Origin of the sequence: Arthrobacter sp. Helios, from assembly GCF_023167125.1 — a bacterium.
Classification (GTDB): Bacteria; Actinomycetota; Actinomycetes; order Actinomycetales; family Micrococcaceae; genus Arthrobacter_B; species Arthrobacter_B luteolus.
Window position 1 is genome coordinate 629,216 of the sequence record NZ_CP095402.1, and the last position, 230,686, is coordinate 859,901.

Genomic DNA, 230,686 nt, shown 5'->3' on the forward strand with positions numbered 1-230,686 from the left:
GCTGCGCGACTGCGACCACTGCGACCACGCTGCTGTTTCCTTCCACGTGGCAGAAGCCCCCAAGAGCGTGGCAGTCTGATGCACTCCTCCAGCCGGACCAAGGTGCCACTGGGCATCAGGGCCGGCCTGGCAGCTCTGGGATGCGGGCTGCTGGCCGCGGCCTCCCTCGCTTCCGCTCCCGCCGCCTCCGCCGCAGACGACTACCTCCAGGTCAGCCTGGATGGCGGAAGCTTCGGCAGTCCGGCCGCCGGCTCCGTTTTCGCCGACGGTGTTCGCCTGGTCCCCGGTGCCACCAGCACCGGATCTGTCTGGGTCCGCAACGCGGGACCCGAACCTGCCTTCCTCACCGCAGCAGCGTTGAGCACGGCAATGGATCCGGAGCTTGCCGGATATCTGACCGTTGGGTCCTCCGCCGTGGGGTCGCCGGCTGCCGGTGCGGCCGTCATCGGGCTGGCAGGTTCCTGCACGGACCTGTCCCTGGCTCTGGCCATCCCGGCCGGCGCGGCCCGGCAGGTGGACCTCTCAGCCGGGCTGCTGCTGAATACCCCCAATGCAGCCCGGGCCAAGCAGGGCACCTTCGATCTGCTGCTCCTGCTCGATTCGGCCGGAACCGGACGCTCCGCCTGCGACGCCGCAGCGGAGCCGGTCCGCCCCGGCCAGGTCCCGTCTCCGGGAGCCGGCCAGCCGCAGCTCACCGCACGGGCTGCAGATCTCCCCGGAACCTCCGCCGCACGGATCGCCGCTGTCCCCGCAGCCGTGCCAGCCGCGCCCGCCGGGCTTCAGCCGGCTGAGGCAGTGGCCATCCCCGCGGCCGCGCCCTCCGGAACCCCTGACGCACCGCCTGAAATCACGGCCGCCTCATTCATTGAGAGTACGGTGGAACCGATCATCCGCACCTGGCAGGGCACTTTGATGGTGCTGCTTACCGCTGCATTCTTTGCTGCGGCTGCCGTCAGGACACGAATTACCCGAAGGACGCCATGAACCACAATGAGCAGCCGAAGCCTCCAGAGGAGAAACCCGGGATGCTGCAGCGGTTCCGGCGGCTTCCCGGCTCCCGTGCTGCCGCGGCTGCTTTTGTCCTGGCCCTCGTCCTGGGGTTCGGCGGACCCGCTGCTTACGCCTGGTGGAGTCAGCAGGGAGCCGCCAGCTTCTCGGTGACCGCCGGTGCACCCACGGCTACGCCGACACCGACTCCGACTCCGACTCAGCCGGGCCCACCGGCTGTTGGCCCTAACCCGGTGCTTGCCGGGTGGCCGGGCAAGCCCTCCGGAGGGGTTGTCTGCGCGCCCCTGAAGGACTTTGACGGTCTGAGGCAGGACCGGGAAATGGGCATCAGCTTCTCCTGGGGAGCGCCGGTCAGGGGCACCGCGCCCACGGGCTACGTGGTGCGGATGACTTCCAACACTCCCGGATTCGCCTATGACAAGGTGCAGAACGTCACCGCCGCCAATGCCGTGTTCACACTGCCCCGGTCCCTGTCCGATCCAAAAAGCGGGAATGCCGTGGACGGATCCACGCCGTACTACACCACGTACACCATCCGGGTCATGCCCATGAACGGGGCAGTCGCCGGGGATCCGCTCTACTGGACCTACAAATACGAGCACTGGAAACTGGACAACTGCTATGACGAGCGGGGCCAGGGCGGCGGGCTCGGAACGGTGGGGAACACCGTCCTCACCTGTGCAAAGGCCCTGCCAAATCCCCGGTGGGTGGACGGCTACTACACGCTTACCCTGGGCTGGCAGCCCGCGCCTGCCGCGGCCTCGTACCGGGTAACGATCGTGTCGAACGGACGGCCCGGGGTGTACGGCCTGGATATGACCACGCCGGACGTGCAGGCAGCCCTGCGGTTCGCAAAGGAAGCCGGGTCCTACGGGCAGTACACGGTCAGGGTGCAGCCGATGAACGCCAGCGGATCGGGCGATCCGGCGTACATGACCTACCAGCTGGGCGAATACAGCCAGGAGTGCTGGAAGACCGGCGCAGAGTCGCTCTAGCGCCCCTCGTTTTCGCTGGAGTCCGCTTCGAAGACGTCCGGGATCCCGTTCTCATCGGCGTCCACCCGTTCGGCGGCGTCGATCACCGCGTAGCGGCGGTTGCGGATAGTCAGCAGGACCGAGGCCAGCAGGGCCGCGAGCACGGAAGCGGCCAGGATGGCGACCTTCGCGTCGTCGTTGTGTGCCGATCCCACTTCGAAGCTGAGGTCGTTGACGAGCAGCGAGACGGTGAAGCCAATGCCCGCGAGGATGCCGATCCCGGTCAGGTCGATCCACTTCACCGAGTCGTCCAGCCGTGCCCTGGTCACAGTGGTCAGGGTCCAGGTGGTCAGGAGGACGCCGATCGGCTTGCCCGCTACGAGGGCCAGGATGATGCCCACGGCGACAGGGTCGGTCAGGGCGCGGCCCAGTCCGTCGAGTCCGCCGATTGCGACCCCGGCCGAGAAGAACGCGAAGACCGGAACTGCGAAGCCGGTGGAAATCGGCCGGAACCGGTGTTCGAAGATTTCGGCCAGGCCCGGCTTGTCCTCGCTCGGGGGGAGCTTAGCGCCGGCTGCGCTGCGGCGCAGCACCGGGACAGCGAAGCCCAGCAGGACACCGGCCACGGTGGCATGGACGCCGGACGCGTGCATCAGGATCCAGACGGCGACAGCGAGCGGGGCGAGGAACACCCAGAACGCCCAGGGCCGGGTCCCGAAGAACCGGGGAGCACGCTGGACCAGGAGCGTAAAGGCTGCGAGCGGAATCAGCATCAGCAGCAGCATCTCCGGCTTCACATCTTCGGAGTAGAAGAACGCGATGATCATGATCGCGATCAGGTCGTCAACAACCGCGAGGGTCAGCAGGAAGATGCGCAGCGCGCTGGGCAGATGGGAGCTGATGACGGCGAGGACGGCCAATGCGAAGGCGATGTCCGTGGCGGTTGGGATGGCCCAGCCGCGGAGCCCATCGGAGCCGGAAACCAGGTTCACCGCAACGTAGATCAGCGCCGGAACGATAACGCCGCCAAAAGCTGCCGCCACCGGAACGATTGCTTTGCTGATCTGCCGCAGGTCTCCGGCCACAAACTCCTTCTTGAGTTCAAGGCCTACCAGGAAGAAGAAGATCGCCAGGAGGCCGTCAGCTGCCCAGGCGCCGACCGTGAGGTCCAGATGCCAGGGCTCGTAACCGAAGCTGAAATCCCGGATGGTGAAGTAGCTGTCCGAGGCGGGGGAGTTGGCCCAGATGAGGGCGGCTACGGTGGCGATCAGCAGGAGAATGCCACCAACGGTTTCCTTGCGCAGGATCTCTCCGATGCGCAGGTACTCGCGGTAGCTGGACCGGCTGAGAATGGTGCGGGACGCCCCGGAGGGCTTGTGTGAGGCCATGAAGGCAGGCTCCTAAACGTAATCGGGTACGGCAGAACTACTGCCGACCAGACTTCCCGGCTCACCTTCGCACTAGCTTACCTTCCCCCGCACCTGGAATGTGCGGGGGAAGGTGGAGCGCTACGCGGCCAGGGCGCGGACGCCGATGATCGCAGTAGCCAGACCGAAAATGATCGCGGTGCTGATCAGCATCAGGTTCACGGTCATAAAACGGGTGGGGGCGCCGTTAGCGTCCCGGGCCTCCGGAGCCTTCAGGACACGCTTGAGGAACGGGGGCCAGACGATGATCGACCAGAGGCCGGCCGCAATGAGGACAAACGCCAGGGGTGCAGACAGTGACAAGGAGAGCTCGCTTTCAGGCCGCGGACGGACCTAGTTGTTTTCGATCCATTTGCCGGCCTGCGTGGCCTGGATGGTCAGGGCCTTGCCGATCATTGGTTCTGCGGCCTTGGCAATCTTGTCGCCCAGGAACGGAATCGAGGAGCTGACGCTGCCTTCGACGTCGGTCCGGGTGCCCTCCGGCACTGCCACCATGTGCTGGACGGCATTGACCTTAAGGGGAACGCCGCCGACAGACAGGTCGATGGTTGCGGTGCGGGAGCCGTCTGCGGCGGGCGCTTCCCAGGACTCCTTCTGGGTCACGGTCAGCGACGCACCGACCAGCTTTTTGGCCATGTCCGGCAGGCGGTCCGTGGGGAGAGTGCGGACGGCCGTGACGGTGAACGGGCCGGCGATGTCGCCGTCAACCACCAGTGAGACCAGCGAGCCGCCTACGTGCTCACTGATGCTGCGGACAAAGTCCTCATCCGTGAAGGTCTTGGTCAGCGTGGCAGCGTCATACGGCAGGGTGGTGGAAGCAGTCAGGGCCATTGGGTCCTCCGATAGGTGGTGTGCGGCGGGCCCGGCGCCGGAGCGCTGGACCCGCCAAACATCCTAGTCGGTGAAAGGCTGCGCCCTCCAACGCAGTCCGCCCTGCAGTGCTCAGGGAATTCTCACGCAGCCCGCCGCCTGGTTGTCCGTGGAAAGGATGACGATGGACTTGCCCGACCCGTTGTCCGGCAGCACCCAGGGGACCGTCACGGATGCATCCGCAGACCCGTCCGCGTCCGTGGTGAAGTCCAGTGCCAGTCCGGACGGAACGTTCTCGCTGACATCCTCCTGGACGTATTCCGGTCCGGCGTCGGAGACATCGGCTCCGCACGCCTGGTTGTGCAGCACTCCGGAATAGCCTGCATCCGCGGCAAAACCCTGGACCTGCATCTCCAGCGTTGTCTCCAGATCCGTTTCCTGGAGGGTGAGTTCGGTTTCGGCTCCGGCCGGAATCAGGTCCGTGTCATAAGCCGTGGCGATGGCGTTCTCGCACCACGGTCCAAAGGCCCCTTCGATCACACCGCCTGAAAGGGCAGAGGGCGAGGCGGACGAACACCGGCTGGCCTCAACCGTGGTGCCCGGGCCCGCAGCCTGGCAGGAGGCCGAGGTGGCTTCGGGCCCCGTCTCGCAGGCCGGATCAACCGATTCCTGCGTCGAGGCCGCGGGGGAACCGGAGCTGTACATACCGCCGTCATCCCCGTCATTGGAACAGGCCGTGAAGAAGAGAATGGCTGCTGCGAAGGCAATGAACAGAAGCGGCGTTCTACGTACCAGTCTGCGTTCCATGGGGGCAGGCCTCCGATGCGCTGGGGAAAGGCGGTTGCGGTGTTGCCCGTGCCATTCCAGCGTGGCAGCCGCGATCCGGAAAATCCACACCCGGGCCCGCGCAGGGGCGCGATCAGGCGGGAGGAAACCTAGACCATGGAAGCAGCCGGGGGAAGATCCCCGCGCAGTGTCCGGAGTGGAAACAGGCTAATCATGCAGGTTTCACAGCTGACCCTGTTAGGCCCCCAAATCGTCGAGTAGCATCACCGCACGGCTGCTGCCCCGGGACGGTGACGGGCACACCGTGCCCACTCACTCGCACTCATTTAGGGGAACGATGAAATTCAGCAGATCGGCGCGCGGGGCAGCCCTCGCGGCCACTATTGTCCTTACAGTTTCGGCGGGAGCTCCGGCCGCCTTCGCCGCTGACGTTAACTCAGGCGCTAAGAACGGTCAGGGCGCCCACCAGGGGCCGGGGCAGAACAACGGCAAGCCAGGCCAGGGGCACCCCGGCAACGGAAAACCCGACAAGCCCGGCAAACCTCACAAGCCCGACAAGCCCGGCAAGACGGACTCCGACAAACTGCGGGACAAGGTCACGCTCAAGGGGCTGCTGGGCCACCTGAACGCTTTCCAGGCCGCCGCGGACGCCAACAGCGGTAACCGTGCTGCCGGTACGCCGGGCTACGAAGCCAGCGCCCGGTACGTGGAATCGCAGCTGCGCAAGGCCGGCTACACGCCGTTCCGCCAGGCTTTCACGTACGAACAGTTCGTCCTTAACGGAGACGCGCTGGAGCAGGTGTCACCGAACCCGGCTACCTACACCGCCGGTACCGATTACCTCACCATGAGTTACTCCGGCTCCGGGGACGTGACCGCGGCAGTGACGGCCGTCGACATCAACCTCACCGGCAACCGGGCCAACAGCTCGGGCTGTGAAGCGGAGGACTTCGCGGGGTTCACCGCGGGCAACATCGCGCTGCTGCAGCGGGGAACCTGTGCCTTCGGCGACAAGGTTGCCAACGCGGCGGCCGCCGGAGCTGCCGGTGCCATTGTCTTCAACCAGGGCAACGATGTCCCGGGCGATGACCGCACCGGGCTGATCAACGGGACACTCGGCTCCGAGCTCTCCGCCATCCCGGCGGTGGGCACCACTTTCGCCCTCGGGGAGACCCTCGCCGGGACGGCGGGAGTGACGCTGCGGCTGGCAGTTGATTCCGCCATCAAGGCCACCGAAACGTTCAACGTCATCGCTGATACGCCCAAGGGAGATCCGACGCGGCAGGTTGTGGTCGGCGCGCATCTGGACTCGGTGGCCGAGGGCGCGGGCATCAATGACAACGGCAGCGGTTCCGCCGCCATCCTGGAAACCGCGATCCAGCTCGGCAAGACCGGGAAGTTCAAACTGGAGAACCAGGTCCGGTTCGCGTTCTGGGGTGCAGAAGAGGACGGCCTGGTCGGTTCCACGCACTACGTATCCCAGCTTGACGAGACCGGCCTGCAGAACACGCTGGCCAACCTGAACTTCGACATGGTCGGTTCCACGAACTTCGTCCGCTTCGTCTACGACGGAGACGGCGACGCCTTCGGCACGGCAGGGCCCACCGGCTCGGACGTGATCGAGGGAGTCTTCGAGAGCTACTTTGCATCGGCTGGCCTGGCCTCGGCACCAACTGAGTTCAGCGGACGCTCTGACTATCAGGCGTTCATCAACAACGGGATCCCGGCCGGCGGACTGTTCACCGGTGCGGAAGGGATCAAGACTCCGGAGGAAGCAGCGCTCTTCGGCGGGACCGCCGGCACCGCCTACGACCCCTGCTACCACTCGGTGTGTGACAACCGGAGCAATATCAGCAACAAGGCAATGGACGAGATGTCCGACGCCGTCGCGCATTCCGTGCTGACCTTCGCGCAGACGAAGGCCGATCTCAAGGGCGGTGCCGGGGCCGCCCGCACCGTTCCCGCGCAGCCTGACTACCTGGGCCATGAGGCCCTGCGGTAGCAGCCCAGCCGCTGTTTAGGAGCAAAGGAGGCCGTCCATCCAGGGCGGCCTCCTTTGCCGTTCCGCCGACAGCGGGATCCGGAGCAGGCGGCCGCGCGCAGCGGGTACGCTGGAAAGAACACCCGGGGTTGACTGCCAACTTCGGGTTCTTGTGTTGCCCTGCCCTGAAGGAGAAACACCGAAGATGAGCCTGAACGGACTGCGCGCCGCCCTGGCCGAGGACCCGTCCTACGCACGCCTGCGTGCCCACGCTGCACGGCCGCCGGCCCAGCGCAGCCAGGACCTGGAAATCGGAGCTCCGCAGGGTATGCGGGCCGCGCTGCTGGCCGAGATGGTGGACGGCCTGGCGTCAGGGAGCCCCGACGGCGGGACACCCGTGGTTCTGGCGGTCACCGCCACCGGACGGGAGGCTGAGGACCTCGCCGCCGCGCTGCGCAGTTACCTCCCGCTCGCCGGGATCGAGGAGTTCCCGAGCTGGGAGACGCTGCCGCACGAGCGGCTTTCCCCGCGTTCGGACACCGTGGGGCGCAGGCTCTCCGTCCTGCGCCGGCTGGCGCACCCGGGCAATGATCCGGTGCAGGTGGTCGTGGCGCCGGTCCGTGCGGTGGTTCAGCCGCTGGTGAAGGGGCTTGGGGACCTGGAACCGGTTTCCCTGGCGGTGGGGGATGAACGCCCGTTTGAGTCCGTGGTCAAGGCGCTCGCAGATGCTGCCTATGCGCGGGTGGACATGGTGTCCCACCGCGGAGAGTTCGCTGTGCGCGGCGGCATCCTGGACGTTTTCCCGCCTACCGAAGACCATCCGATCCGCATCGATTTCTTTGGCGATGAAGTGGAATCGATGCGCTGGTTCGCCGTTGCCGACCAGCGCACGCTGACGGGGGAGGACGTGATCCACCCCAAGGAGCTTTACGCACCGCCCTGCCGTGAGCTGCTGATTACGCCGTCCGTCATGAGCCGGGCGGCGAAGCTCAAGGATGAGATGCCCGCAGCCGCGGACATGCTGGAGAAGCTGGCCGGCGGAATTGCCGTTGAGGGGATGGAATCACTGGCCCCCGTGCTGGTCGACGAGATGGTCCCCCTGATGAGCGAGCTGCCGGCGGGTTCCATCTGCGTGGTGATCGAACCGGAGAAGGTGCGCGCCCGCGCCCACGACCTGGAGTCCACGAACGAGGAATTCCTGGCCGCAGCGTGGGCCACGGCGTCCGACGGCGGCGCGGCACCGGTGGATCTGTCAGCCGGGCTGAGCGCGGACCTGGAAGCCGCCAGCTTCCGGTCGCTGGCCGATACCCGTTCCGCAGCGCTGCAGAACGACGTGTCCTGGTGGGCGATCACCTCCTTCAACCCGGACGAAGAGACCGTCCTGGACATCGACACCCTGACCATCAACGCCCGGGAGCCGCGCGGCTACAAGGGCGACGTTGCCGAGATGATGGAGTTCATCGGCTCACGGGTGCGCGACCAGTGGCGGATTGTGGTGGTGACCGAAGGTCCCGGCCCGGCGTCCCGGCTTGCGGAGCTGTTCGCTGACAATGACATCCCCGCCTCCCGGGTGGAATCACTGGATTCCGAACCGCAGCCCGGGATCATCGAGATCACCACCGCCAGCGCCGGCCGCGGATTCGTATTCGACAATCTCAAGACCGGCCTGCTGACCGAAGCGGATCTGCTCGGCCGGGCCAGCGCATACTCCACCCGTGACATGCGCAAGATGCCCTCCCGCCGCCGCAACGCCGTCGACCCCCTGCAGCTGCAGGAAGGCGACTACGTGGTGCACGAACAGCATGGTGTGGGGCGCTTCGTGGAGCTGCTGCAGCGCGCCACCGGTGCCGGCGGAAACAAAACGGTCCGGGAATACCTGGTGCTGGAGTACGCTCCGGCCAAGCGCGGGGCCCCCGGGGACCGGCTGTTCGTGCCCACCGACCAGCTGGACCAGATCACCCGGTATGTGGGCGGCGAGACGCCGGTGCTGTCCAAGATGGGCGGTTCGGACTGGGCGAAAACCAAGAGCCGGGCACGGAAGGCCGTCAAGGAGATCGCCGGGGAACTGATCCGGCTCTACTCCGCCCGGATGGCGTCGCGCGGTCATGCCTTCGGCCAGGACACCCCGTGGCAGCGCGAACTGGAAGAGGCTTTCCCCTACATTGAGACCCCGGACCAGCTGACCACCATCAACGAGGTCAAGGCGGACATGGAGCGGGAGATTCCCATGGACCGCCTGGTCTCCGGCGACGTGGGCTACGGCAAGACCGAAATCGCCGTGCGCGCGGCCTTCAAGGCGGTGCAGGACGGCAAGCAGGTGGCCGTACTGGTGCCAACCACCCTGCTGGCACAGCAGCACATGGAGACCTTCACCGAACGGTTCTCCGGATTCCCGGTCCGGGTCGCTGCCCTGTCCAGGTTCCAGACCGCCAAGCAGGCCAAGGAAGTGATCGAGGGGGTCCGCACCGGCACCGTGGACGTGATCATCGGGACCCACCGCCTGCTCTCGCCTGAGGTGCAGTTCAAGGACCTGGGGCTGGTCATCGTGGACGAGGAGCAGCGGTTCGGCGTCGAGCACAAGGAAGCGCTGAAGAAAATGCGCACCAACGTGGACGTGCTGGCCATGAGTGCGACGCCGATCCCGCGGACGCTGGAAATGTCGCTGACCGGCATCCGGGAAACCTCCACGCTGGCCACTCCGCCGGAAGAGCGCCACCCGGTCCTCACCTACGTCGGTCCCTACACGGACAAGCAGGCTTCCGCGGCCATCCGCCGCGAGCTGATGCGTGAAGGGCAGGTGTTCTTCGTGCATAACCGGGTGTCCTCGATCGACCGGACCGCCGCGCACCTGCGGGAGCTGGTGCCCGAAGCCCGGATCGCCGTCGCACACGGCCAGATGAGCGAAGCGAAGCTTGAGCAGATCATCGTGGACTTCTGGGAAAAGCGGTTCGACGTGCTGGTCTGCACCACCATCATCGAAACCGGCCTGGACATCTCCAACGCCAACACCCTGATCGTGGACCGGGCGGACCACTTCGGCCTGTCCCAGCTGCACCAGCTGCGCGGCCGGGTGGGCCGCGGACGGGAGCGTGCCTACGCGTACTTCCTGTACCCGTCGGAGAAGCCGCTCGGCGAGGTTGCGCTGGAACGGCTGAAGGCTGTGGCTGCCCACAACGAGCTCGGCGCGGGCATGCAGCTGGCCATGAAGGACCTGGAAATCCGCGGCGCAGGCAACCTGCTGGGCGGAGAGCAGTCCGGTCATATCGCCGGCGTCGGATTCGATCTCTATATCCGGCTGGTTGGCGAGGCAGTGGCGGACTACCGCGGCGAAGCCGAGGAAAAGGCAGCGGAAATGAAGATCGAGCTGCCGGTCAACGCGCACCTGCCGCACGACTACGTGCCGGGGGAGCGGCTGCGGCTGGAAGCCTACCGCAAGCTGGCGTCGGCCATCACGAACGAGGCCATCGACGAGGTCCTCGCCGAGTTGGTGGACCGCTATGGTGAGCCGCCGCAGGCGGTGAAGAACCTGATTGACGTGGCGCGGTTCCGGGTTGATGCCCGCGAGGCCGGGCTGACCGACGTCGCGCTCCAGGGGAACTTCATCCGGTTCTCCCCGGGAGACCTGCCCGAGTCCAAGACCATGCGCCTGCAGCGGTTGTACCCGGGCGCGCAGGTCAAACCCGCGTTGAACGCCGTCCTCATCCCCAAACCGAAGACGGCGCGGATCGGCGGCCGGGACCTGCAGGATGCGGAGATCCTCGAGTGGGCGCACCAGGTACTGGACACGATCTTCAAGGACTAGCCCGGAACGCAGGCGCGGCCTCCTTCGGGAGGGGGGACCGAAGGAGGCCGCGGTCTAGGGGGCGGAGACGGGCGGCAGCTAGGAATCGAACCCCATCCCGATGGCGTCCATCAGCTTCAGCCACGGACCCCGGCGGCCCTGCCTGCGGTCGGCACGCACCATGGCCGCGGTGGTGATTTTGACACCGATCCAGGCCACCGGCTCCGGCGGGAACGGCAGCGGCAGTTTGCGGACCAGCTCCAGGCTGGTGCGCCGGGTGGTTTCTCCCGAGAGCAGGTCCAGGAGCACATTCGCCGCGAACCGGCTGGCGCCGACGCCGAGTCCGGTGAAGCCGGCCGCGTAGGCGACCCGTCCGCCGTAGGCCTTCATAAAGAAGGAGAAGAAGCGGCTGCAGGTATCAATCGCACCGCCCCATTTGTGCGTAAAGCGGATGCCTTCCAGCTGTGGAAACGTCAGCAGGAAATGAGCGGCCAGTTTGCGGAAGGTCTCTTCGCTCTGGTCGTGCTCGTTTTTCAGGCTCCGCCCGTAGTGGTACACGGCGTCGTACCCGCCGAAGAGGATCCGGTTGTCATCGGTGAGCCGGTAGTAGTGAAACCGGTTCGCGACGTCGTCGAGCCCCTGCCGGCGTGACCAGCCGATGGACTTCAGCTGGGCCTCGGTCAGCGGTTCAGTCATCAGCGCGTAGTCGTAGACAGGCACGGTGTGCAGCCGGGCGCGGCGCAGCAGCGACGGAAAGGCATTCGTGGCCAGGGCAACCCTGGCGGCCGCCACCGTTCCCCCGCGGGTGGTCACCTCCACCCCGTTCCCGGTCCGGGACAATGCCGTGACGGGGGAGTTCTCGTAGACTTGCACTCCCTGCTGCCGGCAGGCCCGTTTCAGCCCCCATGCCAGCCGGGCCGGGTCAACGAGGGCGCTGCCCCTGCGGTTCCAGAGGCCGGCGAGGTAGAGCGGTGAGTGGACTTCTTCCTGGACTTTCTCCTGGTCGAAAAACTCCTCACCGGTCTCCTCCGCTTCCTTCCGGAGCCAGTCGACCTGGTGCGCTTCGGTGGCCAGGGCCAGGGTTCCGTTCCATTCGAAACCGCAGTCGATCCCGTGCCTCTCGAGCGCTGCGGCGAACTCGGCCAGATTCTCCTGGCCGAGTTCCTGGAGCAGGTCAACTTCCCCGGGCAGGTGCTTTACGCCGTTGCTGTGGCCGTGGGTCAGGCTGGCCGAGACGAAGCCTCCGTTCCGCCCCGAGGCGGCCCACGCCACCTCGCGGGCCTCCAGCAGTACCACGGAAGCGGACGGGGTCCGTTCCTTGGCCATCAGGGCCGTCCACAGTCCGGTATACCCGCCGCCAACCACCACCAGGTCCGCGGTGGTGCGGCCGGCTAACGGAGGCAGCGGGGCCGGGCGCTCAGGCCGGTCCAGCCAGTAGGGGGCAGCCGCTGCCCCGGACAGGGCGTCGGTGATGCTGCCGGCCGGGACACGTTCCTCGGCCAGGTCATAGGCGGTGGTGCTGGGCACAGGGTCTGCTTTCGCTCGTGGGTGGTTCTTAGCGGGCAATCCGCCGGGCTTAGGCGGGACGGTAACCGGTGGTCTCCGGCGGAACCGCGTGCCTGATCATCAGGTGCCGCGTGACCGAGTAGTCCAACAGCGGTTCCATGCTCATGTCCTTGCCGAAGCCGGATCCCTTGACCCCGCCATGGGGTGCTTCCGAGGCCAGCGGAAGATGGTCGTTGACCCAGGTCACGCCGACGTCGAGCCGGTGGCTGACACGGATGGCACGGCCGACGTCGGCGGTCCAGACCGAGGACGCGAGCCCGTAGGCGTTGTCGTTGGCGAGGGCAACGGCGTCGTCCTCCCCATCGAACGGCAGGGCGACCAGCACCGGGCCGAACACTTCGCCCTGCACCAGTTCCGAGGACTGCGCCGCGCCCACCACGAGCGTGGGCGGGAAATAGAAGCCCGCTCCCTCCAGCGCCGAACCGCCCTCCAGCACCTCCGCGCCGGCCTGCACGGCCCGGGTCACGAAGCCGGAGACCTTGTCCCGGTGTGCCGCGGAAATCAGCGGGCCAATGTGGGTCAGCGGATCGTGGGGGTCGCCGAGGACAATTCCCTTCAGCTCAATCCGCAGGGCGGCGACGGCGTCGTCGAAAATGCTCCGCTCAATGTAGACCCGGGTGGCGGCCGTGCAGTCCTGGCCGGTGTTGTAGGTCCCGCCCAGGGCCACCGCGCGGGCCATCTGGGCGATGTCCGCGTCCGCGAACACCAGTGCCGGGGCTTTGCCGCCCAGCTCCAGGTGGACGCGTTTAATGTCCTTGACGGCGCCCTGCATCACTGCCCGGCCGGTGGCCGTGGACCCGGTCACGCTGACCATGTCCACGCCGCGGTGGGCGGCCAGCGCCGAGCCGATTTCCCCGCCGCCGGTTACGACGTTAAGCACACCCTCGGGCAGGCCGCAGCCGGCGGCCAGCTCGGCCAGCCGCAGCGTGGATCCCGGCGTCAGCGGGGCGGGTTTGAGCACCACCGTGTTCCCGGCCGCCAGCGCCGGGCCGGCTTTCCAGAGCGCCATGATGAGCGGAAAGTTCCACGGAGTGATGCCTGCGACCACACCGACCGGCCGGCGCAGCATCACCGATGTGTATCCGTCGGAGAACACTCCGGCCCCGGTGCCGTCCACGGACCGGGCAGCACCCGCGAAAAAACGCAGGTTGTCGGCGCCGAAGGGGATCTCGCCGTCGAGCACCGTTGTCCAGGGCTTGCCGCCCTCGGTGACCTCCAGCTCGGTGAGCGCCTCAGCATCCGCTTCGAGCGCATCGGCGAGCTTGAGCAGCACCCTGGCCCGCTGTCCGGGCGTCTGCCCGGCCCATCCGGGGGCAGCAGCGCGGGCGGCGGCGACGGCGGTGTCAACGTCCGCGGGCGTGGAAGCGGAGAGCGTGCCGGAGACCGTGCCGGTCGCTGGATTGACCAGCTCCTGGACTTCGCCGGAGGCAGAGCGGTAGCTGTTGGAAATGAAGGTTCCAGATGACATGGTGGTTCGTCCTAGCTTTACAGTGCGGTTTCGGTTTGGGGCTGTGCATGTACGGCGGCAACGCCTTCCAGCGCGGAGGCGGCGGCGGCCAGGCCGTCGGCGGCCCGGATACGCTCTCCGGCTGCCTCGCAGCGCCTGCGCAGGTCCTGGTCCCGGAGCAGCTCGTCCACGGCGCCCAGGAGCTCCGCGGGGGTGCAGGCATAGGTATCCAGCCGCCGTCCGTAGCCCGATTCGTGCACCCGCTGGGCATTGTCATATTGGTCCCAGAACAGGGGCAGCAGGATCATGGGCTTGCCGAAGTGCAGCGACTCGGTGGTGGTGTTGTTGCCGCCGTGGGTGATCACCAGGTCCACCAGCGGGATGATGCGCGTCTGGGGCAGGAACTCCGCGCCCCACATGTTGGCGGCGAGGGTAATCTCCTCATGCAGGGGACCTTTGGAGACGATGAAGTTGTAGTCCCCGGCGGTGCCCAGGATGTCCACCGTGCGCTGCATCAGAGCGACGTCGGCCCCGCCCAGTGAGCCGAGGCTGAAGTAGATGAGCGGTTTGGTGCCGTCCAGAAAGTGCCCTGGCAGATCAGCGGCAGCTTCCGTTTCCCGCACGGCGGAATCCACCCGGGTCCAGTCCGCTCCCAGCGGGCGGCCGGCGGTGTAGTCGAGTTCCTCCGGATACACGTAGATGTTGTGGACCCCGCTGTGAATGAACTCCAGGTAGGGGAGCGGCTGGGCGCCCTGGGCCTGGACCCAGGCGTTGAAGTCCTCCCAGAGGTCCTTGTGCGTGCGTTCGTATTCGGAGCGGTACTCGCCCCACCCGGTGACATCCGTTTCTCCCAGGCCCGAGTACGCCGGGGCGATGCCGCTGCCAGGGATTTCCAGCGGATTGCAGGAGACAATCCGGACAAACGGCCTGCCCGCCGTCACGAGTGCCGGAAACGCTACGACATTGTCCTCAATGATCACGTCAGGATTTACTTCCGCAATTATTTTCTGCAATTCCGGCTCACAGTATTTTGCACCTTCGATGGCTCCCTCCCAGATTGGGCGGATTACCGTTTCAGCCTGCAGGAGCGTGGATTTGCGGAATTCCGGAGAGATTGCCTTGATGTATTCTTTCCAGAAATCTCCCGCTTCCTGGTCTCCTTCAGCCGGCGGGGCGAAGTCCACGAGCGCTTCCTCGAACCCAAGCGGCGCAAGCTTTCCGCGCCAGGATGACTCTGATGCGAAGACGACGCGGTGGCCCCGCCGCAGCAGTTCACTGCCAATACCAATGCAGTTATTGGTGGGCCCGTAGGCACTTTCGGGCATGAAAAGAAAAGTACGTGAATTTGTCAATGTTCTCTCCTTGGTGCTTAAGTGACGAGAATTACTTCCTTGGAAATGCCGCTGATTGGACGGGGGTGTCATATTGTGGTGTATCTGATCCATTTGGAGGAAGGCTTCGAAGATGGCACGCCCGAAGAACCAGGCCGCACGGCGCAATGAAATTGTTGCCGCGGCGCAGCGTGCGGTTGCCAAGCACGGTCCGGACGGTGCACGGCTGAACCGTGTTGCCGAGGAAGCGGGCCTGACCAGCGGGGCGGTGCTGTACTACTACCCGAACCTCGAGGACCTCATGCTCGAAGCCAACCGGGAAGCCATGGAACGGTTCTACGAACAGCGCGTGAGCATGCTTGGCTCGCTGCCCGATGACCCGGCGGCCCGGCTCCTGGCACTGATCCGCTCCGGGCTTCCCTCCGGGCCCGACGATGCGCAGGTCGCGATGCTCTGTGCGCTGGGCGGCTCGGCCGGCAACAACCCGGTGACCGCCGCCCTGCTGACCTCCCTGTACGAACGCCAGGTGGGGATGTACCTGGTGGTTTTGGAACAGGGCGCGGCGCGCGGGGTCTTCACCCTGGCCCAGGACCCGCTGACGGTCGCGAGGAACCTGGTGGCGCTGGAGGACGCGTACGGCTACCGGATTATTGCCCGTCACCCCAGCATCGATGCCGAAACTGCGGCGGGCCTCATCGCGGACTATGCGCGGATAGCAGCCGGTCACACGCTCACCGGCGCCTGAGCTGCCGGGACCGCGCCCCTGTTATCGGCAACGGCCACGGTGTGCGCCGGGTCCAGGATGAGCCCAACTCCGGCTCCGCGTTCCGGGACCTGGACAGCCCGCATGGTGCAGGTGAAGGGCTCCGGCAGCCCGGCAACCCGGATAGCCACGGTGGAGGTTCCGCCGAGGAAAAAAGTGTCCACGACAGTTCCGTCCAGGGTCCCGGCGCCCGGTGCGGCAAGGACAACGTCTTCGGGGCGGATCACGGCGGTTGCCGGGCTGCCCGCGGAAAGTGCATGGTCCACGGCCAGGACCAGGCCTGACGCGAGTCGGATGCCGCCGGCCACGGCCGTGCCGTCCAGCATGTTCGCCGATCCAATGAAGTCCGCGACAAAGCGGGACTGCGGCGCCGAGTAGAGGCCAACCGGGGTATCGACCTGCTCCAGCCGGCCGGCGTTGAGCACCGCCACCCGGTCAGCCATGGACATGGCCTCTTCCTGGTCATGGGTCACGACCACGAAGGTCATGCCGACTTCGTGCTGCAGCCGCTTGAGCTCCAGCTGCATCTCGGACCGGACCTTGCGGTCCAGGGCAGACAGCGGCTCATCCAGGAGCAGCAGACGGGGCCGCTTCACGATTGCCCGGGCCAAGGCAACCCGCTGCCGCTGACCGCCGGAGAGCTGGCCGGGGCGGCGCTTGGCATAACCGGACAGGCCGATGGTCTCCAGGGCCTCACCGACCCGGCGCCGCACCTCTGGCTTCGGGGTTCCTTCGGCCTCCAGCCCGTAGGCGACGTTCTTCTCCACGCTCAGGTGGGGAAACAGGGCGTAGGACTGAAACATCATGTTGACCGGACGGCGGTGCGCCGGCAGCCGGGTCAGGGGAGCGCCGTCGAGCAGGATCTCGCCTTCGGCTGGGGTCTCAAAACCGGCGATGGAGCGCAGCAGGGTGCTCTTGCCGCAGCCTGAAGGCCCAAGCAGGGCAAAAAACTCGTTCTCCGCGATGTCCAGATCGATTCCGTGCAGGGCCTGCACGGAGCCGTAGCTGTGGCTCAGGCCGCTGAGCCGGAGCAGGGGAGCGGCGGCAGGGGTGCTGGTCATAGTGAATCCGCAATCTTGGTTAGGCGCTGTGTGCCCAGGACCGCAAGGACGGTCAGGCCCAGCAGCATGGTGGCAAGGGCATTGATTTCCGGTGAGACACCGAAACGCACCATCGAATAGATATTGATGGGCAGGGTGGAGATGGTGGGGCTGGTGGTGAAGAACGCGATCACGAACTCATCCAGCGAGAGGGTGAAGGAGAGCAGCGCTCCGGAAATGATTGCCGGGCCAAGCTGGGGCAGGGTGACCTTCAGCAGGGTCCGGCCCGGTGACGCGCCGAGGTCCCTGGACGCCTCCTCGAGGCTGGGATCCACCTGGGCCAGCCGCGCCAGGACAATGGCCGTCACGAATGCCATGGCAAAGACCGTGTGGGCCAGGATGACCGAAAGCAGTCCCAGCGTGAAGTTGAGCAGCGTGAACAGGCTCAGCAAGCCGATGGCCAGCAGCAGGTCCGGGAGCATGGCCGGGGCGATCGCGATCGCCCGGATCAGTCCGCCGCTGGTGTGCCGGTGGATGCCGACGGCGGTCAGTGTGCCCAGCGCCGTGGCGAGCACTGCGGCTGCGGCGGCGACTATCAGGGTGTTCCCCAGGGCCGCCAGGATGTCCGGGCTGCGGAACACCTCGGCGTACCACTGAAGCGAAAACCCGGACCAGGAGAAGAGGTTCGAGGAGGCGTTGAAGGACATCGCCACCACCACGAGGATGGGAATGTAGAGGAAGGCAATCGCACCCCAGAACGGCAGGCGAAGGTGCAGCCCGGGGCGGGTGGCAGCGTCCGTGCGGGGTCCGCCCCTGGCTTTCCGGGACCGGGCAGGCAGTGCGGCGGGAGCGCTCACGGCTTCACTTCCTTGGGGGTCTTGCCTTCGCTGACCGCGCGTGAGGCGCGCTGCTGAAGGACCAGCAGCAGCACCAGGAATGCCGTCATGACCAGGGCAAGCGCTGCGCCGAAGGGCCAGTCGCGTGCCTTGAGGAATTGGTCGCGGATGAGGTTGCCGATCAGGACGGTCTTCCCGCCTCCGATGAGCTCGGGAATGATGAAGTTGCCCATGGCGGGCACGAACACAAAGATGCAGCCGGTCAGCGCCCCCGGGGCGGAGAGCGGAAGCGTGATTGTCCGGAAGACCCGGAAGGGGGATGAACCCAGGTTTACGGCCGCTTCCGTCAGCTGGGGGTCGTGGGAGACGAGTGAGGCGTACAGCGGCAGGATCATCAGCGGCAGGTACATGTAGACCAGTCCCACCACGACGGCCGGTTCGGTGTAGAGCATATGGATCGGCTCGCTCGTAATTCCCAGCCAGGACAGCCCCTGGTTGATCCACCCGGCGTTGTTCAGCAGCAGGATCCAGGCATAGGTCCGGATCAGGAAGTTGGTCCAGAAGGGCAGCAGCACGGCGATCAGCGCCAGGGTGCGCCAGCGGCGCGGCAGGCGGGCAATAAACAGGGCGGCGGGATATCCGATGAGCAGGGCGATCCCGGTTGCGGTTCCCGCAATGAGGATCGATTTCAGGACAACACCGAGGTAAAGCGGATCGGCCAGGCGCGCGAAGTTGTCCAGCGTGAAGTTGAATTCAACTCCGCCGAAGCGGCCGCGCTCGAAGAAGGCATAGACGGTGACCAGGGCCACCGGCAGCACTGCGAGCACGAAGAGGAACACCATGCCGGGTCCCAGGAGCGGGAGTCCGGCTAGCCTCCGGCGCCAGAAGGCGCCGGAGGCCGCGGAGCGGGGAACGGACATCGGTGCTACTTCGCGGAGATTTCCGTGGCGAGCCGGGTGTACTCGGTGCTGTAGTCGCCCAGGTCGACGATGACTTCCTGTTCGGCGAGTTCCGCCGGTGTCATGGCCAGGTTGGGGTAGGTTTCCAGCAGCTGCGGATCCAGGGCGTCCATGGCGGCCTTGTTCGGAACCTTGTAGAGGATGTTCTCTGCCGCCCAGGAATGGACCTCCGGCTCCAGCACGTAGTTGAGGAAGGCCATGGCCGCCTCCTTGTTCTGTGAACTCTTGAGCACCGTCATGGTGTCCACCCAGAGGTCACTGCCTTCTTCGGGGACAGTGAACTTGATGTTGGGATCCTCTGCGATGCCGTAGTTGCACCAGCCGTCCCAAGCCTCGGTAAGGACTGCTTCCCCCGTGACGAGCTTGCTGTAGAAGGTCGTGTCATCGAAGGCCAGCAGGGTGGGCTTGGTCTCCATCAGCTGATCCTTCACCGCCGACAGCTCATCGGGGTTCTCCGAATTCACTGAGTAGCCCAGCGCCTTGAGTGCGGGAAGCGCCATCCAGCGTTCTGTGGACAGCATGGTGGTTTTGCCTGCCGCCTCGGCGGACGGCTCCAGCAGGTCCAGCCACGACGCCGGTTCGGCCGGCAGCAGATCGGAGCGGTAGCAAAGGCCGGTGGTGCCCCAGGCATACGGCAGGGAGAACTTGTTGCCGTCGTCGTAGGCCAATTCCGTGGCTTCCGGGTACAGGTTCGTGATGTTCGGAATCAGGTCATGGTCCAGTTCCTGCAGCATGCCGCCCTCGTTCAGGGCCTGCGCGTACTGGCCGGAGACGAAGGCAACGTCGATGCCTGAGTCGCCGCTGGCAGTCAGCTTGGCCATGATCTCTTCATTCGTGGCGTGGTGAACAATCTGGACCGGAACCCCGGTCTTTGCCTCGAAGGTCTCCGCGAGGTCCTCCGGGTAGTAGTCGGCCCAGATGCCGACGACGAGCTTTTGTGCGGTGATGTCGGCTTCGGGATCGAGGTCCGCGGACCCGCTTCCTCCGCCGCAAGCTGCCAGGGCAAGAACCGCTGATGCTGCGAAAGCGGTCCGCGTAATGCGCTGCAAACTCACGATGGCTCCTTTGTGAAGACTCGGAAAACTCGGAAAAGCCCAGCCGGCCCGTAACATCCGGCCAGTCCAGGAGTGTGGCCCAGGTCACGTTTAGACTCGGTGGTGAATTGATCTTTGCATCAGAGTTCAAGGAATACAACGGTTATTTTCAGCCGTAACAAGCTGGTTACATGGGGTTCTTGAAATTGGCATACAACGAATGTGATGGTTGTGGGATGGAGGAAGTCAAAGCCGTGCACGGCTACATTCGGCTCAACGGCGACGGCAGCCTCACAGCCTTGGATTCCGCGGGGCAGGCAGCGGAAGCGGGAAGCGGCCTGGCCGCGGAACTGGTGGCAGCCGTCCTGGCAGCGGCCGCCGGTGGCCTGAGCTGTACGGCCGGGACCCTGGAAACCGTGCGGACGCCGCTGCCGGCTGCGGGATCCGGCTCCGCCGAGACCGCAGTGCCGGTGGACATGACCAACCTGTCCGTGGTGGTTGGCGGAGACAAGATCGTGAAACTGGTCCGGCACTGGGGCGGAGCGGACCGTTCAGCCCGGCTGCTGGCCCGGCTGGCCGAAGCCCGCGTGGCAGTGGTGCCCGGCTATTTCGGCTCCCTGGACTGGATCCACCCCACCCGCGGCCGGGGCACCATCGCCCTGGTCAGTGCCATGGTTCCGGATGGGAGCGACGGCTGGACCTGGGCGGTGGACGACGTCGTTGCCTGGTTCCGCGGGGGTACGGCGCCCCGGTGGCCCGCTACGCTGGGCACACTCGTGGCCGGGGTGCACTGCGCCCTCCTCGGGGCGGGACAGCACCGTCCGCCGGACGCCTCCGAAGTCAGGGCCCGCACCGCGCGGGTCCTCGAGGACGCGCTGGCCGTGACGGACGGCCCGGCCGGAACCCGGCTTGCGAACCGTGCCGGGCATCTGGCGGAACTCCTAAAGTCAGTCCCGGAGACCGCCGGGCCGGCATTCGACCTGCACGGGGATCTGCACCTGGGCCAGATCCTGCGTGCCGGCGGAAAATACTGGCTCCTGGATTTCGACGGGGATCCTCAGCTGCCGGCAGCGGAACGGGACCGGCCGGACACTGCAGCGCGCGACGTCGCGCATCTGGCAGCAAGCCTGGAGCTGGTCGCCTCCGTAGCCGCCAAACGCCTCCAGGTCAGTGATCCGGCGTCGCTGGCCAGGCTCTACGGCTGGGCGGAGGAAGCCTCCATCCTGCTGACGGACGCCTACCGGGACGCTTCCTCGGCGGCTGGGAAGCCGGGTCTGCTCGACGAGTCGCTGCTGCCGCCGCTGATTGCCGAGCAGCTGCTGCGGGAACTGATTTATGCCCACCGTTTCCTGCCCCGCTGGCAGTACGCAGCGGACGGCGCCCTGACCTTCCGAATTTCCCGCGACCATACCCGTACGAAGGAGCCTTCGTGGACACCGCCCGCTTTATAGAAGACCTGCAGCTCGTGCCCGAGTACCTGGACTCACTGGCCCCGCTGCTGGAGGAAGGCTACCCGGGACTGGCACGGCTGCCGAAGGCACCGCGGATCCTGGTCCTGGCAATGGGATCGAGCGCCTACGCGGCGGCAACTGTGGCGCGAAAGGCCCGTGCCGATGGCATCAACGTCCAGGTGGAGCTGGCCAGCACGGTGCTGCTGCCGCCTCCAGCCCCGGACCTGCTCGTCGTCGCGCTTTCCGCGACCGGTTCGAGCGTGGAGGTGCTGGCGGCAGCCGAACGGTACCGCGGCACCGGATCCCTGGTGGCGGTGACCAACAACCCGGGTTCGCCCCTGGCCTCGCTCGCCGACTTTACCGTTCCGCTGAAGGTGGGCCGGGAAGTCTCCGGAATCTCTTGCCGGAACTTTCGGCACTCACTCCTGGTGATGGCGGCCCTGCTGGAACACTGCGGAGCGGTCTACGGTTCGCTGCCGGCCGCTGCCAGCCGGGCGGCAGCGGGAACCAGGGAGCTCCTGGGCACCTCGGGGAACTGGCTTTCCCAGGTATCGGATGCCCTGCAGGGCCCCGACGGGACCTTTCTGCTGGCCCCCTCGGAACGTCTCTCCAGCAGTAGCCAGGGGGCACTGATGCTGCGCGAAGTGCCGCGGCGCCCCGCTTTCGGAAGCGAGACCGGCGACTGGTCCCACGTGGACGTTTACCTGTCGAAGACCTTGGACTACCGGGCACTGGTTTTTGCGGGTTCTGCCTGGGACCAGCAGGCATTGGACTGGATGGTGCCGCGCTCGGCAACCATCGTGTCTGTAGGTGCAGTCTTCCCCGAAGCGGCGCACAGCATCACCTATCCGGGGCAGGGGGAGTGGCTCGTCTCCGCGTTGGTGGAAACGATGGTGCCGGAGCTCCTCGCCTGGGACTGGTACACAAAGGACCCCGGGTATTCCTGGAGTGCCTGGGCTGCGTCCAGCCTGCCGGGGTGACTACTGCATGATCGCGATAGCGAAAACAATGATCGACGCCAGTACCAGCGCGCCGATCGCTGAATAGGAGATACGGGTAAAACGCTGCTGGCGGCTGCGCTCCAGGCGCCATTCCCTGCGGGTCAGTGTTGTGCTCATGCAGAACTGTAAGAAGGGGCCCGGCGGAATACGAAGAGTACTTTCTACTTGATCCTCGCCGATTGTTACCTGGACGTTCGCTTATATTACGCGTCTTGGCGGGTCGGGCCTGCCGGATACAGCGAAGGCACGCTGCCCGGCCGTGGAAGCGGTCCGGGCAGCGTGCCTTCGGGGATGCAGCTGCGGATTACTCGTTGTGGCTCTTGCCCTCTGCCAGCTCGGCGCTGGTGTCCGAGCGGCCCATCATGAACGGAATCATGTACGCAAGGGTGCCGAGCACGAGGCAGGCAGCCATCGGCCACACGACGTCCAGCGTCAGCCAGTTCAGCGAGTAGAGGGACAGCGCGAAGAGCCCGAAGAAGACGACAAACGTCACGAGGTTCTTGACCAGGTGTCCTTCGCCCGAGTGAGTCGGCTGCTTAGCACTGGTACCTGCCATGGGAGTTCTCCGTTTCAAAAAAGTTTTCAGCGGCGGACGGATCAGTAACCGGACCCGCCGTTACCACCCTTAACAATAGCGATACCTGAGCTGGCTCCAATTCGCGTGGCGCCGGCGTCGATCATTGCGAGGGCATCTTCGCGGCTGCGGACCCCGCCGGAAGCCTTGACGCCAAGCTCCGGGCCAACCGTCCGGCGCATCAGGGCGACGTCCCCGGCGGTGGCTCCGCCGCCGTTGAATCCGGTGGAGGTCTTGACGAAGTCGGCTCCCGCCTCGACCGACGCTTCGCAGGCCAGGACCTTCTGCTCGTCGGTCAGCAGGGCGGTTTCGATGATGACCTTCAGGATGCCTCCCGCCTCATGAACGGCTTCCGCGACCGCGCCAATGTCGCGGACCAGTGCCTCCCTGTCCCCACGGCGGGCGGCGGCAATGTCAATAACCATGTCGATCTCATCGGCACCGTCCTGGAGGGCGCCCTGCGCTTCGAAGACCTTCACCTCGGTGGTGGTCGCTCCCAGGGGGAAGCCAATGACGGAGCAGGTGTCCACCCCGGTGTCCTTGAGTGCGGTGTGCACCGTGCTGACCCAGATCGGGTTTACGCACACTGACTTGAAGCGGTATTGGGCTGCCTCTTCACAGACCCGCAGGATGTCCTCCCGGGAGGCATCCGGCTTCAGCAGCGTGTGGTCGATATAGGAGGCGAGGTCAGCGGTATCCGGAGTCTCTCCAGGCGCGGTGTTCGTGGGCATGGCGGTCCTTTCCAAACTGGGCTTCCATCCTCCCATATGGAACGCCACCGGGGTGTGTAGCTATGAATAGCTGGAGGCAGGCGTGACCCAGGAGAACTTTTAACAAGCTAACTACCCGATGAAACGTAAAAACCGGACGGCTTCCTGTGGGGGAATGCCGTCCGGTTTTCTACTGATTGCTACAGCGGCCAGTTGCCGATCAGCGGCTGAGCGATGTTACCGCCACCGTTGTTGGTAGAGGACGCGGCATTCGCCGGTGCTGCAACGCCTACGGCAGCGATAGCTGCGGCGAGAAGAAGGGATACGCCAAATTTCTTCATTAGAGCTCCTATTGTGTTAAATATGCCCGGTGTGCTGACGGAACTGATTCTACCCAGAAATCACAAAATATGTTCACGCAGAAGCACGTATGGAGAAGCCGACAATTGGCCGTGGGAGCAGTCTGGATAATTCAGTGGTGACTTGCCCTGCGTAATGCTTGGGTGCGCTGTCCCTGCCAGAGCACAATAGACGTAGTGTGTGCTGCAAGCAGCCGATTGGCGAGAGTGAGAAAGTGTCGTGGCTTTGACTACCGATGACTTCATATTGAACGAGTACAAGGCACGGCAGCTCTGGGAACGTCGGGAGTACACCGCCGCTCTAAAACACACGCGCCAAGCTGCAGAGACAGCAGCCTCGCGAAGGGACGAGCCTGGTTGGTGGCGGATGACCTTCCTCCTCGCCGAATGTCAGCGGGAGCTCGGCCTCATCGACGAATGCGCAGACACAGCAAAACTGCTGGCTGATCATCCGTTGACCCTGGACGATCCTGAGTTGGCGGCAAAGGCCAAAGCGCTGAGATCGGCCGGTTTGCGGAGCCTCGGGCAGCTTCCTGAGGCTCTGGAGGTTGCACGCGAAGCGGCTCTGGATTTTCCTGAGACAGGATACGGGAGCAAAGGGAAGCTTGAAGCTCAGCAAGTCCTGGTTGCCGCACTGGCGGAAAGTGGAAACCTGAACGGTGCATGGCGGGAAGCTGAGATCCTTGTCGGGCTGATCGATGATGGAACAGCCGCTAACAAGGCTGGGAAGGGTTACTGGGTTGTAGGCAACGTAGCGTTCTTGCTGGGAAGGAATACAGAAGCCACGCACTACCATGGCCTGGCAGCTGAGTGTCTTTCACCCAGCAACGATGTCAGCCTATGGGCCCTGTTTAACAAGGCTTCAGCCTTTATGAGGCTGACCGCAAATCTTGTCGAGCCGGAAACCCTGCAGTGCATTGAACGCGCGGAGATGGCCATCTCCATCAGTGGCGGAAACCCTCAGGACGAACTGGATATCATTTTTATTCGTGCTCACTGGCGCTACCTCACCGGCGAAGTGGCTGCGGCGAGAGAGCAAATGGCCGGGGTTGTGGAACAGGTTGATTCAATGTCGCCGCTGAGTGAGGGGGACGCGCGTCTCCTGTATGCGCGAATTTTGAACGATGACGGTGAAGTGGACCAAGCGGTTGAACAAGCCCGCGCGAGTGCCGATCTATTCGACAAAGTTGGTGCTGCAACTAGGGCTGAACATGCAAGAACGTTCTTGATGGAGATAGGTCGGCTGGATTCATAGTTCAGTTGACGCGGGATGGCCTTCGGGCGCGCTAGGATGGCCGCACGATGCGGGGCGGAAACCTCCGGCGGGAACAAGCGGGGGTTTTTACTAAGGAAGCTTTGTTTTTGGGGGAAAATGAAAAAGTCTCATATTCACTGCTGTGAAATACGGGTGCAGAGTCAACACGGCAGCAGTGCGTCTAACGCATGGGGGCGTAATGACGGTTAGCGAAAGCACCAACTACAGCGTTCGTGGGGACTCCGAGATTCGGGAGTCATCAGCGGAGGCCGCATCTGCCACGGAAGGCTACGCAGAAGTCTGCCAGGATGACGGTTTCATCAGCATGGTGCTGCCGCCCGGCGCCGTTATCACCGGCGGCATTGCTGCCCGTGCCGCTGCGGAGTTCCAGGAACTGGCCGGATCCGTGGACAAACCCCTGCTGCTGGAACTGACCGGTATTGAGTCGATCACGCGCAGCGCCCGCACCGTTTTCGGTTCCGCTCGCTCCGCGTCCGCCGTCGCCGTCGTCGGCTCCACCCAGGTCGATCGGGTCATAGCCAACTTCCTGCTCGGCGGGGACCTGCCACCGTGTCCCACGAAGTACTTTTCGTCGAAATTCGATGCCCTGGCATGGCTGGGAAGCCGGGCAGGATGACCGAGCCGGACACAGAGGACACCCGTCTCCAGCAGGTTGTGGACGGAATTGTCCGCATCGCCGCCGGTGACCTGAGTACGCGGATCCGCACCTCGCCGAGACGGGACGCCGTAGACGCGGTTATCACCGGCATCAATCTGCTGGCCGAAGAGCTGAACTCCGTGTACCAGGAGTTTGAGGAGCGGGTGGAGTCGCGGACCCGTGAGCTGCAGGCGGCGCACCGCCAGATGCAGCGGATGGCCATGAGCGATGCCCTGACCGGCACCGCCAACCGGACAGCGCTGATGCATGAGATTGAAGCAGAACTCGCCGCCTCGGGGGACGGCCTCAAACGGCCCGCCATCCTCATGATCGACCTCGACGCGTTCAAAGACATCAATGACAGCTTTGGGCACCAGACCGGAGACCAGGTGCTCGTCGAAGTGGCCCGGCGGATCCGCTGGGCCGTCCGGCGCGGAGACACGGTGGCCCGGCTGGGCGGGGACGAGTTTGCCGTCCTGCTCCCGGAAACCGGCCTGACGACGGCCATGGGTGTTGCCGCCCGGGTCCAGGAATCGCTGGCCGAGTCCATCCGGGTAGAGGAAATCGATGTCTGGCCGCGGGCAAGCATCGGTGTGCACGCCGCGCTGCAGGGTGAGTCCCCGGAGGACATTATGGTCCGGGCAGATACCGCCATGTACGCAGCCAAGGAGGCCGGGCGGAGCCAGAGCAAGGCCTTTGAGCCGGTGATGCTCTATGCGCGGCAGTTCCGCCGGGAGATGGCCGCGGAGCTGCGCGAGGGCGTAGCCCGGAACGAACTGTTCCTGGCGTACCAGCCGGTGGTGGAGCTCGCCACGGGCAGGATGACCGGGGTGGAAGCCCTGATCCGGTGGCGGCATCCGCAGCGCGGACTCATCATGCCGGACGAGTTCATTTCGATCGCCGAGGAGACCGGAATCATCCTGGACGTCGGGCGGTGGGTCCTGCGCGCCGCCCTGGAACAGGTGGCCCGCTGGGAAGAACAGCTTTCCCTCGAATCTGACTTCAAGGTGCGCGTAAACCTCTCCGCCATGGAACTGCAGCGCCTTGACCTGGTGGACCACGTCCGCCGGGCACTCGCGGAGACCGGAATCGACGCCGCCCGCCTGGTCATCGAAATCACCGAAAGTGCGTTCGTCAGCGGCGGGGACGTGGAGATGTACTCGCTGAAATCCCTTGATGCCCTGGGCATCGGCATTGAGATCGACGATTTCGGCACCGGATATTCCTCCATCAGCTATCTGCGCCGGCTTCCGGTGCACACGGTGAAGGTGGACCGCAGCCTGATCCGCGACATCAGCGCCGATCCCGGTCAGCTGCAGTTCGTTGACGCCGTCCACGGACTCATCCAGGCGGCCGGAATGGAAGCCGTTTTTGAGGGGATCGAGACCCTGGACCAGGCAGCGGACCTCCTGGTCCTGGGCTGCCGCAGCGGCCAGGGCTATTACTTCAGCAGGCCGCTCGAGGCCGGGCAGGTGGCCGCGATCCTGGAATCGGGCACCACGCTGCCGCTCGTGCAGGCCTCTGCCGCGGCTCCCACAGCGGGCTGACCGGGACTTCCCGGGCCGGCTCCCGCCGGGGGCAGCGCCGGCCGGCCGGGCTAAATACCTAGGCTTCGAGCCCCAGGGCCGCCGCAATATCTGCGGTAGCAGCGGCCAGCCGGTCGGCCGCCGCCGCGCGTGCCCGCACCAGGTCCTCCCGGCCCTCCACCGGCTCAATGACCTCCAGGTAGCACTTGAGCTTGGGTTCAGTGCCGGAGGGGCGGACGATGATCCGGGTGCCGTCCTCGGTGAGGTAGAGCAGTCCGTCAGTCGGCGGCAGCGCCTCCGAGCCAGTAGACAGGTCCACCGCGGAGAGGACGGGGGAGCCGGCCAGCGAAACCGGTGCCTGATCCCGCAGCCGTGTCATCATCCGCGGAATCAGCGCCAGATCCTCCACCCGGACCGAAAGCTGATCCGAGGCGTGCAGCCCGTGCTCGAGCGCGAGGTCATCCAGCATGTCGAACATGGTCCGGCCCCGTGCTTTCAAAGCGGCAGCCAGCTCGGCGATGAGCAGTGCGGCGGAGATGCCGTCCTTGTCCCGGACCAGGGCCGGAGCCACACAGTATCCGAGGGCCTCTTCATAGCCGTAGACCAGTCCGGGAACCCGGGAAATCCATTTGAACCCGGTGAGGGTTTCCTGGTGCTGGAAGCCTGCAGCCGCAGCGATCCGGGCCAGCAGCCGCGAGGAGACGATCGAGTTGGCGAACACCGGAACCCGGCTGGAATCGCTGCGCGGCTTCAGATGGCCGGAACGGATCCGCTCGGCAAGGTGGGCGCCCAGCAGCGCACCGGTTTCGTCGCCCCGGAGCATCCGCCATTCGCCCGTGGCAGGGTCCTTCGCCGCCACTGCGGCCCGGTCGGCGTCCGGGTCGTTGGCTAGGACGACGTCGGCTCCGGACTCGGCGGCCATGGCCAGCGCAAGGTCCAGGGCGCCGGGCTCTTCCGGATTGGGGAAGGCCACCGTGGGGAAATCGGGGTCCGGTTCGGCCTGTGCTGCCACCAGGCGGACGGAGGTGAAACCGGCGTCGCGCAGGACGGCGGTCATGGTTTCACCGCCGACGCCGTGCATCGGCGTGAGCACGATCGACAGGTCCCGTGCGGGGTAGCCGTCACGGCTGGCCAGGGCGTCCACCGCGTTGATGTAGTCCGCCACGATGGAATCGGAGACGTCCGTCCAGCCTTCCGGCGCGGTGTCGATGGAGGACAGCGGAACGGTGTAGTCGATGCGCGCGGCGATCTCGGCGTCGTACGGCGGCACAATCTGGGCGCCGCGGCCCGGCCCCTTGACCGTCCGCCCGCCCAGATACACCTTGTACCCGTTGTCCAGCGCCGGGTTGTGGCTGGCGGTGACCATCACGCCGGCGTCGGTATCCAGGGCACGGACCGCGTAGGCCAGGACCGGAGTGGGCAGGGCGGAGGGGAGCAGGAACGCTTCGATCCCGGCAGCGCTGAAGACCGCGGCGGTTTCCAGGGCGAAGGCCCGGGACTTATACCGGGCGTCATAGCCGATCACGGCACTGGGAATCCGGCCGTCCGCCTTGCTCTGCAGGAACGCAGCGATCCCGGCCGCTGTCCGCCGGACCACGGCCCGGTTCATGCGGCGCGGTCCGGCGCCGAGCGCCGCGCGGAGTCCGGCGGTGCCGAACTCCAGGGTGCCGGTGAACCGGTCGGCCAGGTCGGCGACGGCGGCCTCGCCGTCGGCCCCCTGGGCGCCGGCGCGGGTGAGCAGGGCGCGCAGTTCAGCGGCTGTGGCCGGATCCGGATCCTCGTCCGCCCAGAGGCGTGCTTCGGTCAGCAGTTCCTGCAGTTCCATGGCGGTCAAGGTCATTGGGAGGCCTCTGATCAGGTAAGAGCGGCGCTAGAGGGCGCCGATGATTCCGGCAAGCAGCTTGGAGATGCGGGGACCGGCCTCGGCGCCGGCTTCAAGGACCTCCTGGTGGCTGAGCGGTTCCGGGCTGATGCCGGCGGCCAGGTTGGTCACCAGGCTGATGCCGAAAACTTCCATTCCCGCGTGCCGGGCCGCGATGGCTTCGAGCGCCGTGGACATGCCCACGAGATCGGCGCCGATGGTCTTGGCGTAGCGGACTTCGGCCGGCGTCTCATAGTGCGGGCCGGGGAACTGGGCGTACACCCCCTCGTCGAGGCTGGGATCGACGGTGCGGGCCAGATCGCGCAGGCGGGGAGAGTAGAGGTCCGTGAGGTCGACGAACGTCGCACCCTCCAGCGGTGAGGTGGCGGTGAGGTTGAGGTGGTCGCTGATCAGCACGGGTGTGCCGGGCTTCCACTCCGGGTTCAGCCCGCCGCAGCCGTTGGTCAGTACCATCACCTTGGCGCCTGCCGCTGCGGCTGTGCGCACCCCGTGCACAACGGCGCGCACGCCCTTGCCCTCGTAATAGTGTGTGCGGGCACCGAGGATCAGCGCCCGCTTGCCGCCCGGGGTCAGGACGGAGCGGATGGTTCCCACGTGTCCTTCCACCGCAGGGGCGGAGAAGCCGGGGATTTCCGACGCCGGAAGGGTGGCGGTGGTCTCACCGATCAGGTCCGCTGCGTCCCCCCAGCCGCTGCCCAGGACCAGGGCAAAGTCGTGGGAGGGCACACCGGTTTTCTCGGCAATGTAGGCCGCGGCCTGCCGGGCAAGTTCAAAAGGTTCGTCGTTGCTCACCCGTACAACTTACCGCCTGCGGCGGCAATCCGCGGGCGGGAAGGGAATCGGTTCGTTTGAGAGGGGCTCCCGGATGGGACAGAATGGACACTTGTGACGAGCCAACTAGATTTCACTGCCAGAAAAATTGCGATCCTCGGCGGCGGCCCGGGCGGATATGAGGCCGCGATGGTGGCCGCATCCCTGGGTGCGGACGTCACCATCGTCGAACGCAACGGGCTCGGAGGCTCCGCCGTCCTCACCGACGTCGTACCGTCCAAAACCCTCATTGCCACTGCTGACGTGATGACCCGCATGAGTTCGGCCTCCAACCTGGGAGTCGACTTCGGCGAAGCCGGCAAGCCCGTGGTGGCAGATCTGAAGGTCGTTAACCACCGTCTGCTCGCCCTGGCCAAGGAACAGTCCAATGACATCCGGCGCACGCTGGAGCGCATGGGTGTGAAGGTGCTCGTGGGTGAGGGCCGGCTGCTGGACAACCGCACCATCGAGGTGACCTCCGACGAAGGCACCACCACCGTGGAAGCTGAGGCGCTGCTGATCTCCACCGGCGCGAACCCTCGCGAACTGGAATCCTCCATGCCGGACGGCGAGCGGATCTTCACCTGGAAGCAGATCTACAACCTGACCGAGGTTCCCGAGCACCTGATCGTCATCGGCTCGGGCGTCACCGGCGCCGAGTTCGCCTCGGCCTACAACGGCCTGGGCGCACGCGTTACGCTGATTTCCAGCCGTGACCGGGTGCTCCCCGGGGAAGACGCCGACGCCGCCCGCGTCCTGGAGGATGTTTTCCAGGCCCGCGGCATGACCGTGCTGTCCCGCTCCCGCGCAGAATCCGTGAAAAACACCGGTGACGGTGTCCTGGTCACCCTCTCCGACGGCCGCACCGTTGAAGGCTCGCACTGCCTGGTCGCCGTCGGCGCCATCCCGAACACCCGGGACATCGGCCTGGAAGAGGCCGGGGTGACCCTGGATGAATACGGACAGATCAAGGTCGACGGCGTTTCCCGCACCACGGCCTCCAACGTCTACGCGGCCGGCGACTGCACCGGCGTGTTCAACCTTGCCTCGGTCGCCGCCATGCAGGGCCGCATCGCCATCGCCCACCTGATGGGGGACAGCGTGAAGCCGCTGAAACTGAAGAACGTTGCCTCAAACATCTTCACCTCCCCGGAAATCGCATCCGTAGGCGTCTCCGAAGCCGACATCGCGGCCGGCCGCTATCAGGGCGATGTCATCAAGCTGTCCCTGCACACGAACGCGCGCGCCAAGATGATGGACGTGAAGGAAGGCTTCGTGAAGATCATTGCGCGGAAGGGATCCGGGACAGTCATCGGCGGCGTCGTCGTCGGCCCGCGTGCCTCGGAGCTGATCTTCCCGATCGCCCTGGCCGTCACCCAGAAGCTCCACGTGGATGACGTGGCGAACACCTTCACCGTGTACCCCTCGCTCACCGGCTCGATCTCGGAGGCCGCGCGGCGCCTCCACGTGCACCTGTAACCCAGCCCTCCAGCCAAGGCCCGGCCCCGGACGTTCACGCGCTCCGGGACCGGGCCCTGGCTGTTTGAGCAGCCTGCCACGGCATGACAGTCAAGGTATGACAGTCAAGGCATGACACCAGGGGTGTCCAAATAGTGGACGGATGTCCGAATGGCGGACGCCGGGTTTTAGGATGAACTGTTTCCATCCCGCACCCGAAAGACTCACCCCATGTCAACAGAAACCTCCAGTGCCGAGGCTGCAAAGGCCCCGGCCAACTCCCGCGGACGCGTCATCGTCGCGTCCCTGGTCGGCACCTCGATCGAGTTCTACGACTTCTACGTCTATGCGACCGCGGCCGTCCTCGTCTTCCCCGTCCTGTTCTTCCCGAACGCCGAGGGCGTCACAGCCCTGCTGAGCTCCTTCGCCGTCTTCGGTGTGGCATTCATTGCCCGTCCGCTGGGCTCGATTATTTTCGGGCACTTCGGTGACAAGGTGGGCCGCAAGGGCACGCTGGTGGCTTCGCTGCTGACCATGGGTATCGCCACGTTCCTGATCGGTTGCCTGCCGACGGCCAACGTTGCCGGCTGGACCTTCTGGGCCCCGGCACTGCTGGTGGTTATGCGCTTTGCCCAGGGCCTTGCCCTCGGCGGTGAATGGTCCGGTGCGGCGCTGCTGGCGACGGAGAACGCTCCGGCGAACAAGCGCGCCATCTACGGCACGTTCCCGCAGCTGGGCGCTCCCATCGGCTTCATCCTGGCCAACGGGCTGTTCCTGTTCCTGAGCTTCAACCTCAGCGAAGACCAGTTCATGTCCTGGGGCTGGCGGATTCCGTTCCTGGCCAGCGCCGTGATGGTCATCATTGGCCTCTACGTCCGGCTGAAGCTCGTGGAGACCCCGGCCTTCCAGAAGGTTGTTGATTCCGGTGAGGTGAGCAAGCTGCCGCTGGCCGCTGCGTTCAAGTTCTCCTGGCGCCCGATGATCGCCGGTACGTTCATCATGCTGGCCACCTACGTGCTCTTCTACCTGATGACCACGTTCACCCTGTCCTACGGCACCGCTGCCAAGACCGCCGAAGAAGCACAGGCAAAGGCCGAGGCTGCAGGCAAGGCATTCGACCCCGACACGTTCGCCGCCGGACTGGGCTACGCCCGGAACGACTTCCTGATCATGCTGATCGTCGGCGTCGTCTTCTTCGGTATCTTCACCATGGTCGCCGGACCGCTGGCCGAGAAGTTCGGCCGCCGCAAGACCCTGCTGTGGGTCACCGCCGGCATCTTCGTCTTCGGCTTCACCTTCGCCCCGCTGTTCGGCGGCGGATTCGCCGGCACCATGGCGCTGCTGATCCTCGGCTTCACCCTGATGGGCCTGACCTTCGGGCCGATGGGCGCGGTGCTGCCGGAGCTCTTCCCGACCAACGTGCGGTACACCGGCTCGGCGATCGCCTACAACGTGTCCTCGATCCTGGGTGCCGCCGTCGCGCCGTTCATCGCCGTCGCTCTCTGGCAGGCCGCTGACGGCAGCCCGTGGCTGGTGGGCGTCTACCTCTCCTCCATGGCGGTGCTGACCTTCATTGCACTGTTCGTGACCCGCGAGACCAAGGACGTCGATTACGTGAACCACTCCAGCTAGGAGCTCCGGCTCCAAGCGGCGAAAGGCCCGGATCCTCACGGATCCGGGCCTTTCGTTTGGGTCAGTCCTTTATCAGGTCCGCCTAGTCGAGGATGGTGGCGATAACCGCCCCGGCAGAGACCGTGGCACCCGGCAGGGCGCTCAGGCCACTGACCGTGCCGGACTTGTGGGCGGTCAGCGGCTGCTCCATCTTCATCGCTTCCAGCACCACTACCAGGTCTCCCTCGGCCACAACGGTGCCGTCCTCCACCGCCACCTTCACGATGGTTCCCTGCATGGGGGAGGTGAGGTCGTTGCCGGTCGCGGCAGCGGAGGCGGAGCGGGAGCGGCCCTTGCGGGGTTTGCCGTTGGATGCGGTGCCGCGGGAGGGCGCGGAGGCCAGTCCGGCGGGAAGAACCACTTCCAGGCGCTTTCCGCCGACTTCGACCGTCAGGCGCTGCCGGGACGCGTCCTCGCCGGAGCCTTGTGCGGGCTCGCCGGAGAAGGCCGGAATGGTGTTGTTGAATTCCGTCTCGATCCAGCGGGTGTGGACGCTGAAGGGACCTTCCTCGGGCGCGAACGCCGGGTCCGACACCACTGCGGCGTGGAACGGCAGGACCGTGGGAAGCCCGGTGATCTCCATTTCCTGCAGAGCACGGCGGGCGCGCTGCAGCGCCTGGGTACGGGAGGAGCCGGTGATGATCAGCTTGGCGAGCATGGAGTCGAAGTTGCCGCCAACGGTTTCCCCGGCCTCGATGCCGGAGTCCACGCGGACGCCCGGCCCGGAGGGCAGACGCAGCGTGTCGACCGTGCCGGGGGAGGGCATAAAGCCGCGGCCGGCGTCCTCGCCGTTGATCCGGAATTCGAAGGAGTGACCGCGGATTTCCGGGTCCGTGTAGCCCAGTTCCTCACCGCGGGCGATGCGGAACTGCTCGCGGACCAGGTCGATTCCGGTGACCTCCTCCGACACCGGGTGCTCCACCTGCAGGCGGGTGTTGACCTCGAGGAAGGAAATGGTTCCGTCGGTGCCCACCAGGAACTCGCAGGTTCCGGCGCCCTGGTATCCGGCCTCCCGGAGCAGGGCCTTGGAGGATTCATACAGCCGCTGGTTCTGTTCGGCTGTGAGGAACGGGGCGGGTGCCTCTTCCACGAGCTTCTGGTTGCGGCGCTGCAGCGAGCAGTCGCGGGTGGAGATGACGACGACGTTGCCGTGGGCGTCTGCCAGGCACTGCGTTTCCACGTGCCGCGGTGAGTCCAGGAACCGTTCGATGAAGCACTCGCCGCGGCCGAAAGCTGCCGTGGCCTCGCGGACCGCAGAGTCGTAGAGCTCGGGAATCTCCTCAAGCGTCCTGGCCACCTTGATGCCGCGCCCGCCACCGCCGAAGGCTGCCTTGATGGCCACGGGCAGGCCGTGTTCCTGGGCGAAGGCCAGTACTTCGTCGGCGCTGGTGACCGGATCTGCCGTTCCCGGAACCAGGGGGGCACCAACCTTGGCTGCCAGGTGCCGGGCCTGGACCTTGTCGCCCAGCTGGTCGATAGCTTCGGGGGAGGGGCCGATCCACGTCAGTCCCGCGGCGATGACGCGCCGGGCAAATTCCGCGTTTTCGGACAGGAAGCCGTAACCGGGATGGACAGCGTCTGCTCCGGCGCGCGCGGCGGCGGCCAGCAGCTTGTCCATATCGAGGTAGGTCTCAGCCGCGGTGCTGCCGCCGAGGGCGTAGGCCTCGTCCGCGAGCCGGACGTGCAGTGCGTCCCGGTCAGGTTCTGCATAAACGGCGACCGTGCCGATTCCTTCGTCGCGTGCTGCCCGGATGATCCGGACGGCAATCTCGCCGCGGTTGGCAATCAGGACCTTGCCCAGGGGGACTGTGGTGAACTGGCTCATGAAATGCAGTGGCTCCTTTGATCTGTTGGGAGCCTAGCGCGCTTTTGTGCTCTCCCGCCATAAACCGTGCTGTTTCTGCGTGGGTCAGGTACTTTCGTTGTGGAAACCCTACAAACGTGTTGCGCCGGTGTGACGTGGAGGGGACGCGGGCCCGGAAACGGCCTTCCACGGTGAAAGCGGCTTATGCACAGGGTTGCTGGCGATGCGGGTGGCTGCCTGGTGGCGCACTGGGTGGTGGCGCGCCCCGCGGGGGAGCACCAGGCACCCCGCAGGAGCAACAACCCAGCGGATTTCCCGCAGGCAGAACTTACTTCCAGAGAGACGTAACGCCCACGCCGGCGCTGGCCAGAAGATGCCGGAGAGTGGACACGGAGAGGCCGACGACGGCGTGCGGATCGCCCACGACCCGTTCGATGAAAGCGCCTCCGAGGGAGTCGATGGTGAACGAGCCGGCAACCTCCAGCGGTTCGCCGGTCGCAATGTAGGCCTCGATTTCCTCGTCCAGGAGTTCGGCGAAATGCACTTCGGCGGAGCTGACGGCCCCCAGCGTGGCACCGGAGCCGTCGTCGTCGGTGTCCCGGCAGTCCACGAGCCAGTGGCCGGTGTGGAGCACGCCGTGGCGGCCGCTCATGCGCCGGATCCGTTCGCGGGCGATGTCGGCCTCCCACGGTTTGCCGTGCGCCTCGCCGTCGAACTCGAAGACCGAATCGCAGCCGAGGACCAGCGCGCCCTCCGCCTCCGGGAGCGATGCAACGGCCTCCGCCTTGGCGCGGGCCAGCAGCAGGGCGGTGTCGTGCGGGTCGGTCTGCCCGTAACGGGCAGTGACGGCGTCCTCGTCCACATCGGAGACGAGCACACGGTGGGTAATGCCGGCGTTGGACAGAAGCTTGGTGCGGGCGGGGGAAGCGGAGGCGAGGATCAGCGTCAGGTCAGTCACGGTCTCCAGCCTAGTGCGCGTGCGCGGCCCGGGGCGAAAGCGGGAGACGCCGGAGGCAGCGGGGCAGCGGGATGCGGCGGGAGACGCCCCACCGCCCTCAACCTGCCCCCCCCGGACAGCAGAATGGCCGCCCCAGCATTGGGACGGCCATTCCAGAAGGGTGCGAGTACCTGCACCCTACACCGCTTTAGGAGCGCGCGGGGGCTTCTGCAGGGAGGGAAGTTTCCTCCTGTGCAGCGGGTGAATCCTCGTTGCTGATGTTGTCATCGGAATCGTCATCGAACGGGTCACCGGTGCGCTTGGCGTTGTACAGCTCGTGCTGCAGCAGGCCGTTGCGCTTGGCCACGATCGTGGGCACCACGGTCTGGCCGGCCACGTTGACGGCGGTCCGGCCCATGTCGATGATCGGGTCGATCGCCAGGAGCAGTGCGACGCCGTCCAGCGGCAGTCCCAGGGTGGACAGGGTCAGGGTGAGCATCACGACGGCGCCGGTGGTTCCGGCGGTCGCTGCCGACCCGAGGACGGCGACGACGGCGATCAGCAGGTACTGGCCGAGGCTCAGATCAATGCCGAAGAACTGGGCCACGAAGATGGCGGCGATGGCCGGGTAGATCGCGGCGCAGCCGTCCATTTTGGTGGTCGCGCCCAGGGGTACGGCGAAGGACGCGTAGGCCCGGGGTACACCGAGGTTCCGTTCCGTGACCCGCTGGGTCAGGGGCAGCGTGCCCACGGAGGAGCGGGAAACGAAGCCGAGCTGGATGGCGGGCCAGGCGCCGGAGAACCACTGGCGGATGGAGAGCCCCTGGCTCTTGATCAGGACGGGGTAGACCACGAAGATCACCAGGGCCAGGCCAAGGTAGACGGCCACCGTGAAGGTGCCGAGGGAACCGATGGTGTCCCAGCCGTAGGTGGCGACGGCGCGGCCGATCAGGCCGACGGTACCCAGCGGTGCGAGGCGGATGATCCACCAGAGCACCTTCTGGATAACAGCCAGTGCGGAGGCATTCAGGGCCAGGAACGGTGCGGCGGGCTTGCCGACCTTCAGGGCGGCAATGCCGACGGCGATCGCGATGACCAGGACCTGCAGCACGTTGAAGTTCAGCGACGTGGTCAGGGACTCCGTGGTGGAAGCGGTCAGGCCGAGGAAGTTGCCGGGAACGAGGCCGGTCAGGAAGCCGATCCAGCTGCCGGTGCTGCCTTCGTACCCGGGCGGGGTGGCGGCGTCGGCGTTGGCTCCGGGCTGCATCACGACGCCCAGGGCAATGCCGATGCCGACGGCGATCAGCGCCGTGATGCCGAACCACAGCAGTGTCTGCCAGGCGAGCCGCGCAGCATTGGAAACCTGTCGGAGGTTGGCGATCGAACTGACAACGGCCGTGAAGATCAGCGGAACCACGGCTGCCTTGAGCAGGGAGACGTAGCTGGAGCCGATGGTGGCCAGGGTGGTGGCGAGCCAGTTCGGCTCACCGCCGGTTTCGCCCATCGACCTGGCCAGCAGGCCCAGGCAGAGGCCAACCACCAGGGCAGCGATGATCTGCGGGCCGAAAGCTGTGGCCCAGCGGGGGAGCCTGCGGCGGGTGGCGGCGTCGGCCGGGGACTGGGGAGGTGTCTGTGGTGAAGTCACGTTGAAAATGCTAGACGAGGCTCCATACCAGAGTCTTTTTAGGGTTGCGAAATGTTACGCCGGGGAATTCGGCTGCAGGTTGAAATCTCACGCCGGAATCCCCGGACTGTGGCGCGCAGCGGCGGACCGCCGGCAATATTCCTGACTGGCCTGTGAGGATTCTCGCAGGAAAGAGCCCGGCTGGTCCGGTCAAAACCGGACCGGCCGGAAAGGCAGAACGTGCCCGGCAAGCTGCCGGGCACGTTCCCATCCTCATGATCAGCTGAAGGCTAGCTTCCCAGCAGCGCCCGGCGCAGGGTGTCCAGGCCGACCGAACCGAGCTGGAGTGCCTTGGTGTGGAAGGCCTTCTCATCGAAGGACTCACCTTCACGGGTGCGGACCTCATCCCGGATCTGCTCCCAGAGGCGCTGGCCGAGCTTGTAGGCGGGAGCCTGTCCCGGCCAGCCCAGGTAGCGGGTGAACTCGAAGTTGAGCTGGCCCTCTGAGATAGCGATGTTCTGCTTGAGGAAGTCGTAGCCCTTCTCCGGGGTCCAGGTGCCCGTGCCCCAGCGCTCCGGAACTTCGAGTTCCAGGTGGACGCCGATGTCGAAGACGACGCGGGCGGCACGCATCCGCTGCGCGTCGAGCATACCCATCCGGTCGCCGGGATCGCTGAGGTAGCCGAGCTCGGCCATCAGCCGTTCGGCGTAGAGTGCCCAGCCTTCGCCGTGCCCGGAAACCCAGCACACGTTGCGGCGCCAGCCGTTCAGCAGGTCCCGGGAGGCAACCGCCGTGGCGATCTGCAGGTGATGGCCGGGAACGCCCTCGTGGTAGACGGTGGTGGTTTCCTTCCACGTGGTGAAGGTGTCTTCGCCCTCGGGGACGGACCACCACATGCGGCCGGGCCGGGAGAAGTCATCGCTGGGACCGGTGTAGTAGATCCCGCCCTCGTTCGTGGGCGCGATCATGCATTCCAGCTTGCGCATCGGTCCGGTGATGTCGAAGTGGGTGCCGGAGAGTTCTGCCACGGCGCGGTCGGAGAGCTCCTGCATCCAGGTGCGCAGCTCTTCGGTGCCGTTCAGCTGGCGGTCCGGATCGGCGTCGAGCAGGTCCATGGCCTCGCGGACTGAGGCGCCCGGCCGGATCTGGTTGGCCACTTCCTCCTGCTCGGCGATGATGCGGTCCAGCTCCGCTACGCCCCACTGGTAGGTTTCCTCCAGGTCGACGGCGGAGCCGAGGAACTGGCGGGACATCAGCGCGTAGCGCTCGGCGCCCACGGCGTCCTTTTCCGGTGCGGCGGGCAGCAGCTCTCCGCTGAGGAAGTCCACGAGCGCGCGGTAGGCGGCGCGGGCGCCGTCGGCGTTCTCCCGGAGCGAAGTTTTCAGCGCCTCGGGCAGTTCAGTGCCGTCGGACAGTGCGGCGTTGCCGGCGAAGGAATCAAAGAAGCCGCCGTCCTCGGCGTACTTGCCTGCCTGCTCCATCACGATCTTTACCTGCCGGCGGGCAGCTACGCGGCCCTGCTCGGCACCGCTGCGCAGCGAGGTGATGTAGCCGGCGACGGCGTCGGGCAGATTGTGCAGGCGGCCGGAGATGTGTTCCCAGGCTTCGACGGTGTCGGTGGGCATCAGGTCGAAGATCGCACGGATGTCCTGGGCCGGGGACGCGATGTTGTTCAGGTCGGCAAGGTCCCAGCCGGATTCGTGGATTTCCAGGGCGAGGCCCAGGCGTTCCCGCATCGCATCCAGGGTCACGCGGTCGACGTCGTCCGCGGGCTGCAGGTCCTCAAGCCTTCCGAGGGTTTCCCGCATCGCTTCTGCGGTGGATTCCAGGCCGGCGGGGGAGTAGTCGGCGTACTCCGTTTCGTGGCCCGGGATGCCCAGTGTGGTTGCGAAGGACGGATCCAGGTGCAGCAGATTTTCGGTGAATGCTTCCGCGACGGCATCGATGGCTGTTGGAGTGCGCGTCCCGGCGGTGGACAGGGATTCTGGCGAGGTTGTCTGTTCAGTCACACCCCCGAGCGTAACGCGTCAGCGGTAGCTGCGCCGCCACGAGCCCGGCCCGGGAGCGGGCCGCAGGCTCAGCTGGCGCCGCCTGGTCCAGGCGCGGCGGGTGCTCGCCGGGTCCGCAGCGGCGTGCGCGCCGGCCGGTCCGTCCTGACCGGAACCGGCGGCAAGACTGACGACGACGGCGGTCAGGACAGCGAGTTCCTCGTCCGTGGGATTGCCGGCCAGGACCTGGAACAGCGGCTCTTCCGGTGCGCCGTCGGTTTCGTTTGCCGGACTCACAGCGGGATGTTCCCGTGCTTCTTATGCGGCAGCGTTGCGCGTTTGTCGCGCAGGGCGCGCAGGCCGCGGATCAGCTGCAGCCGGGTTTCCGAGGGCGCGATCACAGCGTCCACGTAACCCAGCTCCGCCGACTGGTACGGGTTGAGCAGTTCTTCCTCGTACGCGTTGATGTAGCCCTGCCGCACCTCGTCGACGTCGCGGCCTTCCGCCGCGGCCGCTGCCAGCTGCCCGCGGTACAGGATGTTCACCGCGCCCTGGGCGCCCATCACGCCGATCTGCGCGGTTGGCCAGGCGACGTTGAGGTCAGCGCCCAGCTTCTTGGAACCCATCACGATGTACGCGCCGCCGTAGGCCTTGCGGGTGATCACGGTCAGCTTCGGCACGGTGGCCTCTGCGTAGGCGTAGAGCAGCTTGGCACCGCGGCGGATGATGCCCTGGAATTCCTGGTCCTTGCCGGGCAGGAAGCCGGGAACGTCCACGAAGGTCAGGATGGGGATGTTGAAAGCGTCGCAGTTCCGGACAAACCGGGCAGCCTTCTCGGAGGCGTTGATGTCCAGTGTGCCGGCGAACTGCAGGGGCTGGTTGGCGACGATGCCCACCGTGTGCCCTTCGAGCCGGCCGTAGCCGATGATCACGTTGGGGGCGTAGAGGGACTGCATTTCCAGGAAATGCCCGTCGTCGACCACCTGCTCAATGACTGTGCGCATGTCATACGGCTGGTTCGCGGAGTCCGGAATGAGGGTGTCCAGGGCGAGGTCGCCGTCGTTGATTTCCAGGTCCTGGTCGAACGCCGCCAGGGGGGCCTCGGCGAGGTTGTTGGAGGGCAGGAAGTCCAGCAGCTCCCGCACGAAATCGATGGCGTCTTCTTCGTCCGAGGCCAGGTAGGTGGACGTGCCGGTATTGGCGTTATGCTGCCGTGCGCCGCCCAAAGTCTCCATGTCCACGTCTTCGCCGGTGACCGTCTTGATCACGTCCGGTCCGGTGATGAACATATGGGAGGTCTTGTCCACCATCACCACGTAGTCGGTCAGGGCGGGGGAGTACGCGGCGCCGCCGGCGGACGGGCCCATGATCAGGGAGATCTGGGGAACGACGCCGGACGCGTGGACATTGTTGCGGAAGATATCGGCGAACATCGCCAGGGAGGCCACACCCTCCTGGATCCGGGCGCCGCCGCCGTCGAGGATGCCGATGACCGGGCAGCCGTTGCGCAGGGCGTGTTCCTGGACCTTGACGATCTTTTCGCCGTTGACCTGGCTCAGGGATCCGCCGTAGACGGTGAAGTCCTGGCTGTAGACCGCAACCGGGCGGCCGTCGACGGTGCCGTAGCCGGACACCAGTCCGTCACCCAGCGGCTTCTTCTTTTCCATCCCGAAGGCGGTGGAGCGGTGGACGGCCAGGGCGTCGAATTCCACAAAGGAGCCCTCGTCCAGGAGCAGGTCGATGCGTTCACGGGCGGTGTGCTTGCCCCGGGCGTGCTGCTTCTCGATGGCGGCGGTTCCGGAGGGCGCAGCGGCCAGGGCCTGGCGGCGCCGGAAGTCCGCAATCTTGCCTGCTGTGGTCTGCAGATCGATGTCCTGGTCGATGCTCATGTGTTCTCCGGGTGCTTCTGGGGGTGGCTGCCGGTCGGTGCCCCACCCCAACGGTGCGTCATGACGGGTCAGGACGGGTTAAGTAGGTTTTACACAACTGGGCGGGCGTTCCACCCAGTCTAGTGAGCGGCAACACCTATCCCGGGTGTAGGAATCCTACAATTTCGATCCCGGCGCGTTGGCCCGCTGAAAGATACCGGCAGCGGAGCGGGGGTGCGGTGCCCCGCGGGCAAGGCGCTGGCAGGCCGGCTGGCGGCCGGCCTGATGTTACTGGTGAGTAACATATTTGCCCCGGGTGCATTACCCTGTCCGTATGACCTCGAACACAGCCTCAATGAACCCGCGTTCCCTGGCCGGACGCACCATCCTGATGTCCGGAGGCAGCCGCGGCATTGGGCTGGCCATCGCCCTGCGGGCAGCGGCCGACGGCGCCAACATAGCGATGCTGGCGAAGACTGCCGAACCGCACCCCAAGCTGGAGGGCACGGTGTACACCGCGGCGGAACAGCTGGAGGCCGCCGGCGGAAAAGCCCTGCCGATCATTGGCGATGTCCGCAGCGACGAGGACGTTGCCAATGCCGTCGCCGCCACGGTGGAACGGTTCGGCGGCATCGACATCGTGCTGAACAATGCCTCCGCCATCGATCTGCGCAGCACCGACGACGTCAGTATGAAGAGCTACGACCTGATGCAGGACATCAACGCGCGTGGCACGTTCCTGCTGTCCAAGTCTTCGCTGGCGGCCCTGCGGAACTCGGACAACGGGCACATCCTCACGCTTTCGCCGCCGCTGAACCTCGACCCGAAGTGGGCCGGAAGCTACCTCGCCTACACGATGGCCAAATACGGCATGTCCCTGACCACACTGGGCCTGGCCGAAGAACTTCGGAAGGACGGCATCGGGGTCAACTCGCTCTGGCCGTGCACCTCCATCGACACCGCTGCCATCCGCAACATGCCCGGCGGCACCGAACTGGCCCGGGTGTCCCGCAGCGCCGACATCATGGCCGACGCCGCGCACGCCATCCTGACCCGCCCGGGAAAGGAAGCCACGGGCAACTTCTACACCGATGAACAGGTCCTGGCCGAGGAGGGAGTCACTGACTTCACCAAATACAGCCTCGGTGCTTCGGAAGACCAGCTCATGGCCGACTTTTTCCTCTGAGGCAGGCACCCGCCGGGGTGGGGGACCCGGCGCGTAAGATCGGAGGCATGCATTTGCACTACTCCAGCATGGAGCGTCCACCCCTGGAACCGCAGCGGCTCCAGGCGCGTCTTGTTGCCCCGGCTGGCCCCCTGTCCCGGCTGGACGTGGTTTCCGAAACCGGATCCACAAACGTTGACCTCGCGGACTCTGCCCGGCTGGTGCCTTCGCAGTACCCAGATCTCTCGGTCCTGACCGCGGAACTCCAGACGGCCGGCCGGGGCAGGCTGGGCCGCACCTGGGAAGCTCCGGTACGTTCCTCGCTGTTCGTCAGCGTCCTGCTGCGTCCGGTCAACCCGTCCGGGCGGCCGCTGCCGACCCAGTCCTACGGCTGGCTGTCCCTGCTCTCAGCGTTGTCCCTGACCGAAAGCATCGCCGCCCGCACGGGGGTGGAGCCCAAACTGAAATGGCCCAACGATGTCATGGTGGACGGCCGGAAGCTGGCGGGCGTCCTGGCCCAGGTGGTTCCGGAAACGTCGGGCAATCCGCCCGCCGTCGTCGTTGGCACCGGCCTGAACGTATCCCTCACCGATGAGGACCAGCCGGTGAGCACCGCCACCAGCCTGCTCATGGAGTACGCCTCCACCACCGACCGGAACGTCCTGCTGGAGGATTATCTGCTCCGTTTTACGGCGGACTACCGCGGGTTCTGCGCCGTTGACGGGGACGCCGAGGCGTCCCAGCCAGACGGGCGGACACTGAAGGAGAGCATCTCCTCCAGGATGGTCACGCTGGGCCAGGAAGTCCGGGCTTTCCTGCCGGACGGATCAGACCTGGTCGGCCGCGCGGTTGGCCTCGATCCGCATGGCGGACTGCTGATTCTCGACGGCGAGGGTGTCCGGCACGCGGTGACCGCGGCGGATGTGGTGCATCTCCGGGCCGCCCAGGCATGAGCGCGCGCCCATACGGACTCCGGTGCGGATGAGGCTGGAGCCGGGGGAACAGGTCATCGTGGCTGCACGGCCGCATGCCGGGCCACTGCTCGGGCCTATTCTGCTGGCCGCTGCCGCCTGTGCCGCCGCCGGCTTCGCCCTGGGATACCTGAGCCGGGAAACCCTCCCGGCTGCCCTGGCGGAGTGGACCTTTGTGCTGGTGCCCGCCGTCGTGCTCCTGACCCTCCTGCTGCTGGCACGGTTCTGCATACCGCCGGTGCTGCGCTGGAACGCCACCCGGTACGTCCTGACCAGCCGCCGGCTGATCCAGCGCCGGGGAGTGCTCCGGCGCCGCGAACACGACCTGCCGCTGGCCTCGATCTACCAGCTGGAAGCGCGGCAGGGGATCCTGCAGCGGATGCAGCGTGCCGGAACCCTGCGGATCGACCTTGGCCGCGGCCGGGTGATCGACTATGCCTCCATGCCTGAGGTGCACCGGTTCAAGTCAATTGTGTTGGCCACCATAGAGCAGCTGCCCATGACTGTGATGTTCGATGGTGTAGATATTGAAGGAAGCACGGGTTACGACGACGATTGGAGCGGCCATGAGTGATCAGGGCCACGAAGCGCCTGACGACGCTGCCGAGCCCGAGCCCGAGCCGCTGACGCTGTCCATGAACACCGTGCCGGTGCCGGACAAGGCGGAACCTGCGGAGTCCCCGGGGTCGATCGACCGCGAGGACGTGCGGAAGCTCGAAGCTCAGCTGATTGGCGGTCCGCGTACGCTCAAGCGGCGCGAGGCCGCTGCGGGTGCAGGTGTCTCCCTGCTTTCCGCGCGCAAGCTGTGGCGGGCCATGGGTTTTCCTAACCTCGACGACGACGCCGTGTTCTTCACCGAAGCGGACCGCGATGCGCTGAGCACGGTGATCCAGCTGGTCCGCGATGAACAGCTCACCGAGGAAGCCGCCATCTCGATTATGCGTTCCATCGGCCAGATGACCGACCGCATGGTGGTGTGGCAGATTGAGGCCCTGGTGGAGGAGATGGTGGTCCAGCGTGGAATCACCGACGCCGAGGCGCGGAAGAAGCTCGTCGCGGCGCTGCCGGACCTCATCGAGCCGCTGGAGAAGACCCTCGTCTACGCCTGGAAGCGGCAGCTGAACGCCGCGATCCAGCGGCTGGCCCTGCGCGCGGAGGCCGGACTGGCCAGCCACGACTCGGACACTGACGATAATCCGCTGCCGCTGGCGCGCGCCGTCGGATTCGCGGACCTGGTCTCCTACACCAGCCTGTCGCGGCAGATGAACGAGAAGACGCTGGCGCAGATGGTGCAGCGTTTTGAGCACAAGTGCTCCGAAATCATTTCCGTGGGCGGCGGCCGGCTGGTGAAGACCATCGGCGACGAAGTGCTCTTCAACGCCGAAACCCCGGAAGCCGGCGCCGAGATCTCCCTGGCGCTGGCGAAGGCCTTCACCGAGGATGAGCTGCTTCCCTCCGCCCGGGTGGCGATGGTGTGGGGCCGTGTCCTCTCCCGGCTGGGCGATATCTACGGACCCACCGTCAACCTCGCCTCCCGGCTGACCTCGCTGGCGGAACCCGGGACAGTGCTGACCGATGCCTCGACGGCCGCGGCGCTGCGCAACAACGACAGCTTCGTCCTGATCCCGCACTCACCGCGCAACGTGCGCGGTTTCGGCGAAATCCACCCCGTGACCCTGGCTCGGGGGACCGGGCAGGGCCTGGTGCTGGACTAGGGTCCGGGCGCCGGGGCCGGGGTCCGTCGGGTTACGCGCTTTAAGGCCTTCGCCCGGCACCCTCAACCCGCCGCACCGGTAACTTTGCGCAGGGAGCTTAGCAATATGCGACACTAGGTGCGTCTGCCTGCCGATCTGCTGCCGCCGCGCCTGGACAGCGCATCTCACGGCCCGCCGCAGCACGGCCAGGCTTGGGGGTTCTTAACAGGGGGAAGCAAGTGTCACTCTTCAGGGGGGCTGCGCGCGCGAAGAGCCGTGCCCGCCGCAAGGCAGCATCGGTCGGCGCCGCAGCCGCCGCGGCCGGGGCGCTTGTCGCCACCGCCATCCTGTATCCCGGATTTGCCAGCGCTGACGTGGACCTGAACGACGGCGGCGTGTGGGTCACCAACGGAACCCAGGGCATGGTGGGACACCTCAACTATTCGGCCCGCATGCTCGACGGCGCCTACGCCGCCAACAGCGACGGGTTCGACGTCACGCAGAACGCGGGCAGCGTCTTCCACACCAATACCGACCAGTCCAAGGTGTCACCCGTTGACGTAGCCAACGTTGCCCGTGGCAGCGAGGTCCAGCTTCCGGCGTCGGCCACCATCTCGCAGGGCGGCTCCATCATCGCGGTGACCGATCCGGCCGCCGGTGCGGTCTGGCTGACCACCGCCGATGCCCTGCCTTTCTTCAGCGATGCGGAGAACGAACCCGCGCTCGAGGATTCCCCTGGGATCGCCGCCGGAGTCTCCCCGGAGGGCCATGTTGCCGTCGCAGCGCCCCGGGACGGCCTCCTCTACGGCTACGACGTTCAGCCCAACGGCACCTTTGGCGAACCGGAAATCACCGAGGCCGAGGAACTGCGCGGTTTCGGTGACGCCCAGGTGGCCGCCGTCGGTCGCAAGGCCGTTGCCTTCGATCCGGAATCGGGCACCATGGTCCTGCCCGGCGGAAAAACCGTCATCCTGCCCGATACCCGCGGCGCGCGGCTCCAGGAATCGGGGCCGGAATCCGGGTTCGTGGTCCTTGCCACCGCCACGGCCCTGATCAAGCAGCCGCTGGACGGCTCGGACGCCACCGTGACCGAAGTGGCCAGCGGTGGGCTTCCGGCCGCTCCCGTGGTGGTGGACTCCTGCGTCCACGCCGCCTGGTCCGGTGCCGGCACCTACCTCCGCGACTGTGCTTCCGACGCCGACGATTCGCGGGAGGAGATTCCCGGAATCGGCGCGTCTTCCGAACTGGTCTTCCGAGCCAACCGGTCGGTGGTGGTGCTCAACGACATCAACGGCGGAAACATCTGGCTGGTGCTGGAGAACATGCAGCTGGTGGACAATTGGGGCGACGTCATCCCGCCAAAACAGGATTCCAGCGACGACGAAGAGGAATCCGCCAGCGAAAACCCGGTCAACACCCTTCCGGACCGCACCGGGGAAAACCGGCCGCCGGTAGCCGGCGATGACCGGTTCGGTGTCCGCCCCGGCCGCACCACCATCCTGAATGTCCTGGACAATGACACCGATCCCGACGGCGATCTGCTGACAGTCCAGCTTTCGGGCCCCCAGCCCACCGCGGGAACGGTGCAGGAAATCTACAACGGCGCCGGCCTGCAGATAGTGGTCCCGCCCGAAGCAGCGGGAACCAGCACCTTCAACTACGAGGTCCGCGACGGCCGCGGCGGCAGCGCCTCCGCCAGCGCCACTGTGCAGGTGCGGGGCAACACCGAAAACAGTCCGCCCGAGCCGCGGCGGTCCACGAAAATCCTGGTGGAACAGGGCCAATCGGTCAGCCAGAACATCCTCAACGACTGGATGGATCCCGACGGCGATGACCTGGTCCTCGTTTCGGCTGAGCCGACAGCCGACGGCGACCAGGTCCGCAGCCGCTCCGACGGACTGCTGACCTTCCGGGACATCGGCAAAAGCCAGGGCATCAAGGACGTGGCCATCACCGTCTCCGACGGCACCGAAACCACAACCGGCACCGTGACGTTCGATGTCCGCCCGGGCGGAGTTCTGCCGCCGGTGACCAACTTCGACCACTTCACCGCCACCGTCGGCGAGGCCGTCACCCTGTATCCGCTGCAGAACGACCTTGATCCCGCCGGCGGCCGGCTCAGCCTCGCCAAAGCAGAGGCAGAAGACGGTTCAGAAGTTGTCCCGGATTATGAAACGGGAGCCATCGCGTTCACCCCGGACGCCGCGAAAACCTACTACATCGAATATCTGGTGACCAACGGCCCGCAGAGCGCCAGCGGCCTCATCCGGGTGGACGCCGCCGAATCCGGCAGGCAGGGAGCCCCCGTAGCCGTGCGTGACGTGGCCCTGCTGCCGCGCGGCGGCAGCGTGCTGGTGGATGTCCTCGGCAATGACACTGATCCCACCGGCGGCGTGCTGGTGGTGCAGTCGGTCAGTACCGGCAGCAGTTCCCCGCTGGACGTGGCGGTGCTGGACCACAACATCCTGCAGATCCACGACGTCCGCGGCCTCCAGGACCAGTCCACCATCAGCTACACGGTCTCCAACGGAACGGCCAGCGCCAGCGGGGAGGTCAGCGTCCTGCCGGTGGAGGGGCCCGGGACGCTGCTGCCGCCGTCGGCCGCCGCCGACACCGCAACCGTGCGGGTCGGCGATGTGGTGAACATACCGGTCCTGGAAAACGATGTCTCGCCCACCGGCGATACGCTGACACTCAACCCGGTGCTGGCCCAGGGCGTTGATCCGCTGGACGGGCAGATGTTCACCGCAGAGAATACGCTCCGGTTCGTCGCGGGCGAGACGGCCAAGACGGTGTACGCCATCTACGAGGTCCGCGATTCCACCGGGCAGAGCGACTCGGCGCAGGTGCGCATCAACATCCGGCCGCGCGACGACGAGCGGAACACTCCGCCGGTCCCGAAGAACCTGGAAGGCCGTGCCATCGCCGGCACCACCGTCCGGATCCCCGTGCCGCTGGACGGGCTGGACTCCGACGGGGACTCAGTGTTCCTCAACGGGATTGAGGAGGCTCCCAGGTTCGGCGCCGCCGTTCCGGGACCGAACTACATCGACTACACCGCTTCCGCCACCGCGGCGGGCACCGACTCCTTCACCTATTCCGTCCGGGACCGGCTGGGTCTGGTGAACACCGGCACGGTCCGGGTGGGAATCGCGCCCATTGCAGAGGCGAACCAGAAACCCGTGGCGGTCGACGACGCCGTGACGGTGCGTCCGGGCCGCGAGGTCGCCGTGCCTGCGCTGCAGAATGACTCCGACCCTGACGGTGATCCGATCTCCCTGGACCCCGAAGGAGTGACCGCGCAGAACCCGGAGATGAATGCCCGGGCCGACGCCGGCCGGGTCCGCTTCACTGTTCCCGCCGAGGCAGGCAGCTACAACGTGCGCTACGCCGTCCGGGATAACCGCGGCGGCTCAGCGAACGGGAACGTCGCCGTCGTCTCCGATCCGAACGCGGAACTGCTGGCTCCGGTGGCGCGCGATGACCGGGTGGAGGTCGCGGAAATCCGCGGCCGGACCGCCGTCGACGTCGCGGTCCTGGAAAACGACGAAGACCCTGACGGCGTTGCCGAGGATCTCAAGGTGTCCGTGGATCCGTCCCGGCTTACCGCCTCAGCGGCAGGGGACCGGGTCCGGGTGGAACTGCTGGAGGAAGCGCAGATCATCCCGTACACCGTCCAGGACATGGACGGCGGAACTGCCACGGCCGTGATCTGGGTTCCGGGCCTGAGCGCCCAGTACCCGACGCTGCGGAGCAACGCCGTGCTGGAAGTCGAAGCTGCCCAGACCCTGGACCTGGAACTGGCGGAACTCGTTGAGGTCCGGGAAGGCCGGACGCCCCGGATCACCGAGGCAGCCAAGGTCAGCGGCATCGGCTCCTCCAACCGGGATACCTGGGTGGCGGACGAAGACACCCTGGCCTACACCGCCGACGGGAACTACGCCGGACTCGGCTCGATGACCTTCGAAGTCACCGACGGCTCCGGTCCGGATGACCCGGACGGGCTGAAAGCCACCCTGACAGTGCTGATCAACGTGCTTCCGCAGCCCGAGCAGAACCTTCCGCCGGTGATGAGCCCCGGGTCGCTGGAGGCCGCCATCGGCGAGGACGCGGTGACCCTGGACCTGGCCCCGCTGGCCTCCGACCCCAATCCCGGTGACGCCGGGAAGCTGTCCTTCGCACTGGCCGGCCAGGTTCCGGCCGGATTCGAGGCGCGGCTCTCCGGCACGGTCCTGTCCGTCTCAGCCGCGGACGGAGCCACCGTCGGCACGCTGGGGCAGCTGGGTGTCACCGTCACCGACGGGCGCAGCGACCCGGTGGCCGGCCGCGTGGACCTGGCCGTCCTGGGCTCCAGCCGTCCGCTTCCGGTCGCCGCGGACGACTCCGTGGACGACGCCGTGCAGGGCCGGGCGGTCACGGTGCCCGTCCTGGACAATGACGACAACCCGTTCCCGGAAACCCCGCTGGAAATCATGGAGGCCAGCGCCGACGGCAACGGTACCGCCAGCATCCAGGGCAGTTCCGTGGTGGTCACCCCGGCCGCTGATTTCGTGGGCAGCATGACCGTGCAGTACCGGGTGCAGGACAAGACCGGCCAGGCCGACCGGCAGGCCTCGGCCCGGATCCTGCTCACCGTGCAGGGCCGTCCGGACGCACCGGCCACCCCCGTGGTGGAGTCGACCCGCAGCCGCACGGTGGTGCTGGCCTGGGACCCGCCCGCTGCCAACGGGGCTCCGATCACCGGGTACACCGTCACCGGGACCGGTGGCTTCAGCCAGGCCTGCCCGGCCACCACCTGCACGCTCACCGGCCTGACGAACAACGTTGAGTACGCCTTCTCCGTCACGGCCACCAACGTCAACGGCACCTCCGAACCGTCCCCGCAGTCCGCCGTCGTCCGCCCGGACACCCAGCCTGCCCAGCCCGCGCCTCCGGTCCTCACCTTCGGCGACAAGCAGCTGGGCGTCGCCTGGACCCCGCCGGCGAACGACGGGTCGCCGATCGAGTCCTACGACCTGCAGATCTCCCCGGCCCCGGTCAGCGGCGTGTCGCAGAAGACCGTCCCGGCGTCCATGACGCAGACCACCTGGACCGGACTGGCCAACGGCACCAGCTACCGGGTGCGGGTCCAGGCCCGGAATGCCGCTCCGGAACCGTCCGGTTTCAGCGACTACTCGGCGGCCGAGGTCCCCGCCGGAGCACCGGCAGCACCCGGGTCGCCCACCACGGCGCGGGCAGACTCGGTGGGAACGCAGAGCCAACTCACGGTCGACTGGAACGACACCGCAGCCAACGGAGCTCCCGTGACGCAGTACCAATTGCGCGAATCCCAGGGCTCCACCGTGGTGCGCACCCTCGAGGCCGGTGCCGTGTCCAACATGACCGTGCGCGTGGATAACTCCGAGCAGAACTACACCTACGCCGTCCGCGCTCTGAACAAGGCCGGCTGGAGCGACTGGGGACCGGCGTCCGCGCCGCGCCGCGCCGTCGGGACGCCCGACGCTCCGGCGGCGCCAAGCCTGGCTGCCTCCCGCACGGGTGCCGAGGGCCGGGCGGTCACGATCACTTTCAGCCCGCTCAGTGCCAGCGCCCGCAACGGCGCCCGCGCCGAGGAAGTCAGCTACCGCGCCAGCTTCAGCGACGGCCGCTCCCTGGCGGTTAGCAGCGGACAGGAAATCACCGGATTCAGCAACGGGGCAAACATCACCGCCCGGCTGACCGCCGTCGTGAATTCCGACGGGTCCAGCTATGACAGTCCCGCCTCCGCCGCCTCCTCCGCTGTTCAGGTGTACGGCAGCCCGGGAACACCGACGGCCTCCGGTTCGAACGGCGGGCAGGGCAGCACCACCGCCACGCTGTCCTGGGGGCCGCCCAACCAGAACGCGCACGACGTCGCCCAGGTCCAGATCTCGATCGACGGCGGCGGCTGGGAAACAGTCGGTGCCAACGGCAGCCGCAGCGTCGGCAACGGGTACAACCAGGACCACAGCATCCGGGTCCGGGTCCTGAACTCGCAGGGAACACCCGGGGCCGAGGCAGCAGCCTCCGCCCGGACCGGTGCCGAACCACCGCCCAGCATCTGGTCCCTGACAGTCGGCAACGAGCTGACTGCCGCCGAGCGGCGCACCTGCATGGACCCGCAGGGCAGCACCAACTTCCTTAATCCCGGCTGTAAGGGCGAGCACTGGGCTTACCGCGGTGACGTCATCCAGTCACGCTGCTACATCGTGCGCGGTGACGGAACCACCTGGTACCGGCAGGAATCGGGACCCAACCCGTCCAATAACGGCCTGCACATCAAGGGCGTCCACACGAACTACGGCTACAACCCGCCGTCCGGCATGGGCCGCTGCTGAGCGATGAACGCCCCGAACAGGTCCGCCACACCCATCACACCCGCCACTCCGTCCATCTGGGGGAAATGCCAACCATGTCAATGACCGAAGAACAGGCCGCCTGGTTCGCCGAGACGTTCGCCAAACTGGTGACGAACGTCGGCCAGGCCGTGCTCGGCAAGCCGGATGCCGTCCGGCTGATCCTGACCTCGATGCTGGCGGAAGGGCACGTGCTGCTGGAGGATGCCCCCGGCACCGGTAAAACGATGCTGGCCCGGGCGCTGGCCGCCACGGTGCAGGGCACCACCTCCCGCATCCAGTTCACCCCGGACCTGCTGCCCTCCGACGTCACCGGCATCACGATTTACGACCAGAAAACCCAGGCCTTCGAATTCCACCGCGGACCGATCTTCGCGAATGTGGTGCTGGCCGACGAAATCAACCGGGCCTCGCCCAAGACCCAGTCCGCGCTGCTGGAAGTCATGGAAGAATCCCGGGTCACGGTGGACGGCACCACCTACACGCAGGAACGGCCGTTTATGGTCATCGCCACCCAGAACCCGATCGAGCAGGCCGGGACCTACCGGCTGCCGGAAGCGCAGCTGGACCGGTTCCTGATCAAGACCTCCATGGGCTATCCGGACCACGCCGCCACCGTGGAGCTCCTGGCGGGCTCAGCCACGCGTGACCGGTCAGCCTCCCTGTCCGCTGTCATCACCGCTTCCGCGGTGCGGGACATGGCCGACCTCGCCGCGACCACCCATGCCGACACATCGGTCCTGGAATACATCGCCCACCTCACGGCCGCCACCCGAGAAGCTCCGGAGACCCGGCTGGGCGTCAGCGTCCGCGGCGCACTGGCCATGGTCCGCGCAGCGAAGGTCTGGGCGGCGTCCGAGGGACGGAACTATGTGCTGCCGGACGACATCAAAATCCTGGCCCCCAGCGTCTTCACCCACCGGCTGGTTATGGACCCGGAAGCCGAGTTCGCCGGCGCCACCGCTGCAGCCGTCCTGGGCCAGTTGCTCGCCTCCACGGCCGCACCCCAGCAGCGCGTAGCCGTCTAAGGACACCGCCGGTGCACCCCCTTCTCCGTTCTGCCGACGCGCGACTCCGCGCTGCCGCCGGCACCGTCCGGTCTGCCCTGCCTGCCGCCCGTCTGCGCGCCGCTGCCGGCTGGCCCCGCGCCCGGGCCGCCCACCGCCGCCTCGGCACGGCTGCCGGCCAGGTACGCAGGGGAGCGTCCGCCGCGGCGCGAAGCGTTACGTCCCTGGGCTGGACGGTGGCCGGGCTGACGCTGGCCTGCTGGCTGGCCGGGGGAGTGCTGGGCTGGCGGGAACTGCTGATCGCCGCCGCGCTGCTGACACTGGTGCTGGCCGCCGCCACGGGGTTCATCATCGGGCGCCAGGCCTATGCCGTACGCCTGGACCTGGCCCGCACCCGGGTGGCCGTGGGGGACGACGCCGTCGGGTCCCTGACCGTCAGCAATCCCGGCGGCCGCCTGCTCATGCCGGCCACGCTGGAACTGCCCGTCGGCGCGGCCACCGCCGTCTTTGAACTGCCGCGCATGGCCCCCGGCGCCGAACACGAGGAGCTCTTCCGGATTCCCACGCAGAAGCGCGCCATGATCGTGGTGGGACCGGTGGAATCCGTCCGGCAGGACCCGTTTGCGCTGATGGGACGGCGGCTGGTCTGGACCGACCCGGTGGACCTGTTTGTCCATCCGCGGACCGTGACCCTGCAGGGGTCCGCAACCGGCTTCATCAAGGACCTCGAAGGCCTGCCCACCCGGGAACTGTCCACTGCCGACGTCGCCTTCCATGCCCTGCGCGAATATGTTCCCGGTGATGACCGCCGGCATATCCACTGGAAAACCACTGCCCGCACGGGCACCCTGATGGTCCGCCAGTTCGAGGAGACCCGCCGCTCCCATCTGGCCGTTGCCCTGTCCACCAATCTGGCCGATTATTCCTCCGCGCAGGACTTTGAGCTGGCGGTTTCGGTGGCCGGGTCGCTGGGATTGCAGGCCATCCGTGAACAGCGGGACCTCACCGTCCTCACCCAGGACGGGGCACTGCGCAGCGGCAGCGCGCGGATCCTGCTGGATGAACTGACCCGGGTGGACGGCACCGAACGGCGGCAGGGAACCCGCGAACTCGCTGCCCTGACCGCTGACGCCGTGCCCAACGCCTCGGTAGTCATCCTGGTGACCGGCACGGACGTGAGCGCATCGGTCCTGCGGTCCGCGGCTGCAGCCATCGCCCCGGGTATCCGCTGCCTCGCCGTGCGCTGCGCCGAAGGCCAGCAGCCCGGGCGCCGGGACATCGCCGACCTGACCGTCCTGTCCTGCGGGGATCTGGACGGTCTGCCCGCGCTGGTGCGGAAGGGGACCGCATGAGCGTCGACGCCCCGCGCCGGGACCGGATCCGCCAGCCGGCTCCCCGGGTCTCCGCCGCGGCCCTGCTGCGGTCCGGACTGCTGCGGCCGGGCCTGGAAGCCGCCGCGCTGGTACTGCTTTTGCTCGCCGGGCTGCTGGGCTTCGGCCCCACCTTCGGCTCAGATCCGCGCTACCTCGTAGCCGGAATCGGGGGCATTGTGCTGGGCCTGCTGCTGGCCGGCGCGGCAACAGTGCGCGGCTGGGGAGCCTGGACCACGGCCGGAGCGGCCACCGCAACCTATCTGGTGCTCGGCTCGGCCCTGGCTGCGCCGGTGGAAGCCGCCGCCGGAGTGCTGCCCACCTTCGCATCGCTGCGGGTGCTGGTCTTCGGCGTCGTCTTCGCCTGGAAGGACCTGCTGACCGTCGCTGCCCCGGTGGGTACCGCCGGCGGGATGCTGGTGGTGCCCTTCCTGCTCAGCCTGGCCTGCGCGCTGGCTGCCGGGCTGCTGTGCTGGCGGGTGCGCCACCCGTACTGGCCCGCCGCGCCGGTACTGGCGCTGTTTGCCTCCGGCATCGCTTTCGGCACCAAACACGCCCCTCTGCCCGGGTTCCGGGCGGTCCTGCTGGCGGCCGGGCTCCTGGCCTTCCTGGCCTACCGCCGCCGGTCCGCCCAGCGCCGCGCGGCCGCCGGAGGTTCTGTCACGGGTGCCGCCGCCGGCGCCCCGGATTCCATCGTTGTGGACAGCGCTCCGGCGCGGGCGGCACGGATCCGGCGGACCGCGTACGGCGCTGCAGTGCTGGCCGGCGCGGCTGTCCTGTCCCTGGCTGCCGCACCCCTGCTTGGGGTGGATGCGGAACGCAGGGTGCTGCGCGACGCCGTCGAACCGCCCGTGGACCTGTTCAACTATCCCAGTCCGCTCACCGACTTCCGCCGCTACGTCAAGGACAACGCGGACACGCCGCTGTTCAGTGTGGAAGGGCTGCCCGAGGGCCAGCGGGTGCGGCTCGCGGCCATGGACGCGTACGACGGTGTGGTCTATGACGTGAGTACGCAGTCGGAGGGCGGGTATGCCCGGGTGGGCGACGCCGGGACCCTGGGCGGCGCGCAGGAGTCCGCGCGGGGCACCGAGGCGACCCTGCGGTTCACCATCAGCGGCTATAACGGTGTGTGGCTGCCGGCCGGAGGCGAGGTTCAGGCACTGCGAACCTCCGGGGAACGCGGGCAGGATATTTCGGGCGGCCTGTATTACGACGCCGGTTCCGCCACGCTGCTGACCGCTGCCGGTGTGGGGGACGGCGACACTTATGAAGCCCGGGTCCTGTTCCCCGAGGAGTACGACGACGCGCAGCTGGCCCAGTACGGGTTCGCCGACTCGGTGCAGCCGCGGCTGCAGGGCGAACCCCCGGTCATCGGTGTCAAAGCCACCGAATACGCAGGCGAGGAGACCACGCCCATCCAGCGGGTGCGGCGGCTGCAGCAGATCCTGGCTACGGAAGGCTATTTCAGCAACGGCAAGGACGGAGAGACCCCGTCCCTTCCGGGTCACGGCGCCGCCCGGATGGTACGCCTGCTCGACGCCGAGCAGATGGTGGGTGACGACGAGCAGTACGCCACCGCGATGGCACTGATGGCCCGGAAGCTGGGTATCCCCGCCCGGGTGGTGATGGGTTTCTACCCGGACTGGGAAGATCTGGGATCGGCGCCGGAGAAGATTGAGATCACCGGCGACGATGTGCACGCCTGGGTGGAGATCGAGTTTGACCGGGTCGGCTGGGTGCCGTTCTTCCCCACCCCGGACGAGGATAATGAGCCGGTCCCGCCGCAGCAGCAGCCCAAATCCACGCCGAAACCGCAGGTTCTGCAGCCGCCTCCGCCGCCGCAGGAACCGGCTGAACTCCCGCCGGACACTGCGGCCGATCCGCAGGATGCGGAGCAGAAGGAAGACGATCTCTGGCAGACCGTCTCCGGCCTCCTGCGCGTGCTGGCCGTGGCGTCGCTGCCCCTGGTTGTGCTCTTTGGCCCGCTCCTGGTGATCCTGCTGCTCAAGCGGCGGCGGAGGAAACAGCGGCGGACCGCCGGAGGGCCCGCACAGCGGGTTGCCGGCGGCTGGCGCGAAGTGCTCAGTGCTGCCGCGGACCACGGTGTCCTGCTGACCGGACGGCAGACCCGCCGGGAGGACGCCGCAGTGCTGGGCAGAGCATTCCCCTCCGGGGCGGCAACCACGTCCGCTCTGGCGCGGCGGGCCGATGCCGGGATCTTCGGCCCCGGAGACCCGGCCGAAGCCGAGGTGCAGGCCTACTGGCAGGAGGTGGAGGAGCTGCGCGGGCAGCTCGACGGGTCCGTCGGGTTCTGGTCCCGGCAGCGGGCCCGCTACTCCCTGCGCTCGCTGCGCCTTGACCGTCGAACCGGCCGGCGGACGAACCGGCTGCGGGTTGACCGCCGCAGCAGCCTGTGGCCCGGTCAGCAGCCTGACGGGACGCGGTCCGGACTGCGCGCAGCGTTTTCCGCCATGACCCGCCGCCGCAGCACTGCTGATGAGGGGGAGGTCCGTTAGGGTAATGGGAAGAGCAGTTAGGCACATCACTACAGCCGCATCATCACAGTGCAGCTTCCGGATAGGGCGTGAATGAACTCCGACGAAACGACATCTGAGGCGTTGGAACTCCAAGCAGTCTTCGGCTATGCCTCAGACCGCGGCCTGAGACGGGAACTGAACGAGGACTCACTGATCGCCGCTGATCCCATCTTTGCCGTCGCAGACGGTATGGGCGGACACGAAGCCGGTGAGGTCGCCAGCAGCATCTGCGTGCGCACCCTGGGCGATTCCCGGATTGTCGGGGAGCACCTGCCTGAGGTACCGGCAGCCGAGGTGGAGGAACTGCTGGCCAAAGCCGACCGGCAGATCCGGGAGGCCACCGGAGGCCGCGCCGGCACCACACTCACCGGAGCGGTGCTGGTCCAGGAGGAGTCCCAGCCGTACTGGCTGGTATTCAACGTTGGAGACTCCCGAACCTACCGGCTCTCCCGCGGCGTGCTGGAGCAGATCACCGTGGACCACAGCGAGGTCCAGGAACTCGTGGACCTTGGCCAAATCACCCCGGATGAGGCACTGGTCCATCCACGCCGCCATGTGGTGACCCGCGCCCTTGGCACCGGCAACGACACCAATGCGGATTTCTGGCTGATCCCGGTGGAGCCGGGCAACAGACTGCTGGTCTGCTCCGACGGCCTGACCGGAGAGGTCAGCGACGGGCATATCTTCCAGATCCTCTCCGCCGTAGCCAACCCGCAGGACGCCTGCTCGGCGCTGGTCCAGGCCGCACTGCGCGCCGGCGGACGGGACAACGTGACCGTCCTGGTGATTGACGCCGAATCGGGCGCCGGCAACCCGGACTCCGGAGCGATCACGCTGCCCGGACCCGCAGTACGGGAACCAGAGCAGCCCGATGCCTCCGGTCCCGGGACGCCCAGGGCTGACCCGGCCCCGGAAACGGCTGAAAACGGCCAGTGATGGAAGGCCTGCGGTACCGCCCGGGGGCCTGGATCGCCCTGGCCCGGAATTCCCGGCTTGTCCTGCTGCCTCCGGGCAGCGGTCAGGCCCGGGTAAATGAAGTCTGGGATGTCCTCTCCGGCGATGCGTCACTGGATGCCGTTTTTGAAGCCATCACCGGGGGACTGGCAGGTTCGCTGAGCCACCTGCCGCCCTTTGGTTTGGTGTCCGTGGATGACCGGATGCACGTGCTGCTGCGCGGACCGCTGGAACTGGCTATCAGCGAAGACAACTCCTCCATCTCCGGTGCGCACCTGCGTACCTGGAGTGAGCAGGTGCTGCCCGCTGACGGGCACGCCGTGCTGACGGTCACCGATGCCCGGGACGACGCCGTTGAATCCCCGCTCCTCCTGACTCTTTGTGAGGGGATGGCCACCGTGTCGCAGCTTGAGCTCGACCTTGGTGCCGCCCGCAGTTCCCGGCCGTCGGCTTCCGCAGCTGTTCCCGCGTCAACGCCCGGCGCTTCACGGACCACCGTCCCGCCGACTACCGTCCCGCCAAGCGCCGCCGCCGCTCCCACCGCCGATGTCCCGCCCGTGCCGTCCCCTGCCACGTCATCGGTTCCACCGCTGCCTCCGGCGGCACCGGCAACCGCTGTACCGCCGGTGCCACCAGCTGTGCCGGCTGCGGCCGCCGCCGCTCCACGCGTTGCTGAAGTCCCGGTACGGACCCGGCAACCGGATCAGTCCGGAGCCGAGTCCGTCACCCCTGACCTGAGCGACGCCGTGCCGTGGCTGAAACTCACCCCGCCGCCGGTGTCCTCGGCGGACGTGCCGCGCCCGGTCTCCGAGGCAGCTGCCGACGAAGGGGAGCCGACGGAAACCCTGCCGCCGGTCACCGAGGACCATGACGGAGACACCATCATGGGCTTCAACCCCCAGCCCGGAACCCCGCTGCCCGGCACCCCGCAGCCAGGCGCTCCGGTGGAAGGAACCCAAGGCCAGCGAGATGCTGAAGCCAACGGCGGGGAAGACACATCCACGATCCGCTCTGACCGCGCCGGCTCACCCGGCCCCGGCGCGGGAGCCCCCGGCACGGGAGCCCCCGGCGCCGCGGATCCCGGCGCCGCCCCGGCCGGAACCGGGCCAACTGTCCTGGCCCGGGAATGCCCGCACGGGCATGTTAGTCCGCCGACCGCCGGAAGCTGCCGGACCTGCGGTGCTGAGCTGTCCGGTGAACCGCGGCCGGTCCCGCGGCCGAGCCTGGGCACCATGCGGCTCTCCACCGGTCCGGTCTATGAACTTGACCGTAACGCCATCATCGGCAGGCAGCCCTCCGCAGCGCGGGTCCAGGGTGCGGCGCTCCCACGGATGGTCCAGGTGCCGAGCGAAAGCGGCGATATCTCCCGGTCACACGCCGAAATCCGGCTTGAGGGCTGGCACGTTATGCTGCGGGATCTGTTCTCGACCAACGGCACGGTGTTGATCCGGGAGGGGCAGCTGCCCCGCCGTCTTGCGCAGGGCGAAGCAGCCATCCTGCTGGACGGGGACATCGCTGAGCTGGGGGACAACGTTTCGATCCGGTTTGAGGGACTGGCATGACGAAACGGCCACCCGCGCCGCCGCCCCGGATTCCCGGGTTCCGTTTCCTGGAGCACCTGGGATCGGGCGGTTTTGCCGACGTCTACCTCTACGAACAGGACCGGCCCCGCCGGCGGGTAGCGGTCAAAGTCCTGCTGTCGGGCCTGCGCACCGAAGCGTCCCGGGCCAGCTTCGAAGCCGAAGCCAACCTGATGGCACAGCTGTCCAGCCACCCCTACATCGTCACCATCTACGAGGCGGACATCACGGCGGAGGGGCGCTCCTACCTGGCCATGGAGTACTGCTCCCGGCCCAGCCTGGATGCCCGCTACCGGCAGGGAGGGCTGCCACTGTCCGAGGTACTGGCCGTGGGAATCCAGGTGGCTTCCGCCGTCGAAACCGCGCACCGGGCCGGGATTGCACACCGCGACATCAAACCCGCCAATATCCTGACCACCGACTACAACCGGCCGGCCCTGACCGACTTCGGTATTTCCGGCACCATGGACACCGAGGACGATGAGCATCTGGGGATGTCCATTCCCTGGTCCCCGCCGGAGGCGCTCTCCGGTGCCCGCGTCGACGGGATCCGGGCGGATATCTATGCCCTTGGCGCCACGCTCTACACCCTGCTTGCCGGACGTTCACCGTTTATGCGGCCGGGCCGGGGCAACACGCAGCGCGATCTGATGGACCGGATCATTTCCGAGCCGCTTCGGCCAACCGGGCGCAGTGATGTCCCAGAATCGCTGGAACTCGCGCTTGCCACGGCCATGGCCAAGTCTGCGGATTCCCGGTACTCCTCCGCCTACGCCTTCGCCCTGGCGCTGCAGCGCACCCAGACCGAGCTGAACCTCGCTGTCACGGAGTTCGCCGTCCTGGAGGAATCCGGCCGGCAAACCCCTGAGGCGGAGGATGAGGACGAGGAAAAGACCCGGGTGCGCCGCGTCGTGTCGATTGATCCATCCGCTACAACGTTCCCGCCCACTCTCAGGGGCGCCCAGCATTTGCTCGCCGGGCCCGGAGCCTGGGCGGATACAGCCGGATCCGGAAGCGGGTCCGAAGCCGAACCCCTGCCGGAGGAATGGCCCCAGGGCACAGTGCTTCGGCCGGCGGCCTCGAACGCCGGCCTGTCAGCACCCCCCGGGCCGGCGGGCAGCGGGCTGGTGCGGGCGCCGTCGGGTCCAAACGGCCGCCCGGAACAGGGTGTTTCACCGGAGCAGGACCCGTCGCCTGCCCGGGAGTCTTCGATTCCAGACTCTTCCATACCTGGGTCAACGGCACGCCGCCGCCGCAGCCGCACGCTGGCCGGTGCCGCCGCCGTCGTGATCCTGGCGATAGTGCTGCTGGCAATCTTCCTTCCGCGCGGAGACGCACCGAGGCAGGCCGCACCGGCGCCCACCCAACCGCCGTCGAACGCCCTGGGCGGACTCGACGGAGCCGTGGCGCCTCCCGCCGGTCTCAACGGAACCCAGGAAGCCGGCGAAGCCGTATTCACCTGGACCAACCCGGAGCCGCAGGAAGGCGACATCTACCTGTGGCGCAGCGTTACGGCCACCAGCCAGGGGGAGCTGGTCCGGACCGCCGAACCGCAGGCCGTCCTTCCGGCAACCGGAAATGAGACCTGTATTGAGGTCCAGGTTGCCCGCTCCAACGGACGTGCCTCTGAACCGGTCGCAGCCTGCTCCGGCTAAGCGATCCCCCTCCCGGCCGCGGGCTGCGCCCGGGATGGGACATAATAAGCCTGATGAGCAGCTGTGCTCTTGACCCGGGACCCGGCCGCAGCGGGTGCCGGACCGGTCTGCTGCAGGGCATAACACATGAGGAGAAGGATCTTGGGGGATCTTGCGATCGACTTTAGCGGGGAGTGGCACGAACCCGATGACGGAACGGTGTTCCGGATCGGGCGCGAGGGGGATCTGGCGATCGATGACAACCCCTACCTGCACCGGCAGTTCCTGACAGTCTCGCAGGAGCATTCCATGTGGTGGCTGACCAACATCGGCAGCCGGATCTCCGCAACCATTTCCGATTCCACCGGGGGAATGCAGGCCTGGGTGGCTCCCGGCGCCAGGATTCCGCTGGTTTTTGAGCAGACCAGGGTCATCTTCACGGCCGGCCCCACAACGTATGAATTCGACGTCCACCTCAAGACCCCCGCCTTCCGCCAGGATCCGCTGGACGGGTCCGGATCCGGTGAAACGACCATCGGCCCGGTAGTCTTCACCGAGTCACAGCGGGCAGTGATCGTGGCGCTGGCCGAACCGCTGCTGCGCCGTGACGGCACGGGCTACAGTGCGCTGCCAACATCGGCCGACGCCGCCGCCCGGCTGGGCTGGTCCCAGACCCGCTTCAACCGGAAACTGGACAACGTCTGCGAGAAGCTGGACCGGGTAGGCGTGGCCGGACTGCGGGGCGGACCCGGGAAGCTGGCCGTGAACCGCCGGGCCCGTCTGGTGGAGCACGCGGTGACGTCCCAGCTGGTGACGGCGGCAGACCTTGAACTCCTGGACCAGATGAGCAGCGCCCCAGACAGCTAAGGCTCTGGGAGCTCCGGTGCACCGATGATGGGCGGGAATTGAAACAGCTAGGAACGAAGAAGGTCATGGCAACAAACCCGAATCTTGTGAACGCCACCGCCGGGCAGCGGCTGGCTGCCCGGGCGGTGGACAGCGTTCCCCTTCTGGTCCTGGCCTTGGTCGTCCTGAGCATCCCGGGCCGGCTGGCCCTGATCCTTTGTGCGGTGGGCGCAGCCGCATATCTCCTGTGGCTTTGGCTTTGGGAGGCCGGCAGCGGCCAGACCCCGGGCAACCGGCTGCTGGGCCTCCGGACAGTAGCGGTGGACGGCAACCCACCCGGTTTTCCCGCCGCCCTGGTGCGTAACCTGCTGCTGCTCGCTTCCGCCGTAACGGTGGTGGGCCCCTGGATCCTGACGGTTTCCAACCTCTGGGACTACCCTCACCGCAGGCAGGGCTGGCACGACAAGGCTGCCCGGACCCTGATGGTGGATATCCGCGCGGGCCGGAATCCGCTGCTGACCGGCGGGCGCTGGATCCAAGGCGCACCGGGGCCGGAACTGGCGGCGGAATCGGGAGCGGCGGCGTCGGGTGGAGCCGGGCCCGTGGCAGTAGCAGCAGGCGTGCGCGCAGCCGGGCCAGCTGCACCGGCTGCGTTCGCATCGGCTTCCTCATCCGCCGCGGCTCGGGCGGGTTCTCCCACAACACCGGCGGGGGATCCTGCTGGGCGCATCGGTGCAGGCTTTCCGGCGCCCGGGAACCCAGGGCAGGCGCCTGCAGCCGAAGAATCAACCGGATCCGGGCCGATCAGCAGTGTCCCGGGAGTAGCCCGCCCGGCTGCAGCACCCGCTCAAGCTCAAGCCTCCGCTCAGGTTTCGCCGTCTGCTCAGGCTTCGGCGTTGGCCGCTTTCCCGATGCCGGCCCCTGCTGCGGACCGAAGCGACGATGAGGACGACGTCGAAATGACCCGGGTCGTCTCTCGCCCGCGGGGCGCGGGCCGCCTGTTGACGTTCGATGACGGTGCGACCGTCCGGGTCGCGGGAACCGCCTTGCTGGGACGCAACCCGGCGGCGGGGATCGGGGAGAGCACCGACCAGCTGATCGACTTCGCGGACATGGGCCGGTCGGTGTCCAAAACCCATCTGCATCTGCAGGCGGACGGTGCTTCGGGACTCTGGGTCACCGACCGGAATTCGACCAACGGCAGTTCGATCGTGGCTCCGGACGGCCGCCACGTCGCTTTGGAAGCCCACAGTCCGATCCTCGCTCCCACCGGCAGCACTGTTTATTTCGGGGATCGGCACTTCACCGTCGCCTGACCGCTGCGCACAGATAGTCGGCGGGGTCTGCGGCGCCGTGGCACCCCCGCCGGCGCGGGTTTCCGAATCAGGCCGGCGTGCCCTCAGAAGTTCCACCGAGCTCCAGCGCCAGCCGGGCGTAGGCCTCCAGCGGATGTGCTTCTCCCGCAACGGGCTCCGGCGCATACCGCACACCCAGGGACTGCGCCGGCGCGGTGCCGAGCAGCCCGGCGCGCGGACCAGCCAGCGTCAGTGCGGCTTGCGCCGGCGTGCCCGCAAGCGCCTCGGGACCAAACAGTGCACAGCCGGGGACAGCAGTGCCGGTGAACCGGGCCGGGCGGGCCAGCGAGGTGTAGCCCAGACCGTAGGCCAGCACCGCACTGCGCGCCCGGGCCGCGTGCATGGCTGCCAGGAAGGCATCGAGACCGGCGTCGTCCAGCGGAGCGGCAGCCTCAGCCAGGAGTTCCAGGCTTTCCAGCACGCCGGACCGGGTGCGCTCCACGGTGACGACGGCGACGCTCCCGGCCGCCTGCCCCGGACTGCCTGGAGCCCCAGGAGAAGCGCCCAGCACCACCAGCTGCGTGCTGCGCGGGGACCGGCGGTGGCAGAAATCGGAGAAGGCTGCTTCGTCCCAGGGTTCGCTGACCGGCTCGTACAGTCCCCAGCCGACGGGCGCCGATCCCGTGACCGCTTCGAAGACCCGCGCGGTGAAGGAACCGGCGCGGGTGGAGTGGGAAGCCGGATGGAACACACTGGCCCGGACATGCAGGTACGCGCTCTGGAGGCGTTCCGCGGAGAGGAAGTCATCGGCCACGGCGCCGCCGGGACGTAGACCATCGCCGTCCCACGACTGCACCCGGCCTGTCGCCGCATCAAAGAAGCCGCCGTCAGCGCCCGTCGCCATCCAAGCCGCAGACTGACCATCGAGCAGGGCGGACAACGGCAGGGTGATCGAAGACGTGGACGGGGTCAGCACCACGAAGCGCCGGCTGGCTTCCACCGCGCCGGCGCAGGCCCGGGTGAGCCACGGGCTCAGCCCCACCACCGGCTGGTCGCAGAAGACCATGGCGGTTGAGGGGGTCAGGAAGTCGTAGGCGGAATCGTGCATTAGGAACGTACTCCGTCCGGAAGGAGCACCACGCCGCTGGTGCGGCGGGCGATGGCGTGGGTGAGCGCATCAGCCAGCGTGCCGCCGTCGGGTGCCCCACCTACGGCGTACACGTCCAGCCACCACAGTGGCTCAGTGGACCCGGTTCCTTCGGCCGTGAAGAACGCCGGGATGCCGGTTCCGGCGGGGGCGCTGACCTCGGCTCCGCGGCACAGGCGCAGGATCTCGCCGGGCACCTGGATCCGCCGGGGAAGTTCGAGCACCAGGGGAACCCGTTCGCCGTCGACGATCTCGATGACCTGGCCGTCTGCGGCTTCCCGCATGCTCTTTTCCGGCATCGTTTCCAGCAGGGCTTCAACCAGCAGCTTCTGCTGCGGCTCCTGAACGCTGAGGACTGTCCAACGTGTACTCAATGTCCGCTCCCTGCTATTGATCCAGCCGTTCCAACTGCGGCTGCCGTGTCCGCCGGATCGTTGAGGAACAGCTGCAGCATCTGCACCGGGCGGCCGGGCTGGATGAGCTGGGCGCGGCCCGGCGGCAGGGTGCGGGCCCGGACCCCGTTGATCAGTGCGCCTTCGGTGCGGTCCCCGGAGAGGATCAGGGTAGCGCTGCCGGAGTCGCGCAGAGCGGTGAAGAAGGATTCGTACATGCCGCGGCTGGCTCCGCGCACGCGCCGGGTCAGGATGGTATGGAGCCCGATTTCCGGTGCCAGCGGCAGGTACGGAGTCAGCCGGGACAGCGGCGAGGAACCGCCGGCGGTCAGGACATCGTAGTCGTCAATGATGAGCACCACGCGCGGGGCGGCGGCCACTTCCTCCGGCGTCGCGGCCACGCGCTTTTCCAGTTCGGCGGCGACGGCGCCGGCCAGTTTCTCAGCCAGCGCGGCGCTGGTGGCGTAGCCGCCCAGATAATCGTCGGCCACTTCGCCGGTGAGCGAGCGCCTCGGGTCAAAGACCGCGAACACAATTCCCTCGGCGCTGTGCTGGGATGCCAGCGTCCGTATCAGGGTCTTGAGGACGTTGGACTTGCCGGAACTGTCATCGCCCATCACCACCAGGTGGTTTTCGCGGCCCTGCAGGTCCAGGTTCTCGGTGCCAAGGTCCGTTTCCCGCAGGCCAAGCGGCACCAAGCCAGGGAAGGAGGGCACGGCGCCGGGATCGGCGGGGGCAATGGCAGGCAGCACCCGCACGGCCATGGCCCGCCCGTCGGTGGACGCGGCGACGGCGGTCACCAGGTCGCGGGTGCCCTGGACCGCGGAACCGTCGTCGGGGCTGCCATCGATCCGGGGGAGGGCCAGGTGTCCCTGCAGCTTCCGGTCGGTCAGGGCCCGTCCGGGCGTACCGGGACTCAGTGCCTCGGCCAGCTTGCGTCCATGCGCGGATTCGCCGGGATCGGCCAGCCGCAGCTCGATGCGGTTCCCGAAGAAACTCTGCTGCGCAATCCGGATTTCGTTCATACGGGAGCAGGTGACCACCACATGGATGCCGTACCCGCCGCCGCGGCTGATCAGGGCGTGAACGGACTTTTCGATGTCCTCGAACTCATCCGACAGCTGTCCGTAGCCATCCATCACCAGGACAATGTCGGCACTGGGCAGTTCAGGAATGCGTCCCTGCGCGCAGAGGCTGCGGAGCGTGGCGAGGGAATCGATCTGGTACTTCTCGAAGATCCGTTCCCGGTGGGTAAGCATCCCCAGGATTTCATCGACGGTCCGGCGGATAACTTCCCGGTTGGTGCGCACTGCCACCCCACCGACGTGCGGCAGGCCTTCCAACGGGAGGAGGGAGCTGCCCAGCAGGTCAACGGCGTAAATGCCGACTTCGGACGGCGAATGCGTCAGGGCCAGCGAAGCGACGATGGTCCGCAGGGCGGTGCTTTTGCCCGTGGACGGGCCGCCGACGATCGCGGCGTTGCCGCCGTTCGCAGCCAGGTCCAGGTTCCAGATGCCCTGCCACTGCTTGGCCGGGTCATCGAGCAGGCCAATCGGGATGGAAAGGTTGCCGCCGGAGTTCAGCCGCAGGCCCTGGCTGGTGGTCAGCACTCCGCCGGCGGCAGTGTCCAGCGCCAGGCCGCGGGGCAGCGGCGGCAGCCAGATCGGGTCCACGGCGCGCGGGAAGCGGGAGAGGGTCTGCATCAGCGTGGAGAGGACGGTGGGACCGGTGGTCCGTTTGGAGGACGACGTCGAGGCTGCGCCGGGTGCCGCACCCTCGGCCTGGCTCCTGGTTTCCAGAGACGCCGCGTAGCGGGGCACGGGCAGCACCGGTGCCGCGTCGTCGTCGTGGTCCTCCGGAGCGGGCGGGGCGGCGTCCTCCAGCGGACCGGACACGTAGCCGGCCTTGAACCGGGTGTAGGTGGTGGTGTCCACCTTGAGGTACCCGAAGCCGGGAACCGGGGGCAGGTGGAAGGCATCCGGGGTGTCCAGCACGGTGCGGGACTCGGACTCGGAGAGGGTGCGCAGGCCGATCCGGTAGGACAGGTACGTGTCCAGGCCGCGGAGCTTGCCGCCTTCGATGCGCTGGCTGGAGAGGAGCAGGTGCACGCCGATGGAGCGCCCGATCCGGCCGATGGAGAGGAAGAGCTCGATAAAGTCCGGCCGGGCCGTGAGCAGCTCACCGAACTCGTCAATGATCACCACCAGGTGCGGCAGCGGGGCAACGTCCTCGCCCTGGACCATGCGGTGCTGCCGGTGCAGCTGGTAATCGGTGATGTTGGCCAGGTTGCCGGCGTCCTTCAGGACTTCCTGCCGGCGCTGGATTTCGCCGGACAGGCTGGCGTAGACGCGCTCAATCAGGCTGACATCGTCGGAGAGGTTGGTGATTACCCCGGTGACCTGCGGTGCGTCAGCGAACGGTGCGAAGGTGGCGCCGCCCTTGTAGTCCACCAGCACCATGGCCAGCAGCTCCGGCGGATGGGTGGCCAGCAGGCCAACCACCAGGGAACGCAGCATCTCGGACTTGCCCGAACCCGTGGCACCCACGCAGAGGCCGTGCGGTCCGTGGCCGAACTGCGCGGATTCCTTCAGGTCCAGGAGCGCCGGCCGGCCGCGGTCGTCGGCGCCGAGCGGAACCCGGAGGAAGTCCACTTCGCTGCGCGGCTGCCAGAGCCGGCGGATATCCGCCTCGTCCAGCGCGGGCGAGAGCCCGAGCATCTCGAGGAAGCCTTCGGAGCTGCCGGCGGTGTCGTGTTCCAGGGAATCGGGGGAGAGGCGCAGGGGTGCCAGGGACCTCGCCAGCGCCTCGGCCAGCGCGGGCGGCAGCGGATCCAGGGTGCCTTCTTCCACCCGCGGCTCCACCGGGTCCACCCGGTAGTTTTCCAGCCGGAAACCGGTGGGCGTTTCGGAGATCCGGACCGCCACCTCGCCGGGTTCCTGGCCGCGTTCGGCGGCGAGGTGCAGCGTGGTGATGCCGAGCTGGCCGGAGGAGGACTGCCGGTCCGGGAGGGGCAGCTCGGCGGGCAGCTGACCGTACTTGTCCGAGACGACCAGCAGCCGCGGCAGTGCGGTGCCGATGCCGCCGCGCAGGAAGTTCTTGCGGGATTCCGCGGCCAGGCTGGAACGGTTGGTCAGGTCCTGCTGCAGCAGGTCGGCCAGGGTATCCATGTCCGGTGCCAGCCGGCGCAGCGGCCCGGTGCGGTGCGTGGATCCCTGGTCGGCCAGGTGCGGCAGCCAGGTGGCCCACTCCCAGTCGGCGCGTGCCTCGCCGCCGGCAGCGAGGGCCAGATGCAGGTCCTCCGGGGAATGGAAAGCACTGCTCTGGAGCAGCAGCAGCCGGGCGACCTGGAGCACGAAGGGACGGGAGCCCACCACGCTGACGTTCCCGGCGCCGTCGAGCGGAACCGTGAGGGGCAGGTCCGGGCTGGCTTCGTAGCGGCGCTTGAGGATCTCGAGTTCGGTGGCCATAAAGGTGTCATCCCGGGCCAGCGCGGACCCGGAATCGAGGACGGTGATTTCCCGGTGCCGGCGGGTGCCGGAGCCCAGGCGGGTGTGCAGGAAGTCCTCATTGTGCCGGCGGCGTTCCCAGATGCGGTGGGGGTTGCGGATGATGTCGAACAGGGCGTCCGGCGGCGGATTGGCGCCGCGGGCCACTGTTGCGGCTTCCTGCTCCTGCAGCCGCAGCGTCCGGCGGGAGCGTTCCAGGTATTCGAGGTAGTTCTCCCGCTGTTCGCGCCGGGCCCGTCCCTGCTTGCCGCGCTGGCTGACCATCATCACGATCGAGGCGAGGATCGTCACGATCATCATCAGCGCCCCGACGGCTGCCAGCGGGGAGCCGCGGAAGAGCATCATCACGGTCATGGAGACGCCGGCCCCGAGCAGCGGGACCAGGGACATCATGTTCATCCCGCCCTTGCCGCCTTCGATCTGCGGCGGCGCGTCCAGGGTGAACGCCTCCATGCTGCGGGCTGGAGGGGTGGTGCGGGCGGGCCGGTGCAGCAGTTTGACGCTCATGTGCGTGCCCTGCGGCCGGAGCGGGATCCGGTATCGGCCTGGCGGGCCGCTGCGGGCCGGGCCGGCATCCCCGGGGCGGTGGAAGCGGCGGCGAGAACACGGGCGGCAAGCTGGGTACCCTGCAGCCGGACCGATCGTGAAAGCAGCCGCGGCTGGATTTCGACGCCGGCAGCCAGGTGGGCGTCATAGTCCAGGACGGCGGTATCCACGCCGCTGCGGCGCAGCCGCCGGGCCTCGGCGGCGGGGTTGAACGGGCTGCGGGGCGAGGTGCGGGTGAGCACCACCAGGAGGGGGACTCCGGCCCGCGCCGGATCCTGGTGCCACAGCTGCGCCGCCTCCGCGGCATCATCCAGCCCTGCCACGCTGGCCGGGGTAACGTACAGCGCCAGATGCGCCTCCTGGAGTGCCCACCGGACCTGGTCCCGCTGCCCATTCACGCCGCCCAACCCCGGAGGGCAGTCGAACAGGGTAACCGGGCAGTAGCGGGAGAGAACCCGCGAGAGGTGCAGGGCGTCGTCGTCCGTTGCGGTTTGAGCACCGGGGACGCCGCGGCGTCCGGTGACCAGCAGGTTTTCCGGTCCCGGCGAGGTAACGAAGCCGCGCAGCTCCGCGAGGGATCCAGGGATGGTGCGCCCCAGCCGGGCCGCGATGGCGTCCAGCGGCGGGGCGTCCGGCGCGTTAAGCCGCAGGGCCAATGTCCCGGCGTCGGCCAGGTCGACGGCTGCCGCGGCGTCAGCCCGCAGCGACGCATAGGTGCGGGCCAGCAGGGCCACTGCCGTGGAGCGCCCGGCGCCGCCGCGGGTACCGATGACCGCGATCCGGCGGCCGGTGGTGACCGGCTGCTGCACCCCGGCCGCGGCTTCGGCGAGGGACTGTGGATAGTCGTCGCCGCGGAACATGTCCGCCGCCTGCTGGAAGACCCGGCGTCCCGGTCCTTCCGCGGGGCGGGTCCGCAGTGTGCGCCGCAGCCGCTGCGGGGTGGACTCAAAACCATCCGGCGAGACGGGGGCCGGGGCGCCGAAGCCGCCGGCGGGATCGGTGGAAGTCATCTAGAAGCTCTCCAGCAGTTGCGCGAAAATCCCGAACATACCCGCGGCCAGTGGTACCGAGGCGAGGATCGCCAGGGTTTCCAGCCGCTTCGCCGCCAGCCTGAACCGCGCCTGGGTGTGATCCGGAACCTCCAGGGCCAATGCCAGCCAGACGGCGGCCGCCAGAAGCAGCACACCCGCTCCCGGAACCCAGGGGGTGGCTGCGAAATACCGGCTGGCGCCGATGACCAAAGCGGCCAGGCCGACGGCGGTGGTTGCGTACAGCGCCAGCCGCTCCGGTGCCAACGGGAAGGACCGGGCCCGCAGGAAAACGGCCAGGGTCAGCACCGCCATGAGCGGAAGCGACCAGATCTGGAAGGCCGTGTCGGTCCCCAGGATCCACAGGCCAACGGCCACCGACGCCGCGGCGGCAGCGGTGCCGGCGACCAGTCCGCCATGGGCGGCGGCAACCGCGGACAGTGCGTCCACGCGGGTGACCTGCCCGCCCTTGGCCCGCGAGTCATCCAGCGCCGCCAGTCCGGAGGCGGACAGCGCCAGTCCCGGCAGCAGTCCCAGCAGCAGCACACCGGCGATCGAAGCGAGGGCGGCTGCGTGGACCGGGGAGGGTGTCACGGCCACGGCGCCCACCCACCCGGCGGTGGCCAGTCCCAGGATCAGTGCCCCGGTGTACATGGCCTTGGACCGCCGGTTCGCGGCGGCCAGGGCAAGGAGGGCGAGGATGGAAACCGCAGCGAACAGGAGGCCGGCGTACCCGTAGCCGTGCTGGCCGCCGGGGCCCTGCCCGTCGGCGCCGATAACGCCGGCGACGTGCAGGGCAGCACCGGTACCCGCCAGCCAGCCCGCACCAAGGACCGCGGGGCCCAGGGCAGAGGCCGGAGCCCGCCGCCCCAGGAGGATCCCGGCCCCAGCGGCCAGCACCGAGAGGGCGGCCAGGAGCCACCACGCCGATTGCGGTGCCATTGCATTGGTGAGCAGCTCCGCGCCGGCCCAGAGGCCAAAGGCAGCGAACACCGAACCGGTGGTGTCCTTCCACCGCCGGTTCCAGCGGCCGGGGACGTCTTCCGTCTCCGAGACCACCAGATCGGTGACGTCGTAGACGATCGGAGCCGGGGGAGCGGAGGACGCGCTGCACAGCTGAAGGGAGGAGCCGTCCAGGATGTCCGCTTCGTCGAGGGTGAGCTCGGGGGCCAGTTCCCTGCCATCGGCAGCGACCAGGACCTTCGCCGCCACTTCTGCCTGCGGAACATCTTCCAGCAGGTCAAGAACCTGCGGCATCAGTCCTGCCACCGGCTGGTCGGAGGGCAGCAGCAGATCGAGATGCCGCTGCTGGCCAACAAGTGTCACCCGTGTATAGGCATGCGCCATGGCGGCCAGGCTCCTGTCTCGGTGCTGAGGCGGGTTGCGGGCTCAAGCGCCGCGCCGCCGTCGTAAATACCGTCATAAATACCGTTGGAAATTGCTGCGCTGCCCTGCTGTTGTTCAGCCTGCTTGGCCCGGTTCTGTTCCAGCAGATTGGTGACAAACGAATACCCAACGCACACGGCAGCTATGAGAGCGGCAAGGGCGATGCTGAAGAGGAAGAGCTTGACGGTATCCGCCCAGCGCCGCTCGTTGGGATTCGATCCGTAGAGCAGGGCGGTTAACAGCCGGTTCCGGCGCACCGCGACGGACTCGATGAGCTGATTGTCGTAGTCGCTCGCCACAGTGTCCCCCTTCCCCCTGATAACAAGTACGCTACATATCCTTACATGGCCCCGGGACAATCCCGGGCAGGCGCAGTTAAGGCAGTGGCTCCTGACATGGGTAGTTCTGCCCATGCCAGCCGCTTGACCGCGGACAGGCGGCCCGATTGGATGATGGGGTACCGCTCAGCGGAAACGGCCTGGCAACTACGGGACCGGCCGGCAGCGGGGGGAATGACCGGACGAGGGCACGCAGGTGCCGAAGGTGGTTTGACATGAAATTCGATATGGGGTCCTCGACCCTTGGAACGCTGACGCAGCAGACCGGACACTCCAACGAAGATCTGGGCCAGCTGGTCCGGAACCTGATGGACGCCGTCACACCGCTGCAGGGCAAGTTCAACGGCCAGGGCCGGGTGCGCTTCGACGAATTCAAGGCCCGCACGGACGAAATCGCGAGTGAGCTCAACGGTTCGCTCGCTGCGATCCTCATGGGCCAGTCCGAGATGGACCGTTCGTTCCAGATGGGTGACCAGGAGTCCGCGGACAACGCAGCGCAGCAGCAGGGCGCGGCCAGCTTTGACGCCGCCCGCTTCGGTTCTTCGCGCTAAGCCCCTTCCAACCGTTTTCGAAAGGAACTGCCATGTCCCAGGATCGTTTGAGCTATGACACCGATACCTCTGCCGCCGTGCAGGGTGACATCCAGAGCATTGTCGCCCGGCTTGAGTCGCTGATCGGCGAACGTGAAAAGGCCGTCAACGCGGCCATGTCCGACTTCCAGGCCGACGGCGTCTCCGAGGAGTACCAGGCCGTGGAAAACCGTTTCCGGAATGCCGCCAATGAGACCCGCAGCATCATTGCCCTGGTTAAGCAGACGCTGAACCTTAATGACCAGACCGCCTCCAGCGCCGGGTCCCGCGCCAAGAGCGCCGTGGCGAACATTGGCTAGCGGATGAGTTACAACGTCAGCCCGGAGGCTGTCTCGGGGGTGCTGCAGGAAGTGGCACCCCTGCTTGAGGGCTACGGCACCCAGTTCACAGCTGTTGGTGAGCGGCTTTCCGAGTTGTCGGCGGCCTGCATGGCCGAACCGGTGGGTGCCGAGTTGGGTGCCTTGACGGAAAAGACCATTAATCCGGCCTTCACCAACATTGCGGGACGCTCGTCAAACGCCGTGAATGCAGTGAACACCGTCCTGGGCATCCTTACCGCAGCGGATGCGCAGATGGACGCCGACGCCCGCGAGGCTTCAATGCAGGCCGCGCAGGCAGCGGCCGATGATCCGCCGCCGCCCGCCGAGCCGGCAGCCCACTACGGCCCGGGCCCGCAACCCGTCTAAGCCGGCCGCCGTCGTCCGTACCGTCCTATCTCGTTCCTGTCTCGTTTGTTTACCCGGGGGAATCCATGAGCATCGACATCGCCGCCTTTGAGGCCGTGCTGCCCGATCCCGAAACGATCCGCACCGCTGCCGCGGGCCTGGTCAGCGCCGTCGGCGACGTCAGCACCACCGCCGCGGACTCTGCGGCGGCCTGGTCCCGGCTGCAGACGCCTTCGGTGTATGAGATCGCCGGCTCCGAGGTGGTGTATTCGGCCTTCGCCCCCGTGACGACCTCTGCCGAAGACCTGGTGACAGACGCAGGCACGGTCAATACCGCGGTGCTTGCCTACGCGGACACTGTCGATTCGCTCAAGACCCGGTTGAGCGCGGTCAAAGCCGACGCAGCCAACTTTTTGTCCCGGACCCGGGGCCGCAGTCAGGACGACTGGGACGACGATGAAGGCCTGATCCAGGCTGAGCAGAACATCATCGGTGACCTGAACCGGCTTTATGCCGATCTGCAGGAAGCCCAGCGGCTCTGCGCCAACGCCATCAGCGGCATCTACGGCGGGCCGTCCTACGTCCTCACCACGGAAGGGGGCGCCGGGGCCGGCGAGGTGGAATTCGGCTTTACCGGTGACCAGCTCGACGCCGCCGCGGTGGAAGGCAACGTGCCGTGGGGCCAACCCACCGAATGGGATAAGCCCTGGTACCGCGACGCCTGGGACGGAATCGCATCCTTCGGCAAGGGTGTGTGGAGCGGTGTTACCGGGACGGTGACCGGCCTGGGCAACATGGTGGGCCTGGGCGGCGGTGAGGCGTTTGCGCAGACCTGGCAGGGCCTGGGGAACCTGGCGCTGAACGCGGCCATTGTGACCAGCCCGATTGTCCAGCTGGCGATGCACGCCAGCGGCAACGGGGACCGGGTGAAGCAGGCCGGCGAGGAGCTGCTGGCGGTGGGTAAGGCGGCGATTCACTGGGATGAGTGGCAGACCGATCCCGCGTATGCGGCCGGTGCCACCACCTTCGACCTGGCGTCGATCCTGTTGACGGCCGGTGCGGGTGCGACGGCGAAGGTCGGCTCGGTGGCGGGCAAGATCGGCGACGTGGCGAACGCCAGCGGGAAGGTGTCCGCCGTCGTTAATGCCACCGGTATCGGCAAGGTTGCCGGAGTCACGGTGAAGGTCACGGACGCGGCGCAGGCGTTCAAGATCAATGCGATCACCACGGTTGTGGATACCTCGAAGGTGGCAGTGGGGAAGGTCGGTGCCGCGTGGCAGGCGGCGGATCAGTTCCTGATCGATTCCGGCAAGTCTGCGCTGAACAAGGTCGACGACGCGCTGGCGAATGCCGGCAATAGTCGTTTCGGAACTCCGGCGCTGGCTGGTGCCGGAGGTGGCGGCAGTACGCGGGTGATGGCGTTCACGCCGGAACCGCCTCCGGCCCGTACCGGTGGCGGTTCGGGGTCTTCGGGGGCTGCGGCGACGCATTCTGGGGCTGGTTCCACTTCCGGAACGACGCCGGACGCCACACGGCCTGGTGCCACGGCCGGAACGACGCCGGACGCCACGCGTGGGCCGAAGACACCGGAGGGTCCGGTCCGGAACACCGTTCCTGAGGCGGAAGGGCCCGGAAGCGGCAAGGCTTCTGCCGCGGAGGCCCCGGTGCGCAGCAACGGCACTGATGCTGACACCACCGCCGGCAAACCGGGCACGCCCGGTCATGCCATGCCGGAGGACCGCATCCCGGCTAACCGGAACACCGAGACTCCGGCTCCCGCGGCACACCTTGATGCCGACGATGCCCGCCCCGCCGTCAAGGGTGAGGCAGACGACGTGCGGCCCGGCGCGGCAGCTGTTGATGAAGCTCCCGGCGGCACGCGCGCCGGTGAGGGCGCCGATGGTGCTGATTCCTCCTCTGCGGGGCCGGACACCTCGGAGGCACCCGGTGCTCCTACCCCGAAGCCCGTTGTGCACTATGACGCCGATGGCCGTCCGGAGACTGTGGATCTCGGGGACCGTACGCATACGGTCTCGACCCGGAATGACCAGATATCGCAGCTCACCCGGTCTTTGGACCCGGTGACGTGGAAGGACCCGGACGGGTTCCTGGCTACCCATCTTTCGCCGGCGGAATTGCAGGCGTTGGATGGGCTGCGGGGACCGGACGGGAAACTGCCACCGAATGTTGTGGAGACGCAGGTCGCGGATCTGCTGGAGAGGGCTTTCGACGCTGAGACCCGGGGCCCGGTTCGTCCCGGTGCCAGCCCGCTGGAAAACGCACTGCGGGGAATCCCTACCCGCTACTACTATGACCTGACTGATGCCCAGGCCGTCCTTGTCCATGATGTCCGGCATCTGCTGGGCACAGGCGACGTGAACCAGCCGTTCCAGAAGGTCTACAGTGCCGACGACGCCGCTCCGGTCCTCGCCAATACAGGCCCTGAGAAGTACCGCGGCAGCATGGGCGGATTCATTTCGCAGGCTTCCGACGCAGCAGATCTTCGTACAGTCGACGAGATCATCCTTGGCCTCCGGTTGGATTACATGAGTTTGGACCGAGATGGTGTGGCCATTCAACCGGTAAATATGCCGTTCAGGGCGGGACAGACGGAGGAAGTTTATGCCGTGCGCTTCATGGTCGATGAGAAAGTTTCCGACGGGATCGTGATCCCGGATAGTCCAAATCATGCCCGGGTGGAGGAGCTTCGGCGTGACCGGGCCGGAGAAGCTGAGCGAGACGCAGCTGGAGCTTCAACGGCACGGGATCGGGAAATGCAGGAGGCAGACGGGTTGCGGGAGGATGGCCTCATACATGAGGACGGCCACCCCAGGCGTGACTCCGCAGCATGGCCGAACAACGGTCTTGGATTGCCCAGTAGCCGGGTGGAACACACTCCCGTTATCCCGGAACTCGCAGCTCCTGACGGTGTCCCCCTTCAGGACGGAGCCGAAATGTGGCGTATCGACCGTAACGGCAACGAGGCATTGGTGGGCATCTACGATTTGGTAAACCGTCAGTGGATTAGCCTGTAATTATGTGGACTGCTGATGGGACGAAACTAAGTGGTGACTACGGCATGTGGAAGGGGCGAGAGTACGAGCTTCGCTCGACGTCTCCGATACGCGGACTCATCTACCTGGTCCAGGAAGGAGGCGAACGCCCAGGCCCTGAGTGGAAAACCCATGAGCAGCCAAATGAGTTTCCACGGCCTTCAATCGCGTACACGCGTGGCGTCCCTCCAGATGAGGTGACCGATGTTCACGCCGTTCGCGCCTCGGGGGAGCTAAGGCCAGGACATGTAGTGAAAGTCCTGGCGGAGGACGCTAACGGAAATCTGGCAGTGGTGGCCGGGACAGGTTTCTCTGCCGAGGCAAAAATGGATCTGTTGAAGGAACACGGGTTTCACCCTTTTGCTAAGGACGAGCCAGTAGGGCGTCAGCCGGTTTTTGGTTGGGTGCCAGCTGACATGGTCCTCAACGTCCGGTCCGAAGTTTATTGGCGGAAGGACGCCAGCTGATCCGTCAGTGCGATCCAACGTTGGTAATCCAGGGGGAAGACTAAACATGACGTTTTTTCAGAAGGCTTTAAATCCCACGCAGGTTGAGTTCCTGGTGGGTGGTAACCGGGACACTGTTTCGGGGTTTGTGGTGAACGCCGGCGACGCGGTGAATGCCCGGACGCCGGAGGACCTTTTTGAAGTTCATGGTCTGGATTTCCCGGGTACGCTGTGGGACCGGAGTGCCGGGTACGTTGATGTGCTGCGGTTCCAGGTTCCGCTGTCCATCCATGTGCACACGGCTGCTGGCCCCGAGTTTGTGGACCGTCCGCCGTATACGGGGACTGGCTATGCTGCCTGGTCCGGAGGTGTGGTGCCGGTGTATTTCCTGGATGAGTGTGCGATTCCGGCGGGTGCGGAGCTGTGGCGGATCCGGGCCGGGGCGCCTGAGGAACTGCTGGCGGTCTATTTTGATGTGGCCACCGGCTGGGGTGTGGCGGGTACGTCTGGTCTGCCCAAGCCGGGTGTGCATACGCCGTCGCACATTATCGGCTGGTCTGCGGTGTGGCAGGGCCAGGTGTTCCGTGCTGATTTGGTGGATGAGGGCCGGGCGGTTGAATTAGCCGCCACGTCGGACCCCGGGGTGGAGGGGTTTGAGCAGACTCCGAAGGGGTGCTGGCGCCGGACGGCGGGCCTGGGGGAGATCCAGGACTTCTATGAGCTGTTGGCGACGTGTTCGTGGCAGGGCGAGCCGTTCCGGATCACAGATGTTGCCCAGGGTGAGGACGGCCAGGTGTATCGGTTATTTTATACCGGGCATAACGCGGACCGTGCCGAGGCTCTGGCGTTGAACAAGGCTGATGCCGGGGTGTATTGGACGGTGGTTCCGGCGTCGCAGGTGCAGGATGTGCAGGTAATTCAGAACCGTTTGCCGTCTCTGGCGTTCCGAGGTTAGCCGCGGGGGTGAACCCATTGAAGCAGCGAATGCCGGCAGCGGACGGTTTGAATCTCCTGCACTGGCTGGTGCCGGGCGGGGTGCCGTTGTGGCGAAGGGTTTTGAGTTCCATTGACTAGATTGCGGCTGGTTCCACCTCTCCCCGAGAAGGGAAGCGAGGAGAGCGCGCCCGAAACGCCCAGGTTGCAGAAGTTCCTGCCCAACGGGATGCGGGTCCCGGGAATCTACGGTGTCTTGCAGGGCGAGTGGTTTTGGGCAAATTCTTTGGGTCATGGACGTCTCCGTCTTTATACGCCGACCGAAGAATCCCCCGGGGAAGGCTGGCAGCCGTCTGACGAAGTGGACGGCGTGGGCAGGCCATTGTCATGGCACCTGATGGTTACGAAAAGCGACTTGGACCGGTACGTGCGCGTATCCGTGCTGGCCACGTGGCAGGGACTTAGCGCGGGTATTCACAAATACATTGGGGAAACGGTGTATACCTTTGTCGATGCCGCCTCCAAGGAGGAACAGATTCGCCGCGGAGAGATCCCGGAGATCACTATTGCCGGACGAAGCGAGTATCACGGAGCGTTCCGCTGGGAAGACCTCAGCGACTTCGTGCTGACCGAGCACGACCTGCTGAAGCAGTAGGCCGCTACGGCCCCTGCAGCAGGCCGCTACAGCCCCGCAGCCCGCCGCTGAAGAACTTCCTTTTCCCTATCATTCCGGGCGAGCCCGGCTGCGGACAGAAACTCCTCCCGCGCCTCTTCCATCCGGCCCAGCCTGGAGAGCAGCTCGGCCCGCACACTCGGCAGCAGATGCGACCCGCGGAGAGCGCCGGTGGCAGCCAGCCGGTCCACCAGCTCCAGCGCCGTCGCCGGTCCGGTGGCCATGGACACTGCCACGGCGCGGTTCAGTTCCACCACCGGCGATGGCGCCAACCGGCCCAAGGCCTCATAAAGCAGCACGATCCGGGTCCAGTCCGTCGCCTCCACATCCGGCGCCGTCGCATGGCATTGCGCGATCGCGGCCTGCAGCGCATAGTTTCCCCGGCCCCGCCCCAGCGCGTCGGCCTGCGCCAGGGCAACCCGCCCGCGCTCGATCTGAACCCGGTCCCACAGTGTGCGGTCCTGATCAGACAGCAGCACGGGGGAGCCATCCGCGCGGGTCCGGGCCCGGAACCGGGAAGCCTGGAACTCCATCAGGGCCACCAGGGCGAGCGCCTCCGGCTCCCGCGGAACAAGCCGGGACAGCAGCCGACCCAGCCGCAGAGCCTCCAACGCCAGATCCTGGCGCATCCATGCCTTTCCCGAGGATGCAGCGTACCCCTCCGTGAACAGAAGGTAGATCACCGCGAGCACACCGCCGAGCCGGGCGCTCCATTCATTCGGCTCCGGAACGTCAAAGGGAACCCTGGCCGCGGACAGAGTCTTCTTCGCCCGGACAATCCGCTGCTGCACCGTGGCCACTGGCAGCAGGAACAGCCGGGCGATCTCCCCGGTGGACAGCCCGCCGACAGTCCGCAGCGTCAGGGCCACCTGCGCCTCCCGGGACAGCACCGGATGACAGGCAACAAAAACCAGCTTCAGGACGTCGTCCGGCAGCGGATCCCATTCCGGTGCGGCAGCATCCTCCAGCCTCCTGCCCAGCTCCGCGTAGCGGTCCTGCAGCCGTTCCGCCCGGCGCCAGGCATCGATCGCCCGGCGCTTGGCGACTGCGGTGAGCCAGGCCGGCGGGTTACGCGGCACTCCCTCAACCGGCCACTGGAGAAGCGCCTCAGCCACCGCCTCCTGGGCAACGTCCTCCGCCAGACCCACGTCCCCGGTGGCGCGGGCCAGGGCCGCAACAATCCGCGCACCGTCAATCCGCCAAATGGCGTCGATCCGGTGCCGGACCGCCGCGGCCCCGGCTGCCTCGCCCGTTGCATCCGTGGACGCCATGGGACTAGGCGTTCTCCGCGCGCAGCTTCTCTTCCTGCTCGCGCCAGCCTTCTTCCTTCTGGATGTACTCGTTGTCGGAGAAATCCTCGAAGTCGGAGGCATCGGTGACCCGCCGGACCTCCAGCTTCGACCCCGGACCCAGCGGGCACCGGCTGGCCCACTCCGCCGCTTCCTCCTTCGAAGGGACCTCGATGATCCAGAAACCGTTGAAGAGTTCGTGGGTCTCGCCGTACGGACCGTCGGTGACCAGCGGCGGATCCTCGGAGAAGTCGACGACGAAGTTGGCGTCCTCCGTGACCTCGGCCAGGCCTTCTCCCGCCAGCAGGACGCCGGCGTTAATCATCGACTCGTTGTAGGCGCCCATCCGGTTGATGACCTCTTCGAAAGGCACATCCTTATATGCGTCGACACCTGCATCAGTGGACCGCATGATCATCATGTACTTCATGGCTTATCTCCTGCTCGTTGGGGGAGCGCTTTATGCGCCTCCTACTATGCCGTCGAACGGTTCCCCTGGATATCGACGGCGCCGGGAATCTTTTTCTGACCCGGACAGGGGACGCACCATCCCCAACGTCCGCAGCAAAGCTCCCGCCGCCGTCGTACATACGGCAAGATTGGATAGGTGAGCACAGCTAAGACATCCCCGGAAGAAGCCGTCGACGCCGTCAGCACGGATACGCCGCCCAGCGGCGGCCTGCGCGAAGAGTATGAGGCGCTCTCCGACCAGGTGCGCAAGTACCGGTTCGCGTACTACAACGAGGACGCCCCGCTGGTCTCCGATGCCGAGTTCGATGAGCTGTACCGCCGGCTCGAAGAACTCGAGGCACTGCACCCGGAGCTGGTGACCAACGATTCGCCCACGCAGGAAGTCGGCGGCGAAGTCTCAGCAGCGTTCGCGCCGGTGGAACACCTGTCCCGGATGTACAGCCTGGAAGACGTCTTCTCCCTGGACGAACTCGACGCGTGGGTGAAGCGGGCCGTTGCCTCCGTCGCCTCCATCGCACCGGGGTCGAAGGTTCAGTGGCTCACCGAACTGAAGATTGATGGCCTGGCGGTCAATCTGCTGTATCGCAACGGGGAACTGGTCCGCGCGGCCACCCGCGGAGACGGCACCACCGGCGAGGACATCACCCACAACGTGCTCACGATCGCCTCCATTCCGCGCCGCCTCAAGGGCGAGAACCTGCCGGCCGAGGTGGAAATCCGCGGCGAGGTGTTTATCCCGTCCAAGGAATTCGCCCACCTGAACGAAACCATGGTCGAGGCGGGCAAGGCGCCCTTCGCCAACCCGCGCAACGCCGCCGCCGGATCGCTGCGGCAAAAAGACCCCAACGTCACCGCCCAGCGCCCGCTGAGCATGTACGTGCACGGCATCGGCGCGCGGGAAGGGCTCAGCGCCGCCAGCCAGTCCGAAACCTACGAGCTGCTCAAGGCCTGGGGCCTGCCCACCTCGCCCTACTACCAGGTGCTGGACACCTATCAGGAGGTGCTGGAGTTCATCGCCCGCAACGGCGAGCACCGGCACGACCTGGCGCATGAAATCGACGGCATCGTGGTCAAGGTGGACGACTTCGCCCTGCAGCGCGCCCTCGGCCACACCTCCCGGGTGCCGCGCTGGTCCGTGGCCTACAAGTACCCGCCGGAGGAGGTCAACACCAAGCTCCTGGACATCCGGGTCAACGTGGGCCGCACCGGCCGGGTCACGCCCTACGGCATCATGGAGCCGGTCAAGGTCGCCGGCTCCACCGTGGAGATGGCCACCCTGCACAACCAGGACGTGGTGAAGGCCAAGGGCGTGAAAATCGGCGACACCGTGGTGCTGCGCAAGGCGGGCGACGTGATCCCGGAGATCGTCGGCCCCGTCGTCGCACTGCGCGATGGCAGCGAACGCGACTTCGTGATGCCCACCCACTGCCCCTCCTGCGGCACGGAGCTGAAGCCGGCCAAGGAGGGCGACGTCGACATCCGCTGCCCCAACGCCCGCTCCTGCCCCTCGCAGCTGCGCGAACGGGTGTTCCACCTCGCCGGCCGCGGCGCCTTCGACATTGAGGCCCTGGGCTGGGAAGCGGCGATCGCGCTGACCTCGCCTGCGGAACCGGAGAATCCGCCGCTGACCAGCGAGGCCGGACTGTTTGACCTCAAAATTGAGGACCTGGCCGACGTCCGGATCGAACGGCCCAAGCGCTCCAAGGGCGTGGTGGTGGGCACCGAACTGGTCCCGTACTTCTACACCAAGGGCACCGCCAAAAAGCCGTCCGAGCCCTCGGCCAACACCCGCAAGCTCTTCGAGGAACTGGAAAAGGCCAAGTCCCAGCCGCTGTGGCGGGTCCTGGTGGCACTGTCCATCCGGCATGTGGGCCCGACGGCGGCCCGCGCCCTGGCGACGGCCTTCGGTTCCATGGAGAACATCCGGGCCGCCACGGAGGAGCAGCTGGCGCACGTGGACGGCGTCGGCCCCACCATTGCTGCGGCGCTGGAGGAATGGTTCGCCGAGGACTGGCACGTGGAAATCGTGGACGCCTGGGCACGGGCGGGCGTGCGGATGGCCGACGAGCGCGATGAAAGCCTGCCGCGCACCCTCGAAGGCCTGACGGTCGTCGTCACCGGGACGCTGCCGAACTTCAGCCGCGATGAGGCCAAGGAAGCCATCATCAGCCGCGGCGGCAAGGCCTCCGGATCGGTTTCCAAGAAGACGGACTACCTGGTGGCCGGGGAGAACGCCGGCACCAAACGCGACAAGGCCGAGTCCCTGGGCGTCCCCATCCTCGACGAGGACGGGTTCCGGGCCCTGCTGGACGGCACTCTCCAGACGGGCGCATCCGACGAGACCGCGCCCGCGGAGGAGCAACCTGTGGAGGAGACAAGCGCATGAGCCCCAACACCGGAACACCGGACCCGCTGGAGCTGCTCGACGTCGCCCGCCAGGCGGCTGCTGCAGGAGCCGCCGTGCTCGCCAAGCGGTCAGAAGACGGCCTGAACGCGGTGAACAAGGGTGCTTCCGGGGACTGGGTCACCAACTATGACACGGAAGCGGAGTACGCAGTCCGCGAGGTGATCAACAAACTCCGCCCGTTCGACGAAATCACGGGGGAAGAGCTGGAAGCGAGCGTTCCCGCCGAACCCTCCGGTATCCGCTGGTCCGTGGACCCGCTGGACGGGACCACCAACTTCATTCGGAACATTCCCTTCTATGCCACGTCTGTGGCGGCCGTGAACAACGACGGCGAGTGGCTGGCCGGCGTCGTCCATGCCCCGGCCCTGGTGCGCGTCTACTGGGCAGCGCGCGGCCACGGTGCCTGGCTGGCCGAGCGCGGGAGCGTGCGGCAGCTGTCCGGACCGGACCCGGAGCGCACCGGGAAGCTGCTGGGTACCGGATTCTCCTATGAGCCGGGCGTGCGGACCGAGCAATATGGTGCGCTCGCAGACCTGATGGAGGGTTTTGCGGACCTGCGCCGGCTGGGCTCCGCTGCCCTGGACCTGTGCATGGTCGCCGACGGCACGTTGGACGCCTACGTGGAACGTGGCCTGAACGAACACGACTTCGCCGCCGGTGCGCTGATCGCCGAGGAAGCCGGCGCTACGGTCCACCGTCCGGGAACGCCGGCGCGGCGGATGGACGACGCCGAGCGCCTGGCCGCCGTGACAACGGCGTGGCTGGCGCCGCCGTCGGGGTTCTAGTTTCCAACCCTTCGGCTCAGTACATGCCCATCCAGGAGGGGACAGCCGAACGTGAGTCGACGGTAATCCGGTCCCGGTCCATCACGATCACGTGGCCTTTCCAGTAGTGGAAGTTGTCCACGACGGCGTCCTCCATCACCTGGACAATCACGCCCATCGTGCTGCAGCCATCGCAGCGCGACGCACCCATGACCCGCAGCTTGACCGAGCTCACGCCCTTTTGGCAGCGGACGATCATCCCTGGCGCGAGCCTTATTTCCTGCTTCATGCCTACCCCCAGTGTCAGTGCTCCGTTCCGAGACCAAGCAGGAACGGTGAAGCGAGACTAGCCAATCCAAGGGCGTTTCGGGGCCGATGCGCCTAACGGATTTGGTGTTACGGAGAGAATTTACGGTTCCTTGCGCGCGCCTTGAGCAGATCTTGAGCTTCGGGCCCGGCAGAGGCGGGCAGAGAGGTATTAAGCCCAGAGGAAAGCAGCCCCTCCCGGGGGATGCTACGGGCGCCCGGGCGCGGATAATTGGTGGAACTCAGCACAGCTCCTTGGACTTGGGAGGACGCATCATGGCTCGTAAACTCACACCGGTGGCGCGTAAGTCGGCACCTGCGGTCACCACACGTGTTCCGGAAGCCAAACCACAAACCCCACCGGACCTGGATTCCGACCGGTTTGCCGCGATCATCGATGAGCATATTGCCGAAGTCCGCGTGAAAATCGATACCGTCCTGGCCGACATCCGGGAAGTCACGGCCGCTGCCAAGGACACCCCGGCGGATGATGAACACGACCCCGAGGGCACCACCGTCTCGGTGGAACGCGCTAACGAAATGTCGATGCTTGCGGCGCTTGAAGCTTCTCTCGCTCAGTTGCTTCTGGCCCGGGTAAGGCTGGACGACGGGGTTTACGGAATCTGCGAACGCTGCGGAGAGCCCATCCCGGAGGCCAGGCTGGAAATCCGGCCTGAAGCCCGGTTCTGCGTAGCATGCTCGGCCGAGGCCAAGCGCCGCTGAACGGGCCGCCCATGGCTGGTTGGCTCCGCTGAAGGCCGGGGCCTCCGTTCCACGCGGGCCCTGTGTCAGGAGTCACCGGCCGGGGCGGCGTCAGCGGCAAGGACGGGCGGGTGGCTGCGGATAGAATTTACGCTGGAAATCAACCCCCACGTAAGGATCCGTAACACCCATGAGCATCACCGTTCGGCGGGCTACCCCAGCAGACTATGAAGACATCCGCCGGATTACCCGTGAGGCTTATCTGAAGGCCGGCTTCATCGATGCGGACAACCCGTACGTCCAGGACCTCGAGAACGTGGAACACCGCGCCGAGCATGCAGAACTCTGGGTGGCCGAGAAAGACGGGGCCGTGGCCGGGTCCGCAGCCGTTACCTTTGCCGGCCAGCCTTATGCTGACATCGCGAACGACGGTGAACTGGAATTCCGCATGCTGGCCGTCGATCCTGCCGTGCAGCGCGGGGGAGTGGGCCGGACCCTGGTCAGCGCCATCGTGGACCACGCCCGCAGCCTTGACGGCATCCACGCTGTGTCCCTGACCAGCATGACCAGCATGCTCGGAGCGCACAGCATGTACCTGTCCCTCGGTTTCGAACGGGTTCCGGAGCGCGACTGGACCGTTCCCGGCGAAGACTACGTCCTCTGGGTCTTCCGCCTGGAGCTGTAGGTCCGGCGGCGGCAGCCCCGGGTGCCGCATACCAAGCCCGGCGCGTCACGCCGCCGGAACTGTGCTGCCGTACGCCGTAGACTGGTAGGGATACCGGTGGAAGCCGAAAATACTGCATAGGACGCATGGGAGACTCATGTCTGAGATCAATCGTGAGGCGGTGGCGCATCTCGCGCGGCTGGCCCACATTGAGATGACCGATGACGAGCTGGCCAAAATGGCCGGCGAGCTCGACGTCATCGTGGATTCGATCAAATCCGTAAGCGAAGTTGCCGGTGACGATATCCCGGCCACCTCCCACCCGATCCCGCTGGTGAACGTGTTCCGCGAGGATGTGGTGGGGCAGACGCTGACCAATGAGCAGGCCCTGTCCGGCGCGCCGGACAACGCCGAAGGCCGCTTCAAGGTCCCTGCCATCCTGGATGAGGAGTAAAACTTCCATGAGTGAACTGATTACCTCCAGCGCTGCCGTACTGGCAGAAAAGCTGGCCTCCCGCGAGGTCTCCGCCGTCGAGGTCACCCAGGCGCACCTGGACCGGATTGCCGCAGTCGACGGCGACATCCACGCGTTCCTGCACGTCAACACCGATGAAGCGCTTGAAGTTGCTTCCGGGGTGGACAAGGCCCGCGCCGCCGGCGAAGAGCTGCACACCCTGGCCGGCGTTCCGATCGCCATCAAGGACCTGATCGTCACGGTCGGCCAGCCGACCACCGCGGGCTCGAAGATGCTCGAAGGCTGGATGAGCCCGTACGACGCGACCGTGATTTCCCGGATCCGCGCCGCCCGGATGCCCATGCTGGGCAAGACCAACCTGGACGAATTCGCCATGGGCTCCTCCACGGAGCACTCGGCCTACGGCCCCACCCGCAACCCGTGGGACCTGGACCGGATCCCCGGCGGTTCCGGCGGAGGCTCGGCAGCCGCCGTCGCCGCCTTCGAAGCACCCCTGGCCCTCGGTACCGACACCGGCGGCTCCATCCGGCAGCCGGCCTCCGTCACCGGCTCGGTGGGCGTGAAGCCGACCTACGGCGGGGTCTCCCGCTACGGCGCCATCGCCATGGCCTCCTCGCTGGACCAGATCGGCCCGGTATCCCGGACCGTGCTGGACGCAGCCATGCTCCAGGAAGTCATCGGCGGACACGATCCGCGCGACTCGACCTCCCTCACCGACCCGGTGGGCAACTTGGTTGAAGCGGCCCGCAACGGCAGCGTGGCCGGCATGCGCATCGGCGTCATCAAGGAACTGCAGGGCGAGGGCTACCAGCCCGGTGTGCAGGCCCGCTTTGATGAGTCACTTGAGCTGCTCAAGGACGCCGGCGCCGAGATCGTTGAGGTCTCCTGCCCCAACTTCAAGTACGCGCTGGGCGCCTACTACCTGATCATGCCGTCCGAGGCCTCCTCGAACCTGGCGAAGTACGACGGCGTGCGCTACGGCATGCGCCGCCTGCCGCAGGACCCGCCGCTCACCATCGAACGCGTGATGGGCGCCACCCGCGCCGCCGGCTTCGGCGACGAGGTTAAGCGCCGGATCATCCTGGGCACCTACGCCCTCTCCGCCGGCTACTACGACGCCTACTACGGCTCGGCGCAGAAGGTCCGCACCCTGATCCAGCGCGACTTCAACGCGGCGTTTGCCCAGGCTGACGTGCTGATCTCCCCGACGTCGCCGAACACGGCGTTCAAGCTCGGCGAAAAACTGGACGATCCGCTGGCCATGTACCTCAACGACGTCGCCACCATTCCGGCCAACATGGCCGGCGTTCCCGGCATCTCCATTCCCGGCGGCCTGGCCGACGGTCTGCCGGTCGGTATCCAGTTCCTGGCGCCCGCCCGGGAGGACGTGCGCCTGTACCGTGCCGGAGCAGCCCTCGAAGGCCTGCTGGAGCAGAAGTGGGGCGGCCCGCTGCTGGCATCGGCCCCCGTACTCGGAGGAGTGAAGTAATGTCCGTGCACACCCAGGAAGAAACCCTTCCGTTCGAGACGGCGATCGAGAAGTACGATCCGGTCCTCGGGTTTGAGGTCCACGTGGAGCTCAACACCAAAACCAAGATGTTCTCCGACGCCCCGAACGTCTTCGGCGATGAGCCGAACACCAACGTCACCCCGGTCTGCCTTGGCCTGCCCGGTGTCCTGCCGGTGGTCAACAAGACCGCGGTGGAGTACTCGATCCTGATCGGCCTGGCCCTGAACTGCAAGATCGCCGAATCCTGCACGTTCGCCCGGAAACAGTACTTCTACCCGGACACGCCCAAGAACTTCCAGACCTCCCAGTATGAAGATCCCATCGCGTACGACGGCTGGCTGGACATCGAACTGGAAGACGGCACCGTCTTCCGGGTTGAGATCGAACGCGCCCACATGGAAGAAGACGCAGGCAAGCTGACCCACATGGGCGGCTCCGCCGGACGCATCCAGGGTGCCGATTTCTCCCTGGTGGACTACAACCGGTCCGGTGTTCCGCTGGTGGAAATCGTCACCAAGCCGATCGAAGGGGCCGGCGCCCGTGCCCCCGAGCTGGCCAAGGCGTACGTGGCGGCCATCCGGGAAATCGTGAAGAACCTCGGCGTCTCCGATGCCAAGATGGAGCGCGGCAATGTGCGCTGCGACGCCAACGTCTCGCTGCGCCCGTACGGCCAGGAAAAGTTTGGCACGCGGTCGGAAACCAAGAACGTGAACTCGCTGCGCGCCGTCGAACGCGCCGTCCGCTTCGAAATCCAGCGGCACGCCGCCGTCCTGGATTCCGGTGAGAAGATCGTCCAGGAAACCCGTCACTGGCACGAGGACACCCGCTCGACGACGTCGGGCCGGCCTAAGTCCGACGCCGATGACTACCGGTACTTCCCGGAACCGGACCTGCTGCCCGTGGTCACCACCCCGGAATGGATCGAAGAGCTCCGCTCCCGCCTGCCCGAGCCGCCGGCCGAGCGCCGCAAGCGCCTGAAAACCGAGTGGGGTTACTCCGACGCCGAGTTCCGCGACGTCGTCAACGCCGGCGTGATGGAAGCCATTGAGGAAACCATCGCCGCCGGTGCCTCCGCGCAGGTCGCCCGCAAGTGGTGGATGGGTGAAGTTGCCCGCCGCGCCAAGGAAGCCGAAGTGGATCCGGTGGACACCGGCGTCACGCCCGAGCTCATCGTCGAGCTGGACCGCCTGGTCCAGGCCGGCAAGATCAACGACAAGCTGGCCCGCCAGGTCCTCGACGGCGTCCTCGCCGGCGAAGGCACCCCGGAGGAAGTCATCGAAAAGCGCGGCCTCGCCGTCGTCTCCGATGACGGTGCCCTGCTCGAAGCCATCGACGCCGCCCTGGCGGCAGCCCCGGACGTCGCGGACAAGATCCGCGGCGGCAAGGTGCAGGCCGTGGGTGCGATCGTGGGCGGTGTGATGAAGGCGACCCGCGGACAGGCCGACGCCGGCCGCGTCCGCGAACTGATCCTCGAACGTCTGGGCGTGCAGGGCTAGCCCAGACAGCCCGCTTCAACCCGGCTTACGGGCCGCGCATCTCCCCACCAGCGGGAGCCACGCGGCCCGGAAGCCGGTCTGCGTTAAGGGACCGGCTGGGCACCTGTCCCAGGGAGGGGCCGCAGGGTAGGGTGCTCAGCATGTCGACGGTCCCGGCCCAGCTTGCAGTGGATGCAGACCTGGTCCATGCCCTGCTGGAGAGCCAGCATCCGCAGCTGGCACATCACCCGCTGAAGGAAGTGGGCGGCGGATGGGTGAACTACGTGTTCCGCCTCGGTCCTCACCTGGTGGTCCGGCTGCCGCGCCGTGGCAGCGTTGCCGGGCTGATGGCCAAAGAACAGCGCTGGCTCCCTGAACTCACGGCCTCGCTGGAAACCGGAACCTCAGTCCCGTTGTTCGCCGGTGCGCCGGAGGAGTCCTATCCCTATCCATGGAGCGTCAGCGAGTGGTTCGACGGACTGGACGTCTCGCTCCAGCCGCGGGACCGGAACGTGGCACTGGCCGGACCGCTGGGCGAATTCCTGAATACCTTCCACCGGGCAGCACCCCGGGACTATCCGCCCAATCCCATGGTGGGCGGGCTACTCGCCAGCCGCAGCCAGGCGGTGCAGGACAGGCTGCGCTCCGGCATGGTCCCGCACGCGGCCCGGATCGCCGAGATCTGGGAGCAGGCCGCCGCCCTGCCGCCGTGGAATGGTGAGCCGCTGTGGCTGCACGGTGACCTGCACCCGGCCAACCTCATCGCCAAGGACGGAACACTGCAGGCTGTCATCGATTTTGGTGACCTCACGGCCGGGGACCCGGCCACCGACCTCGCCGCAGCCTGGCTGGTTTTTGACGCCACCGGCCGCCGGCGCCTGCATAAGTCCCTGGGGTCCCAGTACGACGGCGATCCGTCCGTCTGGCTGCGGGCACGCGGCTGGGCGGTGTACATGGCGTCCAATCTGCTGGCGGGCGCCGAACGGCATCCTGGTCTCTACCTGGTGGGATCAGAGACGCTGATGGAGATCCTCACCGACGATCTGACCTGGCTCTAGGGCGCATGCCACAATGAGCTATGCCCACCAACTGGAGACATTCCGTCCGCGTCCAGACCGAAGGTGACGGGCACGTAAATGAGGACAGCTGCGGCTTCGCCGGTGCCAGCGCCTGGGTGATCGACGGAGCCACCTCGCTGCTTCCTGAACTGGATCTGCCGGGACCTTCCAACCCGGCCTGGTATGCGCGGACACTTGACCTGCTGCTGGCGGAAGCAGCCCGTACCCCGTCCCCTCCCGGTCCCGGGGAATCGGTAGCCGGCGGGATCCTGGAGGACGCCCTGTACCGGGTGAATGCTGTGGCGGAGGAACGTGCCGCCGGGGAACGGACCAGATTCCCTAGCGCGGCGCTGTGTCTGGCGCAGCTGACCGGAGACGGGGTGGAGGTGCTGGTACTCGCCGACTGCCACGCCGTCGTCGAACTGGAAAACGGATCCATAGTCCATGTGACCAGCGAACCGGCTGACCTGCGCGTTGACCGCGAAAATCCGGCGGACCCCGAACAGGCCCGCGAGCTGCTGCGCCGTGACCGGGAACTGCGGAACACTCCCGGCCGGCTGTGGGTCGCCCGGCGGGAACCCGAGGCCGTGCAGCATGCCCACCTTCAGCGGCTTCCCGCTCCACGCCGGGTGGTCCTGGCCTCCGACGGCGCGTGGCGCGCCGTTGACCTGGGTCTGGTCGACGGGCCGCCCGGCTTCCTGCGCGCGGCGTCGACTCCGGTGGACGCCCAACGGCTGCTGCTGGACCTGCGCGGGCAGCAGCTCGCTTCCGGTGAAAAAGCCGACGACGCCACCATCCTGACGGTGGTCCCCAATGCCTAGCTATCCCGCGGAGAGAACCGTCCTGATCATCGGCGGCGGCATAGCCGGGCTGTCGCTGGCTTCAGCGCTGGCCGGGCACACCGGCGTCGTGCTGCTCGAAGCGGAGGGCGTGCTGGGTTACCACACCTCGTCCCGGTCCGCGCGGCAGCTGATCCCGAGCTACGGGCCCGCTCCCGTGCAGGACCTGACGGTGCGGACGCTGGCCCTGATCCGGGAACTGGAAGCGGAGCTGGCACAACCCATCCTCACGCCGCGTTCTTTCCTGCTGGTCGGCGAGGAGGAAGACGTCCGCGACCACGCCAGCGGCCACATGCACCCGATCACTATGGCCCAAGCCGCAGGCCTGGCACCGGAACTGGACGCCGGCAGCTTCGAGGCCGCAGGTCTGGACACCACCTCCGTCTCCTGCGACACCGGGCGCCTGATGGACTGGCACCGGGCGCGCATCGAGGCCGCCGGTGGCCGTATCCTGACCAGCCGCCGGGCCGGGGCCGCGGAACGGACTTCATCCGGGCACTGGCTGGTTACCGCGGCGGGTGAGCAGTTCGCTGCTGCCACGGTAGTGAACGCCGCCGGGGCCTGGGCCGACGACGTCGCGGAACTCTTCGGTGTCCGCCCCAGGCGCCTGCAGCCCTACCGGCGGACCGCTGCGGTGGTGGAGGCAGCCAACCCGCCGGCACCAGACGGTCCCATGGTGGCCAGCGCGCTGGAAACCTTCTACTACCGGCCCGATTCCGGAGGCGTGCTGGTCTCGCCTTCGGAAGCTGTCCCGAGTGATCCGGAAGATGCCCGGCACCGCCCGGAAGACATCGAGGCGCTGATCGCCCTGGTGAATTCCGTGACGTCCCTGGAGCTCGGCGATGTCCGGCGCGCCTGGACCGGGCTGCGCACCGAGGCGCCGGACGGAATGCCGGTGGTGGGGTTCGACGACGCCGTTCCCGGCTTCTTCTGGCTGGCCGGACAGGGTGGTTACGGCTTCCAAACCTCGTCCGGAATCGCCGAGCTGGCGGCTGCGCAACTGCTAGGCAGCCGGCCGCCCGTGGACGTCTCAGCGGCGCTCTCGCCAGCCCGCCCCGGACTGTGAGCAAGATCTCATCGGCTGCAAGTAACAAATCGGACAAAGGGCGCGGGAATGGTCATGAAGGTCCGCGGCGGTCCCTAGAGTTGAAGGGCAGGCAGGCTTCGGCCAACTTCCACTTTTAGTCCTGCCGTTTTGTGCTTTGAGAGGTCTCATCAGTGCCAGATATTTTGCCGCCGCAGATTGCGGACGTGCAGCAGCGTCCCTTCTACGTCAAAGTGCGTTCCGTCCTGACTGTCATCAGCACCATCTGGCTGGTCCTGGCAATTGCGGGATATGGGTTCTTTTCCGGCGGGACAACTTCCCTGGCCCTGTCACTGACCTTGATGTACGGCACGGGCATTGCCCTGCTGGTTGTCGCCTCGGCCCTGTACCGTCTGGTGAAGCGCTCGGCCGTACACCGGACGGAGACCGCCCCGGACGATGCGGCGGCAGCCGTGTTCCTGGACGCCACGCGTTCCGCCACCGAAGAACTCATGGAAGCCCTGCTGCCGGCCCGGCATGACGTGCGCCGCAGCAGCTCCCTCGCCAGCAGGCCCACCAGCCGGCCACAGACCACAGCGGCCTCCCTGGATCAGGACGCCGCTGTGCCGGCCTCCGCGTCCCTCACCGGTTCCAAGCAGGCCGTCTCCAAGCAGGCCGCCAGCAATGGAGCCGGTACCGCTGGGACCAAGAATGCAGCGGCTAAGAATGCTGCGGCCAAGAACGCTGGAAGCAAGAACGCTGGAAGCAAGAACGCAGCGGGCAGGAATGCGGCGACGAAGGACACTGCGGGTACGAACGCAGCGGCTAAGAAAGCTGCGGCAAAGAATGCCGGGGCAACGGCGGCCGGAACACAGGCTCCTGCCGCAAAGGTTTCCGCCTCTGCCAAGCCTGCCGGAACCGAGCCGGCTGCGGCAGAGGCGAAGCCCCCAGTCGTTAAGTCCGCCGTCAACAAAAAGGCTGCCTCCAAGAAGAAAAAACGGGGCAAGGCCAACAAGGCCGAGGCCACCCAGCCGGCTGCCAAAGCACCTCTGCCCGCAGCCGGCCCGGACCGGCCGAGCCAGGAGAATCCCACACCGGGTCAGGTTTCCCAGGGAAATGCCGCACCGAAGAACGCTGCACCGAAGAACGCTGCACCGGCGAATTCTCCGGCCGGAAAACCTGTTGCGCCAAAGCCTGCCCAGGCAGCAGAGGCACCCGCGGCCACCCGGGCACAGGACCCTGCCTCCGGTTCCAAGACTCAGGATGAGGCGCCGGGAACTGACGCCCAGTCGGACGGACAGGGACTCCGGAAGGCCGCCTGACCTCCTGCGCGCTGCGGTCCCTGGGGGATGCTGGTGGACGATCCAGCCGGCCGCTGGACCCGCTCTCAGGGAGTTGCCAGCTTGCTGACAGGAGCCTTCCAGACCGGTGTCCTAACGTAGTTAATACCTCATAAGGGTGCGAGTGATGAATGGATAGCGTAGTGAACTATCCGGCGCCGGCAGACTAGGGTTGTTCCCCCCAACCAACCCACAGTCTGCCGGCGTTCTTCATGTCCGGATACTTTAACCCGCAGCGAATCAACCCGCAGCGAATCCTTCAAATTCTCCCGTGGCAGCGGACCGGTGCTCTTCGACGTCGTGCACCGCACCCGGAGCCGACGGGGACCGCACCAGTTCCAGCAGGCCGTCCACGGCCGAGGGCAGGCCTTCCGCAGTGATCAGCACGGACCCGTCGGCGCGGTTGACCACCGTCCCGGTCAGCCCCAGCTTCAAGGCACGCCGCATCACCCAGTAGCGGAAGCCCACGCCCTGAACCAGGCCGTTGACGGCTGCAGTTACACGGATGGTATTGCCCGGCCCGCCGAATGGCTGCTCTGAATTCATGCCCGCAGCTTAGTCGAGCGGCTTCTCCAGCACACTGTTCGCCGCCGCCAGCAGGCTGCCGTCGGCAACCAACGTGTAGACGGCTTCAATCTCCGGTGCCAGGAAACGGTCCGGACCCGGTCCCTGCACCAGGGCGCGGATGACGCTGCGTACGGCGGTGGACACCGGAGCGCTCCGGGAGGTGCCGATGCCGCCGTCGCGCATGTCCAGGGCACGGGCGGAGGTCAGCAGCTCCACGGCCAGAACGCGTGCCAGCCCGTCCAGTGCCCGGCGCAGCTTCAGCCCGGCGGCCCAGCCCATTGAAACGTGGTCCTCCTGCATGGCGGAGGAGGGGATGGAATCCACGGACGCTGGAACTGCCAGCCGCTTGAGCTCCGAGACGATGCCGGCCTGCGTGTACTGGGCGATCATGTGACCGGAATCGACGCCGGGATCGTGGGCGAGGAACGGGTTTAGCCCGTGGCTGCGGTTGCGGTCCAGGAAACGGTCGGTCCGCCGCTCGCTCATGGAGGCGACATCCGCGACGGCGATGGCGAGGAAGTCCAGGACGTAGCCCACCGGAGCGCCGTGGAAGTTCCCGTTGGACTCCACCCGCCCGTCGATCGTGACCACCGGATTGTCGATGGCAGAGGCCCGCTCGCAGGCAGCAACGTGTTCGGCGTGGGCCAGGGTTGACCGGGCCGCGCCATGCACCTGGGGAGCGCACCGCAGTGAGTATGCGTCCTGCACCCGGGTGAACGTCTCACCGTTCTGCTCCTCCACCAGGGAGGAGCCGGCGAGCACGGCCCGGATATTGGCTGCGGACTCCGCCTGCCCGGGCTGTGGACGCAGCCCCTGCAGATCTGCTGCGAAGACTGCGGCGGTACCGAGCAGTCCCTCGACGCTCATCGCTGCAGCGACGTCCGCGGTGGCCAGCAGCTGCTGCAGGTCGGCGATGGCCATCGTCAGCATCCCCAGCATCCCGTCGGTGCCGTTGATCAGGGCCAGCCCCTCCTTCTCCTTCAGCTCCAGGGGCTCCAGGCCAGCCGCAGCCAAAGCCTCGGCCGCGTCCATGGCCTGACCGCCGGCGTCGCGCACCCGGCCTTCACCCATCAGCGCCAGCGCGCAATGGGACAGGGGAGCGAGGTCCCCTGAACAACCCAGCGACCCGTACTCACCGATGACGGGAGTGATGCCCGCATTCAGCAGTGCCGCGTACGCCTGCGCGACGGCGGGACGGACCCCGGTGCGCCCGGTCGCGAGGGTGGAGAGCCGGTTGACCATCAGTGCACGGACAACCTCACGGTCCACCTCAGCGCCGGCGGACGCCGCGTGGCTGCGGACCAGGGAGCGCTGCAGCTCAGCCCGCTGGGCCGTGGGAATCTGCTTGGTTGCCAGCGCCCCGAACCCGGTGGAGACACCGTAGTGCGGCAGGGTGTCGGCAGCGAGGGCATCGATGACCGCGCGGGAGGACTCCATGGCAGTCAGGGCTTCCGGGGCCAGCTGGACCGGAGCGCTGTCCCGGGCGACGGCGAGGATTGAAGCGGGGTCGAGCGGGCCGGGGCCGATGGCCACGGTTACGGCGGTGCTTTGGGGGGAAATCACGAAACCTCACAATGCCTTGATCCGATGCGGTGTGCAACGGAAGCGGAATCAAATGCCGAAGAATGGTACTGGCATTTCAACCAGTGAAATGCATTCGCCCGCCTTCCGCAAGCGTTCCCGCCCCCGCAGTGGAGCCCCGGATCAGGCAGAATAGGCACATGCGCCCAGCCTCCACTGTTCCCGCCCCTGCCCTGGAACCGCGGGCCCGCCGGAGAATCACCGCAGAAATCCTCATTGTCCTGGGGTTATCGCTCGGGCAATCCGGTGTTTACGCCGTCGTCAGGCTGGCGGACAAGATGACCCAGGGGCCGCTCGCCGGCCAAACAACCACACTGAATCCGGTGCTGGCGCAAAGTCCGTTCTTCGATCTGCTGTACCAGCTGCTGGGTATCTTCTTCTCGCTGATGCCCGTTGCCCTGGTCCTGTTCCTGCTCACTGAACCCGGGAAATCCGCCTTTCAGCGGATTGGCTTCACATTCTCCCGGCCGCTGCGGGACTTCGGTCTCGGTGTGGGGCTCGCTGCCGTGATCGGGGCGGGAACGCTGGGGGTCTACGCAGCGGGCCGGGCACTGGGGATTACGACGGCGCTCATTCCCGCTGCGCTGGACACGTACTGGTGGACCCTGCCCGTACTGATTCTCTCGGCACTGCGCCACGCAGTGCTGGAAGAGGTCATCGTGGTGGGCTACCTGTTCACCAGGCTCCGGGCACTGGGCTGGGGAGTGCCTGCCATGATCCTTACCAGCGCACTGATCCGGGCCAGCTACCACCTGTATCAGGGCATTGGTCCCGGCATCGGCAACTTCGTGATGGGACTGATCTTTGGTTACGTCTACTACAAAACCCGGCGTGTTATGCCGCTGGTCATCGCGCACGCGCTGGTGGATATTGCCGGATTCGTGGGATTTGCCCTGTTCGGCTCAGCCATTGGAATTGGAGACTAGCCCCGCATGGCCTTGAAAACAGTCTGGGGCGAAACCCTGGATCCCGGGAACGTCCTGCCCGAGTACCCGCGCCCCCAGCTGGTCCGGGAAAATTGGAGGAGTCTCAATGGCAGCTGGGACTACGCGTTCACACCCGCCGGCGTCGAGGAGCAGCCCGGGGCCTGGGACGGGAAAATCCTGGTGCCGTTTTCGCCCGAAGCCCCGCTCTCCGGCGTCGAACGCCAGCTGCAGCCGGAGGAGGCGCTCTGGTACCGGCGTTCCTTTTCGGTCTCCGGTTTGCTCCCGGCGGGTGGCGGGCTAGCGGCTGGTGACCCAGCGGTTGGTACCGGCGGGCGGGTGCGCCAGAGCCGGGCGGCGGGCGGTGACCTGGCGGTTGGTGACCCAGCGGTTGGTACCGGCGGGCGGGTCCTGCTGCATTTCGGAGCGGTTGACCAGTCCTGCACCGTGACCGTCAACGGCCGCCCGGCGGGCAGGCACGACGGAGGCTACCTGCCCTTCAGCCTCGATATCACCGACCTGCTGCTCCCTAGTCAGGAGCAGGAACTCGTGGTGCGGGTGCTCGACGGATCTGAGACCAACGGTGCTTCCCGGGGCAAGCAAAAACTGGAGCGCGGCGGCATCTGGTACACGGCGCAGTCCGGAATCTGGCAGACCGTCTGGCTGGAAGCGGTGCCAATGACCTGGATCCAGAGAGTCGTGATTACTCCGCTGGCTTCCCTGGACGGTGCTGAGTTCACGGTCCATGCGGGGCTGGCCAGCGGTGCAGCCGGGCGCGCGGACATTACTGTCACCGCTGAAGGGAAGGACGTTGCCCACGGCACCGCGGCTCCGGGAGAACCACTGACCCTGCGTCTGCCGGAGCCTCGGCTGTGGAGTCCGGGCGATCCCTTCCTCTATTCGGTGAGCGTGCGGCTGGGGGAGGACACAGTGCAGAGCTACTTCGGCCTGCGCACCTTCGGGATGGGAGCGGACGGGGGCGGGCATCAGCGGCTGCTGCTCAACGGCCGGCCGTACTTCCACGCCGGTCTGCTGGACCAGGGGTACTGGCCGGACGGGCTCTACACGGCGCCGGCGGACGCAGCCATGATCCATGACATCGAGACTGCCAAGGGCCTGGGATTCACGATGCTGCGCAAGCACATCAAGATCGAGCCGCTGCGCTGGTATTACCATTGCGACCGGCTCGGCATGCTGGTCTGGCAGGACCTGGCTAATGGCGGGCTGGGAGACGGCCGTGCGCCGGAACCGCTGCCGCTCCCCGGGCGTGGCAGCCGCAGCGACCGGCGTTACGCCAAGTTCGGCCGCAGTGACGCTGCCGGCCGGGAGGCTTTTCGGCAAGAACTGCGCGAGACGGTGGAACTGCTGCGCAGCGTCCCCAGCATTGCTCTCTGGGTACCCTTCAACGAAGGCTGGGGCCAGTTCGACGCAGCGGCGATTACTGCGGAGCTGCGGAAACTCGACCCGACCCGAGGGATCGACCACGCCAGCGGCTGGCACGACCAGGGGGCCGGAGACGCCAAGAGCCTGCACGTCTACGCGGTCCCGTTCCACATCCGCAGGCGCTGGCAGCGTGATCCCCGTGCGATCGTGCTGTCGGAATTCGGCGGCTTCAGCCTGCCGGTGCCGGGCCACACCTGGAACAGCAAGGTCTTCGGCTACGGGAAAACCCTGCACAGCCGGAAGGAACTGGAGCGCGCCTTCACGGAACTGCACCGCACCCAGATCGAACCTGCCGTCAAACAGGGACTGGCCGCGGCGGTCTACACCCAGCTCGCCGACGTCGAGGACGAAGTCAACGGCCTGCTCACCTACGACCGGAAAGTGCTGAAGCTGGACCGGGATACGGCCCGGGAGATCAATGCGGCTCTGATCCAGGGGCTTTCGGCCACCGTGTAGGGATGCATAACGCGGATCGCTCCGGTTTGGGACATCGCTGCCGCCGCGGACCGGAGCGAGGCCCCAAACCGGCAGCAGATTCACCGGGAGGAACGTCTACGGGACCGGCTGGGCAGTCCTGCGCTCGTCAGCCGCTGAACCAGCCCATCCGGATGCTGCGCCGGCTTCCCGACGTCGGCCCATGACCAGCGCACAAACCCGACGCCGGTGGCACGGATGGCGTCTTCGCGGAGCTTTCGCCGTCACTTTTGCCGTCGATTTCTGGGTAGTCCTGCCCGAGTCAGTATTTGTGCCAGGCCACCCGGGTCATGCGGTGGCCTGAGTGCGTCGGCCCATGACCAGCGCACAAATCCCACGCCGGTAGCACGGATGGCATCTTCGCGGCGCTTTTCCTGCAGCAGGGCTTGTTGGGATTGCCCGACGGTGCCGTTTAGCGAAGCCCCGTACTTCACGGCACCGTCGAACTCGCCGACCAGATTTCGCTGAGGCCAAAAGAAATCTGTCCGGCCAAGCACCCGGCCACCGGAAGAGCGGAACTCTTTCTGCAGATCAGGGGGTGGGAAGCCAAGCCGGTGAATGACGGCTCGGGAAAACGACTCACCCGGTGATTCTGATCGCCTGTCCGCGAAATTGATGACCCGGAGAGCGCGCGTTCGTTTGGCATGGCTTGGCAGCGCCTGAGCCAAATTCCTCAAAGCTGTCTTGTCCAACGGTGCCAGTCCGCGTCCTGGATCCGGCCGCAGTACGTGGTCCATGGCCGGAACCGCGCGCTCAAAGGGCAGATAGGCGGCCATATCAAGAACGGTCTGCCCCCGCGATGTGACAGCAAACCCTGAGGTCTCGGAGAGCGGCTCAAGCAGTTGCCGTTCGGCCCAGCGGATTCCTCCTCGACGCCGTGCATGCGATGGGGCCGAGGCCAGCACCATGATCTCGGTGGAAGAGCCGATGGTGGGAATTCCCCAAGCGATCGCAGCTGATTCCTGGACCAAGACCCGTGGATTCCGGCCTTGTTCCGCAGCTGCCGCCAGCATCGTGATTTCGCGTTCCCAACGGGGGAGATCTTCCCACTGGGCACTGGAGATGTAGACGCCGGGCCTCAGCCGGAGGAGCTCCCCGCTGCGACATCGGCTGGCGAGGGAGCGGCGCCCGGGACCGTCCCGGTCTGCGTCCGACGAGAAGAGAAGGGCTGGCTGCATCGTCCCATCTTGGCCCCTCACAGTCTTGCCCGGGGGCCGGGGTCCTCGTCTGTGGATAACCCTACGGTTTGGGGAAATCGACCAATCCGGGATTTCCCTGCCTGAGCGCACCGGAGGGAAACCCCATAACGGCTGAATTTTCCCAAAACGGAGGGAAACTATGTCTCAAAGCGGCAGGATTTTCCCCACATGGAGGGAAAGGGTGCACGGAGTGGATGGGTTTTCCCAAAACGGAGGGAAAGGGTGCACGGAGTGGATGGGTTTTCCCAAAACGGAGGGAGAGGGTGCACGGAGTGGATGGGATTTCCCTAAACGGAGGGAAACGCCCGCGCGAGCAGTCACAGTGTGGCCGGGAAGTCCCAAAACACAGGGACACGTTGCCCGCAGTTGGGCCGAGCCCTCTGATCATGAAACCCCGCGAAGGGCGTGCACTCGCGAGAACCCTGCAAACTGGGACAATCCTCCCGGTTTGGGACTTTCCTGGCGTGCCGCCGCGCAGGATTGTCCCAACGTGGCAGGGAAATCCCGAGGCGGCAGGAAAGTCCAGAAGTGGAGGGGAACGCTGCGCAGGATTGTCCCCATGTGGCAGGGGAGTCCCTAGGCCGAGAGATATCCGGGTTAACGGCTTTAGATCTCCACAAGCCCCGAAGGCGTTCCGAAGGTCACGGACATAATGCCGGGGGTGCCCTTGGGGGAAACCCAGGTGACGTCCACGGATTCCAGCGGTTCCTCGACGGGCATGCCCAGCCACTCGGTGACCCGCGCGGCAGAACCGGCAATGGTCAGGGAGTCCAGAGACACTGTTCCGTTGAGGGCACGGGACGGGTGCAGATCTGCCTTGTCCTCGTCCCAGCGCAGCATGTACGGGACCTGCGGATCAGCGATCAGGCCGTTGATGCCGATCTGCCGCCAGGTCAGTTCCTGGCCGTCGGGGAATTTCCGGTTTCCCGGAACCGAGGACCGGCCCAGTCGTTCCTCGAAGGGAGCCAGGTCATCAACCTCGACGCACCAGCCCATCCAGCCTCCGCCTGCTTCGGACCGGGCACGGACGGCCTGGCCGAAAGGAGCCTTGTCGGACGCGGGGTGGTTGAGGACTTCCACCACCTCGATGTACTGGTGGTTCGCCAGGGGCAGGATCATATTGCGGGTGCCGAAACGGGGGTGGACGCCACCCTTGACGTACTCGGTTCCAAGGGCAGCAGCAATGCGTTCCGTGGTGGCCAGCAGGCCGTCGGATTCGCAGGCATAAGAGACGTGATCCAGGCGCATGCGAACATCTTGACACGTTGTGACCTGTGTCTCGACTAAGGCAACCCTAAGCTCACTAAAACCGTGCTGCATTACATGAAGACGCAGATTTCACGCTGCGTCATATGGGTTGCGCAACTGGGCGTCCGTTGGTTCTATGGGTACAGGTCATGAGTGCCAGCAGATAGCCCCGGCTTGCTGGCCGGCAACCCTCCAACCGCGGTGGGGTGCCCCGGGTGAAGACCTGGCCGGACACCAAAAGGGTGTCACGGCAAGCGCGGGCCACACGTCTCGTTTCCGGACTTCCTCCGGCATCGCTTCCTGTGGGGCCCCTGGTCATAAAGGGAGCAAAATGTCTGCCAATTGGTCGTTCGAAACCCGCCAGATCCACGCAGGTCAGGAGCCTGACGCCGCAACCGGCGCCCGCGCCCTGCCTATCTACCAGACCTCGTCCTTCGTGTTCCCCAGCGCGGAAGCAGCGGCAAACCGCTTCGCCCTGGCCGAGCTGGCTCCGATCTACACACGGATCGGGAACCCGACGCAGGAAGCGGTGGAGAACCGGATCGCGTCGCTGGAAGGCGGTCTGGGGGCACTGCTGCTGGCTTCCGGCCAGGCCGCCGAAACGTACGCCATCCTGAACGTCGCCGAGGCCGGGGACCACATTGTGGCAAGTCCCAGCCTGTACGGGGGAACGTACAACCTGTTCAAGCACACCCTGAAAAAGTTCGGCATTGACGTCACCTTCGTGGCTGACCCGGACAACCTGGAGCAGTGGCGTGCCGCCGTCCAGCCGAACACCAAGGCGTTCTTCGGCGAAGTCGTCTCCAACCCGCGCCAGGATGTCCTGGATCTGGAAGGGATCTCCGCCGTTGCGCACGACGCCGGCGTCCCACTGATCGTGGACAACACCCTCTCCACGCCGTACCTGATCCGTCCCATCGAGTGGGGCGCGGACATCGTGGTGCATTCGGCCACCAAGTACCTCGGCGGACACGGCACAGCGATCGCCGGGGTCATTGTGGACTCGGGCAACTTCGACTTCGGGGCCGACCCGGAGAAGTTCCCCGGCTTCAACACCCCTGACGAGAGCTACAACGGCCTGGTGTACGCACGGGACCTCGGCGCGGACGGCGTGCTGGGCGCAAACCTGGCCTACATCCTGAAGGCGCGGGTCCAGCTGCTCCGCGACCTGGGTTCGGCCGTCTCGCCGTTCAATGCCTTCCTCATCGGGCAGGGCCTCGAGACCCTGAGCCTGCGGGTGGAACGGCACGTCAGCAACGCCGCCGCCGTCGCACAGTGGCTTGTTGGGCACGACGACGTCGTTTCGGTTGCGTACGCAGGCCTTGAGTCCAGCCCGTGGTACGAACGCGGACGCAAGTACGGACCCCGCGGCACCGGCGCCATCGTCTCCTTCGAGATCGCCGGGGGAGTGGAAGCCGGAAAGCGTTTTGTCGACGCACTGGAACTGCACTCCCACGTGGCAAACGTTGGTGACGTCCGTTCGCTGGTGATCCATCCGGCGTCGACCACCCACAGCCAGCTGGGCGCCGAAGCGCAGGCAGCGGCGGGCGTCAGCCCGGGCCTGGTTCGGCTCTCGGTCGGTTTGGAACACCTGGATGACATCATCGCGGACCTCGATGCCGGTTTCCGCGCCGCCAAGGGAGCATGAAGAACAGCGTGACAACGTATCCACCCGCACCGCAGCACCCCGTCAGCACCATCGACGGGGTGCTGCAGTACGCCTCCATCGGAACTTTGGAACTGGAGACCGGCGGCGTGCTGCCGGACGTGGTGCTGGGATACGAAACCTGGGGGCGGCTGAACGCCGACGGCTCCAATGCCGTGCTGATTCCGCACGCCCTGACCGGCAGCACGCACGTTGCCCGGGGACAGACGGACGAACCGGGCTGGTGGGACGGTTTTGTGGGTCCGGGACACACAGTGGACACCAACCGCTTCTTCGTTGTCTCGATAAACATGGTCGGCGGCTGCTACGGCTCCACCGGACCTGCTTCGGCCGATCCGGAGGGGCTGCCCTGGGGATCGCGCTTCCCGTTCGTCACCATCCGGGACTCGGTGCGGGCGGAAGCCCGCCTGGCCGACCAGCTGGGTATCCGCCGCTGGCACACCGTGCTGGGCGGATCGCTCGGCGGGGCACGGGCACTGGAATGGGCGGTGACTGAACCGTCCCGGGTCGCCCGGTGCGCAGTCATCGCTGCCACGGCGGCCAGCACAGGGGAGCAGATCGCGTTTGCCCAGGCGCAGGTCTCCGCGATCCGGCTGGACCCTGATTTCAACGGCGGCGACTACTACAACGGACGGGCACCGCTGGCCGGGCTGGGCCTGGCCCGCCGGATCGCCCACATCACTTACCGGTCCGAAGCCGAGCTGCAGTACCGGTTCGGCAGGACCCCGCAGCCGGGTGAGGATCCGCTGGCAGCAGCGCTCCCCGCGGAGCGCGGCCGGTACCAGGTGGAAAGCTACCTGGATCACCAGGCACAGAAACTCGCCGGCAGATTCGACGCCAACAGCTACGTCATCCTCACCGAAGCGCTGATGAGCCACGACGTTACCCGTGGACGCGGAAGCCTGGCCGAGGCCCTCTCGGTCACCGATTCAGAGTTCCTGATAGCCGCCGTCGACAGCGACCGGCTGTACTTTCCGGAACAGTCCGCTGAACTGGCCGCAGCCCTGCCGGGGGAGCACCGGGTCCACCTGATCAACGCGCCGATCGGACACGACGGATTCCTCACCGATGTCCTGCAGCTCAAAGACGTCCTGGAGCAGGGTTTCTTCGCCTAGCGGCTTCTCCGCCTAGACCTGGCCGAGGGTGTCTGCCGCCTCGCCGGAACCCTGCGGCATGCCGGAACCGAAGAACGGCCCGGCATCGGGCCGTTTCGGTGAAATACCGTCACCGGAGGACCGCTTGCGCACGCGCCGGACAACCCAGGGAACCAGATATTCGCGGGCCCAGACCAGGTCTTCCGAGCGCGCTGTCCGCCAGTTTTTGTGGGTGGCTTCCTTGACCGCATGGGGTTCGAGCGAATGGTCCACCCCGAGCGTGTCCAGCACCATGGCAGCGATCGTGTGGTGCCCGAGCGGTGAGAAATGCAGCCGGTCAGGGGCCCACATCTGTGGATTGCTGAGTTCCCGCAGCGCCCACATATCGGCCAGGACGGCGTCATGGCGGGCCGCGACGGTGCGCAGGTTCTCGTTGTAGATCGCGACGCGGCCGCGGACGCTGCCCAAGACCGGAGTAGCGCCGATGTCCGGGCCGGTGAACAGGACCACGGTGGCGCCGGTCTCACGAAGCCGGGCGATGGTGCCGTCCATCTTCTCAGCCAGCCGGTCGGGGTCGCCGCCCGGGCGGATCACGTCGTTGCCGCCGGCGCAGATGGTCACCAGATCCGGGTGCAGGTCGATGGCGGGCTCGAGCTGTTCGTTGATGATCTGGTTCAGCAGCCGGCCGCGGATGGCCAGATTGGCGTACGCGAAATCCTTGTGGCCGTGGGCGAGCTCTTCCGCCACCCGGTCGGCCCAGCCGCGGTGCCCTCCGGGGCTTTCCGGGCTGGGGTCGCCGATGCCTTCGGTGAATGAATCACCGAGGGCGACGTAGCGGTTGAACGGGTGGTCGGGATGTCCCGGATGCTCCGGAGAAGGTCCGGGCTCTGTCCGGGGAGCCGGATCGGTGGTGCTGTTTTCCTGGTTGGGGCGCAGCGAAGGGCGCTGAAGATTTTCGGTCACCTGTCCATGATTGCGGGCCGGGGCCTGGCTACGCGACCGTAGGTTGCGCGCAGGCGCATGCCAGAATGGAATTCATGACTGAAAACACTCCTTGGAATCCGGTTGTGCTCTACTCGAAGCCTGAGGAGGAGCGGGCCGGAACCCCGCTGCTGGTCCTCTTCCACGGATACCTGGCCAATGAAGAAGACCTGATGGGCCTGGCCGGTTACCTGCCCGGGGAGTTCACAGTGGCTTCTGTCCGCGCACCGGTGGCCCTGGGCCCCGGATACACCTGGTTCCCGCTCATGAACGAGCCGGACTATTCCGTGGACCGGGTTGTCTCAGCCGTTCAGGACGTCTCCGACTGGCTGGACGGCGTTAAGGACCAGCACAGCAGCATCACCCTGCTCGGTTTCTCGATGGGCATGGCCGTGGCCAGCACGCTGCTGCGGCACCGGCCGGAGGAGTTTGCCGCCGTCGTCGGCCTCTCAGGTTTTGTGGTCCCGGCCGAAGGCAACGCCTTCTTCCACGACGAGGAACTGGCAGAACTGAAGGTGCCGTTCTTCTGGGGCCGGGACCAGGCGGATCCCGTCATTGACGAAGCACGGGTGGAATACACCCACGGCTGGCTCAACGGGTACACCAAGCTGACAAAGGTCCTCTACGCAGGGATGGGACACAGCATCAGCATGCAGGAACTGGGGCACGTCAAGGAGTTCCTGACGCACACCGTCCTGGGCCGGCGCTAACCGCCGGAAGCGATCCGAACCGTTTGCCCGTTCACCTCAATGGTGTCACCGGTATGAAGCTGTCGGCCGCGGCGCTCTTCGATCTCGCCGTTGACCTTAACAAACCCGTTCTCGATCAGTTCTTTGGCGTCGATGCCGTCTTCGGCGAGGTTTGCCAGCTTCAGCGCCTGGCCAAGGCGGATCATGTCGTCGCGGATGGGAAGGTCTTGGGGATCGGTTGAACTCATGGCTCTATTCTGCCGGAGAATCCGCGGGGCAGACTCCCTTTATCCGCTGAGGTCACGGCGGGCATCCCGGACCTCAGGGCAGGCGTAGGGTTTAACGGTGCCTCAGTCCTCCCGCCTTCCCGCCGCCGTCGGCCTTCCCCTGGCCCTGCTGGCCGGGATGGCTATTCCCGCCCAGTCCAGGGTGAACGGTGCGCTAAGCACTGCGCTGGATGACAGTCTGGCCGCAGCCACGGTCAACTTCGGGATGGGGCTGGCCGTGATGCTGCTGGTCAGTGCGGTCCTCCCGCGCGGCCGGGCCGGTTTCACCCAGATCCTTCCTGCGCTGCGCGAGCGGCGGTTTCCCCGGATCTACATCCTCGCGGGTGTGATTGGCGCCTGGTTCGTCCTGACCCAGACGCTCACGATCGCCGTGCTCGGCGTCGCCGTCTTCACCGTTGCCACCGTTGCGGGGCAGACCCTCACCGGACTGGTGGTGGACCGGATGGGTATCGGGCCGGGTGGAAAGAAGGCCCTGACCCTGATGCGGGTGGTCGGCGCCGTGCTCACCATCGCGGCCGTCGCCTGGGCGGTCAGCCCGAAAATCACCGGCACCGCTGACACCGGCCAGTGGCTGCTGGCAGTGTTGCTGCCACTCAGCGCCGGCATGGCCATGAGCTTCCAGCAGGCCATGAACGGCACCAGCGGTATGCATTACGGAACGCCGATCACCGCCACGCTGGTGAACTTCGTCGCCGGATTCGCGGCGCTGCTGACTATCTGGCTCATCAAGGTGGCGGTGTCCGGATTCGGAAACCCGCTGCCGGATACCTGGTGGTATTACCTCGGCGGACCGCTGGGCTGCATCTTTATCGGCGTCGGAGCCATGCTGGCGCGGACGCTGGGCGTGCTGCTGACCAGCCTCGGCCTGATCGGCGGGCAGCTGACCGGCTCGCTGCTGCTGGACCTCACCTTCCCTGCCCCGGGCTCCACTGTTGTGGCGGCGACTGTGTTTGGCACCGCCCTGACACTGGCCGCGATCGTCGTCGCCACGCTGCCCTGGAATATGCCCGGTGTCCGCCCGCTGCGGCGGCGTGCGCGCCGATAGCCCCCTTTCGCTGCCTTGACCTTAAGCTGGTATCTATAGGTTTTGCCCTCCACCGCCCTCCCCGCGCACGTCCGCCGGGGTTCCAGGGACGGAAACGGGATCAGAAGCGGACCGCACCCAGCGGCCTGCGTGACACGAAAGAACGGCGGTACCATTCCATGGCTTCGACCAAATCCAAACTGGATCCGATCATCTCCCTCGCCAAGCGCAGGGGCTTCGTTTTCCAGTCGGGTGAGATCTACGGTGGTTCGCGTTCCGCCTGGGACTACGGGCCCCTCGGCGTGGAGCTCAAAGAGAACATCAAGAAGCAGTGGTGGCAGTCCATGGTCCGCGGGCGCGACGACGTCGTCGGCCTGGACTCGGCCGTCATCCTCCCGCGCGCTGTGTGGGAAGCCTCCGGCCACGTTGAGGTCTTCTCTGATCCGCTGGTGGAATGCCTGAGCTGCCACAAGCGCTACCGCGCAGACCACCTCGAAGAGGAATACGAAGAGAAGAAGGGCCGCCCGCCGGAGAACGGACTGGCGGACATTGCCTGCGCCAACTGCGGCACCAAGGGCCAGTGGACCGAGCCGCAGGAATTTTCCGGCCTGCTCAAGACCTTCCTGGGTCCGGTCGCCAATGAAGAGGGCATGCACTACCTGCGTCCGGAAACCGCGCAGGGCATCTTCGTGAACTTCAACAACGTGCTCACCACCTCCCGCAAGAAGCCGCCGTTCGGCATTGGCCAGATCGGCAAGAGCTTCCGCAACGAGATCACACCGGGCAACTTCATCTTCCGCACCCGCGAGTTCGAGCAGATGGAGATGGAATTCTTCGTTGAGCCCGGCACGGATGAAGAGTGGCACAAGTACTGGATTGAAACCCGCCTGAACTGGTACACGGAACTGGGCATCAAGCCGGAAAACCTGCGCCTGTTCGAGCACCCGCTGGAAAAGCTCAGCCATTACTCCAAGGGCACCACCGACGTCGAATACCGCTTCGGCTTCCAGGGTTCCGAGTGGGGCGAGCTGGAAGGCATTGCCAACCGCACCGACTTCGACCTGGGTACGCACTCCAAGCACTCCGGCACCGAGCTGAGCTACTTCAACCAGGCCACCAACGAGCGGTTCACCCCGTACGTGATCGAACCCGCCGCCGGCCTGACCCGTTCCTTCATGGCGTTCCTGGTCGATTCCTACACCGAGGACGAGGCCCCCAATGCCAAGGGCGGCGTGGACAAACGCACTGTCCTGCGGCTGGATCCGCGCCTCGCGCCGGTCAAGGCCGCGGTGCTGCCGCTGAGCCGCAATGAGGACCTCTCCCCGAAGGCCAAGGACCTCGCCGCGCAGCTGCGCCGGAACTGGAACATCGACTTCGACGACGCCGGCGCCATCGGCCGCCGTTACCGCCGCCAGGATGAGATCGGTACTCCGTTCTGCATCACCGTGGACTTTGACACCCTGGAGGACCAGGCTGTGACCGTGCGCGAGCGCGACTCCATGGCCCAGGAACGTGTCAGCCTCGACAAGGTTGAGGGTTACCTCGCCGAACGGCTGATCGGAGCGTAATGGCACTGACTTTCCGGGAATGGCGCGAGGACGATGACCTGGCGCTGGTCCAGCTCTGGGGCGATCCGGAGACCGGTGAAGCCGGGCACTTCCGGGCCGTGCTGCGGCCGTCCTCCAACGAACCGTGGAGCCGCTGCATTGTGGCGGAGGACGACGGCGTGCCGGTGGCGGCGGGTGTGGTCTATGAGACCAGCCTGCATCCCGACCGGCTCTGGGTGTACATCGAGGTGGCGCGCGAAAACCGGCGCGCCGGCCTGGGATCCACCCTGCTGGGCATGCTCCGCAAGGAAGCTGAAAGCGCACCGTCCCGCGTCACGAAGCTGCGTGCCAAGGTTGAGCCCGGTACCCCGGGTGCTGCCTTTGCCGCCGCTGCGGGCCTGGAACCGATCCAGCGCTCCCGCGTGGTGATTGTGGAACCCGGCAAGCTGAAACTGCCGGTGTTCGAAGACCACGGACCCCAGCTGGAGGAAGCCGCCACCGGGTCGGTGGAACTGACCCGCGCCGTGGCGGACTTCTACAACGCCGTCCATGACTGGGACCGCGCGGACATGAGCCTGGGCCGGGCGCAGCAGATGCTGCTCAACGACGCGGCCGGTGCCGCGGGGGCCGTGGTGCTGCGGGATAAGCCGAAGGCGGAGGGCGGCAAAATCGCCGCGTTCGCCGTCAGCTACACCTCCGAACGGGCGGACGCTCCGGCGGACGTGCTGCTGGGCTATGACACCACCTTGGAGGAATCCGAGGCGGAAGCCGCCGTGGCCTCCCTGCTGGCCATGGTTGCCTACCAGTACCCGGTGCAGCTGGAAGTCGACGAATCGATGACCGCGCTGGTCCGGGTCCTGGAACCGCTCCTTGCCTCGGGCGCTGCCCGGCAGGACGGCCGGGACACGCTGATTCTCAGCAGCTAGCACCGTCTTCAGTCACCGCCTTCAGCCACAACTGCAGATAACGACGGCGCCGGCCCCCTTTTCAGGGGACCGGCGCCGTCGTTATGTGCGGGCCTTTCGTGGTTTCGCGGCTAGCCGACCAGATGGCCGGAGAGCATGAACATCACCGAATCCGAGACCTCCTGAAGCGTGCGGTCCGGGCTGAAGACCAGCCATTCGATGCCGCCTACCAGGACTGCTCCGAACACGGTGCCTGCCATCAGCTCGGCGTCGGGGCGGTCAGGATGGGCGTGCCGGATGACCGCCACGAACTCCGCCAGCGCTTCGCGGCGCACCAGCTGCAGCGGCGACTGCCAGGACCTGTCGGTCCGGAAAATCTCCGCCGCGATCAGCTTGGCCATCGGCTGGTTGCGGGAGACGAGTTCCAGGATGGCATCCACCATGGACCGCAGCGCGGGGGCGCCGGTTTTCGTGCCTCTGGCCTCCCGCAGGGTCTCCGCCAGGGTTCCCACACCGTCCAGCAGCAGCTGCTCAAACAGCTTGTCCTTGGAGGAGAAGTTGTAATAAACGCTGCCCTTGGCGACGCCGGCACGCACGGCCACGTCCTCCATGGTGGTGCCGGTGATCCCGTGCAGGGAGGCCAGCTCTACCGCGGCATCGAGGATTGACCGCTTGGTGGCTGAAACGCGTGGCATGCAAAGTGTCCTTTATACGAGGCGTGTGTGCGTTGGTTCTCTCAGTCGATCTTAGATGTGCAGCTCCGGATGCAGCCGCTTGATCGTCCACATGCGCTGCCGGCCGGCGCTCAGCGAGCTGATCACGACGCAGACGACGGTCAGGATTGCCAGGAAGGCGAACGCGATCCACATCCGGGCATCCACTCCGCCGGTGATCAGTGCCCGGAGGCCGTTCACCACATAGGTGGCCGGCATGTACGGGTGCAGGGCCTGGAAGAATCCGGGCGTTGTCTCCACCGGGTAGGTACCGCCGGAGGAACTCAGCTGCAGCATCAGCAGCACCAGGGAGGCGACCCGTCCTGCTGCCGTGCCCAGCACAATGATCAGCATCTGCTGCAGGGCCAGGAACGCCACAGTGGTCAGGTAGAGGAACGCGCCGGTGCCGAGCAGGTACGCCGGGTGGATGTCCAGGCCCCAGACCAGCACGGCCATCATGATGATGACCTGGCCCAGGCCGATCGCCAGTGCCGGGATCAGCCCGGTGGCGGCGGCCCGGAAGCCGGACACGCCGGCGGCCAGGGCCCTGGTGGGCAGTGCCCGCAGCAGCAGCCAGGTGATGAGCGCACCCACGAAGGTGGCCAGGGCCAGGAAGAAGGGAGCAAACCCTTCGCCGAAGCTGGCTGCCTCGCTGGTGTACTCGGTATCCATCTCCACCGGGTTGGCGGCGACGGAGGCCTTGGCATCGATCAGGTCGCTGGAGTCTTCCGGCAGCGCCTGGCCGCCGGCTGTCAGGGCATCGGCCAGGGTATGGCTGCCGTCGGAGAGCTGCTCGGCGCCTTCGGAGAGTGCCGTGCCGCCGTCGAGCAGTTCGCCGGCACCGGAGGCAAGGTCGGTCGTGCCGCCGCTCAGGGTGCTGGCACCTGCGGCGAGTTCGTTGGCACCGCTTTCGGCGCTGCGTGCGCCTGCATCAACCTGCGCGGCGCCGGAGGCAAGAGTTGCTGCGCCGCCGGAAAGCTCTGACGCGCCGCCTGCGGCGGACTGGGCTCCGGCGGCCACCTGGGCCGCACCGTCGGAGAGTGTGGAGCTGCCGGCCGAGAGCTGCCCGGCGCCTGCGGCTGCTTCAGCGATACCCGACTGGAGGGAGGAGGTGCCGCCCGCCACCTGCTGCGCGCCTGCGGCCAGCGGTTCAAGCTGGGCGAGGAGCGGGCTGTTGGGGTCCGAGGCCTTGACTGCGGCGACAACCTGGTTCAGCCCCGAAGAGACCTGGGACGCGCCGGTGTCCAGGGATTTTGCCTGGGGCACAGCTGCGCCGAGTTTGTCCGAGAGGGTTCCGAGGTTTGCATCCAGTGCCGCGGCACCGTTGGCGACATCGGAGGCGCCGGCGGAAAGTGTTGCGGTTCCGCCGGCCAGCGAATCGGCGCCGGCTGAAAGGGTGCTGCTGCCCGAGGAGAGGGCCGAGGTGCCCGCGGTCAGGTCGGACAGGCCGGCAGCCAGCTGGCCCGCGCCGGAGGAGAGCCGGAAGGCGCCGTCCTGCAGGGTCAGTGTGCCGTCGGCCAGGCTGTCCAGCCCGGCCACGAGCTGACCGGCGCCGTCGACTGCTGAGTCGATGCCTGTGCTGAGTTCGCCCGCGCCGTCCGCGGCGTCACGCAGGCCGGAGCCGGCGTCGTTCAGGCCAACCAGCAGCGTCGAGGACACCTGGTCGCCCAGTTCCGAGGAAACGGCAGCCTGCACCTGGGCCATGGCCTGCTTGCCGAGCACACCGGCCAGGAAGTTGTTGGAGTCGTTGTACGCGACCTTCAGCCGTGCGGGGACGGGATTGTCAGTGCCGACGGAAACCGCGTTGGCGGAGAAGTCTTCGGGGATGGTGAGGGAGAGGTAGTAGGTGCCGTCCTCCACACCGTCCGCGGCGTCGGCCGCGTCCGTGGCGTGCCAGTCCAGATCCGCGCCGTCCAGGAGCTTCTGTTCCAGCTCCTTGCCAGCGTTGAGCTGTTCGCCGTCGCGGTCTGCGCCGGCGTCTTCGTTGACCAGGGCTACCGAGAGGCCGTCCAGGTGCTTGTCCGGGGAGTCAAAGGCCCACAGGTACAGCGCGCCGTAGATGAGGGGAATGAAGAGCATAACGACGACGGCGATCTTCGGCAGCGTGCCGCGGCGGAACCGGCTCAGCTCGGTGCCGGGGGAAAACAGGGCAAACATCAGTTGACCTCCTGGGTGAGGAGCAGAGCGGAGGGCTGGGGATCAAGGTTCTCCCACAGGCCGGAATCCTGGGATGCGGCACCGACGACGACGGCGGTTCCGTCGGCCGCGATGGCGGCGAGGCGTTCCCAGACCAGGCGGCGGGCGCCGGCGCTGTGGACCTGCTCGATGTCATCGACGAAAAGGATGCGCGGCCCGCTGAGCAGCGCCAGGGAGATGCGCAGCAGGAACTGGTCCGCCTCATCGAGGTTCCAGATCACGGCAGACGCCGGGGGGATGTGGCGCCCGCCGAAGACCGGGCCGCAGACCCGGGAGACCTGGCGGTCAGTGGTTTTCGGCACGAACGTCCACCACGGAGCGAGCCAGGCCATCCGTTCGCGCACGGCCTGGCCGACGGTAACGCCCGGCTCCAGTTCGTCAATGCCGGCGAATCCGGCGATGGCCGTTTCCTTCTGCACGGCACGGGCCTCCCGGGGGAGTGCATGGCCGAGCACCTTCAGGGTTCCGCTCCCGGCCTTCATCCGGCCCGCGAGGGTGAGCAGCAGGCTGGTGCGGCCGCTGCCGGCCGGGCCGCAGAAGACGCTGAGGGGATCGGGCACATCGAAGCTGAGCGGGCCGTAAACACGGCCCCGGGCGGCGGAGAGGCTGAGGCCCTCCGCGGTGATTACCGGTTGCACATGGTGCCTTTCTGGGATTCGGGGAAACCCCGGCCGGGACTGGATCATTCAATTTGTACTGACCAGTCAGTTTGATCTGACCAGTCAGTCTAACGCAAGTCCGGACCAAGTCCTGCATCGGATTCGGCATCCGTTCTCCGGCTTGGGAGAATGGGGATGCTTATCCCGCCGGGCACCTGGTCCGCCGAGGAACCAGTGAGGAAACAGCATGGGACACAGTCATCTCCCCGCCACCGGCGAACCGACCCGGGCCGCGCTCGCCGCCCGGCGCCGGGCCAACCGGCTGCTGGCCTGGATCCTGGTTCCCCTGGGACTGCTGGCCGCCGTCGGGATGCTGCTGCTCTGGCCGGGCGGGCAGGCCCAGGAAATCAACGTCGCCGATCCGTATGCCACGGCCGACGGCGTCAGCATCGACACCGGTTCCGTCCAGCGGGTCTCGGTGGAGGACTGCCCCTCGTCCGCGACCCTGACCCAGGCCGGCGTCCAGGCCCCCCAGTGCCAGGTCGCCTATACGCTTCCGTCCGGAGGCGGGGCTGCTGTACCGGTCGAGGTGCCGCCGGAGGTTGCGAAAACCAACGCCGTGGAGGCCGGCGACACTGTCCGTTACCTCAACCTGGAAAACGTCATGGTGGACAGCGGGGCGCCGCCCTACATCTTTATGGACTTCGTCCGGAGCGTGCCCATCGCACTCCTGGCCGTCCTGTACGCGGCTGTGGTGATCGCCGTCGCGCGCTGGCGCGGACTGCGGGCCCTGATCGGGCTGGGCGGCGCATACGCCGTGCTCGCCGGCTTTATCCTGCCCGGGCTGGTGGAGGGCAAACCGCCGCTGCTGCTGGGGCTGGTGGGCTCAAGCGTGATCATGATCGGCGTCCTCTACTTCGCGCACGGGTTCTCCGCACGTACCTCCACCGCACTGCTGGGAACACTGTTCGGCCTGGCCATCACGGCCGGGCTGGCGGCCTGGGCCACCGACGCCGCCCATCTGATCGGCGTCGACAATGAGAACGCCTATACCCTCATCAATGCCTCGGATCAGCTCTCCATCTCCGGCATCATCCTGTGCGGGCTCATCATTTCCGGCCTCGGGGTGCTGAACGACGTGACGATCACGCAGTCCTCCGCAGTGTGGGAGATGTACGAACTGGCCCCGGGAGCCTCAGCGAAACGCCTCTTCAGCGGTGCCATGCGGGTGGGCCGGGACCACATTGCCTCCACCGTCTACACCATTGCGTTCGCCTACGCCGGTGCCGCGCTGCCGGTGCTGATCCTGGTCTCGCTCTATGACCGCACCGTGCTGGAGTCCCTGACCGGCGGGGAACTGGCGGAGGAGGTCATCCGCACCCTGGTGGGTTCGATCGGCCTGGTCCTGGCCATCCCGGTAACCACCGCCGTCGCCGTTTTGGTGGTTAAGGCCGTGGGCAGCCCGCGTGGCGGGGAAGATGAAAAGGCAGGCGGTGCTTCGAGCAGGGAAGCGGGCGCCGACGCCGGCGCCCCGCCCAGTCCCCGGCGCCTGGCCCAGGCACGCCGCGCCGCCGGCGCCGACTCCGCTGATTCCGCCGACTCCGCCGGGGTGCTGCCGGCCCGGGACTAGCCGGCGATGCCACAGGGCGAGCAGGATTTGCACAGGGTTGAGAGAATAGGAACGTGACTGTTGCGACCCCAAATCTCAGGCTTGAACTGCCGCCCTTGAAGCTGGGCCGGCTGACCGTGGAGACGCCGGTGATCCTGGCGCCCATGGCCGGCATCACCAACCGGGCCTTCCGGCGGCTGTGCCGCGAATACGGCGGCGGCCTGTACGTCACCGAAATGGTGACCTCCCGGGCCCTGGTGGAACGCTCCCCGGAGTCGATGCGCATCATCGAGCACGACGACGATGAGTCGATCCGCTCCGTTCAGCTTTACGGCGTGGACCCGGTGACGGTCGGTGCTGCCATCCGGATCCTGGTGGAGGAGGACCGCGCAGACCACATCGACCTCAACTTCGGCTGCCCGGTTCCCAAGGTCACCCGCAAGGGCGGCGGATCCGCGCTGCCCTGGAAGCTGGACCTGTTCACCGCGATCGTCCAGACCGCCGTCCGGGAAGCCTCCAAGGGGAATATCCCGCTGACCATCAAGATGCGCAAGGGTATCGACGACGACCATCTCACCTTCCTTGAGGCCGGCCGGATCGCCCGCGACGCCGGTGTGGCCGCCGTGACCCTGCACGGGCGCACCGCTTCCCAGTTCTATTCGGGCAAGGCGGACTGGAATGCCATCGCCGAGCTGCGCGAAGCGCTGCCGGATGTCCCGGTGCTGGGCAACGGGGACATCTGGTCCGCTGAGGACGCCGTCCGGATGGTCGAGGAGACCGGCGTGGACGGTGTGGTGATTGGCCGCGGCTGCCAGGGCCGTCCCTGGCTGTTCGCTGACCTCCAGGCTGCCTTTGAAGGCCGCGATGAGCGGCACCGGCCCGGCCTGAAGGAAGTGGCGGACAGCGTCTACCGCCATGCCGAGCTGCTGGTGGAGACCTTCGGCGACGAAGTAATCGCCCTGCGGGACATCCGCAAACACATGGCCTGGTACTTCAAGGGCTACGTCGTCGGGGGAGACCTGCGGGCTAAGCTGGCCACTGTGCCCTCCCTCGAGGTCCTGCGCGGACTTCTGGCCGAACTGGATCCCACCGCTCCCTACCCGGGGGCGGACGCCGAAGGCCCCCGCGGGCGGGCCGGCACGCCCAAGAAAACAGCCCTGCCGGAAGGCTGGCTCGACGGACGGGAACTGAACCCCAGCCAGAAGGCCATCATCGCGGCAGCCGAACTCGATATTTCAGGTGGCTAACTCCATATGACCCTTCCGCAGGCTTTCCGCACCGCCGGTTACACCGGAGTCGACCTGGCACGCTGGGTCACCGAACCGGCCAAAAGCACCAACCGCACCCAGTTTGGACGCGACCGTGCCCGGGTGCTGCACTCTTCTGCCCTGCGCCGGCTGGGCGCGAAGACCCAGGTGGTTGCCCCGGATACCGACGACTTCGTCCGGACCCGCCTGACCCACAGCCTGGAAGTGGCCCAGGTGGGGCGGGAGCTGGGCAACGCGCTGGGCTGCGATCCCGACGTCGTTGATGCGGCCTGCCTCTCGCACGACCTGGGGCATCCTCCCTTCGGGCATAACGGCGAGTCGGCCCTGAACGATATTGCGCATGCCATCGGAGGGTTTGAAGGCAATGCCCAGACCCTGCGGCTGCTGACCCGGCTGGAACCCAAGATCATCGCTCCGGACGGCTCTCCGGCAGGCCTGAACCTGACCCGGGCCAGCCTGGACGCCTCCTGCAAGTACCCGTGGTCCGCCGTCGACGCCCCCCTCGTCAACGGCCAGCGCACCACCAAGTTCGGCGTCTACGAGGATGACCTGCCGGTCTTCACCTGGCTCCGGGACGGAGCTCCCGCCGGGCGTTCCTGCCTTGAAGCCCAGGTCATGGACCTGGCCGATGACATCTCCTATTCCGTGCACGACGTCGAGGACGCGATCGTCGCTGGGCACGTCCAGCTCAAGTGGCTGGACAATCCGGACCAGCGCGCCCGGGTGATCGGTTACACCCAGCAGTGGTATGTCCCCACGGCTGAAACGGCGGCCGTCGAGGCAGCGCTGGCCCGGCTCGAAGCCGAGGCCGTCTGGGTGCGGGAATCCGACGGAAGCCGGCGGGCGATGGCCGCGTTGAAGGACATGACCAGCCAGCTCATCGGCCGTTTCTGCTCCAGCGCTCTCGAAGCGACCCGCGGAATCTACGGCACCGACCCGCTCACCCGGTACAACGCCGAAATGGTGGTACCCGAGGAAACCCAGCTCGAAATCGCGGTGATGAAGGGCCTGGCCACCACATTCGTGATGACCACCGACCAGCGCCAGCCGCTCTACGAACGCCAGCGCGAGGTCCTCACCAACCTGGTGGCTCAGCTCGCCGCCACGGGGGACCGCCACCTGGAGCCGATGTTTGCCGCGGACTGGCGGGCAGCGGAGGACGACGGCGCCCGGCTGCGCGTGGTCATCGACCAGGTCGCGTCGCTCACCGACGGCTCCGCGCTGGCGCTGCACGAGCGGCTGGTTGGCCCGGTTCCGGCACTGTGGTGAGCCGTCCACAGCGGCACCTGTCCTGACCGGTCAATTTGGCACAGGAGAATAAGCTGGATGTATGGCCGGCCTGATTAAACGCGAAGACATTGACGAAGTACGTTCCCGCACCGACATCAAGGCGGTTGTGGATGGATATGTCACGCTGAAGTCCGCCGGAATCGGCTCCTACAAAGGGCTGTGCCCCTTCCACGACGAACGCTCTCCGTCCTTCCACGTCCGCCCGCAGGTGGGCACCTACCACTGCTTTGGCTGCGGCGAAAGCGGCGACGTCATCTCCTTCGTCCAGAAAATGGACCACGGGTCCTTCTCTGAAACCGTGGAGAAGCTGGCCGCCCGGCTGGGCTACGAACTGCACTACGAAGACGGCGGGACCGGCCCCCGCCGGGAGGACGTGGGCAAGCGGCAGCGCCTGCTGGACGCGCACAAGGTAGCGGCCGAGTTCTTCCGTACCCAACTGCTGACCCCGGGGGCGGCGGCAGCCCGCAGCTTCCTGCAGGAACGCGGCTTCGACCCGGCCGCCGCCGAGCACTTTGGTGTGGGCTATGCACCGCAGGGCTGGGACTCCCTGCTGAAGCACCTGACCACAAAGGGCTTCACCCGGGAGGAACTGGCACAGACCGGCATGTTCTCCACCGGGTCCGATGCCTCCCGCTTCTATGACAGGTTCCGCGGCCGGCTCATCTGGCCGATCCGCGACCTCACCGGGGCGGTGATCGGCTTCGGCGCACGCAAGCTCTACGAGGACGACCAGGGGCCGAAGTACCTGAACACCCCGGAAACCCCGCTCTACAAAAAATCGCAGGTCCTCTACGGAATCGACCTCGCCAAACGCTCCATCGCCAAGGACCGCCAGCTGGTGGTGGTGGAGGGCTACACCGATGTGATGGCCTGCCACCTGGCCGGCATCACCACCGCCGTCGCCACCTGCGGAACCGCGTTCGGTACGGACCACATCAAGATCGCCCGCCGCCTGCTGTCCGACGACGGCACCGGGGGAGAGGTCATCTTCACCTTCGACGGCGACGCCGCCGGCCAAAAGGCAGCCCTGCGTGCCTTCGAGGAAGATCAGCGCTTTACCGCCCAAACCTTCGTGGCGGTGGATCCGAACGGTATGGATCCGTGCGACATCCGGCAGCAGCAGGGGGATGCCGCCGTCGCGGAGCTCATCCGGTCCCGGCGCCCGCTGTTCGAGTTCGCGATCCGTTCCACCCTGGCAAAGTTCGACCTCAACACCGTGGAGGGCCGGATCGCGGCCCTGCGCGCGGCAGCTCCGGTCGTAGCGGACATCCGTGATCCGGCAATGCGCCCCGCCTATGCCCGCGAACTGGCGGGCTGGCTGGGAAGCGAAGTGGACGACGTGCTGCGGGCGGTTAATTCGGCTGCCAAACGGCTGCGCGAGGGAACCGGCACCCGGCAGGATGCCCGGGACACCGGCAACGGCGCACAGCGCGGCGGTCCGGACCGGTCCCAGCGGCCCAGCGGGCAGAATCCGGGGCAGCAGGCCGGCCAGCAGTATGCCGGCCAGCAGCATCCCGGTGAGGAACCGGGCCAGCCTGCGGCGCCGGCGCAGCAGGCGTTCGCACGCCCTGATCCCAATGATCCGGCGGCGCGGATGGAGCGGCAGTCGCTGGAAGTGGTCCTGCAGCAGCCGGGATTGCTGGACGAGGGTCAATGGGAACGGTTCAAGGCCGCACGGTTCACCGTCCCGGCGTACGTTGCCGTGCACAACGCGATCCGGGCTGCCGGCATGGTTCCCGCGTCGCCGGCGGCATGGGTGGAGCAGGTGCGGCAGGAGCTTCCGGATGCGCTGCGCGGCTTTGTCAGCGAACTGGCCGTCACACCGATTCCGGCCCGGGACGCGGACGCCCTGGCGCTGTACTGCCGGGACATTCTCAACCGGCTCTTTGAACTCCAGGTGACCCACCTCAAGGCTGAGAAGCTCGGCCAGCTCCAGCGGCTGGATCCGGGCGCGGATCCGGCCCTGTTCCAGCAGCTGAACCGTGAACTTATGGAGCTGGAGATGCAGCGCCGGGCGCTGCGGGAGATCCAGTAGCAGCAGCTGCACACCGGCCCGGCCACGGCATCCCAGTCTGCGGCCCGCCGGGGATGGCGTGGATTTCATTTCTGGACGGATCCTCTGTAGAGTAATAGTCGCGCTTTCCCCCGTAGCTCAATTGGCAGAGCATTCGACTGTTAATCGAAGGGTTACTGGTTCGAGTCCAGTCGGGGGAGCAAATAGGCTCCTGACCTGTAGAAAATGCAGGTCAGGAGCCTTCTTCCTGCCGGGTGTCCGACGGCGGGAGGCAGGAGCAACGGTTCGGTGACAGCCTGAAACTCCTGTAGACTGATGTCGCCGCTTTCCCCCGTAGCTCAATTGGCAGAGCATTCGACTGTTAATCGAAGGGTTACTGGTTCGAGTCCAGTCGGGGGAGCCACCTGAAAACCCCCGAAGGCCGTGTGCCTGCTCGGGGGTTTTCTTTTTCCACGGCCAAGCCTGGAGTCCCTCGGCTTGTGACGCACCCTAGTGCCTTGTGTCCGATCAAGGATCTGCAGCGATGACTTCTTGGGTTTGGTAGCAGTCAAGAACTGCAAGGGTTGAGGGATGAAAGGGCAGAACCTTTGATCTCCCCTGCATCGCTCGATGGGGCGCCAACGGAAACGGCCCTCGTGAGCTGCTAAAGCAAAGACCCGAGTCTAGTTCTGGGAATCCGCTGGCCCCCTCTTGTGTCGAGACTCACCGCGTGCGGCCTTACAAGTGTCCTTGCGTACCGTCCTGTAAGTTTGGGACAGAGCAAAGTCTGGAAGGGAATATGGAAGAGTCGATCCGCCGGCAGTGGCGATGGTACAGCCCCCGCGACGACGAGCCCGTTACCAAACAAGAATTCCAGAAGCTTCCGAAGCACGGGCAGGGTGCGCTCATTGCCGCCATGAAGCGCTATGCCCAAGGCGATGATCGGGGCGGGATGCTCAAGCGCATCGAAAATAATCTGTTCGAGCTGCGCGTTCAAGTGGGCACGGATCCGTTCCGCATCCTCTTTTTCCATGATTCGCCAGTCCATTGCATCGTCCTGCACGTCTTCTACAAGAATCAGCAGAAGCTGCCGCTACGGGCCAAGGAGCTCGCCAAAAAACGCCGCGCACGATGGCAGCGTGTTCACGAGTTGCAGTGAGCTCGCTGACGATCCTGCCTTGGAACTCTTGTTTTTAACTGGACGTGCGCTAGTGTTGCAATATCGGCGTGAGCCGATATCTCGAGTACTTAGGAGTTTTTGTGACTTCCCGTTCAAATCACTCAGCGGACCGACCCATTGACTTCGATGAACTTCTGAGCGATCCATCTGTTGCCGAGGCTGCGAAGGATGCTGAACAGCGATACGACCTGCTCGAAGCCCTTGCTGGGAGTAGGAGAACCGCTGGTAAAACGCAGAAAGAGGTAGCGCGTCTCATGGAGACGACTCAATCGGCAGTTTCAGACTTCGAGTCGGGACGAACTGATCCTCAGTTGTCAACTGTTCAGCGCTACGCGCGTGCTGTCGACGCCCGGATTCGAATCGTTGTTGAAGACCTGGTAGTGGCCCGACCGGGCTGTGAAACGACTCGCGACACCGCGCGGATCAGCGTCAGCACGACCCGGAGTGAGTTCCTCGCAACTGGATACTTTGCCACGTACGCGGAGTGCGGAACTGCGGGGCGCCGATCTAATTATGCTAAGGCGGCTTAACATTGGTTCCGATTCAATCTGAACTCCGGGAACTCGCTGCCCGGGTTGCCGGAGGCGCTGAGCTTTTGGACGTCAGAATGGTCAAGGCAGAGGCAGAGCACTTAGGGTTCCCCTCTGCAGATCGCCCGCTAAACTACGATCTGGATGTTCAGCCGACCGCCCATTTTAGTCCGGATAGCCACGCCCTAGTTGTCTCGGCGGACTTTTCATTGGATATGGAGCAGGCCTCCGGCATAGACGTGGACGATGCTGAGACAGAAACACGCAAAATCGCGAGCCTTTCGTTCACTCTCGTGGCCCTGTTCGATACTCCTGCGGATGCAACCTACGAGCCCGATGAGTTGGATAGTTTTGCGGGGACGACAGGCATCTTCTCTCTCTATCCCTATGCTAGGGAGTACGTGCAAGATGTGACCGGCCGCCTAGGGCTTCCTCCTCTTACTCTGGGTGTATATAGAGTTTCTCCTGCGTCGGATGCTGAAGGTGACTGACTTTCGTTTTCTGGATAGTCACCTCTGACCTGAGGTTCTAGCGTTTGTTTTTTCCTTGTTCTCGCTCCAGCGAGAACAAGTCTCCCTGATGTAGTGGTTTTGCAAGAGATGCCTGCCGCGCCGCTACACTGGGGACTCTGCTGCATCACTGGGTCCTGGACACACCAATATCCGGAGCCGGACGCAGCAAGGGCGAACCTATCCTGATGCCCGCCCCGGAACCCTACTGTTCCGGCCTTCCCGCGCTTCTGCGGCCGCTGATCCAGCCGGTCCCGCCACGCGGACCTTTCCGGACCTTCATCAGGAGTAGAACCATGCCGTCCACAGCCACCTCCACCACCATCAGCACCGGGGATATCTTCGCCGCCCATGAAGGCGGGAAGCTCTCGGTTGAAACCACAATGCCGCTGGATTCCGCCCGCGCGCTCTCCATCGCCTACACACCCGGCGTCGCGCAGGTCAGCCGTGCGATCGCCGCCGATCCGGCTTTGGCCGGAACTCACACCTGGGCCTCGCGCCTGGTTGCGGTGGTCAGCGACGGCACGGCCGTCCTCGGGCTGGGAAACATCGGTGCCGCGGCCTCGCTTCCGGTCATGGAAGGCAAATCGGCGCTGTTCAAGACCTTCGGTGGCCTGAACTCGATTCCGCTGGTCCTGGAGACCACTGATGTGGACGAAATCATTGAGACGCTGGTCCGGCTCCGCCCCAGTTTCGGGGCCGTGAACCTGGAAGACATTTCCGCCCCCCGCTGCTTCGAGCTGGAGGAACGGCTGATCGAGGCCCTGGACTGCCCCGTGATGCACGATGACCAGCACGGCACGGCCATTGTGGTGCTGGCCGCCCTGACCAACGCCGTCCGGGTCACCGGGAAGGAACTCGCCGGTCTCCGCGTGGTCGTTTCCGGTGCCGGCGCTGCGGGTGTTGCCTGCGCCAATATTCTGCTGGAAGCCGGAATCAACGACGTCGTTGTCCTGGATTCCCGCGGCATTCTCTCCGCCGGCCGAAGCCTGGAGGGTGTGAAGGCGGACCTCGCCGGCCGGACCAACCCGCGGAACCTGGAAGGCGGCGTTGCCGAGGCGATGGCCGGAGCAGACGTTTTCGTGGGCGTTTCCTCAGGGACCGTGCCCGAGAGCGTCCTCGCGGACATGGCACCGGACGCGGTCATCTTCGCCCTGTCCAACCCGGATCCGGAAGTCCACCCGGATATCGCGGCACGCTATGCGGCGGTGGTCGCCACCGGCCGGAGCGACTTCCCAAACCAGATCAACAACGTGCTGGCCTTCCCCGGGATTTTCCGCGGTGCGCTGGACAGCGGCGCCCGCCGGATCACACCCGCCATGAAGGTTGCCGCGGCCCGGGCCATCGCCGACCTGGTCGGTGATGACCTGGCCGCTGACCATGTTGTCCCCAGCCCGCTGGACCCCCGGGTGGCGCCCGCCGTGGCAGCCGCTGTGGGCGCGGCGGCCGGCACCGGCACGGCGTAACCCACGGACCCAGCGCCACCAAGCGCTCCGGGCCGCGGCCCGGAGCGCTTTCCCGTTCCCGGAGCCAGCTGCTGGGTCATCTCCCTCATCCCGCTGAGGCATACCCCTGAGGCCGGGGCTCAGGCTGACGCTGCCGCCGCTGCCCGATTCGAGAGCCCGCCGTTCCCAGCACCACAAAGCATGCTTACTGTTGAAGTAGGCTTTATTGGTTATTCCCAGCACGACGAAAGCCGAGGAACCGATGGGTGCCAGTCAGACAGGGCCTAGCCAGGAAGGCGCGGGGCATATTTCGCACCCCGCCAAAGTCATAGGCGTAACTGTTGCCGCCGCCGTCGGCGGTTTGCTGTTCGGTTTCGATACCGCCGTCATCAACGGTGCAGTCGATGCCATTGGGAGCGAATTCGACCTCAGTGCAGGCGTTCTGGGCTTTACCGTAGCCATTACCCTGCTTGGCTGTGCCATTGGTGCCTGGTTCGCGGGCCAGCTGGCGGACCGGCTCGGACGGAAGACCGTGATGGTCACGGCTGCCATCCTCTTCGCACTGAACTCCGTGGGTTCCGCCTGGGCATTCAGCGTCTGGGACCTGATGCTGTGGCGCCTGATCGGCGGCCTGGCCATCGGTACCGCCTCGGTCATCGCTCCGGGCTACATCGCCGAAGTGGCACCCGCAAAATGGCGTGGCGCGCTCGGCTCCATTCAGCAGCTGGCCATCACCCTGGGCATATTTGCGGCCCTGCTCTCCGATGCCTTCCTGGCCAACACCGCCGGAAGCGCGTTCAACGAACTCTGGTGGGGAATGGCCGCTTGGCGGTGGATGCTCCTGGTCGGAGTTTTCCCGGCCATTGTCTACGGCATCCTCGCACTGACGATTCCCGAGTCTCCGCAGTATCTGGTGCGGAAGAACCGCGATGATGAAGCTGCCCGGGTGCTCCGGGACATCACCGGAGTGCAGGATACGGACCGGAAGATCACCGAGATCCGGGACAGTTTCGAGCACGAAGAACGGGCAACCTACGCGGATCTGCGCGGCAGCATGTTCGGCTTGAAACCTATCCTCTGGGTCGGTATGGCCATCGCCGCGCTTCAGCAGCTGGTGGGCATTAATGCGATTTTCTATTACTCGACCACCCTGTGGCAGTCAGTCGGATTCAGCGAGTCCGACTCCTTTACGACGTCGGTGATCACCTCGGTGGTCAACGTGCTGATGACCATCGTCGCCATTGCCTTCGTTGACCGGGTCGGCCGGCGGAAACTGCTGATGATCGGCTCCGTGGGTATGTTTATCGGCCTGCTGGCAGCCACCATCTCCTTCTTCCAGGCGGACGACAGCAGCGGGGAAATTCTGCTTCCGCAGCCGTGGGGAGCCATCGCGCTGGTTGGTGCGAACCTGTTCGTGGTCTTCTTTGCCGCCACTTGGGGACCGGTGATGTGGGTGACGCTTGGTGAGATCTTCCCGAATAAAATCCGGTCACTGGCACTGGGACTGAGCACCATGGTGAACTGGGTGTTCAATTTCATCGTGACGCTCTCCTTCCCCTGGGTGAGCGAAAACTTCGGATTGTGGATCATGTACGCGATCTTTACCATCTTCGCCGTCGTGTCCTTCTGGTTCGTCAAGACGAAACTGCCTGAGCTGTCGGGCCGTGAATTGGAAGCGGACCGGGACAATTTGTGACTGTTGGGGCAGACGGTAAAAGGGACTAAGTCGTGAAATCTGAGGAGAATGGTAATTTTGGGTAATGGCAACGACTAACCAGCAGACGGAAGCAGGGCCGATGAACAGCTCCGCAAGCACCAGGACCCAGCGGGCCAACGGGAGCTCCTCCATCGTCGGCCTGTCCAAGGTCATGGCGCGCCTGCTGCCGCGGCAGATCAGTGACGAACTGTCCCTGGCGCTGGCAGAGATGAAGCAGAAGGGCATCAAGGCAGGCATTGCAGCCGGCCTCCTTGTGGTCGCCCTCCTGTTCCTCGCCGCCCTCGGCGTTGCTTTGATTGCCGCCGCAATTCTCGGGCTGGCGACAGTGATGCCTGCCTGGCTGGCGGCCCTGCTCGTGGCCGCGCTGTTCCTGGTGATCGCCGGCATCGCTGCCCTCATCGGAATCTCGCGTTTCAAGAAGACCATGCCACTGCTGCCGGAGGACGCCCTTCGCGGAGTCCGGTACGACCTTGGAGTCCTCAAGGAAGGCCGCAGCTTCGACCCGGCCACCCTGGACGTGCCGAAGCCGCCCAAGGCGAAGGACGAAGGCAAGGACAAGCAGGAGAAGCCGGAGGACGCCGTCCGCAAGCCGACGCCTGAGGAACTGCGGATCCGGCTTCGCCAGCGCCGCGAGCACATTGCCGCGGTCCGCGACGGCCTCGGCGAAAAAGCCGATGTCAAGAAGCAGATGTCGGACCTCAAGGCCCGGCGGGCTGCTGCCCGCCGTTCCGGTACTGCAGGTTCCGGGGGCGAGGCTTCCGGAACCGCGGACGAAGTCGGTGCGATGCTCCGGGAACGGAAGCAGCCGCTCGCCGTACTGGGTGCTTCGCTCCTGGCCATGGGCATTCTCCTGCGCAGGCTTTTGCGCAAATAACACCGTGGACAGAAAGGCAAAGGGAGCCGGATAGTGATCAGACTCATCGGCGCCGGTTCTCGTCCGGGCCGGGGGGAGCGGGTCCTGGATACCTTCTGGACCATCCCGAACATGATCACGGTCCTCCGGTTCCTCGGAGTCCCGCTTTTTGTCTGGCTCATTGCCCGGGACAGTTACGGCCCGGCTTTTTTGACGCTGGTGATCATCGGGTGCACCGACTGGGTAGACGGTTACCTGGCCCGGCGCCTGGACCAGGTCTCCACAACAGGCAAGTGGCTTGACCCCGTTGCGGACCGGCTGGCACTGATCATCGTCGCTGTCGTTTTTGTCGTGGATGGGATCGCCCCCGCGTGGCTCGTGTGGTCGATCGTCATTCCGGATGCCATCCTCATCGTCAATTCGCTGCTCCTCTTCCGGGGCAGCCCCAACCTGCCGGTGAGCAATATTGGCAAGATCCGGACCGCTCTGCTGCTGCTCGGGGCGCCGCTGCTCCTGCTGCAGCGGGTCCCGGGTTTCGACTACGGCTGGCTTGGTGCCGCCGGCAACACCGTGCTGCTGCTCGGCTGCCTGGGACACCTGCTGGCCTTCGGCGGGTACATGGTGCAGTCCTGGCGGAAATACCGGCGCCAGGCTTCGGTCCCTGAAGGGTCACCCCATGGTTCCTGACGACCGCCGGGCTGCAGCCGGGCCGGACGGCTTCCAGCCATGACCGGAATCGCGATTGCCTGCGCCCTGGCCAGTGCCGTCTTCCTGGCCTTCGGGGCGCAGCGTCAGGGCAGTGCCGTCAGCGCTGACACCGGCGGACTGAACCTGAACTCCTCCGGGATCCTGCGCCTGCTGCGCAACCCGCGCTGGCTCTTTGGCCTGCTGCTTCTGGCCACTGGAACTGCCCTGAATGTTGTGGCCCTTGCCCTGGCACCCCTTACCGTCGTCCAGCCGATTGGCTCGCTGGCCCTGGTCATCACCACCATCGTGAACTCACGGGATCAGGGCCTCCGGCTGAACCGGATCACCGTGGTGTCGATCGTGGCCTGCGTGGCGGGCAGCATGCTGTTTGTGCTGCTGGCAGTGGGGGCCACCCAGACAGAGCAGACTATTGAGCCGCGCCAGGAGATCACCATCGTGCTGATCCTCGCCGTCGTCGTGGCATTCTTCGGTCTGCTCAACCTGCTTTTCGGCAAACGGCTGGGTGCCATTGCCCACATCATGGGGGCAGGTATCCTCTTTGGCTTCGTCGCGGTATTGACCAAAACCATTGCGGCCGACCTCCTGGATCCCAATGGACGCTTCCTGCTCAACGTCCCCTGGTACACGCTGGTCGGTATCGCTGTCGCGGGCGGGCTCGGGGCCTGGTTCGTGCAGAGTGCCTATTCCAGCGGCCCGCCGGACCTGGTCATAGCCGGACTGACGGTCATTGATCCGATGGTCGGCATCGCCATCGGGATCGGCGTACTGAATGAACTTCGCCCCGATGTCCCGGCAGTCCTGGGTGTTGCGATGGGAGTCTGCGCCCTGATTGCTATTGTTGGGGTGTTCGCCCTGTCCAGATACCACCCGGATGTCATTAAGCGCCGGGCGAACCAGAGGCGGCGGCAGAAGCCAGCGGCGTCCAAGGCTGCCCGCAAGCCCTGACGCACCCGACCTGACCATCGAAACTCCAAAAGAGGACTTCCCCGTGACCGAGGAACCGGCAGATAAACCGCTGACCATCCTGATCGCCTGTGACACTTATCCGCCCCACCTGAACGGGGCAGCCCAGTTCGGTTTCCGCCTGGCCCAGGGAATGCACGGCAGGGGACACAACGTCCATGTGCTGGCACCCAGCCCCGGCAGCGGCCCGGCCCATTCGGAAACGGACGGTCCATGGACCGTGCACCGCCTCCGTTCCCACGGAGTACCCACCCACGAATACTGGCGGATCTGCCTGCCGTGGGAAATCAGGAAGCACATCTCGATGCTGCTGGACCGGGTCAAGCCGGACGTTGTACACATCCAGTGCCACTACATGGTGGGCGAATACACCCTCTACGAAGCCCGCAAGCGCGGGATCCGTGTAGTCGCGACCAACCACTTCATGCCGGAGAACCTGGACCCGTTCCTGCCCTTCCCCAAATGGTTCAAACGGATCGTCGCCCGGAACTCGTGGCGGGACATGGGCCGGGTCATGGGCAGTGCCGCCGTCGTTACCACTCCGACTCCGCTGGCGGCGAAGGCCATGACGGAGTACGCATCCCTGCCGGACGTGCTGCCGCTGTCCAACGGCATTGATGCCTCGGCTTACGAAACCCTGCCCGGGGAGGAGATCCAGCGCCCGGATCACCCCACCGTGCTGTTCGTCGGCCGGCTCGCCGAGGAAAAACACGTGGATGTCATCATCGACGCAGTGGCGAAGACTCCGCGGGAGCTCAATGTGCACGTGGAAATCGTGGGCGGGGGCGAGGTGAAGTCCGCATTGGTGGCCCAGGCTGCCCGGCTTGGCCTCCAGGACCGGGTGGTGTTCCGCGGGCTGGTGGATGACGCCGAACTCCGCCTGGCCTACCTGCGCGCAGACCTGTTCTGCATGCCGGGCACCGCCGAACTGCAGTCCCTCGTCACCCTCGAAGCCATGTCCGCCTCGACACCGGTTCTCCTGGCCGATGCCATGGCGCTGCCGCATCTGGTGGACCACGGCCGCAACGGCTACCTGTTCCAGCCCGGCGACAGCTCCGAGCTGGCCCAGCGGATTACCGAAATCCTGACGCTGCCCGCTGAGAAGCGCGCCGCCATGGGCCGGCACAGCCGCGCCATGGTTGAGCCGCACAGCCTGGAAGGCACCCTGTCCACCTTCGAGGACCTCTACCGCGGCGCAAGCAGCGTGGCCGGGATTCCCTAAGTCTCTGCCCGGATGAACTAAGTCCCGGCCGGTCCGTGGACTTGCCCTGTTTTGGGACAATCCTTCGAGTCTGGAACTTCTCTGCCGTGGCACCGCGGCAGGGGAGTTCCCGACTGGCAGGGGAGTCCCAGACTGGCAGGGAAGTCCCACAACGGAGGGGGCACCAGAGACTCGCCGGGCGCTGCGAACCCAGCAGAAACTCGCCGAACGATGCCGGCGGGAGTCCCTCCTGGAGCGCACCCGGGTCTGGTATGCCCAGGCCCGTCCGGGAAATTCGGCTGCCGGGCCCGCTGCACCTTAGGATGTCTATACTGCCTGCCGGATACGGCGGGTTCACACGGGGCTGTAGCTCAGCCGGTCAGAGCAGCGGACTCATAATCCGTGGGTCGTGGGTTCAAGCCCCACCAGCCCTACCGTGTTTCCGGGGATTCTTGGAGGTTTTGGAAGCCTCCGAGGGTCCCCGGTTTTCCTTTTAAGTCTGCACAAAGTCCGCTGAGCCGCGGCAACAGGAACACCCCGGTCTTCGGTCCGGGGTGTTTTTTTGTGATCCGCAGGCGCACTGGCCCGGGCCCTGCAGGGGTGGGCGGCCGCGTGGAGTGGGGGATTGTGCTTCGATGTTACTCGTGGGTAACATAAGGGCAGCCGGCTTGACTGTCCGGATGACCCCAGGATCAGCGAAGGACATCTCATGGCAACTATCGACGTTGATAACCTCCCGTACCCGGACGGTGACTTCTACGCATTCGAGGACCTGCTCAGCGATAAGGAGCGGGACCGCCTGCATGAGGTCCGTTCCTGGCTTACGGCTGAGGTGAAGCCCCACGCCAACGACTGGTGGAACGCGGGGGAATTCCCGATGCACATGATTCCCAAGCTGGCCGAACTCGACGTCGTCTCCCCGGTTTACCGGCAGGGCTATTCGAATCTTTTCGCCGGCCTCTGCCACGCCGAGTTCACCCGCGCCGACACTTCCTTTGCCACGTTCATGGGCGTGCATGACGGCCTTTTCACCGGGTCGATCGAAGCGCTGGCCTCCGACGAGCAGAAGGAAGCCTGGCTTCCGGATATCTACTCGCTGAAAAAGATCGGCGCCTTTGGGCTCACCGAACCCCTGGGTGGTTCGGATGTAGCCGGTGGAACCCGCACCACTGCACGGCGCGAGGGCGGAAACTGGATCCTCAACGGAGCCAAGCGCTGGATCGGGAACGCCACGTTCTCCGACTGGGTGGTCATTTATGCCCGCGACGAAGCGGACAACCAGGTGAAGGGTTTCCTCGTGGATACCCGGACCGAGGGCTACTCGGCCACCAAGATCGAAAACAAGATCGCGCTGCGGACTGTGCAGAACGCTGACATTGTGCTGGACAACGTCGTCGTGAGCGATGACTTCCACCTCAAGGGGGCCAACAGCTTCCGGGATACCAACAAGGTTCTCAAAGTGACCCGGCTTGCCGTTGCCTGGCAGGCCGTCGGCCAGCAGATGGCAGCGTTTGACGTTGCCCGCCGTTATGCGGTGGAGCGGGAGCAGTTCGGCAAACCGTTGGCTTCCTTCCAGCTGGTGCAGGAGCAGCTGGTGCAGATTCTCGGCAACACGGTCAGCTCGATGGGCATGATGGTCCGCCTGGCCCAGCTCGAGGATGAGGGCCGTGCCAAGGATGAGCAGTCCGCACTGGCGAAGGCCTTCACCACGGCCCGCATGCGTGAGTCGGTTGCCTTGGGGCGCAGCATCCTCGGCGGCAACGGAATTGTGACGGACTACGGGATGGCGAAGATTTTCTCCGACGCCGAAGCGATCTACTCCTACGAGGGAACCTACGAGATCAATACCCTGGTCACCGGCCGGGCGATCACCGGCATCGCCGCATTCGTCTAGCCGGCTATCCGGTCCGGCCTCCGGTGATTAGGGCCGGGCCGGGCTTCCCCGTCCACCGGACGGCGGGAGCAGAACGCTCGGCCGGCGGTCCATGAGATAGCGCAGGGGATCCACATACTCCCCGTCCAGCCGCACTCCCCAATGCAGGCAACTGCGGGGGCAGTGCGGCTGCCTGCTTTCCGGTGCCTTCCCGTCAGCGAGAACTCCGTCAGTGACAATCCCGTCAGTGAAAACCCCGTCAGCGGCGCCGCCGGGCAGGCTTCCGCGGACGTCCACCACTCCAATGCTCTGGCCGGCGGTCACCGGTTCCCCCACGGACACGGTGGCCGTAACAGGTTCGAAACTGCTCACCGTCCCGTCGCCGTGGTCGACTGTGAGCACCTGGCGGTCCACCACATACCCGGTGAACCGGACCGTGCCGTCAGCGGGGCTGCGGACGGCATCGCCGGCGGAAGCGGCGAGGTCGACTCCGCGATGTCCGGCCAGCCAGCGCTGGCCTGGTTTATCAAACGGGCGGATGACGGCGGGCGCAGGTGCCAGGGGCCAGCCCCATTGGCGTGCCGGAGCCAGCCGGTCAGCGGGCGCAGCTGGTAATGCGGCGTCTGTCGGCCGGACATCCACGGTGAGCGCCACGAGAAGCGCCAGCAGGGCCGCGAGCACCGCCGCCAGCAGTGCAGCAGCGGCCGCAGGGCGCACGCCGGACCGCGCGGGGTGCGGGATGGCTTCAGCGCCGCCGGGGGAGGAGCGGCAGACTGGAACCGGTTTCTGAGGGGAAGCGGGCTGAATGGACATGATGCACAGTCCACTCCGGCACCCGGCATGTCGGGCGCCTGTGAACCGGTTTGTGGACCGGCCGGGAACCTGAGGCAGGAACACCTTGGCTGTGGAGGAGAACGGGACGGAACGGGGCCGCTGCTGTAGTACACTTGACGAAGCAGTTTGCTGCGTGCTGATTCACTCTGCCCAGTCAGGATTTCCCGGGTAACCGCCTCAAAACGGTTGACGGAACCCTTTCCGGATGGAGAACGGAACAGATCCACGCGCCGCACGCTGACTACGCGTGCCCCAATTATCCATGTCCCGGTAACGGGAATATGGGTGCGTTCCTGCGGTCCGGTCAACACCGGTAAGGGACGCACGCCGGCATCTGTCACAGGACGACGGCTGATGGGCACCAGGAGCAGCACCCGCCGGGTGCTTCGCAATCAACCGTCAATGGCAGAAAATCCTGCGTGCGCTCAGCGCCGCCGGCTGCCGGAAGGAGTGACGACATGCCCGTCGTTACAATGCGCCAGCTGCTCGACAGCGGCGTCCACTTTGGCCACCAGACCCGCCGCTGGAACCCGAAGATGAAGCGCTTCATCTTCACCGAGCGCAACGGCATCTACATCATCGACCTGCAGCAGTCGCTGTCCTACATCGACCGCGCCTACGAGTTCGTCAAGGCCACCGTTGCCCACGGCGGAACCGTACTGTTCGTCGGTACCAAGAAGCAGGCCCAGGAAGCCATCGCTGAGCAGGCCACCCGCGTTGGCCAGCCCTACGTCAACCAGCGCTGGCTCGGTGGCATGCTCACCAACTTCCAGACTGTCGCCAAGCGCATCCAGCGCATGAAGGAACTCGAAGAGATCAACTTCGACGACGTCGCGGCTTCCGGCCACACCAAGAAGGAGCTCCTGCTCCTCAAGCGTGAACTGACCAAGCTGGAAACCAACCTCGGCGGCATCCGCAACCTGACCAAGGCTCCGTCCGTGGTCTGGATCGTGGACACCCAGAAGGAACACCTCGCCGTTGACGAGGCCCAGAAGCTGAACATCCCGGTTGTTGCCATCCTCGACAGCAACTGCGATCCGGACGACGTCGACTTCCCGATCCCGGGCAACGACGACGCCATCCGCTCCGTCAACCTGCTGACCCGCGTTATTGCTGACGCCGTTGCGGAGGGCCTGATCGCCCGCCACAACAAGGCCGGCAACACCGAAGCCCCGGCAGAGCCGCTGGCTGAGTGGGAGCGCGAACTGCTCGAAGGCGCAGCTGCTCCGGCCGCTGAAGCCACCGAAGCACCGGCTGCTGAAGCCACCGAAGCACCGGCTGCCGAAGCTGCAGAAGCACCGGCTGCCGAAGCTCCCGCTGAGGACGCAACGGAGAAGTAAAACGAAGTCCCCAAAGATGGCTGCCGCGAGGCGGCCATCTTTGGGAAATCTGCTCAGCGCGGCTGGCCGGGATTCCCCGCCGGCCGCGCGGCGGAACAGCACCATTACTTTTATTACGGGAGGACTGGAGTCCAAATGGCGAACTACACCGCTGCTGATATCAAGGCTCTGCGCGAGCGCACAGGCGCCGGCATGATGGATGTGAAGAAAGCTCTCGACGAGGCCAACGGCGATGCCGACAAGGCCATGGAGCTCATCCGCATCAAGGGCCTGAAGGGCGCCACCAAGCGCGAAGGCCGTTCGACCGCTGAGGGCCTGGTTGCTGCCAAGGTCATCGACGGCACCGCCGGCGTGATGATCGAACTCAACTGCGAGACCGACTTCGTCGCCAAGTCCGCCAAGTTCATTGAACTGGCAGACCGCGTGCTGGCTGCTGCAATCGAATCCGGCGCTGCCGATGCCGAGACCCTGCTGGCCTACGAAGTTGACGGCAAGCCGCTCTCCGAGATCGTCGTCGAAGAAGGCGCCATCCTGGGCGAGAAGGTCGTCATCCGCCGCGTTGCACGCGTTGAAGGCAAGACCGTTGACGCTTACCTGCACAAGACCTCCAAGGATCTGCCGGCACAGGTTGGCGTGCTCTTCGCTGTTGACGGCGAAGGAGACGCTGCCTTCACCGCAGCCCACGACGTCGCAGTCCACACCGCTGCCTACGCTCCGACCTACCTGACCCGGGACGAAGTTCCGTCGGACATCGTGGAGAACGAGCGGCGCATCGCGGATGAAACCGCACGCGCCGAAGGCAAGCCGGAAGCCGCGCTGCCGAAGATCGTCGAAGGCCGCCTGACCGGTTTCTTCAAGGAGATCGTCCTGCTGGACCAGCCGTTCGCCAAGGATGCCAAGAAGACTGTCGCTGCCGTCCTGAACGAAGCCGGCGTCAAGCCGGTTGCTTTCGCCCGGTTCCGCGTAGGCGCCTAAGGCCCTAAGCAACTGCGGACGCATCGCGGACGCGCCATGATGGCATAGAGGGGGTGGCCACCGAAAGGTGGCCACCCCTTTTGCCTGTCCGAAACACCTCACTATTCTTGAAAACAGCTGACAAACTTATCCTCAGCCGATGCCCCGGGAGGCACCATGGATCATGCCCTGAATGAAACCGAAACCCCGCGCCGCCGCGTACTGCTCAAGCTCTCCGGAGAGGTGTTCGGCGGCGGCAAGCTAGGCGTGGACCCCGAGACGGTACGCGGAGTCGCCAAGCAGATCGCTGCAACGGTCGGCGAGGTCGAAACCGCAATTGTTGTGGGCGGAGGCAACTTCTTCCGGGGAGCTGAGCTCTCCCTCAGCGGCATGGACCGCTCCCGCGCGGACTACATGGGGATGCTCGGCACGGTGATGAACTGCCTCGCCCTGCAGGACTTCCTGGAGCAGGCCGGCGTGGAAACCCGCGTCCAGAGCGCCATCACCATGGGCCAGGTTGCCGAGGCCTACATTCCGCGGCGCGCCATCCGCCACCTGGAGAAGGGCCGCGTGGTCATCTTCGGTGCCGGTGCCGGTCTGCCTTATTTCTCCACTGACACCGTTGCTGCCCAGCGCGCCCTCGAGGTCCATGCCGACGAGGTCCTGATGGCGAAGTCAGGTGTGGACGGTGTCTACACTGCTGATCCGAACAAGGACGCCACGGCCACCCGGCTGGAAACGCTGACGTACGACGACGCCCTGCGCCAGGATATCCGGGTCATGGATCAGACGGCGATGACCATGTGCAAGGACAACAACCTGTCCATGGTGGTGTTCGGCATGGAAGGCGAAGGCAACGTCACCCGGGCCATCCGCGGTGAAAAGATCGGAACCGTCGTCTCCAACTAGCGCCTCCCGCCCTGCGGCTGTTCTCCGCCTGCGCACCTGCGGTACCGCCGCAGGTGCGCAGGCGGGGAGCCGCGCGGGTTAGGATGGTAAGAGAGCCCAACCGTGCCACTGCATGGGTATTTTCCTGCATTGGCCTTCCCTGCACTGAGGAGACACCGTGATCGAAGAGACCTTGAAAGAGGCGGCCGTCAAAATGGACAAGGCTGTGGAGGTCGCCAAGGAGGACTTCTCGACCATCCGGACAGGGCGCGCAAATCCGGCGCTGTTCTCCCGGGTCCTGGTGGACTACTACGGCTCCCCGACGCAGCTGCAGCAGCTGGCTTCGTTCGCGACGCCGGATGCCCGCACGCTCCTGATCACCCCCTATGATGTGACCGCGCTGCGCGCCATTGAGCGGGCCTTGAGCGACTCCGAGGTGGGTGCGAACCCCTCCAACGACGGCAAGGTCATCCGCGTCATCATGCCGGAGCTGACCCAGGACCGCCGCAAGGAATACGTTAAGATCGTCCGCGGCAAGGGCGAAGACGCCAAGGTCTCGGTCCGCAACATCCGCCGCAAGGCCAAGGATTCACTGGACCGCCTGGTCAAGGACGGCGAGATCGGCGAAGACGACGGCGCGCGTGCCGAAAAGGACCTGGACGCGTTGACCAAGGCCCACACAGAGTCCATCGATGACCTGCTGAAGCGCAAGGAAGCCGAGCTGCTCGAGGTCTGATGAGCCAATCCCAGCCTCCAACCCAGGCTGGCGGTTCCCCGTCTCCTGAGGCAGGCCCGGCAGCGAAGGGCACGGATATGAGCGTTCCTGACGGACGACGGGCACGTAACTCCGCTGCCCGCAAGCGTGCCGAACGCAAGCCTTCGAAAGCGGGGCGGAACCTGCCCGCTGCCATAGCAGTCGGCGTCGTCCTCCTGGGCGCCCTGATGGTGGGCCTGCTGTTCAGCCCGCTGGCGATCGTGGCTATTGCCGCAGCCTTTTCCGTCGTCGGCGTCTGGGAGGTCTCCCGTGCGCTGGAGGTTCGCGGGATCAAGGTTCCGCACGTGCCGGTGCTGGTGGGATCCGTGGCCGTGCCGCTGGCAGCCTATTTTGGCGGCACCGAAGCCCTGGCGTTTGCGCTGGCTGGTACCGGCATCGCGATCCTGTTGTGGCGGGCGATCGATACGGCTCAGGACGCCCTGCGCAGCATTCTTGCCGGCGTGTTCGTCGTCCTCTGGATTCCGTTCCTGCTCAGCTTCGCCCTGCTGCTCCTCCGTGAACCGGAAGGGCAGATCAGGGTCGCTGTCCTGCTGCTGCTGGTGGTTGCCAATGACACCTGCGGATACCTGGTGGGGGCCCTCACCGGCAAGCATCCGATGGCCCCGAAGATCAGCCCCAAGAAATCCTGGGAAGGGTTCGGCGGATCAGTTGCGGGTGCCACCATCGTGGGTATTCTCGCGGCTGTGCTTTTCCTGGACCAGCCGTGGTGGTTCGGCCTGGTGCTGGCGGTAGCCACGGTTGCGGCGGCGACGGCCGGGGATTTCTCGGAATCGATGATCAAACGCGAGCTGGGCGTGAAGGATATGTCCAACCTGCTGCCCGGCCACGGAGGAGCCATGGACCGCCTGGATTCGGTGGTTTTCGCTTCTCCGGTGGTCTTCCTGCTCTCCGTCCTGCTGGTGCCCGGGGCAATGTAGCGTCCGGCCGGGGAGTCTTTACCGGGTCCCGGGCAGGTTTGCACGTAAGATATTTTCGACGGTCCCGCATCCCGTGGCGGAAGAAGACTTGACACTAAAGGATTAGTTGACCATGAACGATGTGAGGCAGGCCAGTGCCCCCTTTGAGCGTGTGGGCCGCAGGGAGTACGGCTACAACGTCCGACAGGTCGACGATTTCTTGACCAGGGCCCGGAATTACTACAACTCTGAGAAACCTGGAGCGAAAGTCATTACCAGCACTCACGTCCGTTCCATGGCCTTCGACCCCGCCAAGGGCGGCTACGAAGCACAGGCAGTCGACGCAGCCCTGGATCGGCTGGAGGATGTTTTCTCCCAGCGTGAGCGCGACCGCCTCATTCAGGAAAAGGGTGAAGAAGCCTGGCTGCTCCAGATCGGCCGCACGTCAGCCGTCCTGCGGGCACGCCTGCACCGTAAGCCGGGGGAGCGGTTCCGCCGTCCGTCCAAAAAGCGGGCGCACAGTTACAACGTGCGCGACGTCGATGCGCTGTGCAACGAACTCCTCGGCTACTTCGAGCACGACAAGCCGTTGAGCGTCGACGTCGTCCGCAGGGCCGTCTTCCGCGAAGCCAAGGGCGACGCAGGTTATGAGGAAACCCAGGTGGATGCATTCCTGGACCGCGTCGTCGAACTCATGGCCGCAATCGACTAACACAGGGCCGAAAAACCGGCGCTGCTAGCGGCTGACCCGCCGCTCAGGGGTATGGAGCCTGGCCAGGAACCGTGCGGTTCCCGCCGGCACCCCGCCCGGGCCCCGCAGCGAGGCTCCCACGGTCACCGCAAACGCGGCCGGAACCGTCCACGCGGCAGGCTGCTCCAGCCAGACCGGCACAGCAGCTCCGGAGAGGGAGAGCACGCCGCCGGCTACGATGGCCCCGCCGCAGAGCAGTGCTCCGGTGAGCATCCCCGCCACCGCGCCGGCCGCCGTGAGCCGGCGCCACCAGATACCCAGCAGCAGCAGGGGGCACAGCGTGGACGCCGTGAACGCAAAGACCATCCCCACGCTGCCGGCCAGCGCCTGCGTGTTCGTCAGCAGGGCCAGGCCCAGCGGAACCGCCCCGGCCAGCAGGGTTCCGGCGCGGAATCCGCTCACGCTGCCGCGGAACAGTTCCTGGCTGATCACCCCCGCGAGGGACACAATCAGCCCGCTGCTGGTGGAGAGGAAAGCGGCGAACGCTCCCGCCGTCACGCAGGCTGCCAGCAGGTCGCCCAATGCGCCGTCAAAAATCTGTGCTGGCAGCAGCAGGACAGTGGCATCCGCATTTCCCTCCACCGCCAGCTCCGGCAGGTAGATCCGGCCAAGGATCCCGTAGAGGGTTGGGAAAACGTAGAACACGGACAGCAGTCCAAGCACAATCAGCGTGGTGCGCCGGGCGGAGACGCCGTCGGGATTGGTATAAAACCGCACCAGGACATGCGGCAGGCCCAGCGTCCCGCAAAGCAGCGCGATGCTCAGTGACACATTGCGGTAAACAGAGTCCGCCATGACCGGATCCAGCCCGGATGCAAAGGCGGCGCCGTTGCCGGTCCAGGAGGTGCCTTCGGCGCCGAGCCGGAAGAGGATAAAGAGGACAGGCACCGCCAAGGCCGCCAGCTTGAGCCAGTATTGGAAGGCCTGGACGAAGGTGATGGAGCGCATTCCACCGCTCAGCACGCTCAGGCACACAATCACGACCACCGCCGCGGACCCAACCCATCCGGGCAGGCCGGTGGTCAGGCTGACGGTCAGGGCGGCACCGTGCAGCTGCGGAACGATGTACAGCCAGCCGACCGCCACTACCAGCAGGCTGGTCACCCTGCGGGCCGGAAGGGACTCCAGCCTTGCCCGGGCAAAGTCCGGGACCGTGTACGCGCCCGACCGGCGCAGGGGAGCCGCAACGAACAGCAGCAGCATCAGGTAACCGGCCGTGTATCCGATGGGGAACCACAGGGCATCGGCCCCGGAGACCAGCACCAGGCCGGCGATTCCCAGGAAACTCGCCGCGGAAAGATACTCGCCGCCGATCGCTGAGGCGTTCCACCACGGTTTCACGGTCCGGGACGCGACGTAGAAATCGCTGGTGGTGCGGGAAATCCGCAGCCCGTAGGCACCGATCAGCAGGGTTGCGGCGGTCACGGCGGCCAAGGCAGCGTATCCGACGCCGGCACTCACGTCCCAGGTCACGCGGGGCTACGCATCGTCGAGCAGGTCCTGGAAACGGGCCTCGTTCCGGTTGGCGCTGCGCACATACAACGCCCCGCTGACAATCACCAGCGGATACACGCCCAGGCCGAGCAGCAGCCAGGGCACCGGAATACCGAATGCCGCCAGTTCACTGATCTCCGGGACGGCTGCGAGCAGCAGCGGAACACCGAGCAGGATCAGGCCGAATCCTCCGGCCACCACAAGAGACAGCCGCAGCTGCGACCGGATCAGGGAGGACAGGAAGACTTCTCCCACCTCGGACTGCTCATCGAGTTCGCGGGCAACCGGGAAAACCGGCGCGGCTGAGCCCGGGCGGGACGGGGCGGTCACCCGGACCCGCTGCGGGCGGTTTTCGGCAGTCATGCGGTGGGCCTGACCCGGCCGGTGGCCAGTGTGCTGCGCACTGTCGGCAGGTGCCTGCGGCTGACCGGCAGCTCCACCGTGCCAATGCGGATGCTGGCGCGGCCTGCGGACAGCCGAACCTGCCGGATCTGGTGCCGCGCCACCAAGTACGAGCGGTGGATGCGAAGGAAGCCGGCGTCAGCCCACTGCGCTTCAAGTTCCGCCAGCGGAATCCTGATCAGGTAGCTGGTTTCCGCGGTGTGCAGCCGGGCGTAATCGCCCTGCGCCTGGACATACCGGATATCCTCGCGCCGGATCATCCGCGTGGTGGCCCCCTGGACGACCGTCACCACATCGCCGCCGCCGGCCGCCGCCGTCTCCGCGCCGGCCAGCGACTCGCTGATCCGCCGCACCGACTCGGCCAGCCGCTCGGGGCGCACCGGTTTCAGCAGGTAGTCCAGGGCCGCGAGTTCGAAGGCATCCAGCGCGTGCTCTTCATCGGCGGTGACAAAAACGACGGCGGGCGGACGCTCGCTGCGGGCGAGGGCACGGGCGATGTCCAGCCCGGACAGTGCGGGCATGTGGATGTCCAGGAAAATGGCGTCGACGTCGGTGGTCTCGAGTGCGTGCAGGGCCTGGGCTCCGCTGGAGGCACGCAGGATGGTCCCGATCCTGGCATCCCGGCCCAGCAGGAACGCCAGTTCCTCCACTGCCGGCGCTTCGTCGTCGACAACCACCACGTTCAGCAGCTTTGCGGATTTGGACATGTGACACAGACTACTTGCTCTACGTTCGATGTCCGGGCTGCGACTTGGGCACACGCATCGTGATCAGCATTCCGGCACCCTCGGCCGTGTCGATCACCAGGCCGTGGGCGTCACCGTAGAGCTGACGAAGGCGCACATCGACGTTGCGCAGCCCCACATGATCCCCGTCGGCGTGTCCCGCGAGCAGTGTGCGCAGCGCGTCCGGATCCATACCCACACCGTTGTCCTCCACGGTAATCTCCGCCATCGCCCCGGCATCACGGGCGGAAATGGAGATCTGCCCAACGCCGTCGATCGCCTCCAGGCCATGCCGCACCGAATTTTCCACCAGCGGCTGCAGGGACAGGAACGGGATGACGGCGCCCAGGACCTCGGGACTGATCTGCAGGCTGACCTTCAGGCGTTCGCCGAAGCGGGCCCGTTCCAGCAGCAGGTAGCGGTCAATGGAGGTCAACTCTTCGGCCAGCGTGGTGAAATCTCCGTGCCGGCGGAACGAGTACCGGGTGAAATCGGCGAACTCCACCACCAGTTCCCGCGCCCGGGCGGGGTCCGTGTTGATGTAGGAGGCGATGGCGTTCAGCGAGTTGTAGATGAAATGCGGGCTGATCTGGGCCCGCAGGGCTTTCACCTCGGCTTCCATCAGCAGGGCACGCGAGGTGTCGAGCTCGGTCAGTTCCAGCTGCGCCGCCACCCAGTCGGCCACATCGTTCGTGGCGCGGATGAGCCCGGCGCTGAGCGCCGGGGCGAAAACCCCCAGCGTTCCTGCTGCCTGCCCGTTCACCCGCAGCGGGCAGATGAGCAGCTCACCGCCGTCGTCAAGCCCCAGCGCCCGCAGCGCCGGACCGCGGAAAACCTTGGTGCGGCCGCTGTCCTGGACGCCCCGCGCGGCCAGCAGTACACGCTCGCGGCGGTCAGGAGTGTCTGCCAGCGAGCCCTCCCAGGCGAGCACCGCAGAGGTGTCTGTCAGCAGCAGCGTCTCGCACCGCAGCAGCCCCCGCAGATGCCGGCTCGCGCGGGACGCACCGGCAGGCGTCAGCCCGGACCTCAAATGCCTGGCGGCCAGTGATGCGGTGTGCAGGGTGGCGTACGCGGCCCGCTCAGCGTCGGTGCCCAAATCGCGCTGCGAGCGGCTCAGCCGGTAGCCGAGAGCACCTACCGCCGCGAGCGTGAGCACGGCAATGGCGCAGACCAGGGCGACGTCGACGGCTGCAGGCATGCCTAAACCCTACCCAGTCCCGCGACGGTCAACCGGCCGCTGACATGCCGTTGGGCGCACGGAACGGTCCGTTCACCGACCTGGGCGCGGCGAAAGTGGCAGGAGGCTCCCGGAGTTGGAAAAGTGATGGCCATCACAGACGGTGCGTGGTGTTCGGGGTCCGCTACGGTTCCCGGACCCGGATGCCGTACCGCACGTGCCCAACCCAAGGAGGAGAGATGGCTGAACACCAGCCACAATCACACCCCGGAAGCGCGGCACCGGTCGACTTCCAGGAAGTCCAGCGGTCGCCTCGGTTCCAGGAGCTGCGCAAACGCCAGCGCAGCTTCATCTTTCCCATGGCCGCAGTCTTCCTGATCTGGTACTTCGCTTACGTCCTGCTCGCTGACTACGCCCACGAATTCATGTCGACGCCAGTGTTCGGCAACGTCAACATCGGCATCATTCTGGGCCTGCTGCAGTTTGTCAGCACGTTCGGCATCACCATGTGGTACGTCAGCTACGCCAACCGCCGGATGGACCCGATCGCTGCTGAACTGCGCGGGGAACTCGAGGCCAAGGGCGTATCCCTTCCGGAGGAGACCAAATGAACACGCTGAACATCTCCGCCACCGTCACCGCGGAGAAGGTGCAGGAGAGCGGCTGGCTGAACATGCTGATTTTCGGCCTGTTCGTCGCTGTCACGCTCGTGGTTGTGCTTCGTGCCAGCCGCAACAACAAGACTGCGGCGGACTACTACGCTGCCGGACGTTCCTTCACCGGACCGCAGAACGGAACCGCCATTGCCGGCGATTACCTCTCGGCGGCGTCCTTCCTGGGCATTGTCGGCGCCATTGCGATCAACGGCTATGACGGGTTCCTGTACTCGATCGGCTTCCTCGTCGCCTGGCTCGTGGCCCTGCTGCTGGTGGCTGAAATGCTGCGCAACACCGGCAAGTTCACCATGGCAGACGTCTTGTCCTTCCGGCTCAAGCAGCGCCCGGTGCGCATCGCCGCCGCGATCACCACGCTGGCGGTCTGCTTCTTCTACCTGCTGGCGCAGATGGCCGGCGCCGGTGGACTCGTGTCCCTGCTGATGGGCATTGACTCCAAGATCGGCCAGTCCCTGGTGATCACGATCGTGGGCGCCCTGATGATCATCTACGTACTGGTTGGCGGGATGAAGGGCACCACCTGGGTGCAGATCATCAAGGCCTGCCTGCTGATCGCCGGCACCGCCGTGATGACGGTCTGGGTTCTTGCCCTGAACGGCTTCAACCTCTCCGAGCTGCTGGGTGCCGCCGTCGAGACCTCAGGCAACGCCGCGATCCTGGATCCGGGACTGCAGTACGGCAAGTCGGAAACCTCCAAGCTGGACTTCGTCTCGCTCGGCCTGGCTCTGGTCTTTGGCACTGCGGCCCTGCCGCACGTCTTGATGCGCTTCTACACGGTGCCGACCGCCAAGGAAGCCCGGCGCTCCGTGGTCTGGGCGATCTGGCTGATCGGCCTCTTCTACCTGTTCACCCTGGTGCTCGGCTACGGTGCCGCCGCCATGATCGACCGCGAAACCATCACCTCCGCCCCGGGCGGAGTGAACTCGGCTGCTCCGCTGCTGGCCTTCGCGCTCGGCGGTCCGGTGCTGCTGGGGCTCATATCCGCCGTCGCGTTCGCCACCATCCTGGCGGTTGTGGCAGGCCTGACCATCACGGCGGCAGCGTCCTTCGCCCATGACATCTACACGAACGTGGTGCGGAAGGGCAAGGTTGATTCCGAGAGCGAAGTGAAGGTGGCCCGCCGCACGGTGCTGGTCATCGGCGTCGTCTCGATCCTCGGCGGCATCGGCGCCCAGGGGCAGAACGTCGCCTTCCTGGTGGCGCTGGCCTTCGCCGTCGCCGCCAGTGCGAACCTGCCGACCATCCTCTACTCGCTCTACTGGCGCCGCTTTAATACCCGCGGTGCCCTCTGGAGCATGTACGGCGGCCTGGGCTCGGCCATCGGCCTGATCATCTTCTCGCCGGTGATGTCCGGTGCGGAAACCTCGATGATCTCCGGCGTCGACTTCTCCTTCTTCCCGCTGAACAACCCGGGTATCGTCTCGATCCCGCTGGCCTTCTTCCTGGGCTGGCTGGGCACGATCACGAGCAAGGACAACGAGTCGCCGGAAAAGCAGGCGGAAATGGAAATCCGCTCGCTGACCGGTGTCGGTGCCGAAAAGGCCGTGGACCACTAGGTCCGCCGGCCCGACAGCAGACAGGACAGGCGCCTTCCCCGCAGGGGGAGGCGCCTGTCCCGTTAAGCCATAAGCCAGCCGGAAGATCAGTCCCCATCGGCCGGGCCGCGGTCCAGCAGCGGAGCCACCCGGTAGGGGATCAGCTCACCCATCGCCAGGGTGGTGTCGGAGCGTTCGACGCCGGGCACCGCCAGGATGGCCTTGTTGACCCGGAACAGGTCCTCGGCATCGACGGCGACCGTCCGCAGCAGGATGTCCGCGGCGCCGGTGAGACCGTGGGCTTCCACTACTTCGGGGATGGCCGAGAGTTCCGCCGTGATCTCAGCGAGCCGCTGCTGCTGGACGTGGACATGGACAAAGGCCATCAGGGGGTAGCCCAGCGCCACGGGGTTGATCCGGCGTTCGAAGGTGAGGAAGGCACCCTTGGATTCCATCCTGGAAAGCCGTGCCTGGACAGTGTTGCGGGAGATGCCCAGCCGGCCGGCCAGGGCCACGACAGTCCGCCTCGGATCGGTGGCCATGGCCCGCAGGACCCTGAAGTCGGTGCCGTCCAAAATCTGCATAGTGCGCAACGCTAGCACGGCGAAATCGCTCCCGGCAGGGCAGGATGCGCAATCCGAGCGGGCACAGTTGTACCGCCTGCCCGGTGTGAGTAGTGTCACACCTAACTGGGCAACGGTGCCCGGCAACAGGTTTGAACCCCACCACCCCCGGGGTTCCACCACGGAAGGATGCGTATCAAAGTGTCCCTGCATATCCCGGCGGACCATCCCGAAAACACCGGGACGGAACCGCACGATCCAGTAGTCCAGCTCATCCGCCCCGATGGTTTCCGCGTCCGCGACGCCCTCTACGACCGCTGGGTCGAGGACATCGACGCCGCGGCGCTCCGCAGCCTGTACCGCGACATGGTCCTGGTTCGGCGGATCGACACCGAGGCCACATCCCTGCAGCGGCAGGGTGAACTGGGCCTCTGGCCACCGCTGCTTGGACAGGAAGCCGCGCAGGTGGGCTCGGCCCGGGCGCTGCGGCCCTCCGACTTCGTTTTCAGCAGCTACCGGGAGAACGCCGTGGCGTTCGTCCGCGGAGTGGGGTTCGAGGACCTGATGCGGGTCTGGCGCGGCAACGCCTCCGCTGGCTGGGATCCGTATTCGGTGAACATGGCACCCACCCAGGTCATCATCGGAGCGCAGACCCTGCACGCCACCGGCTATGCCATGGGCATCCAGCAGGATGGTCTGGACGACGCCGCCATCAGCTACTTTGGCGACGGCGCCACAAGCCAGGGCGACGTCAACGAAGCAATGGTCTTCGCGGCGAGCTTCCAGGCACCGGTGATCTTCTTCTGCCAGAACAACCAGTGGGCGATCTCCGAACCCGTGGGGCTGCAGGCACAGATCCCGGTCGCCAACCGGGCGCCGGGCTTCGGCATCCCGTCCACCCGTGTGGACGGCAACGACGTCCTGGCTACGCTGGCAGCCACGCGGGAAGCCCTGGACCGGGCGCGCAGCGGGGGAGGCCCCACCTTCATCGAGGCTGTCACCTACCGGATGGGCCCGCACACCACAGCCGACGATCCGACCCGCTACCGGGATCCCGCTGAACTCCTGGCCTGGCAGGCGAAGGATCCAATCAGCCGGGTCGGCGCGCTCCTGGAAGCCGAAGGGGAGTTCGACGACGCCTTCCGGAGAGCAGTGGAGCACGACGCCGAGTCGCTGGCCCGGGAGCTCCGCGCCGCCTGCACGGGAATGCCGGAGCCGGCGCCCCTGGACGTTTTTGCCCACGTCTACTCGACGCCCAACAGCTGGCTGGACCGCCAGCAGGAGCACTACCGGCAGTATCTCGCCATGATGGGCAGCGCCGCGGAAGGAGGCCTGCGATGACCGGCATGACCTTTGGCCGCGCCATCACCGCCGGACTGCGCGAGGCCCTCGCCGGGGACCCGAAGGTGCTCCTGATGGGGGAGGACATCGGCAAGCTGGGCGGCGTCTTCCGGATAACTGACGGGCTGCAGGCCGATTTCGGTCCCCGCAGGGTGATCGACACACCGCTGGCCGAGTCCGGGATTATGGGGACCGCCGTCGGGCTCGCGTACCGCGGCTACCGGCCGGTGGTGGAGATCCAGTTCGACGGGTTCATCTATCCGGCGTTCGACCAGATAGTGTCCCAGGTCGCCAAGATGCACTACCGGACGCGCGGGGCGGTGAAGCTGCCGCTGACCATCCGGGTGCCGTTCGGCGGGGGGATTGGTTCCCCCGAGCATCATTCCGAGTCGCCTGAAGCCTACTTCACGCACACCTCCGGACTGCGGGTCATCAGCGTCTCGAATCCGCAGGATGCCTACACCATGATCCGGCAGGCCATCGCCTGCGATGATCCGGTTCTCTATTTCGAGCCCAAGCGGCGCTACCACACCAAGGGCGAGGTGGACCTGACACTGGATGGAGCCCTCCCGATGGGTGCGGCGCGGGTGGCCGCCCCGGGCACCGACGTGACCCTGGTGGCCTACGGACCGCTGGTGATGACCGCCCTGGATGCGGCCGCCGCGGCGCAGGACGAGGGACTATCCGTGGAAGTGATCGACCTGCGCTCGCTGGCGCCCATAGATTACGACGCCGTGGAGGCCTCTGTGCGGAAGACCGGCCGGCTGGTGGTCACCCACGAAGCAGCCCAGTCCGGCGGTCTGGGCGCGGAGATCGCGGCAAGCATCACCGAGCGCTGTTTCGACTACCTGGAACATGCCCCGGTGCGGGTGACCGGGTTTGACGTTCCCTATCCGCCGGCACGGCTGGAGAAACACCACCTCCCGGACCTGGACCGGATCCTGGACGGAGTGGACCGGGTGATGCGCCGGCCCAACTCGCTGGACCGGCCGGCCGTCCTGGAAGGAGCCCAGGGATGATCCGCGAATTCCGGCTTCCGGACCTGGGGGAGGGCCTGACCGAATCGGAGATCCTCAGCTGGCGGGTGGCGGAGGGGCAGACGGTGGCGCTGAACCAGGTCATCGCCGAAGTGGAAACCGCTAAGGCCGTGGTGGAGCTGCCGTCTCCCTTTGCCGGTGTGGTGGCCCGGCTGCACGAGCTGCCGGGAACCGTCGTGGAAGTGGGATCGACCATCATTTCCTTCGACATTCCGGATCCGGAGCGGCCGCCGGACGGCGACGGCGGAGCACAGGACGAGTCGCCTGCCGCGATACCCGCCGTGCCCCAGCAGGAGGCACCGGGGCTGGAGGCGCTGAACCAGGGGGCCTCGAACCAGGAGGTCCCGACCCAGGCAGCACCGCGCCGGCAGCCAACCCTGGTGGGATACGGTGCCGAACCGGAGCCGGCAGGACACCCGGTCAGGAAACCCCGCCCTGGACTGACGAAGATGCGGGGGCCGGACGCCCGTCCAGCGGACGAACCGAATCCACCCATGCAGCCCAAGGCCGGGCAGCCGGTCGCCGGCCAGTCGAACGCCAGTCCGCCGGTGGAGCGGCTGCGCTCCACCCCACCCGTCCGGAAACTCGCCCGGGACCTCGGAATCGATCTGGCCTTCGTCCCCGGGACCGGGCCGGATGGCAGGATTCTGCGCTCGGACGTTGAAGCGGCCGTCCTGCCGGCCGGCGCGGATGGCACCGGCACCGCTACTGGCGCCGGCGCCGGCCTCGGCACCGGCGCCCCAGCGGCGGCCGGGAACGAAGCTGCCCCGAGGAGCCAGGCCGTGGGCGAGGACGCCCCGCACCCGGGTCGGGCACGTGAAGAGCGCATACCGGTTTCCGGAATCCGGAAGCATACGGCGGCTGCAATGGTGAGCAGTGCCTTTACGGCCCCGCACGCCACGGTCTTCCTCACGGTGGACGTTACGGGCTCAATGAACCTGCTGAAGAAGCTGAAGGCCCGGCCGGAATTTGAGGGCGTCCGGCTGACTCCGTTGGTCCTGGCCGCCAAGGCAGTCTGCCTGGCACTGCAGCGGCATCCGGGCCTGAACGCCCGCTGGGACGAGGAGGCCAGGGAGATCATCCGCTACCGGTATGTAAACCTCGGCATCGCTGCGGCGACTCCACGGGGGCTGCTGGTGCCAAACATTAAGGACGCACAGGAGCTGGGCCTGCGCGAACTGGCGCTGGCGATTGCAGATCTGGCCGGCACCGCCCGTGACGGCCGGACCCCGCCGGCGGCACTGTCGGGCGGAACCGTGTCGATCTCCAACGTGGGAGTGTTCGGTGTGGACGCCGGGACGCCGATCCTGAACCCCGGTGAGGCAGCCATCCTGGCGCTGGGGGCTGTCCGGCGCCAGCCCTGGGAATACGAGGGCAATATTGCCCTGCGGGAGGTCGCCACCCTGAGCCTGTCCTTTGACCACCGGCTGGTGGACGGCGCGGAAGGGGCAGCGTTCCTGCGGGACATCGGGGATGTCCTGACCGAACCTGCCATGGTCCTGGCGCTGGCCTGAGGCCGGGCAGCGCAATCAGGCCGGGAAACCAGGCCGGGAAGTCAGGCTGGAAAATCCGGAGGAACGCGGAGGAATGCGCCAGGGCCCGCTCCCACGCAAAGTGCGGGAGCGGGCCCTGGCGGAACTGCTGCGGGGCAGGCCTAGGCCAGCTCGAGTTCCAGTTCCCGGACAACGGCGCCGCGGGCGTTGGCAAAGCTGCGTTCCTCACCGATCATCTTGAAGCCGTAGCGTTCCAGGATGCGGATGGAGCTGACATTGTCCGCGACAGCGCGTGCCCGCACCGGACGCTCGGGGAACTCTTCGAGGAAGAGGCCCACGGCCGCCGTCGTAATCCCCTGTCCCCAGCGGGAACGGTCGATCCAGTAGCTGATCTCCGGGACGTCGCCCTCGCGGTAGGCGAGGATGGATCCCACCACATCGCCGTCGGCCACGATGGTGCGGACGGTAATCGAAGGGTCGCTGAGGATTTGCTGCCAGTGGAGGTCGAAGACGCCCCGGTCTGACGGATTTTTGGCGGCGAAGGCGGCCATATGGTTGGCGCCCGGGTCCAGCTGATGGTTGAAGAATTCATCCAGATCGGCTGGAACAACGGCACGAAGCTCAATCACGGCAGGTCTTTCTGCTCGGGGTGTTTTGTCCAGCGTACTAGGCATTCAGTGCCGCCCACGCCATTCGTTCCAGCAAGGCGCGGAGCCGCACTGTCTCCCGCGCCGTGGTTTTGCTGGTCAGCGTGTGGGACGTGGAGTTGATCAGGCCGAACACCGCCTGCGCGCGGTGGCGAAGCAGCGGCAGGCCGGAATCGGGGTGCAGGGCGGAAATGGCGTCCACCCACACCTCGACGTACTGGCGCTGCAGGGAGCGCACCGTGCGCTCGTCCTCTTCCGGCAGGCTGGCGAGGTCCCGGTCCTGGACCCGGATGACGTTGGACTGGCGCAGGGCGAAGTCCACTTGGAATTCGATCAGGCCGGTCAATGCGTCCTCGGCGGTACTTGATTCGGCGACGACGGCGGTCCCGCCCTCCAGCAGATCCTTGCTCACACCGATCAGCAGGGCGGCCAGCACCGCCGGCTTACCGCTGAAGTGGCGGTACACGGCCGGTCCGCTGACTCCGGCGGCCGCGCCGAGTTCTTCGATTGAGACACCGTTGTAGCCGCGCTCCGCGAACAGCGACGCAGCGGCATCGAGCATGGCGGCACGGCGCGACGCCTTGGCCGCGCTGCGGCCGGTTGTGGTGCGCGGGGTGGTCTTGGTGACTTCCATGCCTGCCTTTCCGCGGTCCTGTATGGGCAACTCCTCCATTGTGGTGGACAGGTCAGTTAATAGCCACTAACCTAATTTGGGTTAGTGGTCATTAACCGGCGTCGGCACTGGCGCAGGTTCCCACGCGGTAAAACCAGAGGAAGTCGATGGAGACCCTTGTTACCGGTGTGGATGCCGCCTCGGCGTCCTACGCAGCCAATGATTCGGCCCAGCGGATCCTCGCCGGGGAGCTGCGCAAACTGCTCGCCGAAACCGCCCAGGGCGGTCCGGCCCGGTCCCGTGAGCGTCACACCGGGCGGGGGAAACTGCTTCCCCGGGAACGGGTGGAAATGCTGCTCGACGACGGCAGCCCGTTCCTGGAGATCGCACCGCTGGCGGCCAACGGCATGTACGGCGGCGACTGCCCGGGAGCGGGGCTGATCGCCGGCATCGGGCTGGTGCACGGCAGGCATGTGATGGTGCTGTCCAACGACGCCACGGTCAAAGGCGGCACCTACTACCCGCTGACGGTGAAGAAACACCTCCGGGCCCAGGAAATCGCGCTGGAGAACCGGCTGCCGTGCATTTACCTGGTGGATTCCGGCGGCGCCTTCCTGCCCCTGCAGGACGAGGTGTTCCCGGACCGGGATCACTTCGGTCGGATTTTCTACAATCAGGCCCGGATGTCCGCCGCGAAAATTCCGCAGGTCGCCGCCGTGCTGGGTTCCTGCACCGCCGGCGGTGCCTACGTCCCGGCCATGAGCGACGAAACCGTGATCGTGCGGAACCAGGGCACTATTTTCCTGGGCGGTCCGCCCCTGGTGAAGGCTGCCATCGGAGAAGTCGTCACAGCGGAAGAGCTCGGCGGCGGGGAACTGCACTCCCGGATTTCAGGGGTCACGGACCACCTGGCCGAAAACGACGCCCACGCCCTGGAAATAGTGCGGAACATCGCTGAGACCTTTCCGGCCCCGGAGCATGCCTGGGAGCCGGGGCCTTCGGCGGAACCCGCCGTGGACCCGGACGGACTCTACGGTGCAGTGCCCGCTGACCTGCAGACCCCCTACGACGTGCGGGAGATCATCGCCCGTCTCACGGACGGCAGCGAATTCCACGAGTTCAAAAAGGAGTACGGCACCACCCTGGTCACCGGCTTCGCCCGGCTGCACGGACACCGGGTGGGAATCGTCGCCAACAACGGTGTCCTGTTCAGCGAATCCGCGCAGAAAGGTGCCCACTTCATCGAACTCTGCGACCAGCGCGGCATCCCGCTGATCTTCCTGCAGAATATTTCCGGCTTTATGGTCGGCCGGGACTACGAGGCCGGTGGAATCGCCCGGCACGGCGCCAAGATGGTCACCGCCGTCGCTACCTGCCGGGTTCCGAAACTGACCGTGGTGGTCGGCGGGTCCTTCGGGGCGGGGAACTATTCGATGTGCGGACGGGCCTACTCGCCGCGCTTCCTGTGGATGTGGCCGGCCGCCCGGATTTCCGTCATGGGCGGAAACCAGGCCTCCGCCGTGCTGGCGACGGTACGGCGGGATGCGTTGGAATCCCAGGGCGGGGAATGGAGCTCCGAGGAGGAGGAAGCTTTCCGCGAACCCATCCGGCAGGACTACGAGGCCCAGGGCAGCCCCTACTATTCCACGGCCCGGCTCTGGGACGACGGCATCATCGACCCGCAGGACACCCGCACCGTTCTGGGCCTGGCCCTGGATGTCTGCGCCAATGCTCCGTTGCCCGCAACCTCCTTCGGCCTCTTCCGGATGTGACCCCCATGACTTTCGAAACCGTACTGGTGGCCAACCGCGGCGAAATCGCCTGCCGCATCATCCGCACGCTGAAACGGCTGGGACTGCGGACCGTCGCCGTCTACAGCGACGACGACGCCGATGCCCGGCATGTGCGGGAAGCTGACACGGCCATCCGGCTGGGCCCGGCTGATCCGCGGCAAAGCTACCTCGACGCCGGTGCCGTCCTGGCCGCCTGCCGGGCCTCCGGTGCCCAGGCTGTGCACCCCGGCTACGGGTTCCTGAGCGAAAACGCCGCCTTCGCCCGCCTGCTGCAGGAAAACGGAATCACCTTCATCGGTCCGGGCGTGAAAGCACTGGAGCTGATGGGGGACAAGATCCGGTCCAAGAACCACGTCGCCGGGTACGGTGTTCCGGTCATCCCCGGTGTCGCTGAGCCCGGGCTCACCGATGAGGATCTGGCGGCTGCCGCCGGGCGGGTCGGCTACCCGCTGCTGATCAAGCCCTCAGCGGGAGGCGGCGGCAAGGGCATGCAGGCCGTGCGCAGCCCCGCCGCGCTGCCGGCCGCCCTGGCCTCCGCCCGCCGGGTGGCGGCCTCGGCCTTCGGCGACGACACGCTTTTCCTCGAACGGCTGGTTCCCGCGCCGCGCCACATCGAGGTGCAGGTCCTCGCTGACACCCACGGCAACGTCATCCACCTGGGCGAACGCGAGTGTTCCCTGCAGCGCCGGCACCAAAAGGTCATCGAGGAAGCACCGAGCGTGCTGCTCGATGATGCCGCCCGCGGCAGGATTGGAGCAGCCGCCTGCGAGGCCGCCCGCTCGGTGGAGTACACCGGGGCCGGGACCGTGGAGTTCCTCGTCTCCGGAGAAGCACCGGACGAGTTCTTCTTTATGGAGATGAACACCCGGCTGCAGGTGGAACATCCGGTCACGGAAATGGTCACCGGCATAGACCTGGTGGAGTGGCAGGTCCGCATCGCCGCCGGCGAGCCGCTCGGATTTGCCCAGGAAGCGGTCCGGCTGACCGGCCACGCGGTGGAAGCCCGCGTGTATGCCGAGGACCCGGCCCGGGAATTCCTCCCCACCGCCGGAACCGTGCAGCTCCTGCACGAAGCGTCCGGAGACGGGGTGCGGACCGATTCCGGGCTGCTCGAAGGCCAGCAGGTGTCCGCCAGCTACGATCCGATGCTTGCCAAGGTCATCGCCTGGGGACCGGACCGGGGGCAGGCCCTCGCCCGGCTGGACGCAGCGCTCGCCGAAACCGTGATCCTCGGGATCGGCACCAACATCGAATACCTGCGGCTGCTGCTGGCGGATCCTGATGTCCAGGCGGGGGACCTGGACACCACTCTGATCGAACGCCGGCTCCCGGACCTGCAGTTCCAGGCGCCCGACGACGTCGAACTGGCTGCCGCTGCCCTGTTCCGGCTCGCTGTGCTGCAGGGGAAGGCGGCCCCGCTGCAGAACCACGGGGCAGCGCCAAGCCCCGGGGCCCCCTGGCAGCGCGCCGACGGCTGGCGCATCGGCGGGGCACGGCCGCTGACGGTCACCGTCACCGCAGGGGACACCACACACACGGTGGAGGTCACCGGCACTCCGGCCGCTGCGGACGTACGCGTCGACGGCGCGGGGGTACGCCGGGCGGCCCTGCACCTGGACGGAAGCCGGGCGCGGCTGGTCCTTGACGGTGTGGTCCACTCCCTCTGGCTCGCCGCTCCGGTGCCGCCGCCCGGCCAGGGCCAGGTGCTCTGGACCGCCAGGAACGGCTTCACCGCTGGCCTGGACCTGCCGGACCGCAGGGAACGGCTCCGTGCTTCCCTGGCCGCCGCGGGACGCGTCGAAGGCGCATCGGATCCCGTCCTGCGCTCGCCGATGCCCGGCACCGTCGTAACCGTCGCCGTCGGGAACGGGGACACCGTGGACGCCGGCCAGGCACTGCTCAGCGTGGAAGCCATGAAAATGGAACACCAGCTCACCGCGCCCGTGGCCGGCACTGTGTCCATCAGCCTGCGCCCCGGCGACCTGGTCAAGGCCGGTCAGGTCCTGGCCACCGTGTCCCCTCCTGCCGCACCACCCCAACCCCCAGCATCCGATGGCCCGATCCCGGCCGCGGAAACGCACGCCTAACCGAAGGAGCAGGGCATGCCGGACTTTGAGCTCAGCGAGGAACACCAGGTGCTCTCGGACACGGTCCGGGAATTTGCCGACGAGGTGGTGGCCCCGGTCTCCGCCAGGCACGACGAGGAGCACAGCTTCCCCTATAAGGTGGTGGCGCAGATGGGGGAGATGGGTCTGTTCGGGCTTCCCTTCCCTGAGGAATACGGGGGTATGGGCGGCGACTACTTTGCCCTGGCACTCGCCCTGGAGCAGCTGGCCCGGGTGGACCAGTCGGTGGCCATCACCCTGGAAGCCGGCGTTTCCCTCGGCGCCATGCCGATCTACCGCTTCGGCACCGAGGAACAAAAACAGCAGTGGCTGCCGGCCCTGGCCGAGGGCACCGCGCTCGCCGGGTTCGGACTCACCGAACGCGAGGCTGGTTCGGACGCCGGGGGCACCAAAACCACCGCCCGCCTGGAGGACGGGGAATGGGTGATCAACGGCAGCAAGGAATTCATCACCAACTCCGGTACCGACATCACCTCGCTGGTCACCGTCACCGCCGTCACCGGCACCTCCGAAGAACCCGGCGGAACGGTGCGCAAACAGATCTCCACGATCGTCGTCCCGTCCGGCACTCCCGGCTTTACCGTGGAGAAGCCCTACAACAAGGTGGGCTGGAACGCCTCGGACACGCATCCGCTGACCCTGGATAACGTGCGGGTGCCGCGGGAAAACCTGCTGGGAACCGAGGGCCGCGGATTCGCCAACTTCCTGCAGATCCTGGACGAGGGCCGGATCGCGATCGCGGCCCTGGCCACCGGCGCAGCACAGGGCTGCGTGGACGAAGCGCTGCGCTACGCGTCGGAACGCCACGCCTTCGGCGCACCCATCGGGAGTAACCAGTCCATCGCCTTCAAGATTGCGCGGATGCAGACCCGGGCACACACCTCGCGCCTTGCGTACTATGACGCCGCGGCCCGGATGCTGGCCGGCAAACCGTTCAAGGCCCAGGCCGCTATGGCTAAGCTGATCGCGGGAGAAGCCGCCATGGACAACGCACGGGATGCAACCCAGGTCTTTGGCGGCTACGGTTTCATCAACGAGTTCACGGTGGCAAGGCATTACCGCGACTCGAAGATCCTCGAAATCGGTGAAGGCACTTCCGAGGTTCAGCTGATGCTGATAGCCCGTGAACTGGGGCTCTGAAGCGGAGGAGTTGGTCAACGGTGATTAACGAACGGACGGTTCCATGATTGACAAGACGGTGGCGACGGCAGCGGACGCCGTGGCCGACATTCCCAGCGGCGCTTCCCTGGCCGTGGGAGGATTCGGGCTCTGCGGCATCCCCGCGGCCCTGATCGAGGCCCTGCACGATCAAGGTGCGGACCAGCTGGAAACGGTCAGCAACAACTGCGGCGTGGACGACTGGGGGCTCGGCCTGCTGCTGGCCGACCACCGGATCCGCCGCACGGTCAGTTCCTATGTGGGGGAGAACAAGGAATTCGCCCGGCAGTACCTGGCCGGCGAACTGGAGGTGGTTCTCACCCCGCAGGGCACCCTGGCCGAGAAACTGCGGGCCGGCGGGGCGGGAATCCCGGCGTTCTACACCAGCGCCGGCGTCGGCACCCAGGTCAGCGAAGGCGGACTGCCGCAGAAGTACGACGCCGAAGGCGGCGTCGCGCAGGCATCGGAACCCAAGGAGGTCCGTGCTTTCCGCGGCCAGGACTACGTCCTGGAAGAGTCCCTGACCCCGGATTTTGCCCTGGTCCATGCCTGGAAGGGCGACCGGCACGGCAACCTGGTGTTCCATGCCTCGGCCATGAACTTCAACCCGCTCTGCGCGATGGCCGGAAAGGTCACGATCGCCGAGGTCGAGGAACTGGTGGAAGCCGGTGACCTGGATCCCGGCGAGATCCATGTCCCGGGCATCTTCGTCCAGCGGGTGGTCCTTGCCGGTCCGGGGGAGAAACGGATCGAGAAGAAGACGGTTTCGGAACCCCGGACAGCAGACACTTCAGGCGGCGCAGCACCCAGGAAAGGCCTGTAATGGCACTGACACGCAATGAACTCGCAGCCCGGGTGGCGCAGGAACTGCAGAACGGGCAGTACGTGAACCTGGGCATTGGGATGCCCACCCTGATCCCCAACTACATTCCCGACGGCGTGGAAGTAGTGCTGCACTCCGAAAACGGGATCCTGGGCGTTGGACCGTATCCGGAGGAGTCCGCACTGGACCCGGACCTGATCAACGCCGGGAAGGAAACCGTGACCGTCAACCGGGGAGCGGCGTTCTTTGATTCCGCGGCCTCCTTCGGCATGATCCGCGGCGGGCATGTGGACGTCGCCGTGCTCGGTGCCATGGAGGTCGCCGCCAACGGGGACCTGGCCAACTGGATGGTTCCCGGGAAAATGGTCAAGGGAATGGGCGGGGCCATGGACCTGGTCTTTGGGGCCAAGCGGGTGATCGTCATGATGGAGCACCTGGACCGCAGCGGCGCCCCGAAGATCGTCTCCGAGTGTTCCCTCCCGCTGACCGGCCGCGGCTGCGTGGACCTGATCATCACCGACCTTGCGGTGATCGAAGTGGGGCCGGAATCCCTGGTGCTCCTGGAGACCGCCCCCGGAGTCACCGTGGAGGACGTTGTGGCCGCCACCGGAGCGCCGCTGGAAGTGGCCCTTGGTGTCTGAAGCCCGGACACCGGCGGGCGGCCCGGGGGAGGCCGGCCCGCCGGAGGGACAGGCGCGCGTGGTTGTCCAGCGTGGCCTCTGGTACGAGGAACTGGAGCCCGGGACGGTGTATGCGCACCGTCCGGGCCGGACCCTGACCGAAGCGGACAACGTCCTGTTCAGCACACTCACTATGAATTCCCAGCCGCTGCACCTGGATGCGGCCTACAGCGCCGGTCAGCCTTTCGGGCAGCGGCTGGTGAACTCAATGCTCACACTTGCGGTGATGGTCGGCCAGTCCGTGGGGCAGCTGACCCAGGGCACCCTGGTGGCGCAGCTGGGCCTCACCGACGTGGCGTTTCCGCTTCCGCTGTTCCACGGGGACACCCTGTATTCGCAGACCCGGGTGGCCGCCAAGCGGATCTCCGGGTCCCGCCCCGGCCAGGGGATCGTGACGCTGGAACACACCGGATTCAATCAGGACGGCGCCGTAGTGGCCACGTTCTCCCGGACCGCCCTGATGTGGACGGAGTCCGGTTACCAAGAGGCCCGGAACGGGAGCTGAACCGGTTCAACGGGTAACCGCGGGGCGTCCGCACCGGTAAGTTGGAGAAGCCTTGGAAGTCGAAGCCGCGTAAGGAGCACCCCAACATGACCACCTTTCCCATGGGACCCGCACTGCTGTTCTGTCCCGCGGACCGGCCGGACCGGTTTGCCAAGGCCGCCGAGCGGTCCGACGCCGTGATCCTGGATCTGGAAGACGCCGTCGCCTTCGAAGCCAAGGAACAGGCGCGGGAGAACCTGGCTGCCTCCGCCCTGGACCCGGACAAGACGATCGTGCGCGTGAACCCCGTGAGCAGCACTTCCTTCCGCGCGGACCTGGAGGCGCTCGCCGCCACCAACTACCGGTACGTGATGGCTGCCAAGGCCGAGGACCCGGGGGAGATCGGGCATGCCCTGCGGCACGTCAGCGTGATCGCCCTGGTGGAGACTGCTCTGGGGGTGCTGCGTGCCGCAGACCTCGCCCGGGAGAAGAACGTTGAGGCTTTGATGTGGGGAGCCGAGGACCTGCTGGCCTCCCTGGGCGGAGAGTCCAGCCGGACCGCGGAGGGCAGCTACCGCGGGGTGGCCGTCCATGCCCGGTCCACGGTGCTGCTGGCTGCCGGCGCGTACGGAAAGGGTGCCATCGACTCCATCTACGGCAACATTGCGGATACCGCGGGGCTGGAGGAAGAAGCACGCGACGGCGCCGCGTCCGGTTTTGCTGCCAAGGCCTGCATCCATCCCGGCCAGGTCGCCGCGGTCCGCGCTGCTTACGCGCCCTCCGAAGAGGAAAAGGCCTACGCCCGGGAGCTGCTCGAAGCAGCCCGCGGCCAGGGCGGAGTGTTCAGTTTCCGCGGCGAAATGATCGACGGACCGCTGCTCCGCCAGGCCGAGCAGACGCTGCGCCGGGCAGGTATTGCCGGCTAAACGGAGGCATTCGGTGCGCAGCGGCGATAAGTTTGTGCGCGCACGGGACTCAGCGGGGTGCTCCCGCTGATACTGGGGTATGCGCATAGTCATAGCTGGAGCCCACGGGCAGATTGCACGCGAACTCGGCCGCCTCCTGGTAGCCGCTGACAACGATGTAGCGGGGCTGATCCGCAATCCGGACCAGGTCTTTGACCTGGAGGCAGACCGGGTAGCCCCCGTGGTCCTGGATCTGGAGAACAGCACCACGGAGGATGTCACCCAGGTCCTCACCGGAGCAGACCTCGCCATTTTCGCGGCCGGAGCCGGCCCGGGAAGCAGCATTGCACGCAAGGACAGCGTGGACCGCGGCGGAGCGGTCCAGTTCGCAGAGGCCGCGGAGCTGGCCGGTGTGGCGCGGCTGATCCAGATTTCCTCCATGGGGACGGACGCGGTCCGCGGCGGGCGGCGCCCGGAAGGACTCGCCGACGCGATGTACGCCTATCTGGTGGCCAAGCTGGCAGCAGAAGAGGACCTCGAGGCACGCGACGCCCTGGACTGGACCATCGTGCGGCCGGGGATGCTGACCAACGGCGATCCCGTGGGCCTGGTGGACCTGGCTGCCGATGTGCCGCAGAACACTATTCCCCGGCATGACGTCGCGGCGGTGCGGGCAGAGCTGGTCAGCAGCGGACGCGGCGGCGGCCAGGTGCTGGAGCTGGTCACCGGAACAGAACCCATTCCGGACGCCGTCGCTGCCCTGCCCGTCGCTTTGTGAGGCGCAGCGGCGGCGCAAGTCAGAACCGCATGCGGGATACTTGGAGCATGCAGAATCCCGAGGCTTCCGATACCCAGTTCCGTGCAGAAGGTTCCGGTGCGCCCGGCCGCCACCGGGGAACCCCAGCGCCATCCCGGATCTGGGGTGCAGGCGCCGGCGCACCCGAAGCCGCGCCCCGCCGTGTGGTGCTGCTTGGATCGACCGGCTCGATCGGAACCCAGGCCATCGACGTCGCCGATGCCGCACCCGGGCGCTTCGACATCGTGGCCCTGGCTGCGGGCGGCGGCAACCTGGAGCTGCTGGCCCGGCAGGCAGTCCACACCCGGGCGGACGCCGTCGGCTGTGCGGCGGTGGATCTGCCTGCCCTGAAGGCCGCGGTTGCACAGGCTGCAGCCGAGGCTTCGGTCACCGGCTACGATCCGGAATTGTTCGTGGGTGCCGGTGCAGCCACCGCCGTCGCTGCGTGGCCGGAGGCGGACGTTGTGCTCAACGGCATGACCGGATCGATCGGGCTGGAACCGACGCTCGCGGCACTGGCCGCCGGGCACCTGCTGGCGTTGGCCAATAAGGAATCCCTGATCGTGGGCGGTGCCCTGGTAAAGCAGGCCGCTCGCCCCGGCCAGCTGGTCCCGGTGGATTCTGAACACTCAGCGCTGGCCCAGGCCCTGCGCTCCGGCGCTCCGGAGGAAGTTGACCGGCTGGTGGTCACGGCGTCCGGGGGGCCGTTCCGCGGCCGGGCACGCGAAGAACTGGCGGACGTCACACCGGAACAGGCGCTGGCCCACCCGACCTGGAAGATGGGCCGGATGGTCACCACCAACTCGGCCTCCATGGTCAACAAGGCCCTTGAAGTGATCGAAGCGCACCTGCTGTTCGATATTCCGCTGGACCGGATCGACGTTGTGGTTCATCCCCAGTCGGTGGTGCATTCCATGGTGCAGTTCATCGACGGTTCCACCATCGCGCAGGCCTCGCCGCCGGATATGCGGCTGCCCATCGCCCTGGGAATGGGCTGGCCGCACCGGGTGCCGGGCGCCGCTGCGCCCTGCGACTGGAGCAGGGCCGCGGAGTGGACCTTCGAACCCCTCGACGAAGACGCTTTTCCGGCAGTGCGCCTGGCGAAGGAGGCAGCAGCCTCCGGCGGAACCGGCATGGCCGTCTACAACGCAGCGAACGAGGAAGCCGTGGATGCCTTCCATGACGGACTCATCGGATTCACAGACATAGTTGATACGATCTCGGCCGTGCTGTCAGAGCACACCGGCTCAGGCCCATTGACCCTGGAATCGGTGCTGGCCGCTGAAAAATGGGCACGCTCCGCCGCCCGCGCCCGCTGCGGCAGGTAAGCGAAGTCCGCTCTGATCCAAAGGAAGTCCGTTGAGCGTTTTACTCTTTATCCTGGGCGTGCTGTTCGTGGCGGTCGGGATCGCAGTGTCGATTGCGCTGCATGAGGTTGGCCACTTGGTACCCGCCAAGGCCTTCAAGGTGCGCGTCACCCAGTACATGATCGGTTTCGGTCCCACGGTCTTCTCCCGGCGCCGCGGCGAAACCGAATACGGTTTCAAGGCGCTTCCGCTGGGCGGCTACGTTTCGATGGTGGGTATGTTCCCGCCCAACAAGGAAACGGACGACGGCGGTGTCCGCCGGTCCAGCACCGGGATGTTCCAGCAGCTGGCCGTCGACGCCAGGCAAGCCGAAACCGACCGGTTGGAACCGGGGGATGAAGAACGCGTTTTCTACAAGCTGCCGGTGTGGAAACGGATCATCATCATGCTTGGCGGGCCGTTTATGAACCTGCTGATCGGGATTGTCCTTTTTGCCGTCCTGCTGATGGGCTTCGGCACCGCCCAGAGCACCACCACCCTGGCCTCGGTCAGCGAATGCGTGGTCACGGGCAGCCAGGCAGCGGCCGGGCAGGCGGAGTGCACGGAGTCCGATCCCGCGGCTCCGGCGCACCAGGCCGGGCTGCTGCCGGGGGACAAGATCACTGGCTTCGACGGTAAGCCGGTGGAAGGCTGGGCCGAACTCTCGGAGCTGATCCGCGAGGCAGCCGGCCGAAGCGTCACCGTGACCTATGAGCGCGGCGGCGTGGAGGCTGAAGCCGCCATTACGCCGCTGCTCACCGAACGTCCCGTGACTGAGGAGGACGGCACGGTGGTCCTGGACGAAAGCGGCAACCCGGTGACCCAGGAAGTGGGTTTCATCGGCGTCGGTTCGCAGACCGCCCTGGTGCGCCAGCCCGCCACCGAAGTCCTGCCCATGGTGGGCGAGAACCTGCAGGGGATTGCCGGCGTCGTTATCAACCTGCCCCAGCGGCTGGCCGATGTGGCGCAGGCTGCTTTCTCCTCCGAGGAACGCGATCCCAACGGGCCTATGAGCGTTGTGGGAGTGGGCCGGATCGCCGGGGAGATCTCCTCGATGGAGGAGGCTCCGGTCCAGAACCGGGTTGCGACGCTGATCGGCCTGGTCGGCAGCGTGAACCTGGCTTTGTTCGTCTTCAACCTGATCCCGCTGCTGCCGCTCGACGGCGGACACGTTGCCGGCGCGCTGTGGGAAGGCCTGCGGCGGCGGGTCGCCAAACTCTTCAAGCGGCCGGACCCCGGCCCCTTCGACATGGCGAAGCTGCTGCCGGTGACCTACGCCGTGGCTGTGCTGCTGATGGGTATGGGAGCCCTGCTGATCTATGCGGACATCGTGAAGCCGGTCAGCCTCTTCTAGCCTCTGGTTTCAAAACTGATTGAAGCGCATTTAGGTTGTAATTGAATTTGCAAGCGAATATGGTTTCATCATGTTCGTTATGACGATTGACCAGAAGGACAGCCGTAATACCGCGGACCGTGTGCCCGAGCTCCTCCGGCATCTGCGCGGACTGGACCTTGACCTGCCGTTCGAACGGACGGTGGGGGATGAAGTGCAGGCTGCCGCGTCCTCGGCGGCGGTGGTGGTGGACGCCGCCCTGCAGGTCCTTCGTCTCGGGGGCTGGTCTGTCGGGATCGGCGCCGGAACCGTGGACCTGCCCCTCCCGGCGTCCTCCCGGGAGGCCGGGGGAGACGCGTTCATCGCGGCGCGCACCGCCGTCGAGCGGGCAAAGAAAACCGGAGACCGGCCGCCCCTCGCCGTCGCCGTGGCGGAGCCGGCCCCGGGCACCGGGCCAGCCGCTGCGGCCGCCGACGCCGAGGCGGTCCTGGTGCTGATCGCCCGGCTGGTCCGCGACCGGACGGAAGCCGAATGGCGCATCCTGGAACACGTCGAACCGCTCAAATGGGGAGCGCAGACAGCGGCAGCCCGTAAGCTCGGCATCAGCTCCCAGGCAGTCAGCAACGCCGTCCAGCGCGCCGGCTGGAACGAGGAATGGGCGGCCCGGCCCGCCGCGGCAGCCCTGCTGGAGCGGGTGGAACGGGTACTGGCCGGAGAAACGCCCTGAACCGTCTCCGGATCCGGTGAACCCGGTCCGGCCGGTCCTGACAGAAGAGGAAGGCAGCTGCATGGAAGTCTTATGGATTGTGCTGGGCCTGGTGGTTGCTGCCGCCGGCGGCTGGCCGGTGACAGCAGCCGTGCTCAAGGCCGCCCGTGCAGTGGAGGCGGCCCGTCCAGGCAGGGACCCCCGGCACGATCCCGCTGCCGACCAGGTGCATGAGCTGGCCGGTGATGTTGCGCAGGAACGGTATGCGCCGCTGCCGCCCCTGCCCGCGCGGCCGCCGGCGCCGGCGGGGCCGGTGATCCTGCGCGGCGGTCTGGTCATCGGCTTCCTGGAGCGCCTGGCCGTCGCCACCGCTGTCCTGGCTGATGAACCTGTCGCGATCGCCTACGTGGTCGCCATCAAGGGGCTGGGCCGGTACGCCGAGCTTAAGGAAACCCCCGCGGCGGCGGAGCGCTTCATCATCGGCACCCTGACCTCGATGCTGTGGGCCGTGGGAGTTGCGGTGGCGGTGCGGACGGCGCTGCTGCCGGGCTGAGATACCTTAGGGTGGATTCCATGAGTATCTTTGCCGTTGAATACGTGTACGACGCCGAATCCGCAGACCTGCGCGACCAGCACCGCCCCGCGCACCGTGAGTGGCTGGCCGCCCTGGTGGAGGACGGCCGGGTCCTGGCCAGCGGACCGTTCAGTGATGGTGCCGGCGCCCTGCTGATCCTCACGGCCGAAGATGAAGAAGACCTGAACAACCTGCTGAAGCAGGATCCCCTCGCCGTGGGCGGCGGAATTTCCGGGCTGAAGACCACGGAATGGAAGCCGGTTACCGGAGCCTTCGCTCACCTGGCGTCCTAAGCCCAGAGTGATATTCCCCCCTCGGTCAGCGCGGGCTGCGCGGCCGGGTGGATAATAGGAACGGTGCGCTAACTCCGCACTGTTCACAGACCACATATTTGCCCCCGGGCACATGGAGGAAGTTTTGACCTCGGTCAACCTTGGAATGCCAGCAGCACCGCCGCCCGTCCTCGCTCCGAGGCGGAAGACCCGCCAGATCAAGGTGGGCTCCGTCGGCGTCGGGTCGGACTTCCCGATCAGTGTCCAGTCGATGACCACCACGCCGACCACCGACATCAACGCGACGCTGCAGCAGATCGCCGAGCTGACGGCGTCGGGCTGCGACATTGTCCGCGTCGCGTGCCCCAGCGCCGACGATGCTGCGGCGCTTCCGATCATCGCCAAGAAGTCTCAGATCCCGGTGATCGCAGACATCCACTTCCAGCCGAAGTATGTGTATGCCGCGATCGACGCCGGCTGTGCCGCCGTGCGGGTGAATCCCGGAAACATCCGCAAGTTCGATGACCAGGTCAAGCAGATCGCCAACGAGGCCAAGGCCGCCGGCGTCTCGATCCGCATCGGCGTCAACGCCGGTTCGCTCGACCCGCGCCTGATGGCGAAATACGGCAAGGCCACACCGGAAGCCCTGGTGGAGTCCGCCGTCTGGGAAGCCTCCTTGTTCGAAGAGCATGACTTCCACGACTTCAAAATCTCCGTGAAGCACAATGACCCGGTGGTGATGGTCCGCGCCTACGAGCTGCTGGCCGAACGCGGCGACTGGCCCCTGCACCTGGGCGTCACCGAAGCCGGCCCCGCCTTCCAGGGGACGATCAAGTCCGCCACCGCCTTCGGGGCGCTGCTGTCCAAGGGCATCGGCGATACGATCCGGGTTTCGCTCTCCGCTCCGCCGGTGGAGGAAATCAAGGTTGGCAACCAGATCCTGCAGTCGCTGAACCTGCGCCCGCGGAAACTGGAAATTGTCTCCTGCCCCTCCTGCGGCCGTGCCCAGGTGGACGTTTATACCCTGGCCGAGCAGGTCACCGCCGGGCTCGAAGGCATGGAGGTTCCGCTGCGCGTCGCCGTGATGGGCTGCGTCGTGAACGGACCCGGAGAAGCACGCGAAGCCGATCTGGGTGTAGCCTCCGGTAACGGCAAGGGTCAGATTTTTGTCAAGGGCGAAGTCATCAAGACTGTTCCCGAAGACCAGATCGTGGAAACCCTTATCGAAGAAGCGATGAGGATCGCAGAGGATATGGGGGAGGCCGATGGCGAAAATGCTGGCACGGGTGGCCCCATGGTTACAGTCGGCTAAAGCAGGCACGGAAATCCGCAGCGGACACCCGTCGGGCACGCTGCGGGTTCTGGGGGCCGCAGATACTGCGGCGCTGACCGGCCTCGCGGCCGCTGACCCGGTGGCGAACACCTTCCTGCTCTCCCATCTGGAAATCACGGGCACAGCCGCACCTACCTCGGCAGGTGGGCAGGTGCTTGGCGTCTTCGACGGCGAACACCTGACGGCCGCCTGCTGGGCCGGCGTCAACGTGGTGCCCACGGGCGTCACCGCGGAAACCGGTCCGGAAATCGGTGCGTACCTGGCCCGGACCGGGCGCAGGTTCTCCTCCCTGTTTGGTCCCGCCGAAGCCGTCCTCTCCCTGTGGTCCGAGCTCCGGCATGCCTCGCCGCGTCCGTTCGATATCCGCAGCGACCAGCCCCTGCTGGAAATCACCGGTCCCTCCGCTGTGCCGCCGGCCCCCGGCCTGCGCAAATCCCGCCCGGAGGACCTCGACCTCCTGCTGCCGGCCTGCACCGCCATGTTCGAAGAAGAAGTCGGTTACTCTCCGGTGTCCGGCGGGAGCCGGCATTACCGCCAGCGCGTGCTTTCCCTCATCAAAAACGGCCATTCCCTCGTGGAATTCGATGCCGCCGGCCAGGTAATTTTCAAGGCTGAACTGGGTACTGTCTCTTCCAGTGCTGTCCAGGTGCAGGGCGTGTGGATGAACCCGGCCTACCGGGGCCGCGGCCTGAGCGCTGCGTACATGTCCGCAGTGGTGGAGTTCGCCCAGGAACTGGCACCTGTCACGAGCCTCTACGTGAACCATTACAACGCTCCGGCCCGGGCCACGTACGAGAGTGTGGGGTTCACCCAGGTCGGTACGTTCGCAACGATCCTGTTCTGAGGTTCGGCCGAAGGGCTGAGTCCGGGCCGAAGATCCTAGGAGCTCCGGACTTCCTTTGGTTCAGTTTTCTTTGGTTCAGGCAGCGTGCGGTCGGCCTGAACTGCTCCCTCAATCGTTCCGGGACGCCCTGCCATGTAACCCGCGAAGATCTGGACCACCAGCAGAGCAGTCATGAAGCCGATCGACGCCCGCCAGCCGCCGGTGAGCTCATGCAGAACGCCCACCACCAACGGGCCGGGAATCGAAATCAGGTATCCGACGCTCTGCGTAAAGGCCGAAAGCTTGATCACGCCGACGCTGCTTCGTGATTTCAGCCCGATCATGGTCAGGGCCAGGGAGAAGGTGCAGGAGGAGATTCCCAGCAGCGCCGCCCACACGAAAGAGCCCTTGGCCGGGGAAATCCACAGTCCGATATGGCCAAGCAGGCCGCAGAAGCCGAGCACCAGGACTATTGGTCCCTGATGGGGCCGGCGTGCTGCGAGGTTGGGAATAACAAAGGCCAGCGGGATCGAAACGCCCATAACGATCGCCAGGAGCAGGCCTGCTGCGGCTTCGCTGAGGCCATTGTCACTGAATATCTTGGCGAGCCAGCCCATGCAGATGTAGGCAGCACTGGCCTGCAGGCCAAAGAACACCGCCAGCCACCACGAGGTCGAACTCCGCCACGGATTGACCCGGACTGGTGTGTGGACCGGTTTCTGTACGGGGGTTGCCGTCCGGCCGGCGGGCCTCAGCCTGCGCACGCCGACATACACGGCGGCCCAGACCCCAACGGCCACCAGTGCGGGAACAGCCCAGACCCCGAGTCCCAGCCGCCAGTTGCCCCCGAAGGCGTCGTTGACCGGAACCGCGACCGCGGCAACAACGGCCGTCCCGAGGGACAACGTCGTTGTATAGAGTCCGGTGACCCTGCCGATCCGGTCGGGGAACCAGTGTTTGACCAGCACCGGCATCAGCACGTTGCCCACGGCTATGCCGCTCAGTGCCACAGCGCTGAAGAACAGGAACACCGGAGTGCTTTGCGCTGCCGCACGCAGGAGCAGCCCCAGCCCGATTGCCGTCATTGCACCGAGCACAATGACCTCCGGGCCGCGTTTCAGGGCCAGCTTAGGTGCCAGGGAGCCGAAAAGGGCAAAACACGCGGCAGGGGCCGCCGTCAGCAGGCCCGCGATCAGACCGCTCAGCCGCAGGTCTGCGATAACGCTGTCAAGTAAGGGCCCCAGCGAAGAAATAGCCGGCCTCAGGTTCACTGCGGCCAGCAGGATCCCCGTCAAAAGGACGGCCGGAAACCAGGGGGCAGGGCTAGAATTCTTGCGCATTCAACTGATCATATAATGATGGGATGAATCGTTCGTCAGATCCCGCCGGCCTGCTGCCGCAGCCCCGGCGTGAGTCCTTGGTGGAACAGGTTATTGAGCAGTTCCGCAGCCGGATCACGCGGGGCGACTGGCCGGTGGGGCTGCGCATCCCCACCGAACAGGCCCTGGTTGAACAGCTCGGCGTTGCCCGGAACACGGTGCGGGAAGCCGTGCGCGCGTTGGCGAACAACGGATTGCTGGATATTCGCCAGGGTTCCGGTACCTACGTCATCGCCACCAGCGAACTGGCGGGAGTGATGCAGCGGCGGTTTGCGCAGGATTCAACGGAAGACGTCACCGAACTGCTGCGTGAGCTCGCAGCCAGCGGTGCCCGGCTCGCTGCGCAGCGCCGCACCGACGCCGACCTGGAGCGGCTCGAAGTGCTGCTGGAGCAGCGCGACCGGGCCTGGGACTATGGCGGCCTGGAAAACTATCTGGAAGCTGATGCGCAATTCCACCGGGCGATTGTCGCTGCCAGCCACAACGCCTCGCTCATCAGTTTGTACGCGGATCTCGACGAGGTTTGGCGCAGTATCCTGCGCCGGCGCATAGGCGCAATGCAGCCCGGAACCCGCCGCCCGCACGAGGCCATCGTGCAGGCAATCCGCGGCCACGACGGGGCGGCTGCCGATTTCCACGCCCGCTCCGACCTCATGGGCGATTCGTAGCCGCCCCTTCCGGCGCCCGCCACACGCAAAGCCTGTCCGGGAACCCAGGAGCAAGCGGCTAGATTAGTAGGGAGAACTTCTTCCTTAGCGTGCAGCACTGCTGCAGAAACGGATTCCCAGCGTGGTCCTTCGACTTTCCACTCTTTTCCTGCGCACCCTGCGCGAAGACCCGGCCGATGCCGACGTCGCCAGCCACCGCCTGCTGGTCCGGGCCGGCTACATCCGCCGCGCTGCCCCGGGCATCTACTCGTGGCTCCCGCTCGGCCTGCGCGTGCTGGGCAAGGTTGAGACCATCATCCGCGAAGAAATGGCCTCGATCGGCGCCCAGGAAGTCCACTTCCCGGCGCTGCTGCCGCGCGAACCGTACGAAGCCTCCAACCGCTGGACCGAATACGGCGAGAACCTCTTCCGCCTGCAGGACCGCAAGGGCGCGGACTACCTGCTTGCCCCGACCCACGAGGAAATGTTCACCCTCCTGGTCAAGGACCTCTACAGCTCCTACAAGGACCTGCCGGTCTCCCTGTTCCAGATCCAGAACAAGTACCGTGACGAAGCCCGTCCGCGTGCCGGCCTGCTCCGCGGCCGCGAGTTCATCATGAAGGACTCCTACTCCTTCGACATTGACGACGAAGGCCTGGAGGCCAGCTACCAGGCACACCGCGGCGCCTACCTGCGCATCTTCGAGCGCCTGGGGCTCGACGTCGTTGTGGTCTCCGCTGTCTCCGGTGCCATGGGCGGCTCCAAGAGCGAGGAATTCCTGCACCCGACCCCGGTCGGCGAGGACACCTTCGTCCGCTCCGCCGGCGGCTACGCAGCCAACGTCGAAGCCGTCACCACGGTCGCACCGGCACCCATCGACTACTCCGCGGCGCCCGCAGCGATGGTCGTGGACACCCCGGACACCCCCACCATCGACACCCTGGTCGCGGACGTCAACGCCCGCTTCCCGAAGGGCGACGGCGCTTGGACCGCGGCGGACACGCTCAAGAACGTGGTGCTGGCGGTATCGCTGCCCACCGGTGAACGGCAGATCGTCGTCGTCGGCGTTCCGGGTGACCGTGCCGTGGACCTCAAGCGCATCGAAGCGAATATCGGCTCCCACGTCGGGATGTCCGGTGAACTGGGCATTGAAGCTGCCACCGAGGAGGACCTCAAGAAGCACCCCGGCCTGGTCAAGGGCTACATCGGCCCGGGCCTGAGCCTGGACGGAGCCGTCCTCGGCACCGAATCCGCAACTGGCCTGCTGTACCTGGTGGACCCGCGCGTTGTTTCCGGCACCAGCTGGGTCACCGGTGCCAATGCGCCGGGCAAGCACGTGATCGGCCTGGTCGCCGGCCGCGACTTCGGCTGGGACGGCGTCATCGAAGCCGTTGAGGTCCGCGAAGGCGATGAAGCTCCGGACGGTTCCGGCCCCCTGGAAGCCGCCCGCGGCATCGAAATGGGCCATATCTTCCAGCTCGGCCGCAAGTACGCCGAGGCCCTGGGCCTGAAGGTCCTGGACAAAAACGGCAAGCTCGCGACCGTCACCATGGGCTCCTACGGCGTGGGTGTCACCCGCGCCGTGGCAGCGCTGGCCGAATCAAACCGCGACGACAAGGGCATCATCTGGCCGCGCTCGGTCGCACCGGCAGACGTGCATGTTGTTGCCACCGGCCGCGGCGAGGAGATCTTCGAAGCGGCAGCCACGCTCTCCGAGGAACTCGAAGCCGCCGGACTGGAGGTCATCTACGATGACCGGCCGAAGGTTTCCCCGGGCGTGAAGTTCGGCGATGCCGAGCTGATCGGTGTGCCCACCATCCTGGTGGTTGGCCGCGGACTGGCGGACGGCGTCGTTGAAATCAAGGACCGCGCCACCGGCGTGGCCGAGAACGTGCCGGTTGCCGAGGCCGTGGAGTACGTGCTCCGCGCTGCCCGGGCCTAAGCAGCACAGTTGGTCTCCGGGCTCGAGGAGATAACGCTCGCCACCATCCTTTTGATCGTGGTGGCTGGCCTGGCGGCCGGATGGGTCGACGCCGTCGTAGGCGGCGGCGGCCTGCTCCAGCTGCCGGCTCTTCTCCTCGTGCCCGGAATCGCCCCCGTCGAAGCCCTCGCCACCAACAAGATGGGCTCGGTCTTCGGAACCACCACGAGTGCCGTCACCTATTACCGCCGTGCCCACCCGGATCTGAAAACAGCCCTGCCGATGGCCGGCGTCGCACTGGCGGGCAGTTTCGGGGGAGCGATCCTGGCGGCGTCCCTGCCGGCGTCGGTGTTCAAACCCATCATCGTGGTGGCGCTGATCGCCGTAGCCATCTTCACTGCCACCAAGCCCACCGTCGGTGAGCTGACCAAACTCCGGTACACCGGCAACCGGCACTACGTCACGGCCGGAGCGATCGGCGGCGTTATCGGTTTCTACGACGGACTGATCGGACCCGGCACCGGATCCTTCCTGATCATCGCGATGGTGACGCTGCTCGGCTACAACTTCCTGGCCGCCAGCGCCAAGGCCAAAATCGTCAATATGGCCACGAACATCGGTGCCCTGGCGTTTTTCCTGCCGCACGGCTCCCTGCTGTGGGGCATCGGCCTGATCCTGGGCATCGCCAATATGACCGGCGGCTACATCGGGGCACGGATGGCCGTGAAGCAGGGCAGCAAATTCATCCGGATCGTGTTCCTGGTGGTGGTTGGTGCGCTGATCATCAAGCTCGGGACGGACGTCTGGATGGAGAACTTCCAGGGCTAGCGTCCGCACCGCCGGCACGGCCGTTACGGCCGCCTAAGCCGCCGGCAGATCGCCCACCGACGGCAGCCCCGGATGATCACGCCCGGCCAGCGCGGCGGCAACCCACACCGAACGCTGGGCGTCTCCGGACAGGCCGTCCCGAAGGTACTCCAGGGCGTTCTCCACTTCGCGCAGGATGCTCCACTCCCGCGCTGCCTGGGGATCAAGGCCGGCAGCGGTGCACAAGGCCGAGAGCCGGTCCTGCAGGGCCTGCTGCGGTGCCGCCCGGTCCAGGTCCTCCAGCCGGTTCCACAGCATCGGCGCGACGGCGTACTCCGCTTCCCCGAACACCGCCTGCGGATCGATGGCGGCGTATTCTCCGGAACCGTCAATCCGGCGGAGGATATTGCCGTAGTGCAGGTCCGCGTGGACCAGGACATCCCGGCCGGACCGGCGTCCCACCGCACCCCGTGTCTGGCAGACCTCCAACGCGGCTTCCAGCAGCCAGCGCTCAAAGGGACGGCCCAATGCCTCCCACTCCGCCGGGAGTTCGTCGGAGAACTGTTCGGCCCGCTCAGCAACGGAGGGAACCGCGGCCCACTGTGGCTCGTCGCCGCCCTGCAGTCCCAAGCGGCGGACCAGTCCGCCCCAGATCTGAACTGCCTCTTCCATTGGGATATCCAGCAGGGTGCTCCCAGGGTCCAGCCGTTCCAGCAGCAGGGCAGTTCCGGAGGCGTTCCGTTCGAGCAGGCGCACTGCCCCGTTGCCGTCCCAAAGCTCCAGTGCCGCCGGCTCCGTCACGGCCTCAGGATGGGGATACGGGAACTTCAGTACTGCCGGGGTATCCCCGGCAGCGGCGACGACAGGCAGCACCAGAGCACCATACCCATGCCACGCGGCGGTCCCGGCAGCGGCATCAGGGTGCATCCGGAAATGCTGAAGGCTCTCCTGGACCAGGGCCGGCAATCCATCCAGCCACTCACGGCCGCCCCTCGTCCGCAGATAGCGCTGGCGCAGCGCTTCGGGTACGACGACGGCGGGAGCCATGGATTCCTCCTGGATGGTCTGGGATGGGATGCCCGGGACTCCAGCGCCGCTGGGGATTGGGTGGGGGAGCCGCCAACCGGGCGGGTTCAGCAAGCCGGTCCAGCGGTTCGGTCCGCCGGGCACCTGACCAGCCTAAAGGGGGTTGAAGCGGTCCAGCCACCCCAGCCGGCCTGGATTTCACGCCAAACGTCCCGGCAGCCTTAGCTGGCCTCCTCAGCCAACCGGGTCAGCCCGCCGGCCCAGCGGTCAGTCTCAGCCATCCACCCACGGCAGTGCTGCCGGTTCAGCATCAAGGCCGGGGGAGGCGGGTAGCGTCCCTGCGCCGGCGTAAACCAGGCGGGAGGCCTCCACGAGCCGATCGATTGCCCACGAACGCACTGCTCCGTCGCTGGAGCCCACCAGATCGGCGTAGACGTCAGGCAAGGCAGCCTCCATGCCCGCCAGGGACCGGGCAGGATCAGCGAAGAATCCTGCCGACAGGGAATAGGCCGGAACCGGGCTTACCTTCGGCAGGCACAGGGCGGGCAGGAGCTCGACTCCGCTGCGGCCGGCCTCCAGATGCGCGGTACGGCGCTCGGCCAGCGCTTCACCCAGCACCGTTGCCGTTCCGCTGCTTTGCGCCTGGGCCACTTCATACGCGTAAACGGCCCCGTACTCGGCGTCCAGTGCGGACTGCAGGGCTTCGGCAGCGCCGGGCCGGTCGCGCAGCTCCGTCCGGGCCGAGGCATCGCCGCTGGTGGTGCAGCGGACGGTGGTTTCCTCATCAAGAACCGGTGTCCACTGTGACTCACCGGCGGTCTCCACCGGCACGCCCAGCACATCTCCGGCACGCTCGGCCAGCAGCAGCTGAGCGGTTCCAACCGAGGCCAGGAGGCGCGCAGTGCCGTAGTCGGCCCGGCCGGCGGCTTCCAGATTGGCCCGCGCCGCGCTCTCCATCGCCACCGGGTAGGCACCCTCCACGCTGCCGGGTGACTGCAGGGCGGCCGCATGGGCGGCGGCCCCGCCTGGACTGGTCAAGAGCAGTGCCTGGTCCTTCAGCGTCTGGGCCTGGCGCTGCAGCTCACCGGCGGAAGCGCCGGTTCCGGAGGCGGCCAGGGCATCAGCCTCCGCTGCGAGGATCCGGACAGTGGCGAACGCCTCATTCAGGGCTTTTTCCGAGAATGTCCGCGGCCGGTCCGCCTCGGCACGGGTGCCCAGTGTGAGCCCAAAGCTGGCGATCACGCAGGCCAGGACACCAAGGGTCAGCGTACGCCGCAGGACGCCGGCTGCAGCAGCGGCCCGGGAAGGGCGCGGGGCAGGGGACGTCGGAGGAAAGGGGCGCGTGTTCACAACACTCGATGATGTCACGAACCCGCTTCGCTCGCGGCCGTGACCCGGGCGCCCGGGAAAGTCGGTAGGCTAGGAGATACAACATCATCTAGTGGGAGGCAATAATGGCGGTTCGGCCCAGCCCCAAAAAAGACACTTCGTCGGACTACCGCAAGAACGCCCAGCGCGCCGAGACCGCGGCAGAGACGCAGCGGCTGAAGGACTATCTTGCCCCCACCGTAGCCGGGGAAGGCCTCTTCCTGGAGGACATCGAAATCAGGATTGCCGGCGTCCACCGCACGGTCCACGTCACGGTGGACCTTCCTGAAACCGAAACCGGCGGCGTCAGCCTGGACCGGATCGCGGACATTTCACGTGTTCTTTCGGACGCGATGGACGAGGATCCGCACGACGACGGCCGCCCATACAGCCTGGAGGTTTCCTCCCCGGGAGTGTCGCGGCCGCTGACCGAGCCCCGGCACTGGCGGAGGAACATCGGCCGGATGGTCCTGGTGACCCCGGTGTCAGGTGATGCGGTGACCGGGCGCCTGCTGGAGGCGGACGCCGAGGGAATCACGCTGGTTCCCGAACTGCCCGTGAAAAAGGGCATGAAGCCCAAACAAGGCGAGAAAACCCGCCTGCCCTTTGACGGTATCGCCAAGGGCCGCGTGGAAGTTGAATTCGCCCATCTTGAGGACGACCCGGCAGGCGAAGACGCCAACGGATTTGAAAGCACAGCCGAGGAGGCCTAAATGGATATTGATATGAGTGCGCTGCGGCTGCTTGAGGCGGAACGGGAAATCCCGTTGGACCTGCTGATCCCCACGATCGAACAGGCACTGCTGGTTGCTTACCACAAAACCACCGGATCGCAGGACAAAGCCCGCGCCGAACTGGACCGCAAGAGCGGCCACGTCACGATCTGGGCCACTGAGCTCGACGACGACGGCGAGGCCGTCGGAGAGTTCGATGACACACCTGCCGGCTTCGGCCGCATTGCCGCGAGCACGGCCCGGCAGATTATCCTCCAGCGCCTGCGCGACGTGGAGGATGACAACATCCTGGGCGAGTTCAAGGGCCGTGAAGGCGAACTGGTCTCCGGCCAGATCCAGCAGGGCAACAACCCGCACATGATCCAGGTAAACCTGGGCTCCGTCGAAGCGCTGCTCCCGCCGACCGAACAGGTCCCGGGGGAGAAGTACCTGCACGGTTCCCGCCTGCGTGCGTTCGTCGTCGACGTCCGCCGCGGCTTCAAGGGGCCGTCCATCACGCTGTCCCGGTCCCACCCGGGACTGGTGCGCAAGCTCTTCGAACTGGAGGTCCCCGAGATCGCCGATGGCTCCGTGGAGATCGTGGCGCTGGCCCGCGAAGCCGGTCACCGGACCAAGATCGCGGTCAAGGCACACACCCCCGGCATCAACGCCAAGGGCGCCTGCATTGGCGAAATGGGCTCCCGCGTCCGCGCCGTGATGACCGAGCTGCATGATGAAAAGATCGACATCGTGGACTTCAGCGAGGACCCGGCGACGTTCATCGCCAACGCCCTCTCGCCGTCGCGCGTCAACTCCGTCACCATCACCGATGAGGACGCCCGCTCCGCCCGTGTAGTGGTGCCTGACTACCAGCTGTCCCTGGCAATCGGCAAGGAAGGGCAGAATGCCCGCCTCGCCGCGAAGCTGACCGGCTGGCGGATCGACATCGTTTCCGACGCGAAGTCTGCCTAAGTTCCTCTTCCGGGAGGCCGGATGAGGGCAAGAGAAAAGAAAAGCGGTAGAATGTTCATGGCCGGGTCACCGTCCGCCTTCCAGCAACCGCAGGAGCCCGTGGAATCGGTGCGGCCTGCGGCAGGCAGCAGTCACGTTCCGCAACGGACATGCATTGGCTGCAGGAAGAAGGATGACCAGGCTGCTCTGATGCGGCTGGCGCTGGATTCGAGGGATGGCATAACTGCCGTCCTGGTCGATGAAAACCGCCGCATGTCTGGCCGGGGTGCCTGGTTGCACCCCGAGGCAGCATGCCTCGCAACCGCTGTAAAACGCCGGGCTTTCGGCCGCGCCTTCCGGGCGCAGGTTGATTCCTCGGCAGTGGAACAGTGGTTCGAAGCTCAAGAGGCGGGTCCCAGCCGGGGACGCCTCGAAACCGTCCAACCTGAAAGCGGGTCTGAAATCTGATGGAAACCCGATGAGTACCCAGCGATGAGTACCCGACGATGAGTACTTTGTTGTGCTCTGTGATGGGCAACCCTGCACCTGCAGTGGAAGCCCGCAGTAAATAGACGGTTCGTGCCTGGCTCGGTGCGGACTGAGACAGGAGAAATGTGGCCAAGGTCCGCGTACACGAGCTCGCCAAAGAGCTCGGCATCACTTCGAAGGATGCAGTTGCAAAACTGCAGGAACTGGGCGAATTCGTCCGTTCGGCATCCTCGACAATCGAAGCACCCGTAGTCAAGAAACTTCGCGGGGCATTCCCCGACGCAGCGGGTAAGCCCGCAGCCGGCGACTCCGGTGCCGGGAAATCCGCACCGCGTCCGGCAGCACCCGCTCCGGCAGCCCCGGCAGCTGAAAAGCCCGCCGCGGAAGCTGCCCCGGCAGCAAACAAGCCCGCAGCGCCCGCTCCGGCAGCTCCGGCTCCGGCAGCGCCGGCTGCTCCGGCACCGGCAGCACCTGCTCCGGCCGCCCCTGCAGCCGAAAAGCCCGCCACGGAGGCTGCTCCGGCAGCCAGCAAGCCGGCTGCACCGGCACCCAAGTCCGAGGAAAAGCCTGCTGCCCCGGCGGCTCCGGCTGAATCCTCCGCACCCCGTCCGGGTGCACCGCGGCCCGGAGCTTCCGGCCCGCGCCCCGGCAACAACCCCTTCGCAACCTCACAGGGCATGCCGCGTCCCCGCGGACGCGGCGAGGGTGAGCGCGGCCAGGGCGGTCCCCGTCCCGGCAACAACCCGTTCGCCCCGTCCCAGGGCATGCCCCGGCCCGGCCAGCGCCGTGACGAGACCGAGCGGACCGGCACGCCCGGCGCCGCAGGCCCCCGTCCGGCAGCCGGTGCAGGCGGTCCCCGTCCGGGCGCTCCGCGTCCGGGTGCACCGCGCCCCGGTGCTCCCCGTACCGGAGCACCCCGCCCCGGCGGAACCTCCGGCCCCCGGCCCACACCGGGCATGATGCCCAACCGCACTGAGCGGCCCGCAGCCCCGGCACGTCCGGGCGCAGGCGGTCCCCGCCGCGGTCCCGGCGGCGCTCCCGGCGCCGGCGGCGGTGCTCCCGTTGGCGGCGGCTTCGGCAAGGGCGGCCGCGGACGCGGCGGCACAGCCGGTGCTTTCGGCAAGGGCGGCGCAGGACGCGGCAAGCAGCGCAAGTCGAAGCGGGCGAAGCGGCAGGAACTGGAGCAGATGTCAGCTCCGTCGCTGGGCGGCGTTTCGGTACCCCGCGGCGACGGCAACACTGTTGTCCGCCTCCGGCGCGGCGCGTCCATCACGGACTTCGCCGACAAGATCGAGGCAAACCCGGCAGCACTGGTCACCGTGCTGTTCCACCTCGGCGAAATGGCAACAGCCACGCAGTCGCTGGATGAAGAAACGTTCGGCGTTCTCGGTGAGGAACTGGGTTACAAGATCCAGGTCGTCTCGCCGGAAGACGAAGAGCGCGAACTGCTCAGCAGCTTCGACATCGACTTCGAGGCTGAGCTGGAAGCCGAAGGCGACGACGAACTCGAGGCACGTCCTCCGGTAGTCACCGTCATGGGCCACGTTGACCACGGTAAGACCCGCCTGCTCGACGCCATCCGCAACACCAAGGTTGTTGAAGGCGAAGCCGGCGGTATTACCCAGCACATCGGTGCCTACCAGATCGAGTTCGAGCACGAGGGCACCGAGCGTGCCATCACGTTCATTGACACCCCGGGCCACGAGGCGTTCACCGCCATGCGTGCCCGTGGCGCCAAGGTCACCGACATTGCGGTGCTGGTTGTCGCAGCGGACGACGGCGTGATGCCGCAGACCGTTGAAGCGCTCAACCACGCACAGGCAGCGAACGTGCCGATTGTGGTCGCCGTGAACAAGATCGATAAGGAAAGCGCCAACCCGGACAAGGTCCGCGGCCAGCTGACCGAATACGGACTGGTTCCGGAAGAGTACGGCGGCGACACCATGTTCGTCGAGGTCTCTGCCCGCCAGCACCTGAACATCGATGCGCTGCTCGAGGCTGTCCTGCTCACCGCGGACGCAGCCCTGGACATGCGCGCCAACCCGGACAAGGACGCTCGCGGCATCGCGATCGAAGCCAACCTGGACAAGGGCCGCGGCGCCGTCGCGACCGTCCTGGTGCAGTCCGGAACGCTGAAGGTCGGCGACACGATCGTGGCGGGAACGGCCCACGGCCGCGTCCGTGCCATGTTCGACGAGAACGGGGACAACCTGACCGAAGCCGGGCCGTCGCGTCCGGTCCAGGTCCTGGGCCTGTCCAACGTCCCGCGTGCCGGCGACACCTTCTTCGTGACCGACGACGAGCGCACCGCCCGCCAGATCGCTGAGAAGCGTGAAGCTGCGGACCGCAACGCCGCCCTGGCCAAGCGCCGCAAGCGCATCAGCCTGGAGGACTTCGACCAGGCTGTGGCCGATGGCAAGGTTGACACCCTCAACCTCATCCTCAAGGGTGACGTGTCCGGTGCCGTGGAAGCCCTGGAAGACTCCCTGCTCAAGATCGACGTCGGGGACGGCGTGCAGCTGCGCGTTATCCACCGCGGCGTTGGTGCCATCACGCAGAACGACGTCAACCTGGCGACCGTGGACAACGCGATCATCATCGGCTTCAACGTCAAGCCTGCCGAGCGTGTGGCCGACCTGGCCGAGCGCGAAGGCGTGGACATGCGCTTCTACTCCGTCATCTACGCAGCAATTGATGACATTGAGCTGGCCCTCAAGGGCATGCTCAAGCCGGAGTACGAGGAAGTGCAGCTCGGCACCGCCGAGGTCCGCGAAGTCTTCCGTTCCTCCAAGTTCGGCAACATTGCCGGCTCGATCGTGCGCTCCGGTGTCATCCGCCGAAACGCCAAGGCACGGGTCACCCGCGACGGCAAGGTCATCGGTGACAACCTCACCGTTGACTCGCTCAAGCGGTTCAAGGACGACGCCACCGAGGTCCGGACGGACTTCGAGTGTGGCATCGGCCTGGGCTCGTTCAACGACGTCAAGGAAGGTGACATCATCGAGACCTTCGAGATGCGCGAGAAGCCGCGGGTCTAATTCCCGGCTGGGGCTGCCGGTTTTCCGGCAGCCCCGCACCGGCTGCTTTAGCAGCCACCATCGCATGACGGCGCCGCCGGCCAGTCCGGCGGCCGCCGCAGCGAAACCCCAGACTTTATTGAAGGAGAGGCAATGGCAGATCCAGCACGCGCTGCGAAACTTGCTGACCGTATCAAGGTAGTGGTTGCCCAGGCACTCGAGCGCCGGATCAAGGATCCGCGGCTGGGGTTTGTGACTATCACCGACGCCCGCGTCACGAATGACCTGCAGCATGCCACCGTCTACTACACCGTCTTTGGCGATGAGGCGCAGCAGGCCGACACCAAGGCAGCCCTGGAGTCCGCACGCGGAATCCTGCGCTCGGAGGTCGGGAAGAACATCACGGTCCGGCTGACGCCCACCCTGGAATTCGTCGCAGACGAAATCCCGGTCAACGCGAGCCACCTGGAAGAACTCATCCGGGAAGCCAAGAAGCGTGACGAGGAGCTGGCGGCACTGAAGCAGGGTGCTGCCTACGCCGGAGACGCTGACCCCTACCGCAGGGACGAAGAAGACGACGAAGAGGACCTGCAGGACGCTCCGGCTGAAGACTCGGACGCCCGCAGCTAGTCCCGCGGCCGGCGCCCACAGCCGGCTGGTTGCATCAAAAGGAGCGGCACCATTGATATGGTGCCGCTCCTTTTGTGTTGCTGGCGGCGGGCCGGGTGTCAGTCAGTCACCCCGTCAGTGGGCCAGTCCGTTAGTCCGCTAATCACTGTTTGGTTCGGCAGGTTCACCGCCGGGCAGTGCCAGCCCGTGCGGGTCCCCGCCGCTGGTGAGCTGGATCCGGATGACCTTTCCGTCGAAGACCGGTGGCGGGGCGTTCGGATCAACCGGCACACCCGGTTCGGGTATACCGCCCGGCGGGAGGGCATCAACACTGGCGTACAGGGCGGAGCCGCGGAGCTCCACGTCTGCCGGGCCGGTGACCTCGTACCAGGGCTGGGGTGTGGCCGTTCCCCGCGGGATGACTGAAATCCGGTTCGCGAACAGCTCTGCGACGAAGATGTCTCCGCGGCTGCTGACCGCAATGCCCGTCGGACTCACAAGTCCCGATGCCACCAGGTCCACCGATCCGCTGCGCGGATTGACCCGGTAGACGGAGCCGGCACCCCCGCCCGGGCCGCCCGGGAGCGACGTGACGTACAGCTGGCCGTCACGTCCCATGGCCATGTCAGTGGGCACGGGTTCCGAATAGTAGTCATGGCCCACCGTGCAGGCAGGCAGCTGGAGCTGATCGGCGGTTTCCTGGGTAATGGTGACCGGCACCGGCGGCAGCACGGCCACGGTGGAGGTCTGCCCGCTGCGCTCCGAAACCCGCAGAATGGCATTGGCGCCGGCGTCGGCTACCAGGATGCTGCCCCGGACCCGCATGGTGTCGTAGGGGTGGGAGTCCATCATCCCCGTGTAATTGGCAGGGATTTCGGGAGGAATCTGGCTGAGGCACGCTGCATCCAGGTCCCGGAATCCGTACGTGTTGACCTGATCCGGGTTGGCGCTCCGTTCATAAACTGCCAGGTCGGTGATGGTCCGGATGGTGCCGCGGCGGTCCACGGAACGCAGCAGCGCGACGTTGTTCTCCGGCATCCCGAGGCCTTCGCCCGTTGTCAGTGAGTAGTACGTGGTGCCGCCAACCCGGGACACGGAGTCTGAGATGTAGCCGGGAATTCCCGGGTCCAGGGTAGTGAGCGTGCCGTCCTGGCCAATGCGGTTCACACTGCCGGCAAAGGTCTGGGCGACGTCGACGGACCGGTAGCTTCCCAGGGCAATCCGCAGCGGAGTGACCAGCCCGGTTGCCAGCGTGGTCACCTCTCCTGCCACCGGCAGCGGTTTGGGGTGGTGCCGGTTATGGGCAGCCGCCGGCGGTGCACCGGCAAGCCCTGCTAACAGGGCCCCTGCTGCCGCGAGTGGCAACAGGGATGATGCTCGTTTTTTCATGATGTTCTCCTGGTGGGGTGAGTTGGTGAGTGGGTGAGTGGGGCCGCTGCGCGGCCGTCACGTGTGGTGCCGGGGGCGGGGGAGCGGTAACCGGGGGAGCAGTCCGCGTCCCCCGCCCTCGGGGATTGGGCCGCGGTCAGCGGCGCGGGCGGATCCGCAGATCAGCGGTCAGCGGAGTGTCCTCGGAGTTGGGACCGACGTACACGGGCACCGTTCCCGTGGGGGTGACCCAGCGGTCGGTGTTCACATCCCAGTAGGAGAAGGACTCAATATCCAAGGGGATCCGTACCCGGGTGCTTTCGCCCGGCGCGAGATCCACTTTGGTCCACCCGGCGAGGGACTTCGGCGCCATCTGGACGGGTGCGTTGGGGTTGGCGCCGGCGTAGGCCTGCACAACTTCGCTGCCTGCCGTATCGCCGGTGTTCGTGATGCGCACGGACGCCTGCAGGGGTTTGTTCCTGCAGGACCTGCCCTTGTCCCAGCCGTGATGGTGGCCCTTGCCTTTGCCCCATCCGCGGTTGCTTCCGTGCAGCGGGGTTCCAACGCCGGCGTCGCCGGAAGCCGTAGCCTCTGCGTCCGCTCCCGGCGTTTCGGCCTCGCCCTCAAGCGCATCGAACTTTCCGTTCTTCCCACCGGTGCTGTAGATCCTGCAGGTGATGCGCAGGTCCGAGTAGTCGAAGCTGGTGTAGGAAAGCCCGTAGCCGAATGGATACGCCGGTTCGATGCCGAACTGCTGGTAGCCGCGGTAGCCGACGAAGATCCCTTCGGTATATTCGGCATTGAGCCCATCCACGCCCGGGTACTGCGCCGGGGTGCTGACCGGGGTCTCGTCCGCATTGACGGGCAGGGTAATCGGCAGTTTTCCAGAGGGATTAACATCCCCGAACAGCACACTGGCGATGGCAGTTCCCTGGTTCTGCCCGGGGTACCAGCCATGGATGACGCCGCCAACGGCGTCCTGCCAATCAACCACCTCGACCACACCGCCCACCGTCAGCACCACCACGGTGTTCGGGTTGGCAGCACCGACGGCGCGGATCAGGTCCGCCTGCCAGTTCGGCAGCTCGAGGGTGCTGAGGTCTCCACCCTCGGTGGAGTAGTCCCGGACCAGGACGACGGCGGCATCGGACTCCGCTGCCTGCGCGGCTGCGTTGGCGGCCTGCGGCAAAACGACGCCTTCCGGCGGGACCCACGCGAGTTTGAGCTGCGACTGGACCTGGTTCCAGGTGGAGCTGGTGTCGTAGATGTAGGTCAGTTCGATGGAATGGGTGGAGCCGGCGGTGAAGTCCAGCGGAACAGAGACGGTCTGGTTCTGCTGGGACGGCGTCGGCGTGAAGAAGTCGGCCACGTTGACCACTTCGGTTCCGTCAACGGTCAGGGTTGTCTTTCCGTTGGTGACGACCTGCAGTTCGTACGTTCCCGTGACGGGTGCCGTGAGGGTGGCGCTCCACCGTGCCGACATGTTGGTGTTCAGATCCTGGGGGATGTCCGGGAAATGCGGTGAATTGGCGTTCAGAGCCGTGAAGCTGTAGAAACCGGTGTTGAGGCCAACGTACGGTTCGACCCGGTCCAGATAGGGGGTACCGGAGAAGTCCTGGTTCAGGAAATACTCGGCCGAGAGGCCGGTTCCTGCGGCACCGCCGGCTGGTGTCATGAACGATGACGGAATGGGTGCTGCGCCGGGGAGCAGGGCCGCCGAGGTAACCGGGTCAGTGCCCGGAACGTAGCTAACCTCAGTCCCGGTGCCTGCCAGCCTGGCCTGGATGCCCGCCAGCGGCGACGTTTCCGACGTGGGATTCATGATGTGGGAGCTGCCGCCGCCCTGGACCACTTCGTCGGCGTCCGTGCCGATCACCGCAAGGGAACCGAGGTCCTCCGCCAGCGGCAGCACGTCGTCGTTCTTCAGCAGGACCATGCCCTGGGCTGCCGCTTCGGCGGACTGCGTGTTGTGCAGCGCTTCGTCGATGGGCAGCTGGTCGAGCGTCCGGTCGAAAAGCCCCAGCCCGATCATTGGCCTGAGGATCCGCGTCACGGCGTCGTTGATCCGGTCAATCGACACCGTCCCGGCGTTCACTGCATCGATCAGCGGCTGGCAGAACAGGCAGTCGCCCACCTGTCCCGGTGTGTAATTGCCCGGCTGGTCCTGGTCGAGGCCGGCATTGATGTCAAGGGTCTCGTGGGCAGCGTTGTAGTCACTCATCACGAAGCCCTGGAAACCGTACTGTTCCTTCAGGATCTGGTTGATCAGGAAATCGTTGCCGCAGGAGTACTCCCCGTTGACCTTGTTGAACCCGCACATCACGGATCCGGGATGCGTCCCGTTGATGATCTCGGCGAAGGGACGGTTGTAGATTTCCTGCAGGGTGCGGTCATCCACCACCATGTTGGCGTCCTGCAGCCGGTTGTATTCCTGGGTGTAGACTGCCCAGTCCTGGATATTCCCAAGCAGCCCGCCGTACTCCTGGATGGTGCCGTTCCAGGCATTGCCCATCGCGGACATCAGCAGCGGATCCTCGCCGAAGGACTCGAAGTTGCGGCCGTTCTGCGGTACCCGGGCAATGTTGACCGAGGGCGAGAGCACCGTGTTCATGCCCGTCCGGAACGCCTCGTCGGCGGTGACCCCGGCATGCAGATCTGCCACCTCCGCGTCCCAGGAGGCGGCCGCACTGATCGCCGAAGGCAGCAGGGTGGAGCGTCCGCCGTTGAATTCAGTTGAGCCCAGCCGGACGCCGTTGCGGCCGTCAGTCATGGTCAGAGCAGGAATGCCCAGCCGTTCGATCGGGGCGTTGTAGAAGCCGTAGTCGTTGTTGAGCTCTCCGTGGAGCATGTCCACTTTTTCATCGAGCGTCATCTGGCCCAGGAGGGCGGCGGCACGTGCCGTTGCCGACTGGTCGGTGTCCCAGTAGGAGACCGGGGGCTGGGGCTGATTGCTGCCGCGGTGGGCGTTGGCCGTAGTTGGAGCCACGAGTGCGAGCGCACAGACGACGGCCGCCAGGGTGCGGGCAGCACGCCTCCGCCGCTTGGATGGATGCGTACTTCGGGGGACCGCGGCACGGCCGCTGCGCATGCTTCCGTGCTGTACGAGGCCGCGGCGGACCGTCTGAAATACTGCTGGCTTTTTTCCCACGAGTGTCTCCTTCGCATTGGGCCTGCTCAATGCGAGACTCGTTCCGGCGCGGAACCCCAAACCGTTTCCCCAGCCGAAAAACAGTCCACAGACTAGGTACACGGATGTGACCTGTAAACGCGAAGTTGAGTGGAACCTGTGCTGCAGCCGTGAAATTCCTGAAAAGGTTCGGCTTTGGAGCGGGGGGCTGCGGTGCATACACCGCGCCGCTAGCCTGTCCCGCTAAGCGGCGGCAGGAAGTCGGCTGAGCCCTTCCACCAGGTCCTCCCGCCGGCCGCACAGGGCGATCCGGACCCAGCCTTCCCCAATTGATCCGAAGGCGGTCCCGGGCGCCAGGGCCACTTGGGATTCCGCGAGGAACCGCCGGGTCCACTGGCGGATATCGCCGCCGGAAACGGAGGACAGGTCAGCCCACAGATAAAAGGCGCCCTGCGCGGCCAGGAACGGCAGGCCCTTGTCCGCCAGCACCGCGGATGCCGCATCCCGGTTGGCGCGGTAATGCGCGGCGGCCGTCTCCACGTACTCCTGCGGTCCGGTGAGCGCCGCCAGGGCTGCATACTGCGACGGTGAAGCCACACAGGAAACGATCGACTCCATCACCGTGCTCATGCGTGCCTCCAGCCCCGGCGGCGTGACCAGGGCCCCGATCCGCAGACCGGTCAGGCCGTAGGTCTTGGAAAGCGTGTAGGACGCCAGCACCAGCTCCCCGCCGCCGTCGAACTCCAGCGGGCTCACATGGGGCACGTCGTAGGTAAATGCCTCATAACATTCGTCGGAGAGGATCCACAGCCCCCGCCGCCGGGCCAGCTCCACCAGCTCCCGGGTCAATTCCGCGCTGAAGACGGATCCCAGGGGGTTGGAGGGGGAGTTCAGCAGCAGGACCCTGGTCCGGGCGGTGATCCTCGATTCGATCTCGGAAAGCCGAGGCTGGAAACCGTCTGCCGGGTGGAGGGGATACTCCACCGGCACCGCGTGCAGCAGCCGGGCCGTCATGGCGAAGGTGGGATAGCCCGGATTCGGTACCAGGATTTCGTCCCCGGCATCCAGCAGGAGGCTCATGGCCAGGTGCAGGCCCTGCTGGGCGCCCGCGGTGACGAACACCCGGGAAGGGTCAACCGTGCTGCCGGAGATCCGGGAGACCCGGTCGGCAAACGCAGCGCGCAGGGGAGCGATGCCCGCGTTCGGTGTGTACCCCGTCTCGTCCCGGGCCAGTGCTGCCTCCCCCGCCTCGAGGATATGGGCGGGGGTTGGGAACCCCGGCTCGCCGATACTGAGGACAACGGCATTGGGGACGGCCCATGCGGCCTGGGTGATTTCGCGGATCTGGTTAGGGTCGACGGTACGCACGTGAGCGGCAAGCTGTGGCATACCCGAATGCTACCGGCGGGGTGCCCGGTGCCGGCGGAGGCGCTGCGGGACGGCGCCCGCACCCGGGCCCGCGGCGCGGGGGGCACCTCACCGGTGGATATACTGAAAGGCGTGAATTCCGGGCAGGTCCGTTCAGGACTGATAATTGTGGACAAACCGCAGGGCTGGACCAGCCACGATGTGGTCGGCCGTCTGCGCAGGCTGGCTGGCACCCGGAAAGTCGGCCACGCCGGTACCCTGGACCCCATGGCCACGGGTGTCCTGGTGGTCGGCATCAACAAAGCCACCCGGCTGCTGACCTACATTGTGGGCACCTCCAAGACCTATGACGCCACGATCCGGCTGGGGCAGTCCACCATCACTGACGACGCCGAAGGCGAAGTCACCTCGGAAACCATCGCCGCTGCGGTCACGGATGAAGAGATCATGGCCGCGGTCGCGGCCCTTACCGGCGACATCCTCCAGGTTCCCAGCAGCGTCAGTGCCATCAAGGTTGCGGGCGAACGCTCCTATGCCCGGGTCCGGGCCGGCGGGGAAGTAAACCTGCCCGCCCGGCCGGTCACCGTTTCGCGCTTCGAGGTCCACGGCATCCGCCGGGAACACGGCGGCAAACTGCGCGACGTCGATGTGACAGTTGAGTGCTCCTCCGGAACCTACATCCGGGCACTGGCCCGCGACCTGGGGTCCGCCCTCGGCGTGGGCGGGCACCTGACCGCCCTGCGGCGCACCTCGGTGGGCCCCTACTCGGTGGAGCAGGCCTCCACCCTGGAGCAGCTGGCCGGGGACCTCGCCCTGCTGGAGCTCAACGATGCGGCCCGGGCGCTCTTCCCGGTGCGTGAACTCAGCGCCGAAGAGGCAGACAACATTTCCCACGGCCGCCGGATCAGTGCCACCGGCACCGCCGACGCAGACGGTGAACCCGTTCCCGTTGCCGCCTTCGCACCCGACGGCGAGCTCATCGGGCTGCTGGCCGACAAAGCAGACACTGCCCGGGCGCTGCTGGTCTTCGCGCCCGGAAACGAAAGGGCCTAAGTGGTCGTCGACCCCCTGTACATCGTTGGCACGATCGTTTGCCTGGTCTCCACCGTGCTCTGCGTCGGAGCCGCGGTCCGGAAATACGGACCGAATGACCTGACCATTCTCTCGGTTGCGGCCGTTGAACTGTTTCTCCTGGTCTACGCGGTGGCTGCGCTCATCCGCCAGAGCGGCGGAGAGACCCTCAACGGTCCCGCCTGGGAGTTCTGGGGCTATCTGCTGACCGCCGTCGTTATTCCCATCGGCGCCGTCTGGTGGTCCCTGATGGACCGCTCCCGGTGGAGCAACCTGGTTCTCGGCGCCGTCGGAATCACCGTATTTGTCATGTTGTTCCGGATGGAACAGATTTGGGACGGAGTGCCGCTGGCATGAGGAAACTGATCAAGCCGAAACCAGCCGGAGACGCTTCAGCTCCCGCTGCACGCAACGCCGGCCCCGGCCGGCTGCTGGTGGCGGTCTACGGCGTTTTTGCCCTGGCCGCGTCGGCACGGGCCGCCTTCCAGATCGCGACCAAGTTCGAGGAAGCACCGCTGGCCTATGTGCTCTCGGCTTTCGCCGCCGTCGTCTACATCGTGGCGACGGTGTCCCTGGCCCGTTCCGGCCGGACCTCCTACACGGTCTCCGTGGCCGCCGTCAGCATCGAGCTGGCAGGGGTGCTCGCGGTCGGCCTCTTTGGACTGCTGGACCCCGCGGCCCTGCCCGAAGACACCGTGTGGTCAAACTTCGGCCAGGGCTACGGTTTTGTTCCGCTGCTGCTGCCGCTGATCGGGCTGTGGTGGCTCTACCGGCACCGGAACCGCCAACACGCCTAGTCACGGGGCCGGGTTCTGGACGCGTCCGCACCGTGAGACGATGTGAAAACCGTGCCATGAAAGAACGGCGCGGTTGATCAGCACGGTGCCGGAACCGCAATCCCATCAGGGGGCAGACCATGACCATCCCATCGCCTGGACCGGCGGACAGGGCCCGCGACGCAGAGGCCGGAAGGCAGGCACCTGCCGCCGGCCCGGCCCCGGACGCAGCCCGGAGTCCGGTGCCGCTTCCGGGTGCGGGAGCTGACGGCAACGGACACGCACCGCACAGCGACAGCAAGGGCAAAGCCGCCCGCCGCGGACGCAGCAGCAGTGCAGCGGCACAACAGTCAGGCGGCGCGGCCGGAGCAAAGCCCTGGAAGAGCACCGACGACTGGGGAGTGTTCCGGACGGTGGTAGTCGCCGTGGGCGTCCTGATTGCCGGAATCGGTGTTTATTACCTGGTGACGGGGACAGCGGGTGTCGCGCAGACCAGCGGGGGAGCGGTCAACGCTTCCCTGGAGAGCCAATTCCGCTTCTTCTCCGCCATGATGGTGGGGGTCGGAGCCGCCTTCGTGGCTATCGCGGTCAAGTTCCAGTGGGCGAACATGCTCTGGCTGGTCTGTCTGATGGTCTTCCTGGGCGGAATCGGCCGCGTACTGTCCTGGGCTTTTTCCGGGACGCCGCACTTCACGCTGATCATCCTCATGATCCTGGAGCTGGCCTTCCCTCCGGCCCTGCTGGTGTGGCACCGCTTCATTCTGAAAACCAGCGAGCTGCGGCGGGAATTCCACCACGGCAGCTCCAGCACGGACGGCTCTGCAGGAAACGGTGCGTAATGACTTTTTGTTTCCGCCATAATGGATGAAGCTTTCCGCTCACGGCAGGTGCTGTGGCGCGGGCATATTCATGGATGGACTTTCCGCTGGTAAGGAGCTCGGGTGTATTACTGGAATGACCTTGCGGAGGTGCCGTCCGACATTGGTCCGACAGTAGTCACAATCGGCAATTTCGACGGCGTGCACCTTGGCCACCAGCATGTGCTGTCCCGCCTCGTGAAAGCCGCGCGGGAGCACGACGCCGCGGCGGTCGCCGTGTCCTTCGACCCGCATCCGGCAGCTGTGCACCGGCCGGACAACGCTCCGGTGATGATCATGGGACCGGCGGACCGGACCGAGGCCCTCGCCGGGACCGGCCTCGACGGGCTGCTGATGGTGCACTATGACCTGGAACTGGCTTCCCTGACCGCTGAAGAATTTGTCCGGAAGTACCTCACCGACGGCCTTCATGCAGTTGCCGTGGTCCTGGGTCACGACGCCAGGTTCGGGCGCGGCAACTCCGGCGACCTCGACACCATGCGCGAACTCGGAGCCGAACTTGGCTTCGAGGTGATCGCAGTGGATGACTTTGACGCTCTTCCCCAGGGGCCGGAGGACAGCCGCGGACGCCGTTGCTCCTCCACCTGGATCCGTGAGGCACTGGCCGCCGGTGATGTACGCACCGCCGCCAGGCTGCTCGGGCGCACGCACCGCATGCGCGGCGTTGTGGTCCATGGAGCGGCGCGCGGACGCGAACTGGGTTTCCCGACGGCGAATCTGGCGCCGGAGTCAACGGGACTGATTCCGGCCGACGGCGTTTATGCCGGCTGGCTCGTGGGTGCCGACGGCACGCGCTGGCCCGCCGCCATCTCCGTGGGGTCCAATCCAACCTTCATCGGTGTGAGCCGGCAGGTTGAAGCCCATGTGATCGACCGTCCGGCGGAGGCCGTTGAGGACTTCGACCTCTACGGCCAGTGCGTTGGGGTGGAATTCGTTGAACGCCTGCGGGGTATGGTCGCCTACACCGGACCCGAGGCGCTGATTGAGCAGATGCGCCTGGACGTGGCCCGGACAAGGGATGTCCTTTCGACAGAAGGCCCTGTTGCCGGGTAAACTGGGGGGAAATTCGGCTGCGGTCCGTGGCGGCTGAATTTCTTTGTGCCCGGCATGGTTCGCCTCCCTGGCACAGGGTTCCCGGCAGCGAAGTGCTGATTCGGGCCTCACGGCACAACTCTAGGAGTTACAGTGGCACTCGATCCCGCCGTCAAGCAGGCGATCATCAAGGAATACGCTCTCGCAGAAGGTGACACCGGATCCCCCGAGGTCCAGGTTGCCGTTCTTTCCCGTCGTATTTCGGACCTGACCGAGCACCTGAAGACCCACAAGCACGATCACCACACCCGCCGCGGCCTGATGGCCCTGGTTGGTCGTCGTCGCCGCATGCTGGGTTACCTGCGCGAGACCGACATCACTCGCTACCGTGCGCTCATCGAGCGTCTCGGCCTGCGTCGATAGTTCTGTTTTGAGGGCGGCACCTGTGTACACGCAGGGCCGCCCTTGGCAGAGCACAGCAGTACCGGCAGACATGGACACCGGATTGAACCGGAAGCGCACCTGCCATCGGCAACACAGCAGTAAATAAGACAAATACAGGAGTCAGCCAGCATCGCAGCATTCGCGGTCCTCGGTAGTGGTCTACGGGAGATCTGCCCGTGGACCTCGATCGAAGACCGGGTGTTGAACCATCCACGCCGCACCGCAGCGCGGAGGATTCAAGGGACGATGCTGGGTGCCTCCGAACACTAAGAAACGGAGGTGGCTCTCTATGGAGGGTCCCGAAATTCAGTACTCAGAAGCCGTCATTGACAACGGCGCATTCGGCAAGCGCGTCATCCGCTTCGAAACCGGCCGCCTGGCCGCCCAGGCTGCAGGCGCGGCAATGGTCTACATCGACGAAGACACCGCACTGCTCTCGGCAACCACTGCCGGCAAGTCCCCGCGTGAAGGTTTCGACTTCTTCCCGCTGACCGTTGACGTCGAAGAGCGTATGTACGCCGCCGGACGCATCCCGGGCTCGTTCTTCCGCCGCGAAGGCCGCCCGTCCACCGAAGCCATCCTGGCCTGCCGCCTCATGGACCGCCCGCTGCGCCCCGCCTTCGTTAAGGGCCTGCGCAACGAGGTCCAGGTTGTTGTGACCGTCCTGGCGATCAACCCCGACGTGCTCTACGATGTGGTGGCCATCAACGCCTCCTCCATGTCCACGCAGCTCTCCGGCCTGCCGTTCTCCGGCCCGATCGGCGGCGTCCGCGTTGCCCTGGTCGACAACCAGTGGGTCGCCTTCCCGAAGCACTCCGAACTGGAGCGCGCAGTCTTCTCCATGGTGGTTGCCGGACGCATCGCCGGTGACGACGTCGCCATCATGATGGTGGAAGCCGAAGCTACCGACAACGCCTGGAACCTGATCAAGGAAGAGGGCGCCACCGCCCCGACCGAAGAGGTTGTGGCCGAAGGCCTGGAAGCATCCAAACCGTTCATCAAGGCACTGTGCGACGCACAGGCAGACCTGGCAGCCCGCGCCGCCAAACCGACCGTCGAGTTCCCGGTCTTCCTGGACTACCAGGACGACGCCTACGAAGCTGTTGAAGCCGCTGCCGCTGACAAGCTGGCACAGATCTTCTCCATCGCTGACAAGCAGGAGCGCGACGCCGCTTCGGACGCGCTGAAGGACGAAGTCAAGGCCGAACTGGCCGGCCGTTTCGAAGGCCGCGAGAATGAAATCTCCGCAGCTTTCCGTGCCGTTACCAAGCAGGTTGTGCGCCAGCGCATCCTCAAGGAACAGATCCGCATCGACGGCCGTGGCCTGACGGACATCCGCCAGCTCACCGCCGAGGTTGAGGTTCTGCCCCGCGTTCACGGTTCGGCGATCTTCGAGCGCGGCGAAACCCAGATCCTGGGTGTTACCACGCTGAACATGCTGAAGATGGAACAGCAGATCGACTCGCTGTCCCCGGTAACGCGCAAGCGCTACATGCACAACTACAACTTCCCGCCGTACTCCACCGGTGAGACCGGCCGTGTGGGTTCGCCCAAGCGCCGCGAAATCGGCCACGGTGCCCTGGCAGAGCGTGCGCTCATGCCGGTGCTGCCCTCGCGTGAAGAATTCCCGTACGCCATCCGCCAGGTCTCGGAAGCCCTGAGCTCCAACGGCTCCACCTCGATGGGTTCGGTCTGCGCCTCGACGCTGTCCATGCTCAACGCCGGTGTGCCGCTGAAGGCTCCGGTTGCCGGTATCGCCATGGGCCTCGTTTCCGACGTCGTCGACGGCGAAACCCGCTACGCCGCCCTGACCGATATCCTCGGCGCCGAAGATGCCTTCGGTGACATGGACTTCAAGGTCGCCGGCACCTCCGAGTTCGTCACGGCCATCCAGCTGGACACCAAGCTCGACGGCATCCCCGCCTCGGTCCTGGCCGCAGCCCTGAAGCAGGCCCGCGAAGCCCGCCTGCACATCCTCGGTGTGATGGACGCCGCGATCGATACCCCGGACGAGCTCTCCGAGTTCGCCCCGCGGATCATCTCGGTGAAGATCCCCGTGGATAAGATCGGCGAGGTCATTGGCCCGAAGGGCAAGATGATCAACCAGATCCAGGAAGACACCGGCGCTGACATCTCCATTGAAGATGACGGCACGGTCCTGATCGGCGCCACGGACGGCACGTCCGCCGAGGCTGCCCGGGCAGCGGTCAACGCGATCGCCAACCCGATGGTTCCGGAACTGGGCGAGCGTTACCTGGGCACCGTTGTGAAGACCACCACCTTTGGTGCCTTCATCTCGCTGACCCCGGGCAAGGACGGCCTGCTGCACATCTCCGAGCTGCGCAAGCTCTCGGGCGGCAAGCGCGTCGACAACGTTGATGACGTTGTCTCCGTAGGCCAGAAGATCCAGGTTGAAATCACCAAGATCGACGACCGCGGCAAGCTGTCGCTTTCGCCGGTAGTTGCTGAGGACGACGCCGAAGGCGAAACGGCTGCCGAGACAGCAGAGTAAATGCCTGAAAACACCACGGACAGCCGTTCCGGCGCGGACTTTTCCCGCGCCGGGACGGTTGTCCCGTTTCCCCTGACAACCCGGCCGGGCGATCCGGCCATTGAGATCGGCGACCCGGCGGGCGCCATCGTGCGCCGCTCCGTCCTTCCCGGCGGTGTCCGCGTCCTGACCGAGTCGATGCCCGGCCAGCGCAGCGCCACCATCGGCTTCTGGGTCGGCGTTGGTTCCCGCGACGAGGCCGAAGGCCGCCACGGTTCCACGCACTTCCTTGAGCACCTGCTGTTCAAGGGGACGGACCGCCGCAGCGCCATGGATATCGCCTCGGCTTTCGACGAAGTCGGCGGCGAGTCCAACGCGGCGACGGCGAAGGAAAGCACCTGCTATTACGCCCGTGTGCTGGACACCGACCTGCCGATGGCGATTGACGTCATCGCGGACATGGTCACCTCCGCCGTCCTCGATCCCGAGGAACTCGAGCAGGAACGCGACGTTATCCTCGAGGAAATCGCGATGGACGCGGACGACCCCGCGGACCTTTGCCATGAGAAGTTCGCCGAGGCAGTGCTGGGCGACCATCCGCTGGGCCGGCCGATCGGGGGCACCCCCGAAGCCATCAAGGCGGTCCCGCGCGAAGCTGTCCTGGAGCATTACCAGCGGCATTACCGTCCCGGGACGCTGGTGGTCACCGCAGCCGGCGGACTGGAACACGAGATTGTGGTGTCGCTGGTGCTGGATGCGCTGAAACGCGCCGGCTGGGAACTGGATGAGGCTGCCGAGCCGGTCCAGCGCCGGGACACCACTCCGGCGGCCATCACCGGTACCGGCGGGGTCCACGTCTACAACCGTCCGGTGGAGCAGGCCAACATCGTGATGGGCTGCCCCTCACTCGTCGCCACGGACAGCCGCCGCTTTGCCATGAGCGTGCTCAACACGATCCTGGGCGGCGGAATGTCATCCCGACTGTTCCAGGAGATCCGTGAAAAGCGCGGCCTGGTGTACTCCACGTACTCCTTCTCGGCGTCCTACGCCGACGCCGGGTACTTCGGGATGTACGCCGGGTGCTCACCGGCCAAGACGCGGCAGGTCATTGACCTGCTGGAGTCTGAACTGGACCGCCTGGCCTCCGACGGCCTGGAGCCCGGGGAACTGGAAAAGGCCAAGGGCCAGATTTCCGGCGGTATGGTGCTGGGCATGGAGGACTCAGGTTCCCGCATGTCCCGGCTGGGCCGTGCCGAACTGGTCAGCGGCGAGTTCATCGACATTGAGGAATCGCTGGCGCGGATCCGCGCAGTGACCGCGGAGGAAGTCCAGGCCCTCGCCGCCGAACTGGCAGCAGCGCCCCGGACGATCACCGTCGTCGGCCCGTTCGAGTCGGCCGCGGAGCTCGGTTTCTAACCCGGAATCAAACAGCAAGAGGTGGTTTTCCCCTTCGGGAAGGCCACCTCTTGCTGTACGCCGAACAGGTTGCCGTACCCCGGCCAGACCTGTGCCCCGGGCTGCAGGGAATTAGCCGCCGGCAAAAGGCGGGAGGATATCCACGGTGTCGCCGGGATCCAGCACAGCCGACCTGCTGCGGGCCGCAACCTCATTAACCAGGAACGTGCTCCGGCCGATCACGGTCTGGAGCACCGGTGTACCCTCGGGGGCGTCCGGGTGCCTCGCAGCCAGTTTCTCCAGCAGCTCACCCAGCTCCAACCGCCCCAGGTCCAGGGTTTCCTCTTCGATTCCGGCGGCCGCTTTCGCGGCGCCGAAGTAGCGGATCAGCACTTAGCCACCTATCGCACTCATAGTTCTGTCGGGCTGCACATAGTCCGGTGCGCCGAGCCCGGCGTGGTCCATTCCGTGGGCCTTGGGCTTGCCAAACATCGCTTCCTGCCAGCGGCGGGCGACGGCGGCGTCGTCGGTGCCGCTGCGCAGCAGTTCCAGCAGGTCTGTCTCCTCGTGCGAAAACAGGCAGCTGCGCACCTTGCCTTCGGCGGTGATCCGCGTCCGCCGGCAGTCGGCGCAGAACGGTTCAGTAACAGAGGCGATGATCCCGACGGTGCCGGCCACTTCCTCCGGCGTGCTGCGGTGCCGAACCTGCCAGCGCTCGGCCGGGGCACCGTCCCGGTTCCGCGGGTCGGGCGTCAGGACGAAGGATTCCTCCAGCAAAGCGCGGATCTCGGCCGCGGTGATCATGCCGTCCCGGGTCCAGCCATGGTCGGCATCGAGCGGCATCTGTTCAATAAAACGCAGTTCGAACCCCCGCTCCACGGCCCAGTCGAGCAGCCGGGGCGCCTCGGCGTCGTTAATCCCGCGCATCAGTACGGCATTGATCTTGATCAGACCGAGCCCCACGCGGGCGGCTGCCTCCACGCCTGCCAGCACCCGGTCCAGGAAGGGGCGGCGGGTGAGCTGTGCAAACGTTCCGGGATGCAGGGAGTCGAGGGAAACGTTAATCCGGGTCAGCCCGGCGTCCTTCAGCCGCTGCGCTTTCTTATCCAGGCCAAGACCGTTCGTGGTCAGCGAGACCGGCAGGTCCGGATGATTGGCGCGGATTCCGGCCACAATTTCCACCAGATCTGCGCGGACCAGCGGCTCACCGCCGGTCAGGCGAAGTTCGCGGACGCCCAGGCCGTCGACGCCGATCCCCACGAGCCGGACGATCTCCTCCGCCGTCAGGACCTTGTCCTTGGGCAGCCAGTCCAGTCCCGCGGCCGGCATGCAGTAGGTACAGCGCAGGTTGCATTTGTCCGTCAGCGACAGCCGCATATCCGTGGCCCGGCGGCCGAAACGGTCCACCAGCCCGTCCAGCTTCTCCGGGACGTTGTCCGGCACGGCGTCCGGGGCGGAGGTATCCGGGCTCCCCGGCAGCGGCCGCGGCGGCACAACGGCGGGCATACCCAGCGAAATTCCCATGCCTCGAGTGTAGGCCGTTTCACAGTGAGGCTCTAGGAACAGGGGCGCCGGGCCGGGTCGGTACCCCCTGCTGTCATACTCGAAAGAGGCGTAACCCAGCAGAACACCGCGGAACCGTGCGGAATCCGGGGAGCCTGGAGGGAGCAGCATCCATGCCGAGAACCTGGCCCTGGGCCGCGGCCGCCGGACTGGTGGCCGCGGCTATTGCCGCCGCTGCCGGAGAGCTGGCCGCCGCAGTGCTCAGCCCGTCCCTCTCGCCGCTGACCGCCGTCGGCGCCGTGGTGGTGGACGCCGTTCCCGCAGCCGTGAAGGAATGGGCCATCGCCACGTTCGGGACCGGGGACAAACTCGCCCTGCTCGCGGGAATGCTCCTGGTCATTGCCCTTATTGGAGCCGCCTGCGGCCTGCTCGAAACAAGGACTCCTCCCTGGGGCTCGGCCGTCATCGCCGCGTTCGGCGCCGCCGGGCTGGCGGCGGCCGTCACCCGGGCGCAGTTCTCTCCGCTGGCGCTGCTGCCGCCGGTCATTGCCGGCGTTGCGGGGGTGCTCATTCTGCGGGCCCTGGCCGCGCGGATCCGTGCGTACCGGGCAGCTCCGCCCGCTGAGGCCGGCGTCCGGCGCCGGGAGGTGTTGGTTGGCGTCGGCGGGGGAGCGGCTGTGGCAGCGGTTGGCGGCGGCCTGGCCGGGATCTCGCGAAGCTCGCAGGTGGCGGTTGAGGGTCTGCGGGCCGGCGTGCAGCTGCCCGCTCCTGTCCAGCCTGCCCTGGCCATCCCGGCCGGTGCGGATCTTGGTATTTCCGGAGTGGATCCCCTGGTGACCCCGAACCCGGACTTCTACCGGATCGACACTGCACTGCGGGTTCCGCTGGTGGATCCGCGGGACTGGCGGCTGCGGGTCACGGGCCTGGTGGAGAAGGAACTGGAGATCAGCTTCGCGGAGCTGCTCGCCAAGCCGCTGCAGGAGAGCTGGGTAACCCTGGCCTGTGTCTCCAACGAGGTCGGCGGATCCCTGATCGGCAACGCCCGGTGGCTCGGCTGGCCGGTCCGCCATCTCCTGGCGGCCGCCGGGGTGAAGGAAGGCGCCGACGCTGTGCTGTCCACCAGCGAAGACGGGTGGACGGCAACCACACCGCTGGAGGCCCTCACCGATGCCCGCGATGCCCTGCTGGCAGTGGGGATGAACGGGGAGCCGCTGCCGCCTGAACATGGTTTCCCGGTCCGGCTGGTTGTCCCCGGACTCTACGGCTACGTCTCCGCGACCAAGTGGGTGACCGAGCTGAAGGTTTCACGGTTCGCCGATGAAGCAGCGTACTGGACCGACCGCGGCTGGTCCGAACGCGGTCCGATCAAGCTCTCCTCCAGGATTGACACTCCGGCCCCGAACGCGGCGGTGCCGGCGGGCACGGTCACCGTGGCAGGGGTGGCCTGGGCACAGCACACTGGCATCAGCGGTGTGCAGGTTAGGGTCGACGACGGCGGCTGGCAGGATGCCACGCTGGCGGCTGGAATCTCTGCCGATACCTGGCGGCAGTACTCCGCACAGGTGGAGCTGACACCCGGTGAGCATACGATCACGGTGCGGGCCGCCGATGCCAACGGAAACCTGCAGGATGAAACGAAACGTCCGGTGGTTCCAGACGGAGCAACCGGGCTGCACACCATAAAGGTGAATGCCGGTTGAGCGCCGTCCCGGCCGTCCCTCGCCGGGAGCAGGACCGCCTCATGGGTTAGGGTCACCCTGTGAAGCTAACGACTCTTGAAGGAACAGCCAACTTCCGGGACGTCGGCGGCCTGCCGCTGGCAGGAGGAGGCACAACAGCCTCCGGAGTCCTGTTCCGCTCCGATGCACTCAGCGCCCTGACGCCCCGCGGCCTGGAGGCCCTGGCCAGATCCGGTATCGGCGTGCTCGTCGACTTCCGAACCCCGGCCGAACGGCAGATGGCTCCGGACCGGCTCCCGCCCGGACATCCGTTCCGCACCCTTGAACTGCCGTTGTTCGAAGGAGCCTTCACTTCCCGCGCCCGGGAGGAGATGCAGCGTGCGAACCTCGCCGGCGATTCCGAGGCGGCGGCCCGCGCGGTGCAGGCGGGGATGGCCCAGCTGCCGACCCTGGGGCAGATCTACACCGGAATGCTGCAGACGGGTGCACCGCTGTTCGCCGCGGCCGCCCGGACCGTCGCCGAAGCTGATGAATCTGGGGCACTGCTGCACTGCACGGCGGGCAAGGACCGCACCGGGGTGGCCACCGCCCTCCTGCTTGAAGCTGCCGGCACGGAAACCGAGGCCATAGTTGCCGACTACCAGCTCAGCGAACGCAGGTTGGCAGGCGAGTGGTCGGACCGGACGCTGAAGATGATCACCGGGATGGGGCTGCCCCTGACCGAGGAAATCGTCACGCTGGCTACCCGCGCACCGGCCGCAGCCATCACCTCGGCCCTCGAATGGGTCCAGGAGAATCACGGCGGGGCGGCGGGCTACCTCCGGGCGGGCGGTCTGCTGGACGAGGAGCTGGACCGGCTCCGGAAGCGGCTGCGCGGCTAACCGGGGCAGCGGCTTTACGCGGCAGAGGCCCGGGGGAGAACGTGCGGGCGCAGAATCTGCCTACAATTCGTCTCAGTGCGCCCGCAGAAGGGGCACCCGGCCGAGGAGGAACGTGAGCAGCACAGGTACACGCACCCGGACGGTTGCCGGGCACCAGCAGCAGGTGCAGGACCTCTTGGCAGGCTGGCTGGATGCGGCTTCGGCCCGAAACGAGACGCTCGGACTGGAGCAGGCCGCCGGACGCGTCCTTGCCGGGCGTATCGTGGCTCCACGCAGCCTTCCGCCCTTCGCCAACTCACAGATGGACGGCTACGCCGTCCGCGCATCCGACCTGGCAGAAACGCCTGGACCAGCCACCTCCCGGCCAAGCACAGCCCGGCCAAGCACAGCCCGGCCAAACACAGTCACCCCAGGCGCAGCCACCCCAGGCACAGTCCAGCTGCTGGTAGCTGCTCCGATCCCCGCTGGAACAGCGGCTCCCGCACTGGCTCCCGGAACCGCCGCCCCGATCATGACCGGCGCCATGCTCCCCGCCGGAGCCGACGCCGTCGTTCCCATCGAGCGGGCGGTGCCCGATTCCTTCTACCCCGCTCACGAAGCCCAGGGGGCCACCGTGAGCCTCCCCGGCGGAGTCCCGGCCGGACAGTTCGTCCGCGCAGCAGGAAGCGACATCGCCGAAGGGACAGCAGCTCTGCCCGCCGGTACCCGGCTCGGAGCCGCCCAGCTGGGGCTGCTGGCCGGGCTGGGGCTGGCGTCTGTTACGGTCCGGCCCCGCTTCCGGGTGCTGCTCCTGAGCACCGGGGATGAGGTGGTGGAGCCCGGAAAGCCGCTCGCCCCCGGACAGATCCACGACGCCAACACCACGCTCCTGGCGGTGAGCCTGCGCGAAGCCGGCGCTGAAGTGGCCCATTCCAGGATCGTCGCCGATGAGCCGGAGGTTTTCCGGGCGCAGCTCCTGGAGGATCTGGCACAGCATCCCGCCGACCTGGTCCTGACCTCCGGCGGTATCAGCAAGGGCGCCTACGAGGTGGTCCGGCAGGCGCTGGCCGCCGGCGGCGTGCAGTTCTTCCCGGTGGCAATGCAGCCGGGCGGGCCGCAGGGAATCGGGACGGTGGACGGGGTTCCGTTCCTCGGATTTCCGGGCAATCCGGTGAGCTGCCTGGTGTCCTTCGAAATGTTCCTCCGCCCCGCACTCAGCGCCCTGACCGGGCTGCCCGCCCCGCGCCGGAGAATCCAGGCCAGGCTCACCGATGCCGCAGCCAGCCCGCAGGGCAAGCTGCAGGTCCGCAGGGGCCGCTATGCCGACGGCACCGTGGAACTGGTCGGGGGAGCAGGATCCCACCTGATCCACGCCCTGGCCTCGTCCAATGCCCTGGCCCTGCTGCCCGAAGACACCGAACACGCGGAGGCCGGGACGGAAGTGACAGTATGGCTGTTGGACTAACCCCGCGTGCAGCACCGCACCACCGAAAGGAACCGTCGATGCCCGTAGAACAGCCCGGAGCAGGCAATACCGGAGAAGAACGGTCCGCACCGGCACTGACCCACGTCCGCGCCGACGGTACCGCCCACATGGTGGATGTCTCCGCCAAGGCGGAAACCTCCCGTGAAGCCACCGCCCAGGCCGTCCTGAAGACCACGCCCGACGTCGTCCGGCTCCTCGCCGACGGCGGGCTGCCCAAGGGCGATGCGTTCGCCGTCTCCCGCGTCGCCGGAATCATGGCCGCCAAACAGACCTCGAACCTTATCCCGCTGTGCCATCCCCTGCCGCTGACCAAGGTCACCGTGGACTTTGAACCGCAGCAGGACGCCGTCGTAATGCGGGCCACCGTCAAGACCAAGGCGCTGACCGGCGTCGAAATGGAAGCCCTGACAGCCGTCTCCGTGACGGCACTGACGCTCTACGACATGATCAAGGCGGTGGACAAGCACGCCGTCATTTCGGACATCATGGTGCTGGCCAAGTCCGGCGGCAAGAGCGGAGACTGGACACTGTGAGCACCGGTCCAACGCTGCCGGCCCGCCGCACGGCGGCGGTCCTGGTTGCCTCCACCCGGGCGGCGGCCGGGCTGTACGAAGACGAAACCGGGCCGCTGCTGCAGGACTGGTTCTATGCCCTGGGCTACGACGTCGTCCTGGCGGAGGTGGTGCCCGACGGCGAGCAGGTGGGACAGGCGCTGGCCCGCATGCTGGCGGCCGGGCCGTCGGCCATCATCACCAGCGGCGGCACCGGGATCAGCCCCACCGATGTCACTCCGGAGCAGACGCTGCCGCTGCTGGAGCGCCAGGTCCCCGGCGTCATGGAGGCCCTGCGCGCGGACGGGCTGACAAAAACGCCCATGGCTGCGCTGAGCCGCGGCTACGCCGGCACAGCCGGGCGGACCTTCGTTGTCAACCTTCCGGGTTCCCCGTCAGCGGTGGCTGACGGGCTCGCGGTCCTGGAACCGCTCCTTGGACATATCTGCGGCCTTCTGGAGGGCAGGAATGAGCACTAGCGAAGTTGTTGCCGCCGCCGTCGGCACCGCCGTACTGGACGCCGAATCCGCCTGCAGTGCTGTCTGGACCCCGCAGGCCGGAGCCGTGGTGAGCTTCAGCGGCATTGTCCGGAACCACGACGGCGGCAAGGACGTGGCGTCGCTGGGTTACAGCGCCCACCCCACCGCCGGGCCGGTGATTGCGGACGTCGCCGCGGGCATCGCGGCGAAGTACGACGGCGTCCGCATCTGGGTAGGCCACCGCACCGGTCCGCTGGAGATCGGGGAAGCGGCGCTGGTCGCCGCTGTGGCGTCGGCCCACCGCGGCACCGCGTTCGCCGCCTGCTCGGAGCTGGTGGACACGGTCAAGGCCCAGGTGCCGATCTGGAAGGAACAGGTTTTCGGCGACGGTTCGGTGGAGTGGGTGGGCGTCAGCGATGCCCCGGCCTGACCGGTAACCTAAAACCATGAGGAATAAACTGCCAGTCGCGGTGCTCGGAGCCACCGGACGCATGGGATCCGAAGCCGTCAAAGCCGTGGAAGCGGCTCCGGACATGGAACTGGTGGCCGCGCTCGGCCGCAACGACCCGCTGGAAACCCTGGTGTCCGCCGGTGCCCGATACGTGGTGGATCTGACCGTCCCGGACAGCACCGAAGCCAATGTCCGCTTCGCCGTCGAGCATGGGATGCATGCCGTCGTCGGAACCACCGGCTGGGACGCCGGGCGCCTGGAGCGCCTGACGGAACTGCTGGCGGAACATCCCGAAACCGGCGTCCTCATCGCCCCGAACTTTGCCCTCGGCTCCGTGCTGGCCACCGCTTTCGCTGCCAAGGCCGCACCGTACTTCGAATCCGTGGAAGTGGTGGAACTGCATCACCCGGATAAGGTGGACGCACCCTCAGGCACCGCCGCCCGCACCGCCGAGCTGATGGCCCGCTCCCGCGCCGACGCCGGGACAGCGCCGTCACCGGACGCCACCGTCAAGGAACTTCCGGGCGCGCGCGGAGCCGATGTAGACGGCATCCGCGTGCATTCCGTCCGGCTCCGCGGACTGGTGGCCCACCAGGAAGTCCTGCTGGGCGGGGAAGGCGAGCAACTGACCATCCGCCACGATTCCTACGACCGGGCCTCCTTTATGCCAGGCGTCCTGCTCGGGCTGCGGCAGGCCGCGGAGCACCCCGGCCTGACCGTCGGACTTGACGGCTACCTCAACCTGAACGCCTAAGGAAACCCTTCGTTGTCCACTTTCTTCTCCGGCCTGTTCCATAACCGGGCGAAAATCGGTGTCCTCCTGGTCACCCTGCTCCTGGCTTTCTACCTGGTCGTTGTTGCCCAGCGCGGCTGGCTCCTGCTGACCTCCGACGGGTTCACGGCGAAAGCCATGGGCCTGGCGTACTTTGTGCTGCCGCTCGTTGGTGTGTGGGCGCTGGTGCGCGAGCTGCTCTTCGGTGTGCAGACCGAAAAAATGGCCAACATCCTGGCCGACGAGGGCGGGCTGCCGGTCGATGACCTGCCGCGCACCCCGGGCGGCAGGATTGTGCGGGAGGCCGCCGATGCCCAGTTCCCGGTCTATCAGGCCGAGGTCGAAGCCGCCCCGGAAAACTGGCGTGCCTGGTTCCGGTTGTCCTGCGCCTACGACGCCGCCGGTGACCGCAAGCGCGCCCGCTCGGCAATGCGGCAGGCCGGGAGGCTGTTCAAGCCCGCACGCCAGTCCTAACCCGCCCGGGCCTGCCCGCCCTGCCGGTGCGTACCGGCCGTTCACCGGTGCTCAGCCAGGGTGCCGTCCGGAAACACCGTTTCTTCCAGCCACCCTAGGATTCCCTTGACTAAAACGGCCGCAGGCCACGCTTCCTCGTCCGCTTCAGCACAGTCCCCGGCTGCGCCTGCTGATCCGCATGCCGGCCGCAACCGGCTCGTCATTGGCATCCTGATCGTCTCGGCGTTCGTCGTCATCCTGAATGAAACGATCATGAGCGTGGCACTGCCTACGCTGATGGCGGACCTGGACATCAGTGCGGCCAGCGCCCAGTGGCTGACCACCGGCTTCCTGCTCACCATGGCGGTCATCATCCCCGTCACGGGTTTCCTGCTGCAGCGTTTCCATACCCGGCAGATCTTCCTTCTGGCCATGATCCTGTTCAGCGCCGGCACCCTCCTGGGGGCGGCAGCACCGGGCTTTGCGGTGCTCCTGATCGCCCGCGTGGTGCAGGCCAGCGGCACGGCCATCATGCTGCCGCTGCTGATGACGACGGCGATGACGCTGGTGGCACCGGCCGCCCGCGGACGCACCATGGGCAACATCTCGATCGTGATCTCCGTGGCGCCGGCGATTGGACCCACCATCTCCGGAATCATCCTCAGCGCGCTCAGCTGGCGGTTTATGTTCATCATCGTTCTGCCGGTCGCTGTCGCCGCGCTGGTGCTTGGCGCCGTGAAAATCCAGAACGTCACCGAGCCCCGCAGGGTTCCCCTGGATGTGCTTTCCGTGATCCTCTCGGCGTTCGCCTTCGGCGGGCTGCTCTACGGGCTTTCCGCGATCGGGGAAAGCGCCTCGCATGCTCCGGCTCCCGTCCCGCCGCTGCTGCCCTTCGCCGTCGGCGTGGCTGCACTGGTCCTGTTCATCTTCCGGCAGGGGCGGCTCGCCCGCGTCTCCGCACCGCTGCTTGACCTGCGCACCTTCCGGAGCCGGAACTTCTCCATCTCGATCGCCATGATCGCGGTCTCCAGCATCGCGCTTTTCGGCAGCCTCATTGTCCTGCCGATCTACATGCAGTCAGTGCTCGGCCTGGATACCCTGACCACCGGACTGATGCTGCTTCCCGGCGGGCTCATCATGGGCGTCCTGTCACCGGTCGTTGGCCGCATTTATGACAAGGCCGGACCCACAGCGCTGCTGGTTGCGGGCTCCGTCCTGGTCAGTGCTTCACTGTGGATCATGGCGACCGCGCTGAACGCGGACACGCCCGCGCTGATGATCCCCGCCGTCCACGTTGTCCTGAGCATTGGGCTGGCGATGACGTTCACCCCGCTGTTCACCTCAGCACTTGGATCCCTGAAACCCAGCCTCTATTCCCACGGCAGCGCCATCCTGAACACCGTCCAGCAGGTCATGGGTGGTGCCGGCACGGCTCTGTTCGTGACCCTGCTGTCCACCGGGACCGCGGACCGGCTGGCCCAGGGCGCCGGGGAGCTCGAAGCGACGGCCGCAGGGGTTCAGGCGGCCTTCCTCGCCGGGGCCTGCATCAGCCTGCTCGCCGTCGCCGCGGGCTTTTTCGTCCGGAAGCCCGCTGCCCAGGGAGAGGCCCCGTTTCCTGCCGCCCACTGACGCGCTCCCCGCTTCCCGGGGCAGGCGGGAGGAGGAGTGCTTGACCTTGACGCTGCGTAAACCTTTAGGGTGAACCGCATGATCACTGTTCTAGACACTGCAGAAGGTATGGCCGCGGTACTGGCGGCCCCGGAGCAACACCGTCCGGACGTGCTGCGCAGCATGCTGGCACCCGTGCGGGGCATGTACCGGTACGTTCCGGGCGAGCCGGACCCGGTGGCGATGCACGGAATGGGATTCGGATTTCCCCTGGACAGACGCATCGAGGAGACCCGTGAGGCCCTGGCGCAGCTGGTCGCCGCAGACGCCTGGGGGCGGATTGAACGTGCTCTGCTGGCAGCTGTGGACCTGCAGCTCGGGGTGCTTCCCGGAATCACCGTTCCGGACATCGTCTTCCTGCTTGAGCTCGGGGACCTGGACGAACCGTATTTTATGGGTCCGGCGCGCGGATTCAGCGGCAACGGCAGCGCCACGGGCTTCATTTCGCTGACCCTCTGGCCGACACCGGAGAACCTGGAACGGCTGGAAGCGGCGGCGGTTCATGAACTGAACCACAACCTGCGTTATGCTCCGGGTGGTGTGGTCTGGGATCCGGCGACGGTTGTGGTCGGTGAGCAGATCGTGTCCGAAGGGCTCGCCGATGCCTTCGCACGGCAGCTCTACGGACCGGCCGGCTACACCCCCATAGGCACGCCGCATCTGGACGATGCCGCTGTCTTCGACAAGGTGGTCACCGGGCTGGAGGTTGGGGGCATGCAGAACTTCACGGCATGGGTGCATGGAGACGAAGCCGCGGAACGCTTCGGAGCCGAAGCAGTCGGCCTTCCGGCCGGAGCCGGCTACGCGGCGGGAAACCGTTTGGTTGATGCTTACCTCTCCGCCACCGGGAAAACAGCTGCCCAGGCACTCCACGCGCCCAGCCGCGATGTCATCGAAGTTGCCCTGGGCGCGCTCCGGTGACCGCGGCCTGCCTGCTGGCCGGCGGCGTCGGACCGGCCGGAACGGCGCTGCGCCTACCGCCGGTTCTCCGCCAGGGTTCCGTCCCGGGCCAGCCGTGAAGCGCCTGACGCGATGGTCTCCAGGGGGCCGCGCGAACCGAGGCGGATGAACGCCAGGCCGATCAGCACGGCGGCCGCGGCCTGGGGCCAGAAAACCCAACCGGGATCCAGCGCCGGCTCCTGCGCATCCACCAGGGCCATGACCCAGATATGCATGCTGTAGAGCGTCAACGTGATGGCTCCGGCGGCCGAGAGCGGCAGCAGCAGATTGGGGCGGGCCCGGGTGAGGAGCAGGCAGATGCCAACCACCGCGGCAGCCGTGCCGGCGGTGTGCAGCAGGTCGAAGGTGGTTCCGGAATGCGGTGCGCTGACCGTGAGCCACCACCATGACCCGGACTGGTCGACGCCGGTAAGGTTCACTTCCAGCATCCGCCCGATCGGCCAGGTCTGCCCCGATTCGGTCTTGAGCAGTTCAGCGAAACCGCCCGCATCAATGAGCAGGTACCAGCTGAGGAATTTCGATCCCACGGCCGCAAATATCCCGGCGAAGACCAGGCCCGCCTGGACCGTCAGGCTTCCGAGCTGCAGGCGGCCGATCACCATGCCGATCAGCAGATAGCTCATCCACTGCACCGTGGGGTACACGCCGGTGAACAGGACATCGGCCAGCAGGGTGGCCGGTTCCAGGAAATGTTCCCAGGTGATGTTGCCGTCCACTCCGGGGGGAACCAGGTTTGCATTGATCCAGGGGCGCACCAGGTAGGCCAGGACGGGGGAGAGGCACACCCAGGCACCGGCCCAGACGGCGAGTCTCGGCAGGCGCATGTTCGTGAACGGCAGCACCATCAGGAACAGCACGGCGTAATGGAACAAGATGATGGCAATCGAGGTCTCCAGGCCGCCGAGCAGCAGCCCGACCAGCGCGATGACCCCGGCGCGCGCCGCGATGCCACGCCGGTTCCGGGCGGGGGAGCGCGCGGAACCCGGATCGGCTCCGCCGGTCAGCAGGGCGATTCCAATCCCCGCCACAACGGCGAAAAGAGCCGACGCGCGTCCGGAAAAGAGCAGCGCCACCATCGAAGGTGCTCCCGTTTCAGGGTTGTACAGCGGGAAGATGTGCGTGGACATCATTCCCAGCAGCGCCACACCCCGGGCAGCGTCGATGCCCGTCAGCCGTGTTCTGCTCATTCCAGAATCGTCTCACAACGGCCTTGGGCTCCCTGCGCGGCACTCATGGGAGCCGAAGCGCTTCGGCGCATCGGGTGTCTCCGTTGTCCCAATCGCAGGTGCAACAGGTAACGTTTTACCCATGGCAGACTCTGATATTCGTTCCCGCCCGTTTGGAACCCTGGTGACGGCTATGGTCACCCCGTTTACAGCCGACGGTGAGGTGGACTTTGAGGCCACCGCGTTCCTGGCCAACAAGCTGGTCGAGGACGGCTGCGACGGTCTTGTCATCTCCGGAACCACCGGCGAAACCTCCACGCTGGAGGACAGTGAAAAGGAAGACCTCTTCCGCGTCGTGGCGGAGACCGTCGGGGGCCGGGCCAAGGTTATTGCCGGGACCGGAACCAACCACACCTCCCACTCCGTGGAAATGGCGAAGCGGGCCGAGCGGGCCGGTGCTGACGGCCAGCTGGTCGTCACCCCGTACTACAACAAGCCGACCCAGGCCGGCGTACTGGCACACTTCGACGCCGTTTCCCAGGCGAGCGAACTGCCCATCATGATCTATGACATCCCAGGCCGCGCCGGGATCCCGATCACCACCGAGACGATGTTCCGTCTCGCAGAAAACCCCAAGGTCCTTGCCCTCAAGGACGCCAAGGCCGACTTTGCTGCCGTTACCCGGGTCATGGCCAACACCACCCTGGACGTTTACGCCGGCGACGACGGACTGACGCTGCCGTGGATGGTGGCCGGAGCCGTCGGCGTCGTAAGCGTCAGTGCCCACGTGGCCACCCGGGAGTTCCGGGCCCTGGTCGACGCAGCCGCAGCAGGAGATTTCGACAAGGCGCGCAGGATCCACTTCGACCTGGATCCTGTAGTGCGCGCAGTAATGACACACATACCAGGTGCCATTTCCGCCAAGCAGATCCTCAAGATGCAGGGAGTGATCCCCAACGCCGCTGTACGGCTGCCGCTGGTGGCTCCCGACGCCATTGAAATGGAAGCTGTCCTGGCGGACCTGGCCGAAGCAGGATGGGACTTTTCCCAGGACAAGGCGTAATACAACATGATTGAAACTGCGGATACCGCACTGAAGACCCCTCCCCGCCTCAAGCCCGGGACGCTGCGCATCGTAGCCCTGGGCGGGCTCGGAGAAATCGGCCGCAACATGGCCGTCTTCGAAATCGACGGCAAGCTGCTCATCGTGGACTGCGGCGTGCTCTTCCCGGAAGAGACGCAGCCCGGCGTTGACCTGATCCTCCCGGACTTCTCCTACATCGAGGACCGGTTGGACGACGTGGTGGGCGTAGTGCTCACCCACGGACACGAGGACCACATCGGCGCGGTGCCTTACCTGCTGCGCCTGAAGAAGGACATCCCGCTGATCGGTTCCCAGCTGACGCTGGCGCTGATCGAAGCGAAACTGCAGGAACATCGGATCAAGCCCTTCACACTCACCGTCAAGGAGGGCCAGGTTGAGCAGTTCGGCCCCTTCGAATGTGAGTTTGTGGCCGTCAACCACTCCATCCCGGACGCCCTGGCGGTGTTCATCCGCACCAGCGCAGGCACGGTCCTGCACACCGGCGACTTCAAGATGGACCAGCTGCCGCTGGACGGCCGCATCACCGATCTGCGCGCCTTCGCCCGGCTCGGCGAAGAGGGCGTGGACCTCTACATGGCGGACTCCACCAACGCCGACGTTCCCGGCTTCACCTCACCGGAACGCAACATCGGCCCGGTGCTCGAAGAGCTTTTCGGCAAGGTCAAGAAGCGGATCATCGTCGCTTCCTTCTCCTCGCACATCCACCGTGTCCAGCAGGTGCTCGACGCCGCTGCCGCCCACGGCCGGAAGGTCTGTTTCGTAGGCCGTTCCATGGTCCGGAACATGGCCATCGCGGAGAAGCTGGGTTACCTGAACGTTCCCGACGGCATTCTCGTGGACCTGAAGAACGTGGACAACATGCCGGACCACAAGCTGGTCCTGATGTCCACCGGTTCGCAGGGTGAGCCCATGGCAGCGCTGTCGCGCATGGCCAACGGCGACCACCGGATCAGCGTCGGCCGCGGTGACACCGTCATCCTTGCCTCCTCGCTGATCCCGGGTAACGAGAACGCGGTCTACCGCGTGATCAACGGACTGATGAAGCTTGGCGCCGACGTCGTGCACAAGGGCACGGCCAAGATCCACGTATCCGGACACGCCTCGGCCGGGGAACTGCTGTACACGTACAACATCCTGAAGCCGAAGAACGCCATGCCGGTGCATGGTGAAACGCGCCACCTGATCGCCAACGGCAAGCTGGCGGCACAGACCGGTGTCCCGGAAGAGAACATCATCCTGGCCGACGACGGCACTGTGGTGGACCTGGTCAACCACAAGGCCCGCGTGGTCGGCAACGTTGAATGCGGCCTGGTCTACGTGGATGGATCCAGCGTCGGCGAGATTACCGACACCGACCTCAAGGACCGCCGCATCCTGGGTGAAGAAGGCTTCATCTCCGTCATCACCGTGGTGAACCGCACCACCGGAACCATCGTGTCCGGACCGGAAATCCACGCCCGCGGATTTGCCGAAGATGACACCGTGTTCGACGAGATCAAGCCCAAGATCAGCAAGGCGCTGGAAGAAGCGGTGATGTCCAACCGGGACCACACCGCCTACCAGCTGCAGCAGGTTGTCCGCCGCGTCGTGGGCACCTGGGTCAACCGCCGCCTGCGCCGCCGCCCGATGATCGTACCGGTGGTCCTGGAAGCGTAGGACCACCCGCCAGCAGCGGCTTGTTCCTCCCCGCCGGGGTTCCCGGGCGGGGAGGAACAACGCCTGGATTGGCGCGTATATTCGGGGTTTTGAGACCCTGATCCGGTAGCGTGGCAGATATGGCGACTCGTACTTCCCCTGCCGCACGCGGCAGTTCCCCTAGCCGGACACCTGCCCGCAACGCCGGCGGGAGTTCCGGGGGGAAAGCAGCGCCGCGGGGGAAGGCCACCGGCAGGCAGTCCAAGGCGCAGCCCGAAGAGACACTGCCGCTGCCCCTGCGGGCCATCCAGGGAGCGTGGATGGGAGTTGCCCGGATCGTGGGCGCCGGAGTGCGCAAACTAGGCACCGACGTCGTTCCCGACCGTGAGATCCGCCGCGACGGCACCGGTTTCTTCCTGATCCTTACCGCACTGCTCGTAGCCACCGTTGAATGGTGGGCCCTCCGCGGACCGGTGGCGGACGTCATTCACGCCGGCGCAGCCGGCACCTTCGGATGGATGGCCGTCGTCCTGCCCTTTATGCTCCTGACCGCCTCCGTCCGTCTGTTCCGCTACCCGGAACGGCACCGCGCCAACGGCCGGATCAGCATCGGCCTGACCCTGATGCTCTGCTCGGGCGCGGGCATCACGCACCTCATCGGCGGCGCTCCCGCACTCTCCGACGGCTTTGACCGGCTCTGGGTCTCCGGCGGAATCGTCGGATTCCTCGTGGCCGGGCCGCTGTCCGCCGCGATCACTAAATGGCCGGTCATCATCCTGCTGTCGCTGCTGGTCTTTATCTCCATCCTCATCGTCACGGCCACACCGTTCCGGCACATTCCGCTGCGCCTGCGCGCGCTCTACGAACACCTCATGGGCCAGGACCTGGCTCAGGACGATCCTGAGGCCCACGACCAGAGCTACCTCTACGCCTCCGACCGTTCGGTGAAACCCAAAAAGGCCAAAAAGCCCAGCCGGTTCGGACGCGGACGCCGGGACGAAGAGGAAGAGCATTCCGAAGGCTTTGCCGGAGACGAGGCCTTTGAGGCCGCGCTGCTGCGCGACGAGGAGGAACGGCAGGAAGCCGCCCTGGCCGAACCGGCAGTTCCCCCGGGAGTCCGCCGCCCCACCAAGGCCGAACTCGCCACGCAGAAACTGCGCCGGCAGCAGGGCCTGGAAGAGGACGCCGAACCCCCGACAGAGGCGATTTCCCTGGTCCCCGAAGCCGCTGCCTCCCTGGCCGCGGTTCCGCCCGTACCGCCGGTTCCCTCACGCCCCGTGGCGAATGTGCCGCCGTCGGCTCCGATCCCGCAGCGCACCGAACAGCTGCAGCTCTCCGGCGACGTCACGTACACACTGCCGCCGTCGGACTTCCTGCCCTCCGGCCCGCCGGCCAAGGAACGCTCCGAGGCCAACGACGCCGTGGTTGCCGCCCTGACCCACACCCTCGAGCAGTTCAACGTGGACGCCAAGGTCACCGGCTTCTCGCGCGGCCCCACGGTGACGCGCTACGAGATTGAGCTGGGTGAAGGCACCAAGGTGGAGCGTGTCACCGCGCTGTCCAAGAACATCTCCTACGCCGTCGCCAGTTCCGACGTGCGCATCCTTTCGCCGATCCCGGGCAAGTCCGCCATCGGCATCGAAATTCCGAACGCGGACAAGGAAGTCGTGGCCCTGGGCGACGTGCTTCGCTCCAACGCCGCCCGCAAGACCGAGCACCCGATGGTGATGGGCGTGGGCAAGGATGTGGAGGGCGGCTTCGTCGTCGCCAACCTGGCCAAGATGCCGCACCTGCTGGTGGCCGGTGCCACCGGTGCCGGTAAGTCCTCCTTTGTGAACTCGATGATCACCTCGATCCTGATGCGCTCCACGCCGGACGAGGTCCGGATGGTCATGGTGGACCCCAAGCGCGTGGAACTCACCGCCTATGAAGGTGTGCCGCACCTGATCACCCCGATCATCACCAACCCGAAGAAAGCCGCCGAGGCACTGCAGTGGGTGGTCCGGGAAATGGACACCCGCTATGACGACCTGGCGAACTTCGGTTTCAAGCACATCGACGACTTCAATAAGGCCGTGCGCAACGGCAAGGTGGTGCCCCCGGCGGGGTCCAAGCGGGTTATCCGGGCCTACCCATACCTGCTGGTGATCGTGGACGAGCTCGCAGACCTGATGATGGTCGCCCCGCGCGACGTCGAAGACTCGATTGTGCGCATCACCCAGCTGGCCCGGGCGGCCGGCATCCACCTGGTGCTGGCCACGCAGAGGCCCTCGGTCGACGTCGTCACCGGCCTGATCAAGGCCAATGTTCCCTCCCGGATGGCCTTCGCCACCTCCTCGGTCACCGACTCCCGCGTGGTCCTGGACCAGCCGGGCGCGGAAAAGCTCCTTGGCCAGGGCGACGCACTGTTCCTGCCGATGGGTTCCAACAAGCCGATCCGTGTCCAGGGCGCCTGGGTGACCGAGTCGGAGATCCACCGCGTGGTGGAGCACGTCAAGACGCAGCTGCAGGCCGTTTACCGCGAGGACGTGGCCGTCACCGCGCCGAAGAAGCAGATCGACGACGACATCGGAGACGACCTCGACGTGCTGCTGCAGGCCACCGAACTGGTGGTCACCACCCAGTTCGGCTCCACCTCGATGCTCCAGCGCAAGCTCCGGGTCGGTTTCGCGAAGGCCGGACGACTGATGGACCTGCTGGAATCCCGGGGCGTGGTGGGCCCGTCCGAAGGCTCCAAGGCCCGCGATGTGCTGGTCAAGCCGGATGATCTGGCAGCCACCCTGGCGGCCATCCAGGGCGGCGAGCCACTCTCCGGTGCCGACGCGGCAGCGACAGCCGCGCTGGCAGAAAATGCCAACGTCAACCAGGGGTTTGACGCCGATGGCCCGGTGGACCTCGTGGCCCAGGACCTGGACTCGCGGCCGCAGGCAACGGAGTATTACGACGGGTCGGACGGGTCCGGCGGCGATGAGGATGGATCCGAGGACGCCTGGAATCTCACGGGACGCTGAATCTAGGGCGAGACGTGAATCTCAGGCACGGCGAATCCGGTTAGTCTGGAACTGTGAGCAATTCCCCAGCCGAGCGGGTTCCGACGCTGAACATCGCCAACGTCCTAACAGTCATCCGCATCGTTATGGTGCCGCTGTTCATCTGGTTCCTCGTTGCGGACGATGGACAAGACGGCCTGTTCCGGTGGCTGGCGGTGGCGACGTTCGCCGTCGCCATCTACACGGATAAGCTCGACGGCGACCTGGCGCGCAGCCGCGGACTGATCACCGACTTCGGCAAGATTGCCGACCCCATTGCCGACAAGCTGCTGATCGGCTCCGCCCTGGTGATGCTCTCCATCCTCGGGGAACTGTGGTGGTGGGTCACAATCGTCATCCTGGTCCGCGAAATCGGCATCACCGTGATGCGGTTCGTGGTGATCCGCTATGGCGTCATGGCCGCTTCCCGCGGCGGCAAGCTCAAGACCGTCATCCAGACTCTGGCAATCTTCCTGTTCCTGCTCCCGCTGACCTCGTGGCTGGGGGAGTGGGCCTGGTGGATCAGCGCCACCGTGATGGCTGCCGCCGTCGTCGTCACCGTCGTGACCGGCATTGACTACGTCCTGCAGGCCATCCGCCTGCGCGCCGGTGCCCGCGGCGAAACCGGCCGCACGGCATGACCAGCCAGGCCCCCGCAGTTATAGCCGCAGCCGCGGCCCGGGGACTGCGCATTGCGGCTGCCGAGTCGCTGACCGCGGGTATGTTGGCTGCGGAACTGGCCACCGTTGCCGGGGCTTCGGCGGTTCTCCAAGGCGGTGTCGTCGCGTACCAGAATTCGGTGAAGGAAAAGGTTCTTGGCGTTCCTGCGGAGCTGCTTCGGGATGCAGGTTCCGTTGATCCGGCGGTAGCGGAACACATGGCCGAGGGGGCCCGGAAACTTCTCGATGCGGATATTGGTGTTTCCACCACCGGTGTGGCAGGTCCGGAGTCCCATGACGGCAAGCCGGTGGGTACTGTGTTTATTGCGGTCGCTACGGCATCCGGAGCCAAGGCTCAGGGTTTCCGGTTCGAAGGTGACCGCGCAGCCATCCGGCAGCAGGCCTGTGCTGCGGCTATGGAACTGCTGGCCGGGGAAGTTGTGCGGGAACGGTAGGCTGCGGGGCCAGAGGAATGGTCCGCACGAAGCAGCCGCCGGGGCCGGGAACAAATCCGAAACCGTGTCAGTTGTTAGTATCAGGAACCGCTAAGGTTTCCGGTTTACGATCTAGACAATCCGCGGTATTCGCCACGGACGGACCGATAAGGGAGCAGGACGATACACATGGTGAAGCAACCCGTATCCGTGAACGGCGTTATTCGCTGGCGGGATGTAGGGTTGGCGGAAGATGCACACAGGGAGCCTAAGGAGCGCAAGATGGTAGTTCTACGCCATGAAATTGGTGATGTACTCCGCGATGTACGCCAGCGCCAGGGCCGTACCCTGCGTGAAGTCTCACATAGTGCCCGGGTATCCCTCGGGTACCTGAGCGAAGTCGAACGCGGACAGAAGGAAGCCTCTTCTGAACTCCTGTCTTCAATCTGCAGTGCTCTCGATGTGCCTTTGTCCCTGATGCTTCGTGAGGTCAGTGACCGTGTGGCCAGCGCCGAAGGCGTAACCATCCCCGATACTGTTCCAACGGAGTTCTCCCGGGAATTTGCCCGTGAGTTCCCGGAGGATCTGGCCCGGGATCTGGCCCGCACTCCGTAACAACCCCCGGGCAGCTGACGCTTCCCGCCCACGATCTATTGAAAGACCCCGCTGCGCAACGCCGGCGGGGTCTTTCGTCTGCCCGATCCTAGGCGGGGGACGGGGGTTGGGCGAGGGGGACGGGGCGTCCGATCAGGCGTGGTTGGGAACTTGGCTGACGTTGAGCTTGTGCAGGAGCGTGCTCAGGGCCTGAACCTCGGCCTCATCCCAGGAAGAAAGCAGCAGCCGGAAATGTTCCTCCCGGGCACGCTGGGCCCGCAGCAGCTGTTCCTGGCCCAGAGATGTGAGGCTGATGGCCTGGGCCCGTCCGTCTTCCGGATCGGCCTGCTTTTCCACGAGCCCCAGGCCCTCCAGGATGACTACCTGACGGCTCACCGAAGGCTTCCCGACGCCGATGGCTGCGGCCAGGTCAGTGAGGCGCAGCGGACCCCGGCGCTGCAGCAGGACCAGCAATCCGTAGGCCGCAGGTTCCAAATTGGGGTGGACGGCCTTGGCTACCCGCTGGGAGGCAGCCCGGGCGCGCCGCCACAGGACGCTCAGTTCCTGTTCGAGGCTTTCAATGGCCGGGGCCGGGGCAGGAGCCGTTGCCGGCGGATGATCCGTCATGAACCCATTCTAGGCCGGGTACCCCGCGGCCCAGCGGCCCGGCAACCGTGCTGATGCTTTCTCCGGGAGTGGGCGTGAGAGGATAAATTGATGCGTATCAGCGACTTTTGGCGGCTCATGGACGATGAGTTCGGGCCGGCATATTCCCGGGTGCTTGCCTCCGATCTGGTTCTGACCGGTCTCGGGGGAAAAACTGCCAGTCAGGCATTGGAGAAGGGCGTGGATCCCAAACGGGTCTGGCTCGCAGTCTGCGAGATGCAGGAAGTCCCGCCGGAACGACGGCTGGGACGGGACATCCAGCCCAAGCGGGACTAGACACGCGGCGGCATTCGTTCGAATATTTGTTCGGATGCCGATATGCTCCTACACAGGGGCAGCAACTGGCCCGCCCCGCTCCGGCTGTCCACACCGGGCATGCGTTCGCTGGCAATGTCAGTGCCGTCGCATACGGTTTCAGTAAGGAACCGACAGCAGGCCCACGGGCCAGGAACATCAGCAACAGCCACAACAACAGAGGTGAAGAATGGCCGCTCCAGACCGCGCCAAAGCACTCGAAGCAGCACTGGCCCAGATCGACAAGCAGTTCGGCAAGGGCTCGATCATGCGGCTGGGCGACGATACCCGCGCACCGATCGAGACCATTTCCACGGGCTCCATCGCCCTGGATATTGCCCTCGGCATAGGCGGACTGCCCCGCGGCCGCGTCGTGGAGATCTACGGCCCGGAATCGTCGGGTAAAACCACCGTGGCCCTGCACGCAGTTGCCAACGCACAGAAGAACGGCGGAATCGCCGCGTTCATCGATGCCGAGCACGCCCTGGACCCGGAATATGCCAAGAAGCTCGGCGTCGACACTGACGCGCTTCTGGTCTCGCAGCCGGATACCGGCGAACAGGCCCTGGAAATCATGGACATGCTGGTGGGCTCGGGCTCGCTGGACATTGTGGTCATCGACTCCGTGGCCGCCCTGGTGCCGCGCGCGGAAATCGAAGGCGACATGGGCGACAGCCACGTTGGCCTCCAGGCCCGGCTCATGAGCCAGGCGCTGCGTAAGATCACGGGACGCCTGAGCCAGACCAAAACCACCGCCATCTTCATCAACCAGCTCCGCGAAAAGATCGGTGTCTTCTTCGGCAGCCCGGAAACGACCACCGGCGGCAAGGCACTGAAGTTTTACGCCTCGGTCCGCATTGACGTGCGCCGGATCGAAACGCTGAAGGAAGGCACCAACGCGGTCGGTAACCGTACCCGTGCCAAGATCGTCAAGAACAAGATGGCTCCGCCCTTCAAGCAGGCCGAATTCGACATCATCTACGGCCAGGGCATTTCCCGTGAAGGCAGCCTGATCGATATGGGTGTGGAGCACGGAATCGTGAAGAAGTCCGGTGCCTGGTTCACCTACGACGGAGACCAGCTGGGGCAGGGCAAGGAAAACTCACGCCGGTTCATGCGGGACAACCCGGAACTTGCGGATGAGATTGAACGGCGTCTGCGCGTGAAGCTGGGCGTTGATCCGGAGCCCGAAGAGCAGGCGCCGAAGGGCAAGAAGGCGGCTCCGGCAGCTGACATTACGGCAGCTGCCGAAGTCTAGCCTCAAGGATGCAGCAGCACCGTGGCCGGAAACCGGGCGGGGGAGCCCAGAGCGGCCCCACGCCCGGTTCGCCGGCTGATTCTGTTCCCGAGGCGGATCCGTACTCGGTGGCCCGGGCCATAGTCCTGCGGCAGCTGACCAGCTCCGCCAAGAGCCGCCGCCAGCTGGCGGACAAACTGGCCGAGCGCGAGGTGCCGGAGGACGTAGCGGCGGACGTGCTGGACCGGTTCGAAGAAGTCCGGCTGATCGACGACGCCGAGTTTGCCCGGATGTGGGTCCAGAGCCGTGCCCAGACGCGGTCCCTGGCCCGTTCGGCCCTCCGCAGGGAACTCGCGGAGAAAGGGATCGCCCCGGAACTGGCGGAGGAAGCCCTCGAGCAGCTCAGCGGCGACGATGAACGGACCGCGGCGCAGGAACTGGTGCGCCGGAAGCTGCGGAACGCTGCGGTGCCCCAGGACCGGCAGGAACGGGACAAGCAGGTCCGGCGGCTGGTCTCGATGCTGGCGCGGAAGGGCTACTCACCCTCCCTCGGGTTCGCTGTCGTCAACGAGGCTCTGGAGAACCACGGAGCTGACGCCGAAGACGACACGGTGTTCTGACACGTTCCCTGGGAACGGCGGGCCGCTGCCGGCCGAAAACGCCAGTAGGGGATACCCCCGGCGTATCGTATGCTGATCCTCATTATGGTTACAGTGAGGTTTTTGGGACAGAAGTTGTGTTTCCCGTTATTGACAGCTGCGGCAACGGCCGGCGTCCTCGCGGCTGCGCTGCTGTCCGCCGCGCCCGCCGCAGCGGATGACTACCCGAGCTGGGACCAGATAGCGGCGGCCAAGTCCGATGTGTCTGCGCGAGAAGCGCAGATCAGCGAGCTCGAAGACCACCTCACCAAGCTGCAGGATGAAGCCGGTGCCCTCGGCAACGCCGCCGTGGACGCGTCCACCCGCTATGGCTCACTGCGTGATGAACTCCTTGCCACCGACGCCCGCGTGGCCGAACTGGCCGGGGAACGCCAGGCCGCGGCTGCGGAAGCCTCCGAACTTCGAAGCCAGGTGGGCGCACTTGCCGCCCAGACCTATAAAACCGGCGGTATGGACAGCACTGTTCTCTTCCTTCTGGATTCCGAGGAGGGGGTGGCACACCTGGACCGCATGACAACCCTGCAGCTGGTCACCGAACGGACCTCCCGCCTCTTTGGACGGGCCGCGGCGGCGGAGAAATCCGCCGCGGCACTGGAGGAGGCCGAAGCGGCTGAACGGGAGGCGCGGAAGGTGCTGGCAGAGGAAGCCGACGCCCTCTACAAGGACGCGGAAGCGGCCACCTCAGCTGCGGAGAAGGCCGTGCAGGCGCAGGAGGACCGCACTGGGGTACTGATCGCCCAGCTGGCAGATCTGCGGGACAGTACGGCCGAAGCCGAACTGGCCAGGATGCAGGCTGCCCGCGCCGAGGAATCGGTCCGCCAGCAAGCGGAGGCCGCCGAAAAAGCAGCCGCGGAGACCGCCCGGCCGGACGCCAAACCGGTGATTAATCCCACACGTCCCAGCAGCCCCCAGGCTCCGGCAGCACCCCAGCCGTCCGTACCTCCAGCCGCACCAGCACCTCCAGTCACGACGCCCGCTCCTGCACCGCCGGTGCAGGAGACCGTTCCGCCGCCGCCCGCGGCCCCGGTGGACGATCCGGCCGGCGCCCAGGGCTATGCGCTTGCCAGCATGCCCGGCTACGGATGGGACAGTGGCCAGTTCCGCTGCCTCGTGGACCTCTGGAACCGTGAGTCCAACTGGCGGACCAGCGCAGCTAACCCTTACAGCGGCGCCTACGGTATCCCGCAGTCCCTCCCCGGCAACAAGATGGCCGCCTTCGGAGAGGACTGGCGCACCAACTACCGCACCCAGATCAACTGGGGACTTTTCTACATCCAGCAGAGGTACGGCACACCCTGTGCTGCCTGGGCACACTCCGAGAAAAATAACTGGTATTAAAGCGGGTCCGTTACCGAAGCGCAACCTGAGCGTTATCAATCCGCGATCTGACTCAGGAACGGTGTGTACAGTCCCGGTCTTATGAGTAAAGCAGATCAGGGACGGCGTGAAGAGAGGCGGCAGCGCGCGATCCAGCGCCGCCGCCACCGGATTAAGGTGGGGGCCGCTGCTGCCCTCGGCGGGGCCGTTATTCTCGGCAGCGCCGGCGCAGCAGCCAGCAGCGACAAGGATCTGCGGGCCACCGCTGGAATCCAGCTCGCCAGCCTGACCCTGCCCATCTTCAATGAAACCGATGCCGGGGCCGAGCAGCCGGCCGAAGCAGCGGTGCCGGACTCCGCGGCTCCGTCCGCAGCCGGGGAGCCTGCCGGGGAAGCAGCTGTGCCGGCGCCGGAGCCGGCTGAGAGCACCCCCGATGCCGCCGCCGTGGCGGCCGCTGAGGCAGCAGCAGCGGCGGAACAGGCTGCCGCGCAGCTCGCCGCCGAGCAGGCAGCGGCGGCAGCAGCCGCCGAAGAGGCTGCGGCTGCCGAAGCCGCCAGAATCGCTGCGGAACCGGTTCCCGTCAATGACCCCGCGGGAGCGAAGGCCTACGCAGCCGCAGCGCTGGGTGGACACGGCTGGGGTGCCTCGGAAATGACCTGCCTGAACACCCTGTGGACCAAGGAATCCGAGTGGCTTACCAGCGCCACCAACGCCAGCAGCGGCGCCTACGGGATTCCGCAGGCCCTGCCCGGCACCAAGCTGGCCACAGCCGGCGGAGACTGGCAGACGAACTATAAGACGCAGATCAACTGGGGGCTGACCTACATCGAGTCCCGGTACGGAAGCCCCTGCTCGGCCTTGAACTTCCACTACGCGAACAACTGGTACTAGGCCCGGGCTGGGCCTGGCTCCGCCGTCCCGCACGACCGGCAGCGGGTGAGCCGCGTCCAGGGAGCAAGGGTGCCGGCCGGGAAAGGCCGGGAAATTGGGGCCGCGCCTCCAGCGCGACGTACCCTAGTACGGTGAGCCTGTCTGTATCCCGCCCCGCCCCCGCTGAGACCTTCGACGCATCTAAGCAGACGCACCTGCGCACCTATCAGGTGCGCACTTTCGGGTGCCAGATGAACGTGCACGACTCTGAGCGGATCTCCGGCCTTCTCGAAGGTGCCGGCTACATTCCCGCCGACGGTGCGGAAGCCGACGTCGTTGTCTTTAACACCTGCGCCGTGCGGGAAAACGCGGACAACAAGCTCTACGGCAACCTTGGCCAGCTCGCCCATGTGAAGGAATCCCGTCCGGGGATGCAGATTGCCGTCGGCGGCTGCCTGGCGCAGAAGGACCGGGACACCATCCTGGCCAAGGCTCCGTTCGTGGACGCCGTCTTCGGCACCCACAACATCGGCGCCCTGCCGGCGCTGCTGGAACGGGCCCGCCACAATGACGCCGCCCAGCTGGAGATTCTGGAATCCCTGGAGGTCTTCCCCTCCACACTGCCCACCAAGCGGGACTCGGTGTATTCCGGATGGGTCTCCATCTCAGTCGGCTGCAATAACACCTGCACCTTCTGCATCGTTCCCGCCCTGCGCGGGAAGGAGCGCGACCGCCGGCCGGGAGAGATCCTTGCCGAAGTGCAGGCTCTGGTCGACGACGGCGCGATCGAGGTCACGCTGCTGGGCCAGAACGTCAACTCCTACGGCGTGGAATTCGGCGACCGCGGGGCGTTCGCGAAGCTGCTGCGCGCCTGCGGGTCAATCGACGGACTGGAACGTGTCCGCTTCACCAGCCCGCATCCTGCGGCCTTCACCGACGACGTCATCGACGCGATGGCACAAACCCCCAATGTGATGCCGCAGCTGCATATGCCGCTGCAGTCCGGATCGGACAAGGTGCTCAAGGACATGCGCCGTTCCTACCGGTCCAAGAAGTTCCTGGGCATCCTGGACCGGGTGCGGCAGCAGATGCCCCACGCCGCCATCTCCACGGACATCATCGTCGGATTCCCGGGGGAGACCGAAGAGGATTTCCAGGCCACGCTCGACGTCGTGGAGCAGGCCCGGTTCGCCACCGCCTTCACCTTCCAGTACTCCAAGCGCCCCGGCACCCCGGCCGCCGACCTCCCGGACCAGCTGCCCAAGGCAGTAGTCCAGGAACGTTTCGAGCGCCTGACTGCCCTGCAGGACAGGATTGCTGCGGAGGAGAACGCCAAGCAGGTCGGCACCACCGTCGAAGTGATGGTCACCGCCGCGTCCGGGCGGAAGTCTGAGGAGACCGGCCGGCTGTCCGGCCGCTCACGCGACCAGCGCCTGGTGCACTTCTCAGTGCCCGAGGGTGCTCCGGTACCCCGCCCGGGGGACCTGGTGACGGTTCCCATTACCTCCGCTGCCGCGTTCCACCTGGTGTCTGATCCAGCCTCGGCTGCCGATTACTCGCTGCGCCGCTCGCGCGCCGGAGATGCCTGGGACCGGGCGCAGGCCGATTCCTGCGGCGTTCCCGCCCCCGCGTCAGACGGCGCCCGCGCCGGCGTTTCGCTGGGTATGCCCGTCCTGCCCCCGCGCCGGTGACCGGCAGCGAATTCCCCGTTGTCGCCGTCGTCGGCCCCACCGGTTCCGGCAAATCGGACCTGGGCGTGGCGCTGGCACAGCGCCTCGGCGGGGAGATCATCAACGCTGACTCCATGCAGTTCTACCGTGGCATGGACATCGGGACCGCGAAACTTCCCGTGGCGGAGCGCGGCGGTGTGCCGCACCACCTCCTCGACATCATGGATGTGACGGAGGAAGCCAGCGTCTCGGCCTTTCAAACCCAGGCCAGGGCGCTGATCACTCAGATCCAGTCCCGCGGCCGGTATCCCATCCTTGTCGGCGGGTCCGGGCTCTACGTCCGCGCTGCCCTGGATGTGCTGGAGTTTCCCGGAACGGACCCCGAACTCCGCCGCCGGCTGGAAACGGAGGTGGCCGAAGCTGGCCTTGAGGTCCTTCGAGCCCGGCTGCAGGAGGTTGATCCGGTGTCCGCGGCGCGCCTGGGTGATGCCCGGCGGATCGTCCGGGCGCTGGAGGTCCATGAGCTCACCGGCCGTCCGTTCAGCTCCTTCATGCCGGACCGCACCTACGTCCAGCCGGCAGTGCAGATAGGGCTGTCGGTGGAACGCAGCCTCCTGCATCAGCGGCTGGCCCGCCGCGTTGACCTCATGGTGGAACAGGGACTGGAAGCTGAAGTCCGGCGGCTGGACGCGGCCGGGCTGCGTACCGGCAAAACAGCCGGCCGGGCCCTGGGCTACGCCCAGTTCCTGAAAGTGCTCGACGGCGAATGGACCACGGGGCGGGCCATCGAGGACACCGTGGTTGCAACCCGGCAGTTCGCCCGGCGGCAGCTCACCTGGTTCCGTGCCGACCCGCGCGTCGCCTGGCTGGACTTCGACGATCCCGAACTGGTGAACCAGGCAGCCGCGGCTATTCTTGAAGGGTGAGCACAACTTCCCCCGCCGCCCTGTCCGCTTCCGGTCTGCCCTCCGGCACCACCGGCCTGTCCTTTGCCAAGGGCCACGGCACCGGCAACGACTTCATTCTGGTGGCAGATCCCGACGGTCTGCGGGACCTCAGCGCCGCTGAAGTTGCGGCAGTATGTGATCGGCACAGCGGAATCGGGGCCGACGGCTTCATCCGCGCGGTCCGGTCCGAGCACCTGCCCGAAGGCCAGGCTGTCCTGCAGACCAACCCGGACGCCGTGTGGTTCATGGATTACCGCAACGGTGACGGCAGTAGCTCGGAAATGTGCGGCAACGGCGTACGGGTTTTTGTGCACTTCCTGCTCGAAGAAGGATTGGTGCAGCTGGCACCCGGCGACGTGCTGCCGATCGGCACGCGTGCCGGGCTGAAGACGGTCACCCGGACGGACACGGGCTACGCCGTGGACATGGGGCCGTGGGAGTTCATCTTCCCGGACCATGCCGCGGCCAAGGCCATGGACACCGTCGTCAACGCAGGAGGCCTGGAGGTGCCGCGCCCGGGACTCTCCGTGAGCATGGGCAATCCGCACACAGTCGTTGCCCTGGCCGAGCTGTCGGAACTGGCCGCGACCGACCTGGCCAAGGCTCCCTCGGTTGAACCCGTTCCGGCGAATGGCACCAATGTGGAGTTCGTTGTGCCCGCCGAGCCGCTGGTGCTCGACGGCGTGGGACAGCTGACCATGCGCGTCCACGAACGCGGTGTGGGCGAAACCCTCTCCTGCGGCACCGGGGCCTGCGCGGCAGCAGCCGCCACCCGGTTCTGGGCCGGAGCCGGAGCCCCGGACGCGTGGCACGTCCGGGTGCCCGGCGGTGAACTCGGCGTTCGGTTCCTGGCCGGCGCTGACGGCCGTGAGCACGTGGAACTCAGCGGCCCCGCCGTTCTTGTGGCCCGCGGAACGCTGCTCTAGGCAGGGCCGCTGCTGCGCTCGACGAGGATGATCCGGAAGGACTTGGCGGTGCTGTAACGGCCCACCGTAAAGCCGGCGCCGAGGTTCTCGCCCAGCCAGCGCTGCAGGGAGTCCGAGCCCAGGTTCTTCTGCACCACCAGCCATGCGGTTCCGCCGGGGGCCAGGCGCGGCAGCCACTGCAGCAGCAGGGCATGGAGCTCTTCCTTGCCGACGCGGATGGGCGGGTTGGACCAGATGGTGGCAAACTCCAGTCCGGGATCCACGGCGTCCGGGAGCAGGGCGTGCACGTTGGCCAGGCCCAGGGATGCGGCGTTGTCACGGGTCAATCCCAGGGACCGTTCGTTGACGTCCACGGCGTAGACCTGGGCGGCCGGGGACTTCAAGGCCATGGTCAGGGCAATGGGACCCCAGCCGCACCCGATGTCGAGCAGGTTCCCGGCCGGCGCCGGATCGGGAATACCTGAGAGCAGGACCTGCGTTCCCTTATCAAGGCCATCGGGGCTGAAGATTCCGCCGGACGTGGCAAGTGTGCGCTCCTGGCCGGCCAAGGTGACGTGCAGCGGCCTGCGGACCTCCGGTGAGGACGGCTGTGAACTGAAGTAATGCTCTGAACCCATAACTAACCAGATTAGTGGTTCCGCGGCCCGCTGCGGGACCGGAAAGCACCGGTCAGCCGTTGTCTGTGCCGCCTGGCACGTCTTGCACAACTCTCTGGACGGCCGACACAATGTGGGTCCTCTGGCCTACCATGGTTAGTACCGCTTCTAAGGAGATTATGACCATCAACAATTCCCGTCCCGCTGCCGGCTCGAGCCCCTCCGACCTCAAACCCGAGGAAATCCAGGGCGTCATCGACCGGATCCTGGCTAAGGAAGACGCCGCAGAAGCCAAGCGCAGCGTGCCGCACGGAACTGCAGCCGGAATCCGGGGGCAGGCCCAGGCACTTTCGGCGCAGGCAGACGAGCACTCCGATGCCGACGGGGATCAGCAGGACCTGCAGGACCGCCGGGCCCTCCGGCGTGTTGCCGGCCTGTCGACGGAACTTGAAGACGTCACTGAGGTCGAGTACCGGCAGCTCCGGCTGGAACGGGTCGTCCTGGCCGGTCTGTGGACCGAAGGTACGGCCGCAGATGCGGAGAATTCGCTTCAGGAACTGGCTGCCCTGGCCGAGACCGCCGGGTCGGAGGTTTTGGACGGCATTGTGCAGCGCCGCCTGAAGCCGGACCCCGGAACCTTCCTCGGATCCGGCAAGGCGCAGGAGCTCAAGGACATTGTGATGGCCACGGGCGCGGATACCGTGATTGTGGACAGCGAGCTTTCGCCGTCCCAGCGCCGCGGCCTGGAGGACATCGTCAAGGTCAAGGTCATCGACCGGACGGCCCTGATCCTGGACATCTTCGCCCAGCATGCAAAGTCCCGCGAGGGCAAGGCCCAGGTGGAACTGGCACAGCTGGAATACCTGCTTCCGCGCCTGCGCGGCTGGGGTGAATCCATGTCCCGCCAGGCCGGTGGCCAGGTGGGCAGCGCCGGTGCCGGTATGGGTTCCCGCGGTCCCGGTGAAACAAAGATCGAACTCGACCGGCGGAAGATCCGCACCCGCATGGCCAAGCTGCGCCGTGAGATAGCGGGCATGAAACCGGCCCGGGAAACCAAGCGGGCCAACCGGCAGCGCAACCAGGTGCCTTCCGTCGCGATTGCCGGCTACACCAACGCCGGAAAGTCCTCGCTGCTGAACCGGCTGACCGACGCCGGCGTCCTGGTGGAAAACGCACTGTTCGCTACGCTGGACCCGACCATCCGCCGGGCGGAAACGCCGGACGGCATCGGCTACACGCTGGCCGATACCGTCGGATTTGTCCGCTCCCTGCCGACCCAGCTGGTGGAAGCCTTCCGCTCCACGCTGGAGGAGGTGGCCGACGCCGACCTGATCCTGCACGTTGTGGATGCTTCCCATCCGGACCCCGAAGGACAGATCGCAGCGGTGCGTTCCGTCCTCGCCGACGTGGACGCGCGGCGGATCCCGGAAATCATCGTGCTGAACAAGGCCGATGCCGCCGACCCGTTCGTGATCGAACGCCTGCGCCAGCGCGAGTCCAGGACCGTTGTGGTCTCGGCGCGCACCGGGCAGGGACTGGACGAACTGCTCCAGGCGATCTCCGAAGGGATTCCCCGGCCCGGCGTCGAACTGGACCTCCTGGTTCCGTACCAGCGAGGCGACGTCGTCTCCCGCCTGCACAGCCAGGATGCGGAAATCCTGACTTTGGAGCATGAGGAAGGCGGGACCCACATGCGTGTGCTGGTTCGTGATGCCCTGGCACCGGAGCTGGAGCAGTTCGTCCACCATGCCTAAAAAGGATGCGGGCACGGAGGTCCTGGAACTTCTGGACACCGCCGTCGCCGCCATGGGAGGGCAAAACCGGCCAGGTCAGCATGAGATGGCCCGGCAGGTGGCCGAATCCTTCGAATCCGGCCGGCACCTGCTGGTGCAGGCCGGTACCGGCACCGGTAAATCGCTGGCCTACCTGGTGCCGCTGATCCATCATTCCCTGGAAAGCAGCAAACCAGCCCTGGTCTCCACGGCGACGCTGGCGCTGCAGGCGCAGATTGTGGGCCGTGACCTGCCGCGGCTGCTGAGCGCCCTGCAGCCGAAACTGCCCCGTGAGGTCGACGTCGCCCTGCTGAAGGGCCGAAGCAACTACGTCTGCGTCCACAAGACCGGCGGCGGTTTTCCGGAGGACGATGATCCCGGTGCGCTGTTCACGCTCGGCGATGACCGGGGTGTTGCCCATCCTGCGCCGGAGGCAGGCCCGACGTCGGCGCTCGGCCGCGAAGTCGTCCGGCTGCGCGAGTGGGCCGAGGAAACCGACACAGGGGACCGGGACGAGCTGCTGCCCGGGGTCACGGACCGTGCCTGGCGCCAGGTCTCCGTGACCTCCATGGAATGCCTCGGTGCCCAGCGCTGTCCGGTTGCCGAACACTGTTTCAGCGAACGTGCGCGGGCGAAGGCCGCGGTGGCGGACCTGGTTATCACCAACCACGCCATGCTGGCCATCAGCGCTTTTGAAGGACTCGCTGTCCTGCCGGACTACGACGTTGTTGTCATTGATGAAGCGCACGAACTGCAGGACCGCGTTACCGGCGCTGTTACGGGTCAGCTTTCCGGGACGGTCATCAGCGCCGCCGTGACTGCCGCGCGCAAGCACACGTCGGCGTCGGTGGAGGAGCTGGCGGCGGCCGGCCGTGCGTTCGACGCGTCAGTGGAAGGAATTCCTGCGGGCCTGCTTCCCTCCGGCCTGAACGAGGAGCAGGAACTGGCCGTAGGCAGGGTGCGGGAAGCCTGCCGGGCCGCCCTCTCCGATTCCAAGCCCGAGGGTGGCGATGCCGGTGACGGAGGGCGCCAAATGGCCCGGTCGCGGCTGCTGGCTGTGCTGGAACTCTGTGAGCGGCTGGTCAGCGCGCCCGACGCCGGTGAAGTTGTCTGGGCGTCGAGGACCAGCACATTCGCCCCCGGCGAGGGCTACTCCCCGCCGGACGACTCCTCGCCGGCGACCCTGAACGTTGCCCCGCTGTCCGTCGCCGGACGGCTGCGCGACGGTCTCTTTGACGGCCACACTGTGGTCCTGACCTCGGCGACGCTGGCGATCGGGTCGGAATTCGGTCCCGTAGCCGGTGGTCTTGGCCTGGTGGGCGCGGCCGCACCGGCCTGGACCGGCACCGACGTCGGCAGCCCCTTCGACTATCCGCGGCAGGGTGTGCTCTACGTAGCCCGGGACCTGCCGAAGCCGGAACGGGGAACATCACCGGCTCAGCTCGACGAACTGGAAGCGCTGCTCAAGGCCTCCGGAGGCGGTGCCCTGGGCTTATTCTCCTCCCGCAGGGCAGCAGAGGAGGCTGCCGCGGCGATGCGGCTCAGGGTTGATTTCCCGATCCTGTGCCAGGGCGAGTCCTCTATGTCAGCGCTGGTGAAGCAGTTTGCCGAGGAGGACGCCACCTGCCTGTTCGGAACCATGTCTCTGTGGCAGGGCGTCGACGTTCCGGGGGAGGCCTGCCGCCTGGTGGTGATCGACCGCATTCCCTTCCCGCGGCCCGATGATCCACTGATGACGGCACGCACCCGGGCCGTGGCGAAAGCCGGCGGCAACGGGTTCATGACGGTCTCCGCAACCCATGCCGCTGTCCGGCTCGCCCAGGGCGCTGGACGGCTGATCCGGGCATCGGGTGACCGCGGTATGGTCGCCGTTCTTGATTCCCGGCTGGCGAATGCCCGTTACGGCGGGTTCCTGCGTGCGGCCTTGCCGCCGTTCTGGTCCACCACCGACCGCAGCGTCGCCCTGGGAATCCTTGAACGGCTCAGCGCTGCCCAGAAAGCGGCGTCCTAGCAGGGACGTGAGGCGGGCGGTGAAGCAGGCAGCCAGTGGAGCGGGCGGCTGCCGGGGCCTTCCCGTTCCTGTGCTGCCTCCTTCGGGAAGCGGCTAGAGGGACCGCATCACGGAAACAACCTTGCCCATGATGGTCGCGTGGTCGCCCATGATCGGTTCGTAACGGGTGTTCTGGGGCAGGAGCCAGGTGTGGCCGTTGCGCTGCCGGAAGGTCTTGACCGTGGCCTCGTCATCCAGGAGCGCAGCCACAATGTCACCGTTCTCGGCCGTCGGCTGGCGGCGGACCACAACCCAGTCGCCGTCACAGATCGCCGCGTCAACCATTGAATCGCCGGAGACCCGGAGCATAAACAGCTCGCCGTGGCCGACCAGCTGGCGCGGCAGCGGGATCATCTCCTCGACGACCTGATCGGCCAGGATAGGACCGCCGGCAGCGATCCGGCCCACGAGGGGGACCATAGCCGTGTCCACGGCCGTCGTCAGCTCCGTAACGTTCGACTCCGCAGCGGAATCCGCCTCCGCTGACTTGGCCCCGGCACCCGCTCCCGCCCCGGTCCGCTCGGTGTGCATCAGCAGGGGCACGAGGATCTCCATTGCCCGCGGACGCTTGGGGTCGCGGCGGATGTAGCCCATTTTTTCCAGCTGGCTCAGCTGATGGGTCACGCTGGACAGGCTCGCGAGCCCCACCGTGTCGCCGATCTCCCGCATGGAAGGCGGGTAACCGTTGGCGGTAACGGAAGCCTGGATGGTCTCGAGGATCTTCTTTTGCCGGGGCGTCAGCGACTTGGGACGGATGGAACCGGTCTGAGCGGACACAGCCGGACGGCCTTCGGAGTTGGTCCTACGGGGCACTTCGGCTTCCCTTCGAGCATCCGGCCGGGCCGGGGCGGTTGGTGCTGGTCACTGCAATGTCAGTGGTGGATGGTTCCCTGATTTCGAACGGCAAATCAGTAAATCAGAGCAAATCAGAGCCAGTCTGAGTAATCCTGAGCAATTTTGAGCAGTACAGACAAAATTCAGATTCACTGCGGCTCCGGTTTAGTGCCGGAACCGCGGGAATGGCTTCTCCACTTGTCTTAACGCTAGGGGAGCGGAAGGTCATTTTCAAACATTTGTTCGAGTGAGTCTCGACATCGTTCGTAGATAGATGCTAGAAAAGGAACAGCAGGAATCGAATACATGTTCGATTCAAGGTTGCCAACTGTTCGAAGTCAGTTTCGAAGCCGTGGAGTTACGGCTGTATCCGGACCTGGTTCGAACCGGAAAGGTTTTGCCATGACAGTTCAGCTTGCGGCACCCCGCACATCCCTGAGCTTTGCCCGCCCTGCCCGCACCTCCCAGACTTCCCGCACCTCCCAGACTTCCGGCCCCGCCCAGGCTTCCCGCTCCGCCTCCACCGCCGCTGCGGCGCCGAGGCAGGCAGCGTCCGCTGCGCCGCTCCGCCTGACCCGCCGCGGACGGCTCCTGCTTGTGGGCGCCCCCATCATGCTCGGCGGGGCAGCGCTCCTGACCTTCGTCGGCTTCTTCACCGCACCGGCTCTGGCCGCAGGCGGCTCCGGCGAGGTGACCCGGACCCAGCAGATCAGCGTCAGCACGGGAGACTCGCTCTGGGGGCTGGCGGCCGAATACGCACCGGAGCGGGATCCCCGCGAAGTGATCGCCGACATCATGGAACTGAACAACCTCTCGGACGCCGTGGTTCCCGCCGGTGCCCAGCTGTACATTCCGGTTTCCGGCTAGCACTCCTGCAATGGTTCCCGCAATGGTTCCGGCAGCAGAGAAGGCGGGCCGGATCCGACGGGGCTGTCCCTTCCGGAGCTTTATCCAGCGTCACCTTGAGCCGCGGATTCTGTGCGGAGGAGGGTGCGGCTTAAGCTGGACAGGTGACTGAACAGCTGGAAAAACTCAACCGACTTCCCCTGCGTGACGATCTCCGGGGGCTCACTCCCTACGGTGCGCCGCAGCTGGAAGTGCCCATCCTGCTGAACGTCAACGAAAACACCCATGGACTGCCCCAGGAAGTGCAGGAGGCAATCACCGCCTCTGTGCAGCAGGCAGTGCCCGGGCTCAACCGGTACCCGGACCGGGAATTCACCGAACTCCGGGAACGGCTCGCCGCCTACCTTGGGCACGGGCTGGGTATCGAAAACATCTGGGCCGGCAACGGCTCCAATGAGGTTCTGCAGCAGGTGCTGCAGGCTTTCGGCGGGCCCGGCCGGACTGCCATGAGCTTCCCGCCCACCTACTCGATGTACCCGCTGCTTTCCAGCGGAACAGGCACCCGTTACCTCACCGGCGAACGCGCGGCGGACTTCACCCTGACCGCGGACTCCGCGGCTGCACAGGTACGGGCCGCAGCTCCGAACATCGTGTTCCTCTGCACGCCGAACAACCCCACGGGAACTGCCCTCGGACTGGACGTCGTGGAGGCCGTCTACGAAGCAGGTGCCGCATCGAACGCCGTCGTGATCGTGGATGAGGCCTACGCTGAGTTCTCCCACGCTGGCACTCCGAGTGCCCTGGAACTGCTCCCGGGCAGGGAGCGGCTGATCGTATCCCGGACCATGAGCAAGGCATTTGCGCTGGCCGGTGCCCGTCTCGGGTACCTCGCCGCCGCCCCAGAGATTGCTGATGCCCTGCGCCTTGTCCGGCTGCCCTACCACTTGTCCGCGGTCACCCAGGCCACCGCCAACGCCGCCCTGGCCCACGCCGGCGCGCTCCTGGCCAACGTCGAGGACATCAAGGCCCAGCGCGACCGCATCGTCACCGAACTGACGGCATTGGGCCTGCAGCCGGCACCCTCGGATGCCAACTTCGTCTTCTTCGGCGGCCTTGAGGATCCCGCCCGGATCTGGCAGGGACTGCTTGATGCGGGCGTGCTGATCCGCGATGTCGGCATTCCCGGGCATCTGCGGGTCACTGCGGGAACCGAGGCCGAGACCACGGCGTTCCTCACCAGCCTCCGGGCGCTGCTCGCATCCTAGTGCCGGAGCCCGCTCCCGCTTCGGACCCGGCCGTCTGCAAACACTAGACTGGTACCAGAGACCCCCTTCTTTCAAAGGAACCTTCAATGACCGTGGAAACCGCCATCGGACGCACCGCCCGCCTCGAGCGGACCACCAGCGAATCGTCCGTGCTCGTGGAACTGGACCTGGACGGCACCGGCCGTTCAGACATCAGCACTTCGGTGCCGTTCTACGACCACATGCTGACCGCACTGGCCAAGCACTCCCTGGTTGACCTCACGGTCAAGGCCACCGGCGATACCCACATCGACGCGCACCACACCGTGGAGGACGTGGCCATCAGCATCGGTGAAGCGCTGAAGACCGCACTGGGCAACAAGGCAGGCATCCGCCGCTTCGGAGAAGCCACCGTGCCGCTCGATGAAGCCCTGGCCAACGCCGTCGTCGACATTTCCGGCCGACCGTACCTGGTGCACTCGGGCGAGCCGGCCGGCCAGGAATACCACCTGATCGGCGGGCACTTCACCGGGTCGCTGACCCGCCACGTCTTTGAGGCGATCACCCTGCACGCCCAGATCTGCCTGCACATGACAGTTCTCGGCGGCAGGGATCCGCACCACATTGTAGAGGCGCAGTTCAAGGCCTTTGCCCGCGCACTCCGTGCCGCCGTCGAGCCGGATCCCCGCGTTGAGGGAATCCCGTCCACCAAGGGTGCGCTTTGAGTAGTCGCCGCGTTACTGTCCTGGACTACGGATCAGGCAACATCCACTCGGCCGTCCGCGCGCTGGAACGGGTCGGCGCCGACGTAACCCTGAGCTCCAAGTCAGCGGACGTGCTGAACGCCGACGGGCTCCTGGTGCCGGGTGTGGGAGCCTTTGCCGCGGTGATGCAGGGACTCAAGGATGTTGACGCTCTGCGGATGATCGGACGCCGGGTGGCCGGCGGAAGGCCGGTCCTGGGGATCTGCGTGGGCCTGCAGGTCCTCTTCGAAGAAGGCGTCGAGCACGGCGTGCGGACCGAGGGCATGGGCGAGTGGCCCGGCGTTGTGGAGCGCCTGGCCGCCGAGGTGGTGCCGCACATGGGCTGGAACACCGTCGAGCCACCGGCCGGCTCGAGCCTGTTCAAGGGCATAGAGGACGAACGGTTCTACTTTGTGCATAGCTACGGCGTGCAGAAATGGGACTTCGACGTCACCCAGCCGGCCATGAATCCGCCCCAGGTGACCTGGGCCAACCACGGCGGTCCGTTCGTCGCAGCCGTGGAAAATGGTCCGCTGAGCGCCACTCAGTTCCACCCGGAAAAGTCCGGCGATGCAGGCGCTGCCCTGCTCGAAAACTGGCTCAAGGGACTGGGGTAGGCCATGTGGAGCGTAATTCTTATGGGTGTAGCCGGCCTGTTGGCCGGCGGAGCCATCTCCTTCCGCAGGCAGGGCCTGCCCAGGTTTATCAGCATCAGCTTCTGGGTCCTGGCGGGCATGTCCCTGCTAGGCGCCTACCTACTCACCTACGGCCTCTGAGCCGGAATCACTGAAAGCAGAACATGACGCTCACAGAAACCCCCATCCTTGAACTCCTGCCCGCAGTGGACGTGGCCGACGGCCAGGCCGTCCGCCTGGTCCAGGGGGAAGCCGGCAGCGAGACCAGCTACGGCGACCCGCTGGACGCGGCCATGGCGTGGCAGAACGACGGCGCCGAGTGGGTGCACCTGGTGGACCTGGACGCAGCCTTCGGCCGGGGCAGCAACCTTCCGCTGCTCAAGCGGGTAGTCAAGGCACTGGATATCAAAGTGGAGCTTTCCGGCGGTATCCGCGACGACGCCTCCCTGGAAAAGGCCCTCGAACTCGGTGCCCGCCGCGTGAACCTGGGAACTGCTGCCCTGGAGAACCCGGAATGGACAGCCAGCGCCATCGCCCGCTACGGCGATGCCATCGCCGTCGGACTGGATGTCCGCGGCACCACGCTCGCGGCGCGCGGCTGGACCAAGGAAGGCGGAGACCTCTGGGAGGTCCTCGCCCGCCTCGAAGAGGCCGGCTGCCCCCGCTATGTCGTCACCGACGTCACCAAGGACGGAACGCTCCGCGGACCGAACATCGAGCTGCTCCGCGAGGTGCTCTCCCGCACCGACCGCCCGGTTGTTGCCTCCGGCGGGATCTCCAGCCTTGACGACCTCGCAGCGCTGCGCGAACTGGTTCCGCTTGGCCTGGAAGGCACCATCGTCGGGAAGGCGCTGTACGCCGGCGCGTTTACGCTGCCCCAGGCACTCGACGTCGCAGGTCACCCGGAACGCTGACAGCCATGGCCAAACGTGAACTGCCCGGGCATATCGCCGCCGCACTGGCTGGTGCCGGGGGAGCCACCGACTCCGCCGGCCAGCCGTGGGCCGGCCGCAGCTTGGAAGGGGACGGCAACCCGCTGCACCGCTTCGACCAGGATGACGGGAAGCCCGACGCCGGGTACACCGCCGCCATTGAGGCTCTGGCCGCGGGCACGGGAACCGAAGCCGAGGTTGTTGCATCCCTGGCAGCGGCCCGGGTCTACGTCGCCATCATCGCGACGCTAGGCGAGGAAGCCGAATCAGAGCACGGACTGACTGCCGACAAGGAAGCGGACCTGGCCCTGGTGACCCTCACCGCCCCGGACGGACGGAAAGCGCTGCCGGTGTTTTCCTCCGTGGACTCCCTCTCCCGCTGGCATCCCCAGGCACGGCCGGTGGCGGTCTACGCTCCGCGGGCTGCCCTCTCGGCGGTGGCTGAAGAGGCACAGCTGCTGGTGATCGACCCCGGCAGCGACGTGACTTTCGTGGTGCGCCGTCCGGCTACCTGGGCCCTGGCCCAGCAGCGGGAGTGGGTGCCGTCCTATGCGGACGATTCCCTGGCCGCAATTGTCTCGGACGCGGCCGCACAGCAGCCGGCTGTCCGGCAAATCCAGCTCTCGGCCGCGGGTGGCGTTTCTTCCCGGACGGCAGGCGGTACGCTGGTTTCCGGCGGAGGTGCCGGGCCGGAGCTGCGGGTCACGCTCCAGCTGGCACCAGGCCTTGACCCGGAGGGCGTACAGTCCATCGCGGCGGCCCTGCAGCGCAGCCTGGCCGCCCACCCCGAATTTGTTGAGCGCGTGGATTCACTGGAACTGAAGATCACGCGCTGAGAGGCCCGCGGGCCAGAAGAGAAGTGCAGTGAATTTTCGTCTCTACCGGGACCTGCTGACGATCGTCCCAGTCCGCCGGGTGCTCCTGGTTGGAATGCTTGCCCGTTTTCCGCATGCTGCAGCCGGTGTGCTGCTGACACTGCACGTGGTGCTCACCCTGGACAAGGGCTACGCGGCAGCCGGCGCAGTGGCCGCTGTGGTCACTATCGGCATCGCCGTCGGCGCACCGTGGCGCGGCCGCCGGGTGGACAACGTGGGGCTGCGCAAGGCGCTGATTCCGTCCGTCATTTCCGAGGCCGTCATCTGGTCCATCGCACCGCACGTCAGCTATGAGTGGCTTCTGGTGCTGGCCCTGGTCGGTGGCCTCTTTACCCTGCCGGTCTTCAGCGTGGTCCGCCAGTCGCTGGGTGTCCTGGCCACGGGGGAGAAGCGCCGCACGGCGTTCACCCTGGACTCCATTGCTACGGAAATCGTGTTTATGGGAGGCCCCGCCGTGGGCGCCATCCTGGCCACCTCCATCTCCAGTGCGGTCGGCCTGACCCTGGTGGGAATTTCGACGGCGGCTGCCGGACTGTTCCTGATGTGGTTCAACCCACCCACCCGTTCCGTTTCAGACGGCACTGTCCCGCCGGACGACGTGGAGGCGGCGACCGCCGCCGTCGTCACCGGTGCCCCGGCACACGTGCGTGAGCCGGCCGCTGAACTGGCCCAGGCGGCAGGAGCAGCCGCAGACGCCGCTGACCCAGCGAACGCCGGGGGGCTCCTGCGCCGGATTGCGGCCGGATTCTCGTGGATGACCGTCAGCGTCGCCGTCGTCTTCGTAGTCGCGGCCGGCGCCGGGCTGCTGCTGGCCAGCACCGACGTCGGGATCGTTGCCCTGGTCGAATCTTCCGGAGACCCGGGCAAACTGGGCATCGTTTTTGCCGTCTGGTGCGCTGCCTCGCTGGTGGGCGGTCTGCTTTACGGTGCGATGACCCGGCGGATCTCACCGATGCTGCTGCTGCTGGCCATGGCTGTGCTGACCCTGCCCATGTCCCTCGCCACGGACACGCTCAGCCTGGCACTGCTGTCCATCCCGGGCGGCCTGCTCTGCGCTCCGGTGCTTTCGGCGGCCTCGGAACGGGTCGCTGACCTCGTATCCGAGGAACGGCGGGGCGAAGCCATGGGCTGGTACGGTTCCGCGCTCACCACCGGAACGGCCATCGGAGCCCCGCTGGCCGGAGCAGCAATCGACACCATCGGCCCGTGGTCCGGCTTCGTCTTCGCGGGAGCCGCTGCAGCGATGATGGCGCTCCTCACCCTGGGTACCCGTGCCGTGGTTATCCGCCGGCGCATAACGGTCTAACAAAAGCCATCCAGCGCAGCAAAAAGCCCGAAGAGTCTGCACTCTTCGGGCTTTTTGCTGCTGGGAACTAGTTGACCGGACCGGTGAACTTCTCGCCCGGGCCCTGGCCCGGCGCGTCCGGCACCAAGGAGGCCTCGCGGAACGCAAGCTGCAGGGACCGGAGGCCGTCGCGCAACGGACCCGCATGCTGGCTGCCGATTTCGGGTGCGGCTGCGGTGACGAACCCGGCAAGCGCAGTAATCAGCTTGCGGGCCTCGTCCAGGTCCTTCAGCTCCTCGGCGTCGGAGCCCTCAGCCAGGCCGCACTTTACGGCGGCGGCACTCATCAGGTGGACGGCAGCAGTAGTGATGACCTCGACGGCGGCAACTTCTGCGATGTCGCGCACCTGGGAGGAAACCTGGGGTGCTTCAGCGTGGGAATGGCCTTCTTCGGAAGTTCCGGGGAAGGAGTGGCGGGCAGAATCGCCAGCCGGATTGCTCTGTGGGGTACTCATACTGGTAAGCTTGTCACAGACCGACCGGTTGACGTTACTTTTGGCAGCTCACCGCCATGATGAAGAATCAGTGGAAACACTGCAGTGGGCTGCTTTCCTGAGTACACAGCCGGTATGCAAGCGGAGACTCTCCCACCCGCGTCAACCTGATTAATCCAGCTTAGTGCCGGATCAGAGTTGCCGGGTTCAGGTCGGCCCTTTCCGGGCACCATCTTCGGATGATGCTCTGCGGAAAGTGCGCTGTTCAACGGCGCCGGCTGACCCCTCGAGGCCTTCGATTGCGCTTGCAATTGGAGGCCTTCTTCATTTGCAGGCGGTAGCCGTTTTGAATCAAACAGGAGCTGCAACATTAGCGAGCCAAGAATCAATGATCGGATCCGTGTCCCTGAGGTGCGGTTGGTAGGACCGGCTGGGGAACAGGTAGGTGTGGTCCGGATCGAGGACGCCCTGCGTCTGGCAGCGGAGTCCGACCTGGATCTTGTTGAGGTAGCACCGCAGGCCAAGCCGCCGGTGTGCAAACTAATGGACTTCGGCAAGTACAAGTACGAAGCCGCAGTCAAGGCCCGTGAGGCACGCAAGAACCAGACCAACACGGTCCTCAAGGAAATCCGTTTCCGACTGAAGATCGACACCCACGACTACGAGACCAAGCGCGGGCATGCCCTCCGCTTCCTCGGCGCGGGTGACAAGGTCAAGGCCATGATCCAGTTCCGCGGACGTGAACAGCAGCGCCCCGAAATGGGTATCCGCCTGCTGCAGAAGTTCGCAGAGGATGTCTCCGAGGTGGGTGTTGTTGAATCCAGCCCCCGCATCGACGGACGCAACATGGTGATGGTGATCGGCCCGGTCAAGAACAAGGCCGAAGCCAAGGCCGAAGCCCGCCGCGCCTCCCAGCGCGCCGAGTCCAAGGCAGCCAACGAAGCCGCCAAGCACGGGGACGCGCCGGCACGGGTTGATACCAGTGCCGACAAGGCCCCGATGACGCAGAGCCTGGCAGACCTCCTGCCGGACGGCCTGCGTCTTGGCTCCTCCGCTGCAGAGGCCGACCAGGCCCGCGCAGAGAAGGAAAAGGCTGAGAAGGAGCAGGCAGCCCAGGCTGCGAAGGCCGCAGCGGACAAGGCAGCAGCCGACGCCCGCCGTGCTGAGGAAGCCGCCAAGGCTGCTGCAGCAAAGCCGGCCCAGGCCGCTAAGCCTGCTGCCCGCACGGCTCCTGCCGAAGCCAAGCCCGCGGAAGCGCCGAAGCCGACAGCAATGCCGAAGCCGACGGCCAAGCCGGCCGCGCCGAAGCCTGCTGCCCGGCCCAAGCCGGCCGCAGCACCCAAGCCTGCTGGCAAGGCACCCGCTCCGGGTGCCGGCCAGAAGAAGCCTGGCACTGCGGAGTAGGCCAAGCGCAGCACCGCTAGAACGCCCAGGCGTCCCTAGGAAACCCTGACACCTTTTACAGGTGCCCATATCCCCGCGGGCTTGTCCCGCGGAAATCAAAAGGAGATCGGTAGTCATGCCGAAGATGAAGACCCACAGTGGCGCCAAGAAGCGCTTCAAGCTGACCGGTACCGGCAAGCTCAAGCGCCAGCAGGCCAACCGCCGCCACTACCTGGAGCACAAGTCCTCCCGCCTGACCCGCCGTCTCGCCGGTGACAAGATTGTCACCCCGGGCGAGGCGAAGGTCATCAAGAAGATGCTCGGCAAGTAGCCGATCCTTCCATCGGGCGGTCCGCCAAAGGACTGTTCCACCAACCATCTAGTTTTCCCGTGGCCTCCTGCAGGCCACCGCACAGTGAAGAAGTGCGCGGGACATATTTCTAAGGAGTACGCACGTGGCACGTGTGAAGCGGGCGATTAACGCCCATAAGAAGCGTCGGGTAATCCTCGAGCGCGCCAAGGGCTACCGCGGACAGCGTTCGCGCCTGGTCCGCAAGGCCAAAGAGCAGCTGCTGCACTCGTACGTGTACAGCTACGGTGACCGCCGCAAGCGCAAGGGTGACTTCCGCCGCCTCTGGATCCAGCGCATCAACGCTGCATCCCGCGCCAACGGCCTCACCTACAACCGTCTGATCCAGGGTCTGAAGGCTGC

At 66.4% G+C, this 230,686-nt stretch carries 205 protein-coding genes, 3 tRNA genes and 1 riboswitch (2 of these 209 cut by a window edge); of the genes, 146 read left to right on the top strand and 62 right to left on the bottom strand.

Going from position 1 to position 230,686, the window contains the following annotated elements:
* The 3 genes in view from ArtHe_RS02725 to ArtHe_RS02735 are tightly spaced (each overlapping or abutting the next) and all read left to right on the top strand, a layout consistent with a single transcriptional unit that may run on beyond the window.
* Window positions 1-79, top strand: partial view of a signal peptidase I gene (locus tag ArtHe_RS02725; RefSeq protein ID WP_248318632.1) — the end only. 677 nt of this gene lie to the left of the window's left edge; only the last 79 of its 756 coding nucleotides appear in the window; the start codon falls outside the window, past its left edge; its stop codon occupies window positions 77-79.
* A complete protein-coding gene (locus ArtHe_RS02730) occupies window positions 79-984 on the top strand; it encodes a hypothetical protein (protein ID WP_248318634.1) in 906 nt (301 codons plus the stop codon). Before ArtHe_RS02725 ends, ArtHe_RS02730 begins: the two co-directional genes overlap by 1 nt.
* Window positions 981-2,003, top strand: a complete 1,023-nt coding sequence (locus ArtHe_RS02735; RefSeq protein ID WP_248318636.1) for a hypothetical protein — start codon at window positions 981-983, stop codon at window positions 2,001-2,003. Before ArtHe_RS02730 ends, ArtHe_RS02735 begins: the two co-directional genes overlap by 4 nt.
* Here the strand turns inward: ArtHe_RS02735 and nhaA are convergent.
* The 4 genes from nhaA to ArtHe_RS02755 form a co-directional block, all read right to left on the bottom strand.
* Window positions 2,000-3,370: a Na+/H+ antiporter NhaA gene (nhaA, locus tag ArtHe_RS02740; RefSeq protein ID WP_248318638.1), complete on the bottom strand. Its 1,371-nt coding sequence runs from the start codon at window positions 3,368-3,370 to the stop codon at window positions 2,000-2,002. The two genes, ArtHe_RS02735 and nhaA, sit on opposite strands and share 4 nt — an antisense overlap.
* 120 nt (window positions 3,371-3,490) lie before the next feature.
* Complete coding sequence (locus tag ArtHe_RS02745; RefSeq protein WP_066299176.1) at window positions 3,491-3,712, bottom strand: hypothetical protein; 222 nt, start codon at window positions 3,710-3,712, stop codon at window positions 3,491-3,493.
* Window positions 3,713-3,742: 30 nt separating this feature from the next.
* The gene (locus ArtHe_RS02750) at window positions 3,743-4,240 is read right to left on the bottom strand and encodes a DUF2505 domain-containing protein (RefSeq protein WP_248318639.1); all 498 of its coding nucleotides are present in this window, start codon (window positions 4,238-4,240) and stop codon (window positions 3,743-3,745) included.
* A 111-nt stretch (window positions 4,241-4,351) separates the two neighbouring features.
* Window positions 4,352-5,026 (bottom strand): hypothetical protein, encoded by a 675-nt coding sequence (locus tag ArtHe_RS02755; RefSeq protein ID WP_248318640.1) that lies wholly within the window; start codon window positions 5,024-5,026, stop codon window positions 4,352-4,354.
* Window positions 5,027-5,342: 316 nt separating this feature from the next.
* On the opposite strand from ArtHe_RS02755, the gene ArtHe_RS02760 reads away from it, so the two are divergent.
* Both ArtHe_RS02760 and mfd read left to right on the top strand, forming a co-directional pair.
* Window positions 5,343-7,007, top strand: coding sequence for a M28 family peptidase (locus tag ArtHe_RS02760; protein WP_248318641.1), 1,665 nt, complete (start codon window positions 5,343-5,345; stop codon window positions 7,005-7,007).
* Window positions 7,008-7,191: 184 nt separating this feature from the next.
* The gene (mfd, locus tag ArtHe_RS02765) at window positions 7,192-10,788 is read left to right on the top strand and encodes a transcription-repair coupling factor (RefSeq protein ID WP_248318642.1); all 3,597 of its coding nucleotides are present in this window, start codon (window positions 7,192-7,194) and stop codon (window positions 10,786-10,788) included.
* 78 nt (window positions 10,789-10,866) lie between these two features.
* Here the strand turns inward: mfd and ArtHe_RS02770 are convergent, their stop codons facing one another.
* Genes ArtHe_RS02770 through ArtHe_RS02780 form a run of 3 tightly spaced genes read right to left on the bottom strand, consistent with a single transcriptional unit; the run spans window position 10,867 to window position 15,132 of the window.
* On the bottom strand, window positions 10,867-12,294 hold the full coding sequence (locus ArtHe_RS02770; protein WP_248318643.1) for an FAD-dependent oxidoreductase: 1,428 nt from the start codon (window positions 12,292-12,294) through the stop codon (window positions 10,867-10,869).
* A gap of 49 nt (window positions 12,295-12,343) precedes the next feature.
* Window positions 12,344-13,801 (bottom strand): aminobutyraldehyde dehydrogenase, encoded by a 1,458-nt coding sequence (locus ArtHe_RS02775; RefSeq protein ID WP_248318644.1) that lies wholly within the window; start codon window positions 13,799-13,801, stop codon window positions 12,344-12,346.
* Window positions 13,802-13,818: 17 nt separating this feature from the next.
* Window positions 13,819-15,132, bottom strand: coding sequence for a glycosyltransferase (locus ArtHe_RS02780; protein ID WP_248318645.1), 1,314 nt, complete (start codon window positions 15,130-15,132; stop codon window positions 13,819-13,821).
* 112 nt (window positions 15,133-15,244) lie between these two features.
* On the opposite strand from ArtHe_RS02780, the gene ArtHe_RS02785 reads away from it, so the two are divergent.
* The gene (locus ArtHe_RS02785; protein ID WP_248318647.1) at window positions 15,245-15,856 is read left to right on the top strand and encodes a TetR/AcrR family transcriptional regulator; all 612 of its coding nucleotides are present in this window, start codon (window positions 15,245-15,247) and stop codon (window positions 15,854-15,856) included.
* On the opposite strand, the gene ArtHe_RS02790 is transcribed toward ArtHe_RS02785, so the two are convergent.
* The 4 genes from ArtHe_RS02790 to ArtHe_RS02805 are packed head-to-tail and all read right to left on the bottom strand — an operon-like array spanning window position 15,835 to window position 19,764.
* Window positions 15,835-16,935: an ABC transporter ATP-binding protein gene (locus ArtHe_RS02790; RefSeq protein ID WP_248318648.1), complete on the bottom strand. Its 1,101-nt coding sequence runs from the start codon at window positions 16,933-16,935 to the stop codon at window positions 15,835-15,837. The two genes, ArtHe_RS02785 and ArtHe_RS02790, sit on opposite strands and share 22 nt — an antisense overlap.
* A complete protein-coding gene (locus ArtHe_RS02795; RefSeq protein WP_248318650.1) occupies window positions 16,932-17,771 on the bottom strand; it encodes an ABC transporter permease in 840 nt (279 codons plus the stop codon). Before ArtHe_RS02795 ends, ArtHe_RS02790 begins: the two co-directional genes overlap by 4 nt.
* Window positions 17,768-18,670 carry an ABC transporter permease gene (locus ArtHe_RS02800; RefSeq protein WP_248318652.1) on the bottom strand — a complete coding sequence of 301 codons (903 nt, stop codon included), beginning with the start codon at window positions 18,668-18,670 and terminating at the stop codon, window positions 17,768-17,770. Before ArtHe_RS02800 ends, ArtHe_RS02795 begins: the two co-directional genes overlap by 4 nt.
* Before the next feature lie 5 nt (window positions 18,671-18,675).
* The gene (locus ArtHe_RS02805) at window positions 18,676-19,764 is read right to left on the bottom strand and encodes a spermidine/putrescine ABC transporter substrate-binding protein (protein WP_248318654.1); all 1,089 of its coding nucleotides are present in this window, start codon (window positions 19,762-19,764) and stop codon (window positions 18,676-18,678) included.
* Between the two features lie 215 nt (window positions 19,765-19,979).
* Between ArtHe_RS02805 and ArtHe_RS02810 the strand changes: the two genes are divergently transcribed.
* Both ArtHe_RS02810 and ArtHe_RS02815 read left to right on the top strand, forming a co-directional pair.
* A complete protein-coding gene (locus ArtHe_RS02810; RefSeq protein ID WP_248318656.1) occupies window positions 19,980-21,194 on the top strand; it encodes a hypothetical protein in 1,215 nt (404 codons plus the stop codon).
* Window positions 21,173-22,174: an SIS domain-containing protein gene (locus ArtHe_RS02815; RefSeq protein WP_248318657.1), complete on the top strand. Its 1,002-nt coding sequence runs from the start codon at window positions 21,173-21,175 to the stop codon at window positions 22,172-22,174. The genes ArtHe_RS02810 and ArtHe_RS02815 overlap by 22 nt, the downstream gene beginning before the upstream one ends.
* Here ArtHe_RS02815 and ArtHe_RS02820 read toward each other — a convergent pair whose 3' ends face one another.
* The 4 genes from ArtHe_RS02820 to ArtHe_RS02835 form a co-directional block, all read right to left on the bottom strand.
* Window positions 22,175-22,312, bottom strand: coding sequence for a hypothetical protein (locus ArtHe_RS02820; RefSeq protein ID WP_157075258.1), 138 nt, complete (start codon window positions 22,310-22,312; stop codon window positions 22,175-22,177).
* Between the two features lie 187 nt (window positions 22,313-22,499).
* Window positions 22,500-22,751 carry a hypothetical protein gene (locus ArtHe_RS02825; protein WP_248318658.1) on the bottom strand — a complete coding sequence of 84 codons (252 nt, stop codon included), beginning with the start codon at window positions 22,749-22,751 and terminating at the stop codon, window positions 22,500-22,502.
* A gap of 41 nt (window positions 22,752-22,792) precedes the next feature.
* Complete coding sequence (deoC, locus tag ArtHe_RS02830; RefSeq protein ID WP_248318659.1) at window positions 22,793-23,500, bottom strand: deoxyribose-phosphate aldolase; 708 nt, start codon at window positions 23,498-23,500, stop codon at window positions 22,793-22,795.
* A gap of 179 nt (window positions 23,501-23,679) precedes the next feature.
* Complete coding sequence (locus ArtHe_RS02835) at window positions 23,680-23,820, bottom strand: hypothetical protein (protein WP_248318660.1); 141 nt, start codon at window positions 23,818-23,820, stop codon at window positions 23,680-23,682.
* Window positions 23,821-24,058: 238 nt separating this feature from the next.
* Between ArtHe_RS02835 and ArtHe_RS02840 the strand changes: the two genes are divergently transcribed.
* The 3 genes from ArtHe_RS02840 (at window position 24,059) to ArtHe_RS02850 (ending at window position 27,298) form a co-directional block, all read left to right on the top strand.
* Window positions 24,059-25,093 carry a hypothetical protein gene (locus ArtHe_RS02840; protein ID WP_248318662.1) on the top strand — a complete coding sequence of 345 codons (1,035 nt, stop codon included), beginning with the start codon at window positions 24,059-24,061 and terminating at the stop codon, window positions 25,091-25,093.
* Window positions 25,094-25,292: 199 nt separating this feature from the next.
* Window positions 25,293-25,730: an STAS/SEC14 domain-containing protein gene (locus tag ArtHe_RS02845; RefSeq protein WP_248318663.1), complete on the top strand. Its 438-nt coding sequence runs from the start codon at window positions 25,293-25,295 to the stop codon at window positions 25,728-25,730.
* Window positions 25,727-27,298, top strand: coding sequence for an EAL domain-containing protein (locus ArtHe_RS02850; protein ID WP_248318664.1), 1,572 nt, complete (start codon window positions 25,727-25,729; stop codon window positions 27,296-27,298). The genes ArtHe_RS02845 and ArtHe_RS02850 overlap by 4 nt, the downstream gene beginning before the upstream one ends.
* A 58-nt stretch (window positions 27,299-27,356) precedes the next feature.
* On the opposite strand, the gene ArtHe_RS02855 is transcribed toward ArtHe_RS02850, so the two are convergent.
* Window positions 27,357-29,117, bottom strand: a complete 1,761-nt coding sequence (locus tag ArtHe_RS02855) for a phospho-sugar mutase (RefSeq protein WP_248318665.1) — start codon at window positions 29,115-29,117, stop codon at window positions 27,357-27,359.
* A gap of 30 nt (window positions 29,118-29,147) precedes the next feature.
* Entirely contained in the window at window positions 29,148-29,951 is an 804-nt protein-coding gene (locus tag ArtHe_RS02860; RefSeq protein WP_248318672.1) for a purine-nucleoside phosphorylase, read from the bottom strand.
* Window positions 29,952-30,044: 93 nt separating this feature from the next.
* On the opposite strand from ArtHe_RS02860, the gene ArtHe_RS02865 reads away from it, so the two are divergent.
* Window positions 30,045-31,448, top strand: coding sequence for an NAD(P)H-quinone dehydrogenase (locus ArtHe_RS02865; RefSeq protein ID WP_066299229.1), 1,404 nt, complete (start codon window positions 30,045-30,047; stop codon window positions 31,446-31,448).
* A 210-nt stretch (window positions 31,449-31,658) separates the two neighbouring features.
* On the top strand, window positions 31,659-33,059 hold the full coding sequence (locus ArtHe_RS02870) for an MFS transporter (RefSeq protein WP_066299231.1): 1,401 nt from the start codon (window positions 31,659-31,661) through the stop codon (window positions 33,057-33,059).
* 82 nt (window positions 33,060-33,141) lie between these two features.
* On the opposite strand, the gene ArtHe_RS02875 is transcribed toward ArtHe_RS02870, so the two are convergent.
* The 6 genes from ArtHe_RS02875 to ArtHe_RS02900 all read right to left on the bottom strand — a co-directional run bounded on the left by ArtHe_RS02875 (window position 33,142) and on the right by ArtHe_RS02900 (window position 41,340).
* Window positions 33,142-34,923, bottom strand: a complete 1,782-nt coding sequence (locus ArtHe_RS02875) for a biotin carboxylase N-terminal domain-containing protein (RefSeq protein ID WP_248318674.1) — start codon at window positions 34,921-34,923, stop codon at window positions 33,142-33,144.
* A gap of 307 nt (window positions 34,924-35,230) precedes the next feature.
* Window positions 35,231-35,851 carry a nucleoside triphosphate pyrophosphatase gene (locus ArtHe_RS02880; protein WP_248319649.1) on the bottom strand — a complete coding sequence of 207 codons (621 nt, stop codon included), beginning with the start codon at window positions 35,849-35,851 and terminating at the stop codon, window positions 35,231-35,233.
* A 196-nt stretch (window positions 35,852-36,047) separates the two neighbouring features.
* Entirely contained in the window at window positions 36,048-37,484 is a 1,437-nt protein-coding gene (locus tag ArtHe_RS02885; protein WP_248318676.1) for a dicarboxylate/amino acid:cation symporter, read from the bottom strand.
* A 269-nt stretch (window positions 37,485-37,753) separates the two neighbouring features.
* The gene (locus ArtHe_RS02890) at window positions 37,754-39,442 is read right to left on the bottom strand and encodes a DUF885 domain-containing protein (protein ID WP_248319650.1); all 1,689 of its coding nucleotides are present in this window, start codon (window positions 39,440-39,442) and stop codon (window positions 37,754-37,756) included.
* A 48-nt stretch (window positions 39,443-39,490) separates the two neighbouring features.
* Window positions 39,491-39,748: an acyl-CoA carboxylase subunit epsilon gene (locus tag ArtHe_RS02895; protein ID WP_066299240.1), complete on the bottom strand. Its 258-nt coding sequence runs from the start codon at window positions 39,746-39,748 to the stop codon at window positions 39,491-39,493.
* Window positions 39,745-41,340 (bottom strand): acyl-CoA carboxylase subunit beta, encoded by a 1,596-nt coding sequence (locus ArtHe_RS02900; RefSeq protein WP_066299242.1) that lies wholly within the window; start codon window positions 41,338-41,340, stop codon window positions 39,745-39,747. Before ArtHe_RS02900 ends, ArtHe_RS02895 begins: the two co-directional genes overlap by 4 nt.
* 313 nt (window positions 41,341-41,653) lie before the next feature.
* Between ArtHe_RS02900 and ArtHe_RS02905 the strand changes: the two genes are divergently transcribed.
* The 13 genes from ArtHe_RS02905 (at window position 41,654) to ArtHe_RS02965 (ending at window position 62,767) form a co-directional block, all read left to right on the top strand.
* Window positions 41,654-42,505, top strand: a complete 852-nt coding sequence (locus ArtHe_RS02905; RefSeq protein WP_248318677.1) for an NAD(P)-dependent oxidoreductase — start codon at window positions 41,654-41,656, stop codon at window positions 42,503-42,505.
* 47 nt (window positions 42,506-42,552) lie between these two features.
* Window positions 42,553-43,437: a biotin--[acetyl-CoA-carboxylase] ligase gene (locus tag ArtHe_RS02910; protein WP_248318679.1), complete on the top strand. Its 885-nt coding sequence runs from the start codon at window positions 42,553-42,555 to the stop codon at window positions 43,435-43,437.
* A gap of 28 nt (window positions 43,438-43,465) precedes the next feature.
* A complete protein-coding gene (locus ArtHe_RS02915) occupies window positions 43,466-44,029 on the top strand; it encodes a PH domain-containing protein (protein WP_066299250.1) in 564 nt (187 codons plus the stop codon).
* 61 nt (window positions 44,030-44,090) lie between these two features.
* Window positions 44,091-45,170 carry an adenylate/guanylate cyclase domain-containing protein gene (locus tag ArtHe_RS02920; protein ID WP_248319651.1) on the top strand — a complete coding sequence of 360 codons (1,080 nt, stop codon included), beginning with the start codon at window positions 44,091-44,093 and terminating at the stop codon, window positions 45,168-45,170.
* Window positions 45,171-45,388: 218 nt separating this feature from the next.
* Window positions 45,389-51,505: an Ig-like domain-containing protein gene (locus ArtHe_RS02925; protein WP_248318680.1), complete on the top strand. Its 6,117-nt coding sequence runs from the start codon at window positions 45,389-45,391 to the stop codon at window positions 51,503-51,505.
* A 74-nt stretch (window positions 51,506-51,579) separates the two neighbouring features.
* Window positions 51,580-52,551: a MoxR family ATPase gene (locus ArtHe_RS02930; RefSeq protein ID WP_248318681.1), complete on the top strand. Its 972-nt coding sequence runs from the start codon at window positions 51,580-51,582 to the stop codon at window positions 52,549-52,551.
* Window positions 52,552-52,562: 11 nt separating this feature from the next.
* Entirely contained in the window at window positions 52,563-53,882 is a 1,320-nt protein-coding gene (locus ArtHe_RS02935) for a DUF58 domain-containing protein (RefSeq protein ID WP_248318683.1), read from the top strand.
* Window positions 53,879-56,416: a transglutaminase-like domain-containing protein gene (locus tag ArtHe_RS02940; RefSeq protein WP_248318685.1), complete on the top strand. Its 2,538-nt coding sequence runs from the start codon at window positions 53,879-53,881 to the stop codon at window positions 56,414-56,416. Before ArtHe_RS02935 ends, ArtHe_RS02940 begins: the two co-directional genes overlap by 4 nt.
* 72 nt (window positions 56,417-56,488) lie before the next feature.
* Complete coding sequence (locus ArtHe_RS02945; RefSeq protein ID WP_248318686.1) at window positions 56,489-57,373, top strand: PP2C family serine/threonine-protein phosphatase; 885 nt, start codon at window positions 56,489-56,491, stop codon at window positions 57,371-57,373.
* Window positions 57,373-58,953 (top strand): FHA domain-containing protein, encoded by a 1,581-nt coding sequence (locus ArtHe_RS02950; protein WP_248319652.1) that lies wholly within the window; start codon window positions 57,373-57,375, stop codon window positions 58,951-58,953. Before ArtHe_RS02945 ends, ArtHe_RS02950 begins: the two co-directional genes overlap by 1 nt.
* A complete protein-coding gene (locus tag ArtHe_RS02955; protein ID WP_248318688.1) occupies window positions 58,950-60,626 on the top strand; it encodes a serine/threonine-protein kinase in 1,677 nt (558 codons plus the stop codon). Before ArtHe_RS02950 ends, ArtHe_RS02955 begins: the two co-directional genes overlap by 4 nt.
* A gap of 141 nt (window positions 60,627-60,767) precedes the next feature.
* Window positions 60,768-61,472, top strand: a complete 705-nt coding sequence (locus tag ArtHe_RS02960; protein WP_248318690.1) for a hypothetical protein — start codon at window positions 60,768-60,770, stop codon at window positions 61,470-61,472.
* A 65-nt stretch (window positions 61,473-61,537) separates the two neighbouring features.
* Complete coding sequence (locus tag ArtHe_RS02965; protein WP_248318692.1) at window positions 61,538-62,767, top strand: RDD family protein; 1,230 nt, start codon at window positions 61,538-61,540, stop codon at window positions 62,765-62,767.
* 67 nt (window positions 62,768-62,834) lie between these two features.
* Here the strand turns inward: ArtHe_RS02965 and ArtHe_RS02970 are convergent, their stop codons facing one another.
* Genes ArtHe_RS02970 through ArtHe_RS02995 form a run of 6 tightly spaced genes read right to left on the bottom strand, consistent with a single transcriptional unit; the run spans window position 62,835 to window position 71,050 of the window.
* The gene (locus ArtHe_RS02970; protein WP_066299276.1) at window positions 62,835-63,854 is read right to left on the bottom strand and encodes a DUF6177 family protein; all 1,020 of its coding nucleotides are present in this window, start codon (window positions 63,852-63,854) and stop codon (window positions 62,835-62,837) included.
* Window positions 63,854-64,267: a hypothetical protein gene (locus tag ArtHe_RS02975; RefSeq protein ID WP_066299278.1), complete on the bottom strand. Its 414-nt coding sequence runs from the start codon at window positions 64,265-64,267 to the stop codon at window positions 63,854-63,856. Before ArtHe_RS02975 ends, ArtHe_RS02970 begins: the two co-directional genes overlap by 1 nt.
* Window positions 64,264-68,298, bottom strand: a complete 4,035-nt coding sequence (gene eccCa / locus ArtHe_RS02980; protein WP_248318693.1) for a type VII secretion protein EccCa — start codon at window positions 68,296-68,298, stop codon at window positions 64,264-64,266. The genes ArtHe_RS02975 and eccCa overlap by 4 nt, the downstream gene beginning before the upstream one ends.
* The gene (locus tag ArtHe_RS02985; protein ID WP_066299286.1) at window positions 68,295-69,347 is read right to left on the bottom strand and encodes a hypothetical protein; all 1,053 of its coding nucleotides are present in this window, start codon (window positions 69,345-69,347) and stop codon (window positions 68,295-68,297) included. Before ArtHe_RS02985 ends, eccCa begins: the two co-directional genes overlap by 4 nt.
* Entirely contained in the window at window positions 69,348-70,712 is a 1,365-nt protein-coding gene (gene eccD, locus ArtHe_RS02990; protein ID WP_248318694.1) for a type VII secretion integral membrane protein EccD, read from the bottom strand.
* Window positions 70,688-71,050, bottom strand: coding sequence for a hypothetical protein (locus ArtHe_RS02995; protein WP_248318696.1), 363 nt, complete (start codon window positions 71,048-71,050; stop codon window positions 70,688-70,690). The genes eccD and ArtHe_RS02995 overlap by 25 nt, the downstream gene beginning before the upstream one ends.
* 254 nt (window positions 71,051-71,304) lie before the next feature.
* Between ArtHe_RS02995 and ArtHe_RS03000 the strand changes: the two genes are divergently transcribed.
* From ArtHe_RS03000 to ArtHe_RS03025, 6 genes are all read left to right on the top strand, one after another.
* Entirely contained in the window at window positions 71,305-71,640 is a 336-nt protein-coding gene (locus ArtHe_RS03000) for a hypothetical protein (RefSeq protein WP_066299298.1), read from the top strand.
* Between the two features lie 32 nt (window positions 71,641-71,672).
* Window positions 71,673-71,978, top strand: a complete 306-nt coding sequence (locus ArtHe_RS03005; RefSeq protein ID WP_066299300.1) for a pore-forming ESAT-6 family protein — start codon at window positions 71,673-71,675, stop codon at window positions 71,976-71,978.
* A gap of 3 nt (window positions 71,979-71,981) precedes the next feature.
* Window positions 71,982-72,365 carry a DUF6507 family protein gene (locus tag ArtHe_RS03010; protein WP_066299303.1) on the top strand — a complete coding sequence of 128 codons (384 nt, stop codon included), beginning with the start codon at window positions 71,982-71,984 and terminating at the stop codon, window positions 72,363-72,365.
* Between the two features lie 65 nt (window positions 72,366-72,430).
* Window positions 72,431-75,379: a hypothetical protein gene (locus ArtHe_RS03015; RefSeq protein WP_248318697.1), complete on the top strand. Its 2,949-nt coding sequence runs from the start codon at window positions 72,431-72,433 to the stop codon at window positions 75,377-75,379.
* Between the two features lie 531 nt (window positions 75,380-75,910).
* Window positions 75,911-76,798: a hypothetical protein gene (locus ArtHe_RS03020; RefSeq protein WP_248318699.1), complete on the top strand. Its 888-nt coding sequence runs from the start codon at window positions 75,911-75,913 to the stop codon at window positions 76,796-76,798.
* 375 nt (window positions 76,799-77,173) lie between these two features.
* Window positions 77,174-77,431: a hypothetical protein gene (locus ArtHe_RS03025; RefSeq protein WP_248318701.1), complete on the top strand. Its 258-nt coding sequence runs from the start codon at window positions 77,174-77,176 to the stop codon at window positions 77,429-77,431.
* Between the two features lie 26 nt (window positions 77,432-77,457).
* Here ArtHe_RS03025 and ArtHe_RS03030 read toward each other — a convergent pair whose 3' ends face one another.
* Both ArtHe_RS03030 and ArtHe_RS03035 read right to left on the bottom strand, forming a co-directional pair.
* Complete coding sequence (locus ArtHe_RS03030; protein ID WP_248318702.1) at window positions 77,458-78,720, bottom strand: RNA polymerase sigma factor; 1,263 nt, start codon at window positions 78,718-78,720, stop codon at window positions 77,458-77,460.
* 4 nt (window positions 78,721-78,724) lie between these two features.
* Complete coding sequence (locus ArtHe_RS03035) at window positions 78,725-79,168, bottom strand: YciI family protein (protein ID WP_248318704.1); 444 nt, start codon at window positions 79,166-79,168, stop codon at window positions 78,725-78,727.
* A 177-nt stretch (window positions 79,169-79,345) separates the two neighbouring features.
* On the opposite strand from ArtHe_RS03035, the gene ligA reads away from it, so the two are divergent.
* Window positions 79,346-81,595, top strand: a complete 2,250-nt coding sequence (gene ligA / locus ArtHe_RS03040; protein WP_248318706.1) for an NAD-dependent DNA ligase LigA — start codon at window positions 79,346-79,348, stop codon at window positions 81,593-81,595.
* Entirely contained in the window at window positions 81,592-82,401 is an 810-nt protein-coding gene (locus tag ArtHe_RS03045; RefSeq protein WP_248318708.1) for an inositol monophosphatase family protein, read from the top strand. Before ligA ends, ArtHe_RS03045 begins: the two co-directional genes overlap by 4 nt.
* A 16-nt stretch (window positions 82,402-82,417) precedes the next feature.
* On the opposite strand, the gene ArtHe_RS03050 is transcribed toward ArtHe_RS03045, so the two are convergent.
* A complete protein-coding gene (locus ArtHe_RS03050) occupies window positions 82,418-82,669 on the bottom strand; it encodes a hypothetical protein (RefSeq protein ID WP_151724058.1) in 252 nt (83 codons plus the stop codon).
* A 293-nt stretch (window positions 82,670-82,962) separates the two neighbouring features.
* Here ArtHe_RS03050 and ArtHe_RS03055 point away from each other — a divergent pair, with 293 nt between their 5' ends.
* The 9 genes from ArtHe_RS03055 to ArtHe_RS03095 all read left to right on the top strand — a co-directional run bounded on the left by ArtHe_RS03055 (window position 82,963) and on the right by ArtHe_RS03095 (window position 91,755).
* Complete coding sequence (locus ArtHe_RS03055; protein WP_248318709.1) at window positions 82,963-83,409, top strand: TraR/DksA family transcriptional regulator; 447 nt, start codon at window positions 82,963-82,965, stop codon at window positions 83,407-83,409.
* A gap of 169 nt (window positions 83,410-83,578) precedes the next feature.
* Window positions 83,579-84,073, top strand: coding sequence for a GNAT family N-acetyltransferase (locus ArtHe_RS03060; protein WP_248318710.1), 495 nt, complete (start codon window positions 83,579-83,581; stop codon window positions 84,071-84,073).
* Window positions 84,074-84,209: 136 nt separating this feature from the next.
* Complete coding sequence (gatC, locus tag ArtHe_RS03065; RefSeq protein WP_066302518.1) at window positions 84,210-84,506, top strand: Asp-tRNA(Asn)/Glu-tRNA(Gln) amidotransferase subunit GatC; 297 nt, start codon at window positions 84,210-84,212, stop codon at window positions 84,504-84,506.
* Window positions 84,507-84,513: 7 nt separating this feature from the next.
* On the top strand, window positions 84,514-86,016 hold the full coding sequence (gene gatA, locus ArtHe_RS03070; RefSeq protein ID WP_248318712.1) for an Asp-tRNA(Asn)/Glu-tRNA(Gln) amidotransferase subunit GatA: 1,503 nt from the start codon (window positions 84,514-84,516) through the stop codon (window positions 86,014-86,016).
* Entirely contained in the window at window positions 86,016-87,533 is a 1,518-nt protein-coding gene (gene gatB, locus ArtHe_RS03075; RefSeq protein WP_248318714.1) for an Asp-tRNA(Asn)/Glu-tRNA(Gln) amidotransferase subunit GatB, read from the top strand. Before gatA ends, gatB begins: the two co-directional genes overlap by 1 nt.
* Before the next feature lie 140 nt (window positions 87,534-87,673).
* Complete coding sequence (locus ArtHe_RS03080) at window positions 87,674-88,570, top strand: aminoglycoside phosphotransferase family protein (RefSeq protein WP_248318716.1); 897 nt, start codon at window positions 87,674-87,676, stop codon at window positions 88,568-88,570.
* A 20-nt stretch (window positions 88,571-88,590) separates the two neighbouring features.
* Window positions 88,591-89,391 carry a protein phosphatase 2C domain-containing protein gene (locus ArtHe_RS03085; protein WP_248318718.1) on the top strand — a complete coding sequence of 267 codons (801 nt, stop codon included), beginning with the start codon at window positions 88,591-88,593 and terminating at the stop codon, window positions 89,389-89,391.
* Entirely contained in the window at window positions 89,384-90,475 is a 1,092-nt protein-coding gene (locus ArtHe_RS03090) for an FAD-dependent oxidoreductase (RefSeq protein WP_248318719.1), read from the top strand. Before ArtHe_RS03085 ends, ArtHe_RS03090 begins: the two co-directional genes overlap by 8 nt.
* 152 nt (window positions 90,476-90,627) lie before the next feature.
* Window positions 90,628-91,755, top strand: a complete 1,128-nt coding sequence (locus tag ArtHe_RS03095; RefSeq protein WP_248318720.1) for a hypothetical protein — start codon at window positions 90,628-90,630, stop codon at window positions 91,753-91,755.
* 258 nt (window positions 91,756-92,013) lie between these two features.
* On the opposite strand, the gene ArtHe_RS03100 is transcribed toward ArtHe_RS03095, so the two are convergent.
* The gene (locus ArtHe_RS03100) at window positions 92,014-92,319 is read right to left on the bottom strand and encodes an acylphosphatase (RefSeq protein WP_248318722.1); all 306 of its coding nucleotides are present in this window, start codon (window positions 92,317-92,319) and stop codon (window positions 92,014-92,016) included.
* Window positions 92,320-92,328: 9 nt separating this feature from the next.
* On the bottom strand, window positions 92,329-93,903 hold the full coding sequence (gene hutH, locus ArtHe_RS03105) for a histidine ammonia-lyase (protein ID WP_248318724.1): 1,575 nt from the start codon (window positions 93,901-93,903) through the stop codon (window positions 92,329-92,331).
* 158 nt (window positions 93,904-94,061) lie between these two features.
* Here hutH and ArtHe_RS03110 point away from each other — a divergent pair, with 158 nt between their 5' ends.
* On the top strand, window positions 94,062-94,847 hold the full coding sequence (locus ArtHe_RS03110; protein WP_248318726.1) for a type II CAAX endopeptidase family protein: 786 nt from the start codon (window positions 94,062-94,064) through the stop codon (window positions 94,845-94,847).
* Window positions 94,848-94,853: 6 nt separating this feature from the next.
* Entirely contained in the window at window positions 94,854-96,743 is a 1,890-nt protein-coding gene (locus ArtHe_RS03115; RefSeq protein WP_248318728.1) for a glycoside hydrolase family 2 TIM barrel-domain containing protein, read from the top strand.
* Between the two features lie 242 nt (window positions 96,744-96,985).
* On the opposite strand, the gene ArtHe_RS03120 is transcribed toward ArtHe_RS03115, so the two are convergent.
* Together ArtHe_RS03120 and ArtHe_RS03125 are read right to left on the bottom strand one after the other, a co-directional pair.
* Window positions 96,986-97,732, bottom strand: a complete 747-nt coding sequence (locus tag ArtHe_RS03120; RefSeq protein WP_248318730.1) for a hypothetical protein — start codon at window positions 97,730-97,732, stop codon at window positions 96,986-96,988.
* Window positions 97,733-98,566: 834 nt separating this feature from the next.
* Window positions 98,567-99,208 carry a VOC family protein gene (locus ArtHe_RS03125; protein WP_066302542.1) on the bottom strand — a complete coding sequence of 214 codons (642 nt, stop codon included), beginning with the start codon at window positions 99,206-99,208 and terminating at the stop codon, window positions 98,567-98,569.
* Window positions 99,209-99,353: 145 nt separating this feature from the next.
* Window positions 99,354-99,471: riboswitch (SAM riboswitch) on the top strand.
* Window positions 99,472-99,539: 68 nt separating this feature from the next.
* Between ArtHe_RS03125 and ArtHe_RS03130 the strand changes: the two genes are divergently transcribed.
* Both ArtHe_RS03130 and ArtHe_RS03135 read left to right on the top strand, forming a co-directional pair.
* Window positions 99,540-100,856, top strand: a complete 1,317-nt coding sequence (locus ArtHe_RS03130; protein WP_248318731.1) for a bifunctional o-acetylhomoserine/o-acetylserine sulfhydrylase — start codon at window positions 99,540-99,542, stop codon at window positions 100,854-100,856.
* Between the two features lie 8 nt (window positions 100,857-100,864).
* A complete protein-coding gene (locus ArtHe_RS03135) occupies window positions 100,865-101,989 on the top strand; it encodes a homoserine O-acetyltransferase (RefSeq protein ID WP_248318733.1) in 1,125 nt (374 codons plus the stop codon).
* 12 nt (window positions 101,990-102,001) lie between these two features.
* Here the strand turns inward: ArtHe_RS03135 and ArtHe_RS03140 are convergent, their stop codons facing one another.
* The gene (locus ArtHe_RS03140) at window positions 102,002-102,931 is read right to left on the bottom strand and encodes an SGNH/GDSL hydrolase family protein (protein ID WP_248318734.1); all 930 of its coding nucleotides are present in this window, start codon (window positions 102,929-102,931) and stop codon (window positions 102,002-102,004) included.
* 74 nt (window positions 102,932-103,005) lie between these two features.
* Here ArtHe_RS03140 and ArtHe_RS03145 point away from each other — a divergent pair, with 74 nt between their 5' ends.
* A complete protein-coding gene (locus ArtHe_RS03145) occupies window positions 103,006-103,659 on the top strand; it encodes an alpha/beta hydrolase-fold protein (protein ID WP_066302654.1) in 654 nt (217 codons plus the stop codon).
* Here the strand turns inward: ArtHe_RS03145 and ArtHe_RS03150 are convergent.
* Entirely contained in the window at window positions 103,656-103,886 is a 231-nt protein-coding gene (locus ArtHe_RS03150; RefSeq protein ID WP_248318736.1) for an RNA-binding S4 domain-containing protein, read from the bottom strand. The two genes, ArtHe_RS03145 and ArtHe_RS03150, sit on opposite strands and share 4 nt — an antisense overlap.
* Window positions 103,887-103,983: 97 nt before the next feature.
* On the opposite strand from ArtHe_RS03150, the gene ArtHe_RS03155 reads away from it, so the two are divergent.
* The 3 genes from ArtHe_RS03155 (at window position 103,984) to ArtHe_RS03165 (ending at window position 107,422) form a co-directional block, all read left to right on the top strand.
* Complete coding sequence (locus ArtHe_RS03155; RefSeq protein ID WP_248318737.1) at window positions 103,984-104,970, top strand: DMT family transporter; 987 nt, start codon at window positions 103,984-103,986, stop codon at window positions 104,968-104,970.
* A 158-nt stretch (window positions 104,971-105,128) separates the two neighbouring features.
* Window positions 105,129-106,517: a glycine--tRNA ligase gene (locus tag ArtHe_RS03160; RefSeq protein WP_066302551.1), complete on the top strand. Its 1,389-nt coding sequence runs from the start codon at window positions 105,129-105,131 to the stop codon at window positions 106,515-106,517.
* Window positions 106,517-107,422, top strand: a complete 906-nt coding sequence (locus tag ArtHe_RS03165; RefSeq protein WP_248318738.1) for a GNAT family N-acetyltransferase — start codon at window positions 106,517-106,519, stop codon at window positions 107,420-107,422. Before ArtHe_RS03160 ends, ArtHe_RS03165 begins: the two co-directional genes overlap by 1 nt.
* 110 nt (window positions 107,423-107,532) lie before the next feature.
* Here ArtHe_RS03165 and ArtHe_RS03170 read toward each other — a convergent pair whose 3' ends face one another.
* The 3 genes from ArtHe_RS03170 to ArtHe_RS03180 are packed head-to-tail and all read right to left on the bottom strand — an operon-like array spanning window position 107,533 to window position 110,948.
* On the bottom strand, window positions 107,533-108,096 hold the full coding sequence (locus tag ArtHe_RS03170) for a TetR/AcrR family transcriptional regulator (protein WP_066302554.1): 564 nt from the start codon (window positions 108,094-108,096) through the stop codon (window positions 107,533-107,535).
* Window positions 108,097-108,147: 51 nt separating this feature from the next.
* Window positions 108,148-110,271 carry a YhgE/Pip domain-containing protein gene (locus ArtHe_RS03175; RefSeq protein ID WP_248318740.1) on the bottom strand — a complete coding sequence of 708 codons (2,124 nt, stop codon included), beginning with the start codon at window positions 110,269-110,271 and terminating at the stop codon, window positions 108,148-108,150.
* A complete protein-coding gene (locus tag ArtHe_RS03180) occupies window positions 110,271-110,948 on the bottom strand; it encodes an ATP-binding cassette domain-containing protein (protein ID WP_248318741.1) in 678 nt (225 codons plus the stop codon). Before ArtHe_RS03180 ends, ArtHe_RS03175 begins: the two co-directional genes overlap by 1 nt.
* A gap of 208 nt (window positions 110,949-111,156) precedes the next feature.
* Here ArtHe_RS03180 and ArtHe_RS03185 point away from each other — a divergent pair, with 208 nt between their 5' ends.
* The 16 genes from ArtHe_RS03185 to ArtHe_RS03260 all read left to right on the top strand — a co-directional run bounded on the left by ArtHe_RS03185 (window position 111,157) and on the right by ArtHe_RS03260 (window position 128,069).
* Window positions 111,157-112,539, top strand: a complete 1,383-nt coding sequence (locus ArtHe_RS03185) for a YibE/F family protein (protein ID WP_248318743.1) — start codon at window positions 111,157-111,159, stop codon at window positions 112,537-112,539.
* A gap of 53 nt (window positions 112,540-112,592) precedes the next feature.
* Window positions 112,593-113,765 (top strand): tRNA dihydrouridine synthase DusB, encoded by a 1,173-nt coding sequence (dusB, locus tag ArtHe_RS03190; RefSeq protein ID WP_248318744.1) that lies wholly within the window; start codon window positions 112,593-112,595, stop codon window positions 113,763-113,765.
* A 6-nt stretch (window positions 113,766-113,771) separates the two neighbouring features.
* On the top strand, window positions 113,772-115,055 hold the full coding sequence (locus ArtHe_RS03195) for a deoxyguanosinetriphosphate triphosphohydrolase (RefSeq protein WP_248318745.1): 1,284 nt from the start codon (window positions 113,772-113,774) through the stop codon (window positions 115,053-115,055).
* Between the two features lie 61 nt (window positions 115,056-115,116).
* On the top strand, window positions 115,117-117,111 hold the full coding sequence (dnaG, locus tag ArtHe_RS03200; protein ID WP_248318746.1) for a DNA primase: 1,995 nt from the start codon (window positions 115,117-115,119) through the stop codon (window positions 117,109-117,111).
* A 106-nt stretch (window positions 117,112-117,217) separates the two neighbouring features.
* Window positions 117,218-117,290, top strand: a tRNA-Asn gene (locus ArtHe_RS03205).
* 127 nt (window positions 117,291-117,417) lie between these two features.
* A tRNA-Asn gene (locus tag ArtHe_RS03210) sits at window positions 117,418-117,493 on the top strand.
* A 375-nt stretch (window positions 117,494-117,868) separates the two neighbouring features.
* Complete coding sequence (locus ArtHe_RS03215) at window positions 117,869-118,228, top strand: type II toxin-antitoxin system RelE/ParE family toxin (RefSeq protein ID WP_248318748.1); 360 nt, start codon at window positions 117,869-117,871, stop codon at window positions 118,226-118,228.
* Between the two features lie 628 nt (window positions 118,229-118,856).
* Window positions 118,857-119,270: a protein-export chaperone SecB gene (locus ArtHe_RS03220; protein ID WP_248318749.1), complete on the top strand. Its 414-nt coding sequence runs from the start codon at window positions 118,857-118,859 to the stop codon at window positions 119,268-119,270.
* 314 nt (window positions 119,271-119,584) lie between these two features.
* Complete coding sequence (locus ArtHe_RS03225; protein WP_248318751.1) at window positions 119,585-120,754, top strand: NADP-dependent malic enzyme; 1,170 nt, start codon at window positions 119,585-119,587, stop codon at window positions 120,752-120,754.
* Between the two features lie 205 nt (window positions 120,755-120,959).
* On the top strand, window positions 120,960-122,429 hold the full coding sequence (locus ArtHe_RS03230) for a sugar porter family MFS transporter (protein ID WP_248318752.1): 1,470 nt from the start codon (window positions 120,960-120,962) through the stop codon (window positions 122,427-122,429).
* A gap of 100 nt (window positions 122,430-122,529) precedes the next feature.
* Window positions 122,530-123,324 (top strand): phage holin family protein, encoded by a 795-nt coding sequence (locus tag ArtHe_RS03235; RefSeq protein ID WP_066302571.1) that lies wholly within the window; start codon window positions 122,530-122,532, stop codon window positions 123,322-123,324.
* A 33-nt stretch (window positions 123,325-123,357) separates the two neighbouring features.
* Entirely contained in the window at window positions 123,358-123,990 is a 633-nt protein-coding gene (locus tag ArtHe_RS03240; protein ID WP_248318754.1) for a CDP-alcohol phosphatidyltransferase family protein, read from the top strand.
* 39 nt (window positions 123,991-124,029) lie between these two features.
* A complete protein-coding gene (locus ArtHe_RS03245) occupies window positions 124,030-124,956 on the top strand; it encodes a DMT family transporter (RefSeq protein WP_066302572.1) in 927 nt (308 codons plus the stop codon).
* Window positions 124,957-124,999: 43 nt separating this feature from the next.
* Window positions 125,000-126,196, top strand: a complete 1,197-nt coding sequence (locus ArtHe_RS03250) for a glycosyltransferase (protein WP_248318756.1) — start codon at window positions 125,000-125,002, stop codon at window positions 126,194-126,196.
* A 339-nt stretch (window positions 126,197-126,535) separates the two neighbouring features.
* Window positions 126,536-126,609, top strand: a tRNA-Ile gene (locus ArtHe_RS03255).
* Between the two features lie 275 nt (window positions 126,610-126,884).
* Window positions 126,885-128,069: an acyl-CoA dehydrogenase family protein gene (locus ArtHe_RS03260; protein WP_066302574.1), complete on the top strand. Its 1,185-nt coding sequence runs from the start codon at window positions 126,885-126,887 to the stop codon at window positions 128,067-128,069.
* Window positions 128,070-128,096: 27 nt separating this feature from the next.
* On the opposite strand, the gene ArtHe_RS03265 is transcribed toward ArtHe_RS03260, so the two are convergent.
* Complete coding sequence (locus ArtHe_RS03265; RefSeq protein WP_349238377.1) at window positions 128,097-128,861, bottom strand: M23 family metallopeptidase; 765 nt, start codon at window positions 128,859-128,861, stop codon at window positions 128,097-128,099.
* A 479-nt stretch (window positions 128,862-129,340) separates the two neighbouring features.
* Between ArtHe_RS03265 and rpsB the strand changes: the two genes are divergently transcribed.
* The 6 genes from rpsB (at window position 129,341) to ArtHe_RS03295 (ending at window position 134,447) form a co-directional block, all read left to right on the top strand.
* Window positions 129,341-130,222, top strand: a complete 882-nt coding sequence (gene rpsB / locus ArtHe_RS03270) for a 30S ribosomal protein S2 (RefSeq protein WP_248318757.1) — start codon at window positions 129,341-129,343, stop codon at window positions 130,220-130,222.
* Window positions 130,223-130,357: 135 nt separating this feature from the next.
* On the top strand, window positions 130,358-131,197 hold the full coding sequence (tsf, locus tag ArtHe_RS03275; protein ID WP_066302579.1) for a translation elongation factor Ts: 840 nt from the start codon (window positions 130,358-130,360) through the stop codon (window positions 131,195-131,197).
* Window positions 131,198-131,353: 156 nt separating this feature from the next.
* Complete coding sequence (gene pyrH / locus ArtHe_RS03280) at window positions 131,354-132,085, top strand: UMP kinase (protein WP_248318759.1); 732 nt, start codon at window positions 131,354-131,356, stop codon at window positions 132,083-132,085.
* 157 nt (window positions 132,086-132,242) lie between these two features.
* A complete protein-coding gene (gene frr / locus ArtHe_RS03285) occupies window positions 132,243-132,800 on the top strand; it encodes a ribosome recycling factor (protein ID WP_066302582.1) in 558 nt (185 codons plus the stop codon).
* A 77-nt stretch (window positions 132,801-132,877) separates the two neighbouring features.
* Window positions 132,878-133,756, top strand: a complete 879-nt coding sequence (locus ArtHe_RS03290; protein WP_066302583.1) for a phosphatidate cytidylyltransferase — start codon at window positions 132,878-132,880, stop codon at window positions 133,754-133,756.
* Window positions 133,757-133,862: 106 nt separating this feature from the next.
* Window positions 133,863-134,447 (top strand): DivIVA domain-containing protein, encoded by a 585-nt coding sequence (locus tag ArtHe_RS03295; protein ID WP_066302584.1) that lies wholly within the window; start codon window positions 133,863-133,865, stop codon window positions 134,445-134,447.
* Window positions 134,448-134,471: 24 nt separating this feature from the next.
* On the opposite strand, the gene ArtHe_RS03300 is transcribed toward ArtHe_RS03295, so the two are convergent.
* From ArtHe_RS03300 to ArtHe_RS03315, 4 genes are read right to left on the bottom strand one after another with little or no spacing between them, the layout of a single operon-like run.
* A complete protein-coding gene (locus ArtHe_RS03300) occupies window positions 134,472-135,947 on the bottom strand; it encodes a cation acetate symporter (RefSeq protein WP_248319654.1) in 1,476 nt (491 codons plus the stop codon).
* 18 nt (window positions 135,948-135,965) lie between these two features.
* A complete protein-coding gene (locus ArtHe_RS03305) occupies window positions 135,966-136,343 on the bottom strand; it encodes a hypothetical protein (protein ID WP_248318761.1) in 378 nt (125 codons plus the stop codon).
* Window positions 136,340-137,071 (bottom strand): LytTR family DNA-binding domain-containing protein, encoded by a 732-nt coding sequence (locus tag ArtHe_RS03310; RefSeq protein WP_248319655.1) that lies wholly within the window; start codon window positions 137,069-137,071, stop codon window positions 136,340-136,342. Before ArtHe_RS03310 ends, ArtHe_RS03305 begins: the two co-directional genes overlap by 4 nt.
* 37 nt (window positions 137,072-137,108) lie before the next feature.
* The gene (locus ArtHe_RS03315) at window positions 137,109-138,305 is read right to left on the bottom strand and encodes a histidine kinase (protein ID WP_248318763.1); all 1,197 of its coding nucleotides are present in this window, start codon (window positions 138,303-138,305) and stop codon (window positions 137,109-137,111) included.
* 218 nt (window positions 138,306-138,523) lie between these two features.
* Here ArtHe_RS03315 and ArtHe_RS03320 point away from each other — a divergent pair, with 218 nt between their 5' ends.
* Both ArtHe_RS03320 and ArtHe_RS03325 read left to right on the top strand, forming a co-directional pair.
* A complete protein-coding gene (locus ArtHe_RS03320; RefSeq protein WP_066302588.1) occupies window positions 138,524-138,895 on the top strand; it encodes a DUF485 domain-containing protein in 372 nt (123 codons plus the stop codon).
* On the top strand, window positions 138,892-140,514 hold the full coding sequence (locus ArtHe_RS03325; protein WP_066302589.1) for a cation acetate symporter: 1,623 nt from the start codon (window positions 138,892-138,894) through the stop codon (window positions 140,512-140,514). The genes ArtHe_RS03320 and ArtHe_RS03325 overlap by 4 nt, the downstream gene beginning before the upstream one ends.
* 86 nt (window positions 140,515-140,600) lie before the next feature.
* Here ArtHe_RS03325 and ArtHe_RS03330 read toward each other — a convergent pair whose 3' ends face one another.
* Window positions 140,601-141,077, bottom strand: a complete 477-nt coding sequence (locus ArtHe_RS03330) for an Lrp/AsnC family transcriptional regulator (protein ID WP_066302591.1) — start codon at window positions 141,075-141,077, stop codon at window positions 140,601-140,603.
* Between the two features lie 180 nt (window positions 141,078-141,257).
* Here ArtHe_RS03330 and pdhA point away from each other — a divergent pair, with 180 nt between their 5' ends.
* From pdhA to ArtHe_RS03345, 3 genes are read left to right on the top strand one after another with little or no spacing between them, the layout of a single operon-like run.
* Window positions 141,258-142,397, top strand: a complete 1,140-nt coding sequence (gene pdhA, locus ArtHe_RS03335) for a pyruvate dehydrogenase (acetyl-transferring) E1 component subunit alpha (protein ID WP_248318765.1) — start codon at window positions 141,258-141,260, stop codon at window positions 142,395-142,397.
* Complete coding sequence (locus tag ArtHe_RS03340) at window positions 142,394-143,416, top strand: alpha-ketoacid dehydrogenase subunit beta (RefSeq protein ID WP_248318767.1); 1,023 nt, start codon at window positions 142,394-142,396, stop codon at window positions 143,414-143,416. The genes pdhA and ArtHe_RS03340 overlap by 4 nt, the downstream gene beginning before the upstream one ends.
* Complete coding sequence (locus ArtHe_RS03345) at window positions 143,413-144,948, top strand: dihydrolipoamide acetyltransferase family protein (protein WP_248318769.1); 1,536 nt, start codon at window positions 143,413-143,415, stop codon at window positions 144,946-144,948. Before ArtHe_RS03340 ends, ArtHe_RS03345 begins: the two co-directional genes overlap by 4 nt.
* Before the next feature lie 140 nt (window positions 144,949-145,088).
* On the opposite strand, the gene ArtHe_RS03350 is transcribed toward ArtHe_RS03345, so the two are convergent.
* The gene (locus ArtHe_RS03350) at window positions 145,089-145,556 is read right to left on the bottom strand and encodes a GNAT family N-acetyltransferase (protein WP_151724061.1); all 468 of its coding nucleotides are present in this window, start codon (window positions 145,554-145,556) and stop codon (window positions 145,089-145,091) included.
* A 37-nt stretch (window positions 145,557-145,593) separates the two neighbouring features.
* Entirely contained in the window at window positions 145,594-146,208 is a 615-nt protein-coding gene (locus ArtHe_RS03355; RefSeq protein ID WP_066302601.1) for a TetR/AcrR family transcriptional regulator, read from the bottom strand.
* 146 nt (window positions 146,209-146,354) lie between these two features.
* Between ArtHe_RS03355 and ArtHe_RS03360 the strand changes: the two genes are divergently transcribed.
* The 15 genes from ArtHe_RS03360 to ArtHe_RS03430 all read left to right on the top strand — a co-directional run bounded on the left by ArtHe_RS03360 (window position 146,355) and on the right by ArtHe_RS03430 (window position 161,360).
* Window positions 146,355-147,959, top strand: coding sequence for a carboxyl transferase domain-containing protein (locus ArtHe_RS03360; RefSeq protein WP_248318771.1), 1,605 nt, complete (start codon window positions 146,355-146,357; stop codon window positions 147,957-147,959).
* Between the two features lie 5 nt (window positions 147,960-147,964).
* Complete coding sequence (locus tag ArtHe_RS03365; protein ID WP_248318773.1) at window positions 147,965-150,067, top strand: biotin carboxylase N-terminal domain-containing protein; 2,103 nt, start codon at window positions 147,965-147,967, stop codon at window positions 150,065-150,067.
* 15 nt (window positions 150,068-150,082) lie between these two features.
* The gene (locus tag ArtHe_RS03370) at window positions 150,083-151,246 is read left to right on the top strand and encodes an acyl-CoA dehydrogenase family protein (RefSeq protein WP_248318775.1); all 1,164 of its coding nucleotides are present in this window, start codon (window positions 150,083-150,085) and stop codon (window positions 151,244-151,246) included.
* 43 nt (window positions 151,247-151,289) lie between these two features.
* Complete coding sequence (locus tag ArtHe_RS03375; protein ID WP_248318777.1) at window positions 151,290-152,087, top strand: CoA transferase subunit A; 798 nt, start codon at window positions 151,290-151,292, stop codon at window positions 152,085-152,087.
* Window positions 152,087-152,728: a CoA transferase subunit B gene (locus ArtHe_RS03380; protein ID WP_248318778.1), complete on the top strand. Its 642-nt coding sequence runs from the start codon at window positions 152,087-152,089 to the stop codon at window positions 152,726-152,728. Before ArtHe_RS03375 ends, ArtHe_RS03380 begins: the two co-directional genes overlap by 1 nt.
* Before the next feature lie 58 nt (window positions 152,729-152,786).
* Complete coding sequence (locus tag ArtHe_RS03385; protein WP_248319656.1) at window positions 152,787-153,272, top strand: MaoC family dehydratase; 486 nt, start codon at window positions 152,787-152,789, stop codon at window positions 153,270-153,272.
* A gap of 86 nt (window positions 153,273-153,358) precedes the next feature.
* Window positions 153,359-154,177 (top strand): CoA ester lyase, encoded by an 819-nt coding sequence (locus ArtHe_RS03390; protein ID WP_248318779.1) that lies wholly within the window; start codon window positions 153,359-153,361, stop codon window positions 154,175-154,177.
* 79 nt (window positions 154,178-154,256) lie between these two features.
* Window positions 154,257-154,934, top strand: coding sequence for an NAD(P)-binding oxidoreductase (locus tag ArtHe_RS03395; RefSeq protein WP_248318780.1), 678 nt, complete (start codon window positions 154,257-154,259; stop codon window positions 154,932-154,934).
* A 47-nt stretch (window positions 154,935-154,981) separates the two neighbouring features.
* Window positions 154,982-156,280, top strand: a complete 1,299-nt coding sequence (dxr, locus tag ArtHe_RS03400) for a 1-deoxy-D-xylulose-5-phosphate reductoisomerase (protein ID WP_248318781.1) — start codon at window positions 154,982-154,984, stop codon at window positions 156,278-156,280.
* Window positions 156,281-156,311: 31 nt separating this feature from the next.
* Entirely contained in the window at window positions 156,312-157,652 is a 1,341-nt protein-coding gene (locus ArtHe_RS03405; protein ID WP_248318782.1) for a site-2 protease family protein, read from the top strand.
* A gap of 70 nt (window positions 157,653-157,722) precedes the next feature.
* A complete protein-coding gene (locus ArtHe_RS03410) occupies window positions 157,723-158,358 on the top strand; it encodes a MarR family transcriptional regulator (protein ID WP_248318783.1) in 636 nt (211 codons plus the stop codon).
* Between the two features lie 61 nt (window positions 158,359-158,419).
* Entirely contained in the window at window positions 158,420-158,890 is a 471-nt protein-coding gene (locus ArtHe_RS03415; protein ID WP_248318784.1) for a hypothetical protein, read from the top strand.
* Between the two features lie 20 nt (window positions 158,891-158,910).
* The gene (locus tag ArtHe_RS03420; RefSeq protein ID WP_066302621.1) at window positions 158,911-159,204 is read left to right on the top strand and encodes a YciI family protein; all 294 of its coding nucleotides are present in this window, start codon (window positions 158,911-158,913) and stop codon (window positions 159,202-159,204) included.
* Window positions 159,205-159,328: 124 nt separating this feature from the next.
* Entirely contained in the window at window positions 159,329-160,495 is a 1,167-nt protein-coding gene (ispG, locus tag ArtHe_RS03425) for a flavodoxin-dependent (E)-4-hydroxy-3-methylbut-2-enyl-diphosphate synthase (protein WP_066302623.1), read from the top strand.
* Window positions 160,470-161,360, top strand: a complete 891-nt coding sequence (locus ArtHe_RS03430) for a GNAT family N-acetyltransferase (protein ID WP_349238378.1) — start codon at window positions 160,470-160,472, stop codon at window positions 161,358-161,360. Before ispG ends, ArtHe_RS03430 begins: the two co-directional genes overlap by 26 nt.
* A gap of 35 nt (window positions 161,361-161,395) precedes the next feature.
* Here ArtHe_RS03430 and ArtHe_RS03435 read toward each other — a convergent pair whose 3' ends face one another.
* The gene (locus tag ArtHe_RS03435) at window positions 161,396-162,679 is read right to left on the bottom strand and encodes an MFS transporter (protein ID WP_248318785.1); all 1,284 of its coding nucleotides are present in this window, start codon (window positions 162,677-162,679) and stop codon (window positions 161,396-161,398) included.
* A gap of 23 nt (window positions 162,680-162,702) precedes the next feature.
* Between ArtHe_RS03435 and ArtHe_RS03440 the strand changes: the two genes are divergently transcribed.
* From ArtHe_RS03440 to ArtHe_RS03450, 3 genes are all read left to right on the top strand, one after another.
* Entirely contained in the window at window positions 162,703-163,386 is a 684-nt protein-coding gene (locus ArtHe_RS03440) for an FCD domain-containing protein (protein ID WP_248318786.1), read from the top strand.
* 121 nt (window positions 163,387-163,507) lie between these two features.
* Window positions 163,508-165,307, top strand: a complete 1,800-nt coding sequence (locus ArtHe_RS03445; protein ID WP_248318787.1) for a proline--tRNA ligase — start codon at window positions 163,508-163,510, stop codon at window positions 165,305-165,307.
* Window positions 165,308-165,316: 9 nt separating this feature from the next.
* Window positions 165,317-166,114, top strand: coding sequence for a TSUP family transporter (locus ArtHe_RS03450; RefSeq protein WP_248318788.1), 798 nt, complete (start codon window positions 165,317-165,319; stop codon window positions 166,112-166,114).
* Window positions 166,115-166,147: 33 nt separating this feature from the next.
* On the opposite strand, the gene ArtHe_RS03455 is transcribed toward ArtHe_RS03450, so the two are convergent.
* A complete protein-coding gene (locus ArtHe_RS03455; RefSeq protein ID WP_248318789.1) occupies window positions 166,148-167,140 on the bottom strand; it encodes an aminoglycoside phosphotransferase family protein in 993 nt (330 codons plus the stop codon).
* A gap of 252 nt (window positions 167,141-167,392) precedes the next feature.
* Window positions 167,393-168,487, bottom strand: coding sequence for a DUF4439 domain-containing protein (locus tag ArtHe_RS03460; protein WP_248318790.1), 1,095 nt, complete (start codon window positions 168,485-168,487; stop codon window positions 167,393-167,395).
* An 86-nt stretch (window positions 168,488-168,573) separates the two neighbouring features.
* On the opposite strand from ArtHe_RS03460, the gene rimP reads away from it, so the two are divergent.
* The 5 genes from rimP (at window position 168,574) to rbfA (ending at window position 174,287) form a co-directional block, all read left to right on the top strand.
* The gene (gene rimP / locus ArtHe_RS03465; protein WP_066302638.1) at window positions 168,574-169,200 is read left to right on the top strand and encodes a ribosome maturation factor RimP; all 627 of its coding nucleotides are present in this window, start codon (window positions 168,574-168,576) and stop codon (window positions 169,198-169,200) included.
* Window positions 169,201-170,172, top strand: coding sequence for a transcription termination factor NusA (nusA, locus tag ArtHe_RS03470; RefSeq protein WP_191745893.1), 972 nt, complete (start codon window positions 169,201-169,203; stop codon window positions 170,170-170,172).
* 189 nt (window positions 170,173-170,361) lie between these two features.
* A complete protein-coding gene (locus ArtHe_RS03475; RefSeq protein WP_248319658.1) occupies window positions 170,362-170,619 on the top strand; it encodes a YlxR family protein in 258 nt (85 codons plus the stop codon).
* Window positions 170,620-170,765: 146 nt separating this feature from the next.
* Window positions 170,766-173,678 (top strand): translation initiation factor IF-2, encoded by a 2,913-nt coding sequence (infB, locus tag ArtHe_RS03480; RefSeq protein WP_248318791.1) that lies wholly within the window; start codon window positions 170,766-170,768, stop codon window positions 173,676-173,678.
* 132 nt (window positions 173,679-173,810) lie between these two features.
* A complete protein-coding gene (gene rbfA, locus ArtHe_RS03485) occupies window positions 173,811-174,287 on the top strand; it encodes a 30S ribosome-binding factor RbfA (protein WP_248318792.1) in 477 nt (158 codons plus the stop codon).
* A gap of 138 nt (window positions 174,288-174,425) precedes the next feature.
* On the opposite strand, the gene ArtHe_RS03490 is transcribed toward rbfA, so the two are convergent.
* The 3 genes from ArtHe_RS03490 to ArtHe_RS03500 all read right to left on the bottom strand — a co-directional run bounded on the left by ArtHe_RS03490 (window position 174,426) and on the right by ArtHe_RS03500 (window position 180,150).
* Window positions 174,426-175,526 carry a ScyD/ScyE family protein gene (locus ArtHe_RS03490; RefSeq protein WP_248318793.1) on the bottom strand — a complete coding sequence of 367 codons (1,101 nt, stop codon included), beginning with the start codon at window positions 175,524-175,526 and terminating at the stop codon, window positions 174,426-174,428.
* A 265-nt stretch (window positions 175,527-175,791) separates the two neighbouring features.
* A complete protein-coding gene (locus ArtHe_RS03495) occupies window positions 175,792-178,722 on the bottom strand; it encodes a glycoside hydrolase family 3 C-terminal domain-containing protein (protein WP_248318794.1) in 2,931 nt (976 codons plus the stop codon).
* 282 nt (window positions 178,723-179,004) lie between these two features.
* Window positions 179,005-180,150, bottom strand: a complete 1,146-nt coding sequence (locus tag ArtHe_RS03500; RefSeq protein ID WP_248318795.1) for a pyridoxal phosphate-dependent aminotransferase — start codon at window positions 180,148-180,150, stop codon at window positions 179,005-179,007.
* A gap of 147 nt (window positions 180,151-180,297) precedes the next feature.
* Between ArtHe_RS03500 and truB the strand changes: the two genes are divergently transcribed.
* The 8 genes from truB to ArtHe_RS03540 all read left to right on the top strand — a co-directional run bounded on the left by truB (window position 180,298) and on the right by ArtHe_RS03540 (window position 188,237).
* The gene (gene truB / locus ArtHe_RS03505; protein WP_248318796.1) at window positions 180,298-181,182 is read left to right on the top strand and encodes a tRNA pseudouridine(55) synthase TruB; all 885 of its coding nucleotides are present in this window, start codon (window positions 180,298-180,300) and stop codon (window positions 181,180-181,182) included.
* Entirely contained in the window at window positions 181,183-181,557 is a 375-nt protein-coding gene (locus ArtHe_RS03510) for a hypothetical protein (protein ID WP_066302822.1), read from the top strand.
* The gene (locus ArtHe_RS03515) at window positions 181,554-181,997 is read left to right on the top strand and encodes a hypothetical protein (protein ID WP_248318797.1); all 444 of its coding nucleotides are present in this window, start codon (window positions 181,554-181,556) and stop codon (window positions 181,995-181,997) included. The genes ArtHe_RS03510 and ArtHe_RS03515 overlap by 4 nt, the downstream gene beginning before the upstream one ends.
* A 119-nt stretch (window positions 181,998-182,116) precedes the next feature.
* Window positions 182,117-182,815 carry a DUF4345 domain-containing protein gene (locus tag ArtHe_RS03520; RefSeq protein ID WP_248318798.1) on the top strand — a complete coding sequence of 233 codons (699 nt, stop codon included), beginning with the start codon at window positions 182,117-182,119 and terminating at the stop codon, window positions 182,813-182,815.
* A 102-nt stretch (window positions 182,816-182,917) separates the two neighbouring features.
* Window positions 182,918-183,907 carry a bifunctional riboflavin kinase/FAD synthetase gene (locus tag ArtHe_RS03525; RefSeq protein ID WP_248318799.1) on the top strand — a complete coding sequence of 330 codons (990 nt, stop codon included), beginning with the start codon at window positions 182,918-182,920 and terminating at the stop codon, window positions 183,905-183,907.
* A 132-nt stretch (window positions 183,908-184,039) separates the two neighbouring features.
* Window positions 184,040-184,309, top strand: a complete 270-nt coding sequence (gene rpsO / locus ArtHe_RS03530) for a 30S ribosomal protein S15 (protein WP_248318800.1) — start codon at window positions 184,040-184,042, stop codon at window positions 184,307-184,309.
* Between the two features lie 310 nt (window positions 184,310-184,619).
* Complete coding sequence (locus ArtHe_RS03535) at window positions 184,620-186,842, top strand: polyribonucleotide nucleotidyltransferase (RefSeq protein WP_248318801.1); 2,223 nt, start codon at window positions 184,620-184,622, stop codon at window positions 186,840-186,842.
* On the top strand, window positions 186,843-188,237 hold the full coding sequence (locus ArtHe_RS03540) for a pitrilysin family protein (protein WP_248318802.1): 1,395 nt from the start codon (window positions 186,843-186,845) through the stop codon (window positions 188,235-188,237).
* Window positions 188,238-188,348: 111 nt separating this feature from the next.
* On the opposite strand, the gene ArtHe_RS03545 is transcribed toward ArtHe_RS03540, so the two are convergent.
* Together ArtHe_RS03545 and moaA are read right to left on the bottom strand one after the other, a co-directional pair.
* Complete coding sequence (locus tag ArtHe_RS03545) at window positions 188,349-188,609, bottom strand: MoaD/ThiS family protein (protein WP_066302836.1); 261 nt, start codon at window positions 188,607-188,609, stop codon at window positions 188,349-188,351.
* The gene (gene moaA, locus ArtHe_RS03550) at window positions 188,610-189,740 is read right to left on the bottom strand and encodes a GTP 3',8-cyclase MoaA (protein WP_248318803.1); all 1,131 of its coding nucleotides are present in this window, start codon (window positions 189,738-189,740) and stop codon (window positions 188,610-188,612) included.
* Between the two features lie 152 nt (window positions 189,741-189,892).
* Between moaA and ArtHe_RS03555 the strand changes: the two genes are divergently transcribed.
* From ArtHe_RS03555 to ArtHe_RS03600, 10 genes are all read left to right on the top strand, one after another.
* Entirely contained in the window at window positions 189,893-191,419 is a 1,527-nt protein-coding gene (locus ArtHe_RS03555) for a molybdopterin-dependent oxidoreductase (RefSeq protein ID WP_248318804.1), read from the top strand.
* 59 nt (window positions 191,420-191,478) lie between these two features.
* Window positions 191,479-192,279, top strand: coding sequence for a tyrosine-protein phosphatase (locus tag ArtHe_RS03560; RefSeq protein ID WP_248318805.1), 801 nt, complete (start codon window positions 191,479-191,481; stop codon window positions 192,277-192,279).
* Window positions 192,280-192,391: 112 nt separating this feature from the next.
* A complete protein-coding gene (glp, locus tag ArtHe_RS03565; RefSeq protein WP_248318806.1) occupies window positions 192,392-193,723 on the top strand; it encodes a gephyrin-like molybdotransferase Glp in 1,332 nt (443 codons plus the stop codon).
* 38 nt (window positions 193,724-193,761) lie between these two features.
* Window positions 193,762-194,277: a cyclic pyranopterin monophosphate synthase MoaC gene (moaC, locus tag ArtHe_RS03570; protein WP_066302846.1), complete on the top strand. Its 516-nt coding sequence runs from the start codon at window positions 193,762-193,764 to the stop codon at window positions 194,275-194,277.
* Window positions 194,274-194,774, top strand: coding sequence for a MogA/MoaB family molybdenum cofactor biosynthesis protein (locus ArtHe_RS03575; RefSeq protein WP_248318807.1), 501 nt, complete (start codon window positions 194,274-194,276; stop codon window positions 194,772-194,774). The genes moaC and ArtHe_RS03575 overlap by 4 nt, the downstream gene beginning before the upstream one ends.
* Window positions 194,764-195,204: a molybdenum cofactor biosynthesis protein MoaE gene (locus tag ArtHe_RS03580; protein ID WP_248318808.1), complete on the top strand. Its 441-nt coding sequence runs from the start codon at window positions 194,764-194,766 to the stop codon at window positions 195,202-195,204. The genes ArtHe_RS03575 and ArtHe_RS03580 overlap by 11 nt, the downstream gene beginning before the upstream one ends.
* Window positions 195,205-195,220: 16 nt before the next feature.
* On the top strand, window positions 195,221-195,979 hold the full coding sequence (dapB, locus tag ArtHe_RS03585; RefSeq protein ID WP_248318809.1) for a 4-hydroxy-tetrahydrodipicolinate reductase: 759 nt from the start codon (window positions 195,221-195,223) through the stop codon (window positions 195,977-195,979).
* Between the two features lie 12 nt (window positions 195,980-195,991).
* Window positions 195,992-196,471, top strand: a complete 480-nt coding sequence (locus tag ArtHe_RS03590; protein ID WP_248318810.1) for a hypothetical protein — start codon at window positions 195,992-195,994, stop codon at window positions 196,469-196,471.
* Window positions 196,472-196,576: 105 nt separating this feature from the next.
* A complete protein-coding gene (locus ArtHe_RS03595; protein WP_248318811.1) occupies window positions 196,577-198,079 on the top strand; it encodes an MDR family MFS transporter in 1,503 nt (500 codons plus the stop codon).
* A gap of 78 nt (window positions 198,080-198,157) precedes the next feature.
* A complete protein-coding gene (locus tag ArtHe_RS03600) occupies window positions 198,158-199,039 on the top strand; it encodes a DUF2268 domain-containing putative Zn-dependent protease (protein ID WP_248318812.1) in 882 nt (293 codons plus the stop codon).
* Window positions 199,040-199,092: 53 nt separating this feature from the next.
* Here the strand turns inward: ArtHe_RS03600 and ArtHe_RS03605 are convergent, their stop codons facing one another.
* On the bottom strand, window positions 199,093-200,265 hold the full coding sequence (locus ArtHe_RS03605; protein WP_066302855.1) for a heparan-alpha-glucosaminide N-acetyltransferase domain-containing protein: 1,173 nt from the start codon (window positions 200,263-200,265) through the stop codon (window positions 199,093-199,095).
* 121 nt (window positions 200,266-200,386) lie between these two features.
* On the opposite strand from ArtHe_RS03605, the gene dapA reads away from it, so the two are divergent.
* The 6 genes from dapA (at window position 200,387) to ArtHe_RS03635 (ending at window position 207,721) form a co-directional block, all read left to right on the top strand.
* On the top strand, window positions 200,387-201,307 hold the full coding sequence (dapA, locus tag ArtHe_RS03610; RefSeq protein ID WP_066302857.1) for a 4-hydroxy-tetrahydrodipicolinate synthase: 921 nt from the start codon (window positions 200,387-200,389) through the stop codon (window positions 201,305-201,307).
* Window positions 201,308-201,313: 6 nt separating this feature from the next.
* A complete protein-coding gene (locus tag ArtHe_RS03615; protein ID WP_066302859.1) occupies window positions 201,314-203,005 on the top strand; it encodes a ribonuclease J in 1,692 nt (563 codons plus the stop codon).
* A 119-nt stretch (window positions 203,006-203,124) separates the two neighbouring features.
* On the top strand, window positions 203,125-205,995 hold the full coding sequence (locus ArtHe_RS03620) for a DNA translocase FtsK (RefSeq protein WP_066302861.1): 2,871 nt from the start codon (window positions 203,125-203,127) through the stop codon (window positions 205,993-205,995).
* A 53-nt stretch (window positions 205,996-206,048) separates the two neighbouring features.
* Window positions 206,049-206,654, top strand: a complete 606-nt coding sequence (gene pgsA / locus ArtHe_RS03625; RefSeq protein WP_066302862.1) for a CDP-diacylglycerol--glycerol-3-phosphate 3-phosphatidyltransferase — start codon at window positions 206,049-206,051, stop codon at window positions 206,652-206,654.
* Window positions 206,651-207,127 carry a nicotinamide-nucleotide amidohydrolase family protein gene (locus ArtHe_RS03630; RefSeq protein ID WP_248318813.1) on the top strand — a complete coding sequence of 159 codons (477 nt, stop codon included), beginning with the start codon at window positions 206,651-206,653 and terminating at the stop codon, window positions 207,125-207,127. The genes pgsA and ArtHe_RS03630 overlap by 4 nt, the downstream gene beginning before the upstream one ends.
* Window positions 207,128-207,295: 168 nt before the next feature.
* Window positions 207,296-207,721, top strand: coding sequence for a helix-turn-helix domain-containing protein (locus tag ArtHe_RS03635; protein WP_066302864.1), 426 nt, complete (start codon window positions 207,296-207,298; stop codon window positions 207,719-207,721).
* Between the two features lie 132 nt (window positions 207,722-207,853).
* Here ArtHe_RS03635 and ArtHe_RS03640 read toward each other — a convergent pair whose 3' ends face one another.
* Window positions 207,854-208,327 (bottom strand): MarR family transcriptional regulator, encoded by a 474-nt coding sequence (locus ArtHe_RS03640; RefSeq protein ID WP_066302867.1) that lies wholly within the window; start codon window positions 208,325-208,327, stop codon window positions 207,854-207,856.
* A gap of 90 nt (window positions 208,328-208,417) precedes the next feature.
* Here ArtHe_RS03640 and ArtHe_RS03645 point away from each other — a divergent pair, with 90 nt between their 5' ends.
* The 8 genes from ArtHe_RS03645 to dapF all read left to right on the top strand — a co-directional run bounded on the left by ArtHe_RS03645 (window position 208,418) and on the right by dapF (window position 216,286).
* On the top strand, window positions 208,418-208,642 hold the full coding sequence (locus ArtHe_RS03645) for a DUF3046 domain-containing protein (RefSeq protein ID WP_066302869.1): 225 nt from the start codon (window positions 208,418-208,420) through the stop codon (window positions 208,640-208,642).
* 208 nt (window positions 208,643-208,850) lie between these two features.
* Window positions 208,851-209,918 carry a recombinase RecA gene (recA, locus tag ArtHe_RS03650; protein WP_248318814.1) on the top strand — a complete coding sequence of 356 codons (1,068 nt, stop codon included), beginning with the start codon at window positions 208,851-208,853 and terminating at the stop codon, window positions 209,916-209,918.
* Window positions 209,919-209,926: 8 nt separating this feature from the next.
* Window positions 209,927-210,517 carry a regulatory protein RecX gene (locus tag ArtHe_RS03655; protein ID WP_248318815.1) on the top strand — a complete coding sequence of 197 codons (591 nt, stop codon included), beginning with the start codon at window positions 209,927-209,929 and terminating at the stop codon, window positions 210,515-210,517.
* Window positions 210,518-210,646: 129 nt separating this feature from the next.
* A complete protein-coding gene (locus tag ArtHe_RS03660) occupies window positions 210,647-211,894 on the top strand; it encodes a lytic transglycosylase domain-containing protein (protein WP_248318816.1) in 1,248 nt (415 codons plus the stop codon).
* A gap of 81 nt (window positions 211,895-211,975) precedes the next feature.
* A complete protein-coding gene (locus tag ArtHe_RS03665) occupies window positions 211,976-212,764 on the top strand; it encodes a hypothetical protein (protein WP_248318817.1) in 789 nt (262 codons plus the stop codon).
* A 137-nt stretch (window positions 212,765-212,901) separates the two neighbouring features.
* A complete protein-coding gene (gene miaB / locus ArtHe_RS03670; RefSeq protein WP_282568725.1) occupies window positions 212,902-214,434 on the top strand; it encodes a tRNA (N6-isopentenyl adenosine(37)-C2)-methylthiotransferase MiaB in 1,533 nt (510 codons plus the stop codon).
* On the top strand, window positions 214,431-215,339 hold the full coding sequence (gene miaA, locus ArtHe_RS03675) for a tRNA (adenosine(37)-N6)-dimethylallyltransferase MiaA (RefSeq protein WP_248318818.1): 909 nt from the start codon (window positions 214,431-214,433) through the stop codon (window positions 215,337-215,339). The genes miaB and miaA overlap by 4 nt, the downstream gene beginning before the upstream one ends.
* The gene (gene dapF, locus ArtHe_RS03680) at window positions 215,336-216,286 is read left to right on the top strand and encodes a diaminopimelate epimerase (protein ID WP_248318819.1); all 951 of its coding nucleotides are present in this window, start codon (window positions 215,336-215,338) and stop codon (window positions 216,284-216,286) included. Before miaA ends, dapF begins: the two co-directional genes overlap by 4 nt.
* Here the strand turns inward: dapF and ArtHe_RS03685 are convergent.
* Window positions 216,283-216,903 (bottom strand): methyltransferase, encoded by a 621-nt coding sequence (locus tag ArtHe_RS03685; protein WP_248318820.1) that lies wholly within the window; start codon window positions 216,901-216,903, stop codon window positions 216,283-216,285. The two genes, dapF and ArtHe_RS03685, sit on opposite strands and share 4 nt — an antisense overlap.
* Window positions 216,904-217,061: 158 nt before the next feature.
* Between ArtHe_RS03685 and hflX the strand changes: the two genes are divergently transcribed.
* Together hflX and ArtHe_RS03695 are read left to right on the top strand one after the other, a co-directional pair.
* Window positions 217,062-218,636 (top strand): GTPase HflX, encoded by a 1,575-nt coding sequence (gene hflX, locus ArtHe_RS03690; RefSeq protein ID WP_248318821.1) that lies wholly within the window; start codon window positions 217,062-217,064, stop codon window positions 218,634-218,636.
* Window positions 218,629-220,665, top strand: coding sequence for an ATP-dependent DNA helicase (locus tag ArtHe_RS03695; protein WP_248318822.1), 2,037 nt, complete (start codon window positions 218,629-218,631; stop codon window positions 220,663-220,665). Before hflX ends, ArtHe_RS03695 begins: the two co-directional genes overlap by 8 nt.
* Before the next feature lie 93 nt (window positions 220,666-220,758).
* Here ArtHe_RS03695 and lexA read toward each other — a convergent pair whose 3' ends face one another.
* A complete protein-coding gene (lexA, locus tag ArtHe_RS03700) occupies window positions 220,759-221,481 on the bottom strand; it encodes a transcriptional repressor LexA (protein WP_066302889.1) in 723 nt (240 codons plus the stop codon).
* Between the two features lie 459 nt (window positions 221,482-221,940).
* Between lexA and ArtHe_RS03705 the strand changes: the two genes are divergently transcribed.
* From ArtHe_RS03705 to ArtHe_RS03740, 8 genes are all read left to right on the top strand, one after another.
* On the top strand, window positions 221,941-222,405 hold the full coding sequence (locus ArtHe_RS03705; protein WP_248318823.1) for a LysM peptidoglycan-binding domain-containing protein: 465 nt from the start codon (window positions 221,941-221,943) through the stop codon (window positions 222,403-222,405).
* 143 nt (window positions 222,406-222,548) lie between these two features.
* The gene (locus tag ArtHe_RS03710) at window positions 222,549-223,649 is read left to right on the top strand and encodes a histidinol-phosphate transaminase (RefSeq protein WP_248318824.1); all 1,101 of its coding nucleotides are present in this window, start codon (window positions 222,549-222,551) and stop codon (window positions 223,647-223,649) included.
* A gap of 86 nt (window positions 223,650-223,735) precedes the next feature.
* Window positions 223,736-224,353 (top strand): imidazoleglycerol-phosphate dehydratase HisB, encoded by a 618-nt coding sequence (hisB, locus tag ArtHe_RS03715; protein ID WP_248318825.1) that lies wholly within the window; start codon window positions 223,736-223,738, stop codon window positions 224,351-224,353.
* Window positions 224,350-224,988: an imidazole glycerol phosphate synthase subunit HisH gene (gene hisH, locus ArtHe_RS03720; protein ID WP_248318826.1), complete on the top strand. Its 639-nt coding sequence runs from the start codon at window positions 224,350-224,352 to the stop codon at window positions 224,986-224,988. Before hisB ends, hisH begins: the two co-directional genes overlap by 4 nt.
* Window positions 224,989-224,991: 3 nt before the next feature.
* Window positions 224,992-225,147, top strand: coding sequence for a hypothetical protein (locus ArtHe_RS03725; protein WP_169795760.1), 156 nt, complete (start codon window positions 224,992-224,994; stop codon window positions 225,145-225,147).
* 23 nt (window positions 225,148-225,170) lie between these two features.
* Window positions 225,171-225,920, top strand: coding sequence for a bifunctional 1-(5-phosphoribosyl)-5-((5-phosphoribosylamino)methylideneamino)imidazole-4-carboxamide isomerase/phosphoribosylanthranilate isomerase PriA (gene priA / locus ArtHe_RS03730; protein WP_066302897.1), 750 nt, complete (start codon window positions 225,171-225,173; stop codon window positions 225,918-225,920).
* Window positions 225,921-225,925: 5 nt separating this feature from the next.
* Window positions 225,926-226,774, top strand: coding sequence for an SseB family protein (locus ArtHe_RS03735; RefSeq protein WP_248318827.1), 849 nt, complete (start codon window positions 225,926-225,928; stop codon window positions 226,772-226,774).
* Between the two features lie 28 nt (window positions 226,775-226,802).
* Window positions 226,803-228,119 carry an MFS transporter gene (locus ArtHe_RS03740; protein ID WP_248318828.1) on the top strand — a complete coding sequence of 439 codons (1,317 nt, stop codon included), beginning with the start codon at window positions 226,803-226,805 and terminating at the stop codon, window positions 228,117-228,119.
* Between the two features lie 67 nt (window positions 228,120-228,186).
* On the opposite strand, the gene ArtHe_RS03745 is transcribed toward ArtHe_RS03740, so the two are convergent.
* Entirely contained in the window at window positions 228,187-228,612 is a 426-nt protein-coding gene (locus ArtHe_RS03745) for a DUF1844 domain-containing protein (protein WP_248318829.1), read from the bottom strand.
* Window positions 228,613-228,975: 363 nt separating this feature from the next.
* Between ArtHe_RS03745 and infC the strand changes: the two genes are divergently transcribed.
* From infC to rplT, 3 genes are all read left to right on the top strand, one after another.
* Window positions 228,976-229,995 (top strand): translation initiation factor IF-3, encoded by a 1,020-nt coding sequence (infC, locus tag ArtHe_RS03750; RefSeq protein WP_255220903.1) that lies wholly within the window; start codon window positions 228,976-228,978, stop codon window positions 229,993-229,995.
* Window positions 229,996-230,110: 115 nt separating this feature from the next.
* Window positions 230,111-230,305, top strand: coding sequence for a 50S ribosomal protein L35 (rpmI, locus tag ArtHe_RS03755; RefSeq protein ID WP_055240480.1), 195 nt, complete (start codon window positions 230,111-230,113; stop codon window positions 230,303-230,305).
* Between the two features lie 124 nt (window positions 230,306-230,429).
* Window positions 230,430-230,686: the beginning of a 50S ribosomal protein L20 gene (rplT, locus tag ArtHe_RS03760; RefSeq protein ID WP_066302904.1), read on the top strand. 415 nt of this gene lie beyond the right edge of the window; 257 of the gene's 672 nt are visible here — the first part of the coding sequence; the start codon lies at window positions 230,430-230,432; the stop codon falls past the right edge of the window.

Bases quoted from the DNA above. Each gene is read 5' to 3' on its own strand.
- ArtHe_RS02730 (WP_248318634.1), top strand. From the start codon at position 79: ATGCACTCCTCCAGCCGGACCAAGGTGCCACTGGGCATCAGGGCCGGC.
- ArtHe_RS02735 (WP_248318636.1), top strand. From the start codon at position 981: ATGAACCACAATGAGCAGCCGAAGCCTCCAGAGGAGAAACCCGGGATG.
- nhaA (WP_248318638.1), bottom strand. From the start codon at position 3,370: ATGGCCTCACACAAGCCCTCCGGGGCGTCCCGCACCATTCTCAGCCGG.
- ArtHe_RS02750 (WP_248318639.1), bottom strand. From the start codon at position 4,240: ATGGCCCTGACTGCTTCCACCACCCTGCCGTATGACGCTGCCACGCTG.
- ArtHe_RS02755 (WP_248318640.1), bottom strand. From the start codon at position 5,026: ATGGAACGCAGACTGGTACGTAGAACGCCGCTTCTGTTCATTGCCTTC.
- ArtHe_RS02760 (WP_248318641.1), top strand. From the start codon at position 5,343: ATGAAATTCAGCAGATCGGCGCGCGGGGCAGCCCTCGCGGCCACTATT.
- mfd (WP_248318642.1), top strand. From the start codon at position 7,192: ATGAGCCTGAACGGACTGCGCGCCGCCCTGGCCGAGGACCCGTCCTAC.
- ArtHe_RS02775 (WP_248318644.1), bottom strand. From the start codon at position 13,801: ATGTCATCTGGAACCTTCATTTCCAACAGCTACCGCTCTGCCTCCGGC.
- ArtHe_RS02785 (WP_248318647.1), top strand. From the start codon at position 15,245: ATGGCACGCCCGAAGAACCAGGCCGCACGGCGCAATGAAATTGTTGCC.
- ArtHe_RS02790 (WP_248318648.1), bottom strand. From the start codon at position 16,935: ATGACCAGCACCCCTGCCGCCGCTCCCCTGCTCCGGCTCAGCGGCCTG.
- ArtHe_RS02800 (WP_248318652.1), bottom strand. From the start codon at position 18,670: ATGTCCGTTCCCCGCTCCGCGGCCTCCGGCGCCTTCTGGCGCCGGAGG.
- ArtHe_RS02810 (WP_248318656.1), top strand. From the start codon at position 19,980: ATGGAGGAAGTCAAAGCCGTGCACGGCTACATTCGGCTCAACGGCGAC.
- ArtHe_RS02820 (WP_157075258.1), bottom strand. From the start codon at position 22,312: ATGAGCACAACACTGACCCGCAGGGAATGGCGCCTGGAGCGCAGCCGC.
- ArtHe_RS02825 (WP_248318658.1), bottom strand. From the start codon at position 22,751: ATGGCAGGTACCAGTGCTAAGCAGCCGACTCACTCGGGCGAAGGACAC.
- deoC (WP_248318659.1), bottom strand. From the start codon at position 23,500: ATGCCCACGAACACCGCGCCTGGAGAGACTCCGGATACCGCTGACCTC.
- ArtHe_RS02835 (WP_248318660.1), bottom strand. From the start codon at position 23,820: ATGAAGAAATTTGGCGTATCCCTTCTTCTCGCCGCAGCTATCGCTGCC.
- ArtHe_RS02845 (WP_248318663.1), top strand. From the start codon at position 25,293: ATGACGGTTAGCGAAAGCACCAACTACAGCGTTCGTGGGGACTCCGAG.
- ArtHe_RS02850 (WP_248318664.1), top strand. From the start codon at position 25,727: ATGACCGAGCCGGACACAGAGGACACCCGTCTCCAGCAGGTTGTGGAC.
- ArtHe_RS02855 (WP_248318665.1), bottom strand. From the start codon at position 29,117: ATGACCTTGACCGCCATGGAACTGCAGGAACTGCTGACCGAAGCACGC.
- ArtHe_RS02870 (WP_066299231.1), top strand. From the start codon at position 31,659: ATGTCAACAGAAACCTCCAGTGCCGAGGCTGCAAAGGCCCCGGCCAAC.
- ArtHe_RS02875 (WP_248318674.1), bottom strand. From the start codon at position 34,923: ATGAGCCAGTTCACCACAGTCCCCCTGGGCAAGGTCCTGATTGCCAAC.
- ArtHe_RS02900 (WP_066299242.1), bottom strand. From the start codon at position 41,340: ATGAGCATCGACCAGGACATCGATCTGCAGACCACAGCAGGCAAGATT.
- ArtHe_RS02905 (WP_248318677.1), top strand. From the start codon at position 41,654: ATGACCTCGAACACAGCCTCAATGAACCCGCGTTCCCTGGCCGGACGC.
- ArtHe_RS02910 (WP_248318679.1), top strand. From the start codon at position 42,553: ATGCATTTGCACTACTCCAGCATGGAGCGTCCACCCCTGGAACCGCAG.
- ArtHe_RS02915 (WP_066299250.1), top strand. From the start codon at position 43,466: ATGAGGCTGGAGCCGGGGGAACAGGTCATCGTGGCTGCACGGCCGCAT.
- ArtHe_RS02920 (WP_248319651.1), top strand. From the start codon at position 44,091: ATGAACACCGTGCCGGTGCCGGACAAGGCGGAACCTGCGGAGTCCCCG.
- ArtHe_RS02930 (WP_248318681.1), top strand. From the start codon at position 51,580: ATGTCAATGACCGAAGAACAGGCCGCCTGGTTCGCCGAGACGTTCGCC.
- ArtHe_RS02940 (WP_248318685.1), top strand. From the start codon at position 53,879: ATGAGCGTCGACGCCCCGCGCCGGGACCGGATCCGCCAGCCGGCTCCC.
- ArtHe_RS02945 (WP_248318686.1), top strand. From the start codon at position 56,489: ATGAACTCCGACGAAACGACATCTGAGGCGTTGGAACTCCAAGCAGTC.
- ArtHe_RS02950 (WP_248319652.1), top strand. From the start codon at position 57,373: ATGGAAGGCCTGCGGTACCGCCCGGGGGCCTGGATCGCCCTGGCCCGG.
- ArtHe_RS02955 (WP_248318688.1), top strand. From the start codon at position 58,950: ATGACGAAACGGCCACCCGCGCCGCCGCCCCGGATTCCCGGGTTCCGT.
- ArtHe_RS02965 (WP_248318692.1), top strand. From the start codon at position 61,538: ATGGCAACAAACCCGAATCTTGTGAACGCCACCGCCGGGCAGCGGCTG.
- ArtHe_RS02970 (WP_066299276.1), bottom strand. From the start codon at position 63,854: ATGCACGATTCCGCCTACGACTTCCTGACCCCCTCAACCGCCATGGTC.
- eccCa (WP_248318693.1), bottom strand. From the start codon at position 68,298: ATGAGCGTCAAACTGCTGCACCGGCCCGCCCGCACCACCCCTCCAGCC.
- ArtHe_RS02985 (WP_066299286.1), bottom strand. From the start codon at position 69,347: ATGACTTCCACCGATCCCGCCGGCGGCTTCGGCGCCCCGGCCCCCGTC.
- eccD (WP_248318694.1), bottom strand. From the start codon at position 70,712: ATGGCGCATGCCTATACACGGGTGACACTTGTTGGCCAGCAGCGGCAT.
- ArtHe_RS03000 (WP_066299298.1), top strand. From the start codon at position 71,305: ATGAAATTCGATATGGGGTCCTCGACCCTTGGAACGCTGACGCAGCAG.
- ArtHe_RS03005 (WP_066299300.1), top strand. From the start codon at position 71,673: ATGTCCCAGGATCGTTTGAGCTATGACACCGATACCTCTGCCGCCGTG.
- ArtHe_RS03010 (WP_066299303.1), top strand. From the start codon at position 71,982: ATGAGTTACAACGTCAGCCCGGAGGCTGTCTCGGGGGTGCTGCAGGAA.
- ArtHe_RS03015 (WP_248318697.1), top strand. From the start codon at position 72,431: ATGAGCATCGACATCGCCGCCTTTGAGGCCGTGCTGCCCGATCCCGAA.
- ArtHe_RS03020 (WP_248318699.1), top strand. From the start codon at position 75,911: ATGACGTTTTTTCAGAAGGCTTTAAATCCCACGCAGGTTGAGTTCCTG.
- ArtHe_RS03025 (WP_248318701.1), top strand. From the start codon at position 77,174: ATGGTTACGAAAAGCGACTTGGACCGGTACGTGCGCGTATCCGTGCTG.
- ArtHe_RS03030 (WP_248318702.1), bottom strand. From the start codon at position 78,720: ATGGCGTCCACGGATGCAACGGGCGAGGCAGCCGGGGCCGCGGCGGTC.
- ArtHe_RS03035 (WP_248318704.1), bottom strand. From the start codon at position 79,168: ATGAAGTACATGATGATCATGCGGTCCACTGATGCAGGTGTCGACGCA.
- ArtHe_RS03045 (WP_248318708.1), top strand. From the start codon at position 81,592: ATGAGCCCCAACACCGGAACACCGGACCCGCTGGAGCTGCTCGACGTC.
- ArtHe_RS03050 (WP_151724058.1), bottom strand. From the start codon at position 82,669: ATGAAGCAGGAAATAAGGCTCGCGCCAGGGATGATCGTCCGCTGCCAA.
- ArtHe_RS03055 (WP_248318709.1), top strand. From the start codon at position 82,963: ATGGCTCGTAAACTCACACCGGTGGCGCGTAAGTCGGCACCTGCGGTC.
- ArtHe_RS03060 (WP_248318710.1), top strand. From the start codon at position 83,579: ATGAGCATCACCGTTCGGCGGGCTACCCCAGCAGACTATGAAGACATC.
- gatC (WP_066302518.1), top strand. From the start codon at position 84,210: ATGTCTGAGATCAATCGTGAGGCGGTGGCGCATCTCGCGCGGCTGGCC.
- gatA (WP_248318712.1), top strand. From the start codon at position 84,514: ATGAGTGAACTGATTACCTCCAGCGCTGCCGTACTGGCAGAAAAGCTG.
- gatB (WP_248318714.1), top strand. From the start codon at position 86,016: ATGTCCGTGCACACCCAGGAAGAAACCCTTCCGTTCGAGACGGCGATC.
- ArtHe_RS03080 (WP_248318716.1), top strand. From the start codon at position 87,674: ATGTCGACGGTCCCGGCCCAGCTTGCAGTGGATGCAGACCTGGTCCAT.
- ArtHe_RS03085 (WP_248318718.1), top strand. From the start codon at position 88,591: ATGCCCACCAACTGGAGACATTCCGTCCGCGTCCAGACCGAAGGTGAC.
- ArtHe_RS03090 (WP_248318719.1), top strand. From the start codon at position 89,384: ATGCCTAGCTATCCCGCGGAGAGAACCGTCCTGATCATCGGCGGCGGC.
- ArtHe_RS03100 (WP_248318722.1), bottom strand. From the start codon at position 92,319: ATGAATTCAGAGCAGCCATTCGGCGGGCCGGGCAATACCATCCGTGTA.
- ArtHe_RS03110 (WP_248318726.1), top strand. From the start codon at position 94,062: ATGCGCCCAGCCTCCACTGTTCCCGCCCCTGCCCTGGAACCGCGGGCC.
- ArtHe_RS03115 (WP_248318728.1), top strand. From the start codon at position 94,854: ATGGCCTTGAAAACAGTCTGGGGCGAAACCCTGGATCCCGGGAACGTC.
- ArtHe_RS03125 (WP_066302542.1), bottom strand. From the start codon at position 99,208: ATGCGCCTGGATCACGTCTCTTATGCCTGCGAATCCGACGGCCTGCTG.
- ArtHe_RS03130 (WP_248318731.1), top strand. From the start codon at position 99,540: ATGTCTGCCAATTGGTCGTTCGAAACCCGCCAGATCCACGCAGGTCAG.
- ArtHe_RS03145 (WP_066302654.1), top strand. From the start codon at position 103,006: ATGACTGAAAACACTCCTTGGAATCCGGTTGTGCTCTACTCGAAGCCT.
- ArtHe_RS03150 (WP_248318736.1), bottom strand. From the start codon at position 103,886: ATGAGTTCAACCGATCCCCAAGACCTTCCCATCCGCGACGACATGATC.
- ArtHe_RS03160 (WP_066302551.1), top strand. From the start codon at position 105,129: ATGGCTTCGACCAAATCCAAACTGGATCCGATCATCTCCCTCGCCAAG.
- ArtHe_RS03165 (WP_248318738.1), top strand. From the start codon at position 106,517: ATGGCACTGACTTTCCGGGAATGGCGCGAGGACGATGACCTGGCGCTG.
- ArtHe_RS03170 (WP_066302554.1), bottom strand. From the start codon at position 108,096: ATGCCACGCGTTTCAGCCACCAAGCGGTCAATCCTCGATGCCGCGGTA.
- ArtHe_RS03175 (WP_248318740.1), bottom strand. From the start codon at position 110,271: ATGTTTGCCCTGTTTTCCCCCGGCACCGAGCTGAGCCGGTTCCGCCGC.
- ArtHe_RS03185 (WP_248318743.1), top strand. From the start codon at position 111,157: ATGGGACACAGTCATCTCCCCGCCACCGGCGAACCGACCCGGGCCGCG.
- ArtHe_RS03195 (WP_248318745.1), top strand. From the start codon at position 113,772: ATGACCCTTCCGCAGGCTTTCCGCACCGCCGGTTACACCGGAGTCGAC.
- dnaG (WP_248318746.1), top strand. From the start codon at position 115,117: ATGGCCGGCCTGATTAAACGCGAAGACATTGACGAAGTACGTTCCCGC.
- ArtHe_RS03215 (WP_248318748.1), top strand. From the start codon at position 117,869: ATGGAAGAGTCGATCCGCCGGCAGTGGCGATGGTACAGCCCCCGCGAC.
- ArtHe_RS03220 (WP_248318749.1), top strand. From the start codon at position 118,857: ATGGTCAAGGCAGAGGCAGAGCACTTAGGGTTCCCCTCTGCAGATCGC.
- ArtHe_RS03225 (WP_248318751.1), top strand. From the start codon at position 119,585: ATGCCGTCCACAGCCACCTCCACCACCATCAGCACCGGGGATATCTTC.
- ArtHe_RS03235 (WP_066302571.1), top strand. From the start codon at position 122,530: ATGAACAGCTCCGCAAGCACCAGGACCCAGCGGGCCAACGGGAGCTCC.
- ArtHe_RS03245 (WP_066302572.1), top strand. From the start codon at position 124,030: ATGACCGGAATCGCGATTGCCTGCGCCCTGGCCAGTGCCGTCTTCCTG.
- ArtHe_RS03260 (WP_066302574.1), top strand. From the start codon at position 126,885: ATGGCAACTATCGACGTTGATAACCTCCCGTACCCGGACGGTGACTTC.
- ArtHe_RS03265 (WP_349238377.1), bottom strand. From the start codon at position 128,861: ATGTCCATTCAGCCCGCTTCCCCTCAGAAACCGGTTCCAGTCTGCCGC.
- rpsB (WP_248318757.1), top strand. From the start codon at position 129,341: ATGCCCGTCGTTACAATGCGCCAGCTGCTCGACAGCGGCGTCCACTTT.
- tsf (WP_066302579.1), top strand. From the start codon at position 130,358: ATGGCGAACTACACCGCTGCTGATATCAAGGCTCTGCGCGAGCGCACA.
- pyrH (WP_248318759.1), top strand. From the start codon at position 131,354: ATGGATCATGCCCTGAATGAAACCGAAACCCCGCGCCGCCGCGTACTG.
- ArtHe_RS03290 (WP_066302583.1), top strand. From the start codon at position 132,878: ATGAGCGTTCCTGACGGACGACGGGCACGTAACTCCGCTGCCCGCAAG.
- ArtHe_RS03305 (WP_248318761.1), bottom strand. From the start codon at position 136,343: ATGACTGCCGAAAACCGCCCGCAGCGGGTCCGGGTGACCGCCCCGTCC.
- ArtHe_RS03315 (WP_248318763.1), bottom strand. From the start codon at position 138,305: ATGCCTGCAGCCGTCGACGTCGCCCTGGTCTGCGCCATTGCCGTGCTC.
- ArtHe_RS03320 (WP_066302588.1), top strand. From the start codon at position 138,524: ATGGCTGAACACCAGCCACAATCACACCCCGGAAGCGCGGCACCGGTC.
- ArtHe_RS03325 (WP_066302589.1), top strand. From the start codon at position 138,892: ATGAACACGCTGAACATCTCCGCCACCGTCACCGCGGAGAAGGTGCAG.
- ArtHe_RS03330 (WP_066302591.1), bottom strand. From the start codon at position 141,077: ATGCAGATTTTGGACGGCACCGACTTCAGGGTCCTGCGGGCCATGGCC.
- ArtHe_RS03340 (WP_248318767.1), top strand. From the start codon at position 142,394: ATGACCGGCATGACCTTTGGCCGCGCCATCACCGCCGGACTGCGCGAG.
- ArtHe_RS03345 (WP_248318769.1), top strand. From the start codon at position 143,413: ATGATCCGCGAATTCCGGCTTCCGGACCTGGGGGAGGGCCTGACCGAA.
- ArtHe_RS03355 (WP_066302601.1), bottom strand. From the start codon at position 146,208: ATGGAAGTCACCAAGACCACCCCGCGCACCACAACCGGCCGCAGCGCG.
- ArtHe_RS03360 (WP_248318771.1), top strand. From the start codon at position 146,355: ATGGAGACCCTTGTTACCGGTGTGGATGCCGCCTCGGCGTCCTACGCA.
- ArtHe_RS03365 (WP_248318773.1), top strand. From the start codon at position 147,965: ATGACTTTCGAAACCGTACTGGTGGCCAACCGCGGCGAAATCGCCTGC.
- ArtHe_RS03370 (WP_248318775.1), top strand. From the start codon at position 150,083: ATGCCGGACTTTGAGCTCAGCGAGGAACACCAGGTGCTCTCGGACACG.
- ArtHe_RS03375 (WP_248318777.1), top strand. From the start codon at position 151,290: ATGATTGACAAGACGGTGGCGACGGCAGCGGACGCCGTGGCCGACATT.
- ArtHe_RS03380 (WP_248318778.1), top strand. From the start codon at position 152,087: ATGGCACTGACACGCAATGAACTCGCAGCCCGGGTGGCGCAGGAACTG.
- ArtHe_RS03390 (WP_248318779.1), top strand. From the start codon at position 153,359: ATGACCACCTTTCCCATGGGACCCGCACTGCTGTTCTGTCCCGCGGAC.
- ArtHe_RS03395 (WP_248318780.1), top strand. From the start codon at position 154,257: ATGCGCATAGTCATAGCTGGAGCCCACGGGCAGATTGCACGCGAACTC.
- dxr (WP_248318781.1), top strand. From the start codon at position 154,982: ATGCAGAATCCCGAGGCTTCCGATACCCAGTTCCGTGCAGAAGGTTCC.
- ArtHe_RS03410 (WP_248318783.1), top strand. From the start codon at position 157,723: ATGTTCGTTATGACGATTGACCAGAAGGACAGCCGTAATACCGCGGAC.
- ArtHe_RS03415 (WP_248318784.1), top strand. From the start codon at position 158,420: ATGGAAGTCTTATGGATTGTGCTGGGCCTGGTGGTTGCTGCCGCCGGC.
- ArtHe_RS03420 (WP_066302621.1), top strand. From the start codon at position 158,911: ATGAGTATCTTTGCCGTTGAATACGTGTACGACGCCGAATCCGCAGAC.
- ArtHe_RS03435 (WP_248318785.1), bottom strand. From the start codon at position 162,679: ATGCGCAAGAATTCTAGCCCTGCCCCCTGGTTTCCGGCCGTCCTTTTG.
- ArtHe_RS03440 (WP_248318786.1), top strand. From the start codon at position 162,703: ATGAATCGTTCGTCAGATCCCGCCGGCCTGCTGCCGCAGCCCCGGCGT.
- ArtHe_RS03455 (WP_248318789.1), bottom strand. From the start codon at position 167,140: ATGGCTCCCGCCGTCGTCGTACCCGAAGCGCTGCGCCAGCGCTATCTG.
- rimP (WP_066302638.1), top strand. From the start codon at position 168,574: ATGGCGGTTCGGCCCAGCCCCAAAAAAGACACTTCGTCGGACTACCGC.
- nusA (WP_191745893.1), top strand. From the start codon at position 169,201: ATGGATATTGATATGAGTGCGCTGCGGCTGCTTGAGGCGGAACGGGAA.
- ArtHe_RS03475 (WP_248319658.1), top strand. From the start codon at position 170,362: ATGCGGCTGGCGCTGGATTCGAGGGATGGCATAACTGCCGTCCTGGTC.
- rbfA (WP_248318792.1), top strand. From the start codon at position 173,811: ATGGCAGATCCAGCACGCGCTGCGAAACTTGCTGACCGTATCAAGGTA.
- ArtHe_RS03495 (WP_248318794.1), bottom strand. From the start codon at position 178,722: ATGCGCAGCGGCCGTGCCGCGGTCCCCCGAAGTACGCATCCATCCAAG.
- ArtHe_RS03500 (WP_248318795.1), bottom strand. From the start codon at position 180,150: ATGCCACAGCTTGCCGCTCACGTGCGTACCGTCGACCCTAACCAGATC.
- ArtHe_RS03515 (WP_248318797.1), top strand. From the start codon at position 181,554: ATGAGGAAACTGATCAAGCCGAAACCAGCCGGAGACGCTTCAGCTCCC.
- ArtHe_RS03520 (WP_248318798.1), top strand. From the start codon at position 182,117: ATGACCATCCCATCGCCTGGACCGGCGGACAGGGCCCGCGACGCAGAG.
- ArtHe_RS03535 (WP_248318801.1), top strand. From the start codon at position 184,620: ATGGAGGGTCCCGAAATTCAGTACTCAGAAGCCGTCATTGACAACGGC.
- ArtHe_RS03540 (WP_248318802.1), top strand. From the start codon at position 186,843: ATGCCTGAAAACACCACGGACAGCCGTTCCGGCGCGGACTTTTCCCGC.
- moaA (WP_248318803.1), bottom strand. From the start codon at position 189,740: ATGGGAATTTCGCTGGGTATGCCCGCCGTTGTGCCGCCGCGGCCGCTG.
- ArtHe_RS03555 (WP_248318804.1), top strand. From the start codon at position 189,893: ATGCCGAGAACCTGGCCCTGGGCCGCGGCCGCCGGACTGGTGGCCGCG.
- moaC (WP_066302846.1), top strand. From the start codon at position 193,762: ATGCCCGTAGAACAGCCCGGAGCAGGCAATACCGGAGAAGAACGGTCC.
- ArtHe_RS03580 (WP_248318808.1), top strand. From the start codon at position 194,764: ATGAGCACTAGCGAAGTTGTTGCCGCCGCCGTCGGCACCGCCGTACTG.
- dapB (WP_248318809.1), top strand. From the start codon at position 195,221: ATGAGGAATAAACTGCCAGTCGCGGTGCTCGGAGCCACCGGACGCATG.
- ArtHe_RS03600 (WP_248318812.1), top strand. From the start codon at position 198,158: ATGATCACTGTTCTAGACACTGCAGAAGGTATGGCCGCGGTACTGGCG.
- ArtHe_RS03605 (WP_066302855.1), bottom strand. From the start codon at position 200,265: ATGAGCAGAACACGGCTGACGGGCATCGACGCTGCCCGGGGTGTGGCG.
- dapA (WP_066302857.1), top strand. From the start codon at position 200,387: ATGGCAGACTCTGATATTCGTTCCCGCCCGTTTGGAACCCTGGTGACG.
- ArtHe_RS03615 (WP_066302859.1), top strand. From the start codon at position 201,314: ATGATTGAAACTGCGGATACCGCACTGAAGACCCCTCCCCGCCTCAAG.
- ArtHe_RS03620 (WP_066302861.1), top strand. From the start codon at position 203,125: ATGGCGACTCGTACTTCCCCTGCCGCACGCGGCAGTTCCCCTAGCCGG.
- ArtHe_RS03630 (WP_248318813.1), top strand. From the start codon at position 206,651: ATGACCAGCCAGGCCCCCGCAGTTATAGCCGCAGCCGCGGCCCGGGGA.
- ArtHe_RS03635 (WP_066302864.1), top strand. From the start codon at position 207,296: ATGGTGAAGCAACCCGTATCCGTGAACGGCGTTATTCGCTGGCGGGAT.
- ArtHe_RS03640 (WP_066302867.1), bottom strand. From the start codon at position 208,327: ATGACGGATCATCCGCCGGCAACGGCTCCTGCCCCGGCCCCGGCCATT.
- ArtHe_RS03645 (WP_066302869.1), top strand. From the start codon at position 208,418: ATGCGTATCAGCGACTTTTGGCGGCTCATGGACGATGAGTTCGGGCCG.
- recA (WP_248318814.1), top strand. From the start codon at position 208,851: ATGGCCGCTCCAGACCGCGCCAAAGCACTCGAAGCAGCACTGGCCCAG.
- ArtHe_RS03655 (WP_248318815.1), top strand. From the start codon at position 209,927: ATGCAGCAGCACCGTGGCCGGAAACCGGGCGGGGGAGCCCAGAGCGGC.
- ArtHe_RS03665 (WP_248318817.1), top strand. From the start codon at position 211,976: ATGAGTAAAGCAGATCAGGGACGGCGTGAAGAGAGGCGGCAGCGCGCG.
- ArtHe_RS03685 (WP_248318820.1), bottom strand. From the start codon at position 216,903: ATGGGTTCAGAGCATTACTTCAGTTCACAGCCGTCCTCACCGGAGGTC.
- hflX (WP_248318821.1), top strand. From the start codon at position 217,062: ATGACCATCAACAATTCCCGTCCCGCTGCCGGCTCGAGCCCCTCCGAC.
- ArtHe_RS03695 (WP_248318822.1), top strand. From the start codon at position 218,629: ATGCCTAAAAAGGATGCGGGCACGGAGGTCCTGGAACTTCTGGACACC.
- ArtHe_RS03705 (WP_248318823.1), top strand. From the start codon at position 221,941: ATGACAGTTCAGCTTGCGGCACCCCGCACATCCCTGAGCTTTGCCCGC.
- hisB (WP_248318825.1), top strand. From the start codon at position 223,736: ATGACCGTGGAAACCGCCATCGGACGCACCGCCCGCCTCGAGCGGACC.
- ArtHe_RS03725 (WP_169795760.1), top strand. From the start codon at position 224,992: ATGTGGAGCGTAATTCTTATGGGTGTAGCCGGCCTGTTGGCCGGCGGA.
- priA (WP_066302897.1), top strand. From the start codon at position 225,171: ATGACGCTCACAGAAACCCCCATCCTTGAACTCCTGCCCGCAGTGGAC.
- ArtHe_RS03735 (WP_248318827.1), top strand. From the start codon at position 225,926: ATGGCCAAACGTGAACTGCCCGGGCATATCGCCGCCGCACTGGCTGGT.
- ArtHe_RS03745 (WP_248318829.1), bottom strand. From the start codon at position 228,612: ATGAGTACCCCACAGAGCAATCCGGCTGGCGATTCTGCCCGCCACTCC.
- rpmI (WP_055240480.1), top strand. From the start codon at position 230,111: ATGCCGAAGATGAAGACCCACAGTGGCGCCAAGAAGCGCTTCAAGCTG.